We start from the raw sequence: 223196 nt of genomic DNA, 5'->3' as shown, positions 1-223196 counted from the left end.
GACGAGATGTTCACCACCGCCCCTTTCCCGGCCGCGATCATGTGCGGAAGGACATGCTTGCAGGCGAGGAACACGCTTTTGACGTTGACGTTCATCGAGCGGTCCCACAGAGCTTCGTCCAGCTCCAGCGCGCCGCCGATCTGGGCGATGCCGACGTTGTTGTGCAGGATGTCGATGCGGCCGAAATCAGCCATCACCCGCGCCACGACCTCGATGATCTGCGCCTCCGACGCGACATCCGCCGCCAGCGCCAGCGCGGTGCTGCCCTCGTCGGTGATGATGCCGGCAGTTTCCTCGGCCGCTGCGCGGTTCAGGTCCACGCAGACCACCTTGGCCCCTGAGCGGGCATAGGCCACGGCCGCGGCCTTGCCATTTCCCCAGCCTTCCCCGGACGAGCCCGCACCGAACACCAGCGCGACCCTGTCCTTGAGATCGATAATCATGTCCGTTCCTCCCTTGAGCGGACGAGACGGCGCGTCACAGGGCGACGGCCAGAACCTCGAATGTCACCAGAACCGGCCCCTGGCCGGCTTTCAGTTGGCCACGATGGATCACCCCCCAGGGATCCACGCAGGCGAGCGGCAGATGTGCCGTGCCGTCAGCCTCGACCCGGCAGCCGGGCAGAAGCAACACCTCGGACAGGGGCGAGGTCATCGGGGCTGTGTCATCGAACCCCGCGCCGATCAGGCTGCCGAGGCCGATCACCTCGGCCCGCGCCAGACCCGCCGTGCGGCAGACTTCGGACAGTGCCGCGTGCAGATCCTCATGCGGGCGGATGGTGATGAGCGCGGCATTCGCAGCCTCGACCGGCGTCAGCGCATGGGGCGCGAACAGGGGGAATCCCGTCTCGGCATCCGGCGCGACCTCGAGCCGCGCGCCGTGGATCAGATGCGCCTCGACCCGATGCGCGGCGCCGATGAGGCAGCGATCGTTGAGCAGATGGCCCATGCGCGGCGTCTCGCCTTCGGACCAGAGGGCATGGGTGTGCAGGAACCACGCGCCGTCCTTGCACCCGACCGAGGCCGTCGCGCGATCCAGCCGGATCCCCTGCGACACATGCGTCTCGCTGTACCAGGCGGCGTGGCTGTCATCGGCGGGGCCGTCGGGCATGACCCAATCGGCCTGCGACAGCGTCAGCCCATCCAGCACCACACTGGCGCCATCGGCCCCGGCTTCTTCGACCGCGCGGGACAGGGCGTCGAGCAGGGTCACGCCCGCGGGCAGGTCCAGCGCGACTTTGCTGACGCGGCAGGGCAGGGCGGTGACGCGCGGCTCCAGTCGGGGCCCGGGATGCTGCACCCAGTCGCGGCTGTCACCGCCGGGCATCGGCACCGCATCGGGGATGCGGGGCGGGGGAAGATCACGCATGCGCTCAGGCCCCCGCCGGGCTGGGATCGGGGATCAGGCCACGCGCGGTCAACTCCTCGCGCACCAGCTTCTTGGTGATCTTGCCGTAGGCGGTCTTCGGCATCTCGTCGAGGAAGACGAAATAGCTGGGCAGCTTGTACTTGGCGACCCGGCCGTCGAGATGCTGGCGCAGCGCCTCTTCGGCCAGCGCGGTGCCGGGTTCGGCCACGCAGACACAGAGGCCCACCTCGCCCCACCGCAGGTCCGGCACGCCGAGGATGGCGACTTCGGACAGGCCGGGGAAGGTCAGCAGAACTTCCTCGATCTCGCGCGGATAGACGTTCGAGCCGCCCGAGATGTACATGTCGGACGCGCGCCCGGTGATATACAGGAACCCCTGCGGATCGGTATGGCCGAGGTCTCCGGTGCGGAACCAGCCGTTGCGGAAGCTCTTGGCATTGGCGCCGGCGTCATCGTCATAACCGGGGAACACCGCCGGGCCGACCACGCAGATCTCGCCCGTCTCGCCGGGCGACAGGATGCGCCCCTCGTCGTCCTGAATGGTGATCTGGATGCCCGTGCGCTCGACCCCGCAGGTGCCGGGGCGGGACTCGGGGCCGTCGGACAGCGTGTGATCCTCGGGCCGCAGCACGGTGATCGCGCCGGTGACCTCGCCCAGCCCGTAGTATTGCACCAGCACCGAGCCCAGCGTCTCCAGCGCCCGCTTCTGATCGGCGCGGTACATGGGCGCGCCGGCATAGACCACCTGCTTCAAGCTGGAATGGTCGTGATCCGCGACCGACGGATGCTCCACCAGCATCTTCACGATGGTCGGCACGGTGAACATGTTGGTCACCCGCCAATCGGCCACGGCTTTCCACGCCACGGCCGGATCGAAGCGGCCCTGCGGCAGGATCACGCTTTTTGCCCCGGCGGCGATCTGCGCCATCTGATGCGCGGCGGCGCCGTGGCTCAGCGGCGCAACCACGAGGCTCGCGTCCTGTAGCCCCAGCCCCGGCATCAGGTCGCTGATGTGGTTGAGGATGGTGAAGGTCAGCTGGCCATGGGTCAGCGCCACCGCCTTCGGCCGCCCGGTCGAACCCGAGGTGAAGAACAGCCAGCAGGTGTCATCCCGCTCGACCTCGGCATTGCCGGGATCCTGCCCCAGATGCCGGGCGACCAGATCCTCATAATCCAGCGCGCCGGGCAGACCACCGATGGCGACGACATGGTCGACCATGGCACGACAGGCCTCGGCATGGCCGGGGAAGCCGGTTTCCACGAACAGCGCCCGCGCACGGGACTTGCCGCATTGGAAGGCGACCTCGTCGGGGCTCTGGCGGAAGTTGGCGGGGGCCCAGACAAGGCCCGCGCGGAACACCGCCATCATGATCTCCAGCATCTGATGGTTGTTGGCGGATTGCACCAGCACCCGGTCGCCGCGCTGGAGGCCCAATTCGCCTGTCAGGGCGGCGGCGAGGGCACTGACGCGGGCGTCGAATTCGGCCCAGGTCCAGGTGCGACCGTCATAGACGATGGCCACGGCATCCGGCTGGCGCCGCGCGTTGCGCGTCAGGAAATAGGCGATGTTCGGCACCCGGGTCGAGCTGGGCCAGGACAGAGAGGCCGTCATTGCGTGCGCTCCAGGATCGAGGTGTAGTTGGCCACGGCCGCGCCGCCCATGTTGAAGACGCCCGCTTTGGTCGCGCCCTCGATCTGCATCGCGCCGGCCTCACCGGCGAGCTGCATCGCCGCCATCACATGCATCGACACGCCGGTCGCACCCAAGGGATGGCCGCGCGCCTTCAACCCGCCCGACGGGTTCACCGGCAGCCGTCCCTCACGGGTGGTCACGCCGTCACGGATGAGGCGATGCCCTTCGCCGCGCGGGGCGAGGCCCATCGCCTCGTATTCCAGCATCTCGGCGATGGTAAAGCAGTCATGGGTTTCAACGAGGTCGAGATCATCAAGCCCCAGACCCGCCTCGGCCAAGGCCCCGGCCCAGGCCTGCGCCGCACCCTCGAAGACATAGGGGGCCTCACGCCGAGACAGGGCCATGAAATCATTGGCCTGCTTGCGGGCGCGGAAGCGGATCGCGCGTTTCGCACCCTGCGCCACGTCGTCCACCGCCAACACCAGAACCGCCGCCCCGTCCGAGATCGGCGAGCAATCGGTGCGCCGCAAGGGGCCGGCGACCAGCGGGTTCTTGTCGCTGACCGTGTTGCAGAAGTCGAAGCCCAGATCCTTGGGCATATGCGCCAGCGGGTTCAGCGTGGCGTGGCGATGGTTCTTGGCGGCGATCATCGCCAAGGCATCGGACTGATCGCCGAAACGCTGGAAATAGCTCTGGGCGATATGGCCGAAGACGCCGGCGAAACCGGGGGTGAAATGGCCTTCCTCGGGCGTGTAGCTGCCGTGGATCATCAGCGCGGCGGCATCCGCAGGCGGCAGGGTCGTCATTTTCTCGACGCCCACGACCAGCGCGACACGCCCGCGCCCCGAGGCGAGGAAATCCAATGCCGAATACAACGCGGCGGAGCCAGTGGCGCAGGCATTCTCCAAACGCGCCGCCGGCACATGGCGCAGCGCGGGCACGGCCATGCCGACGAGACCGGCCTCGAAGCTCTGGGGGACAAAGCCGCTGTTGTAGGTCCCGAGGAAGATGCCATCCACCTCCGACGCGTCGACGCCGGCATGGTCCAGCGCGGCGGGGACGGTGGCGGCGATCAGGCCCTCGGTGTCAGGGATGTCCAGCTTGCCGAACGGGCTGTGCGACCAGCCGATGATTGAGGCTTCCTGAGCCATGCGAATTTCTCCTCCGGATAGGTGTGGCGCGATCAGGCGCCGGGTGCTTTGGCGGCCGGACGCGCTGGCGCCTGCAGCCGAGTTTCGATGCGCGCAACCTCGCGGCGCAGCATCCGCGCCAGTTCGGGCTGGCGCTCGGGTGTCATGCGGCTGTCGATCGCAGCGATGGACAACGAGCCGAGAACGGTTCCGCCGGGCCCGAGGATCGGCAGGCCGATCGCCCAGGAATTGGCGACATACATGCCGGGATTGACGGTCCAGCCGCGCTCACGCGTGGCGGCCAGCTCGGTGCGCAGGAAGGCGTCGTCGAACAGCGGATACTTGCGCTCGATCTCTTCGCGGGTCTGGGCAAGGACGAACTCCACGTCCTCGTCAGGCAGGGCGGCCAGCATCGCCATCGCGCCGGCTCCCACGCCCAACGGGTGGCGCGCACCGGGCTGCAGCACATGGGTACGGATCGGGAAATCGCCTTCCTCGCGGTGCAGGCAAACCGAATGCGAGCCGCTGCGCACCGAGACGAAAGCGCTGTCGCCACTCTCGGCCGCCAATGCGATCACGCCGTCCATCGACAGGTCCAGAAGGTTGTGCCGGCGCGAGGCCATCGCCCCCAGCACCAGACATTCGGGGCCGGGGAAATAGCCGCCACCCGGCGCCTGCTCGACATAGCCGGCGCGGATCAGGGCCAGCATGATTCGCCGAATCGTCGGTCGGCTGAGGCCCGTTTCCTTCGTCAGGACGGGCATCGGCACCTCAGCCCCGCCCTGCCCCGCGACCAATGACAACAACGCCAAGGCGCGATCGATGCTCTGACTTCCGCTGGCAGCTTCCGACATGATGTCCACTATATGGATACCTATTTAAGGGAAACCATGACAATCCGATTTCAGAACTGCAAGCAAAATCTCCAGAATCCTCGAAACCACAATAATAGCTTTACAGGAAGTTCGTGTTCCGCCTATCTTTCACGGGTTCACAATGTCCATATTGTGGATAGTGGAGGAGACGGCCGCCGATCCCAAGCAGCGGCCACGGATTTCGGGAGGAAACCATGAGAACCGCGCTTACCGCCCTTGCCCTGACGGCCCTTGCACAGGGTGCCGGGGCCGACACCCTCGTAATGCAGAGCGTCTATGCCTCATCCCTGCCGGTAATCGGCGAGACGGGCCTGCACCTGACCGAGCAGGTCGCCGCCATGACCGGGGGCGACCTTCAGATCGAATTCAACGAGCCCAACGCCATCGTCAGCGGCAACGAGATGTGGGATGCCATCTCGACCGGCGCCGTGGATGCCGGCTGGTATTCGCCGGGCTTCGCGCAGGGCGTGATCCCCGCCGCGCCGCTGTTCACCTCGGTGCCCTTCGGCCCGGATATTCGCGCCTATACCGCCTGGTGGTACCACGGCGGCGGGCAGGAACTCTGGGCCGAGATCACCGCGCCCTACAACATCCACAGCGAACTCTGCGCCGTCTTCGTCCCCGAGGCCTCGGGCTGGTTCGCGCGCGAGATCAACACCCCCGCCGATCTTGACGGGCTGCGCATGCGGGTCTTCGGCCTCGGCGCGCAGGTGATGGAGAAGCTGGGCGTGCGCGCGCAGTCGCTGGCCCCGGCGGATACGATGACCGGTCTGCGCCTCGGCTCGATCGACGCGGCCGAGATGTCCTTCCCGGCGATCGACCTTGCCCTCGGCATGAACGAATACGCCAGCCATTACTATTTCCCCGGCTGGCACCAGCAGACTTCGCTGGCGACCTTCATCATCAACCAGGACGTCTGGGATGGCCTGAGCGACGCCAACCGCGCCTCGATCCAGATGGCCTGCGCCGCCAACGTCACCTTCTCGATGGCGGAAGGTGAAGCGATCCAGGTTGCGGCGATGGAGACCCTGCGCGAGCGCGGCGTGCAGTTCCACTCGTGGAACGACGAGATGATGGCCGCTTTCGAAGGCGCCTGGGACGAGGTCGTGGCCGAGCAATCCGCGGCCGATGCCGATTTCGCGCGCGTCTGGGAAAGCCTGTCGCAGTTCCGCCAGAACTTCGCGATCTGGTCGGACATCGCCTATATCGACTGACCGCTTTCGTCCCGGCCGGCTGGTGTCGGCCGGGACCTTTCGTCGGCCCCGCGCCCCAAGGCGCGCCGCCGTGCCGACCCTTCCTTGCCCTGACGGAGCCTGCCCATGTCCCGCCTGCTGGCCCTGGCCAATTGGCTTTCCCTTCCCTGCCGGTTCTTCGCCCGGCTCAGCGGCTGGCTGCTGCTGGTGCTGATGGCGGTGATCCTCTACGACGTGATCGGCCGCCGCTACGTCGATACCGGCTCGTTCCAGCTGCAAGAACTGCAATGGCACCTGCATGGCGCGATCGCGATGCTTTGCTTTGGCTGGGCCTATATCAACAACGCCCATGTGCGCATCGACCTCGTCTCGTCGCGCTTTCACGAACGCACCCGGATGAAGCTGGAGCTGCTGGCCATCGCCCTGTTCCTGCTGCCCTTCATGGCCGGGCTGATCTGGTTCGGCATCGACTTTGCGCACCGGTCGTTCATCCGTGGCGAAGGTAGCCCCGGCGGGATCGGCCTGTCGCATCGCTGGATCATCAAGTCGGTGATCCCCTTCGGCGCGTTCCTGACCCTCGTGGGCGCTACCTCTGTCTTCCTGCGCGTGCTGGTGGCCCTGCGCCGCCCCGACCTACTGACCGACCCGTGGAGTGCGCGCGCATGACCGACCTTCTGATCTCCGCCCTGCCGGGCGGCATGTTCGCCTTCCTCGTCGTCGGCATGTTCTCAGGCGTGCCGGTGGCCATCGTGTTGATGGGCATAAGCCTCGTCTTCTCGATCCTTGCGATTTCGCTGGGCGAGATGCGGCTGGTGCAGGCCACCCTTTTGCCCAACCGGATCTATTCCGGGGTGATCGAGAACCAGGTGCTGGTCGCGGCCCCGATGTTCATCCTGATGGGGGTGATCATGGACAAGACCCGTCTGGCAGAAGACCTCTTGCTGACCATGCAGCGCCTGCTGCGCCGCGTGCCGGGCGGCCTCGCGCTGGCTGTCGTGGCCATGGGCACGATCCTCGCTGCCGCGACCGGGATCATCGGCGCGTCGGTGGTGATGCTGTCGATGATGGCCATCCCGACCATGATCGAGAAAGGCTACGACCCGGGCCTCGCCGCCGGGACCGTGGCCTCGTCGGGCACGTTGGGCATCCTGATCCCGCCGTCGGTCATGCTGGTCTTCATGGGCGACTTGCTGTCGATCTCGCTGGGCCGGCTGTTCGTGGCCGCGCTGGTGCCGGGTCTGCTGCTGTCGCTCATGTACATGCTCTACATCCTGATCCGCGCCACGTTGCAGCCCTCGATCGCCCCGAGGCTGCCGCCGGCGGGCCCCGAGGATCGCGTCTCGTTGCGCGAAACGGCGCTGTCGGTGCTGGCACCGCTGGCCCTGATCATTGCGGTTCTGGGCTCGATCCTTGGCGGGGTCGCCACACCGACCGAGGCCGGTGGCGTCGGCGTCGCCGCGTCGATCCTGCTGGGTCTCGCCCGGGGCCGTCTGTCGATGAAGGCCATGACCGAGGCACAGGACAGTGCTGTCACCTCGCTGGGGATGTTGTTCTTCATCTTCGTCGGCGCCACGGCCTTCGCCTATGTCTTCCGCATCGTCGGCGGCGAGCATTTCGTCGTCGAGGTCGCCCGCAGCCTTCCCTTCGGGGACTACGGCCTGCTGCTGGCCCTGATGATGATGGTCTTCGTCATGGGCTTCTTCTTCGACTGGATCGAGATCACGCTGATCCTGCTGCCGATCTTCGCCCCGATCCTTCGGGTGATGGATCTGGGCGATCACATCCCGCAGGAAGAGATCATCTTCTGGGTGGCGATCATGATCACGGTGAACTTGCAGACCAGCTTCCTGACTCCGCCCTTCGGCTTCGCGCTGTTCTATCTTAAGGGCGCGGCCGGGAACCTCGTGTCGATGCGGGACATCTATCGCGGGGTCGTGCCCTTCGTGCTGATGCAGCTGAGCGTGGTGCTGCTGATCTTGCTGTTCCCCGGGATTGCCATGTGGCTGCCGGAGCAATTGTTCCAGCAATAAGCCCCCTCTGATCGGGGCGCGGCTGGCCGTCAGTCGCGCCCCGAAGGCACTTGAACCCTGAGATTTCCTGCGCGGGATCTGGCGGGAAGCGCCTCGCATGCCCTGCCGGGCAAGGGTTCAGGATTTCGAGCTTGATCTGACCGTCGCTCTTCGTCGGAAGGATTTGAATCAGGATACGATCGCTGAGCACGCTTCGCGGCTGGCTGCGATGATACCCCTGCCTGGTCTGGCGCGTCTGACTTGGTCGACTTGGCTTACAGACAAGGCGCTGACAGCGCCGAGCATGCGATTGCAGGCGCCATAGACGCCTTTCAGCAATAACGGACGGTGCAAAGCTGTGCGGGGTGAAGCCGGATCTTGTCAGCCGGGAAGATATCCCATCTCGCCTCCGCGCAGCTCGGCAAGCCTTGCAGAACCGCGGCCTTACATTCGGCCCACTGACTGTCGATGAGAACGGGATCCTGCGGGGTCCCTTTGTCGTTCAGCGTACCGCGCGCAAATAGGGCCGGCGTGCCGCCCCGTCCGGCGCTGTCTCAGGCTGGGCGAGAGCGTTCACCGTCTCGGCGCTGGGACAGAAGCTGGCCATCGCAGCGTGGTCACTGCCTTCCTGCCATCGAGCGCATTTGCGTCCGTGCCAACAATGGGCGCAGGCGCGCAGCATGCCGGCCAGATCCTCGGGCGTCATGTCGCCGTCGCGGATGACCGTGGGAAGATCGATGCCCAGCTTTTTCGCGACCGTCCAGATTGCCGCGGACTGGGAGGGAAAGTGAAGGGACAAGGCTTTTCTCTGTATCTTGGCCAGACTGCGGCGGGTGGATACACTGGTACTGCGCTCAAGAAGCCAATTTTTCGTTAAACATGTTAAAGCTTCAAACTAAACCTAGAGGCGAGTTCCGTATCGTCAAGTGATTGACTGCGGACTTTTTGACAACGACCGCATTTTTCTAAAATTATCACTCAATTGGGAACAGTTAGCCCGATCCAAGACAAAACCCGCGCGTCCAGAGGGACACGCGGGCTCTGATTTCTCGAATCACTTGCCGAGGCGTCGGACGCTCAGCCGGCGCTCGCCAGGACGTCGCCCCGTTGATGCGGCGCGGTGAAATCCAGCACCGGGCCGACCGGGACAATGCGGTTCGGATTGATGGTGTCGTGGCTGTAATGGTAGTGCCGGGTGATGTGGTCCAGATCGACCGTCGCGGCCACGCCGGGCACCTGATACAGCGCGCGGGTGTAGTCCCACAGCTGCGGGTAATCGACGATCCGGCGCCGGTTGCATTTGAAATGCCCGTGGTAGACCGCGTCGAACCGAACCAGCGTGGTGAAGAGGCGCCAGTCGGCCTCGGTCACGCGATCGCCCATCAGGAAGCGTTGGCCGGACAAGCGATCTTCCAGCCAGTCGAGCGTGTCGAACAGCGGGTGAACGGCCTCGTCATAGGCTTCCTGCGTGGTGGCGAAACCGGATTTGTAGACGCCGTTGTTCACCGTGTCATAGATCCGCGCGTTGACAGGCTCGATGGCCTCGCGCAGGTCCTCGGGCCAGAAGTCGAGCGTATTGCCGGTAATTTCGTCAAAAGCCGAATTAAGCATCCGGATGATCTCGGAGCTCTCATTCGAGACGATGGTGTTCTGCTGCTTGTCCCACAGGATCGGCACGGTGACCCGGCCCGACATCAGCGGATCGGCGCGGGTGTAGACCTGATGCAGGTAATCGTTGCCGAACAGTGCATCGCCCGTCGCGCCGGGGAAATCCGTGCGGAATTCCCAGCCGTTAGACAGCATGTCCGGATGCACGACGGAGACGTCGATATGCGCCTCCAGCCCCTTCAGCGCGCGGAAGATCAGCGTGCGATGCGCCCAAGGGCAGGCCAGCGAGACATAGAGATGGTAGCGCCCGCTCTCGGCCTTGAAGCCGCCGGTGCCGGTCGGACCCGCACTGCCGTCGGCGGTCAGCCAGTTGCGCCAGCTCGCCTCGGATCGTTTGAATTTCCCGCCGGTCGAGGCGGTGTCGTACCATTCGTCCAGCCAGCGGCCGTCAACCAATCTGCCCATGGTGAAACTCCTTTGGCCTCAAGTTGGGGTTTCGGAAGGCGCGGTCAACCATAACCCCGTTGTCGCGGATGCGCACAAAATGTGCACAGACACACATGGAAAAATTCCACGCGCGAGACAAATGGCTAACTTGTTTTCACCACGATGACTCGTGACGATGGCACGAGACGGAATCGGGAGGTCCATCATGTTCGAGTTTCTGCCCGAAGACATTCGGAAGGGTCTGCAAGCGGCCCAGACGCGCGCGTTGCGCAAGAGCTCGCGGCTGTCGGTGCATATCGGCGAGGACGCCTATCCGATCCTCGCCCTCGGCGAGAGCGGCTTCACCGTCGAGACCGGGCGCCTGCCGGTGCTGCGCGGCTTCGTGGACATCTATGACGGCCCGCGGCATCTGCTGCACGCGCTGATCATCGCCGCCTCGGACGAGGGCGGGCAGATGACCTACGAGTTCAAGCGCGAGACGCCGGTCCATCAGGCGCCGATCCCGGATTACGTGATCGAGCGGCCCGAGCCCGACGGCTTCCTGCCGCGCCCGGCCTAAGAGCTATTTCGGAATATTGCGAAACATGAAGGGGCCTTTCGGGGCCCTTTTTGCTGCGGAGCGGTGCAGCGCGGAATCAAGGCCGAAGGCCGCCGCGCATCGCCGGGCCGCCCCCCGGACCGGCGATTTGTCGATGCACGCGCTCCGATCGGCAGGTGCGCGGACTTGGCTGGCATAAAGCGCTACGCTCGACGGTCGGATCGCCGTTCCGCGGCCCAGCGCCACGCGGCTTCGCGCAAAGGCAAGGGGCCGGAGGACACCCCCGGCCCCTTCCATAAACAGCGCCTGCTTACTGAAGATCGCCGAACGCCGCAGTCAGGCGGCTGACGGCTTCCTGCACCAGCTCTTTCCGGGTCGCGAGGTTGAAGCGCATGAAGCTCTCGCCCCCGGTGCCGAAGGTTGCGCCATGGTTCACGGCGATCTTCGCTTCCTTCTCGATTCGGCGGGCGATCTCGGCCGCCTCCATCCCGGTGCCCGAGAAATCCACCCACGCCAGATAGGTCGCCTCGAGCGGCATCGACTTCAGGCCGGGGATCGCATTCACGCCCGCGTCGAAGATCTTCCGGTTCTCTTCCAGATAGGCCATCAGCGCATCGACCCATTCCGCACCCTCGGGCGAATAGGCGGCGGTCTCCATCGTCACCCCGAAGGAACTGGGCGAGATCCCGAGGCCGATCATCGTCTGCTCGAACGCCTTGCGCAGCTCAGGGTCCGGCACAATGACGTTGCCGTTGTGGGCACCGGCGATATTGAAGGTTTTGGTCGGCGCGGTCATCAGCACCAGCCGGTCCATCATGTCCGGCAGCGCCAGCGCGGCGGGCACATGTTTCTGACCCGGGAAGATCAGGTCGCAATGGATCTCGTCCGAGATCAGCAGCAGATCATGCGCCTTGCAGAACGCGCCCAGCGCCTTCAGCTCGTCCACGGTCCAGCAACGGCCGCCCGGGTTGTGCGGCGACGAGATTACCACGACCTTCTCGTTGCCGGTCAGACGCTTGGCCGCGTCCTCCAGATCCATGACATAGCGCCCGTCCTCGAAGGCCAGCGGGCATTCGGTCACGGTCCGGCCGGCGGCCTTCGTGATCTTCGCGAAGACATGGTAGACCGGGGTGAACAGCACGACGCCGTCGCCGGGCTTGGTCCAGGTGTGCAGGCACAGGGCGGTGCCGTTGACCAGACCGTGGGTGGTGAAGATCCACTCGGGCTCGACATGCCAGCCGTGGCGGTTGGTCAGCCACCAGTCGATCGAGGCCTTGTAGGCCCGGTCATCGCCGAAATAGCCGAAGACCCCGTGATCCTTCATGCCCTGCAGCGCGTCGGTCACCACCTGCGGCGGGCGGAAATCCATGTCGGCCACCCACATCGGGATGCCCTCGGACGGCGAAACGCCATACAGGGATTCCATCATGTCCCACTTGGCCGAGTGGGTGCCGCGACGGTCGATGATCTCGTCGAAATTCATGCCGATCTCCTTAACATGTGTCGCAGAATGCCCGCCGGGGCGCCGCGTGCAACCCCACAAATGCGACTTTGATCAAATCAGCGGCGGCACGCCGGCAAGACCCTCGCGACCCCGCGCGGAATGTTGCGAAAACCCGGGCAATCGCCTAGATCATCGGCATGAGCCTGAAACCCATCGTTCTGCACCCCGATCCGCGCCTGAAAAAGGTCTGCGCCCCCATCGAAGGCGGTATCCCGCCTGAGCTGGGGCAGCTGGCCGAGGATATGCTGGAGACCATGTATGACGCGCCCGGCATCGGTCTGGCCGCGCCGCAGATCGGCGTCATGCAGCGCCTCTTCGTGATGGATTGCGTCAAGGAAGACGATGTCGCACCGAAGCCGATGGTGCTGATCAACCCTGAGATCACCTGGTCCTCGGACGATCTGAACACCTATGAGGAAGGCTGCCTGTCGATCCCCGACCAATTCGCGGATGTGACGCGCCCGGCCTCGGTCCGGATGCGTTGGCTGGGGCTGGACAACCAGCTGCACGAGGAAGAATTCTCGGGCCTCTGGGCGACCTGCGCGCAGCATGAGCTGGATCACCTGAACGGCAAGCTGTTCATCGATTACCTCGGACCGATCAAGCGGCAGATGATCACGCGCCGCATGGAGAAGCTCAAGCGCGAGCGCGCGCGGGGCTGAGCCATGGCACAGGGTCTGCGCATCGGGGTCGCCGGAGCCGGGATCGGCGGGCTGGCCTCGGCAATCGCGCTGACCCTTGCCGGACATTCCGTCACCATCTGCGACCGGTTCGAGGCCCCGCGACCGCTGGGCTCGGGTCTGGTGATCCAGCCTGTGGGTCAGCGGGTGCTGGACTGGCTGGGCTGCGGCACGGCGTTGCGCCGCTTCGGCACCCCCATCCGCGTGCTGCACGGGATCGAGGCCCCGACCGGCGCGGGCACGTTGAATGTGCGCTACGATGCGGGCGGGGCCGGGCTGCATGGCATCGGCATCCATCGGTCGGCGCTGTTCCATCTGCTGCATGAACGGCTCCTTGCCCTCGGCCCCTCGGTCCGTCCCGCCAGCGAGGTAACAGGGACCGAGGTCGACGCCTCCGGCCGCTGGCTGCGCCTTGCGGATGGGACGCGGTTGGGGCCCTTCGACCTGCTGGTCGATGCGCTCGGCTCGCATTCCCCGTTGTCGCCGCTGGTCTCGCGCCCCCTGCCCTTTGGCGCCTTGTGGACGACGCTGGACTGGCCCGACACCGACCTGCCGAACGACCGCCTGAGCCAACGCTATGTCGCGGCCCGCCGCATGGTCGGCGTGCTGCCCATCGGCCACCTTCCCGAGGACGACACCCAACGCGCCGCCTTCTTCTGGTCGCTGAAGGCCGAGGACCTCCCCCGCTGGCAGACCGAGGGCCTGTCGCCGTGGAAGGCCGAGATGACGGCCCTTTGGCCGCAGCTTGCGCCCTTCGCGGCACAGATCACCGACCCGGCGCAGATGACCTTCGCCCGCTATTCCCACGGCACCCTGTACCGCCCGATCGGCGACCGGCTGGTGCATCTCGGCGATGCCGCCCATCGCGCCAGTCCCCAGCTGGGCCAAGGGGCGAACATGGCGCTGCTGGACGCGCTGGCCCTCGCCCGCGCGCTGGATCAGACCGAGGCGCAAGACGCCCCTGCCCTCTATGCGACGATGCGGCGTGGGCATCTGGCGATCTATCAAGCCGCCAGCCGCTTCCTGACCCCACAATACCAATCCGACAGTGCCGCGATGGCGTGGTTCCGCGACCGGGTCACCGCGCCGCTCTCGCGCATCCCGCCGATGCCGTGGCTTTTGGGGCGGATCGCCTCTGGGTTGCTGGTGCCGCCCCTGGCCGGTGAGCCGCATGCGGAAAAACAGCCCTGTCCACCCGTTTGGGCGATAGACGGGCGGGAAACCGGGTGTTAGCGCCAGTCTCATGTCCATTCTGCCCATCGTCCTGTACCCTGACCCGGTGCTTCGCCGTACCGCCGAGCCGCTGAACGGCGTCGATGCCGAGACCCGTCAGCTGGCCGAGGACATGCTGGAGACGATGTACGACGCCACGGGCCGGGGCCTTGCGGCGCCGCAGATCGGTCTGTCCAAACGCCTGTTCGTGATGGATTGCGACTGGAAGAGCGGCACGCCCAACCCGCGCGTCTTCATCGACCCTGAGATCCTCTCGGCCTCGGAATCGCTGGCGATCAACACCGAGGGCTGCCTGTCGATCCCCGGCGTTCCCGCGCTTGTGGCCCGGCCCGATTGGGTGATCCTGCGCTCTCTCGATCTGGACGGGCTGGAAGTGACCGAGATGTTCTCGGGTTTCGAAGCCATTGCGGTCCAACACGAATTGGACCATCTGAACGGTCGGCTGTGCATCGACCTGATGGACCCCGGCGCCCGCGCCGCCGCCGAACCACTGCTGGAAAGACTGGGACACGAATGATCCGCCGCTGCCTGCCCTGGCCCGACGCACGCCTGCGCACCAAGGCCGCCCCCGTCGAGGCCATCACCGACGAGATCCGCGCGATCTGGACCGACATGATCGACACGATGGAGGCGATGCCCGGCGTGGGCCTCGCCGCCGTGCAGATCGGCGTGATGCAGCGGCTGGCCGTCGTCGATGCCTCCGAGGCGCGCGGGCAGGTGGTGCGCATGGCCAATCCCGAAGTGCTGCATGCCTCGGTCCAGCTGCGCGCCCATGACGAGGCCTCGCCGAACCTGCCGGGCGCTCACGCGACGATCGAGCGGCCGCGCGCCGTCACCGTGCGCTTCCTGAACGAAGCCGGTGAGATCGAGGAGCGCGATTTCGTCGGCCTCTGGGCGACCTCGGTGCAGCACCAGATCGACCATCTCGATGGCAAGATGTATTTCGACCGCCTGAGCAAGATGAAGCGCGACATCCTGTTGCGGAAGGCCAAGAAGATCGCCGGCTGAGCCTCAGCACCTCCCGGCGCGCCAGGCCATCAGCAGCAGCAAGGCCAGCACGCCGCCCGGCACCAGCACGAGGAATTGCAGATCCTCCCCACGCAGCTGCCACGGCAGCGGGATCGAGCAATCACCCCCGGCCGACCCAAAGGCACAGGCGAGCCCACCGATGTAGACATACATCGCGGCCCAGCCCAACGCGACCAGCACGGCAAGTCCGCTCCATATCAGCCGCATCCTTGCACCTCCGGTCCCGCACCTGCTAGCTGACGCCTGTATAGCGCGGGCCAGCCATGGGCCCAAGCGACCCGTCAAGGCAGGAGGCCCCGATGCGCGTGATCTTCATGGGAACCCCGGATTTCTCGGTGCCGGTGCTGGAGGCGCTGCATTCCGCGCATGAGGTGGTCTGCGTCTATTGCCAGCCGCCGCGCCCCGCCGGTCGCGGCAAGAAGGACCGCCCGACCCCGGTCCACGCCCGCGCGCTGGAGCTGGGGCTACCGGTGCGGCACCCGGTCTCGCTCAAAGGGGCCGAAGAGCAAGCCGACTTCGCGGCCCTCAAGGCAGATGTGGCGGTCGTCGTTGCTTATGGGCTGATCCTGCCGCAGCCGGTGCTGGATGCGCCGACACAGGGCTGCCTCAACATCCACGCCTCGCTGTTGCCCCGCTGGCGCGGTGCCGCCCCGATCCACCGCGCGATCCTCGCGGGCGATGCCGAGACGGGCATTTGCATCATGCAGATGGAGGCGGGGCTCGACACCGGCCCGGTCCTGATGCGCCAAGCCACCCCGATCGGGCGTGAGGAAACCACGGATCAACTGCATGACCGCCTGTCGCTGATGGGGGCGGAGCTGATCCTGACCGCACTGGACCAACTGCCCGACCTGACGCCCGAGCCGCAGCCTGAAGCCGGCGTCACCTATGCCGCCAAGATCGACAAGGCGGAGGCACGGATCGACTGGACCCGCCCGGCCGACGAGGTCGCGCGCAAGATCCGCGGCCTCTCACCCTTTCCCGGCGCCTGGTGCGAGACGCCGACGGGCCGGCTGAAGCTGCTGAACGCCGTGGCCATCGCCGAGAACGGCGCGCCGGGTACGCTGCTGCACGACCTGACGATTGCCTGTGGCGAGGGGGCTATCGCCATCGGTCGCGCCCAGCGCGAGGGGAAGAAGCCGATGGAACCGGGCGAGCTGCGTCGGGGGGTCGATTGGGCCGACGGCGTCACGTTCGGATAGCGCGATGGGGGCTCTGCCCCCGCCTTCGGCTCCCCCGGGATATTTTCGGAGCAAAGATGAGGGGGCCGCCGCGAGATGCGGACAATTTGACTCAAATTGCCCATCTTTGCTCTCCAAGTATCCTGGGGTGAGGCCGCAGGCCGAGGGGCAAAGCCCCTGCTTTCTAGATCGGCAGCCCCGCGAAGGTCTTCAACTGGTTCATGACGATCTGACTCTGTACCCGCGCCACGGCGGGATGAGGCAGCAGCCGCTCATGGATCAGCACGTTCAGCGCGCCAAGATCACTGCACCACACGCGCAGCAGGTAATCGGCTTCGCCGGTCAGGGTCCAGCTGGAGACGATCTCGGGCAGAGTGGCAATCAGCCGTTCGAAGCTTTTTGCCTTGTCCGGCGTATGTGTCGCCATCTGCACTTGCACGAAAGCCTGTACCGACAGCCCCATCTTCGATGGGTCCAGCCGCGCGTAATAGGCAGTGACGTAGCCCTCGGCCTCGAGCCGCGCGCGGCGGCGGGCGGCCTGGCTGGGGGAGAGGTTGATACGCTCGCCCAGCTCCTGCGCGGTGAGCATGGCGTTTTGCTGGACGGCCGCCAGAATTTTCGCATCCATCTCGTCGATCATCGGAAGTCCTCGCGCCCCGGCGCCCTTTGATGCGCAATTCGCGCATTCACCGGCCCCACGCTGCCCCATTTCGCGCCCCTGACGCAAGGACCTCGGCGTAAGATGGACGCAAGATACATCAACAGGAGGATGCCATGGGTCCCTTCCCGCATAACGCCCCCCGCGCGCAGATCAGCGACGAGAACCCGGCCGGCACCGACGGCTTCGAATTCGTCGAATTCGCCCATCCCGAGCCGGATACCCTGCGCGATCTCTTCACCCGCATGGGTTACGCCAAGGTCGCCAAGCACAAGACCAAGGATATCGAGGTCTGGCAGCAGGGCGATGTCACCTACATCCTGAACGACGAGCCCGGCAGCCATGCCCGCAGCTTCGTCGAGGAGCACGGTCCCTGCGCCCCCTCGATGGCCTGGCGCGTGGCCGATGCGCAGCATGCCTTCAACCACGCCGTCTCGAAGGGCGCGAAGCCCTATGAGGGCGCGGGCAAGACCATGGACGTCCCGGCGATCCTCGGCATCGGCGGCAGCCTGATCTATTTCGTCGATCATTACTGGGAAGGCTCGGTCTATAACGCCGAGTTCGACTGGCTGGCCTCGGCCCATCCCAAGGGCGTCGGTTTCTATTACCTCGACCACCTGACCCACAATGTCCACAAGGGCAACATGGACGTCTGGTTCAAGTTCTACGGCGACCTGTTCAACTTCCGGGAAATCCGCTTCTTCGACATCTCGGGCAAGTACACCGGCCTCACCAGCCGCGCGCTGACCTCGCCGGACGGTCGCATCCGCATCCCGATCAACGAGGATCGCGGCGAGACCGGGCAGATCGTCGAGTACCTCAAGCGCTACAAGGGCGAAGGCATCCAGCATATCGCCGTCGGCACCGAGGATATCTATGCCTCGACCGATGCGATTGCCGAGAAGGGCATCAAGTTCATGCCCGCGCCCCCGGCCTCGTATTATGAGATGAGCGCCGAGCGCGTTACCGGCCATACCGAGCCGCTGGAGAAGATGCAGAAGCATGGCATCCTCATTGACGGCGAAGGCGTGGTCGATGGCGGTGAGACGCGGATCCTGCTGCAGATCTTCTCGAAAACCGTGATCGGGCCGATCTTCTTCGAATTCATCCAGCGCAAGGGCGATGACGGTTTCGGCGAGGGCAACTTCAAAGCCCTGTTCGAATCCATCGAGGCCGACCAGATCGAGCGTGGCGTTCTGAAAGCCAGCTGATCGCCCGGCGATCGGCACAGAGTTTCGGCAGCGGGTCGCGCTTTCGGGCGCGGCCCTTTTTCATGGGCTGCTCAAGCCTGCCACCATGGGTTGTGCACAGCGTTGTCAGTTGACCGGGCAACGCGGCGGTGCTTCGCTGAAAAGCGGCCTCAAGGCCGATATTTTCAATCGAGGTATTACCATGACACGTTTCCTGCCCGCCGCCGCCGCGGCGATACTGGCGCTTGCGCCGCTGACCGCCCAAGCCGAGAACGACCCAGAGAAGACGCATGCCGTTATTGGCATGCTGCGCGCCTATGGCTGCACTCTGAACGCCGCACAGGTGGAACGCTTCATGCCCGATATGGGCACCACGCCTGAGGAATATTCCGCCATCCTCGCCGATGCCGTCGCGCGCGGTTTCGCCCGGGGTGATGCCTCGGTGCCGGGTGACGTGACGCTGCTGCCGAACTTCTGCACCCTCACCCATGCCGAAAGCGGCGACGCCCTGCTGGTCGAGGTGATGCGCTACAACGATTGCCGGCTTCGGACCTCGGAGATTCCGGTGCTGCTGGTCCCGCTCGGCTTCAGGCCCGACTCGGTCCGCGCCGCCGCCGGTGCAGGGATCGGCGACGGGCGGATCATTCGTGAAAGCGATCAGGAGCTCTCGTTGTCCGAGGCGGCCTGCCATCCCGAGATGTAAGCATCGAACGCGGATGCAGGGGTAGGATCAGGGCCGCAGATAGGCCCAGCCCTGCTCCTGCAGCTCGATCAGGCGGACGGCGCCCGAGGGGACGACATGCGCTTCCGACAGAAGCGCAATCTCGGCGCCCGCTTGTCGCTGCATACCCTGAAGGGTGTTGTTGCAGGCGGAGAAGGCGATGTTCTCATGCTCGAGCGACATCTGTGCCACCCGGTCGGCCACGGGCGAGGTATCGGCGCGCAGCATGTGCAGGCCCGGACCGTAGGTGACGATCTCGATCTGCACCTCGTCGCCCTGCCCCTCATAATGGCTGATGATGTTGTTGGCGTTGTTCAGCGCCATGTTCATGCGCTGGGGATCGTTCTCGTCGACATGGATGGCGACGTGATGCATCTCGGCCAGCGCGGCCATCGGGGCCAGGGCGAGTACGGCCGCAAGTCCCGCGCGGCGCAGGGTCTGTTTCAGCATGCTATCCTCCCGTTATTTGACGCGCGTCCTCCCAAACGCGCGGGGTCCTGTGGACCCGGAGAGCCACTTAGCCACAGCCGAGCGGATCACGCAACGAAAGTATCGGAATATCCGAATGCAAAGGGCGGCCCCCGCAGGGACCGCCCAATCAGTGTTTCGGAGGGAAGTTACTCTGCCGGAACGGCAGCCATGGCACGAGGGGTGCCGAAGTGGCGGCGGTTCAGCACGAACACCAGCCCGATCATCGCCGCCTGCACCGCGAGGGCGATCCCGACCAGCGCCCAATAGGCCGGCGAGAATTTGTCGACGAGGTGCACGGCGACCAGCCCCTTGTGGATGAAGAACTGCATCAGGACGACGAAGCCGACACCGGGGCAGACCAGCGCATAGCTCATCACCGAGGTCTCGCGGCCCCAGAGGAAGCGCTTGCCGTAGTTGTGGCGCGACAGGATCAGCCAGCCGAACAGGGCGAAGACAACCTGGATCGAGACCATGCGGGCGAGGAACAGGAAGGTATCGGCATCGGTCGAGTGGTTCTCGAACTGGACGCCCAGACCATGCGACTGGCGCATCATCAGGATGCCGAGGATGGTCATCAGCGGGATCAGGATCATCAGCGTCGGGGCGGTTTCGGCATTGGTGCCATGGTCCAGCATCGACCGGATGCCGAGGATCAGGGCCACGCCGGCAATCAGCGCCGCGGTGATCATCAGGAAGGTCGAGGCGACGATCGACAGGCCGACCACGGTGGCCGAGGCGCTCATCGCAGCCGGGGCGGCCATGCCGACGCCGACCATGGCGAAGGCGAAGGCGGGCAGGATCTGACCGAACGAGTTGTTGGCAGCGTGGTTGAAGCCCCCTTCGACCTTGATGCGCCCCAGAAAGTCGCCGTAGAGGCGGAAAGCCAGCACCGCGATGGCCACGAAGGCGGTCAGGGCCAGCGGGAACAGGTATTCAACGACGTTCCACAGGCCGGGCACGAAGACGAGGCCTGCGATGAACAGCCCGTTCACCGACATGGCCAGCGCGAGGGGCAGCGCCATCAGCTGACTCTGGGCATTGGTCTTCAGGAATTTCTGATAGGCCTCGGTCCGCTTCCAGGCGCTGAAATGGCTCAGGTTCCAGATCAGCGACTTCAGGTTCAGCACCACGAACAGCGCGATACCGGCCAGGGCGCCGAGGATCATCGCCTGTTTCAACGGGCTGCCGGTCTGAAAGGCGGCAAGGATGTCTTCGAAGATCGGGACGGTGCGGCCGGGATGCGGCACCCAGAACATCAGCCACATGAAGAAGGTCACCGACAGACCGCCAGCCCCCAGCGAGGACAGGAAGTACATCGGCGAATAGGTATCGGATGGACGGGTCGGATTCATGGCTCGGCTCCTCATATTCACAATCTGGAATTCTTATCGCATTCCAAATAATGAATGTGAAGTGACAAGCTGTCGCAGTCCGCGGCGCCCTCAGACCCCCATCCGGAAGGTCACCGAGGTCGGACGGTCATAGCCTTCATGCGCGGTGCGGCCGATCTCCTCGAAGCCGAAGCGGCGGAAGGTCTCATGGTTCGCCTCCAGCTCGACCCGCGTCTGCAGCGTGATCGAGGGCACGCCCAAAGCCTGCGCCCGCGCGGCGGCATGGGCGATCATCAACCGCCCCAGTCCCTGCCCACGGTGACTATCGGCCACCGCCATCTTGCCCAGATACAGCGTGTTGCCCTTGTCGGTCAGGATCATGCAGGCCACCGGCGTACTGCCAGGCCCCGCGTCGATCACCCACAGCTCATTGCCCTCGGCGTCGCGCTTGAGGTCATGCAGCGCCATGCGGTGCAGCGACGAGGGCGGGTCGATCACCCCATCCATATAGGCGAAGGCCTGATGCAGCAGCCCCAGCACGCCCGACATATCCTCGGTCGGCAGCACCCGGCGCGGCGCGGGCATCGACACGGCCCGCTCCATGAAAACCGAAGCCGGAACCGCGTGGTAGGCCCCGAAGGCGCCGCAGACCTCGAACCCGTGGCGGGCATAGAGCGCGATGGCGTCGATGTTCTTCGGCCCGGTCTCCAGCTTCAGCATCGGCAAGCCCCGCAGCCCCGCCTCGCCGATCAGGCGTTCCATCAGGGCCTTGGCGGCTCCGCGCCCGCGGCTGGCCGGATCGACATACATCGACTTCACCTCCGCATAGCCGTCGCGCAGAGCCAGTGCCGCCGTGCCCACGGCGGTCCCGTCCAGCCGCGCGACGAAGAACAGGATGTCCGCTGCGCAGAGGGCATCGACGGAGAGGAAGTGGTTGTCCTCAGGGTCGTAGAGGCTTTGCAGATAGGCGTGCGAGGCCTGAAGCAACGCCGTGACCTCAGGCTGACGCGGGGATTCGGAAACGATGTCGAGCTGCATGACCTACCTGCCAGTTTGCGCTACCCTAGGGGGCGAAATGTGTTGCGGCAATGCCCCAAGATCTTGTGGATAAACCTTGGCAAATCCGCCATATCCGGCGCGAAGCTTGACACCTCCCGCCGGGGTCGAGACACTGTCCGCCACGCCTTCCCAAGGGACCTGTCCTTGCATTTCACCCGCCTGCGCCTGAACGGATTCAAGAGCTTCGTGGACCCCACCGAACTGGTGATCCGCGAGGGGCTGACCGGCGTGGTCGGGCCCAATGGTTGCGGCAAGTCGAACCTGTTGGAAGCCCTGCGCTGGGTCATGGGCGAGAACCGGCCGACCGCCATGCGCGGCAACGGCATGGAGGACGTGGTTTTCGCCGGCACCAAGTCGCGCGGCGCCCGGGCCTTTGCCGAGGTCGCGCTGACCGTCGACAATTCGGACCGTCTGGCGCCCACCGGGTTCAACGATGCCGATGCGCTGGAGATCACCCGCCGCATCACCCGCGACGCGGGCTCCGCCTACAAGGTCAACGGCAAGGATGTGCGCGCGCGCGACGTGCAGATGCTGTTCGCCGATGCCTCGACCGGCGCGCATTCGCCGGCGCTGGTGCGGCAGGGGCAGATCTCGGAACTGATCAACGCCAAGCCCAAGGCGCGCCGGCGGATCCTCGAAGAGGCCGCCGGCATCTCGGGCCTCTACCAGCGCCGGCACGAGGCCGAGCTGCGGCTCAACGCGACCGAGACGAACCTCGCCCGTGTCGGCGATACGGTGGACCAACTGGCGCAGCAATTGACCGTGCTGAACCGGCAGGCCCGTCAGGCCGCGCGCTATCGCGAGATCGGCACCGAGCTGCGCAAGAACGAGGGGATGATCCTCTACAAGCGTTGGCGTGAGGCCGCGCAGGCCCGCGCGCAGGTGCAATCCGCGCTGGCCGAGGCGATCACCCTCGCCGCCGCCGCCGAACGCGCCGCCCGCGAATCCCGCGCGTCGCGTGAGGGGCGTGAGGACGCGCTGCCCCCCCTGCGTGAGGAAGAGGCCATCGCCGGGGCCATCCTGCAACGCCTTCAGGTTCAACGCGACACCCTGACCGATCAGGAGGCCCGCGCGCGTGAGGCCGTGCAGACCCTGATGATGCGCATCGAGCAGCTGCGTCTCGATGCCCAGCGTGAGGCGGGTCTGGCCACTGACGCCGACGAGACGATCGAGCGGCTGCAATGGGAAGAGGAACAGCTCGCCCGCGCCGCCGAGGGTCATGAGGAAAAGCTCGCCGAGGCCGTCGAAGCCGCGCGCGAGGCCTCGGACGTGCTGGCCGATATCGAGGCGCATCTGACCGAGGCGACCGAGGATGTCGCGCGCCTTGCCGCCCGCAACCAATCGCTCACCCGTCAGGCCAGCGAAGCCCGCGCCGAGGGCGTGAAGGCCGCTGCCGGGGCCCAGCGTGCCGCCGATGACGCCGCGCAGGCCGCCGCCACGCTGGAGGCTGCCGAGCAGGCGCAGGAAACCGCCGCCGAGGCCCGCGACGCCGCGCAGGAACTGCTCGAATCGGCGGAAGAAACGCTGATGGAGACCGAAGCCGCCCGCGCCGATGCGCAGGCCGAGGAGGTCGAAGCCCGCGCCGCCCGCGCCGCCGCCGAGGGCGAGGTGAAAGCCCTCTCCGCCGAGGTTTCGGCGCTGGAACGGCTGATCGAGCGCGACAAGGATTCCGCCGGCGCCCTGCTGGACGAGGTCCGCGTGGCCCCCGGCTATGAACGCGCGCTGGGCGCGGCCTTGGGCGACGACCTGCGCGCCGATCCCGCCGAGACCGGCTCTGGCTGGCGCGCCCTGCCCGGCTATGACGATGCCGCCCCCCTGCCCGAGCGTGCCGACCCGCTGGCCCGCCAGGTCACCGCCCCGCCGCAGCTGACCCGCCGCCTGTCGCAGATCGGGTTGGTTGATGCCGCCCATGCCGAGGCCCTGCACACCCAGCTGCGCCCCGGCCAGATGCTGGTGACGCGTGACGGCGACCTCTGGCGTTGGGACGGGCTGATGCAGCGCGGCGAAGATGCCCCCTCCGCCGCCGCGATCCGGCTGACGCAGCGCAACCGTCTGGATGCACTCGGCGCCGAGCTGGAGGAAGCCGAAGCCCGTCAGGACGCCGCGCAGGACGCCCATCAACAGCGGCAGTCGCGGCTGACCCAGCTGACCGAGGCCGACCGCATGGCCCGTGACGCCCGCCGCGCGGCCGAGCAGCGCCTGACCGAAGCCAGCCGTGCCGCCTCGAAGGCCGAGGCCGAGGCGAGCCTCGCGCAGTCCAAACGCGAGACCGCCGAGCTGGCGCTGGAGCGGATGCAGGCCGTCGCCGAAGAGGCCGAGGCCCGCGTTGCCGAGGCCGAAGAGGCGCTGGCGGAGCTGGAGGACCTCGACGCCGCCCGCGGCAAGCTGGAACAGATCCGCACTCAGGTCGAAGCCGCGCGGATGGCGATGATGTCGCGCCGCGCCGCGCAGGACGAGATCCGCCGCGAGGGCGCCGCCCGCCGGACCCGCTCGCAGGAAGTGGCGCGTGACATCCAGAGCTGGACCGCGCGCAAGACCAATGCCGCCGACCGGATCAATGACCTCGAACGCCGCGCCGACGAGGCGCAGGACGAGCTATCCGAAGCCAATGCCGCGCCCGAAGAGATCCTCGCCCGCCGCGCCGAATTGTCCGATGCCATTACCGAGGCCGAAGAACGCCGCACCGCCGCCGTCGAGGCCCTGCTCTCCGCCGAAAGCGCGCTGCGTGCCGCGCAGGAAGCCGAGCGCGCCGCAGAACGTGCCGCCGGCGAGGGCCGCGAGGCCAAGGCCCGCGCCGAAGCCCGCGTCGATGCCGCCGGCGAGGCCGTCACCCTCGCCGCCAACCGCATCGCCGACGAACTGGACGCGACGCCACAGGGCCTGTTGAACCAGTTGGGGATCGAGGCCGATGCCATCCCCGATTCGACCCATCTGGAGACCGAGATCGCCCGCCTCCGCCGCTCGCGCGATGCGCTGGGTGCGGTCAACCTGCGCGCCGAGGAAGACGCGCGGCAGGTCGAGGAAGAACACGGCACCTTGGTGACCGAGAAGGCCGATCTGGAAGCCGCCGTGGCCAAGCTGCGCGGCGGGATCGCAGCCCTGAACCGCGAAGGCCGCGAACGCCTGCTGGCCGCTTTCGATCAGGTCCACGCCAATTTCGCCACGCTGTTCACCCATCTCTTCGGCGGCGGCGAGGCCCGGCTTGTGCTGGTGGAATCCGACGATCCGCTGGAGGCCGGCCTGGAAATCCTCTGCCAACCGCCCGGCAAGAAGCTGTCCTCGCTGTCCCTGCTGTCCGGCGGCGAGCAGACCCTGACCGCGCTGGCGCTGATCTTCGGCGTCTTCCTCGCCAATCCCGCGCCGATCTGCGTGCTGGACGAAGTCGACGCGCCGCTCGACGACGCCAACGTTGTGCGCTTCTGCCAGCTGCTCGACGAGATGACCCGCCGCACCGAAACGCGCTTCCTGATCATCACCCATAACGCCCTGACCATGGCGCGGATGGACCGGCTGTTCGGCGTGACCATGGCCGAACAGGGCGTGAGCCAGCTGGTCAGCGTGGATCTCAAAGCCGCTGAATCGCTGGTGGCTTGAGGTCGAAGGGGGCTCTGCCCCCGTCGCTGCGCGACTCCCCCGGGATATTTGGGGCACAAAGACTGGCAATTTGTCTTAAATTGTACGGGACCCAAGCGCGGCCCCTCATCTTTGCTCTCTCAATATCCTGGGGTGAGGGCCGAAGGCCCGAGGGGCAAAGCCCCTTCTACCCTGCAAGGATCATCGCAGCGGCCTTTTCAGCGATCATGATCGTCGGAGAGTTCGTGTTACCCGAGGTGATCGTCGGCATGATCGAGGCATCCGCGACCCGCAGCCCCTGCACTCCGTTCACCCGCAGATCCGGCGCCACCACCGCGCGCGGGTCGGTGCCCATGCGGCAGGTGCCCACCGGGTGGAAGATCGTCGTGCCCACATCGCCAGCGGCGCGGATCAGTTCGTCTTCGGTCTGGGCCTGAGGGCCGGGTTTGAACTCCTCGGGGCGGTATTTCGCCATCGAGGGCGCTTCCATGATCCGGCGCGTGAGGCGGATGGCGTTGGCGGCGACATGCTTGTCGGCCTCGGCGCTGAGGTAATTGGGCGCGATCACGGGCGCCTCTCGCGGGTCGACCGAAGCGATACGGATCGAGCCCCGGCTTTCCGGGCGCAGCTGGCAAACCGAGGCGGTGATCGCCGGGAAATTATGTGGCGGCTGACCGAAGGCGTCGAGACTGAGGGGTTGGACATGGTACTCCAGATCCGCCCGTTCGACCGTACTGGAGGAGCGTGCGAAGGCACCAAGTTGCGAGGGTGCCATGGACATCGGGCCCGAGCGCTTCAGCACGTATTCCGCCCCGATCATCGCCTTGCCGATCATAGAGTTCGCCATGGTGTTCAGTGACTTGCCGCCGGTGATCTTATAGCTCAGGCGCAGTTGCAGATGGTCCTGCAGGTTCTCGCCCGCGTCGCAATCCTGAAGGGGGGCGATGCCCAGTTCCTTCAGCCGCGCGGCCGGGCCGATCCCCGCCAGCTGCAGCAATTGCGTCGAGCCGACGGAACCGGCCGAGAGCACGACCTCAGCCCCCGCCCGCGCCTCGGCCGGGTGGCCATCGCGGAGATAGCGCACGCCGACGCAGCGGGTCCCGTCGAAGATCAGCCCGGTCGCCTGCGCCTGTGTGTGGATCTCCAGATTGCCCGAACGCCGGGCCGGGCGCAGGAAGGCTTTCGAGGTATTCCACCGCCAGCCCGAGCGCTGGTTCACCTTGAAATAGGCCACCCCCTCGTTATCGCCGGTGTTGAAATCCTCGACTTGGGGGATGCCGGTCTCCTGCGCGGCCTTGGCCCAATCGTCCAGCACCTGCCAGCGCAGGCGCTGGTTCTCCACCCGCCATTCGCCGCCGGTGCCATGCATCTCGCCGGGATCGCCCGCCGCGTAATCCTCGTGCTGTTTGAACAGCGGCAGGACATCGTCCCAGCCCCAGCCGGTGTTCCCCATCTGCCGCCATTGGTCGTAATCCGCGGCCTGCCCGCGCAGGTACAGCATGCCATTGATCGACGAGCACCCGCCCAGCAGCTTCCCGCGCGGATAGATCAGTGAGCGGCCGTTGAGGCCCGGCTCGGGCGCGGTACGAAAGCGCCAATCGGTACGCGGGTTGTCGATGCTGTAGAGATAGCCGACCGGGATATGGGTCCAGATGTAATTGTCCGAGCCCCCGGCTTCGAGCAGCAGCACGCGGTGCTTGCGGCTCAGCCGGTTGGCGAGCAGCGCCCCCGCCGAGCCTGCGCCCACGATGATGTAATCCCAATCGGCCATGGTATTCCCCTCTCTCCCACCCACCACGATAGGGGGGCAAGGAATCTCGCGCAACGTGCCGGCGCGGCCGGGCGATGGGCAAAAGGTCGCTGTTTCTTAAATTTCAGGTAAGAGTTGATCGACGTTCCCGGCTTCCGACCCGTCGCGCCCGTTGGCGAATCGGGTGGAATTCGCTACGGTCACGACAGGTTAATGAACCACGGAAAAGACGGCACAGAAGGCCGCAATCCCCGGAATGAGGCAAGAATGAAACAGTTTCTCTCTGCGAGTGCGCTCGCGCTGGCCGTGATGGCCCCCGTGACTTTGGCTCCCGTCGCCGCAATGGCCGGCCCGGTCGAAACCGCCTGCAATCGGTCAGAGCGCCAAGGCGCCAACCGCCAGCTGTGCCGCTGCATCGAAGCGGCCGCGGATCGCACGCTGACCCGGTCGGAACAGCGCCGCGCGGCGCGGTTCTTCGCCAACCCCGACGAAGCGCAGGAAGTCCGCATGTCGCCCTCGCGCGGGGACAACGAATTCTGGGCACGCTACCGCGCGTTCGGTGCGCAGGCTGAGCAGATGTGCCAAGGCCTCTGAGCCGACCAGCGCATTGAATGCCGGAATGACCAAGGGGCCCCGCAGGGCCCCTTTTGCATCTCTCAGCTGCGGGTCTCGGCCACCCGGGCGCGCCATAGGGTGAAGAGGCCTGCGCAGACGACGATGGCCACGCCGATGGCCACGTTCGTGCGAAGCTCGTCGCTGAAGAAAGTCATGCCGATCGCCGAGGCGAAGACCAGTTGCAGATAGGCGAAGGGCTGGATCGCGCTGGCCTCGGCCACCTCATAGGCGCGGATCAGCAGGAAGTGGCTGGAGGCCGAGGTCAGGCACAACAGCCCCATCCAGGCCCAATCCGTGGCCACCATCGGCTCCCAGTACCAGACGCCGACGCTGGTGGTGACGATCGCGCCGACAACGCCGGTCCAGAAGAAGCTGACGGCGGCGGAATCGTAGCGGGCGACATAGCGGGTCAGCAGGCCGTAAAGCGCGAACATGAAGGCCGCGAGCAGGGACATCAGGGCCTCGGGCTTGAAGACGCCGAAGCCGGGCTCGAGGATCACCACCACGCCGATGAAGCCGATGCCGATGGCAACCCAACGCCGCCAGCCGACCTTTTCGCCCAGCACCGGGCCGGACAGCGCCGCGATCAACAGCGGGTAGGTTGCGAAGACGGCATGGGCTTCGACGAGGCCCAGCCAGACAAAGCTCTGAATTGCCACGAAGATCTCAAGGCACAACAGCGCGGCGCGGAAGATCTGCACCTTGGTCGTGCCCGAGCGCGCGGCATTCTTCAGACCTCCGGCCATGCGACTGGAGAGGGCGATCACGAAGGTCGCGAAGAACCAATAGCGGATCATCACGATCATATAGACGTTGTACTCGCCCGCCAGATGGCGCGAGATCCCGTCCTGCACGGCGAAAACGAAAGTGACGATCACCATCAGCCAGATGCCGAGGGTCGTGTTCTGGCGCGCGCTCATGCGGGTTTCCTGCCTGTCGTCATGTGTTTCTTGCGCCCGTAGCCGGGCTGGCGGGTGATATCGAACCCCGCCTGTTCCAATGCGCGGCGCACATGGCCTGCGGCGGTATAGGTCGCGACGGTGCCGCCGGGCGCGGTATGGGCGCCGACGGCCCCCATCAGCGCATCATTCCACAGCTCGGGATTGCGGGCCGGGGCGAAACCGTCAAGGAACCAGGCCTGTGCGACATGGGTCCAGGCGGGCAGGGTCTCGCGCGCATCGCCGACGATGACCTCGACCTCGATCCCCGGCAGCGTCACGCGGCGCACGGGGCCCTCGGCCTCGGCCCATTGGGCGACAAGCGCTTCGGCCTGCGACAGGGCAAAGGGGGACAGGGCGCGGGCCATGTCCTCGGGCGCCATGGGGAAGGCCTCGAAGCTGGTGAAACGGATAACCTCGGGCCCCTGCCAGATCTGCGTCAGTGCCAGCAGGTTCAACCCGGTACCAAACCCCAATTCGGCCACGCGAAAGCCCGGGGCCAGCCGCGCGGGCAGGTCGTTGCCGGCCAAGAACACATGCCGCGTTTCCTCGAGCCCGCCGGTGAAGTAGGGATCGTCGAAAGCGGTCGCGACGGGGGTGCCGTCGTCGGTCCAGGTAAGCTGGGGCCTGATCGGGTCTGGCTGGTTCATGCGCATGTGAAGGGTCGCTACAGGCCCTCCATGACGCGGCAGAAGGGGAAAGGCAATGGCCCACATCACGGTCATGGGCGCGGGCATCCTGGGCCTGAGCGCCGCTTGGGAACTGGCGCGCCGAGGGGCCTCGGTCCGGGTGCGCGAGGCTGTGCGGGTGGGGGCAGGGTCCTCAGGCGGGATCGTCGGCGCGCTGGCCCCGCATGTGCCCGAGCAGTGGAACGCCAAGAAGGCCTTCCAATTCGACAGCCTGATGATGGCCGAGGGCTTCTGGGCCCGCGTGGCCGAGGCCGGCGGGCGCGATCCCGGCTATGCCCGTAGTGGTCGGGTGCAGCCCTTGGCCGACGACGCCGCCGTCGCCCGCGCACGCGAGCGGGGGGAGAACGCGCGTGACTTGTGGCAGGGCAGGGCAGAGTGGCGCGTGGTCCCGCAGGCCGAGGTTCCGGGCATGCGCCTGTCCTCGGCCACCGGGCTGGTGATCCATGACACGCTGACCGCCCGGATGCGCCCGCGCGGCGCGGCGGAGGCGCTCGTGGCCGCGCTGGCCACGAAGGGCGTCAGTGTCGAGCAGGGCGATACCGCGCCAGACGGCGTCGTGCTGTGGGCAACGGGTATTCAGGGCCTGCGCGATCTGGGCGTAGATCTGGGCCAGCCGATGGGCAATGGGGTGAAAGGGCAGGCCGCGCTGTTTCGCGCCGATTTCCGCGATGCGCCGCAACTGTTTGCTGAGTCTCTGCATGTGATCCCGCATGTGGACGGCACCGTCGCCATCGGCTCCACCAGCGAGCGCGAGTATGACGCGCCCGACAGCACCGATGCGCAGCTGGAGGCGTTGATCGACCGGGTGCGCGCCCTGTGCCCCGATCTGGCAGAGGCCGAGGTGATCGAGCGTTGGGCCGGTGTGCGGCCTCGGTCGCCATCCCGCGCGCCGATGCTGGGGGAATGGCCGGGGCGGCCCGGTCATTTCGTGCTGAATGGCGGGTTCAAGATCGGCTTCGGCATGGCACCGAAACTGGCCGAGCTGGCGGCGGATATGATCCTCGACGGCCATGATGCCGTGCCCGAGGGGTTCCGGGTCACCGACAACCTGAAGCGCAAGCCCGGCTGACAGGGCGCACAAACGAAAAGGCCCCGCTCGCGCGGGGCCTTTCAGTAGACACGGAACGCGTCAGTGCAGGCGCTGACCCACCGTCGAGATCGAGTCCTCGATCATGCGGTTGGCATCTTCCGGCGACAGGTTCTTGGCGATCAGCTCACGCGAGGCCGAGATCGACACCGCGATGGCCTGATCCCGAACCGCCTTCAGCGCTGTCGCTTCGGCCGCACCGATCTGGTCCTCGGCCGCACGCAGACGGCGCGCGATCGTGGCTTCCAGTTCCTGCTTCGCCTGTTCGGCCGCCAGCTCGGCATCCGCCTTCGCCTTGGTCACGATACGCTCGGCCTGGTCCTTGACCTCAGCCTTCTTGCGCTCGAACGAGGCACGCAGTTCCTGCGCTTCTTCACGCAGCTTGCGGGCTTCTTCCAGCTCGGCACGGATCGTCGCCGCACGCTTGTCCAGCTGACCGCCGATCAGGCCGGGCACCTTGAAGTAGATCAGGATGCCGACGAAGATCAGGAACGCGACCAGAACGACGAAGTCGGTGTTGCGCAGCGAGAAGAAGGGGCCACCAGCAGCCAGCGCCGGCGTCGCCGCCGTGGCCAGGATGATCGCGAGAATGCGGGTCATGCAGCACCCCCTTTCAGACGGGCGTTCACGACGGAGGTCACGCTGCGACCATCGGCGGAGACGCCGAAGCTCGACAGGATTTCCTTGGTCGTGTCCTTGGCCACGGTTTGCACCGCCTCGGCCGCGCTTTCGCGGATCTCGGCAATGCGGGCCTCGGATTCGGCGGTACGGGCCGCGATCTCGGCATCGGCCTTGGCGATTGCCAGGTCGAGCTCTTTCTGGATCTCGGCGCGCGATTCCTCGATCACCTTCGCAGCCGCGGCGCGCGCGTCGTCGAGGGCCTTGTGATAGGCGGCCTCGGCCTCGGCGGCCTGCTGCTTGTAGGTCTCGGCAGCGGCGATGTCGTTGGTGATGGTCCCCGTACGCTCGGCCAGAACCGATCCGATGCGGGGCATCGCGACGCGCGAGAGGATGAAGTAGAGCACGACCAGCGCGACCACCAGCCAGAACATCTGGTTGGGGAAGGTCGAGAAGTCGAGCTGCGGCATGCCACCTGACGCCGCCTCGGTCGCATGACCCGCGGCAGTGGCGCCGTGTTCAGCAGCGGTTTCTGCAGACATGGGGCGTCCTCCTGATTGACCGTAAGCGCCGGGCAGGTTGTTGGACCCACCCGGCGACAAGGATCACGGGCTGATCAGGATCAGACGGCGAACATCAGCAGGAGCGCGACGAGGAACGAGAAGATCCCCAGCGCTTCGGCGAAGGCCATGCCGATGAACAGCGTAGCGGTCTGGCCAGCAGCGGCCGACGGGTTGCGCAGGGCGCCCGACAGGTAGTTGCCAGCGACGTTGCCCACGCCGACAGCAGCACCAGCCATGCCGATGCAAGCGAGACCGGCGCCGAGGTACTGACCGAGTTGTGCGATGCCTTCCATGATCGTGCTCCTTGAGATTGGAAAGGTTTGGATGTCGTAGGGACTGCAGGACGGCTCAGTGAGCCGGGTGCAGCGCGTCCTTGAGGTAGACGCAGGTGAGGATGGCGAAGACATAGGCCTGGATGAAGGCCACGAGGATCTCCAGCCCGTACATCGCCGTGATGGCGAGGATCGACAGCGGGGTCACGGCGACACCGACAGCGCCCGAGATCAGGATCACCGGCGCGAAGGCGGCGAAGACTTTGATCACGGCGTGGCCAGCGGTCATGTTACCGGCAAGACGAATGGAGTGGCTGACGGGGCGCACGAAGTACGAGATGACTTCGATCACGGCCAGCACGGGGCGCAGCGCCAGCGGCGCCGACTTGACCCAGAACAGCTCCAGGAAATGCGCGCCGTTCTTGACGAAACCGACGATGGTCACGGTCAGGAACACGGCGATGGCCAGCACGGCGGTCACGGCGATATGGGCCGTGGGGGTGAAGGCCATGGGCAGCAGGCCCAGGAAGTTCGAGAACAGGATGAACAGGAACAGCGTGAAGACATAAGGGAAGAACTTCAGCGCGTCCTTGCCGGCGACATCCTCAACCATCTTGTGGACGAAGCCATAGGCCAGCTCGGCGACCGACTGGATGCGGGTCGGGACGATGGCGCGGCCGCGGGTGCCGGCGATGAACAGCAGGGCGATGGCCAGAACGCTCAGCGCCAACCACAGGGTGGCGTTGGTGATCGTGAAGACACCCACTTCGCCGTCGTGACCGAACAGCGGACGAACCAGGAACTGGTCCATCGGGTGGAAAGTCAGCCCTTCGCCATGCTCTTCTGCAGCCACGGTCAGTCCCCTTCGTTCTTGGCAGCCGTCGCCGCCTTTTCGTTCTGCGCCTGGATCTCGGTGGCGGTCCGCATCATCACGCGGATCCCGGCCACGAGGCCCAGCAAGACAAACAGCACCAGGAAGATGGGAATGGTGCCAAACAGCACATCCAACCCATATCCGATGCCAAAGCCGATCAGCAGACCGGCGACAAGCTCGGTGACCATCCGCCAGGCGTGGTTCGCCATGTGGTGTCCACTGGGGCGCGAGGGTTCCGGCGTATTGGCCTTCTTCAGCTGGTTGATCCGGGCGTCGAGCGCTTTCAGGCGCTCCAGATCGTCAGGTTCTGCCATGCTGAATCCCCTCGGGACAGTCGGGCGCAACCTAGGGTCGGAGGGTCTCCGAGTCAAGTTTTAATGATGAAGCACAACACTATGATTTTGCAATATATTTTCAACCGACTCGAGTCCGGTACGCCCCAGAAAACCCCGCTTTTGCTGCATTTGCACATTCAACGGATCGGTTGAATGTCTTGACCGGGCCCCACGCCCCCACTACCCGAGAGGACATGAGCGCCCCCGATCCCCTCGATATCGTCTTCATGGCCCTGGCGGATCCGACGCGCCGGGCAATCCTGTCGATGCTGCTCGAAGACGACATGGCGGTCAGCGACGTGGCCGAGCCCTTCGCGATCTCGCTCGCCGCGATCTCCAAACACCTGTCGATCCTCGCCGAGGCCGGGCTCATCAGCCAGGAGAAACGCGGCCGGGTGAAATGGTGCAAGCTCGAACCCGACGCGATGCGCGCGGCCTCGGTCTGGATGCAGGCCTTCGGTCAGTTCGAGCCCCTGAACCTCGACGCCTTCGAGCGCTTTCTCGAAACCGAACTCGGCATCGCCCCCGACGGAGAAGAGGCGCAAGGCTGACGTCCGTCCCCTCATCTTCGTTCCGGAAATATCCCGGGGGGTGAATTTGCGTAGCAAAGAGGGGGGCAGAGCCCCCCTTCTTCCGTCGTCCGAGACCTGCGTGGCGCAGCCATGCCGGGTGAGGGCGAAACCCCTTACTCGTTCTCGCGCAGGATCGACCCGGCCAGATACAACGAGCCACAGATCAGCACCCGCGCCCCCGGCGTCTCGTCGAGGATCGAATCCAGCGCCTCCTGCACCGATCCGGCGGTCCGCGACGGAATTCCGGCGGCGGCGGCTTTCTCGGCCGTGACCTCGGCGGGCAGGGGGTTCGCCTCACCGGGGATCGATACGGCCAGCAGCCCGGCGGCGTGACCGGCCAGCGGCTGCATGAAACCGGCGATGTCCTTGGTGTTCAGCATGCCGCAGATCAGCCAGGTCGGCCGCGGCGGCAGCCGGTCCAGCGTCGCGGCGATCGCCTCGCCGGCGGCAGGGTTATGGCCACCGTCCAGCCACAGCTCGGCACCCGGCGCGCTGTCCGGCAGGGGGCCTTCACGCAGGCGTTGCATGCGGGCGGGCCAATAGGCCTCGGTCACCGCGGCCTCGCAAGCATCCGCATCGCAGCCCAGCGCCCGCAGCGCCGCCAGCGCCGCGCCGGCATTCTGGATCTGGTGCGGCCCCGGCAAGTTCGGCAGCGGCAGGTCCAGCAAACCGCGTTCATCCTGATAGACCAGCGAACCCGCATCCTCGAACGAGAACCAATGCTGACCGGCCACCAGCAGCGGCGCGCCCAGACGCTCGGCCTTGGCCTCGATCACCTCGAGCCCCGCCTCTTCCTGCGGACCAACCACGCAAGGCACACCCCGCTTGATGATCCCGGCCTTTTCACCGGCGATCTCGGGCAGGGTCTCGCCAAGGAATTGCTGATGGTCGATCGACACGGGCGTGATGATCGTCAGCGCCGGTTCGGCCACCACATTCGTTGCATCGAGCCGCCCGCCGAGACCGACCTCCAGCAGCACGTAATCCGCCGGCACGCGTGAGAAGGCGAGGATCGCCGCCACGGTGGTGATCTCGAAATAGGTGATCGCCTCGCCGTTGTTGGCGGCGTAGCACTCGTCCAGCACCTCGGTCAGCGCCTCTTCCGAGATCAGCTCACCGGCCAGCCGGATCCGCTCGTGAAAGCGCGCCAGATGCGGCGAGGTATAGGCGTGGACGGTCTTGCCCGCAGCTTCCAGACCGGCGCGGATCATCGCCTGGGTCGAGCCCTTGCCGTTGGTGCCGGCGATATGGATCACCGGCGGCAGCTTGTCCTGCGGGTTGTCCAGCGCCTTCAGCAGGCGCCAGACGCGGTCGAGGGTCAGATCGATGATCTTGGGATGCAGCGCCATCATCCGCTGCAGGATGACGTCCGAGGAAGGCGTGCTCACGATTGGGGTTCACCCGCTTTCGGTGTTTCGACAAGAGCCGGGGCCGGAGCGACCTCAGCGGCAGTCTCGGCGGCAGCACCTTCGGGCGCGGGTAGATCGGCGGCCACGGCGGGCGGCAGGCCGGTCAGCATGCGCAGAATGGTGATCAGCTCGTCGCGCATGTCCTTGCGGTGCGTGACGCGGTCCAGCATCCCGTGGTCGAGCAGATACTCGGCGCGCTGGAAGCCCTCAGGCAGCTTCTCGCGGATCGTCTGTTCGATCACGCGGGGGCCTGCGAAGCAGATCAGCGCATTGGGCTCGGCGATCTGGATATCGCCCAGCATCGCGTAAGAGGCCGTGACACCGCCCGTCGTCGGGTGGGTCAGCACGCAGATATAGGGCAGGCCCGCTTCCTTCAGCATCTGGATCGCGACCGTGGTGCGCGGCATTTGCATCAGGGACAGGATGCCCTCCTGCATGCGCGCGCCCCCGGCGGCCGAGAACACCACCAGCGGGGCCCGGCGTTCGATCGCGCGCTCACAGGCGGCGATGAAGGCGTTGCCGACATACATCCCCATGGAGCCCGCCATGAAGCTGAAGTCCTGACCGGCACAGACCACGGGCATGCGCCCGATCTCGCCCTCGGCGACCAGCATCGCTTCCTTCTCGCCCGTGCTTTTCTGCGCGGCTTTCATGCGATCGGGATATTTCTTCTGGTCGCGGAACTGCAGCGGGTCGGCCACGGGTTCCGGCACGGCCACTTCCGAGAAGGTGCCGGCGTCGAACAACGCCTTGAAGCGATCCCGCGGGGTGATCGCCATATGGTGGTTGCAGTTCGAGCAGACCTGCAAATTGTCGGTCAATTCGCGGTGGAACAGCATCGTGCCGCACTCGGGGCACTTGGACCACAGGTTCTCAGGCACCTCGCGGCGTGAGAACAGCGAATTGATCGTCGGACGGACGTAGTTGGTGATCCAGTTCATCGGGTCTCCCCTTGCGCTTGGCCCCAGATAGGCCGGGCCGTGCGGGATTGCAACATCGCTGGCGTCACCGCCGACGCAGCCAAAGCCGGCAAGCGGCCCAGACGGCCGTCATCAGCAACATGTCGGTCAGCAGGAGCGGGCGCAGATGCTCCGGCGTCATGCCTGTCGCGGGCCCCTGAAGCAGCGACAGCCCATCCAGCGCGCCGGTGACGCTGACCAGCAGGATCGCCAGCACGTTATTGGCAAAATGCAGCCCCCAGGCGAGACCCAGCGAGCCGCTTTGCCGTGTCAGATCGGCGGCGATCAGCCCGAACAGCCCCGTCGAGGCCAGCACGATCCAGGCGTTCTCGCCCAACTCGGCCGGGTTGTAATGTGCGAGGCCGAACAGGGCCGAGGGCAGGAACAGGCAGACCCAGGCCGGCCGGAACCGCGCCGCCAGCTGGCTTTGCAGATAGCCGCGGAACACCAGCTCCTCGGCCCCGGTCTGGATCAGCACGCCCAGCAGGGCCAGCGGCAGGAAAGCCAGCCACAGGCCAAGGTCCGCGCGGAAGGTCAGGGGCGGCAGCAGCGGCGACAGGGCCAGCGTCAGCCCGCCGCCGATCACCGCCATCATCACAAGTCCCAGCGTGAAATCGCGCAGCACCATGGCCGGGCGCCCCAGAAGGCTACGCAGGCTGCGGCGGTGCAGCAGGTGGACCACCACCCAAGTCCCGACCCACGCGCCAAGGAAGGTGGCGAACAGCAGGATCAGCGACCACGGATCGGCCCCCTCGGCGATGCGCCGCAGATGGGCCTCGAACGCCACGGTGCCCTGCGCCGCCCACAGCGCCAGCCCCATCCCGACCATCCACAGGAAATACAGCGCGACGATCAGCCCGAAGCCAAGGATCGTCCGCCACAGCTGACGGCGCGGACGCGCGGGCGCCACGAGCGGCTCGTACGAGGGCAGCATCAGCGCGTCGGCCTCTCGAAGGCAGCACGGGCGGCATCGACCTTGGCCCAGGCCGCGCAGCCCGGAGCGTGGTCGTTGATGATGCCCATCGACTGGAAGAAGGCATGCATGGTCGTCGGTCCGACGAATTTCCAGCCACGCTTCTTCAGGTCCTTCGACATCGCCTCGGAGGCGGGCGAGGTCGCGGCGTAATGTGGCGGCGGGGTCTGCGGCTCATAGCTCCAGACATAGGCGGCAAGGCTGGTGCCGCTGTCGAGCATCTCGAGCATCCGCTTGGCGTTGTTGATCGCCGCCTCGATCTTGCCCCGATGGCGCACGATTCCCTTGTCGGCCAGCAGACGCTGGACATCGGCCTCGGTGAAGGCGGCGACTTGTATCGGGTCGAAGCCCACGAAGGCCGCGCGGAAATTCTCGCGCTTTTCCAAGATGGTGCGCCAGCTCAGGCCGGACTGGAAACCCTCCAGCACCATCTTCTCGAACAGCCTGCGATCATCGGCAACGGGAAAGCCCCATTCCTCGTCGTGATAGGCCACGTATTGATCCGTGGCGAGGCACCACGGGCAGCGGTTCTGCCCGTCGGGGCCGGGTTGGACTTGCATGGCACTCTCCTGTTCGCGCGGCTATTGTCCGGCAAAACGAGGCGGGGTCAACGGGGGCAGGCCATGACCGGATGGGTGGAATTCGCGCTGGCGATGGCGGTGTTCCTCGGCTCACATGCGCTGACGGTGCGGCCCGCGCTGAAGGCGCCGCTGGTGCGGGCGCTGGGGCAGGCGGGCTTCGGCCTTGTCTATTCCGCGCTGTCTCTGGTGCTGCTGGGCTGGCTGATCGTCGCCGCCGGTCGCGCGCCTTTTGTCCCGCTTTGGGATCCCGCGCCGTGGCAGGCCTGGGTCGCGCTGGCCCTGATGCTGGCCGCCTGCCTGCTGGTCGCCCATGCCTTGGCCGGGTCCAATCCGCTCAGCTTCGGCTCCCGCGCGGCGGGCTTCGATCCGGCGCATCCGGGCATCGCCGGCGTGTCGCGCCACCCGGTGTTGCTGGCTCTCGCGCTGTGGGCGCTGGCCCATGCAATCGCCAATGGCGACCTTGCGCATCTCTTGCTGTTCGGACCGTTGGGCCTGTTCGCCCTGATCGGCATGGGTGCCATCGACCGACGCAAGCGCCGCTTGCTGAACGAGTGGGAGCATCTCGCCCGCGGCACGTCGCTGGTGCCGCTGGAGGCGCTGGTCTCCGGTCGATGGCGACCCACCGCCCCGCCGCCGCTGGTGCCCAGTCTGGCGGGGCTGGCCGCCTGGGCCGCGCTGATCGCGCTGCACCCGGCGGTTATCGGCGTGGACCCGCTGGCGTGGCTCTGAGGCCGCGCGTCAGTCCGACCCCATCATCCGCTTGAACCACCCCTTCTTGGGCGCGTCTTCGGCCTCGGCCTCGGGTTCGGCGTCCTTCGGGCCTTCGACGGCATCGGCAAAGCGGGCGAAGAAATCATCAGCCATCTTGCGGGCGAACCCGTCGATGATCCGGCTGCCCAACTGCGCCAGCTTGCCGCCGACCTTGGCATCGACCTGATAGGACAGCTTCGTCCCTTCGCCGCCGTCCTCCAGAGCGGCCGGCTCGATTGCCACCTTCGCCTCGCCCTTGGCGAAACCGGCGGCGCCGCCCTTGCCCTCGCCCAAAAGCGTCAGGCTCTCCCCCTCGACGATGTCCGAGAATGTCACCAACCCCGTGAAGCGCGCCTTCACCGGGCCCACCTTCTGCACCACGGCGGCCTCATAACCCTCGGCGACGCTGCCGGTCAGCTCTTCGCAGCCGGGGACCGAGGCCTTCAGCACCTCGGCATCCAGAAGCGCCGCCCAGACCACGGCGGGCGGGGCCGCAATCACGCGGCTGTCGATCATCTGCATGGCAATCCTCCCTGTTCCCGTCGCAGGATAGGGCAGGGGCGGCGGGCGCGAAAGCAGGCTTAAGTCGCAGATCGCGACGGCGGGCCCTCCACCTTGGTGCCGGTTCCGGCCCCGGCGCGCGCCTGCTATCCTGAGCCCACGTCCCGGAGAACCCCATGCCTACCGACAGCTTTGCCCGCGCCCTCATCGTCGACGACCACCCGCTGTTTTGCGACGCGCTGGCGCTGACCCTGCGAGGCGTGGCCGGCGTGATCGAGGTGGACGCCGCCCATTCCCTGACCGAGGCGCTGGAGCGGCTGGACCGCGGGCCGATGCCGGGGCTGGTGCTGCTGGATCTGGACCTGCCGGATGTCGAGGGGCTGGATGGCCTGATCCGCCTGCGCGCAACCCAGCCCGAGCTGCCGGTGCTGGTCGTCTCGTCGATGGCCGAACCGCGCCTGATCCGCGCCGCGCTGGCCGCCGGCGCCGCAGGCTTCGTGCCCAAACACGCCGGGCGCGAGAGCTTCCGCGCCGCGCTGGATGCCGTGGGGCAGGGGCGCAGCTGGCTTCCCGACGGCATGGCCGAGGATGACGATGACGGCGCCGCCGAGGCCGTGGCCCGCCTGTCCCAACTGACCCGGCAGCAGGCAAAGATCCTCGACCTGCTCTGCCAGGGCAAACTCAACAAGCAGATCGCCTGGGAACTCTCGATCGCCGAGACCACGGTGAAGGCCCATGTCACCGCCATCATGCGCAAACTCGGCGTGCAAAGCCGCACCCAAGCCGTGCTGATTGCCCAGCAGACCAAGTTCACGAGTTTCGTGCCGGAGGGGTGAGTGCCGCCAAAAGCCGCCCCATCTTTACTCTGAAAATATCCCGGGGGTGAGCCCGCAGGGCGAGGGGGCAGCGTCCCCTACTTGTACTCGATCAGCCGCGCCTCGGCCCGCGACAGTCGCCGCGCATAGAACCGGATCGCCCCCACCGCCTCGGGGAATTTCCCCAGCGTGTTGAACAGCGCCCCGGCCCATCCCAGCCGCGGCTTCAAGCGCAGCACTTGCAACGGATAGACCAACACCAACAGCAGCGCCGCCGGATGTACCAGCGACCCCACCAGCGCCACCAGTGGGATGCCGACACCCCAGATCCAGATCCGCCGAACCTCGGTCTGCCAATGCGGCGCCTGCGGGGTTGAGAACCGGGCCGCCCCCTCGGCGAAGGCGTGGCCGGCGCGCTCGGTCCGCTTCCACCACTGACCGAACCGGGTGATATCGGCGTCATGCCAGGTCATCTCGGCCTCGACGCGCCAGATCGTCCAGCCGCGCGCGCGCAGGCGCAGGCACAGCTCGGGCTCCTCGCCGGCGATCAGATCCTCGCGGTAGCCGCCCACCGCGTTGACCGCCTGATACCGCATCAAAGCATCGCCGCCGCAGGCCTTGGCCTCGCCCACGGGCGTGTCCCATTCGTGGTCGATGAGGGTGTTGTAGACGCTGGCCTCAGGATGCCGTTCCCGCCGCCGTCCACAGACGACAGCCGCGCGCAGGTTCTCGGACAGGAACTTGACCGCCCGCTCGATCCACCCTTCGCGCAGCACGCAATCGCCGTCGAGGAACTGCACGTAATCCGGCGCATTGCCGCGAAGGGCCTTCAGCCCGGCATTCCGGGCACGGGCGGCGGTGAAGGGCAGGGCCATGTTCAGCGCCACGACCTCGGCGCCCCAATGCTCGGCGGCTTCGACCGATCCGTCGGTCGAGCCGGAATCGACATAGATCACGCGGCGGAGCTGGCCCTGAAGCGATTGCAGACAGGCGACCAGCCGCGCACCTTCATTGCGCCCGATCACGACAGCATCGACAGTCGGTAGCGGTTTTGCCCGTGGCATCTGAGGTCTCCGTCCCCCTTCGATTATCGGGCTGCGCCCCGGCCTGTCCAGCACGCAACATTGTTGCACGCGACCACTGGGCAAAGCGCCCCCGATGTGTTGCATTCTTGCAAGGAGAAGGAGGAGGAACCATGTCCCGCGCACAGATCGTCGGCTGGAGTCACAGCCATTTCGGCAAGGCCGAAGCCCCGGATACCGAATCCCTGATCGCCGGCATCCTCGCCCCCGCACTGGAGCATGCGGGCGTCAGTGCCGAGGATGTGGACGGCATCTTCGTCGGCGTGTTCAACGCCGGCTTCTCGCGGCAGGACTTTCAGGCGGCGCTGGTCGCCTTGGCCGATGAGCGCCTGTGCCACACCCCCGCCATCCGCTATGAAAATGCCTGCGCCACCGGCTCGGCCGCTTTGTACGGGGCGATGGATTTCATCGAATCCGGTCGCGGCCGCATCGCGCTGGTCGTCGGCGCCGAGAAGATGACCGCCACCCCCACGGCCGAGGTCGGCGACATCCTTCTGGGCGCCTCCTATGTCAAGGAAGAGGCCGATGTGCCCGCCGGGTTCGCCGGTCTGTTCGGCCAGATCGCGCAGGGCTATTTCCAGCGCTACGGCGATCAGTCCGATGCCTTGGCGATGATCGCCGCGAAGAACCACGCGAACGGCATGGCCAATCCCTATGCCCATATGCGCAAGGATTTCGGCTTCGAGTTCTGCAACACGCCCTCGGACAAGAACCCCCATGTCGCCGGTCCCCTGCGCCGCACCGATTGCTCGCTGGTCTCGGACGGCGCGGCGATCCTTGTTCTGGCGGATGAGGAGACCGCGAAGGACCTCAAACGCGCCATCGCCTTCCGCGCCCGCGTGCAGGCCAATGACTTCCTGCCCATGTCGCGCCGCGACGTGCTGGAATTCGCCGGCGCCCGCAAGGCTTGGTCCGGCGCGCTGCAGGGTGCGGGGCTGACGTTGGACGATCTGTCTTTCGTCGAGACCCATGACTGCTTCACCGTGGCCGAGATGCTGGAATACGAGGCCATGGGTCTGGCCGAGCGCGGCCAAGGCCACCGCGTCATCCGCGAGGGGATCACCCGCAAGGACGGCAAGCTGCCGGTGAACCCCTCGGGCGGGCTGAAATCCAAGGGCCATCCGATCGGCGCGACGGGCGTCTCGATGCATGTGATGGCGGCAATGCAGCTGGCCGGAGAGGCCGGCGACATGGCCGTGCCCAACGCGAAGATCGCGGGCGTGTTCAACATGGGCGGTGTCGCCGTCGCAAACTATTGCTCAATCCTGGAGCGCGTGAAGTGAGGATGGACCTGTCCAACGGCATCGCCCCGGTCTCGACCCGGGTGATGAACCTGTCGCATTTCCTCACCGACATCGCCCGCCGCCGCCCTGACGCGCCCGGCTTCGTCTGGGGCGATCAGGCTTGGAGCTGGTCCGCGATGGAAGCCCGCGCCGCCGCCTTCGCCGAGCTGCTGATCGACCGTTTCAAGGTGCAAAAGGGCGACCGAATCCTCGTGCAATCCGCCAATTGCAACCAGATGTTCGAGGCGATGTTCGGCTGTTGGCGCGCCGGCTGCGTCTGGGTCCCCGCCAATTTCCGCCAGACACCCGAGGATGTCGCCTATCTCGCCGCCTCCTCGCAGGCGAAAGGTCTTCTGGTCGGCGCCGAGTTCGGCGCCCATGCCGAGGCCTGCGCGCCGACGCTCGATTTCACCATCTCCATAGGCGAGAGCCCCTTCGCCGAGGATTACGAGGCCCTGATCGCCCCCTATCTCGGCCAATCCCGCCCCGCCGTGGGCGTGCAGCGCGACGATCCCTGCTGGTTCTTCTTCACCTCGGGCACCACCGGGCGGCCCAAGGCCGCCGTACTGACCCATGGCCAGATGGGCTTCGTGGTCACCAACCATCTCTGCGACCTGATGCCCGGCACCGGCGCCGATTGGGGCGGGCGCGACGCCTCGCTGGTCGTCGCACCCCTCAGCCACGGCGCCGGCATCCACCAGCTAGCACAGGTCGCGCATGGCGTGCCCTCGATCCTGCCGGCCGGCACCAAGCTAGATCCGGCCGAGGTCTGGGAACTGGTCGAGCGCTACGGCGTCACCAACATGTTCACCGTGCCGACCATCGTGAAACTGCTGGTCGAACACCCGGCTGTCGACCGCTTCGACCATTCGAGCCTGCGCTACGTGATCTATGCCGGCGCGCCGATGTACCGGGCCGATCAGGTCACCGCGCTGGAAAAGCTCGGCCCTGTGCTGGTGCAGTATTTCGGTCTGGGCGAGGTCACCGGCAACATCACCGTCCTGCCCCCGGTCCATCATTCCAGCGGCGAGATGAAGCTCGGCACCTGCGGTTTCGCCCGCACGGGCATGCAGGTCATGGTCCAGCGCGACGATGGCTCGGAATGCGATCCCTTGGAAACGGGCGAGATCTGCGCCACCGGCCCCGCCGTCTTCGCCGGCTATTTCGACAACCCCGAGGCCAATGCCAAAAGCTTCCGCGACGGCTGGTTCCGGACGGGCGATCTGGGCCACATGGATGCGGAGGGCTTCGTCTATCTGACCGGGCGGTCGTCCGACATGTATATCTCCGGCGGCTCGAACATCTATCCGCGCGAGATTGAGGAGAAAATCCTCCTGCATCCGGCGGTCTCCGAGGTCGCCGTCCTCGGCGTGCCCAGCGCCAAATGGGGCGAGGTCGGGATGGCGGTCTGCGTGCTGAAATCGCCCGTCGAGGCTGCGGACCTGCTCGGCTGGCTCGGCGCGAAAGTCGCGCGCTACAAGCTGCCACAGCATGTGGTCTTCTGGGACGAGATGCCGAAATCGGCCTATGGCAAGATCACCAAGAAGATGATCCGCGAGGAACTGGAGCGCCGCGGCGAGGTCCCGCCTGCATGATCCACACCCTCCGCCATCCCGGCCCCGCCCCCGCGCGGCGCTGGGCCCTGTCCCGCTGCCGCGCCGAGCCCGTGGAGGTGATCCTCCCCGTCGCCGAAACGCTCGCCCAATCCGCCGCGCTGGCCTTGGCTGATTACGACGGCGGCTGGCTGGGACGGCCCGACCTATGGCCATATCCTGCCCTATGAGAGCCGCCTCGCCCAACCGACCCGCGCCAAGGGCTGGGGCCTCAAAGGCGCCCGACTCGCTGTTACGCCGGACAAGGAAACCCATTTCCCGCTGTTCCAGCCACAAGGCCAAGGCACCGGCCCCGACGCCCTCGTCACCCTAAGACCCAATCAAGACCTGCTCACCGCCGTCGAAGAGGCCGCCGCCGAAATCGACCTCGCCAACGCCCGCATCCTCGGCCTCGGCTCCATCGTCCGCCCGAAACTCGAAGGCCAGAACCGCATCGACAGCCACGCCACCGAGATCCTGCTGACCGAGGGCCGGATCGACAACGGCACCGCGCGGATCGAGGTCGAGATCGTCACCCTCACCGCCTCGGAACACCGCGGCTGGCTCGAGCCCGGCGAGAACGGGATCTGCATCACCGCCGAACTCCTGCTCGTCGCCGATTAAGCCCCGCGCCCCTCTTTCTCATCTTCGTTCTGAAAATATCCCGGGGTGAGCCCGAAGGGCGAGGGGCAGCGCCCCTCCTCGCCGAGCGAAGCGAGGCCCCCTTTACGTTTCTGGTCGCCCGAGGCCTGCGTGCCGGAGGCATGCCGGACGAGGGCGAAACCCCTCCCCCGTCAGAACCCGGCCAATACCTGCTCGCCATGCTCGGCCAGATAGATCCGCAGCCACGGCGTAAATACCTCGGGCCGCGCGGCGATTTCCTCGTGCAAGGCGCCGGTATCGATCCAACGGGTCTCCATCACCTCGTCCGGGTTCAAGGCCAGCGCCGGCTCGGCGTCGCAAACGCCGAGGAAAAGGTCCACCACCTCATGCTCGACCAACCCGCCCCCGACCGCAGCGCGATATTCGACGACCCCGCGGTGCTCCAACCCAACGCCAGTCAGCCCCAGCTCCTGCTCCAGCCGCCGATGCGCGCAATCGAGCGGCGCCTCACCCCAAAGGGGATGCGTGCAGCAGGTATTCGCCCAAAGACCCGGGGTGTGATACTTGGCCAAGGCACGGCGCTGGATCAACAGCCGCCCGCCGGCCACGACAAAGACAGAGACCGCCGGGTGCTTCAGCCCACGGCGATGCACCTCCAGCTTGTCCATGGGCCGCAAGGCGCCATCGATCCAGACGGGAATGTCCTGCTGCATCCTGATCCCCTTCGTTTCCCGCGTCATAGCGCCATGCGACGGGACGGAAAAGGATCAGATGATCCCGGCGCCGGTCAGACCGGCCCCTAGTGCCGCGAGGATCAGCACCAAGCCGCCGAAGGCCCAGATCGCCTGCCGCCGCCGCCGTTCGCGCACGGGCATCTCGAACGGGATCGAGATCACCGGCCGCAGCTGCAGATCGCGCTCCATCCGTTGCGAGGTCCGCATCACCGGCTGCATCCACTCGACCGCGAAGGCCAGCATCACGCCCAGCCCGATGCCCGCGACCAGACCCAAAGCCGCAATCATCGTCCGGCTGCGGCTGATCGGATATTCCGGCACCAGCGCACGTTCCAGAAGCTCGAAGCGTTCGGACTGCTGATCGTCCTCAATGCGGGCGCTGAGTTCAGCCTCGCGCCGGCGATCGGCGGCGGCGGTCAGCTGCGCCTGCAACTGCTCCATCCGGCGGTTCATCGCCAGCACCGTCTGTTCATAGGCCGGGGCGCTGGTGAGGATGTCCTGAATCTCGCCGATCCGAAGCCGCATCTCGCCTTCTTGCTGGGTCAGCTGCGCGATCTCTTCCTCCAGCGTCGCGACCTGTCGCTGGATCACGATCCGCGTTGAGTCGCGATCCAGCGTATCCAGCTCGCTCTGCCGGGCGCTCAGCTCGGCCTGAAGATCGCGCAGGCCGTCGATCAGCCGGGCGCGTTCCGAGCGTCGCAGGGTCACGGAATCGGTCAGGTAGCCTTCGTTTTCCGAGCGGTAGCTGGCGATCTCGTCTTCCAGCGAGGCAATGGCTGCCTCCAGCCGGTCCTCTTCCGAGCGGAAGAAATCGAGCGCCTGCTGCGCGTTGGTCTGCCGGGCATCGACCGATTGCTGCACCAGTTGATCGGCCAGCTCGTTGGCGATGGCGGCCGCCGTGTCCGGATCATCATCCGAGGCCGAGACGATCAGCGCCGACAGCGAGCCATCGCGGGTGAACCCCTGCTGGGCAGCGGCAATCGAGGTGATCGAATAGCTCTGACGCATCAGCGCGACCTGCTCGACCGGCGTGATCGCCATGCCGTCGAACAGGTGATGACGCTCGGCCAGTTCCAGCAGGGCCTCGCGCGACATCAGGCGCTGTTCGATCATCTGCACCCGGCGCGTGACGTCCGGGGTGGCATCGCCGCCGTCCTCGGTGGTGGCGACGATCACCGGGTTGATCACCTGAATCACCGCGTTGGCGGAATAGATCCTCTCGCTCTGCAGGGCCGCGACGACCCCGCCGAGCACGCCGAGCACGGCCATCAACAGGACGATCTTCCACCGCCGGCGGATCCAGCTGAAGAATTCATGCAGGTTCTGGATCGGACCCATCGTGCCGCCCTCCCTCTCAGCCGCGACGCCGCGACACGCGCGGGTCCCGGTCTTCGGATTTGTTCAGCACCACGCCCAGCAGCGGCACCTGGCCTTCCAGCAGACGCTCGCATTCCATCACATCTTGCGCCGTGCTGCGCGTCCCGTCCGAGACCAGCAGCACCGCGTCCAGCTGCGGCAACAGCGCGGCGGCAACGGAATCGTTCAGCAGGGGCGGCAGGTCGTGGATCACCACATCCGGCGAGACCGCATCGATCATCGCGCGCAGGGCGAGGATCGCCTCGGGCGCCATCATCCGCTCCACCGCCTGCCCCAGCGGGGCCGAGTTCAGGGCCAGAACCAGCTCGCTGCCGACGCGGCGCAGGTGGTCCTCAGGCGCGACATGGCCCGAGAGCAGCGCATCCAGCGGACCGGGCGCATCAAGGTCCAGCAGATCCGCCAGACCGGGATCTTCAAGATCCGCATCGATCAGCATGACGCGCACCGTCTCCAGCCGCGCGATCGAGGCGGCCAGACCTGCGGCCACGAAACTGCGACCAGCGCCACGGCCCGGTGAGGTGATGCCGATGCGGCGCAGGCCCTTCTCGTCGATCAGGCGCAGAACCTGCCCGCGCAGCTGATCCATCGCCGTCCCGGCAGAGGAGCCACGAGCAATCGACGGGGCACGACCGCGCGCCGCCAGACGTTCCAGATCCTCCAGCGCGACAGGAATGTCGTGCCACAAATCCTCAAGTTCGGCCCGGCGATGCAGGCGCGAGGGGCCGGCCCGGCGCAGACCGCTGCGGCCACTCTCGACCCGGCCTTGCAGCACCGGGCGGTGGTTGATGGGGCGATTGGGCGGCGTGGGAACCTCGTCCTCAGCGCCGGCACGCCAGCCAAGCCGTTCTTCCAGGATACGCGTATTGACCATGAGCCCTTCCTCAGCGCGGCGAGGCATCCCCCGTCCACCGATCACGACATTTTACCCTGTGGTGGCGGAAAAGCCTGTCACAAATTGGGCAGAAGCAAGGTGAATGGGGTCGCTCAGCCGGCGAAGATGGCCGCGAGGTCGGCGCGGTGGATCAACACCGTCACCCCCAGCAGGATCACCGCCAGACCCGCCATCAGCGCGTCATGCAGCACATCCCAAGCCCCGTACTTGCGCGCCAGACGGACCTGCAGCGGATAGCTGAGCAGGGTGGTCGCCGCCATCGCCAAGGGTGCGCCGGGAATGCCCAGCATCGGCACCAGCACCAGCAGCAACGACACCAGCAGCACCGCGCGGGTCGCGTTCAGCGTGAAGAACCCGCGGGAGTCGCCCGAGGCCAGCGTCACCTGATCATAGGTCAGACCCAGCATTTGCGGCAGCAGCGCCATCGACACGATGGTCGTCACCGCACCCGACGAGGCATAGCGCGAGTCATAGAGCAGATCGACGATATACACCCCGCCCAGCGCCAGCGGCGTGACCCCGGCGATCAACAGGCCCGACAGCATGAACCGGATCCGGCGCAGGTGCAGGAAGTTCTCCCGCGATTCCGACGGGGGCGAGGCGCGGTAGATCGGGATCATCAGCCGCTGCACCAGCAATTGCCCCAGCATCAGCGGGAAGCCGGCGAGGAAGTAACCGATGTTGTAGAGGCCCAGCTCTTCCATCGACAGGAAGCGGCCGAGGATCAGCTTGTCCGACTGCAGCACGAGGAAACCGGCAACCGTCGAGAAGAAGATCCAGCGCCCGTAATGCACCAGCTCCTTGGCCGACTCGCGGTCGTAATGCAGGCGGTTGTTAATGCCCGGCAGGATGACCCAGGCCAGACCGGCCCGCGCGGCGGCGTTCACAAGGTTGCCGATCACCAGCGCCCAGATCGATTGCGTGATCCAGGCCAGCACAAGCATGAAGGACACGCTGATCACCTGCGCCAGAACCTCCAGCAAGGTGACCCGGCCCAGCAGCATGTGCCGCGAGGCGCTCTCGGCCCGGGTGGGTTCGAGCGCGAGGATCAGCATTGATACCGCGGCGACGGGCACCAGCTGGAACAGCACCGGCTCGTCGTAGAAGACCGACATCGGATAGGCCAGCAGGCAGGCGGCCAGAAACAGCAGCACCGCGCGGATCATGTTCAGCGTCCAGGCGGTGTTGAGGAAATCGGGATCGTCCCCGCGCTTGGAGGACTGGATGGCGGGCTGGATGCCCAGATCCGACAGCATGGTCAGGCCGACCAGCAACACCGTGACCAGCGCCATGGTGCCGAAGGCTTCCGGGAACAAAAGCCGCGCGAGGATCAGGTTGGAGCCGAAGCGCACCACTTGTTGCACGCCAAAGCCGCCGATGGTGAACATCGACGAGCGCATGATCCGGCTGGTCAGGCTGTCGCTTTTCATTCTCTGGCCGCTTACTGCTGCAACATCGGACACATCAGGTACTCCGCAATAGGGGCAGACTTGCGGACTCAGGCAAGTGTGACGCCCCGGCACCTTTTCTCGGATGAAGGTTAATTGCGGCGGCAATGAGGCGCCCGCCGAAAGCCCCCGGTATCGTGCGCCCTGCCGCGCCAAAGCCCGTGGGGTTTCTTGAATTCGCCCCATTCCCGGCGACAATCAGCGGCCAAGAATTCGGACATTCCCCCTGACGACTCAAGGCAACGGCGTGAAGATCGGCTATATCCTGAACACCTATCCGGCCCCCTCGCACAGCTTCATCCGGCGCGAGATCAGGGCCCTAGAACGGCGCGGGATCGCCGTGCAGCGCTTTGCCATGCGGCCCTTTGACGGCGATCTTCCCGACCCGCAGGACCGCGAGGAACAGGCTGCCACCGACTATGTTCTGGCCCGTGGCCTGCCGGCGCTGATCCGGGGGATCTTCCTTGCCGGGCTGCAGAATCCGCTGGGGATCTACAAGGCTTTGTTTCTTGCGCTGAAGGTCAGCCGGGGCTCGGAAGCCGGTCTTTTCAAGCACTTGATCTACTTCCTCGAAGCCGCCTATGTCGCCGTTCAGGTCGGCGCCCAGCGCATCGACCGGCTGCATGCGCATTTCGGCACCAATGCCGCGACGGTGGCGATGCTGGTCTCGGAGATCACCGGCAAGCCCTTCTCCTTCACCGTCCACGGGCCGGAGGAATTCGACAAGCCCGCGGCGCTGGCCTTGAAGACGAAGCTGGAGAAGGCGGATTTCACCGTGGCGATTTCCAGCTACGGTCGCAGCCAGCTCTGCCGTCTGGTCGATTACCGGATCTGGCCGCGCATCAAGGTCGTCCATTGCGGCATCGAGCCGCAGCATTACGAATCCGCCCGCCCGCTGCCCGTCACGCGCCCGATCACCTTGGTTAACATCGGTCGCTTCGTGGAGCAGAAAGGCCAGCTGATTCTCGTCGAGGCGATGGCCGAGGTCGCGCGTCGTGGCGTCGATGTGAAACTGGTGCTGGTGGGCGATGGTCCGCTGCGCCGCCCGATGGAACGCGCCATTGCGCAATCGGGTCTGGGCCATCGGATCGAGATCACCGGCTGGCTCGACGAGGCCGGGGTTCGCCGCGAATTGGAGAATGCCCATGCTTTGGTGCTGCCCTCCTTTGCCGAGGGGCTGCCGATGGTGGTGATGGAGGCGATGGTCTCGGCCCGGCCCTGCATCGCGACCTGGGTCGCCGGCACGCCCGAGCTGATGCAGGACGGTCGCACCGGCTGGCTGGTTCCGGCGGGCGATCCCATGGCCTTGGCCGAGGCGATCACCGAACTCGCCACCTGCCCCGAGGACAAGCTGAAGCGCATGGCGACCACCGCCCGCGCCCGCGTGTTGATGCGTCACAACATCGATACCGAGGCCGCGAAGCTGGCCGCGCTCTTCACTCAGCGCCCGCGCACCCAGCCCGTCTGACGGCCCCAACCGGCCTTCACCGCGAGTTTCACCGCCGCATAGACCCCGAAAGCCACGGGATCGGCGACAGCCTGCCGCAGCAGCCAGCCGCGTGACGGCGCATCCTTGCCCTCATTCGCCATCTGCGCGGGGATGATCTCGTGCAGCTCGACCACGCCCTGATCCTGACGGCGGCGCACGCGGACCAGCCGGTCGAAGCCCTCGACCAGCGGCCAGTCATAGGTGGCGGGGACTTTCACCCGCTCCTCGGGCGCGAATTGCACGCGGACATAGGTGTCGTCCGAGATGATCTGCGGGAATGTCCCCCAACGCGCGCGCCCGGCCCCGTTCACCGCATAGACGCCGAAGCCCGGCACGCCCTCGGTGACGAAGGGCAGCTTCACCCAGAGCCGCGCGAAGGCCTTGCTGGACCAGCCGATCGCCGTGACTACGGGCGTGCCCGAGGCATAGCGGGGCGCTTCAGTGGCCAAGGCCTGCGCCAATTGCGCCAGCAGTGGTGGAGAGACGACGACATCGGCATCGACATAGACCCGCGTCGGGAATTGCGCGACCGCGTCGCCCGCATCCAGCGCGCCCATCTTGCCCAAGGCGGGCAGGTCCAGCACGTCGAGCCGCCAGCCGCGATCTTCGAACACCGCGGAACGGGTCATCGACAGCGCCACCGTGTCATCGGTGCAGCCATTCGCCGCGACGATGACCTGCACGCCCTCGGGCCCCTCGGAGGCGAGGATGGCCGAGAGGCAGGCGTGGATATAGCGGCCCTCGTTGCAGGCAGGGATGATGACGGAGAGGCTCATCGCTCGGACGCCGCCATGAGCGAACGCCAGCGCGCGGTGTCGTCGTCGAGATGCCGCAGATGGCCCCAGCCGCCCCAGATCGACGGGCGGCCCACGTCCATATAGGCGACGAAGGGCGCCGGGGTCAGCGATTGCCAGCCCTCCAGCAGCACGTCATAGACCCGGCCCATCGCGTCGGAATAGTTCAGCGCTTCGAAGAAGGCGGCCATTTCCTCGTCGCCATGTTCGGAGGGCGAGAGCACCACATGCGTGCCGCCCTCATACATCACCAACCCCAGCCCATATTCCGCCGCGACCCCGGCGTGATAGGTCAACGTCCGGTCGATGAGGTCACGCACCGAATTGTCCACATTGCCCGAGACGGAGCCGTCGATCAGATCCTGCGCCGCCAGCTCCACCGCCTGATCGAAGCGATGCGCGGTGACGTAATCGGTCAGCGCCGAGCCCGAGAGACCCGCCGCGCGCCCGGCCTGTTCAGCGGCGGCGTGGCTGGCGTCGATCCATTCGTGGATCAGCGGGGATTTCTCCTCGGTATGCATCTCGCCCGAAAAATAGCCGGTAACCGCGACGACATCGAAAAATTCATGCGGCGGGCGGTTGGCCGGGTCCTCGGCGATATAGTCGGGGGCGTTCAGCATGTCCTGCTCCAGCCCGATCCAGCCGGTGAACAGCCCCAGCACCCGCACCCGGCGCGATTCCTCACCCGCATAAACGGCGTCGATCTGGCGCATCACCTCGGCGGCGTGGACCGCGCCGAACTGCACCCAAGCCCAATCGCGATTCCATCGGGCGCGGGCGCTCTGCTCGGCCCAGTCGGCCTGCGTGAAGGACCAGTTCCAGACCTCGTTGGAAAACTCAAACCAGCCACGCAGCGAGGGGTCCAGCTGATCGCGCACCATGGTGGCGAAGTTGGTGACGTAGTCCTCGTCGGCCAGATGGGGCAGGGTGAACCAGGGCTCGGCCCCGGTCTCATTGGCCAGCCGGATCATGATCTCCAAAGGCACGCCGCGCCGCGCCCAGCTGTAATCCGAGACCTGCGGCCGGTCAGCCCAATGCTCCAGCGTCGAATTGTTGGTGCGCATCCAGTCCATGAAGCGCAGGATCTCCATGTCGCCCACGCGCGCCAGCCAATCGGGGTTGAAGATCTCGCCCTGCGCGAAACGCTCGAGATTGCGCTCATGCACGACCGAAAGGTTGCGCATCGTGCCGCGGTTGAATTCGATCAACACGCCGCCCTGACCGGGGATGTAGTCGAAAGTCGCGGAATTATCGCCGTAGCGCACATTCCGCACGGCGCCTTGAAAGCCCAGATAGGCCGAGCCCTCCCAGGTCACGTGCCAGGTCCCGGCGGCCGAGGTCATGCCCTCCGGCAGTTCCTGCAGCACGAAGGTCGAGATCTTGCGCAGGCCGCGCGGGAAATCGACGACCCAGCCGTCCTGATCCAGCGCACCCGAGTCGAACAGCTCCGCCTCGCTCATCCCGCCCCAGCCATCGCCGGTATGGCCCACCCATTCCGTGGCCGAGCGCGCCACGTCGAGGAAGGGCAGCTCGGTCGACCAGCCCACCACTTCGGCGGTGTTGATCCCCAGCGCGCGGCGACCCTCGCGGGGGGCGATGTCGATCTGGGCGGCGGCGGGCAGGGCACACGCCAGCAGCGAGAACACCGCGCTCAGCGCAATCAGAAGGCGGGGAAAAGGCATGGGGACAAGGCTCCTTGGCGGCCATCCGGGCAATTTAGGATGGACTTTTCCAGACATTCCAGCGTTTTCTGCGGAAACACGAGTTGAAGGGGCTGAGACGCCGGCATGGCTTCTCTGGTGATGTTATCCCCCGCGCCGATGATCGAACGGCCGGGCAATGAAGTGATCCTCGACGTGAAATTCGTCGAGGGTATGAAATTGCATAGCCAATTGTGGCCCGGTCCGGTCCGTTGCGTGATGTGGCGCGGTGCCACGCATATCGATCAGCCCATGCGCTATTCGGTGGCGCAGCTGGGCTTCGATCTGGTGCCTTTGGACGCCGGGGCAAGGGTGCCTGATCTTCTGCTCGACGAAGCCGCATTGGTCTATGTCACCGCCGATGACATGAAGCACCTTGATCTGCCCGAGGCCATGACCGGCCGGTTGGGGCGCGTGGTCTATACCGTCGAGGAACCGCTGGGCGGGCGCATTGCCAAGGCGATGGCCGCAAGCCCCTCGATCCGCCGCCGGCTGGGGGCCAGCTGGTGGAGCCTGAAGAACGAGGGGCCCCTGCGCCAGGCCTTGAGGCGCGCGGATGGCATCCATTTCGACGGCTACCCGGCGGCCGAGGCCTATCGCCGCGTCAATCCCCAGCACCTGCGCTACCTCGACAACCGGATGCGCGCGCCGATGATCGCCCGCGCCGGCGAGCAATCCGACCGTGCCGCGCGGCTGCATCAGGGCGAGCCCTTGCGGCTGGCGTGGTTCGGGCAGGTGGACGCGCTCTCGGGGGTCGAGGATCTGATCCCGCTGGCCTTCCTGCTGCGTCAGCGCGGGCTGGCCTTCCGGCTGGAGCTGTTCGGGACCGGCCCGTTGGAAGGGCGCCTGCGCGACGGGATCGGCGCGATGGGGCTGTCCGATGTGATGAGCCTGCAGCCGCCGCCGCCCTTCGATCCGGTTATGGTGCCGCATCTGCGGCGCGAGGCGGATCTGTATCTCTGCCCGCGCCGGCTGTCCGGCCCGCAAAGCACCTATGTCGAGGCCTTGGGCTGCGGCCTGCCGATCGTCGGCTATGCCAACCGGCAGTGGAAGCGGATGCAAGCGGAGTCGCAGGCGGGATGGCTGGTGCGCAAGGGGTCGGTCGCGGGGATGGCCCGGACGATTACGCGGCTGGACGCCGACCGTGTCGCGGTGATCGAGGCGTCGCGCCGCGCGGTGGATTTCGCACGGGCCAATGCCTTCGAACAGGTCTTCGCCAAGCGGATGAACAACCTGCGCGACATCGCCGGGTTGGAATAGGGCCGGCACCGACAGCCGCTGCGTAGGGTGGGGTTCAACCCCACCTTTGCCTCAACGGGCGATGCGGGCGGCGATGGCGGGCAGCTCGGTCCAGTCGGAAAACGCCTCGGTATGCGGCATCTTCTCCACAGGTGTCTTGCGGTAGCCCTCGGTGAACAGCGCGAAGGGGATCCCCGCGGCCTCGGCCGTCGCCGCATCGACCTCGCTGTCGCCGACATAGACGCACACCCCGTCGCCCAAAGCCTCCAGCGCGGCTTCCAGCGGCTCGGGGTCCGGCTTCATCCGGGTCAGCGTGTCGCCGGCGAACACGGTCTCGAACAGCTCGGTCCAGCCGAAATGCTCCAGCACCGCGCGGGTCGGCACGCTGGGCTTGTTGGTGCACAGGCCGATCTTCCAGCCGTCCGCCTTCAGGGCCTCCAGCGCCTCGAGGGCGCCGGGATAGACCTGCGTGCGCTCATGCGCCTTGCGGTATTCTTCGGCGAAGGTGGCGCGCATGCGCTCGGTCCGCTCGGGAATGTTCGAGCCCGCCGTCGCGCGTTCCAGCCGCTCGACGAAGACCCGCGCGCCGTTGCCGACGAAGCTGCGGGTCTGCTCCAGCGTGACCTCGGGCAAGCCCTCGGCGCGGGCGGTGGCCGAAGCGGCGTAGTGAATGTCGGCGGCGCTGTCGATCAGCGTACCATCAAGGTCGAAGACGATTCTCATTGTGCGGCCACCATCGGTGCGTTGATCGGTTTCTCGCGGATTGGCAGATGCACGATGGCCGAGAAGGCCCCGACGCCGACGCCGATCCACCACACCAGCGTGTAATCGCCATAAGCATCATACAGCGTGCCGCCCAGCCAGACGCCGAGGAACCCGCCGATCTGGTGGCTGAGGAACACGATGCCATAGAGCGTGCCCATGTAGCGCAGCCCGTAGATATGCGCGACGAGGCCAGAGGTCAGGGGCACCGTGGCCAGCCACAAAGCCCCCATCAGCAGCGAGAAGATCAGCACCGAGCCGGGCGTGATCGGCAGCGCGATGAAGGCGGCGGCGACGATGGTGCGGGCGACATAGATGCCGGCCAGCAGGTATTTCTTCGACCAGCGCTTGCCGGCCCAGGCGGCGGTGATGGTGCCGGCGATATTGGCCAGACCGATCACCGAAATCGCCACGGCGCCCAGCGTCGAGGTGGTGGTGATGCCGAGGCTGGCAAGGAAGCCATTGGGGGCAATCGCGCCGCACATCTCGGTCACCATGGCCGGGAAGTGGGCGGTGATGAACGCCAGCTGATAGCCGCACGAGAAGAAGCCGAGGAAGATCAGCGAGAAGCTGGGATCCTTGAACGCCTGTGTCAGCGCCTGCCCCATGGATTGCTCCAGCTCGGCCTTCGAGGCCATGGCGGGCGAGCGCATCATCGGCAGCACCAGCAGCACGGCCAGCACGGCGACGGCGAAAATCATGAACACGGTCTGCCACGGGAACTGGCCCAGCAGGATCTCGGCAATCGGGGCGCCGATCACCTGACCGGCCGACCCGGCGGCGGTGGCGATGCCCAGCGCCAGCGAGCGGTTCTCATCCGAGGCAGCGCGGCCGACGACGGCGAGGATCACGCCGAAGCCCGTCCCGGCGATGCCGAAGCCCACCAGAACCTCCAGCAGCTGCATGGTGCCCGGCGTCATGGCGAAGGCGGTCAGCAGCAGGCCGGCGGCATAGAACAGCGCGCCCAGCACGATGGCCTTGCGGTCGCCGAAACGCTCGGCCACGGCGCCGAACAGCGGCTGGCCGATCCCCCAGGCGAGGTTCTGGATGGCGATGGCGAGCGAGAATTCCGCGCGCGGCCAGCCGAATTCCTCGGCGATCGGGATCTGGAACACCCCGAACGAGGCCCGGATGGCGAAGCCCAGCAAGATGACGATACAGCCGCCGATCAGGACGGGCGTGAACAGCGGGGCCTTCTGCGAGAGAGGCTGGGACATGGGCGCAATCCGTGGCAAGCCGGCGAACCGGGGGCCAGCCCCCGGACCCCCGGCGTATTTGGGGCAAAGTGAAACAGCGCCGCTTAACCTGTTCACATCGGCGTGAGGGTCAAGGGGCGATCAGCGTGCCATCGCGTGATATTCGGTGTTGGGTTGCATTCCAATCGCTGATGCAACGCGGTTCGACATGCTGAAGAAGCCGACGACGGCGGCGATGTCGAAGATGTCGCGGTCGCTGAAACCGTGATCGCGCAGGAACTGGCGGTCGTCCTCGACCACCTCGGCCGAGGCCTTGGTGACCTTCTCGGCGAAGGAGAGCATGGCGATCTGGCGGTCGTCCAGCTTGGCCGCGCGCCAGTTCATCACCATCGCCTCGCCCAGCGCCGGATCGCCCGACAGCTGCCGCACCGTGGCACCATGGGCGACCTGACAATACCAGCAACGGTTCACCGAGCTGACCACCACCGCGATCATCTCGCGCTCCAGCTTGGTCAGGCCGGACTGGCCCAGCATCAGGTCGTTATACATCGCCGTGAAGGCGTTCAGCTTGGCGATGTCGAAGGTGTAGGCCGCGATCACATTGGGGACCATGCCCAGCTTTTCCTGACAGATGTCGAGGTAGCGCTGCGTCTCCTCGGGCATCGGATCGACGGGCGGCAGGTCCAAGGCGGTCAGGCGGGTCATCGTACTCTCTCCCTGTAATGGTACGCGCCAACGTCCGTCATGCCGAGGCCCGAGTAAAGCGCCTGCGCGCCCTTGTTCCCCTCCGTCACGGCCAGCGCGAAGGTCTCGGCGCCTTCCCGCCCAGCCCAGTAGGCCATGCCCCGGACCATCGCCGCGGCAACCCCCTGACGGCGGAAGTCGGGTTCGACATGCAGGGCGTGCAGCATGGCGATGCCCTTGTGAACCGCCACGAAACCCACGCCGGCCGGCTTGTCGCGAATGCGGGCGATGAAGCTCATCTTGGGATCACAGGCGCGCATCATCACGGCGATCCGCTCGGGCCCGACATGGCCTTCCTCCCAGATGCGGCGCTGGATGGCGAGGGGGGGCCAGATCGTCGGCAGGGAGACGGGCTTCGGCTTCTCGGCCAAGGCGTCGATGGGCGCGGCCATCAGGATCGTTGGATCGACCAAGCGGAATCCACGGGCCTCCAGCGCGCGGTCCAGCGCCTCTTGCCCCGGACGCAGCTGGAACAGCGGTGCATCGAGCGCATCGAGGGCCGTTTCATCAAAGGCGCCCTCCAGAAGGGCCGCGCTGACCCGTTTGCCACCGCCGGCCCCCTCACGCAGACGGAACGGCCCCTGAGTGACGGACGAGGCCGGCGGCCAGCTGGCTTCCAGCGCCGCGAAAAGATCGTCACTCATTGCGCCAGTTCCGCCAGTTCGACCATCGCCCGGTCCAGCAGACCGGCATCCGTGCCACGCACGACCAGTTGCGTGCCATGGGCGCCGTTGCGTTGATAGGGGTAGGAGCCAAAGCTCAGGTCCGGGAACTTCGCGGCCAGCGCTTTCAGCGCCGCCGCGATCTCGCCTTCGCCGCGATGCACGTCGATCATCTGGCTGAGCAGCGGGTCACCACCGGTCAGTGTGGGCAGGACGCCGGCCACCATCGCCTCGAAGATCGCGGGCACGCCGGCCATCACATGGACATTGCCCAAGATAAAACCGGGGGCCGAGGAGACGGGGTTGTCGATCAGCGTCGCGCCCTCGGGAATGCGGGCCATGCGCAGGCGGGCTTCGTTCAGCTCCAGCCCGGTGCGCTGGTAATGCGCCTTGAGGATCTCATGCGCGTCCTCCCGAACGTCGATCGGCGCGCCAAAGGCGGCGGCGACGGCATCGGCGGTGATGTCGTCATGCGTCGGGCCGATCCCGCCCGAGGTGAACACATGGTCATAGGCCGCCGACAGCGCCTTGACCGCCGCGACGATGCCGTCGTGGTCATCGGCCACGACACGGGCCTCACGCAGACGGATGCCGCGGTTGGTCAGCTCTTTCGCGAGGTGGTTGGTGTTGGTGTCGCGGGTACGGCCCGACAGGATCTCGTCCCCGATGACGAGCATGGCGGCGGTAGGATTGCCCATGATGTCCTCTCTCTGATGAGCGGACGTTAGCGCGGTTGCGCGGGGTTTCCAATCCGCCGGGACATGCCCTCAGCGATGGGTGACGAAGGGGATCTTCACGCCCAGCGACAGGGTTGCCGGCTGCATGCCGCCGCTGCGCAGTGTCGCCATCTGGCCCAGCCCCATCGACAGCCGCCAGTTCGCCCCGACGCGGTAGTCGACCTCGACCCGCGCGGCGCCGACGATGCCGCCCGCCGTGTTCACGCCGCCGCCGCCCGCAGCACCCAGCAGCCCCTCGACCGAGACGCTCCAGCGGTCATTGAGCGGGATCTCATAGCCAAAACCGACCATGCCCAGCGCATAGCCGGCGACACCGCCGCCGACCGTGGTCAGTGCCGAGCCGGTGACATAGCTGCGACGGCCGAGGAAATAGTCGAAGCTCGATTCCTGCATCGCCACCACGCTGTCGCGCCCGGCCGGGGCCAGATAGAAGCCGGCGCCGGCGTCCTGCAACTGGAAGCCGCCGGTATAGGCCCAGCGTTGCCCCTCGCCAGTGCCGCCGTCGCGCCCGAAATGACGGGTGACGCCCAGCGACAGGGTGGCCGCACGGTAGGGACCATCGACCGAGGCGATCCCGCCAAGGCTGAGCTCCACGTCGATGTTGCGCGACACGGGCATCGCCGCGCCGATGGCAGCGGTGACGATCGCGCCCGCGCCGGTATCGACATTGCCGCCACCGGCCAGACCGAGGCCGCCCTCGGCGAACAGCGTGGCGCGGCCCAGCGGCACCGAATAGCGCGCACCGCCCATCAGCTGCATGTAGCCCTGTGCCCCGTCAGCCGCCCCCGCGCCCGAGAACCACAGCTGGCTGTTCGGGGTCAGGTTGAACATCGCGCGCACGCCGACCAGCGACACAGCAGGTTGCGGCGCGCCGGGCCGGGTCCGGGTGCCCGAGGGCGCGCGCATATGCGTTGCCTGCAGGCTGATCGCGTCGAACTCCGGCATGCCGCCGCCACTCATCGCGCCAGCCGCATCGGTCCGGTACCGGAACCCGAGGCCATAGGTCGCGCCGTCGATGGGCGCGCCCTGAATCCGCAAGTACGCGGCCGTCAGTTGCAGATCCCAATGCGGCGACAACCGGTAGTCCAGCGAGGCCCCCGCGCGCAGCATGGTGCCGTCGCCGATCACCTGCGCCGCGCCACCGCCACCGCCATAGAAGCCCGAGAAGGACAGACCCAGCCGGTCGGTCAGCGGCAGATGCGCAACCCCCTCGAAGCCCCAGAAAAAGGCCCCGCCGGCATCGCCCAGCACGGCGGAATAGATGCCTTGGCCAAAGCTGAACGTCTCGCTGAAACGGTGACCGATATAGAGGCGGTGCAGCCCCTCGATCCGGGTTTGCGGCGCGTCGATCACGTCGAGGCTGGTTTCGATCTCCCAGCCCTGCGCCGACACCGGCGTGGCACAGGCCAGACCCAAGGACATCACGAGGGCCGAGCCACAGAGAAACCGATCAAACGCCACGATACACCACCCCTTGTTCGTTCACCGGAACGTTATCAGGCAGCGCCCCTCACCCAAAGGCCGGTCTGCGCGGGCAAGGCCCCTTGGCGAGCCGGGTGTGACTGGAATGCGTCACTCAGGCCGTGCCGGGGGCCGGGCTGGCCTTTTTCCTGCGCGTTGCCTATCTAGGACTGAACGAAAGAGGTCAGTTCCGTGTACGACAAGAAGGGCAAGGTCACCCCTCAGGGGATCCGCATCCACACGCCCGAGGATTTCGCCGGCATGCACAAGGCCGGCGCGCTGGCGGCGCAGATCCTCGACGATATCGCCGAGCATGTCTTCCCCGGCCAGCACACGGCCGAGATTGATCGCCTGATCGAAGAGATGGTCCGCAAGGCCGGCGCCACCTCGGCCACGATCGGCTACCGCGGCTACAAGCATGCCAGCTGCATTTCGGTGAACCACGTCGTCTGCCACGGCATCCCCGGCGCGCCGATCCCGATGCACCGCAAGGAGACGATCTCGAAGGACCCCGAGAAGCGGCGCAAGGACGATGCGCTGCTGGAGGGCGACATCCTGAACATCGACGTGACGGTGATCGTGGATGGCTGGTTCGGCGACAGCTCGCGCATGTATGTCGCGGGGCAGGCCGATCCGGTTGCCGAGCGCCTGATCCAGGTGACCCATGACGCGCTGATGGCCGGCATCGAGGTGGTGAAGCCGGGCAATACCTTCGGCGACATCGGCGCCGCGATCCAGTCGCTGGTGGAAGGCAAGGGCATGTCCGTCGTGCGCGACTTCTGCGGCCACGGTCTGGGCAAGGTGTTCCACGCCCCGCCGAACGTTCTGCATTATGGCCGCCCCGGCACCGGTGCGGTGCTGGAGCCGGGCATGTTCTTCACCATCGAGCCCATGGTGAACCTGAAACGCCCAGAAACCGTCGTGCTGGTGGACGAATGGACCGCCGTGACCCGCGACAAGTCGCTGTCCGCGCAGTTCGAACACTCGATCGGCGTGACCGAGACCGGCTGCGAGATCTTCACCCTCTCGCCCGGCGGCCGGTTTCACCCGACTCGCGCCTGATCACACGCACAGATCAGGCGCCCTGAGGAACACACAGAAGCCGGACCCCTATGGGCCCGGCTTTCTTGTTATCCCGATGATCTAACCTTTGACGGATTGCGGGACGCTTTCGTTCCTCAATCAGACCTGAGTTGATGCGGCAATTGCCCAGACGGCTTACAAATAATCACAGCGTTACATAATCCAATACAGATTGAATTTCTCGCGAGACGGGATTCTTGCTGCACATAAAACAACCAGAAATGCATGACTTGCCATGACAAGTCATAAGGCTGCGGAAAAAACCAATCAAATGGTTAGTAAAAGTTTAACAGTGAGGGGAAAAATAAGGTGATCGGAGTTAACCGGTACAGGGTCCGATCACCATCACACTCAGATCGCCAGATCTTCCAGCGATTTGCCTTCGTTCAGCGCCGCTTCCACCCAACGCGGGCGACGACCACGGCCGGTCCAGGTCTGCTCTTGATCCGCCGGATTGGCGTATTTCGGCGCGGCAGGTTTGCGTTTGCGCTTGCGCTTGCCCGACAGTTCCGAAAGGTCGGACAGGCTGATGCCGCGCTCACGCGCGAAAGCTTCGACCTCGGCCACGGCTTGCCGGCGTTCCCGATCCTTGAAATCGACAATCGCGGCGTCGACATCCTTCTGGAGCTGCTTCAGCTCTTTCAGGGACATCCCTTCGAGATTTACCATCTGTGAATTCCCGATTGAGTTCTTCGATAATGCCAGACCTATCGAGGGGACTCAAATACGTCAATTGCAAAATGCAATAACTGGAGGTTTCGGGATTATTTCCGCCCGACTTTGGCCTCGCGCAGGATCATGTAGATCCCCGATCCCAAAATCAGCGCAATTCCGATCCAGGCGATGGCATCGGGCCATTCGCCGAATATCGTCACGCCCCAGATGATCGCCATCGGCATCGCGGCATATTCCAGGGGCGCGACCAAAGCCGCCTCGCAAGTGCGATAGGCCTGCGCGATCAACAGGCCGCCCATGGCGGTTCCCAAGCCGCAGAGCAGGAAAAACGGGATATCCGCCGCCCGTGGCCAGACCCATCCGCGCAACAGGAAATCCAGCGAGGCACTTTCCGGCCCCGGCGAGAATTCCCCATGGCCCGCCACCAATCCGAACAACAGGCTGAAGCCAAGGAAGGTGAATTGCGTATAGGTCGCCATGGAAACGGCCGTCTCACGCACCCCGATATGCCGGGTCAGCGTGTTCAGCGCCGCATAGGCCGTCGCCGCAACAAGGGGCAGCAACGCGATCAGGCTGAAACTGCCTGATCCCGGCCGGATCATGATCACCACACCCAGCAGGCCCGCACCAATGGCGGTCCAGCGACGGGGGCCGACCGTCTCGCCAAGGAAGATCACCGAGAACAGGCCAATCAGCAAAGGGCTAACAAAGAAGATCGCCGTCGCGTCCGCCATCGGCATCGCCGCCAACGCGATGAAAAACGTCATGTTGGCGCAGACGATGAACAGGCCGCGCAACAGGTGCTTGAACGGCTGACGGGTGCGCAGGATGCCATAGCCGCCGGACAACGGCACCAGAACGGCCAACAGGATCGTCAGCGCCACCAGCGAGCGGATCAGCACCACCTCGTGCAGGGGATAGCCGCCGGACAGGAATTTCACCGACATGTCGTTGAGCGAGAACCCCAACGAGGCCCCCACCGCGCAGAGCGCGCCCAAGGTGGTGGGCGACAGGCCGGGGCGCGCAGCGATGCTCATCGCTTCATGCCCAGAACCCGGTCCAGCACCTGCGAGAACCGCGCCCGGTCCCGCGGTGAGAACGCCTTGCCCGAACCCTGACGGAACGGATCGGCCGAGCGCAAATCGGCCGCAAGGTCACGCATCGCCAGCGCCTGCCCGATGGAGCTGGCGGTCAGCTCGGTCCCGTCGTGCTTGACCACCCGCGCGCCGGCATCGATGCAGCGCGCCGCCAGTGGCATGTCGACGGTGATCACGCAATCGCCGGGCACACAGGCCTCGGCGATCCATTTGTCGGCAGCATCGGCGCCCTGATCGACATAGACCATACGCACCGACGGATGGTTCACCGGCCGGATCCCCCCGTTCGAGACGATCGCCACCGCATAACCATGGCGCAGTGCCACCGTCACGGATTCCTCGCGGACGGGGCAGGCATCGGCATCGATATAGACTGTGGGCATGGCACCTGTTCCTTAACAGGTGCATCTAGGGCCGGGCGGCGGCCCGAGGCAAGGCGCACCGCCGATTTTCCCGCGCCAGAGACCGATTTAGTGGCCCAGCATGCAGCAGCTTTAGTGGCCCAGCATGCAGCAGCCGGACAGCCCCTCGGTCTGGCCACGCCAATAGACCTGCCCCTCCAGCCCATAGAGACGGTCGCTCATCCCGTCCGAGCAGATGGCATTGCGCATCACCACCATGCCCGTGCGCGCGCCGGTGAACGGCACCCCCAAGGTATAGGGCCCGCGAGTCGAGGGCAGGGTAGGCGCATCGGTCGTCAGGCTGAAGGCGCCTTCGGCAAGGCTGTCGTAAGACGCCGTATTGCCGGGCAGGTAGAGATGCAGGGTCCAGAAGGGCTCGGTCCCCATGCAGGTCAGGGTTTGCTGGCCGTCGATCCAGCTGTCCGTCCTCTCGGCCTGAAGGTAGCGCATGGAGGACCAGCCGGTCCCCTCATCGGTGCGGACAAGGCCCCAACGGCGATCCTCGGACAGGCCGATCACCTCGACGCCGGTCTGGGTGCGGTCAAAGCGGCCGACGATCTCGGCGCGGGCATTGGGCTCGGCGCGGATGTTCAGCCAATCACCGGGCCGGACATCATGAACACTGAACAGCGCGGGGAAATTCTGCGCGGCGGCCGGGGCGGCCAGCGCGAAAAGGAGAAGGCAAAGGGTAAGGAAGCGGGGCATGAAAGACCTCGGATCTGAAAAAAGGAGGCGGCGAAATGTGGTGCCGATCCTGATCCTAGCACGAATTGCCCCGCTGCGGGCAATCTACACGCAAGCGTCAACCAAAGGTCAGTGCTTGGCGCTCCAGCTGATCGAGGCGCGCTTGCGGGTATAGAACTCGCCCATCAGGCCCAGCAGCAGCAGCGCGAAGGTCACGGCGACCGGGTAAAGGACGCTGGTGTAATGCGGGTTGTAATTGAGGAAGGCAAAGCCGCGCGCCTGATCGATGATGTGGAACAGCGGGTTCCACATGAAATAGGGCAGCATGTAGCCGGGCAGGGAATTGGCGACGAACATCTTGCCCGAGGCAAACATGTTGGTCCGCGAATAGACCTGCGACACAAGGTTCACGGCCTTGGGATTCCAGGGCTTCATCGCCAGAAAGATCGTCCCCACCGCGACACCGGAGAACCACGCCAGCAACAGCATCAGGATGCAGCCCAACAGGTCGTGGAATTCCAGCGGGGTCCAAGCCGCGTGATAAAGGAACAGCACCACGGTCACGGACAGAAGCTGGATATACAGCTCACCAAAGGCGGCGGCGCCGATGGCCACGATGGTATTCATCGGCGCGTGTTTCATCATCGCCGAGGTCGGCCCCTCAGCCCCCACGACCGCGCCCATGGCCTTGACGTGGCACATATAGAGGAACACGCCGGTCATCAGGTACAGCAGGAAATCCCCGCGGATCCCGTTCCCGCCCCAGCCCGCGAACAGGTACATGCCGTAGAACACCGCGACCAGCATCAGGGTCTGCAGGATGTTCATCAGCAGACCCATCATCGCGTTGCCATGCTGCATGCGGACAGAGCGGACGGCAGAATGATAGATCAGCTCGAGCAGGGTGAAGCCCGAGGCAAACCATCCATCCTGGCTACGATTGCTGAGCATTCCTGCAATTCCTTGCCGTTCCGCGCGCCGGAACCTTGCCATCCGGTCGACCCAGAGGATAAGCCCAACGCGCTATCCATTCAACTCGACCTCCTCAAGGAAGTGTTTCAATGACCGACGATTTTCATAGCCTGATCGAAACCGCATTCCGCAAGATCGCCCTGCAAGCCGGCGCGGTGATCATGGAGGTCTATGCCCGCCCCGATTTCGAGGCCCGGTCGAAATCCGACAATTCCCCGGTGACCGAGGCTGACGAAGCCGCCGACGCCGTGATCCGCGCCGAACTGGCCAAGGACTTCCCTGAGATCCCGGTGGTCACCGAAGAACTCTCGGACAGCCATTCGATCAAGGCGGATCGCTTCATCATCGTCGACCCGCTTGATGGCACCAAGGAATTCGTCCAGCGTCGCGGCGATTTCACCGTCAACATCGCGCTGGTGGAAAACGGCGTGCCGATCCGCGGCGTGGTCTATGCCCCCGCCAAGGAGCGCCTGTTCTACACCCGCGCCGATGGCGCCTCGGTCGAGGAGCAGGGCCCGTTCGGTGACGAGGCCGGCGCGCTGACGCCGATCAAGGTCTCGGAACCCGACAACGCGGCGCTGCTGGTCGTGGCCTCGAAATCGCACCGCGACGCGGCGACGGACGAATACATCAACCGCTATGCCGTGAAGGACGCGAAGAGCGCCGGCTCGTCGTTGAAGTTCTGCCTCGTGGCGACGGGCGAGGCCGATTTCTACCCGCGCCTTGGCCGGACGATGGAATGGGACACCGCCGCTGGTCATGCCGTCGTGCTGGGCGCGGGCGGTCAGGTTCTGCGATTCGACGACCATACGCCGCTGGCCTATGGCAAGCCGGGCTATGAGAACCCGTTCTTCCTGGTTCTGTCGCCGGGCGTCACTTTGCGCTGATTTTCCCGTCAGTTCTGAATCGATATCAACCCGGGATTGTGCGCTCGCTGCAATGCGGCGCTGCCCGGGTTAATTTTTCCTGAACTTTTCCACAATCTCGCGGGTTTCGACCACAATCGCGCCCCGTTCAGCTTTCATTAACTTGTTCGTGGACGGGCCGAGCCCCCGTCGAGGATAGCAAGAGTGGAAGTTCCGATGCGCAACAAAGTCACGAAAGCCGTATTCCCCGTCGCCGGCCTGGGCACTCGTTTCCTGCCCGCCACCAAGGCCGTGCCGAAAGAGGTCCTGACCCTCGTTGACCGCCCGCTGATCCAATACGCGATCGACGAGGCGCGCGAGGCCGGCATCACCGAATTCATCTTCGTCACCTCGCGCGGGAAGTCCGCGCTGGAGGATTACTTCGACCGCGCTCCGGAACTGGAGATGTCGCTGAAGTCGAAGAACAAGACCGAACTGCTGGATATCTACAACCAGACCTGCATGGACTCGGGCGCCATCGCCTATGTCCGTCAGAACCAGGCGCTGGGCCTCGGCCACGCTGTCTGGTGCGCCCGTCACCTCATCGGCGACGAGCCCTTCGCGGTGCTGCTGCCCGACGATGTGATCGCCGCGGACAAGCCCTGCCTCAAGCAGATGCTGGAAGCCTATGAGGAAACCGGCGGCAACATGGTCGCGGCGATGGAAGTGCCGGAAGACAAGGCCTCGAGCTATGGGGTGCTGGATGTGCCGACCGGCATGAGCCCGGTCCTGCCGGTCCGCGGCATGGTCGAAAAGCCGAAGCCGGGCACCGCGCCGTCGAACCTCGCGGTGATCGGCCGCTATGTGCTGTCGCCGGACGTGCTGAAATCGCTGGACAATCAGACCACCGGTGCGGGCGGCGAGATCCAGCTGACCGACGCCATCGCCGCGCAGATCGAGGCGAAGAACAACGTCTATGGCTACCGTTTCCAGGGCCAGCGCTTCGATTGCGGCTCGAAGGCCGGGTTCCTGCAGGCGACGATCTCCTTCGGTCTGTCCCGCGCCGATCTGCGCGAGGAGCTGGAGGATTACATCTACGACATGATGGCGATGCGTCAGGCGGCCGAATAAGGCCCCTCGGATTACCGGACGAAACAGGAGGGGGCTTTCAGCCCCCTCTTCGCTTTGCGAATTCACCCCCGAGAGTATTTGCGACAAGATGATGCGCAAAGGGGGCGTTCGGGCAATGAGCAGGGGGCGATGAGCAGGGCGGGCGATCTGTGGCAGGACTATCTGTGGCGCCGGAGACGGCAGCTGCGGCTGGCGCGTGCCCTGCGGAAGCGGCGCGAGCTGGCCTCGGTCGTGGACCGGACCGACCTGATCCGCCCCGGCGATGTGCTGGCCTTCACCACGCTCAGGAACGAGGCGGCGCGGCTGCCCTTCTTTCTGGCGCATTACCGCGCGCTGGGGGTGCGGCATTTCCTTGTCGTGGACAACGACAGCGACGACGGCTCGCGCGAGATCCTCGGTGAGGCGCCGGATGTTTCGCTCTGGCATACGCGGGCGAGCTACCGGGCCTCGCGCTTCGGGGTCGACTGGATGCAGGGGCTGCTCATGCGCTACGGGCGCGGGCATTGGTGCGTCTCGGTCGATGCCGATGAGCTGCTGGTCTATCCGCATCACGATACGCGACCCTTGCCGGCGCTCTGTGATTTTCTCGATGGCGAGGGTGAGGCGAGTTTCGGCGCGCTGATGCTGGACCTCTACCCACAGGGGCCGCTGGATGCGGTGCGTTATACACCCGGGCAGGACCCTACGGCGGTACTGCCGTTTTACGACCGGGCGAACTATACCATCAGCCGCAAGCGCGATCTGGATGCCCTGTGGATTCAGGGTGGGCCGCGCTCGCGGACGTTCTTTGCCGACAGACCCGAGCGGGGACCCACCTTGACCAAGGTGCCGCTGGTGAAATGGCATTGGCGCTATGCTTATGTGAATTCCACCCACACCCTGCTGCCCCGCGCGCTGAACCGGATCTATGACGATCAGGGCGGAGAGAAGTTGTCAGGCGTGCTGCTGCATACCAAGTTCCTGCCCGGCATTGGCGCGAAATCCGCCGAGGAGAAGACACGCCGCCAGCATTTCGGCGAGCCCGGGGCCTTTGACGCCTATTACGACGCGCTCATCGCTGCGCCGGATCTGTGGACCCCGCATTCCACCCAATACCGCGGCTGGCGGCAGCTGGAAGCCGAGGGGCTGATGTCCCGGGGCGGCTGGGGATGAGGTTTTTGCTTTTGAAACCGGGGGGCGACGGGTTACACCCAAAAGAAAAAACCTGTGCAGAGCAGCGAGTGACAGTGTGAGCCTTTTGACCTCTTATCGGCTGCGGTTGATGCGGCGGCGCTGGTTGATCCGCGCGCGCCGGAAGGGGCGTGAGCTGACGCCCTTGGCCGACCGGACGGACCAGATCGGCAACCGCTCGATCCTGCTGTTCTGTACGCTTCGGAACGAGAAGCCCCGGCTTGCCTATTTCCTGAAATATTACCGCGACTTGGGCGTCGAGCATTTCATCTTTGTCGACAATGGCTCGGAGGATGGTTCGGCCGAATATCTCGCCGAGCAGCCCGACACCTCGGTCTTCCGGACCGAGGCCAGCTACAAGGCCTCACGCTTCGGCATGGACTGGATGAATGCCCTGCTGCGCCGATACGCGCAGGACAATTGGGCGCTGACGGTCGATGTGGACGAGTTCTTCCTCTACCCCTTCTGCGACACGCGCCCCCTGCGTGCGTTGACCGATTGGCTGGACGATGCGGGTGTGCGCAGCTTCGGGACGATCCTGCTGGATGTCTATCCGCGCGGGCCGGTCAATCAGCGACCCTGCGTCGAAGGGCAGAACCCGCTGGAGATCGCCAGCTGGTTCGATAGCGCCAATTACGCAATTTCCCGCAACCAGCGCTTCCGCAATCTGTGGATCCAAGGCGGCCCCCGTGCCCGCGCCTTCTTCGCCGATCAGCCCAAGGCTGCGCCCGCGCTGAACAAGATCCCGCTGGTGAAATGGCAGCGCGGCTACGCCTATGTCAGCTCGACCCATATGCTTTTGCCGCGCGGGCTGAACCTGACCTATGACACGATCGGCGGCGAGAAAGCTTCGGGCTGTCTGCTGCATGCGAAGTTCCTCGCGACCCTCGGTGACAAGGCGCAGGAGGAATTGGCGCGCGGCGAGCATTACCGCGAGGGGCGCGAATATGCCGCCTATGCGCGCGGCCTCGATGACACGACGGATCTGTGGACCAAATGGTCCGAGCGCTTCATCAACTGGCGTCAGCTGGAGATCATGGGCCTGATGTCCAAAGGGAATTGGGCATGAGCGCGCGGCTGGGCTTCATCATGCTGGTGCACACGGCCTTGGACCGGGCCGCGCAGGTCGCGCGCTATCTGGCCGAGGCTGGCAGCCCGGTGGTGATCCATGTCGACGCCCGGACCCTGCCGCAGGCGCGCGAGGCTTTGGTTTCGGCGCTGAAGGACCTGCCCGATGTGCGTTTCTGCACCCGCCATCGCTGCGATTGGGGCACGTGGTCGCTGGTTGCGGCGATGCAATCGGCTTCGGAACTGTTGCTGCGCGAGTTTCCGGGCGTCGAGCGGGTCTATGCGCTGTCGGGTGCCTGCCTGCCATTGCGTCCGGTGGCGGAACTGGAGGCCTGGCTCGACCGCCATCCCGACACCGATTTCATCGAATCCGTCAACGTGGGCGATGTAAACTGGACCAAGGGCGGGCTCTCCGAGGAGCGCTTCACGCTGCATTTTCCGGTCGGCTTCAAGCGCAACAAATGGCTCTTCGACCGGCTGGTTGATGCGCAGCGGTTGCTTCACGTGAAACGCTCGATCCCTGACGGGGTGGTCCCGCATATCGGTAGCCAATGGTGGTGCCTGACGCGCGAAACGCTGGAGCGGATCCTTCAAGACCCGCGCCGCGCTCAGTTCGACCGCTATTTCCGCCGCGTCTGGATCCCGGACGAGAGCTATTTCCAGACCCTCGTGCGGCTCCATGCCCGCAAGATCGAGAGCCGCTCGCCGACGCTGGGCAAATTCGACCATCAGGGCAAACCCCATGTCTTCTACGACGACCATTTGCAGCTGCTGCGCCGCTCGGATTGCTTCATGGCGCGCAAGATCTGGCGTGGCTCGGACCGGCTGTATGCGCATTTCCTCGCCCCGCGCGACGGTGCGCCCAGTGCAGCCGAGCCCCAACCCTCACGCATCGACCGCCATTTCGCCCGCGCCACAGAGCAGCGCATCCGGGGGCGCGCCGGGCTGTATATGGCCAGCCGTTTCCCCGGCCTGAACCGTGAGAACGGCAAGACCGCCGAGCCCTATTCCGTCTTCCAAGGTTTCACCGAGGTGTTCCGCGATTTCGAGGGCTGGCTCGGTGCCGTCGCCTCGTGCCGGGTGCACGGGCACCTGTTCGCGCGCAAGAAAGCCGAATTCGCGGGGCGCGAGAAGTTCTTCGCGGGCGGGCTTTCCGACAGCGCCAGCCTGCGCGACTACAACCCGCGCGCCTTCCTGACGAACCTGCTCTGGGCCACGCGCGGCGAGCGGCAGTGCTTCCAATTCGGGCCCGCCGACACGCAGGGCAAGGCCTATGAATTGCTGTGGTTCATGTCGGCCGATTCCAATGCGCAGATCTCGGTCATCACCGGGGCTTGGGCGGTGCCGTTGTACCGCTCCGGTCGCGATGTGGCGCAGATCCGGGCCGAGGCCGCGCGGCTGCAGCGCATCGAATCCGACATGATCGACATCCTGCACTCGCCGCATGTCCGCGCGCGCATCCGCATCTGGACCATGGCCGAGTTCCTCGAAAACCCCGCCGAGGCGCTGCATGCGCTGTTCGACGAGATCGCCCCGCAAAGCCAGTCACGGCTATTGCAAACCCCTGAACTGGTGGATCTTTCCGGCTTCGGCTCGTTCCTGCAGGAGCTGCGCAATCAGGGCATGCAACCCGTGCTGATGGGCGAGTTCCCGACCACGCCCGAGGCCCCCGACCCCTCGCACCGGATGAAGTGATGGCCTTCGATTATTTCGTGATCCTCGCCGAGATGCGCACCGGCTCGAACCTGTTGGAATCGAACCTCAATGCGTTTGAGGGGGTGGAATGCCATGGTGAGCTGTTCAACACGGGCTTCCTGAACACCCCCGGCACCGAAAGCTACAGGGGCGTCACCTTCGCCCAGCGCGAGGCCGATCCCTGGTCCTTGATGATGGCCGTGCGCGCGGGCGGGGCGCGGATGACGGGCTTCCGGCTGTTCCATGACCACGACCGGCGGATCTGGGACCATGTGCTGAAGGACACGGCCTGCGCCAAGGTGGTGCTGACGCGCAATCCCTTGGACAGCTATGTCTCACGCAAGATCGCGGCGGCGACGAACCAGTGGAAGCTGGGCGATGTGAAGAACCGCCGGAAGGAGAAGGTCGCCTTCGACGCGGGCGAGTTCGAAGCGCATCTCGCGCGGCTGCAGGGGATGCAGCTGGAGATCCAGCGCGTGTTGCAGACGACCGGGCAGACCGCCTTCCATATCGGCTATGACGACGCGAATGATCTCGATGTGCTGAACGGGCTGGCACGTTGGCTGGGGCTGCCCGCAAGGCTGGACCGGTTGCCAAGGGCGCTGAAGAAACAGAACCCGGAACCGCTGGAAGAGAAGCTCTCGAACCCCGAGGCCGTGGCGCAGGCCATGACGCGGATCGACCGGTTCGACCTGACCCGCACCCCGAATTTCGAGGTCCGGCGTGGGCCGATGCTGGATGCGGCAAAGGGTGGGGCAAAGACGCCGCTGTTGTTCCTGCCGCTGCGCGGGGCGCCCGAGGCCTCGGTCATCGATTGGATGGCGGCGCTGGATGGCGTGGGGCCCGAGGCCTTGGCCAAGGATTTCGACGAGGGGCGCTTGCATCAATGGCGGCGCGGGCGTGCGGGCCTGCGCAGTTTCGCGGTGCTGCGCCACCCTTTGATCCGCGCGCAATCGGTGTTCTCCCGCCGGGTCCTCTCGGGCGAATTGGAGCCCGTGCGGGAACACATGACACGGCTTTACGGCGTTGATTGGTCAGCAGATCTCGGCAGTGCCGATGCGCAGCGCGAGGTCTTCAAGGCTTTCCTGAAATTCTGCCATGCCTCGATCACCGGGCAGACCGGGCTGCAGCCCTGGCCCGTCTGGGCCACGCAATCGGCCCTGTTGGAGGGCTATGCGAAGGTGCTGACCCCAGACCTTCTGCTGCGCGAAGAGGATCTGGCCGAGGATCTGCCGCGACTGGCCCAGAAGCTGGGTCACGACGTGCCGCCGATTTGGCAGGGCGAGACGGAAGGGTCCGACGCGCTGGTCGATGACGAGACGCGGATGCTCTGCCGGAAAGCCTATGGCCGGGATTACGATGCCTTCGGTTTCGCCGACTGAGCGCCCAACCCGATCAAGACCGATCAGCCGCTTCGGAACTCGCAGCGACATCCTCAGCCGGAACGCATGACAACCGCGGGCGCAGACTGCGCCCCTAGCATTACCGATGTCTGAAATAGCGATGGGGAGTTCCGATCACCCGGAACTCCCCATCTTCCCACGTGCCCTTCGCACCACACGTGAAACCTGGAATATGTCCCGGGCCATCCTGGCCCATAAAGACACCCTGCCAGATTCGTGCAGCGCAGGCAAAAGCTTAGTCCGGGACAATTATTTCAAATGCCCCGGACTGGCAGGCGTCAGGCGTAGACCGCCTCTTTGCCGAAATGCTTGCACAGCATGTAGTAGACAACCGCGCGGTACTTGTTGCGCTCGGATTTTCCGTAGGTCTCGATCACCGCGGCAATCGCCTCATCGAGCGCGGGACCATCCGACAGGCCCAGCTTCTTCACGAGGTATTTCTGCTTAACCGTCTCGATCTCGCCTTCCTGGCTGGAGGCAACGGTCGAGGCATCGGCGTCATAGATCGACGGGCCGCAGCCGATGGTGACCTTGGTCAGCAGGTCCATATCGGGCTCCATGCCGCATTTGTTGCGCAGGTCATCGGCATATTTGGCAATCAGGTCGTCACGGCGTCCCATCGAAACACTCCCTTGGAAGGATCAAAGTAAATTCCTTTGAAACCATAGAGAGACGCCGCGCTTTCCGGCAAGGAGAAAGCGCGGCGCCAAGGTCATTTACGCATGGTCAAGCGGTCAGAGCCGGCGCAGCAGCTCGGGCGTCGGCCAGCCGTCGGCGGGCATGCCCAGCTGGGCCTGCACGTCCTGAACCGCCGCGCGGGTACCGGCACCGAGGATGCCGTCCACCTCGCCCACGTCGAAGCCACGCGCCTGAAGCCGCCGTTGCAGCGCCATCATGCCGTCGCGATCCAGACCGCTGGAGGGGTTGCCGGCGTCATAGACCGGCGCGCCCTCGATCCGGGTGGCGAAATAGGCGGCCGTCACCACATAGGTGAACGACTGGTTCCATTCGAACAGCACGCGGAAATTGTCGAAGATCATGAAGGCCGGGCCGCCGGCGCCCTGCGGCAGGATCACCGAGGCACGCAACCCGCCGGACGGCAGCGAGGTGCCCCGCGCCTGAACACCGAGGCGCGCCCAATCCGACACGCTCATCTGCGTGCGCAGGCCGGTCTGACGCAGGTCTAGGTTCGACGGGATCTGCACCTCGACCAGCCACGGCTCGTTCGGGCGCCAGCCGTGGTGACGCAGCAGGGCCGCGCCGGTCAGCACCGCATCGGGCAAGGAGCCCCGCACGTCGACATGGCCGTTGCCGTCGGCATCAACGCCCAAAGCGAGGATGTCACGCGGCAGCATCTGCACCATGCCGATCTCACCGGCCCAGGCGCCTTGCGTGGTACGCGGGTCCAGATCGCCACGGCGGTAAAGCTCGGCCATGGCAATGATCTGCGGGCGGAACAGCTCGGGGCGGCGGCAATCATGCGCCAGCGTCGCCAGCGCGTCGGCGGTGTTGATGTCGCCCTGCACCTGACCGAAGTCGGTCTCAAAGGCGAGGAAGGCCAGCATCACGCCGGGGTTGATCCCGAACTCTCGTTGCAGGCGCTGGAACAGCTGCGGCTGGCGTTGCAGCAATTGGCGGGCGCGATCCAGACGGTTCTGGCTGATCAGCGCGCGCGAGAAATCAATGAACGGTCGCTGGAAGAAGCCCTGACCGCGGTCCCGGCTGAGAACGGTCTGGCTTTGGCGGACACCGCTGAAGAACTGGTCGGCGACGTTCTGCGGGATGCCGCTCTGCACCGCCTCGTTACGCAGGCCGTTGATGAAGCTGGACCAGTTGCCGCCGCAGGACTGGGCCGAGGCCGCGACCGGAAGCAGGGTGAGGGCGGAAAGCGCCGCCGCGCGAAAAAGACGCATGAAATCTCCTGTCGAATCTGGGCCCAGCCTAGCAGGGAAGGCCCCCGGCGGCCAAGCATGACCGCACCCCGTCCGGCGCAAAGGTGGCGCGGGGCAGGGGGCCGGCAAGGGCGCGCCGTCGTTTCCATGCTGGAATGCGGATGGGCGAATACGAACGGGCCACGCGTCAACTCGCGGTGTTGAGGCTTGCAATCACGCGCCGACGCGCCCAGCTTTCTTACATTCATACCGAGATATTCCCGTGCTCCTTCTTTCTGTACCCTATGTTCCGTTCACCGTGGCGCTGGCGCTCTTGCTGGCGTTTCTGGTGCTGGAGATCGCCGCCCTGATGCTGGGCGGATCTTTGATCGGCGATAGCGACGCCGATCTGGACCTCGACCCCGAGTTCGACGCGTTGGTCGCGGATTTCGACCTTGATGCCGATGCCATGCCCGATGTCGCCGAGCTGATCGACACCAGCGAGACCTTGCAGGGCATCACCGACAGCGCCAGCGGCACCTCCGGCGCGACGCGGGGCGGGATCGCCGGTCTGCTGGGCCTTGGCCGGGCGCCGTTCATGATCTGGCTGGCGACGCTGCTGACCGGTTTCGGCCTCAGCGGTCTGGGCATCCAAAGTCTGGCGGACACGTTGCTGGGCGCGCCCTTGTCCGTGGCCTTTGCCAGCCTTGGCGCGGCGCTGATCGGGCTGGCCGTGACCCGGCATTTCACCGGCCTGTTCGCGCGGCTGCTCCCCTCGATCGAGACGACCGCCACCTCGGCGCAGTTCATGGGCGGGTTGCGCGGCGTGGTCAGCCAAGGCATCGCCCAACGGGGCAGCCCGGCCGAGGTACGGCTGCGCGACCGTCACGGCAATCTGCATTTCCCGCGCTGCGAGCCCTTTGCCGACAGCGATGTCATCGTCGAGGGGACGCCGGTCCTGACCGTCCGGGTCCGCAAAGCGCCGGGCGAATGGGCCCTGCGCATTCTTCCGACCGCCTGATTTTCAACCGCCGTTTCAACACAGGATTTTTCCCATGACCCTCATCAGTTTCGGCATCCTCATCGCCGCCATCCTCGTTTTCATTGTGCTGGTCGGCACGATCCTCGGACGGCTTTACCGACGGGCCACGCGCGAAGTGAGCCTCGTGAAGACCGGTGCCGGCGGCAAGCGCGTCATCATGGATGGCGGCGCCATCGTGATCCCGCTGCTGCACGAGATCAGCCCGGTGAACATGAAGACCCTGCGGCTGGAGGTGAAGCGCATCTCGGACGGCGCGCTGATCACCAAGGACCGCATGCGCGTCGATGTCGGCGTCGAGTTCTACGTCTCGGTGCAGGCCACCGAAGATGGCATCAGCCGCGCCGCGCAGACCTTGGGCGCCCGGACCTTCGACGTGAACCAACTGCGCGAGATGATCGAGGGCAAGCTCATCGATGGTCTGCGCGCCGTGGCCGCGCGGATGACGATGGACGAGCTGCATGAGAACCGCACCTCCTTCGTGCAGGAAGTGCAGAATGCGGTGTCAAACGACCTGCTGAAGAACGGCCTTGAGTTGGAAAGCGTCTCGCTCACCGCGCTGGACCAGACGCCCTTCGAGGCGCTCGACGAGAACAACGCCTTCAACGCGGTCGGGATGCGCAAACTGGCCGAGGTGATCGCGCTGTCGAAGAAGGACCGCGCACAGATCGACGCGGATGCCGAAGTTGCCGTGCGCCGCGCCGCGATGGAGGCCGAGAAGCTGAAGCTGCAGATCGCCCGCGACGAGGAAGAAGCCCGCATCGCCCGCACGCAGGAGATCGAGCTTCTGAAAGCCTCGCAGGAGGCCGAGATCGCCCGGTCCCGCGAAGCCGCCGAGTCCGAGAAGGAGCGCGCGCGCATCAACCGTGAGCAGCAGATCCGCGCCGCCGAGATCGCCCGCGCCCGTGCCATCGAAGAGGCCGAGATCACCAAGGAGCGTGAGATCGAGGTCGCCAATCAGGAACGCCAGATCGTCATCAACGAGAAATCCGAGGCCGAGAGCCGCGCGCGCGCCAGTGCCGACACTGCCCGCGCCGAGGCGATCAAAGCACAGGAAGCGATCGAGACCGCCCGCGCGCTGGCACAGGCCGACCGTGAGAAGGAGATCGCCGTGATCGACGCTCGCCGCGAGGCCGAGCGCGAGGCGACCCGTCTGCGCATCGCCGCCGAGGCCGAGCGCAACGCCGCCGTCGACCGTGCTGCGGCCCGTCGCGAGGAAGCGCAGGCCGAAGCCGATGCGATCTCGATCAAGGCCGAGGCGAAGAAGGCCGACCTTTTGGCCGAGGCCGAGGGTCGTCAGGCGCTGGCCAATTCGGAGAACACGCTCTCCGAGGAGATCATCGCCATGCGCGTCGCGCTCGCCCGTCTGGAAGCCATGCCGCAGATCATCGCGCAAATGGTGAAGCCGGCCGAGAAGATCGAATCCATCCGCATCAACCAGATCTCGGGCCTGTCGCAGGGCGCGGGCGGTTCGGGCGACGGTTCGGGCAAGGCGCCGGTCAACCAAGCCTTCGACGCCATGCTGGGTGCGGCGATGCAATTGCCGGCGATGAAGAAGCTGGGCGAGGAGATCGGCCTCAACTTCGACAACGGCCTCGCTGGTGTGATGGACGACGCGCCCGCACCGACCCGCCCGGCCAATGGCGCGGCACCGGAAGCCTCCGCCGACTAAGAGCTGCTACAAAATGACGAAGGGGGCCCCAGCGGCCCCCTTTTGCATGTCGTGGTGCAACTCTTGGTCGCGCTCCTTGCGGGCATGACGCTATGCGGGAGGTCGTCTTGGCGATCAGATTATTTTGAGTCCAACTCAAAACGATCGCGCCACAGTCGATTGATGCCGTCAGCGAGTTTGGCGGTCGGCGTTGGTATGTCGTGCGCGATTGAGCCATCCACACCGAGTGTATCGAGTATCCGCGCCAACTGTTTTTGTGGCGCACTTGAAAGATCTTCGTACGAGACTTCCAGAGGCGACACCGATTGTTCCTCGAACCAAGACCGCCAGGATGCATCGAAAGCGGTAAATTCCGCTACCTGTGATCTTATTGCGTCGGGATCGTAGCCGTCGTCCCGCTGAGGCTCTAGTCTTTCGAGATCACTTCCATCAGCTCTGCGATGCCATAAACCGGTTTGTTCCGCACGAATGTACGAGATCGCTTGATCCAGCTTGTCTTTTCGCGACAGAAAAATGAAAAGCGTCGGACCGAAAGCAGCTTCGATGCGCTCTACGTCCGAAGCGCAATCGGAATACAGAAATTTTAGCTGTTCCATGAAAAAGGCGAAGCTGCCGCGCTGAAGCCTTACTCCACAGATGTCGGATTGGCCCTTCCCAAGCATCTTTGCTGCTCGGAAAATGCCATTCAACATATCGCGTCTCGTCGCAAAATCAGCCGCTTCAAGATCGTAATAATCCAGCCAGGCATCAATCGACGGTTCGTGAAAATGAGAGTCGGGCTTCCCGGCAACTTTGGCCCCCGCGAGCAGTTCGCAAAGCATGGTGCTGCCGCTGCGCGGCGATGTGCAGATGAAATATGATTGGTAGGGCTGATTTGACATGATGTCCCGTCGAGAATGCTGCCAATTCCTGATAGCGGAATTTTGTAACTGTAGCAGGATCAAGGGCTCTGGGCTCGGAGCGGACATTGCGCTCAGGGCCATGGGCTCCATTCGCACCACCAAATGCAAAGGGGGCCCGACGGCCCCCCTTTTTCCAAGCGCTTAGGCTCAGGCCAGATGCTTGGCGTGCCAGTCCAGATGCTCGGTCATGAAGCTGGAGATGAAGTAATACGAGTGGTCGTAACCCTCGTGCACCGCCAGATCCAAGGGCTGACCCGCCGCCTTGCAAGCCGCTTCCAGCTTGCCCGGCATCAACTGGTTCTCAAGGAAGCCATCGGCCCCGCCTTGGTCCACCTTCATCGCCGCGACCTTCGCCCCGCCCTCGATCAGGCGGCAGGCGTCGTACTCGGCCCAAGCGTCCTGATCTGGGCCGAGGTACTGGCCCAGCGCCTTCTGGCCCCAGGGACAATCCGTCGGCGCAACGATCGGCGCGAAGGCCGAGACCGACTTGAACCGATCCGCATTGCGCAGCCCGATGGTCAGCGCACCATGGCCACCCATCGAGTGGCCCATGATCGCCTGCCGGTCCATGTCCATCGGGAAATGCTGGCGCAGAAGCGTCGGCAGTTCCGTCTCGACATAGGAGCGCATGCGGTAGTTCGCGGTATAGGGCGCGCGCGTGGCATCGACGTAGAACCCGGCACCGAGGCCGAAATCATAGGCCCCCTCGGGGTCATCCGGCACACCCTCGCCGCGCGGCGAGGTATCGGGCGCGACAAAGATCAGGCCGTGCTTCGCGCAGGCCGCGCGGAACTCGCCCTTTTCCGTCACATTGGCCCAGGTGCAGGTCAGGCCCGACAGGTACCAGACGACGGGCTTCGGCCCGTCGCCATCGGGCAGGAAGATCGAGAACTCCATCGGCGTTCCCGTCTCGGCGCTGTCATGGCGCCAGACTTCCTGCCATCCGCCGTGGCTGCGCCAGCGGTTGATCCGCTCCATCAGAACACCACGACCGAGCGGATCGACTTGCCTTCGTGCATCAGGTCGAAGCCCTTGTTGATCTCGTCCAGCGTCAGGACGTGGGTGATCATCGGGTCGATCTCGATCTTGCCGTTCATGTACCAGTCGACGATCTTCGGCACGTCCGTCCGCCCACGCGCGCCACCGAAGGCCGAGCCCTGCCAGACACGGCCGGTGACCAGCTGGAACGGACGGGTCGAGATTTCCTTACCGGCCTCGGCCACGCCGATCACGGTCGAGACGCCCCAGCCGCGGTGGCAGGCTTCCAGCGCCTGACGCATCACGTTGGTGTTGCCGGTGCAGTCGAAGGTGTAATCCGCGCCGCCGTCGGTCAGCTCGACCAGCTTGGCAACGATATCGCCGTCGATCTTCGTCGGGTTCACGAAGTCGGTCATGCCGAACATCCGGCCCCACTGGGCCTTGTCGTCATTGATGTCGACGCCGATGATCTTGTCCGCACCGACCATGCGCGCGGCTTGCAGCACGTTCAGGCCGATCCCGCCAAGGCCGAAGACCACGACGTTCGAGCCCGGTGTCACCTTGGCCGAGTTGATCACCGCGCCGACGCCCGTGGTCACGCCACAGCCGATGTAGCAGGCCTTGTCGAAGGGGGCGTCCTCGCGGATTTTCGCCAAGGCGATTTCCGGCAGGACGGTGAAGTTCGAGAAGGTCGAGCAGCCCATGTAATGGTAGACCGGCGCGCCCTTGTAGCTGAAGCGCGTGGTGCCATCGGGCATCAGGCCCTTGCCCTGCGTGGCGCGGATCGCGGTGCAGAGGTTGGTCTTGCCCGAGAGGCAGCTTTTGCACTGGCGGCATTCCGGGGTGTAGAGCGGGATCACATGGTCGCCCGGCTTCACCGAAGTCACGCCGGCGCCGACCTCGCGCACGATGCCCGCGCCTTCATGGCCGAGGATCGACGGGAAGATGCCCTCGCTGTCGAAGCCGTCGAGCGTGTAGGCGTCGGTATGGCAGATGCCGGTGGCGATGATCTCGACCAGCACTTCGCCAGCCTTCGGACCTTCGAGGTCCAGTTCCACGATCTCGAGCGGTTTTTTCGCCTCAAAGGCGACGGCGGCACGGGTCTTCATGGAATCCTCCGGAATTGAAAATTGCTTGGCGGCACCATGCCCTTGCAAGGGTGCCGTTGCAATCTCAATCCCGACCGATAACGGCCCTCTGACGCCATGCCTGCACCGCCTGACCGGGCAGGATCAGCGCGCAATCCAGATAGCGTTTCGCCAGCCGTTTGGGGTTCGACAGCATGCGCCACAGCCATTCCATGGCGATCTTGCGCACCCATTCCGGGGCCCGCTGTTGACGCCCGGCAAGGAAATCCAGCCCTGCCCCGATGGAGGCGAACCCCACCGCCGGCGTGACCTGACGGCCCAGCGCCGCGAATTGCTCCTGCTTCGGGGCGCCCAGCGCGATGAAGCACAGCCGCGCGCCCGAGGCCTCGATCTGCTGCAGGATCTCCTGCGCGGCGAGGCCGGTGGCATCAAAACCCATCGGCGGGGCGATCCGACACGCGATTTCCAACCCCGGCACCTGAGCCTGAAGCGCAGCGGCCGCTTCGGCCAACGCCTGATCCGTCGAGCCCATCAGCGCGACCGAGATCCCCTCGCGCGCGGCAAGGCTGGCCAAGGGCAGCACCATATCCGAGCCGGGCACCAGCGACACCGGACGGCGCGCCAGTTTCGACAGCCAGACGATTGGGTTGCCGTCGGCACAGACCAGATCCTGCGCCGCATAGGTCGCCCGGAACGCCGGATCGCGCGCCAGCTTCACCAGATGGTCCAGGTTGATCGTCGCCAAGGCAAAGCCTCGACCGTCGCGAAACCGCGTCTTCACCTCGCCCAGCAGGCTGGCTGCGTTCGGCATATTCACCGCGATCTGGTGCGGCGGAAAGGAAAACTCCATGAATCCCCCATAGTCTGGTCGCAATTGGCCTTCAGGTTTTTCCGGGCGGTGCAGACAGCGCCGGCGCCGGTGGCTATACTGAAAACCCTGTATTCCACCGATCCGCCGCGAAAGCCCCGCCAGAGGGTGAAGGTTCGGAGCAGTTTGAGCGGGCAATGATGACACGGGCAAGGCCGCAATCCGACGCGAGCGCGGCATGATCAATATAGGCAATATTTTCGCGCTGCTGGCTTTGCTGAGCTGGCCGTTGATCAGCATCATGATGTTCCGCTCGATGCCGCTGGCCCGGGCGCTGATCTGGTCGATCCTTGGCGCCTATATGTTCCTGCCGCAGCTCAGCGCCATCAACTTCCCGCTGATCCCGCCCCTGAACAAAGAGAGCATCCCCAACCTCACCGCCTTCGCGATCTGCATGTCGACCTGGGGCCGGTTGCCCAGCGTCCTGCCGCGCGCCTGGGTCGGGCGGGGGCTGGTGGTGATGTTCATCCTCAGCCCGGTGATCACCGTGGTCACCAACCTCGAGCCCATCCAGTTCGGCGTCGACCGCTTCGGCTCGATGACCTTGGTCGACCCCAACGACCTGACCCTCTGGGGCCTGCCGGGCCTGCGCATCTACGACAGCGCCTCGGCACTGGTGCAGCAGGTGTTCTTCATGTTGCCGTTCTTTCTGGCCCGCGAGGCCCTCGGCACCCGCGACGGCATGCGCGAGATCCTTCTGGCGCTGGTCATCGCCGGCGGCATCTATGCCCTGCCAATGCTGTATGAGGTCCGCTTCTCGCCGCAGCTTCACACAAGAATCTACGGCTTCTTCCAGCACGACTTCATTCAGGCCATCCGGCAAGGCGGCTTCCGGCCCTTCGTCTTCATGCCCCATGGCCTGTGGGTCGCCTTCTTCGCCGTCATGGTCACCCTTGCCGCCGCCGCTCGCACGCGGATCGGCACGCCTGACCAATGGGGCAAGCGGATGCTCTATGTCGGCTTCGGCTTCGGGCTGGTGATCATCTGCAAGTCGATGGGCCCGCTGATGTACGCGCTGGCCTTCGTGCCCTTCGTTCTGCTGTTCAAGCCCCGACTGCACGTTCTGGCCGCGACGGTTCTGGTCACGCTGGTTATCGCCTATCCTCTCTTGCGCGGCGCCGGCTGGGTGCCGACCGACTGGCTGCTTGCCCAGGTCGAGGAGATGAGCCCCGACCGCGCCCAATCCCTTGGCTTCCGCTTCGGCAACGAGGACAGCATCCTCGCCCATGTCGCCGACAAACCCCTGTTCGGCTGGGGCGGCTGGGGGCGCTTCATGGTCTATGACGCCGCCACCGGGCAGACGCAGACCATTGTTGACGGCCAATGGATCATCACCATCGGGCAGTTCGGCTGGCTGGGCTATATCGCCCTGTTCGGCCTGATGGCCTTGCCGATCTACGCGCTGGCGTATCAGGCCCGTCGCCGCCATGCCGCCGCCATCCCGATCGAGGTCAGCGTTCTGGTGTTGATCCTGGCGATCAACATGGTCGACATGCTGCCCAACGCTACGCTGATCCCCTTCACCTGGCTGATTGCCGGGGCGCTTCTGGGCTATGCCGAGGAGATGAAACGCGCCACCGATGCCGCCCAGCGCGCCGCCTTCCAGCAAAGCCATGCCGGCGTGATGCTGGGCACGGATCTGGAGCATGCGCGGGATCGCCGCCGGGGTGCTCCGGTTCCCGCAAGACGCCGGACCCTGCTATGACGCGCCCCCTTTCAGCCCGACAACCGCGCCACTCTCGCCTCAAACTGAGCCGATTGTCTCAAGCAAAGTTCGTTAATTCGTAGGAATCCCATGTCGTCCGAGATCTCTGAAACCGACATCGCCATCGTCGGCATGGCCGCCCATCTGCCGGGTGCGCCCTCCATTTCGGCCTATTGGGAGATGCTGCGCGGTGGCCTGCGCGCGATCCGGCGCCTGTCCGAGGACGAGCTTCTGGCCGCGGGCGAAGATCCCGCCGTGATGCGCCTGCCGAATTACGTCCCCTTCGCCGCGCCCCTGGAGAAATTCGCCGAGTTCGATGCCGAGTTCTTCGGCTTTTCGCCCAAGGAGGCCGCGATCCTCGACCCGCAGCACCGCCAGTTTCTGGAGGTGGCGTGGGAAGCGATGGAGAACGCTGGCGCCGTGCCGGAGAAGGTCAAAGGCAATATCGGTGTCTATGCCGGCTGCGGGCAGGGCAGCTATTACTGGGTCAATATCTGCTCGAACCGGGATCTGGTGCGCGATGTCGGCCATTTCCTTCTGCGCCATACCGGCAACGACAAGGATTTCCTCTCGACCCGCGTGAGCCATATCTTCGACCTGCGCGGCCCTTCGGTGAACGTGCAGACCGCCTGCTCCACCTCGCTGGTCGCCGTGCATTACGCCGCGCAGGCGCTTTTGTCGGGCGAATGCGACATGGCGCTGGCCGGGGGCGTGACCATCGAGCTGCCGCAGCACCACGGCTATCTCTACAAGGAAAACGAGATCCTCAGCCCGGACGGCGAATGCCACGCCTTCGACCATCGCGCGCAGGGGACGGTGTTCGGCTCCGGCGCCGGTTGCGTGGTGCTGAAGCGGCTGACGGATGCCATCGCGGATGGCGATCATATCTGGGCGGTGCTCAAGGGCTCGGCCATCAACAACGACGGCGCGCAGAAGGCGGGCTATCTCGCCCCCTCGGTCGAGGGGCAGGCGCGGTGCGTGGCCGAGGCGCAGGCCTTGGCCGACGTGCCGGCCGAGACCGTCGATTACATCGAATGCCACGGCACCGGCACCTATCTGGGCGACCCGATCGAGGTCGCCGCGATGACCCAGGCCTTCCGCGAGACGACCGACGCCAACCAGTTCTGCCGCATCGGCTCGGTGAAGACGAACATCGGCCATCTCGATACCGCCGCCGGGGTCGCCTCGCTGATCAAGGTGGCTTTGTCCCTGCACAACCGGGAAATGCCGCCGTCGCTGGGGTTCGAGGCCCCGAACCCGACGATTGATTTCGAGACCTCGCCCTTCGCCGTCAACGCCGCCCTGACCCCGTGGGAAAACCGCGGCCATCCGCGCCGCGCCGGGATCAACTCGCTCGGCGTCGGCGGGACCAATGCCCACGCGATCCTGCAGGAAGCCCCCCAGCGCGCGGCGTCCGAGGAAAGCGACTGGCCGTTCCAGCTGTTCCCGCTCTCGGCCCGGTCGAAAGCCGCGCTTGATGGCCAATCGAAGACCCTCGCCGCCCATCTGCGCGCGAACCCGGATCTGGATCTGGCCGATATCAGCTGGACCCTGACCGAGGGTCGCCGCGCCTTCGACAAGCGCCGCGTCGTCGTGGCCGAAACCGCCGAGGAAGCCGCCGCGCTGCTGGAAAGCGACAACCCGCGCCGCGTCTTCACTCATACCGCGCTCGACAATCCGGACGTGGTGTTCCTGTTCCCCGGCGGCGGCGCGCAATATGCCGGCATGGCCCGCGACCTCTATGAGACCGAGCCTGTCTTCGCCGAATGGATGGACAAGGGTCTCGCGATCCTCGAGCCCCGCTTGGATTACGACCTCCGCGCGCTCTGGCTGCCCGAACCCGGTGCTGAAGCCGCCGCGGATGAGGCGCTGAAGAAGCCCTCGATCCAGCTGCCGCTGATCATGATCACCGAATACGCGCTGGCGCAGATGCTGATGGCCTGGGGCGTGCAGCCGTCCGCCTTGGTCGGTCATTCCATGGGCGAGAACACCGCCGCCTGTCTGGCCGGCGTCATGTCCTTCGAGGATTGCATCGGCCTCGTCCATCTGCGCGGCCGGCTGTTCGACACGGTCCCCGCCGGCGGGATGCTGTCGGTGCCGATGTCGCTGGAGGCGCTGACCCCGCATCTGGGCGATCTCGACATCGCCTCGGTCAACGCGCCGGAGCTCACCGTCGTCAGCGGCCCGGATGCCGGGCTGCTTGATCTGGCGCAACAGCTTTCGGCGCAGGGGATCGAGACCCAGCGCATCGCCATCGACATCGCCGCGCATAGCCGGATGTTGGAGCCGATCCTCGCCCAGTTCCGCGCCTATCTCGCCTCGATCCCGCTGCAGGCGCCCCGACTGCCGATCATCTCGAACCGCTCGGGCCAGCCGCTGACGGATGCCGAGGCCACCAGCCCCGACTATTGGACCCAGCACCTGCGCGGCACGGTGATGTTCGCCGAATGCGTCTCTAACCTTGCCGAAAAGCCCAATCGCATCTGGATCGAGGTGGGCCCGGGCAAGGCCCTCTCGTCCCTCACCCGGATGCATGGCGCGGTCCCCGGCCAGCAGGTCCTCGCGGTCCTGCGCCATCCTGAGGAAGACATCGCCGACGACGTCTACCACATGGGTCTTCTGGGCCGGATCTGGGCGCTAGGCGGCACATTCGACTGGTCGCAGATCTGGGGCGAAGCGCGCCGGGTGAAGCTGCCGCTGCCGACCTATGCCTTCGACCGCCGCGAATATTTCATCGCCCCCGCCAAGCCCGTGGCGGAGACGCAACCCGCGCTGCCCGCAAGGATCGAGGACGTCGCCGACATGGGCACCCGCCTCGCCTTCGTCGCCCGTTCGGCCGAGCTGGATTTCGACGTCGAGACCGAACTCGATCAGGCGAGCCCCGAGACCTGGCTCATCTTCGCGGATCAGGACGGCATCGCCGCCCCGGTCGTGGCCAACCTGAAGGCCGCCGGGCAGAAGGTGATCGAGGTCGCCTCGGGTGACACTTTCCGCCGTCGCGGGGACAGCGCCTATACCCTGCCCACCGAACGGGGCCGCGAGGGGTATGATCAGCTCATTCAGGACCTCGTGCATCGCGGCACGGTGCCCACGCGGATCGCGCATTTCTGGCTCGCCTCGGGCGAGGAGCATTTCCGCCCCGGCTCCAGCGCGTTTCAGGCGCATGTTGAGCAGGGCTTCTATTCGCTGCTGTTCCTCGGTCAGGCCATCGCCTCGGAAGGGCTGGCTGGCCCGATCCACATGACCGTGGTGACGGCGGGCGCGGCACAGGTCCGCGACGAGGCCCTGCGCTGGCCGGAAAAGGCCCTGATCGCCGGTCCCGCCCGCGTCATGCCGCATGAGATGGCGGGCATCACGGTCTCGACGCTGGATCTGGAGCCGCGCAGCCGCAAGAAAGGCGCGGGCGATCTGACCCTGCCGCTGCTGGAAGAACTCCTCGCGGTGCCGGCGAACACCGCGGCCGCCCTGCGGAACGGCAAACGCTATGAGCAGAAACTCCGTCCGCAGCCGCTGACCGCCCAGCCCGATCTGCCGCAGGGCGCGGCCTGGGTCATCACCGGCGGCTTCGGCGGGATCGGTCAATCCGTGGCCGAGGCGCTGATCCAACGCTCGGGCGCGAAGATCGTGCTGATCGCCCGGACCGAGCTGCCGCCGCGCGCCGACTGGCCCCGCGCCAAGGAGACCGGCCACCCCGCTTTGCGCCGGATTCTGCAGGTGGAGAGACTGGAATCACTCGGCGCCGAGGTCATGGTCGTCCCCGCCGATGTCTGCAACATCGACGAAATGCGCGCGGCGCTGGAGGCGGCCAAGGCCCGGTTCGGCAAGATCCACGGCGTGATCCACGCCGCCGGCGCCATCGACGACGCACCTCTGGCCGCGAAATCTGTCGGCAGCGTGGAAAGCGTCTTCGCCCCAAAGGTCCACGGCACCCGCGTACTGGACGCGCTGCTGCCGGATGGCGCGGTGGAGCGGATCGTCGTCTTCTCCTCGACCTCGACGCTGACCGCGCCGGCGGGGCAGGTCGATTACGTCGCCGCCAACGAATACCTCAACGCCTGGGCCAAGGCGCGGTCGGGCAAGACCAAGGTGACCGCCATCGACTGGGGCATCTGGGCCGAAGTCGGCATGGCCGCCGACGCCATGGCGACGCGCCTCGGCAGCGGCCCCGCAATGCCGGAAACCCCCGCCGCGCAACCCCTGCTGGACACAGCCGGCTTTGACGGCGCGATGAACCGCCGCTTCCGGGCCGAATATTCGACCGACATGTGGTTGCTCGATGAGCACCGCACCAAGGACGGTCGCGCTTTGGTGCCCGGCACCGGCATGTTGGAGATCGCCGCGCAATCCCTGCACGGTCAGGGCGAGGTCGAGCCTTTCGAGATCGCCGATCTGACTTTCTTCCGCGCGCTGGAGATCGACGCGCCGCGCCGCGTTCAGGTCACGCTGACCCGCAACGACGCGGGGTATGATTTCGCTCTGCGATCCGAGGTGACGCTGCGCGGTCGCAAAGGCATGGCGCTGAATGCGCAGGCGCAGGTGAACATGGGCGCGCTGCCCACGCCCGCCGCGCTGGACGTGGCCGGGATCGAAGCGCGCTGTCAAACCGGCGTGCGCGAGGATACGAGTGGCATCGCCACCGGGCAGGAGACCCATCTCAACTTCGGCCCCCGCTGGCGCGTGTTGAACCGCGTGGCCTATGGCTCGGGCGAGGGGATCGCGCGGCTGTCGCTGCCGCAGGCGTTCCATGCCGATCTGGATCAGGGCTATGTCCTGCACCCCGCACTGATGGATCTCGCGACCGGCTGGGCGATGGAGCTGATCCCCGGTTATCAGGGCCGCGCGTTGTGGATTCCGGTCAATTATGGCAGTGTTGGGGTCTATTTTGCCCTCCCGGCCGCCATCGTCAGCCATGTCCGCATCGCGCCGGCGGAGCCCGGTTTCGCCAGTTTCGACATCACCCTCGCCACGCCGGATGGGAAGGTCTGCGCCGAGATCCGTCGCTTCACCATCAAGCGGCTCCACACAGGCTTCGGCGCCCCCGCGCCCCTGCTGCCCTCGGAAGTCGAGTTCGAGGATAATGCCGAAACCCGTGCATTGAACCCCGGCGAGGCGCGTCTCGCGCGCAACCTCGCGCAGGGTCTGACCGCCGCCGAGGGGGCCGAGGGCTTCCTGCGCGCACTGGCGACGGACCGGGCTCAGGTGGTGATTTCGTCTCTAACGCTGCCGGAATTGATCGCCGAGGCCGCACAGCCCTTGGAGACCGAGGCCACCGAGGGCCAGAAATTCGAGCGTCCCAATCTCGACAGCGACTATGTCGCGCCGCGCAATGACGTAGAGCGGATGCTGGTGGCGATGTGGGAGGAATTGCTGGGCGTGCAAGGCGTCGGCGTCGAGGACAGCTTCTTCGACCTCGGAGGCCATTCGCTGATCGCCGTGCGCCTGTTTGCGCGGGTAAAGAAGACCTGGGCCGTCGATTTCCCGATCTCGGTCCTGTTCGAGGCTCCCACCGTCGAAAAGATCGCCGCCCGCGTCGCCGAGATTGCCGGGATCAGCGAGACGGGCGATGCGCCCGCCGTCGCCGCACCCGTGAAGCGCTACGAATTCCTCGTGCCGATGCATGAGGGAGAGGGCGGGCCGAAGACGCCGTTCTTCCTCGTCGCCGGGATGTTCGGCAACGTCTTGAACCTGCGCCATCTTGCGCAGCTGCTGGGCAAGGACCGCCCGTTCTATGGCTTGCAGGCGCGCGGGCTCCTCGGCGGGGCCGAGCCGCATCGCCGGCTGGACGAGGCCGCGCGGGATTATCTGGCCGAGGTCCGTCAGGTGCAGCCGACCGGCCCCTATCTGCTGGGCGGTTTCTCGGGCGGCGGTCTGACTGCATTGGAGATGGCGAAACAGCTGCGCGCGGCGGGCGAGGAGGTGCAGCTGCTGACGCTGCTCGACACGCCGCTGCCGGAACGCCCGTGGCTCAGCCGCGCCGACAAGGCCGCGATCAAGCTCTTGGAATTCAAGCGCAAGGGTCCGGCCTATCTCGGTGAATGGTTGGCCGACCGGAAGCGCTGGAAGGACGAAGTCGCGCGCATGGCCGAGGAGGCCGAGGCCGAAGCGGGTAGCGGTTTCCACAACCGCGCCATCGAATCCGCCTTCCGCGATGCTTTGCCCTTCGTCGCGCTGGAGGCCTATGACGCGCCGGTCGCGCTGTTCCGCCCGCCCCTGGACAAGCATTGGAAGGTGACTGGCGGCCGTTGGGTCAGCCGCGCGAAGGAATATGTCTACGACGACAACGACTGGTCGCGCTTCATGCCCAAACTCTCGGTCCATGAAGTGCCGGGCGACCACGATTCCATGGTGCTGGAGCCCAATGTGCGCGTGATGGCCGCCAAGCTGAAAACCCTCATCGCGGAGGTGGAGGCATGAAAACCGTCCTCACCGTCATCCTCAACTGGCGCACCGCCGAGATGACCCTGCGCGCCGCACAATCGGCAATCACGGCGATGGAGGGAATCCCCGGCGCGATCACCATTGTCGACAATGACAGCCAGGACGGCAGCTTCGAGGCCATGGCCGAGGCCGCCGCCGATTGGCCCCGCGTGCGGGTGATCCAGTCCGGCCACAATGGCGGCTTCGGTGCGGGCAACAATGTCGGCATCCGCGCCGGGCTGCCGGACGGGACGAAGCCCGATTACGTCTTCATCCTGAACTCGGACGCCTTTCCGGAGCCCGAGGCAATCCGGGCGCTGGTTAATCACCTCAACCGCCATCCCGAGGTCGGTTTCGCCGGCAGCGCCATCCGCGGCGAGGACGACATCCCCCATGTCACCGCCTTCCGTTTCCCCTCGATTGCCAGCGAATTCGAGGGCTCGGCCAAGACCGGCCCGGTCTCGAAGCTGCTGAAGCACGCCATCGTCGCGCCGCCGCTGCCGTCCCGCACCGCGCGGGTCGACTGGCTGGCGGGCGCTGCCGTGCTGATGCGGCAGGAGATGCTGGATCGCATCGGCCTGTTTGATGAGACCTTCTTTCTGTATTTCGAGGAAACCGACCTGTTCCTGCGCGGCGCGCGCGCGGGCTATGCCGCCGATTACGTGACCGAAAGCCGGGTCGTACATATCGGCTCGGTCAGCACGGGGATGAAGGCCTGGCGCCGGGTGCCGGACTACTGGTTCCAGTCGCGCCGCCATTATTTCGAGAAGAACCACGGCCGGCTTTATGCGCTGGCCGCCACCGGGGCGCATCTGGCGGGGCTGGGGCTTTATGGCCTCCGCGTCATTTTGCAGCGGAAGCAACCGCATACCCCGCCACATTTTGCCCGCGATCTTCTGAAACACAGTCTTGGAACGCGCCACACCCAGGAGAGTTAGAATGACCTCGTTTTCAAGTGTGCTGGTTGGCAACGAATCCCTCTTGGTGGAATGCGCCAAGATCCTCACGGGACGCGGCCACCGCATCACCGCCGTCGCCAGCCGCAATACCGATGTGATCGCTTGGGCCCATGCCGCCGCGATCCCCGTTGTCGCGCCGGGCAAGGGGCTTGAGGACCGGATCACCCAGCCCTTCGACTGGCTGCTGTCGATTGCCAATCTCTCGGTCATCCCGGATTCGCTGCTGGCGCGCGCCGCCAAGGGCGCGGTCAATTTCCACGACGGCCCCCTGCCGCGCTATGCCGGTCTGAACGCGCCGCTCTGGGCGCTGATGAATGGCGAGGCGCGTCATGGCGTGACCTGGCACCGGATCGAGGGCGGGATTGACGAGGGGCGCGTGCTGGAGCAGGCGCTGTTCGATATCCAGCCCGATGACACCGCCTTTTCGCTGAACGCCCGCTGCTACGGCGCCGCGATCGAGAGTTTCCCCGCCGTTGTTGCCGCGCTGGAATCCGACGCGCCCGGAATGGCGCAGGATCTGGCGCAGCGCAGCCTTTACCGGCGCGATGACCGTCCGGCCAAGGCCGCGCGGCTCGATTTCACCCGCCCGATGGCCGAACTGACGCGACTGGTCCGCGCGCTGGATCACGGCGGCTATTGGAACCCGCTGGCCCTGCCGAAGATCGAAACCGCCTCGGGCGTCTATGCCGTTGCCGCGGTCGAGGCCGCGCCGGGCTCGGGGGCTCTGGGCACGGTGCTGGTCGGCGGCGAGGCGCCGGTCGTCGCCTGCGCCGACGGGGCGCTGAAGCTGACGCTGACCTGCCTCGGCGGCCTGCCGGTCAAGGACGTGGTGAGCTCGGGCGAGGTGCTGCCTGTCCCACCGGCCAGCCTGACCGAGGCGATGGCCCGCGTGACCTCGGGCGAGGGGCGTTGGCGCAAGGAACTCGGGGCCTATGCCGCCTCGGAACTGGCCACGAAGGGCAGCGGCACCGGCCGGGCCGAACGCGCGATCCCCGGCCTGACCGCTGCGCGCGCTGTGGCGATCCTGTCGGCCTATGTCCCCGGCAGCTGGGCCTATCGCGGCACGGCGACGGCCTCGGCCCATGCTGCCGCGCCCGCCTATATCGCGCCCTTTGTGCCGCTGACCCCCGCCGGCGAGACACTGACCGCGCGTGAGGCCTCGGTCGAGGCGCTGACCGCTTTCGCCGCGACCCATCCATCCTACGCGCGCGACATGATTGGCCGCGACCCCGCGCTGATGCCGCTCGCTATGCCGGCGCTCGGCCTGTCGCAGGGCGAGGCCATCGAGGGCGTGGCTTTGTGCCTGATCGAAGGCGCGCAGGGCCTGACCCTCTCCGCCGACCGCGCGATGGTCGATGAGGCGACGCTCGATCTGTTCGCCGCGCGCCTTGCCCAACTGGCCGCGGCCGATGTGCAGGCGCCGATCACCGACCTGCCGCTGGTCGGCGCGCCGGAAGAAGCCGTGCTCTCGCGCCTCAACGCCACCGCGCGGCCGTTCGACAACCAGACGATCAGCCGACTGTTCGAGGCGCAAGTCGCCCGCACGCCGGGTGCCGTGGCTCTGGTCTTCGAAGGCCAAACGCTGACCTACGCCCAGCTCAACGCCAAGGCCAACCGTGTCGCGCATGTGCTGCAGGGCCTCGGCATCCGGCCCGACACGCCGGTCGCGCTTTGTGCCCGTCGCTCGCCCGATCTGCTGGTGGGCGCGCTGGGGATCCTGAAGGCAGGCGGCGCCTATGTGCCTATGGACCCGTCCTATCCCGCCGACCGCCTGCAGCATTTCCTCGCGGACAGCGGCGCCCCGGTGGTGGTGACGCAATCCGGCCTGATCGACAGCCTGCCGCCGCATTCCGCGCAGATGCTGGTGCTGGACACCGACACCCGCCTCGCCTCGGCCGCCGAGACGAACCCCGAGGGTGGTGCGGCACCGGAAAACCTCGCCTATCTCATCTACACCTCGGGCTCGACTGGACTGCCGAAAGGCGTGATGGTCGAACACCGCAACGTCGCCAATTTCTTCGCCGGCATGGATGACCGCATCCAGCATGATCCGGCGGGCGTCTGGCTGGCGGTCACGTCGCTCAGCTTCGACATCTCGGTGCTCGAGCTCTTCTGGACCCTCGCGCGCGGGTTCAAGCTGGTGCTGACGTCCGATGAGGACCGGATGATGGTCTCGGGCGGGTCGATGGCGATCTCGGACCAGAAGATCGACTTCTCGCTGTTCTACTGGGGCAATGACGACGGCCCCGGCCCGAAGAAATATGAACTGCTGCTGGAAGGCGCCAAATTCGCCGATACCCACGGCTTCCGCGCCGTCTGGACGCCCGAGCGCCACTTCCACGCCTTCGGTGGCCCCTATCCGAACCCGGCGGTGACCGGCGCTGCGGTGGCGGCGGTGACGCGGAATATCGACGTGAGATCAGGCTCTTGCGTCGCTCCCTTGCACCATCCGCTGCGGATTGCCGAGGAATGGGCGGTGATCGACAACCTGACCAACGGGCGTGTCGGCCTCGGCATGGCCTCGGGCTGGCATCCGGTCGATTTCGTGCTGCGGCCCGAGAATTCCGTGCCGAACAACAAGGCCGCGATGTTCGACACCATCGAGAAGGTGCGCAAACTCTGGCGTGGCGAGGCGGTGGAATTCGACCACAACGGCGAGAAACGCTCGCTGCAATCGCTGCCGCGTCCCGTGTCTGCGGAGCTGCCGATCTGGCTGACCACCGCCGGCAACCCCGAAACCTGGCGCGAGGCCGGGCGGATCGGCGCCAATGTGCTGACCCACCTCTTGGGCCAGACCGTCGACGAAGTGGCTGAGAAGATTGAGATCTACCACGAGGCCCTGCGCTCGGTCGGCCGCGACCCGAAAGATCACACCGTCACGATGATGCTGCACACCTATGTGGCGCGCACGCGGGAGATCGCGCGGGAAACGGCACGCGGGCCGATGAAGTCCTATCTTCTGTCCGCCGCCGCGCTGGTCAAGCAATACGCCTGGGCCTTCCCGGCGTTCAAGAAACCGAAGGGCGTCAACAACCCGATGGATATCGACCTCGGCTCGCTCAGCCAGGACGAGGTCGACGGCATCCTCGATTACGCCTTCAACCGCTATTTCGAAGATTCCGGCCTGTTCGGCACCGTCGAGGATTGCCTGCGTCGGGTCGAGCAGCTGAAGAAGATCGGCGTCGGCGAGGTCGGGTGCCTCATCGACTACGGCATCCCGGTCCCGCAGGTGCTGGAGGGTCTGTACCCGCTGGCCGAGGTGCTGCGCCGGACCAACGCGCCCTCCGAATTGGAAGCGGATGACTTCTCGCTCGCCGCGCAGATCCAGCGCCATGGCGTGACGCATCTGCAATGCACGCCGTCGATGGCCCGGATGCTGGTCGGCAATGACGAGGCCCGTGCGGCCCTCGGTCGCGTGAAGCATGTGATGGTCGGCGGCGAGGCGCTTCCGGGCGCGCTGGCGTCCGAGCTGTCGCAGATCACCGGCAATCCCGTGCAGAACATGTACGGCCCGACCGAGACGACGATCTGGTCGACGACGGCGCTGTCGAAGGGCGGCGAGGGCGTGGTCGGCATCGGCACGCCCATTGCCAACACGAGTCTGCATGTGCTGGACGAGGATCAGCGCCCGGTGCCCCTGGGCCATGAGGGCGAGCTGTGGATCGGCGGCGACGGCGTGACGCGCGGCTATTGGCAGCGCGCGGAACTGACGGCCGAGCGGTTCGTCGTGATCAACGGCGCGCGGCTCTATCGCACCGGCGACCTCGTGCGGCTGCGCGCGGATGGGGCGGTCGATTTCCTCGGCCGCGCCGATCATCAGGTGAAGATCCGCGGCTACCGGATCGAATTGGGTGAGATCGAGACGCAGCTCGACGCCTTGCCCGGCGTCACGCAGTCGGTGGTCATGGCGCGCGAGGATGTGCCGGGCGATGTGCGGCTGGTGGGCTATGTGCTGGGGAATGCCGATACGGCGGGGCTGAAATCGGCGCTGGCCGGGGTTCTGCCCGCGCATATGGTGCCGTCCGCCATCGTGCGGCTCGACACTTTCCCGCTGACGCCGAACAAGAAGATCGACCGCAAGGCGCTGCCCGCGCCGCAGGCGGTGGTGCGCGCGGCCCCGGTCGCGGCGCCCGTCGCGGCGAATGCCGGTGACACATTGGCGCGGATCGCGGCGATCTGGACGAAGGTGCTGGGCGTCACGGATGTGAAGCCCTCCGACAACTTCTTCCAGCTGGGCGGCCATTCGCTCCTGGCCGTGCAGGCGCATCGCGAGATCCGCGAGGCCTTGGCGCTGCCCGGCCTGTCGATCACCGACGTGTTCCGCTTCCCGGTTCTCTCGGCCTTGGCCGCGCATATCGACGCGAAGATGCGTCCCGCCGGAGCCGCTCCGGCCCCCGCCGCCACACCGGTTCCGGCCGATGAGGGCGAGGGCGCGAAGGGTCGGCTCGACGCGATGTCGAAGCGCCGCGCGATGCGCGCAGAACGGTTGAGCCGCCTCGGGTGAGCCTGACCGACGATCAGATCACGCGCCGCCAGCTCACGGGTCTGGCGGCGCGCGTATTTCCGGGGCTGTCCGTCGGGATTGCCCCCATCGGGCCCGTCGCGCTGATGGGACCCGAGGCCGAGGCGATGGCCCGCGCGGTGCCGTCTCGGGTCGCTGAATTCTCCGCTGGTCGCGCCGCCGCCCGGATCGCCATGGGCCGCGAGGTGGCTATCCCGATGGGCGCCGACCGCGCGCCGATCTGGCCCGAGGGCATCCGCGGCTCGATCACCCATGCGGGCAGCTGGGCTTTGGCGGTCACGGGGCAGGGGATGATCGGCGCGGATCTGGAGCTGGACGAGGATCTGCCGGACGAGGTGCGCGACACCGTCCTGCTGCCCGAGGAACGCGGGGCCGATGCGCGACAGGCGCGGCTGATCTTCAGCGCCAAGGAATGCGTCTACAAGGCGCAGTACCCGGTGACCCGCCAGCTGTTCGGCTTCGAGACCTTCGCGGTGACCCTTGGCGACGGCACCTACCGCGCCACTTGGCAACGCGATGTCGGACCGTTCCGCGCGGGTCAGGCAATCGAGGGCCGTTTCGCCATGGGTGGCGGGTTCCTCCTCACCGGGACCGGATGAAGCGCGCGGCGGCATCGCCCGCCCAACGTCCGGTGGCGAGGCAGGCGGTCAGCAGATAGCCCCCGGTCGGCGCCTCCCAATCCAGCATTTCCCCCGCCGCGAAACAGCCGGGGCGGCGTTTCAACATCAGGTCCTCGGTCAGTTCCGCGCGCGGGATGCCGCCAGCGGTCGAGATCGCTTCGTCCATCGGCCTCGGGCCCCTCAGCGGGACGGGAAGGGTTTTCAGGATCGCCGCCCGATCCGAGGCCGTCGGAGGAAAGGGACGCGCGCATTCCAGCGCCAAGGCCAGTTTCGCGCCGGAGAGTCCCAACTTTTTCAACGTGTTGACCGTGCTTTCGCCTTTGGGCCGCGCTGCTAGGCGTTCCGTAAGCCTTGAAGCCTCCACATCCGGGAACAGATCGACTGTCAGCCCCGACCCCTTGCGCAACGCGCGCGAAATCGCGTAAATCCCGCCGCCCTCGAGACCGCGCGCCGAGATCACAGCCTCGGCCCGCACACGTTGCGACCCGGCGATCAACGCGACGCCTTTCAGCGGTTGGCCGAAATGCTTCGCCATATGCGGCGACCAATCGACGAGGAAGCCCATATTGGCGGGCTGGAATGGTGCCAGAGGCACGTCCAGCCACTCTGCCCAATGCCCGTCCGACCCCAGCCGCGCCCAGCTGGCGCCGCCGAGCGCCAGAACAACCGCCTTGGCCTCGACTGTCGCCCGACCTTCGGGCGTGTCGAAGCCCGCGCCGTCGAAGCGCCAGCGGGTGCGCAGGTCCAGACCGCGCGCGGTCAGATCCGCCAGCCAATTCCGCAACAGCGGCGAGGCCTTCATCACCTCGGGGAACACGCGCCCCGAGGAGCCGGTGAAGACTGTCTGCCCATGGGCGCGCATCCAGTCCATCACCTGCGCGGGGCCAAAGGCCTCAAGCATGGGGCGCAGCCAGTCGGCGGCCTCGGCATAGGCCGACAGGAAGGGCGCGAAATCCTCGTCCTTGGTGATGTTCAGCCCGGATTTCCCCGCCATCAAAAGCTTGCGCGCGGGCGAGGGCTTGGCCTCGGCCAAGATCACCGAGCATCCGGCGGCCAGCAGACGGTCGGCGGCCATCAGCCCGGCGGGACCGGCGCCGATGACCAGCGCGTCAGCCTTCATACCGCTTCCAGATCGCCGCATCACCCAGCTTCTCGACGAACGCGGCATGCGCTGCGGCCTCATCCGCCGTCAGGCGCGAGGGCAGGGGGTTGGGCCGCGGCCGGGCGCGCCAGCCGGTATCGGCGGGGCCCGAGTTGCGCGACCCGCCTGAGGAAGCGAGCACCAGATCCGGCTGCCGACCGCCCATCAGTTCCAGATAGACCTCGGCGAGGATCTCGGAGTCGAGAAGCGCGCCGTGCAGCGTCCGCGCCGAGTTGTCGATGGCGAACCGGCGGCACAGAGCATCGAGCGACGCCGGCGAGCCCGGGAAGCGACGACGAGCGATAGCGAGAGTATCCACCACTTTGACGTTCAATTTCGGAAACCCAGCCCGTTCCAGCTCGAAATTCAGGAACTTCATGTCGAAGGCGGCGTTGTGGATCACCAGCTGCGCGCCACCGACAAAATCGACGAAGGCCTGCGCGACCTCGACGAATTTGGGCATCGGGCGCAGGAATTCCTCGGACAACCCGTGTATGTTGAACGCCTCTTCGGGCATGTCGCGCTCGGGGTTGATGTATTGGTGGTAGGTCCGGCCGGTCGGCATGTGGTTAAGCAGCTCGACGCCGCCGATCTCGACCAGACGGTCGCCTTCGGACGGCTCGAAGCCCGTGGTCTCGGTGTCGAGGACGATTTCACGCATCGGGGCGGCTCCCGGTCAGGTCTGCGATCAAGTCGAACACGGCAGCGCGGGTCTGATCAAGGGTCAGTGTCTCGATGACATGGTCGGCGCGGGCGCGTTTCTCGGCATCGGGCATCTGTTTCGACAGGATCGTTTGGAAGTGATCCTCGGTCATGCCGGGGCGGGCGAGGACGCGGGCGCGCTGGACCTCTGCGGGGGCGGAGACGACGAGCGTGCGGTCGACCTTCGCATCGCCGCCGGTCTCAAACAGCAGGGGGACATCGACGACGACCAAAGGCGCCCCCGCGTTGTCACCTAGGAAATCGGCGCGGGATTGGCCGACGAGGGGGTGCACGACGCCCTCGATCTGCTTCAGCGCAGTTGCATCGGCGGCGATCCAGGCGCGCAAGGCGGCGCGGTCGATGGCGCCTTCGAACACGGCGGCGGGATGCAGCGCACCGATCCCGGCGACGGCGGCCCCGCCCGGGGCGTAGAGCTGATGCACAGCGGCATCGGCGTCCCAGACCGGCACGCCGGCCTCGCGGAAGAAGCCGGTGGTCGTACTCTTGCCCATGCCGATCGAGCCGGTGAGGCCGAGGATCAGGCTCATCCCAGCACCGCCCGGCGCAGGGCTTCGTCCACCTCGGGCCGTTGTCCGAACCAACGCTCGAACCCCGGCGCGCCTTGGTGCAGCAGCATCCCGAGGCCATCGACCGTGGCATTGCCGCGCGCGCGGGCGGCGGCCAGAAGGGGCGTCTCCAACGGGACATAGACCAGATCGGTGACGATGGCCGATTTCGGCAGGGCGCTGAGGTCCAGATCCAACGGCGGCTCGCCGACCATGCCCATCGCGGTGCCGTTGATCAGCGTGTCGCATCCGTCCAGCATGCCAGAGCGATGCTCCCACGGGACGACGGTGATCGTCTCGCCCAGATCGCCGGCCAGCTCCTCGGCCCGGGCCTGCGTGCGGTTGGAGAGGCGGATTTCCTCGACCCCGGCATCCTGAAGGGCGACGATCACGGCACGGCTGGCGCCACCGGCCCCGACCAGCGCGACGATCTTCGGCGCCCAATCCGAATGGCTGGCAAGGATGTTCTGCGCGAAACCGTAGGCATCGGTGTTGTCGGCCTCGATCCCCTCAGGCGTGAAGGTCAGCGTGTTCGCGGCGCCGATGCGGTCGGCCAGGGGCGTGACGATATCCGCCACGCCGAGCGCGTCATGCTTGTGCGGGATCGTCACGTTCACACCGCGAAAGCCCATTTTCGGCAGCATGCGCACGGCATCCCCAAAATCCTCGGGCCGGATATGCAGCGGGACGTAATGGCCATTGATGCCATAATGCTTCAGCCAATGGCCATGCAGGCAGGGCGAGCGGCTGTGGGCGACGGGATCGCCGATCACGCCGGCGAGGGGCAGGGTGGTCATCCGTCGATATCCTTTCGGCGGGTGAGAATTTGCAGGAGTTCCAGCAGCGGCAGGCCCTGAACGGCGAAGAGGTCGCCCTCCACCTGCGCGAACAGGCGGATGCCGGGGCCTTCGATCTGGTAACAGCCGACGCAATGGCGGATCTCGTCCCAGTTCGCGGCGATATAGCTGTCCCGGAAGTCGTCCGAGAAATCGCGCATCGTCAGGCGCGGGGTGGCGACGTGGCGCCAGATCGGCTCGCCCTTGTGATAAAGGACGGCGGCGGTGTGCAGCCGGTGCGTCTTGCCGCGCAACGCGGTGAGGTGTTCCCGTGCGTCGTCCGGACTGGCGGGCTTGGCGAAGATCCGCCCCTCGCATTCCAGGATCTGGTCGCAGCCCAGCACCATGGCCTCGCGGTTCTTCAGCGCGACCTTCAGCGCCTTCTGTTCGGCCAGAGCATCGGCGAGGTCATGCGCGCCGGCGCCCTCGGCCGTGAGCGACTCACGCAGCGATTCCTCGTCCACGCGGGCGGGAACGACGTCGATTTCCAGCCCGGCGTTGCGAAGAAGCGTCGCCCGGATCTGAGATTTCGACGCAAGGATGAGGACAGACATGTGGATAACCCTGTGCGGTGCCTTGGGGCGCATTGGGGGCCAGTGGCGCTATCGTGGGGTGATGGCCGTTTGTGAACATCTCTGTCAAGGGACGAGGGCGGTTTCTCCACAGGGGAGAAGTCCGGTGCACAGGGTGTGAAGATTTGGTGACACGGATGTATACACCGACCGCTCGTCCCAGATTCATCGAACAGAGTCAGAGGTTTGTCTGATCCCGCGTTGGCTCTGGGTGCCGCGATCGCTTGTGGATAGTTCCGGGGAGAGAGTCTGAATTCGGGTTATCTACAGGCCCTACCAAATCATCTACTCTTCTTATCTTTTCTTATTTTTATAGAGAAGAGAGAGGGGTCTGGACGGCCAAAGTCGCGCCCAGATTGACTCAGAGGGCCAGATCGCCTAGATCAGGCTCAAAGCGGGGCCGTCCGGTACCCGTGTTTCCCGAAGACATTGCTGAGAGACCGACGCTCGCCGGCTGCGCGCGTCGCGGAGTGCCCTCATGGCTGAAGAACGTTTGAACCTGTCCGAACTGAAGGCCCAGACCCCTGCGGCGCTGCTGGCGCTGGCTGAGGAGCTGGAGATCGAAAACGCCCCCTCGATGCGCAAAGGCGAGATGATGTTCTCGATCCTGAAAGAGCGCGCCGAGGAAGGCTGGGAAGTCGGCGGTGATGGTGTCCTGGAAGTGCTGCAGGACGGCTTCGGCTTCCTGCGCTCGACCGAAGCGAACTATCTGCCGGGTCCCGATGACATCTATGTCTCGCCCGAGATGATCCGCCAGTTCAGCCTGCGCACCGGCGACACCATCGAAGGCGTGATCGTCGCGCCGGGTGAGAACGAGAAGTATTTCGCGCTGACCAAGGTCACCTCGATCAACTTCGACGATCCCGAGCGCGCGCGTCACAAGGTCCATTTCGACAACCTGACGCCGCTGTATCCCGATCAGCGGCTGAACATGGAAATCGAAGATCCGACGATCAAGGATCGCTCGGCCCGGATCATCGACATCGTTGTGCCGCTGGGCAAAGGTCAGCGCGCCCTGATCGTGGCGCCGCCGCGCACGGGTAAGACCGTGCTGATGCAGAACATCGCGCATTCGATCGCGCATAATCACCCGGAATGCTACCTGATCGTTCTTCTGATCGACGAACGGCCTGAGGAAGTCACCGACATGCAGCGTTCGGTGAAGGGCGAGGTCGTGTCCTCGACCTTCGACGAACCGGCGACCCGTCACGTCGCCGTGGCCGAGATGGTCATCGAGAAGGCGAAACGCCTCGTCGAGCACAAGCGCGACGTGGTGATCCTGCTCGATTCGATCACCCGTCTGGGCCGCGCCTTCAACACCGTGGTTCCGTCCTCGGGCAAGGTGCTGACCGGTGGTGTCGACGCGAACGCGCTGCAGCGCCCGAAGCGCTTCTTCGGTGCCGCGCGGAACATCGAGGAGGGCGGCTCGCTCACTATCATCGCTACCGCCCTGATCGACACCGGCTCGCGCATGGACGAGGTGATCTTCGAGGAATTCAAGGGTACGGGTAACTCGGAAATCGTGCTCGACCGCAAGGTGGCCGACAAGCGTGTGTTCCCAGCGATGGACATCCTCAAGTCCGGCACCCGGAAGGAAGACCTGCTGGTCGACAAGAACAACCTGCAGAAGACTTTCGTGCTGCGCCGCATCCTGAACCCGATGGGCACCACGGATGCGATCGAGTTCCTGATCTCGAAGCTGAAGCAGACCAAGACCAACGGCGAGTTCTTCGATTCGATGAACTCCTGATCCGGAGGGTTCGATGGACACGATCGTTGCCCTCGCCACGGCGCAGGGCCGCGCCGGCGTCGCGGTGGTGCGCGTCTCGGGGCCTCTGGCCTGGGACGTGTGTTCCGCGCTCGCCGGTTTTGTGCCTCCGGTCCGGGAAGCGCGTCTGGCCCGGCTCAAGGATCGCGACGGCGCGCTGATCGATTCCGGTCTGGTGCTGGTCTTCGCCGAGGGCGCGAGCTTCACCGGCGAGAAGGTCTGCGAATTCCAGGTGCACGGCAGCATCGCGGTGGTGGGGGCGCTCTTGCGCGCCTGTCTCGCGATCGACGGTGTGCGCGCGGCCGAAGCGGGCGAGTTCACCCGCCGCGCCTTCCTCGGCGGTCGGATGGATCTGACCGAGGTCGAGGCGCTGGCCGATCTGATCGATGCCGAGACCGAGGTCCAGCGTCGTCAGGCGCAGGCGGTTCTGGAAGGCGCCGCGACGCGGGTCATCGAGGGTTGGCGTGAGGATTTGCTCCAATCGTTGGCGATGCTGGAGGCCGCGCTCGATTTCGCCGACGAGGAGCTTCCGGACGATCTGAGCGGGCATGTCCTGGCGCCGCTCGGCCGCGTGCGTGAGAGCCTCGAGGCGCAGAGGGCGGGGCGGAAGGCCTCGGAAGCCGTGCGCAGCGGGTTCGAAGTGGCGATCGTCGGTCAGGTGAATGCCGGAAAATCGACGTTGCTCAATGCCTTGGCGGGCCGCGAGGCGGCGATTACCTCGTCTCGGGCGGGGACGACGCGCGATGTGATCGAAGTCCGGATGGACATCGCTGGGCTGGCCGTGACGCTGATCGATACTGCTGGCTTGCGCGACGCGGATGATGAGATCGAACGACTGGGGATTGAGCGGGGGCGCCAACGGGCGGCGGGAGCCGATCTGCGAGTCTATCTGAAAAGCGCACCGGATGAGGAGCCCGAAGGGGTTATTCCCGGCGATCTGGTGCTGCTGTCGAAGGCCGATGTCTGGGGACAACCGGGCCTGTCGGCGAAGACGGGCGAGGGTGTCTCGGCGCTGATCGGTCAGATCGAAGAGGCGTTGTCGGGCCGGGTCGCGGGCTCGTCCGTCTTCACGCGCGAGCGGCATTTTGACAAACTGTCGCGCGCCTTGGAGGACATTGAGGCGGCGGAGCGCGGTTTGCTTTCTGGCATCAGCTGGGACTTGGTCGGTGAAGATGTGAAGGCCGCGATCCGCGCGCTGGATGGCATTATCGGCCGGGTCGATGTAGAAGATGTGCTCGGACGAATCTTTTCGTCGTTCTGCATCGGCAAGTAGGGATGTGTTTCACGTGAAACATTACGACGTCATCGTTGTTGGCGGCGGCCATGCCGGCGTTGAGGCGGCGCTCGCCTCAGCACGTCGCGGCGCGCGGACTGCCTTGGTATCTTTCCGACGCACAGATATCGGTGTCATGTCTTGCAACCCGGCCATCGGCGGGATTGGCAAAGGGCACTTGGTCCGGGAAATCGATGCGCTTGATGGCATGATGGGATTGGCGGGCGATTATGCCGGTATTCAGTATCGTCTTCTGAACCGGTCCCGCGGTCCCGCCGTTCAAGGTCCGCGGGTGCAGGCGGATAGGAAGCGGTATGCTTTCTTCAGTCAGGCCTATGTCACTCGGCAGGACTACCTCGATGTTCTTGAGGCCGAAGTAACCGATTTGATCCTAAGCGGAAATGCGGTGGGCGGCGTTGTTTTGTCTACCGGTGAATCGATCACCTCCGGCGCTGTTGTGCTTACGACGGGAACGTTTCTGAAGGGCGAAATTCACATTGGAACGGAGCGTATCGCTGCCGGTCGCAGGGGGGATAACGCTGCTGTTCGGCTCGGCGACCGACTGCGAGAAGTCGCCACGAGAGTTGGGCGGCTGAAGACCGGCACTCCAGCGCGCTTGGACGGTCGGACCATTAATTGGGACGCGTTGGGTCGCCAAGATGGCGATCTCGACCCTGTGATGTTGTCATTTCTGAATAGAGAGCCGGAAGCCAAGCAGATTCCATGCGGCGTAACGGCCACCAACGCGCGGACGCATGAGATCATCCATGAGAACTTGCACCTGTCCGCCATGCGGTCAGGCAATATCTCCGGTGTTGGCCCGCGTTACTGTCCGTCGGTCGAGGATAAAGTCACTCGGTTTGCTGATAAGGACTCGCACAACGTCTTTCTTGAACCCGAAGGTTTGGACGACCACACGGTCTATCCGAACGGAATTTCCACGTCTTTGCCGCAAAGCGTTCAACTGGCGTTTCTCAGGTCGATCAAAGGCTTGGAGGCTGTAGAAGTCCTGCAATACGGGTATGCGATTGAGTATGATTTCCTCGATCCCCGGGATCTGGATCATGGCCTTCAATCGAAGCTCATGCCTGGTTTGTATCTGGCGGGTCAAATCAACGGGACGACCGGTTACGAAGAAGCAGGGGCCCAGGGGCTCCTCGCGGGCGCAAATGCAGCCGCGCAGGTTCTTCAGATCGATGCGCTGAAATTGTCGCGCACTGATAGCTACATTGGTGTGATGGTTGATGATCTGGTGACGCGTGGCGTCACGGAGCCCTATCGGATGTTCACATCACGGGCTGAGTACCGCCTGACGCTTCGGGCGGACAATGCAGACCAACGGTTGACGCCTTCTGGTAGAGAGCTCGGTCTTGTAGGGAATCGTCGGCACGCTGCTTTTTGCGAGAAGTTGGAGCAGATCTCAATTGCACAGCTCACGATGGAGGGTGCTTTTGTCTCCAAGACAGATCTTGAAGCTTTGGCTCTCAGCTCCTCTCGGGACGGCCACAAAAGAAGCTGGCTGAATGTTGCTGGGCAGCTTATTGGCGAGCGGGCGGACGTATCCGCAGCGCAAAATGCCTTTCCGCATATCGACGGCGATGCGATTGCTCAGGCGGCCCGCGAAGCCTTTTACGCGCCCTATGTTGATCGTCAGAAGCGCGAGGCAGACCAGCTCCGGAAGGAAGCGCAAATCAAGGTTCCCTCTGATTTCGACTACGCGGCCTTGCCGTCGTTGTCGAATGAACTGCGGATAAAGCTCCAAGTTGCAAGACCTGCGACCATTGCCGATGCAGGGCGCATTGAAGGGATGACCCCGGCGGCGGTTACGGCGATTCTCGCCCATATCAAGTTGCGTGAGCGGACGTCTCGTGTCTCGCAGGGATGATGTTGCGCTGATCTTGGGACGAGACGTTTCACGTGAAACACTCGACCGTCTGGATGCCTATCTCGAAGCCCTTTTGAGATGGTCGTCGAAGATCAACCTCATTGCCAAGGCGACACATGGTGACGCCTGGCGCCGTCATATCTTGGATTCGGTCCAACTCTCTGGTCATCTCGTTGGAGACGTTCGGAGTATCTGCGATATAGGATCCGGTGGTGGGCTGCCCGGCATGGTAACAGCGTGCATTGCGGCCGAGTTTTGGCCGGGAGCTGACCTTACGCTCATTGAATCCGATGCCCGCAAGGCGGCGTTTCTAACGACGGTTGCTCGCGATCTGGGGTTGAAGGTATCGGTGAAACGGGCTCGGATTGAAGCCTGCGAGCCTGTGAATGCGCAGTATGTATCTGCGAGAGCTTTGGCGCCGATGCCTCTCTTGCTTCACTATTGTGCCCGTCACATGGCGGCAGACGGGATCTGTCTCTTGCCGAAAGGCCGAAATTGGCGACTAGAGCTTGAAGAGGCGCGAGAGGCATGGCACTTCGATGCCGATGTCGAGCCGAGCAAGCTCGATCCTGACAGTGTTATCGCCGTCGTTCGTAACCTCCAGGCCGTGGAAGAACCGAGATGAAGACCATTGCAATCGCCAATCAGAAAGGCGGCGTCGCGAAGACGACTACTGCCATCAACCTCGCGGCGAGCCTGGCTGAGGAGGGAAAATCTGTTCTGGTCGTCGACATGGACCCGCAAGGCAATGCGTCCACCGGTCTTGGAGTGGCCGTCGAACAGCGAAACCTGACTATTTACGATATGCTGCTGGGGGACGCAGACCCCAAAGCCGTGATCGTTGAGACTGAAACGAAGGGTGTCTCTGTCATTCCGGCCACGACCGAATTGTCGTCTTCGGACGTCCAGTTGTACAATGTGAACAAGCGGAGCTTTCTGCTGCGGGATGCCCTTGCCAGTCAGGCTGTGCAGGAGGCCGGCTATGACTACGCTCTGATCGACTGCCCGCCGTCGCTGAACCTTCTCACTGTCAACGCATTGGTCGCAGCGAACGCGGTCTTGATCCCGCTTCAGAGTGAGTTCTTCGCTCTGGAGGGCTTGTCCCAGTTGATGCTGACAATCCGTGAGATCCGGCAGACGGCCAACCCGCGCCTGCGCGTGGAAGGGGTCTTGCTGACCATGCATGACCAACGGAATAACCTCTCGCAGCAGGTAGAGCGTGACGCGCGCGACACCTTGGGTGCCCTGGTCTACGAGACTGTCATCCCTCGTAACGTGCGGTTGAGCGAAGCACCGTCGTTTGCTGTGCCGGCGTTGACCTATGATCCGACGTCGAAAGGGGCATTGGCCTACCGGTCATTCGCCAAAGAATTTCTGAAGAATAACAACGACCTGCATGAGGAGGCATGAGATGAGCGACCGCAAGCAGGAGCGCCGGGGACTGGGCCGCGGATTGTCCGCGTTGATGGCGGATATTGGCGTTGACGGCAGCTTCAACGAGGCGACACCCGCTGCAGAAGTAAGCCGCTCCGGCCTCGAAAGCATGGTGATCGAAAGTATTCAGGCCAACCCTGATCAGCCGCGTCGCAAGTTCGACGAACGTGCTTTGGGTGAACTGGCGGAATCCATTCGGACCAAGGGTATCGTCCAGCCGATCGTTGTCCGGCCCTCGGCCGGTACGCCCGGAATGTTCGAGATCGTCGCCGGTGAACGTCGCTGGCGCGCTGCCCAACTCGCGAAGCTGGAGCGTGTGCCGGTTCTGGTTCGGGAGTTCAACGATCTTGAGGTTCTCGAGGTTGCGATCATCGAGAACATTCAGCGTGAAGGGCTGAATGCTATCGAAGAAGCGGCGGGTTATCGGCAGCTGATTGACCGGTTCGGCCACACTCAAGAGAAGGTGGCCGAGGCCCTTGGGAAGAGCCGCAGCCACATTGCGAACCTGCTTCGTTTGTTGAACCTCCCGGCTGACGTCCAGAACATGGTCGTTGCAGGAACGCTGACGGCAGGGCATGCCCGCGCTCTGGTTACCGCAGAGGATCCGCTGAAACTGGCGTTGAAGGTCGCCGGCGAGGGGTTGTCTGTACGGGAGACGGAGGATCTGGCGCGCCGTATGTCGGTGGCGCCTCCGCGGCCTGCTGGCGCAAAGCGCAATGCGGAGAAAGATACTGACACACGGGCGCTTGAAGAAGATCTGTCAGCGAACCTTGGCATGGGGGTTGTCATTGACCACAAGCCGGGGGGCGAGGGGCAGGTGACGATCCGTTACAAGACGCTCGATCAGCTGGACCAGCTTTGCCAACTGCTGTCGCAGGTTCGCTGACGTTCAGAGAAGCTCGCGCAGAAGACTGTTGAGGATAGGTCGCCCGGCATCTGTCGCGGCGACCTTTCCATTGGCAATGCGCAAGAACCCAAGATCCGTCAATTGCCTCACGGCCTCAACGCGAAGCGGGGCTTCATTAAGGCGCTCGTAGCGGCTTAGATCGACCCCGTCTGACAAACGAAGCCCCATCATCAAGAGCTCGCCGGCTTGATCTGACGGGTGCAGAGCCGTTTCCTCGACCGCGGGCTTCTCTGCCTCGACGGATGCCAACCAGGCATGCGGAGACGATGCGGCAACCGTCGCTAGCCGTTGCCCATTTTCATTCACCCGTCCGTGCGCTCCCGGACCAATGCCGACGTAGTCACCATAGTTCCAGTAGACCAGATTATGCCGGGATTCGGCGCCTGGCTTCGCGTGATTGGACACTTCATAGGCGGGAAGGCCGGCCTTGATGCACAGCTCTTGCGTGATATCCCAAAGGTCGGCGCCGCGGTCCTCAGATGGCAAACCCGGGAGCTTTCCGATCTTGTAGCGGTCGCCGAACGCTGTCCCGTCCTCGATCGTCAACTGATAGAGCGACAGATGACTCACACCGAGTGTCAGCGCACGTGACAGTTCATCGCGCCATTGCTCCGCGGTTTGAAACTGACGGGCGTAAATCAAATCCAGACTGGTGCGTGCGAAGACCTCATTGGCAACGTCCCAAGCCCGCATGGCTTGGTCGACGTCATGCATTCTGCCCAACAGCCGCAACGCGTCGTCATCCAAGGCTTGAACGCCAAGGGATACACGGTTCACGCCAGCGTCCGAAAAGGCGCGGAACTTGCCGATCTCGACCGAGGTCGGATTGGCCTCAAGGGTGATCTCGATATCATTCGCGGGGGTCCAGACGTCGAAGGCGGTTTCAATCACCGCGTTGACGGTTTCTGGATCCATGAGAGAGGGTGTGCCGCCGCCAAAGAAGATCGACCGTAGCACACGCCCCGGCGTCCTTTCGGCCCAGCGGCGAATTTCCGACACATAAGCGGCGCGCCAGCGGTCATGGTCGATTTGTCGGGCGACGTGGCTGTTGAAATCGCAATAGGGGCACTTGGCTGCGCAAAATGGCCAGTGGACATACAGCGCAAACCCGGCATCTTGCCAATCCTCGACGCCCGAGTGTTTCACGTGAAACGCGCCTCGATCAGTGCTTTCAGGGCGCGGGCCCGATGAGACATCGCATTCTTCTCGTCGGCCGTCATTTCGGCAAAGGTCCGGTCCTCGCCCTCTGGCACGAACATCGGATCATAGCCATGCCCGAGGGCGCCACGAACCGGCCAAACCAAATCACCGGCGACCACACCTTCATAGACTTCATCGCGCCCGTCCGGCCAGGCCATGACCAGAGTGCAGCGAAACTGCGCTGTCCACGGGGCAGGGGTGTCGCCCAGTTCCGCGCGCGTCCGCTCCATTGCGCGCATGAAGTCACGCCCATCCGGGCCTTCCGCCCAATCGGCCGTCCACACACCGGGCATGCCACCCAGAGCATCGACGCAAAGGCCCGAGTCATCCGCCAAAGCCGGCAGCCCCGTCGCCTTTGCGGCGGCATGGGCTTTGATACGCGCGTTTCCGACAAAGGTACTTTCGGTTTCCTCGGGCTCGGCGAGGCCGCGCTCCTTCGCCGAAACCACCGTCACCCCATAGGGTGACAGCAGTTGGCGCATCTCTTCGACCTTGCCGGCGTTATGCGTGGCGAAGAGCAGGGTGTCGGGAAAACCGCTCACAGCACAGCCCGTTGAGCCGCGACCAGCTCAGCCACGCCTTTTTCGGCGAGGGCCAGCATCTGGTCCATCTCGGCGCGGCGGAATACCGTTCCCTCGGCCGACATCTGCACTTCGACCATGCGACCGTCGTCCAGCATGATGAAATTGCCGTCGACACCCGCCGCGCTGTCTTCGTCGTAATCGAGGTCCAGAACAGGCTGACCGGCGTAGATCCCGCAGGACACCGCCGCGACGTCACCGATGATCGGGTTCGAGACGATGGCACCCGTCTTCATCAGCGTCTTGATCGCCAGACGCAGCGCAACCCAGCCACCGGTGATCGAGGCACAGCGCGTGCCGCCGTCGGCTTGGATGACGTCGCAATCGACGGTGATCTGACGCTCGCCCAGGGCCGAACGATCGATCCCGGCACGCAAAGAACGACCGATAAGTCGTTGAATCTCAACGGTTCTTCCGCCTTGCTTGCCCATGGCAGCTTCCCGGCGGTTCCGCGTGTTCGTCGCGCGGGGCAACATGCCGTATTCGGCGGTGACCCAGCCAAGGCCGGTATTCTTCAGGAAGGACGGCGTGCGCTCTTCGATCGAGGCGGTGCACAGCACATGGGTGTTGCCCACCTTGATCAGGCACGAGCCCTCGGCATGCCGCATCACGCCGGTTTCGATTGAAACCGCCCGCATTTCATCTAATTTTCTACCCGAGGGGCGCATGTCCGGTTCCTTTCGTTTCTGGCCTTCCAGATACATGCCGGGCGCAGGCCCATGCAACCGGATTGACGCGCAAGGCCGCGACCCCACGACAGATGAGCGCTGACAACAAAGCCTTCCACGACATGAACGACCGCGCGCGGGAAGTTTTCCGCCGCGTCGTTGACAGCTACCTGCAGACCGGCACGCCGGTGGGCTCTCGCACGCTGACCCGCGACTTCTCCGAGCGGCTGTCTCCGGCGACGATCCGCAACGTGATGCAGGACCTCGAATACATGGGCTTGCTGGAAAGCCCGCATGTCTCGGCCGGGCGGGTTCCGACGCAGCAGGGGCTCCGGCTGTTCGTCGATGCCCTGCTGGAGGTCGATCCCGTCACCGCCGCCGACCGTGAGCGGCTGGAGGCGACGCGCCAGTCGAACGAACGCGATGTCTCGTCGCTGCTTGACCGGGTCGGCAACGCGCTGTCCGGCATAACCCGGGGGGCCTCGCTGGTGCTGTCACCGAAGCACGAGGCGCCGATCAAGCACATTGAGTTCGTGCCGATCTCGGCCGACCGTGCGCTGGTGGTCCTGGTCTTCGGCGACGGCCATGTCGAGAACCGCGTCTTCACCCCGCCGCCCGGCCTGATGCCCGGCGCGATCCGCGAGGCGGTGAACTTCATCAACGCCCTCGCCAATGGCCTGACGCTGAGCGAGCTGCGCACCCGCATGCGCACAGAGATCACCGCCCGCCGGCAGGAGATCGACGTGCTGGCCACCGACCTCATCGAACGCGGTATGGCGCTGTGGGAGAACGAGGGCGAGCGGCACGAGCGGCTGATCGTCCGGGGCCGGGCGAACCTGCTGGAGCAGACCGATTCGGAAAGCCTTCAGAAGATCCGCGAGCTGTTCGATGACCTGGAGCGCAAACGCGACATCGCCGAAGTGCTGGAACACACGGAGCGCGGCGATGGTGTGCGCATTTTCATCGGCGCAGAAAACAAACTCTTTTCACTGACGGGTTCCACTCTGGTGGTTTCTCCATATATGAACGCCGACAGCAAGATCGTCGGTGCGGTCGGGGTCATTGGCCCGACCCGGCTCAACTACGGCCGCATCGTTCCGATCGTGGATTATACCGCCCAGCTGGTTGGCCGCATGTTGACCGAGCTGGGTTCCGAGTGAGACGAGGAATCGATGTCTGAATCGCAGAACAACCCGGCCGAAGAGCCCATCGACACGCCCGAGGCCGAAACCGATCCGGTGGTTGCCCTGGCCGCGGCCCGCTCCGCCTTCGAGGCCGAGCGCAGCGAAATGCGCGACCGCCTGATGCGCTCGCTGGCGGATCTGGAGAACCTGCGCAAACGGTCGGAAAAGGACCGCCGCGAGGCCGCGATCTATGGTGGCCAGAAGCTGGCGCGCGACATGCTCTCGGTCTTCGACAACCTGAACCGCGCGCTGTCCCTGATGGACGACAGCCTGCGTGAGCAGCAGAAGGGCCTCGCCGAAGGTCTGGACCTGACCCTGCGTGATCTGGGCAACATCTTCCAGCGCCACGGCATCGAGCGCGTCGCGCCCGCGGTCGGCGAACAATTCGACCCGCATTTCCATGAGGCGATGTTCGAGGCCCCGGTGCCGGGCACCAAGGCTGGCCAGATCATTCAGGTCGTGTCCGAAGGCTTCCGCCTGCACGAGCACCTGCTGCGCCCGGCGCAGGTCGGCGTCTCGTCGACCCCGGGCTAAGCCCGCGTTACAGGTACGACAAAGGCCGCCCCGTCGAAGGGCGGCCTTTTTTTGGCGCAGGCGTAGGGTGGGGTTTCACCCCACCTTTACGTGTCGCCCAGCATCTCGCGCAGCTCATACAGCAGCCCCAGCGCCTCTCGCGGCGTCAGGGCGTCGGGATGGACATCGCGCAACTTTGCCTCGACCGCCGAGGTCTTGGGCGCCTCCGCCTTGCGTACCGGGGCAGGGGCCGCGGCGAACAGCGGCAGGTCGTCGATCAGAACCTTCGCCCCGCCTTGACGCGTATCGCCCTTCTCCAGCATCTCCAGAACCTCGCGGGCCCGGGCGATCACCGCATCCGGCAGGCCGGCTAGCCGCGCCACCTGAACCCCGTAGGACCGATCCGCCGCGCCCTTGATCACCTCGTGCAGGAAGACCACCTCGCCTTCCCATTCGCGCACGGCGACGGTGGCGTTCTCCACGCCCTCCAGCCGCTCGGCCATCGCCACCATCTCGTGGTAATGCGTGGCAAACAGCGCGCGGCATTTGTTGACCTCGTGCAGATGCTCCAGCACCGCCCAGGCAATCGACAGACCGTCATAGGTCGCCGTCCCGCGCCCGATTTCGTCGAGGATCACGAAGGCGCGCGAACCCGCCTGATTCACGATCGCCGCCGTCTCGACCATCTCGACCATGAAGGTCGATCGCCCCCGCGCCAGATCGTCCGAGGCGCCGACGCGGCTGAACACCTGCTCGACCAGCCCGATCCGGGCCGAGCGCGCGGGCACATAGCCGCCCGCCTGCGCCAGAATAGCGATCAGCGCATTCTGCCGCAGGAAGGTCGATTTACCGGCCATGTTCGGCCCGGTGACCAGCCAGACCGCCGCGCCCTTCTCGGCGGGTTCCAGATCCAGATCGTTGGCGACGAAAGGCTGCCCGGCGCGCGCTAGAGCTGCCTCGACCACCGGATGCCGTCCGGCCTCGACCTCGAACACACGGCTGGCGTCGACCACCGGACGCGCCCAATCGCGAGTGCGCGCCAGCTCGGCAAAGGCGGCCGTCACATCGACCTCGGCCAGGGCCCGCGCTGCACCGTGCACCGCCCCTGCGGCGTCAAGAACGGCAGCGCGCAGCTCCTCGAAGATCCGCTTCTCGATCTCCAGCGCACGGGCGCCGGCATTGAGGATCTTCGTCTCCATCTCGGACAGGGGCACCGTGGTGAACCGCACCTGATTGGCCGTGGTCTGCCGATGCTTGAACACCTCGTTCAGCGGGGCAGACAACATCTTCTCGGCATGGGTCGCCGTGGTCTCAATGAAATAGCCAAGCACATTATTATGCTTTATTTTCAATGAACTAATACCAGTTTGCTCGATATACTCCGCTTGCATGCGGGCAATCACGCCCCGGCCTTCATCGCGCAGCTCGCGCGCCGCATCCAGATCGGCATCCACGCCCGCGGCGATGAAACCGCCATCCCGGGCCAGCAACGGCGGCTCCGCCACCAGCGAGCCTTCCAGCATCCCCGCCAACGCGTCATGCCCGACCAGCGCCCGCCGCGCCGAGGCCAGCACTTCGGGCACATCGTCCTGCAACAGCCCAGCCAACACACCCGCCTGCGCCAGACCCCCGCGCAGCATCGCCAGATCGCGCGGACCGCCCCGGTCCAAGGCCAGCCGCGAGAGCGCCCGGTCGATGTCCGGCACCGCCTTCAGGCAGGCGCGCAGGTCCCCGCGCAGCAGGTCATCGCCCACCAGCAGCTCTACCGCCGCCAGACGCTCGCGGATCACCCCCAGATCGCAGGAGGGCGAGGAAATCCGCCGCTCCAGCAGACGCGCACCGCCCGCCGTCACCGTCGTATCAATCGCCCCCAGCAGCGACCCCTCGCGCCCGCCGGACAAAGCCGCGGTCAGCTCAAGGTTCCGCCGTGTCGGCCCGTCGATCTGCATCGCCGCGCCGGCGCTCTCGCGCACCGGGGGGCGAAGCAGGGGCATCCGGCCCTTCTGCGTCAGGTCGAGGTAATCCACCAAGGCGCCAAGCGCGGAGGTCTCCTCGCGCGAGAACGTCCCGAAGCCATCGAGCGTCTGCACCCCGAACAGCGCACAAAGCCGTTTCACCCCGGCGGCGCTGTCAAAGGACGCGCGGCCGCGCTCGGCCAAAGCCAGCACCATCTCATCCGCCATCTCGCGCAGATCGGCGGCGCTTTCTTCGGCCACCACCATCTCGCGCGCGCCCAGTCGCGCCAGTTCCGGCGCCAGCCGCACGCGGGGGCAGGGCATCACCCGCAGCTCGCCCGTCGAGATATCCGCCCAAGCCAGCGCGCTGTCCCCGCGGATATCCGCCCAGGCGGCGAGGTAATTGTGCCGCCGGGGCTCCAGCAGCGCGTCCTCGGTCAGCGTGCCGGGCGTCACCAGCCGCACCACGTCGCGCTTCACCACCGATTTCGAGCCGCGCTTCTTCGCCTCGGCCGGGTCCTCCATCTGCTCGGCGATGGCCACGCGGAAGCCCTTGCGGATCAGCGTCAGCAAATACCCCTCGGCGGCATGAACCGGCACGCCGCACATGGCGATATCCTCGCCCAGATGCTGGCCGCGTTTCGTCAGGGCGATGTCCAAGGCGGCGGCGGCAGCGACCGCGTCGTCGAAGAACATCTCGTAGAAATCGCCCATCCGGTAGAACAGCAGCGCATCCGCGTGCTGGGCCTTGATCTCGAGGTATTGGGCCATCATCGGCGTTACGCCGGCTTGCGCGTTGCTCACGTCCATCTCCGCATCGTCGGCGCGACCCTACAAAACGGGCCCAGCGGCGAAAAGGGCCGATTCCGGCCTGCCGCGCCCGTTGTTCCACGCCGGTTGCCGCGCTATGGAAAAAGCAATCGGAGGAACGCCATGACCCGCAAATCCCGCATCACGCCCGACGAGGCGCTTCGTTACCATTTCGAGCCCACGCCCGGGAAATTCGAGATCACGGCGTCGAAGCCGATGGCCACCCAGCGCGACCTGTCGCTGGCCTATTCGCCCGGCGTCGCTGTCCCGGTCGAGGAGATCGCCCGCGATCCGGGGCTGGCCTATGACTATACCACCAAGGGCAACATGGTCGCCGTGGTGTCGAACGGCACGGCGATCCTCGGCCTCGGGAATCTGGGTGCGCTGGCGTCGAAGCCGGTGATGGAAGGCAAGGCGGTGCTGTTCAAGCGCTTCGCCGACGTCAACGCCATCGACATCGAACTGGCGACCGAGGATGCGGACGAGATCATCAAGGCCGTGCAGCTGATGTCGCCGACCTTCGGCGGCATCAACCTCGAGGATATCAAGGCGCCCGAGTGTTTTATCATCGAGAGCCGCCTCAAGGAGCTCTGCGATATCCCGGTGTTCCACGACGACCAGCATGGCACGGCGGTGATCTGTGCGGCGGGTCTGATCAATGCCTTGGAGATCTCGGGCAAGAAGATCGAGGATGTGAAGATCGTCCTCAACGGTGCCGGCGCGGCGGGGATCGCCTGTCTGGAGCTGCTGAAGTCGATGGGCGCGCGCCATGAGAATTGCCTCATGTGCGACACCAAGGGTGTGATCTATCAGGGCCGCACCGAGGGCATGAACCAGTGGAAATCGGCGCATGCCGTCGCCACCTCGGCCCGGACGCTGGAAGAGGCCATGGTCAATGCCGATGTGTTCCTCGGCGTCTCGGCCAAGGGCGCGGTGACGACCGAGATGGTGCAAACCATGGCCGACAACCCGGTCATCTTCGCCATGGCCAACCCGGACCCGGAAATCACCCCCGAAGAAGCGCATTCCGTCCGTCCCGATGCCATCGTGGCGACGGGCCGGTCGGATTACCCGAACCAGGTCAACAACGTGCTGGGCTTCCCCTATCTGTTCCGCGGCGCGCTGGATATCCATGCCCGCGCGATCAACGATGAGATGAAGATCGCCTGCGCCAACGCCTTGGCCGAACTGGCGCGCGAAGACGTGCCGGACGAAGTGGCGATGGCTTACGGTCGCAAGCTGTCCTTCGGTCGCGATTACATCATCCCGACGCCCTTCGATCCCCGCCTGATCTACACGATCCCGCCGGCGGTGGCGAAGGCGGGCATGGATACCGGCGTCGCGCGTCGGCCGATCATCGACATGGAGGGCTACAAGCATAACCTCCAGCAGCGGATGGACCCGACGGCCTCGATCCAGCAGAGCCTCTTTGCCCGCGCTCGCCAGTCGCAAAGCCGCATGATCTTCGCCGAGGGCGATGACGAGCGCGTGCTGCGCGCCGCCGTGGCCTATCAGCGCGCCGGTCTCGGCAAATCGCTGGTGGTGGGCGAGGAAGCCGATGTGAAGCGCCGTCTAGAAGCCGCCGGTCTGGCCGATGCGGTGCGCGAACTCAGCATCGTCAACGCCGCCAATACCCGCCATCTGGAGGCCTACAAGGCCTTCCTCTACCAGCGCCTGCAACGGAAGGGCTTCGACCAGCGCGACGTGCACCGCATGGTCAGCCGCGACCGGCATATCTTCTCGGCGCTGATGTTGCAGCACGGCCATGGCGACGGTCTGGTCACCGGGGCCACGCGGAAATCCGCGCTGGTCATGGACATGATCAACCACGTCTTCGACGCCCGCGCGCAGGACGGCGCGGTCGGGGTCTCGGCCCTGCTGCACAAGGGCAAGATCGTGCTGATCGCCGATACGCTCGTGCATGAATGGCCCGAGGAAGAGGATCTCGCCGATATCGCCATCCGCGCTGCCGGCGTCGCCCGCACGTTGGGGCTGGAGCCGCGTGTGGCCTTCGTTAGCTTCTCGACCTTCGGCTATCCGATCTCGGAGCGGGCGCAGAAGATGCACCTCGCGCCCGATGTGCTGGAGGCCCGCGGCGTCGATTTCGAGTATGAGGGCGAGATGACCGTGGACGTGGCGCTCAATCCGCGCGCGGCCGAGGCCTATCCGTTCTCGCGCCTGTCGAAACCCGCGAATATCCTCGTGGTGCCCGCGCGGCATTCGGCCTCGATCTCGGTCAAGCTGATGCAGGAGATGGCTGGCGCGACGGTGATCGGCCCGATCCTCACGGGCGTGCCGAAGCCGATCCAGATCCTCTCCACCGGCGCCACCGTCAACGACATCATGAACATGGCGGTGATGGCAGCTTGTCGGGTTGGGATCGCCGGGAAATGACGGTCTTCTGCCTTGGGTCGATCAATATCGACCATGTCTATCGGCTGCCTGAGCTGCCGAAGGCGGGCGAGACCCTGACCGCCCAGAGCCACGTTGCGGGCCTGGGCGGCAAGGGCGTGAACCAGAGCGTCGCCGCAACGCGGGCTGGGGCCGAGGTCGTGCATATCGGCGCCGTGGGGCGGGGTGACGCGTGGATAGAGGGGCAGCTGACAGATCACGGCATCGCGCTCGACCATATCGCGCGGGTCGAGGGCGGGACGGGCCATGCCATCGTTGCTGTCGATGATGCGGGCGAGAATCAGATCATCATCTTCTCGGGCGCGAATCTGAAGCAGGACACGGCGGCAATCGAGGCCGCTTTGGCCGCGGGCGGGCCCGGCGATACGTTGCTTCTGCAAAACGAGACCTCGCATCAGGTCGAAGCCGCCCAGATTGCCCGCGACCGGGGGATGCAGGTCTTCTACTCCGCCGCCCCCTTCGCGCTTGAACCCCTGCGCGCGATCCTGCCGCATGTGACCCATCTGTTGGTCAACGCCGGCGAGGCCGAGGCGCTGGTGGCTGCGACCGGCATCGCGCTGGCCGATCAGCCGGTCGAGGCGGTGATCGTCACCCGTGGATCGCAGGGCGCCGAGTGGATTTCCGCAAGCGCAGAGCCGCTTTTCACCCCCGCCTTCAAGGTCACGCCCGTCGACACCACCGGCGCGGGCGATTGCTTCGCGGGTTCTCTGGCTGCGGCCTTGGACCGGGGTGAGGCTCCGGAACAGGCGCTGCGCTATGCCGCCGGCGCCGCCGCGATTCAGGTGACACGGCCCGGTGCCGCCCCCGCGATGCCCAGCCGGGCCGAGGTCGAGGCGCTGTTGGCCAGCTGAGCCGCTGAGGGGGGTCCGCAAGGAATCGCCCTCGCGCTGCCTCATTCTTGCCGCGGTTAAGGGTTCTTTCAGGAATTGGCAGCACTCTGGGCCAATCAGAAGGGACCAGCGCATGAACACGCAGACCAAGACCTCCATGTCGATCGCCGCTACGCAACCGCGTGGTGGATCGCTTCCCGCCGGGGCAGGCATTGTCCTCGCCATGATGCTGGGTGGGGCGTTCTGGCTGGGTATCTACGCCCTGGTCAGCTGAGGCTCCGATCCGGTCCCCCAAGACACCGGATCCACAATCTCCCCCGAACGCAAACGGGCCGCGATTGCCGCGGCCCGTTTCGCTTTGTCGAACAGGAAAAGGGGGGAAGGATTACTCCTTCCCGGCCACCCGAGCATTCCGCGTGGCGATCAGCTTCAGACGCAGGGCGTTCAGGCGGATGAAACCGGCCGCGTCCTTCTGATCGTAAGCGCCCGCGTCCTCTTCGAAGGTGACGTGCTTCTCCGAATACAGCGAGTGATCCGACCAACGCGCCACGGTACGCGCCACGCCCTTGTAAAGCTTCAGCTTCACGGTGCCGGTGACATGCTCTTGGGTCTTGTCGATCAGGGCCTGCAGGGCCTCACGCTCGGGCGAGAACCAGAAGCCGTTGTAGATCAGCTCGGCATAGCGCGGCATGATCGAGTCCTTCAGGTGACCCGAGCCACTGTCCAGCGTGATCTGCTCGATGCCACGGTGGGCTTCCAGCAGGATCGTGCCGCCGGGGGTCTCGTAGACGCCGCGCGACTTCATGCCAACGAAACGGTTCTCGACGAAGTCCAGCATGCCGATGCCGTGCTTCGCGCCGTATTCGTTCAGCGCGGTGAGGATCGTGGCGGGCGACATCGCCTCACCGTTGATCGCCACGGCATCGCCCTTCTCGAAGGTCACTTCGATGAACTCGGGCGTATCCGGCGCGTCTTCGACGGCGACGATGCGCTGGGCGACGTAATCCGGCGCCTCGACACCCGGATCCTCCAGCACGGTGCCCTCGGACGAGGTGTGCAGCAGGTTCGCATCGACCGAGAACGGCGCTTCGCCGCGCTTGTTCTTGGCGATCGGGATCTGGTTCTGCTCGGCGAATTCCAGAAGCTTGGTGCGCGAGGTCAGATCCCACTCACGCCACGGCGCGATCACGCGGATCGACGGATCCAGCGCCAGGGCGGACAGCTCGAAGCGGACCTGATCGTTGCCCTTGCCGGTCGCGCCATGGGCGACGGCATCGGCGCCGTGCTTGTGGGCGATCTCGACGAGGTGCTTGGAGATCAGCGGGCGCGCGATCGAGGTGCCCAGCAGGTACAGACCCTCATAGAGCGCGTTGGCGCGGAACATCGGGAAGACGAAGTCCTTCACGAATTCCTCGCGCACGTCGAGGATGTGAATGTTTTCTTCCTTGATGCCCAGCAGCAGGGCCTTCTGTCGCGCCGGCTCCAGCTCTTCGCCCTGGCCGAGGTCGGCGGTGTAGGTGATCACCTCGCAACCGTATTCGGTTTGCAGCCATTTCAGGATGATCGAGGTATCGAGCCCGCCGGAATAGGCCAGCACGACTTTCTTGGGCGCGGACATAGAGCAACTCCCGTGATTGGAACGCGATGGGACTATCCCCTTTGCCCCTGCTGCGCAACACCCGGCGATGATTGACACCCCCTGTCCGGGCAGGAAGATTGGCCGCACTTGCAAGGGAGGAGCAACATCATGGCCGACGGTCGCCCGGAACTGCTGCGCGGGGTGGTTCATCCCTGGCATCACGACATCTTCGGCCACATGAACGTGCGCCATTACGCGCCGTTCTTCGACGATGCCTCGTTCTTCCTCTACACCGCCTTGGGCATCCCGATCTCATGGATGCTGGAAGAGCACGGCGTGCATATCGTCTCCGCAAAGGCCGAGACGAATTTCATCAAAGAGCTGGTGGCGGGCGACGGTTTCGTCATCGACGGCGCGGCGCGGCGGCTGGGGGGCAAGTCGATGACCTTCCACCTGCGCATGATCCATGCCGAGACCGGCGTGCTGCATGCGACCTATGACCTGACCGAGGTCTTCTTCGACCCCAAGACCCGCAAATCCGCCACCATGCCGGAGGCCGTGCGCGAACGCCTGACCCCGCATCTGATCGCCGACTAGGCGTCAGTACAGGCGGGTCAGCCGGTCGTTGTCATGCACGGCTTGAATTTCCTCGAGCGTCTGCTCGGTGGCGACATGGGATTTCACCCATTGCGCGAGGGTCGGCACGCCCTCGGTATCCGGCCATTCCGCGGGCTTCCACAACCGCGACCGGACCGAGGATTTCGAGCAATGCATGAAGACCTGCTCGACCGTGACCACCAGCACCAGTTCGGGCAGCTTGCCGTTCACCGCGAAGGGCGCGCGCAGGGCTTCGTCGCGGGCGATCCGCCCGGTGCCGGCGATGCGCAGGGTTTCGTTATTGCCGGGGATGAGAAAGATCAGCCCCAGCGCCGGGTTGGTGAGCAGGTTCTCGAAGGTGTCCAGCCGATGATTGCCCAACCGGTCGGGGATCAGCAGCGTCTGGGGGTCGTGCACGGTGATGAAACCCGGCGCATCGCCCTTAGGTGAGAGATCGTGCCGCCCATCCGCACCGTGGCTTGAGATGACCACATAGGGCGACCGCGCGATGAAGGCCGCGGCGACCTCGTTCACCCGGCCCAGATCCTTTTTCGAGGCATTCCCCGTCCAGCGCGGCAGGATCGCACGCAGTTTTTCGGGGCTGTCGACGGGATCGGCAATGGTGATGGCCATGGGACCTCCGGGGCTGGGCGGCTGCGGGATTGTCTGGCGGATGTTCTGCAAGGCTAGCACGGAAAGGCCCGGTTCGGGACGCAAAAGGGCCGGAGCATGGCTCCGGCCCTTCGATTTCCTGCAGTGGATGCGCGGGTCAGAGAACGTAACGGCTCAGATCCGCAGACTTGGCCAGCGCACCGATATTCGCGTCGACATAGGCCGCATCGACCACGACCTGCTCTCCGCCCTTGTCGGGTGCGACGAAGCTCAGCTCCTCGAACACCCGCTCCATCACCGTATAGAGCCTGCGTGCGCCGATATTCTCGACGCTCTCATTCACCTCGGCGGCGATCTTCGCCAAGGCACGGATGCCGTCCTCGGTGAAGCTGACACCGACTTCCTCGGTCTGCATCAGCGCGGCGTATTGGCGGGTCAGGGCGTTGTCCGTCTCGGTCAGGATGCGGACGAAATCGTCCTCCGACAGCGCACTCAGCTCGACGCGGATCGGCAGACGGCCCTGCAATTCCGGCAGCAAGTCCGAGGGCTTCGCCACATGGAACGCGCCCGAGGCGATGAACAGGATGTGGTCCGTCTTCACCGGCCCGTGCTTCGTCGAGACCGTCGTGCCCTCGATCAACGGCAGCAAGTCGCGCTGCACGCCCTCGCGGCTGACATCGGCGCCACGGGTTTCAGCGCGAGCGCAGACCTTGTCGATCTCGTCGAGGAAAACGATGCCGTTCTGCTCCACTGCTTCCAAAGCGGCGGCCTTCACGGCCTCCTCATCGAGCAGCTTGTCGGCTTCCTCGCCCAGCAGGATCTCGTGGCTCTCGGCCACCGTCATGCGCTTCTTCGTCGTGCGACCGCCGAAGGCCTTGCCGAACAGGTCGCCCAGATTCATCCCTTGCGCCTGCATGCCCGGCATCTCGAACATCGGCATCGAGGGGGCGGCTTCCGCGATCTCCAGCTCGATCACCGTGTCGTCCAGCTCGCCGGCGCGGAGTTTCTTGCGGAACAGATCTCGCGTGCCCGAGCGCGCATCGGTGCCGGCAATCGCGTCGAGCACCCGCTCCTCGGCATTCTGCTGCGCGCGGGCGGACACCTCGGCGCGCATGTGCTCGCGCGTCATGATCATCGCGGCATCGACCAGATCGCGGATGATCTGTTCCACGTCGCGGCCGACATAGCCGACCTCGGTGAATTTCGTCGCCTCGACCTTCAGGAAGGGCGCCTTCGCCAGCTTCGCCAGACGGCGCGAGATCTCGGTCTTGCCGACGCCGGTCGGCCCGATCATCAGGATGTTCTTCGGATAGACCTCGTCACGCAGATCGGCCGACAGCTGCTTGCGCCGCCAGCGATTGCGCAGGGCAACGGCGACGGCGCGCTTGGCGTCGGCCTGGCCGATGATGAAACGGTCCAGCTCGGAGACGATTTCGCGGGGGGTCAGGTCGGTCATTTGCGGATCGTCTCCACGGTCAGGTTGCCATTGGTGTAGACGCAGATCGAGGCGGCGATCGCCATCGCCTTGCGCGCGACCTGCTCGGCCGGAAGGTCGGTCTCCATGAGGCCCCGCGCGGCGGCGGCGGCGAAATTCCCGCCCGAGCCGATGGCGGCGATGTCATGTTCCGGCTCCAGCACGTCGCCGGCGCCGGTCAGCACGAAGAGCTCATCGCCATCGGTGACGATCAGCATGGCCTCAAGGTTCCGCAGGTATTTGTCCATGCGCCAGTCCTTCGCCAGCTCGACGCAGGCGCGGGCCAGTTGACCGGGCGCGGCCTCCAGCTTTTTCTCCAGCCGTTCCAGTAGGGTGAAGGCATCGGCGGTGGAGCCGGCGAAACCGACGACGATCTCGCGCCCGGCGGGACCGACGCGACGCACCTTGCGCGCCGTGCCCTTGATGACGGTCTGCCCAAGGCTCACCTGCCCGTCGCCCGCCACGACCACTTCGCCACCGCGCCGCACGGCGAGGATCGTCGTGCCGTGCCAGCCAGGGAACTTGTCGTCTGCCATGTGAAACACCTTTCGTTGTCGGACCCTATATGGCTTCGGGGTCGGGGTCTCGCAAGGCGGGGGGCTCTGGCGGCGGCGCTGGGGCGCGGATAGTCTGCCCGGATGAGACAGGTCCACGCCCCGATCCCGCTGCCCGATCCCGACGCTACCGACGCGCTCGCCCGCCGTTTCGCGCCCCTTCTGGGGCCGGGGGACGTGCTGCTGCTCGAAGGGCAGATCGGCGCCGGCAAGACGCATTTCGCCCGCGCGCTGATCCGGGCGCTGGGCGTGACCGAGGACGTGCCCTCGCCGACCTTCACCTTGGTGCAGACCTATGAGGCGGATTTCGAGATCTGGCATGCCGATCTCTACCGGCTGTCGCATCCCGATGAAGCCATCGAACTGGGGCTGGCCGAGGCCTTCGAGACCGCGCTCTGTCTTGTGGAATGGCCCGAGAAACTGGGCGAGGATCGGCCGAAGCAGGCTCTAACCTTGCGGTTTTCGTTGATTGGCGAGGGGCGTGAGGTGGTGTGTCTGTCCGAGAATAACGAGTGGGAGACGCGTCTTGCCGGTCTTTGAACCCCTCACCGGCCCGCGCCTGTTCGGCGTGGCGCCCGGTGCCGATTTCCCGCTGGAACTGGCCAAAGGCCTGCGCGCCCGTTTCGCTGGCCTGCCGCCCGAGGCACTGGCCCGGGCCGAGATTCTGGTCAACACCGGGCGGATGCAGACTCGGCTGATCGAAGCGCTCCGATCTCAAGGTCCGGGCTTTCTGCCCCGCATCCGGCTGATCACCGACATCGCAGGGCCCAGCGACGAGGCGCCCTTGCGGACCCGGTTGGAGCTGTCCCAGCTGATCCGCCAGTTGCTGCAGGCGGAGCCGGACCTCGGGCCGACCTCGGCCGCGTTTTCGCTGGCCGAGAGCCTGTTCAAGCTGCTCGATGAGATGCAGGGCGAGGGTGTCACGCTGGAGATGCTGGACCGTCTCGACGTGTCGCAACACTCGCTGCATTGGGACCGCTCGCTGCGCTTCATCCGGCTGATCGCCCGCTTCCTCGGCCCCGCCGATGGCGGGCAGGCCCGCCTTCGCGCCGCCGCCGAACGGTTGGCCGCTGATTGGGCCGTGACGCCGCCGACCCATCCGCTTATCGTCGCCGGTTCCACCGGTTCGCGCGGGCCGACGGCGCTGTTGATGAAGGCCGTGGCGCATCTGCCGCAGGGCGCTCTGGTGCTGCCGGGCTTCGATTTCGACCTTCCCGCGCCGGTCTGGCGAAGCCTCGACGATCCCCTGCATTCCGAGGATCACCCGCAATACCGCTATCGCCACCTGACCGACCTGATGGGCGTCTCGCCCTCTGTGGTCCAGTCGTGGAGCGAAACACCACCGCCCGACGCCGCGCGCAACCGGCTGGTTTCCTTGGCTCTTCGTCCCGCGCCTGTCACCGACCAATGGCTCCGCGACGGGCCTGCGCTGGGCGATCTGGCGCCGGCGACCGACCCGCTCACGCTGATCGAGGCCTCCAGCCCGCGGACCGAGGCGATGGCGATCGCCCTCTGCCTGCGCGATGCGGCCGTGCGAGGCGAAAGCGCCGCGCTGATCACCCCCGACCGGACCTTGGCCCGCCGCGTGACGGCGACGCTCGACCGTTGGCATTTGCGCCCCGATGACAGCGCCGGCCGCCCGCTGGGCCTCTCCGCGCCCGGCCGTTTCCTGCGGCAAGCGGCCGAATTGCTGACCGGCCCCGTCACCGCCGAGGCGTTGATCGCGCTGCTGAAACACCCGATCACCCATTCCGCCACCGAGCGCGGCCCCCATCTGCAACACCTGCGCGAGCTGGAACTCTACCTGCGCCGCAACGCCGTGCCCTTCCCGGACCGCAAGGCGCTCGACGGCTTCGCGGCCAAGGAGCAATGGCGTCGCCTCTGGGCGGATTGGCTGTCCTCGGCGCTGGAGCAGGTGCCGGGCGATGCCGATCTGCCGCTGCAGGACTGGGTCCCGCTGATGGAAAACTTCGCCACCGCGCTCGCCAATGGCGCCGGCGGGGAGGATGCGGGTGAGCTTTGGCGCGAGGAAGCGGGCCGCGCCGCCCGGGCGCTGTTCGACGATCTGGCGCTGCACGCCGAACACGGCGGGACTCTTGCGGGAAGTGAGTTTTCTGCTTTGTTAGAGACGCTTTTTGCGGGGAAGCAGGTGCGCGAGATTGCCGAATCCGATCCCCGTGTGATGATCTGGGGCACGCTGGAGGCCCGCGCGCAGGGGGCGGATCTGGTCATCCTCGGCGGTCTGACCGAAGGCACTTGGCCCACCGCACCGAAGCCCGATCCTTGGTTCAATCGCAAGATGCGGCTCGATGCGGGGCTCTTGCTGCCGGAACGTCAGGTCGGCCTCTCGGCGCATGACTTCCAGCAGGCGATCGGGGCGAAACGGGTGGTCCTGTCCCGCGCCCGACGTGATGCCGAGGCCGAGACCGTGCCCTCGCGCTGGCTGAATCGCCTGACGAACTTGATCGCCGGCCTGAAGGACCAAGGCGGCGAGGCGGCGCTGAAGGGCATGCGCGCGCGGGGCGACCATTGGCTGACCCTCGCCGCGACGCTAGAGGCCGATCTGCGCGCGGTCCCCGAGACCTCGTCCCGCCGCAACCCGCGCCCCGCGCCCGCGCCGCCCGCCGATGCGCGGGTTGATGAGCTGCCGGTCACCCGGATCGAGAAGCTTATCCGCGACCCCTACCACATCTATGCGGAGCGCATCCTGAAGCTGCGCCCGCTCGACCCGCTGGCGCCGGAGGCGGATGCCCGCCTGCGCGGCACCGTACTGCACCGCGTGCCAGAGGATTACGTCCGCGACCATCCCCCCGGCACTGCGCCCGACCTGCCCGATTTCTTCGCCATCGCCGAACGCGTGCTGGCCGAGGCCTGCCCCTGGGAGGCGACGCGCCAGCACTGGCGCGCGCGGCTCGACCGGGTGGCGCAGGAGTTCGTCGCCTGGAACTCGGGGCTGGAGGGCGAGCCGGTCCTGCGCGAGGAGAAGGGCGGTCTGACCCTGTCCGACCCACCGTTCCGCCTGACCGGCCAGCCCGACCGGATCGACCGGCTGCCCGACGGACGGCTTCAGATCTACGATTACAAGACGGGTTCATTGCCCTCGCCGAAACAGATCGAGCATTTCAATATCCAGTTGATTTTGCTGGCAATGATGGCGCGTGAGAATGCTTTCGGGATCGGTGCCGGAGAGGTCGCGCTGGCGGAATATATCGGCCTCGGGTCCAAGTTCGCGCGGCGGGAAAGCCCCACGGCGCCCGATGTGCTGGACAATCACCGCGAGCGGCTGCTGACGCTCATCGACACCTATCGCGACCCGGATCAGGGCTTCACTGCCATGCGCGCCGTCGATGTCGAAGGGCGCGCGGGTGATTACGACGCGCTGTCGCGGCGCGGCGAATGGGAGGTCACCGACGCCCCCGAGACGATCAAGGTGGGGGATCACCATGGATGACGCGACGCTGAACCAGATCCGCGCGGCCGAGCCGCAGGCCTCGACCTGGCTGTCGGCCAATGCGGGCTCGGGCAAGACCAAGGTGCTGATCGACCGGGTGGCGCGGCTGTTGCTCAACGAGACGCCGCCCTCCAAGATCTTGTGCCTGACCTATACCAAGGCTGCGGCCAGCGAGATGCAGAACCGGCTGTTCAAGCGCCTCGGCGAATGGGCGATGCTGGACGACGCGGCGCTGTTGAAGCAGCTGGCCGAGATGGGCGAGGCGACGGTCGATCCTGAGCTTCTGCCCAAGGCCCGCCGCCTCTTCGCCCGCGCCATCGAGACGCCGGGCGGGTTGAAGATCCAGACGATCCACGCCTTCTGTTCCTCGCTGCTGCGGCGCTTCCCACTGGAGGCGCGGGTGCCGCCGGACTTCTCGGAAGCCGATGAGCGCAGCCTGCAACAGCTACGGCTTGAGCTGCTGGACCGCTTCGCCAAGGGGCCCGAGGCCGGCGCGATGCGCGGTCTGCTCACCCGTCTGAACGAGGAGGCTTTCGGCAAGCTTCTGGGTGATTTGGGCAGGGTTAGAGACGCTTTTTCTGGCGAAATGCCTGATTTCGACCTGCTGTTCGCCGTGCCGAAAGGCCTGACGCTTGACGGGCTTCTGGCGCAGGTGTTCGACGGCGATGAGGGGGATCTGATCGCTCGGTTCGTGGCGAAGTTGGCGGGCGGCGGTTCCACCGATTTGAAACTGGCGACCAAACTGTCAGCCTTTCCTGGCTGCACCTTGGCCGGGATGGTTCTGCTGGAGGATGCGCTTCTGACCGGGGCTGGGGCCAAGGAACCCTTTGCTGCCAAGACCGGCAAGCATGGCACCAAGGCCGTTCAGTCCGCGCTGGGCCCGGATGATCGCGCCGCGCTGGACGAGTTGGGCGAGCGCGTGGCTGAGGCCCGCGCTCTGCGCATCGGGTTGGACGCGCGCGACACGGCGCAGGCGTTGCACGGTTTCGCGCGGCTCTGGCTGCCCGCTTTCGACGCGGCCAAGGCCCGGCGCGGTTGGTTGGATTTCGACGATCTGATCCGGCTGGCCCGGGACCTGCTGTCGAAAAGCGATGTGGCGCAATGGGTGCTGTTCAAGCTCGACGGCGGGATCGACCATATCCTCGTTGATGAGGCGCAGGACACCTCGCCCGGCCAATGGCGGGTGATTGACCTGCTGACGCAGGAATTCACCGCCGGTGAGGGCGCGCGTCAGCTGGAGCGGACGATCTTCGTGGTCGGTGATCGGAAGCAGTCGATCTACTCGTTCCAAGGCGCGGATCTGCAGGGTTTCGAGACCATGCGCGAGCAGTTCCGGCAACGTCTGGCGGAGTCCAATCAGTCTCTAAGCCTGCAGGAATTGAAACATTCTTTCCGGTCGTCAGACGCCGTGCTGCGGTTGGTGGACTATTGCTTCGGCGGTCGCTCGGAGGGTCTGGGCGGTGCGCCGGAGCATGTGGCGTTCTTCCCCAAGATGCCCGGTCGGGTCGATCTTTGGCCCGCGATTCCGAAGCCCGACAAGGCCGAGGAGACGCCTTGGGAAAGCCCGCTGGACCGTCCCTCGCCGGATAATGCCGAGGCCGAGCTCGCCCGCCAACTGGCGCGGGAGATTCGGGCGATGTTGGACCGTGGCGAACAGATCATGGACCGCGATGGTCCGCGTCCGGTGCATGAGGGGGATTTCCTGATCCTCGTGCGCCGTCGCGCGCTGCTGTTCCACGCCCTGATCCGCGCGTGCAAGGCCGAGGGGCTGGAGATCGCCGGCGCCGACCGGCTGACCTTGGGCTCGGTGCTGGGGGTGCAGGATCTGATCGCGCTCTTGAAGTTCCTCGCGCTGCCCGAGGACGATCTGTCGCTGGCCGTCGCCCTGCGCTCGCCGCTGTTCGGCTTCACCGAGGATGCGCTGTTCCGGGTGGCGCAAGGCCGGCCCGGTTACTTGTGGGAGCGTCTCAGGAATGACCCGCAACACGCTGAAACCACGGCGGTTCTGCAGGATTTGCGCAATCAAGTCGACTTCCTGCGCCCCTATGAGTTGATCGAGCGGGTGCTGACCCGTCATGACGGCCGCCGCCGCATTCGCGCGCGCTTCGGGGCCGAGGTGGAGGATGCGCTTGAGGCCTTCGTCGATCTGGCGTTGGCCTATGAACAGGGGCATGTGCCCTCGCTCGACGGGTTCCTGGGGTGGCTGGAGGCCTCGGATGCCGAGGTGAAGCGCCAATCCGAAGGGGCCGGGCGGGCGATCCGGGTGATGACGGTGCATGGCTCGAAAGGGTTGGAAGCGCCGATCGTGATCCTGCCCGACACGGCGGTGCGCCGCGCGCCGCAGGGCGCCGCGATGGGCGAGGCCGAGGGCGTGCCGATCCTGCGCGCCGCCAAGGCCGAAGCGACGGAGCCGCAATTGCAGGCCGATGCCGAGACCGAGCGTCTGCGGCAGGAAGAAAGCGACCGTCTGCTCTATGTCGCCCTGACGCGGGCCGAGAAGTGGCTGATCGTCTGTGCCGCGGGCGATGTGGACAAGGAATGCTGGTATCAGCAGGTGGCGGACGGCATTCAGTCGTTGGCAACGCTACCTTTGGACACTCCGGCGGGGACCGGGTTGCGGCATGCCCACGGCCACTGGCCCGCGCCGGGCACGACCGTCGAGCGGGTCAAAACCGTCTCTGATATTGCCGAATTGCCAGAATTGCCGCCGCTGGTGGAGGCGCCGAAAGCACTCACGCCTTCGGCCCTGGGTGGGGCCAAGGCGCTTCCCGGCGAGGGAGACGAGACTGAGCGCGCGATGGCACGGGGCAGCCTGATCCACCTGCTGCTGGAGGAGCTGGCGCCGATCCCGAAGGCCGATCGCCCGGCGCGGGGGATGGCGCTGATCGCGGGACAGGTCGATGGCGAGGCCTGCCTGACCGAAGCGCAGTCGGTTCTGGACAATGCCGCGCTCGCCGACCTGTTCAGCGAAGAGGCCCTGGTCGAGGTCGGGCTGAACGGCCATTGGAACGGGCACAATCTGTGGGGGGTGATCGACCGCTTGGTCCTGACGCCCGACAGGGTGCTCGCGGTCGATTTCAAATCGAACCGCGTGGTGCCGGAAAATGAGGGGCGCGTGCCGGAGGGGCTGATGCGGCAGATGGGCGCCTATGCCCATCTTTTGCAGGGCTTGTACCCCGATCGGCAGGTGGAAACGGCGCTGCTTTGGACCGCGACGGGCCAACTGATGACGCTTTCGCCGCAGGCTGTCGCGGCGGCTCTGGACCGGGCTGCCCTTGACCCGGATACGGCGTCTTCATAGGTAGAAGCAGACCGAATTATCGCCCCCCTTTTTCCGAACACGTCAGGAGACCTGAAATGGCTACCTTCCCCGTGACCGACGCCACCTTCGACGCCGAAGTCCGCAACAGCGACCTGCCGGTCGTCATCGATTTCTGGGCCGAATGGTGCGGCCCGTGCCGCCAGATCGGCCCGGCTCTGGAAGAGCTGTCCGAGCAGTTCGAAGGCCGCGTGAAGATCGCCAAGGTCAACGTGGATGAGAACCCGCAGGTCACCGCTGCCATGGGCATCCGCGGCATCCCGGCGCTGTTCCTGGTGAAAGACGGCCAGATCGTCGCCAACAAGGTCGGCGCCGCGCCGAAAGCCGCGCTGCAGAGCTGGATCGAATCCTCGATCTGATCCGCTGACCGGCCGATCCTGAGTATTGCGAACGCCGGGCCCTTGGGTCCGGCGTTTTGCGTTTCGGTTCAGGCTTTGGCGCGGGTCAGGCCGTGGCGCGGACCCGGTCGCTGGCGCGGGCACCGGTGGACTCGGTGAAGCCGATCATCAGCGCCCCCGTCGAGGTTCGTCGCGCCTCGACCTGCAACGGGCTGCCACCGGGATCCTGCATCACCCCGCGCACCGGGGCGCCATCGCCTTTGCCGGGGCGGGCCAACAGGGCGATGCGCTGCCACATCTCGGCCTCGCCGCCGGTGTCGCGCCATCCGGCAAGGGCTTGGGGCAGGGTGACGGCGCCCAGCGACTCCTCACCTTCCAGCGTCCAGAGGCGGGAGAAGGCGTCGTTGGTCAGGACCAGCTCGCCATTCGGGGCAAAGACCGCCAGCGCGTCCGGGATCTGGTTCAGCACCGATTGCGTGGTCTCCAGCTCGGCGCGGGTATTGCGGTTGAGATGGGTCTCGGAGGTGATGTCCTCGATCAGGAAGGCCAGCGCGCCGTCCGGATGGGGATTGGCGCTGACGCGGAAGGTCTGGCCCGAGTGCAGGGACCAGGTTTCCTCGAATTCGCCCTGCGGGGCGGCGGTTTCGATCTCCAGCAGGCGCTTGGCCCAGCTACGGTAATCACGCGGCTCCGGCAGGACATGCTTGTCGCGCATGCGGTTCAGAAAACCTTCGATCCCCGGCTTTGACAGCAGGAATTCCGGCTCCAGACCCGTCAGGTCGGTGAGCGCCGGGTTGAACATCTGCAGCCGCCGCGTCCGGTCGAAGACAGCGAGGCCGATGGGCAGGGTGGCGAAGGTCTTGGTCAGGGTCTGGATGAATTCGCGCTTGGTCCGCTCGGCCTTGTAGGCCTCATCGGCGGGCAGGGCATAGACCAGCGCCTCGTCGCCTTCCTCGATGCGGGTGAGGTCGAACCAGGCCTCTCGCCCCTTGCCAAGCGGGAGAGCGCGGCGGCGTGGGGCCGTGCTGTCTTCCGGGAAAAGCGCGGGCAGGGGCCAGCTGAGGGTGTCGCCGGCGCCGCTGCGGGCCAGATGCTTGAGGTATTGCTCATTGGCCCAGGTGATCCGGCCCCGCGCGTCCTCGCGCCAGGACAGAAGCGGCGCGGCCTCGGTCAATTGGCGCAGTTGCGCGACCTCTTCCTGCATGGCGCGGAACGACAGGCGGTCGAGGACGACCGCCGCGTCTTCGGCCAGCGTGTCGATCACGGTGAGACGCAGCGCGCCCTCCAGCCAATCCATCTGCAATTCGGTGCCGCGGCCATCTTCCGCGATCAGCCGTGCGCGACGAGAAAGCGGCAATTCGGCAAGCGTAGAGCCGAATCCGGGGAACTCACGGGCCAGAAACCGGCTGATGCGGGACCAGTCTGCCTGCTCCTCGGCATCGGCATGATGCAGCGAGTCCAGCAAGGCGCGGCCGCGCGGATTGGCGTCCACCAAGGTGCCACTGTCGAACAGGAAAGCCGCGTCTCCACCGGGGGACAGCATCTGCGGCCCCTCCACGCGGCGCGCCTGCAAGGCCGAGGCGATCAGCAGCGTGGCAAGGATCGTCACGGCCGAGCTGGCCACGAGGACAAGGGCGAAGGCGAAAGTGGTCGACATGGGGCTTCCCCAATATTGCCGCAAAAAGGCCGGGCATTTCCTTACTTCTGCCCAACTTCGGCCATATTGGTTAAACGCGAGTTAAGAGCTGAGACCGGCTCTCAGCTCTGGATTCTATATCATTGATTTTGCGATGGTTTCAGGCGCCGCTGGGGTCCAGCGGGGTATTGTCGCCAAGGGCCCGACGGGGGTCTGCTTCGATCGCCTGACGGGGCCATTGCACCTCGGCCAGGGCGCCGCAGCGGGTTGAGTCGCCACGCCGTGGCAGGCTTGCCCCGGTGCAATTGCGGAAGCCGACTTGCGCGCCGGTCCGCTCCAGCAAGGTCTTGGCGATGAACAGGCCGAGGCCCATCCCCTCGTATTCCGGGCGGCTGTCGTCGCGGGAATCGGCGGCCCGTCGCTGGCGCAGATAGGGCTCGCCGATCCGGGCCAGCAAATGGGGCGGATAGCCGGGGCCGTCATCGATGACCCGCAGGACAATGCGGCGGGCGTCCCAATCGGCCTCGATCCAGACCTGCGCCTCGGCGAAGTCGACGGCATTTTGGATCAGGTTGCGCAGGCCGTGGACGATTTCGGGCCGGCGCAGGATCTCCGGCATCGGGGTGGCGTCAGGATGATGGGCGGGCAGCGCATCGAAGCTGATCGATTTGCCCCGCGCGGCGTGGGGGCTGGCGGCCTCGTCTACCACGGCTTCCAGCGGCGCGTGACGCAGGTGCAGATCATCCTTCCCGGCCTGCCCCATGGAGCGCAGGATGGCGCGGCACCGGTCGGCCTGCTCCCGGATCAGCCGCGCGTCTTCGGCCAGATCGGGATCGTCCAGCGCGTCGATCAGTTCGGCCGAGACCAGCTTGATCGTGGCCAGAGGCGTGCCGAGCTCATGCGCGGCGGCGGCCACAACCCCGCCCAGATCGGTGAGCTTCTGCTCCCGCGCCAAGGCCATGGAGGTCGCCAGAAGGGCCTCGGTCAGACGATGCTTCTCGGCCGCGACGGAGCGGGAATAGAGGCCGATGAACGCGATGCCGATCACCAAAGCGATCCAGAAGCCGTAGCGGAACAGGTCCGGCAGCACGAGGATATCGCCCGAGGCGGTGCGCAGGGGCTCAAACGTGAAGGCCAGCAGGGAGGCCAGCGCGACCGCCAGCCCGCCAAGGATCAGCACCGCGCGCAGGGTCAGTGCGGTGGCGGCGATGGTGACCGGGGCGATCAGCAGCAGGCCGAAGGGGTTGTTCATGCCGCCGGTGAGGAACAGCAGCAGCGCCAACTGGGTAGTGTCGAAGATCAGGGTGAGCAGCGTCTCGCCCTCCGACAGGCGGCGCGTGCGGGGGAAGACGGTCATCGACGCAAGGTTCGACGCGGCTGAAACGCCGACCACGGCCAGGCACAGGGCCAGCGCGAAATGCAGGTTCAGCACGAAATGCGCCAGCAGCAGGGCAAAGACCTGCCCGGTCGCGGCCAGCCAGCGCACGCGCGTCAGCGTTTCCAGCCGGACCCAATGGCCCTGCACATCCCGGTTCATGAGCCCCTGCGCCTGGCTGTCCATCGGCGTCCTGTTGTCGCGGTCACGGCTTTGCGCCTTGTTACGCGGCAGGGGCTGAGGCATCAAGCGCGCAGCGAACAGGAGACCTGCCATGACCAAGGCCTATGCGATCGGCGCTGCGGCGCTCGTGACCCTCATGCTGCTGGTGCTGGGGGCGCTGGCGATGTTCCAGCCACCTTGGCTGCGCGACATGTTGGGCATGGATCAGGATCCCTTCGCGCCTTGCCGCACGACCAATGCCATGGGCGGGCTGGACCAGATTGGCGGGCCCTTCACGCTGGTCAACAGCGAGGGCCAGACGGTCACCGATGCCGATGTGATCACGATGCCGTCGATCGTCTATTTCGGCTACACCTTCTGCCCCGATGTCTGCCCGCTGGACAGCGCCCGCAATGCGCTGGCGACCGAGATCCTGGAAGAGAACGGCGAGATCGTACAGCCGGTGTTCATCTCGTTCGACCCGGCGCGCGACACGCCCGAGGTGGTCGGCGAGTTTGCCTCGATCTTCCATCCGCGCATGGTCGGCCTGACCGGCAGCGATGAGCAGGTCCGGGCCGCCTCGCGCGCGTATCGCACCTATTTCGCACAGCAGGACAGTGGCGATGACGAGTTCTATCTGATGGACCACTCGACCTTCAGCTATTTCGTGATCCCCGGCCAAGGCACGGTCGAGATCTTCCGTCACGACGAAACCGCCGAAGCCGTCGCCGAGAAGGCGCAGTGCTTCCTGTCGCGTCTATAATCCTTCGCCGGGTTGCAGGGGAACATATCAGGTTTCTTGCATCCGGGTTTGCTTTTGAAACGTAGGCTGCTTAGATCGTAGGCAGTAGACGCAAGGACATAATCATGGCCGATGACAGCCCTCTCGACCTTGGCGCGGACCCGTCCCTTCTGCTGGTCGATGATGACGAGGTGTTCCTGAAGCGCCTCGCCCGCGCGATGGAGCGTCGCGGTTTCACCGTCGAGACCGCCGGGTCCGTGGCCGCTGGCAAGGCGCTGGCCGTCTCGCGCCCGCCGGCCTATGCGGTGATCGACCTGCGGCTGGAAGATGGCAATGGTCTGGATGTGGTCGAGGCGCTGCGCGCCAAGCGGCCCGATGCACGGATCGTCGTGCTGACCGGATACGGCGCGATTGCCACAGCAGTAGCGGCGGTGAAAATCGGCGCGACGGACTACCTGTCGAAGCCGGCCGATGCCGATGAGGTGGTGAACGCGCTGCTGCAACGCGAAGGCGCCGTCCTGCCCGAGCCGCCCGAAAACCCGATGTCCGCCGATCGCGTGCGCTGGGAGCATATCCAGCGCGTCTATGAGCAATGCGACCGCAATGTCAGCGAGACGGCGCGGCGGTTGTCGATGCATCGTCGGACCTTGCAGCGCATTCTGGCGAAGCGCAGCCCGCGTTGAGGGGGCGGAGGGGGGCTCTGCCCCCCGCCTTCGGCTCCCCCCGGGATATTTCTAGAGCAAAGATGAAGGGGCCGCGGCGTCGGTCCTCAGATCGTGGAGCACTTGCTCGACGAGGGCCTTCGGCGTGGCATCAGTTCTGAAGCCGGCGGCGAGGGCCTTGGGGGCGAGGAGCGGGGGTTGGCGGCCGAAGAGAGTCTCGATCTTCGGGTCAGGTGCCCAAGTGATCTGGGTGGCGCCGAGGGCTTCGACGACATCACGTAGGCTGGCATGAAGCGCGGGAAGGGTGACGGTCGGGGGCAGGTCGCGGGCCGTGGCGGCGTGCAACAAGTTGGCGGCACAGGTTGATCGGGACATCCACCAGGCGGTCGCATCGGGGCCGGTTGGGCAAGTGTAGAGACGGTTTTTGCGCGCGGCGTGGAAGATTTCGGACATGAAGGCCGAGCCGAAACCGCCGGCGCCCTCGGGACGGGCGACAATGCCGGGCAGGCGCAGGCTGATCGCGTCGAGGTCGCCGCGGCGGGTGAGATCGGCGAGGTAGATCTCGGTCATCCATTTCTGCGCGCCGTAGCTGAGCGTCGGCGCGGGGGGATGATCCTCGGACACGGGCGCCGAGCCCAGGGGGCCGAAGACGGCGATGGAGCTGGCGAAGACGAGGCGCGGTCTCACCCCGCCAGCACGGGTCTGCGCGGCGAGGCGGTCGGCGAGGTGGAGCGGCGCGTCGAGATTGATCCGGCGGGCGCGTTCGGGTTCACGCTCGGCCAGCGTGCCGGGGAGACTGGCGAGGTGGAAGACCAGATCGAGCGGGGCCTCGGTCAGTTGGTCGATGAAACCGGGATCGCCGAGGTCGCCGGTCCGCCAAGGGCCGGGAGCGCGGTCGGTGAGGATCAGCTCGGCATTCGGGAAAGCTGCGGGCAGGGCGCGGATCAGCGCCTGCGCGACGAAGCCGCCCGCGCCGGTGACCAGCACCCGCATCAATAGGACCCGAGGTCGGCGCCGATGTTGACTTTCCCCGCGAAGCGCGCGGCGATGCGGGCGGCGTAGCTCTCGGCAGTGTCGGGCGTGGCGCAGCCGGGGGCGAAATGGGTGGCGACGACATGGTTAACGCCGGCGCGCTGGGCGAGGTCGCCGAGATCCTCGGGCGAGAGGTGATGGCCCGAAAGATGCGCGCGGATCTTCTGCAGTGCCTCCTCGGGCATATGGGGATTGGTGGCGCGGACGCGGCCCATCGTGTGGTCCAGATCCATCATCTCGCCCACCAGCAAATCGCAGCCACGCGCAAGCACCTCGACTGCCTGACAGGGGCCGGTATCGCCGGTGAAGATCAGGCTGCGGCCCGGCAGATCGAAGCGCAGGGACAGCGAGAGGGGGCCGGGTCGGCCGGCCTCGCTCTCGGCGCGGTAATGGGTGTTTTCGCAGGCGGTGACGACCATCTCGCCCAGTTCGATGCGCGACGTGGCGTCGATTTCCACCACCCGCGTGAAGTCGCGCGGATGGGGCAGGGTCTGGCCCTTCACGCCGAAGCCGATGGCTTGCGGCACGTCGCAGGCGGCGATCAGCCCCTCGACGATCGCACGCGTGCCGGGCGGGCCGTAGATCGTCAGGGGCGTCTGGCGCATGGTCATCATGTTCACGCCGAGGCAGGCGAAGAGGCTGCCGATATGGTCGAAATGGTGATGCGTGAGGAAGATCTCCTGCACCGCTTTGAACTCGACCCCGGCGCGTTTGAGTTGCCCCATCGCCCCCTCCCCGCAATCGACCAGCACGGGGCGATCACCGTTCATCACCAGATGCGCGGGTTGCGAGCGGATCGGGTTCTGCATCGGGCCGCCGCCGGTGCCGAGCGTGGTGAAGGACGAGGGGGCAGGGCTCATGCTTTGACAACTTTCTGGTCGATGGGACCGAAGAGGGGCGTGCCGTCGGGCAGGCGGGCTTCCATGCGGATGCGGTCGCCGAAGGCCATGAAGGCGGTCTTGGGCTCGCCCAGATCCTCCATCTCGATGCCGCGCCGCTCGGCGATGCAGGAGGAGCCGACCTCGCGGTAGTTCTCGTTCGAGACGGTGCCCGAGCCGATCACCGTGCCGGCGACGAGGCTGCGGGAATAGGCGGCATGGGCGACGAGATCGTCGAAACCGCAGCTCATCGCCGCGCCATTGGCGGCGCCGAAGCGGGTCTCGTTCCAGTCGATCTGCAGCGGCAGGGCGATGCGGGCGTCGCTCCAATGGGGCCCGAGTTCATCCGGGGTCACGGCGACCGGGGCCATGGAGCAGGCGGGTTTGGCGTGGATCCAGCCGAAGCCGGTCTTCATCTCCAAAGGCGCGATGCGGCGCAGGGACCAGTCGTTGATCTGCACCAGCAGGCGGATATGGCCGCGCGCGGTGGCGGCATCGACGCCCATCGGTACGGCGTCGGTGATCAGCCCGTATTCGCCTTCGAAATCAATGCCATCACTCTCAGACGGAAGGGGGACATCGGCGCAGGGGGCGAGGAATTGATGCGACATGCCTTGATACATCAGGGGCCGGCCCTCGGTATCGACCGGCGCGATCTTGAACACCCGTTGCATCAACTCGCCATGGCTGTCGAAGGCCGAGCCATCCAGCCATTGCCAGGCGCGCGGCAGGGGCGCGAGGGCCTGCGCGGGGTCGAAAGCCACGCCGCCGCTCTCGTTCAGCGCCTCGTATTCGGCGGTCAGGGCGGGGGCGAGGGTTGCCCAATCCTCCATCAGCGCCTGCAGGGTGGGGGCGGCCATGGCGGGGGCGCAGCGGGTCAGGTCGCGGCTGACGACATGCAGGCGGCCGTCAGGGGTGCCGTTGGGCAGGGTGGCGAGTTTCATGGGATCTCCTCTCTCAGTCGCGGGAGGTTAGGTCGGGATCGAACCGGCCGTCCACCAGAACGAAGAGCATCCGGCAGGGCTGCCCCGAGCGGTTGGCCCAGGCGTGGTTGGTGCCGCGTTGGACGACGACATGGCCGGGCCTCAGCAGTACCTCGTCCCGGTCCAGCACCAGCGTGCATTCGCCCGCAAGAACAACGCCGTAATCGACGCTCTCGGTCCGGTGCATCAGCGGATGGGGGCTGTCCTCGGCCACGGTCGAGGCCTCGGCATCGCCGATCTGGGTGAAGGCGTCCTGCATCTTGGCGGCGCCGTGGCGGAGGAAATCCTCGGTATCGGGCGGGATGTCGACGATGCGAATGCGGGTGCCCTGCGCGGGCGGCGGCAGGCGCAGTGGCCCGAGGGTCGGGTCCGCGCCATTGCCGACCGGAGCGGGGGCGCCTTCGGTGGCCCAGATCTCGTGAAACACGGTGCCGGGGATGGCGGCGATCTCGGCGACATGGGGCAGGGGCCCGTTCTCGGCGATGATCGCCTTGCCCTCGGCATCATGGCCGGTGACGACGCGGGTGATCGGCGGGAAGGCCATCAGATCGGCGCCGCCAGCGCGCCGAGGGTCTGGCCCATGATCCGCTGGTGTTCCTCGGGCGTGCCATGGCCCTGCTCGATCTCGGCCAGACGGCCCGAGTTCTCGACGACCATGCGGCAGCGCTCCCAACGGCGGTCCTGGAAGGCGGTGAGCGCCCCCTCGATGTCCTGCGCGGCTAGCTCATCGGCCAGCACCACCGCATCCTCCATGCCGATCATCGCCCCGGCGGCCATATGGGGTGTGGTCGCGTGCACCGCGTCGCCGATCAGCACCACGCGGCCGCGATGCCAGGGGCGGGGCATCAGCATCTGTTCCAGCGGGCGGTAGATCACCTGACTGTCGGCATTGAGACCGGCGGCGATGTCCTGCACTGTCTTGGCCGGGAAGCCCTGAAGCAGGCCGCGCAGGATCTCCAGCTGGGCGTCTTCGGGCACGCGGTCATTGGTCGGCCGGTCCTCGGTCACGAAGAGATACGCCCGGCCGTCGGAGACGCCGTTGACCCCGTATTTCAGCTTCGAGCCGATCCACATGGTGACCGTCTCGATCCCTGCGGGCAGGGGCAGCACGGCGCGCCAGACGGCCTGACCGATGTAGCGGGGTTTCGGGGCATCGGGGAAGATCGCGGCGCGGGTGGTGGAATAGAGCCCGTCGGCGCCGATCACGAGGTCATACTCGCCGCTGGTGCCGTCGCTGAAGGTCACCGTGACGCCGTCCTTGCGGTTGTCGAAACCCGTGGCGCTGATCCCGAGGCGCACCTTCGTCGCAGTCGACCGCACCCGGTCCGAGAGCAGCTTGGCCAGCACCGGCCGCAGGATGCCGCCATTGCCCGTGGCGCCCTCTTGCAGCGAGGGGGTGGGCAGGCGCGCGACCGGCGTGTCAGCCGGGCTGCGCATCTCGACCCCGTCGGTCATGGAGCCCACCGCCTTGAAGGCCTCAAGGATCCCCAGCCGCGCGAAGACCCGGAAGATCCCGCCATTGAGGCTGATCCCGGCGCCATAGCTGCGCCAGCCTGCGTCGATCTCGACCAGATCGACCGCATTCCCGGCCTCGGCCAGCAGGATCGCCGCGCTCATGCCGGAGAAGCCGCCCCCCACGATGAGGATCCGCCGTTTGTCGCCCATATTCCCCTCCCTCAGGGTTCAGCGGTCCAGATGGATGCCGCCGTCCTTGTCCAGTCGCAGGGGCACGCGGGTCAGCCGCTTGCCCAGACAGGGGCCCTGCACGCAGGCGCCCGTTTCGATGTCGAACCACGCCCCATGGGCATGGCAGGCGAGATGCGTGCGCGCACCGTTCAGATAGGCGTCGCGTTTCCAGGCCATCGGCGTGCCGCCCGCGTAATGCGGACAGAGATCCCGCCAGCCATGGACGCGCCCCTCCCGGCGCACCACGATCACCTTCGCCTTGAGGCCCGGGACCTCGAACCCCCGCGCCTCACCGTCGTCCAGATCCGCCAGATGGCAGAGCATCCTCAGCCCTTCGGCCCGCCCGGAGGCCCGCCACCCGGCGCCCATTTCGCGCGCCATTGCAGCAGGAAGGCCTGGCTGGCTTCCGGTCCCATCGGCGCCTCGCGCGGGGCCCAGGTATCGTCATGGGTGTCCATGTCGGCGTCGAATTCGACGTTACAGCCAAGGGGGCTCTTGAAGTACCAGAACCAGTTCGAGCCGAATTTGTGGCGGCCGGGGCCCCAGAAACTCTCGAAGCCCTGTTCCATCATCCGGCTGCCGGCGAGCATCAATTCGGTCGGGCCGCCGAGATGGAAGGCCAGATGCTCGACGCCCTGCATGTAGGGGGGCGTGCGGATGAAGAAATGCGTGTGGTGATCGGGGTTCGCCTGCGGGCGCAGGAAGGGCCCGGCGCCGGTGAGCGTGTCGGTGATGCGAAAGCCCAGCCGGTCACGGTAGAAGCCGACAGCGGTGTCGATATCGGGCGTGAAGAGCACGACATGCGAGAGCGTGCGGGGCTTCGCCGGCATGTCCTGCGTGACGCCCACGGCGTTGACCGGGCGGCCCGGCGCATAGGGCGCGTTGACCTTCTCGCCGGGCAGGTCGAGGGGCTTGCGGATGCTGACCTGAAAGGCCAGCTCGAAGCCTTGGTCGTCCTGCGTGCGCAGCGTCCCGTCGGCCAGCCGCAGCACTTGCCGGTCGCGCGACAGCTCGACCTCGACGGCGGAAAGCGCGGCCTCGTCCACCACGCCGATCACCTGCAGCCGCAGCATGTTGCCGGTCTTCAGCGCCGGCGGCAGCGAGGGATCGTCACGGCGCCGGATCTCCAGCCCCGTGCCGTCGAGCGCGATATAGCGGCCGCCCTTCTCGGGGCTGTAGCCGACGGGATCGAGCCCATAGGCGGTGAGGAAATCGTGGCAGGCGGGCACGTCGTCCACGCCGAAGACCAGAAAATCGGGACCGATGATCTGCATGGTTTCCCCCTCAGGCAATGCGGCCGCCGAGGCATTCGGCGACGAAATCGGAAATGCAGTCGAGCGCGGGGCCCGAGTTGTCGACGCTGGAATGCTGCACGCCCCCGGTGCGCTCGTCGAAGATCACCAGTTCCCGGCGCGGGCTGTTGACCAGCTGCTCATAGGTGCGATGCGCCCATTTCAGCGGGATCTGGCTGTCATGCTTGCCATGCGTCACGAGATACGGGACGCGGATGCGGTCCAGCACACCATCGAGATGCATGTGCTCGGCCTTGGCCATGAAGTCGTCGGTGTCCTTGGCCCCGAAGACCCAGGCGGCATGCGACCAGTAATGCGGCACGGGGAAATCGCCCTCGCGCTCCAGCCGCCGCTTCTGCACGTCGCGCCAATCGTGGTTGGCGCCCCAGCTGACGCCACAGGCAAAGCGCGGCTCGAAGGCCACGGCGCGCGGCGCGTAGTAACCGCCGAGGCTGACCCCCTCCATGCCGATGCGCTTTGCGTCGACATCCGGCCGCGCGGCGAGCCAGTCATAGACCGGGGTCGCCCAATGCTCGCTGTCATGGCGCGCGGTGAGGCCTTGCAGGCGCAGCGCCTCGCCCGTTCCCGGCTGGTCCAGCACGAGGGACGCGATGCCGCGTTTCGCCAGCATCCCCGGCAGCTGCGCCATGAAGCGCATCTCCTTGGTGCTGTCGAAGCCGTTGACCTGCACCAGCACGGGCTGCGGGCCGTCCACGCCCTCGGCCGGGACGAAGATGCCCGAGAGATGCTTGCCCTCATAGGGAATCGACACGCGGTAAGCGTCGGTGCCGCCAAGCGAGAGCGCCTGATAGAAACTCGCCAGATGCTTGCGATAGAGCGCCATCCGCCCTTCCGAGCCATGCGCCTGCAGGCGTTCGGCGGTGATCAGGTAGTTGGCCGCGCGCATCAGCTTGTTCGACGCGGACAGGCTGCGGCCCCGGGCCAGATCGTCCTGCGCGAGGTCGATGAGATTGTCGGCCCCCTCGGACCAGACCTTGCGGAAGGCGAGCGTGCCGCCGTCTTCGGGGGTCAAAGCTGCCTCCTTCAGGGGCGCACACATCGCCTCGATCTCGCCTAAGCGCCCGCCCATCTCGATCGACAGGTTGATCGACAGGTCCCAGACGTAATTCGTGGGGAAATAGCGGAACACGCAGTGCCTCCCTTTGCGCTTCGTTGGAGGCGACCATAGTGAGGGGGTTTCCATTGATGAAATTGTAAGTATCAATGCAAGGTATTCATCAGACTTCTGGGAGGTGGCTGATGCGCTTCCAAAATCTCGACCTCAATCTGCTGGCGGCGCTGGACAAGCTGATCCGGCTGCAAAGCGTCAGCCGCGCCGCCGACGAGCTGTCGATCACCCAATCGGCCATGTCGAACGCGCTGAACCGGCTGCGGATGTATTTCGACGACCCGCTGCTGGTGCAGGTCGGCCGGCGGATGGAACTGACCCCGCGTGCCGAATCCCTCGCAGGCCCGGTGCGCGACATCCTCGTGCGGATCGAGGCCGCCGTCGCCACCCCGCCCGATTTCGACCCGCTGACCTCGACCCGGACGATCGCGCTGATGGTCTCGGATTACAGCCTCGCCACCGTGGTGCCGCCCTTCGTGCGCCGCATCGCCCGGGCCGCGCCCGGCATGAAGCTGGCGATCAAGGCGCAACGCACCTATCCCGGCCTGCAATTGGAACGCGGGGATACCGACCTCCTGATCGCGCCGCGGGTCTATTCCTCGCCCGACCATCCCTCGGACCCGCTGCTGGCCGATCCGATGGTCTGTGTGATGGATGCCGCGAATCCCTTGGCGCAGCGGATGGACCTGCAGGGCTTCGCGCAGGCCCAGCATGTCGGCATGGAGCCCCCGGTCGGCGGCCAGAGCTATGCCTCGCACCTCCTGCGCGATGCCGGGGTGGAGGTGACGATTGCCGTCACCTCGTTCAGCTTCCACTCGCTGCCGGACCTCGTGCGCGGGACCGATCGGATCACGCTGGTGCAACGCCGCCTCGCCGAGCGCATGGCGCGCGAGGTCGGCGGCCTCGCGCTGGTGGAGCCGCCGATTGCCATGGCGCCGCTGGAGCAGGTGCTCCAGTGGCATTCGATGCGCGACACCGATCCGGCGCTGATCTGGCTGCGGCGGCAATTGCATGCCTCGGTGGCCGAAGACGCATGAATCCGCTGAATACCACCCATTGAACCAATCAAATTTTCAAAGGGGTGATGCACGGCTAGCCTTCCTCCCGACCCCGACAGGGGCCTGAGGGAGGAAAAACCATGTTTCAACGCACCATCGCGGCGCTGCTGTCCAGCGCGGCGCTTCTGACCACCGTGCCCGCCGCCGCGCAGGAGGTTCTGGCCTTCGGCACCGCCAACCCCGAGCAGCACCCGCTGGTCACCCGCATCCTCACCCCCTGGGTCGAGGCGATCAATGCCGAGGATCCCTCGGTCCTGCAGATCGAGCTGCGCAACGGGCCGATGATCGTCAACCACGAGAATTTCTACGACCGCGTGCAGGATGACGTGGTGCAGATGGTCTGGGGCATCACCGCCTTCGACGCCGGGCGCTTCCCGCGCTCGCTGGTGACGACGCTGCCCTTCATGGTCGAGAACTCCGAACAGGGCGCCGTCGCCGCCTGCCTGATGCACGAACGCGGGATGTTCGACGGCGAGATGGCCGACATCGTGCCTCTGGTCTTCGTGCAATTCCCGCAGGCGAGCCTGCATTTCCAGAACCATCCCGCGACCTCGATGGAGGATATGGCCGGGATGAAGGTGATGACCGGCAGCCCGGTCGTCGCGGGGCTGGTGCAGGCCTATGGCGGCACGCCCCTGTCGATCAACGTGCCTGAGATGTATCAGGCCCTGCAGCGCGGCACGGCCGAGGGGCTGGTGATGAACTTCACCGCCTTCCCCGGCTTCCGCCTGCACGAGGTGACCACAGACCACCTGATCGCACCTCTGGGCGGCGGGCTCGGCATGGTCTTCATGATGCGCGACCGCTACGACGCTCTGCCCGAGGCCGCCCGGGCGATCCTCGACCGTCATTCGGGATGTGACGCGGCGCGTCAGCTGGGGGTCGAGGTCGACGCCTGGGAAGCGGATGCGCTGGGCTTTGTCCGTAGCAATGGCGAGCGCCGCTTCCACACGCTGAGTGAGGAGCAGGTGGCCGAGCTGGTCGCCCGCGTCGGCGCGCCGATCGAGGCGGCCTTTGTCGAGCGCACGCCGGGCGGCGCCGAGGTGCTGGAGGCCTACCGGCAGGCATTGGGGGATGCTGGCGGGGAGTGAGGCTTCTGCATCAGGAGCAGAGAGGAGGGCCCCGGGTGGGGCTCTTCTTGTATGAAAAGGGTCTATATAGGCGGGGAGCGGTCCTTTGCTGCGGTCCGTACCCAAGATCGTATCGAGAAGTGGAACGATCAGTCCAACTTTATGCCACGCAGTACTTGCAAGAAAACATGCTTTCGCCAATCTTACATCAATGCCACATATTTTCACCTCCCTCCGTCACGCTACTGAGAAGCTGCTGGAAGCAGAATACTTCCTTTGTAGGTCCATGGAGGCGGATGGGATTTATTTCCAGTATGAACTAAACGCCTTTCTGTCTGCTTCTCGGAACGTTACATTCATAATGCAGAGTTCGATGTCGAGAGTCGCCGGTTTCGGTGACTGGTATGCTGAGAAACAGGCAATAATGCGTAACGACCCTGCCATGCGCTTCTTTTTAGAACTCCGAAATGTTTCCCAGAAGCAGGGCCCTGTGTCATACGTCAGCGGCGCGATAATAGGCGGAGGATACACGTATCGGTTCGTTGAGGATCGCACAAAACTACCAAGGGATGTTATTGGCAAAGATATTAGGGTTGCATGTGCTGAGCATCTTGTGAAGCTCGGATCGCTATTATCAGATTTTTACACTGATATGCCCTTCGACGCTTGTCCATGGCGGGCGTTCTCTGAAGCGGGAATGAAAGCTTTGCATTTTGAATGGTCTGATGTGGAAGTAGCTGTAGGATATCCATCTGGATGGGCGAATGTTGATATTCCCGCTGAAGAGAAATTCAAACACCTTAGGAGGGACATTGAACCGCTGAATGTCAGTGCGATTGAGCGCATCGCGTCGAATAATATTACTGGGGAAAAAGGTCCGATCGATTTCTCAAATGTCATTGGCACTGGATTGATTGATCGTTTTGCAGATAACATGTCCAGAAATGGCCTGTCACTGAACCCAAGAGCAGCTTTCCTACGAGCTGTTATTGATAGAGTCAAAGATATTGATGGAAAATGAAGGGGCGGAACTTTGTGTCTTTTAAGGCTTCGCTGCAGGTCTTGATTCTTCGAGTTCCATTTCTTACTGTAGATTAATAATTCACTGCAACAGCTCGGGCAATAAACCGTATTGGTCTGGTATATGGCCGGCTCATGGGCCTAGCTGAGTGGCACGCACCAGGCGATAGCGCTACTTCCCCCTTCACCGCATCGTCCCCGGCAACCACAGCGACAGCGCCGGCACCGCGACCAGCAGGACGATCTTCACCAGATCGGCCAGAATGAACGGCACTACGCCGCGCATCACCGTGCCCAGTGGCACATCCTTTTGCAGCGCCTTCAGCACGAAGAGGTTCATGCCGAAGGGGGGCGTGATCATCCCGGTCTCGACCACCACCAGCATCAACACGCCCCAGAACAGGATGTCGTAGCCCAGATCCAGCACCAGCGGCGTCACCACCGGGACCGTGATCACCATCACCGCGAAGCTGTCCATGACCGAGCCCAGCGCGAGGTAGAACAGGATCAGCACGCCGAGGATCAACACCGGCCGGGCCTCGATCCCGCCGATCCAGTCGGTGACCATCTGCGGCGTGCCGCCCAGGTTGATGAAGAAGGAAAACACCAGCGCGCCGAAGATCAGCGCGTAGATCATCGCGGTCGAGGCCGTGGTCTCGCCGAAGACCTGCAAGAGGCTGTGGCGGTTCAGGCGGCCTCGGGCCAAGGCCAGCAGGAAAGCGCCGACCGCGCCGACGGCGGCGCTCTCGGTCGCGGTGAAGAGCCCGCCATAGAGCCCGCCGATCACCGCCGTGAACAGCAGGATCACCGGGAAGGCGCCCTTCAGCGCGGGGATCAGGTCGGCGCGCGAGCCGGGCTCGGTTTCGGGGACCAGCGCGGGATTCAGGCGCAGGGTGATCCAGATCGTCGCGAAATAGAGCAGCAGGGCCAGCAGCGCCGGGACCATGGCGGCGACGAAGAGCGCGGCGATGGATTCCTCGGTCAGCAGCGCGAAGAGGATGATCACGCCTGAGGGCGGGACCAACGCGCCCAGAGTGCCTCCGGCGGCGACGGTGGCGGTGGAGAGGGCAGGGGCATAGCCGCGGCGGGTCATCTCGGGCAGGGCGAGGCGGCCGAAGGTGGCCGAGGTGGCGACGGAGTTGCCGCTGACCGCGCCGAAGCCCGCGCAACCCGCGACCGTGGCATAGGCGAGCCCGCCGCGCACCCCGCCAAGGAGGGCGTTGGCCACGCGGAACAGATCGTCCGAGATCCCGGCGGCGACGGCGAAGGCGCCCATGATCAGGAACAGGGGCAGCGTGGCGACCTGCGGATCGCGCAGGAAATCCGCGCTGTCCGAGGCGAAGACATTCCCCGAGGTCGCGCCGCCGAGATAGAGCATCGTGCCGGCGAGCCCGATGGCGGCGGTGACGGTGGCGAGGGGCAACTGCAGCAGCACGCCGAGCCACAGGACGGTGAAGGCGAGGATCACGGTCAAAGCCGGATGCGCGCCGGCCCATTGGGTGAGGCCGTCGTAATCCGCCACGCCCCAGCCGAGGCCGCCGAGCACCAGCACGACCAAGAGCGCCGCCAACACGGGGACCACGGGATGCGAGCGCGGGCCCTTGGCCTTGGGCAGCGCGAGGACATCCTGGACGGCATTGGACAGTTGCACCAAAGCGGCAAGGCCCATGAAAAAGGCGATGGCGAAATAGGTCGGCGCGAGGGGCCAGTTCCAGATCGCCGTGGCGCGCCCCTGTGCGGCATAGCGCAGCCCCAACACCGAGAGCCGCCAGGCCAGCAGCGCGAAGAAGGCGGCGAGCATCAGGGAGCCGAGCAGCGTCATCCAGGCGGTCAGCCGCGGCCCGGTCATCGCACCCAGAAGGTCGATGCGCAGATTGACCCGCCGCGCGGCCCCGGCGGGGAGTGTGGCGGCGACGGCGACAGCGAAGACGCTCGACATGATCTCATTGAGCGCGACGATGGCGGTGCCGAGGAGCCAGCGCGCCAGCACATCGCCGACGACGATGATCGCGCCCGTCAGGATACCGGCGACGGCGACCATGGCGACATAGCCGGTGAGGCGCTCGACACCGGGGACGGTGCCGCGCGAGGGGAGGGAGTCGGTGTTCATGGGGGCTTCCTCGGGTCAGTCGATCAGCGCGACGGGGCGGCACCAACCGGCCGAGGCGCGCTCGACCTTCACCGGCAGCGCGATGACCCGGAAGCCGGTGGCGGGTAGCTGGTCGAGATTGGCCAGCTTCTCCATATGGCAATAGACGCTGTCGGCACCGGCCTTGTGACCCTCCCAGAAGACCGACCAATCGCCGGTCTGCCGCGCCTTGGCGGCCTGCATGGCGAGGGGGGGATCCCAGCTCCAGGCGTCGGTGCCGCAGATCTTCACGCCGCGCGCGGTCAGGTAGAGCGTCGCCTCCCGGCCCATGCCGCAGCCCGAGGCGACGTAATCCTCCCGCCCGTAGCGCGCGCCGGCGGCGGTGTTGACCAGCACGATGTCGCCGGGCTGGAGGCTGTGGTCGATCCGCGCGAGTTCCGCCTCGACCTCGGCCGCCGAGACGGTATGGCCGTTGGGCAGATGGCGGAAATCGAGCTTCACGCCGGGACCGAAACACCAATCCAGCGGGATCTCGTCGATGGTCATCGCCCGCTCGCCACCATTCATCGTCGGGTGGTAATGCCAGGGCGCGTCCATATGCGTGCCGTTATGGGTGGTGATCCGGCAGCGCTCGGCCGCCGCGCCCGCGCCGTCGCGCAGGGCGCCCTCGGGCACGCCGAACATGGCCTGAAAATCCCGCGCGCCGGTGGCATGGTCGAGATATTCGATCTCGGGCCCCAGCCCCTTGGGGTCCGAGGCAATGCCTGCCGTCAGGCTCACCGCCAAGTCGATGATCCGCTGCGCCATATGTCCCTCCCCGCCCGTTTCCGGGTCCTCCGCGCGGGGTCACGCTATTGCGCTGCGGTGCATCAGTCGAATTGATAGTGCAAATGCGAAGGATCGGCAGGGTGAATGGATCAGCCCTGCTGGTCGTCCTTTTCCAGCTCCACCCGCAATTCGCGCAGCACCGGCAGGATGGCGCGGACGCGGTCGATGCCGATCTTCGAGGCCAGCGCGCCGATGACCGGGGAGATCGCCTGAATTGCCGCATCGCGCGCGGCTCGGCCTGCGGGCGAGATCGACACGAACTTGCGCCGTGCGTCGTCCCAATCGGGGCGGATGTGGATATGGCCGGCGATTTCCAGCTTGCCCAGCGTGTTGGTCATCGCGCCGCGCGTGACGTGGAAGGACTTCGCCAGCTGCGCGGGCGTGCGTTCCTCCTGCTTGCGGGCGAGGTGATTGAGCACGCTGAAATGCGACAGCTCCATGCCCTTGGGCAGCACCTTGGTCAGCCGTGCGCGGGCCAGCTGATCGGTCATGAACAGCTCGGCAAACAGCGGGACCGCGAGGTCATCAAGGGGCTTGGGCGGCTTCACGTCAGGCTCTCGGGCGCGGTGAAGGGGCGGTCGTGGTGCAAAGCGGGGACCTTGTGGCGGGCGTTCTCAACCTCAGCCATATCGAGATCGGCGAAGACGATACCCGGGGTCTCGCCCGCATCGCCGATCACCTCACCCCAAGGCGCGACGGCCAGCGCATGGCCATAGGTGGCGCGCCTGCGGCCGGTGGTCTGCGGATGCTGGCCGCATTGCGCGGGGGCGAGGACGTAGCACCCGGTCTCGATCGCGCGGGCGCGCAAGAGCGTGTGCCAATGCGCGGCGCCGGTGACGGGGCTGAAGGCGGCAGGAACGGTCAGCACTTGCGCGCCGGCCTTGGCCAAGGCGCGGTAGAGAGGGGCGAAGCGCACGTCGTAGCAGACGGACATCCCCAGAGTGGCGAAGTCGGTCTTGGCAACGACCGCCTTGTCGCCGGGGCGGATACCGGCGCTCTCGCGATAGGTTTCGGTTTCCGAGACCTGCACGTCGAAGAGATGGATCTTGTCATAGCGGGCGGTCACGGCCCCGTCCGGCCCGATCAGGATCGAGCGGTTGGCGAAGCGCGCATCCTCAGGGTCGCCGGTCTTCACGATCAGCGAGCCCGCCAGCAGCCAGATACCGGCACGGGCGGCCTCATCCCTCAGCATGGCCAGCACCGGGTCTTCGGCCTCGATGGATAGGACGCCCTGCTGGTGCTTGCGATCCGAGGAGATGCAATTGGTGCATTCCGGCGTCAGCACGAAGCCCGCGCCGCCGGCTACGGCCTGCCGCACGGCCTCGCGCACCAGCGAGACATTCTCCAGCGGCAGGTCGCCGACGCTCAGTTGCAGCAGGCCCGCGCGCATGGGGTCAGGCCGCCAAAAGCGGGTCGAGGCCGCCGCGCCGGTCCAGCGCATGCATGTCGTCGCTGCCGCCGATATGGGTGCCGTTGATGAAGATTTGCGGGACGGTGCGGCCGCCATTCGCGCGCTTGACCATCTCGTCGCGGCGGTCGGGGTTCTCGATCACGTCGATCTCGGTGAACTCGACGCCCTTCGAGGTGAGGAGACGCTTCGCGGCATGGCAGTAGCCGCAGAAGGGCGAGGTGTAGATTTCGACCTTGGCCATTGGGGGATCCTTTCGCGTTGCAACGGATGTAGTGCGCAAGGCGCGCGTTGTGAACCGCTAACGCGCCGTCGTCCTCATTCGTCGCGCAGCACACGGGCGAGGATGATCACATCGACATCATCTGCGCCCGCCGCGAAGCAGGCTTCGGACGCTGCCGCCAGCGTCGCGCCCGAGGTCATCACATCGTCGACCAGAAGCACATGCCTGCCTTCGACGGCCTTGAGCCGCTTGGGATGGGCGATGATCGCGCCCTGCATGTTGTCGAAGCGGGCAAGGCGGCTGCGCCCGTCCTGGCTGTGGGTGGAGCGCGGGCGCAACAGCAGGTCCGGCAGGTGGGGACGCTGCAACAGCCGGGCCAGCGCACCGGACAGAAGGGCCGATTGGTTATAGCGCCGCCGAAACAGCCGCCAGCGGTGCAGGGGAACGGGAACAAGCACGGTATCGGGCCGGACCAGCGGCGCGGCGTGGCGGGCCATCCAGCGCGCGGCGGGGTGGGCGATGTCCTGCCGGTCGCCATGTTTCAGCGCCAGCACCAGTTTGCGCGCGGCCCCGCCATAGACCAGCGGTGCACGGCCCCGGCTCCATGGGCGGGGGGTGGTACGGCAATCGTCGCACAGGATCGGCGCATCCTCGGAGGGACCGGGCAGGGGGGTCGCGCATCGGTCGCAGGACAGGCCGGTGATGAAGGGCGTCTCTGCCCAGCAGCGGGCGCAGAGGGTGCCGGGTTCCAGCACCGCTTCCGTGCAGGCGAGGCATTGCGGTGGGTACAGGATATCCAGCCCCCGCCGCAGGGTGTGATGGATGGCCGTCTTGACTTCCGACCCCGTGAGGCGAAACAGAGTGCCCATGAGCGCCAATCGTCCCCCCGCCCTGACCGACCGCGCCGCCTTGGCCCGGTTCCGTGACCGCGCCCGCCGCGATCCCGCGTTCTTCCTGCAGGACGACGCCGCCGACGAAGTTCAGGATCGGCTGATCGAGGTTAACAGAACGTTTACGAAGCCGGCGATCGTGACGCCTTTCCCGGAAGTCTGGGAGGGCCGTCTGCCCGGCGCGAAGATCATCGCCGACGATGAGGTGCTGGACCTTGAGGAAGGCGCTCACGACCTCGTGATCCACGCGCTGGCGCTGCATTGGGCCGATGACCCCTTGGGTCAGATCATCCAGTCCCGCCGCGCCCTGCAGCCGGACGGGCTGTTCATGGGGGTGATGTTCGGGGGGCAATCGCTGAACGAACTCCGCGCGGTGCTGGCGCAGGCCGAGAGCGACGTGACCGGCGGGCTGTCGCCCCGCGTGGTGCCGATGGGTGAGATCCGCGATCTGGGCGCGTTGCTGCAACGCGCGGGCTTCGCGCTGCCGGTGGCGGATGGCTTCACCCGGACGGTGCTGTATCGCGACCTCCTGCATCTGGTGCGTGACCTGCGCGCGATGGGCGAGGTGAATGCGCTGGCCGGGCGCCACAAGGCCCCGATGAAGCGCGCCATGCTGATCCGCGCCGCGCAGCTGTACGTAGAGACCTACGCCGATGCCGAGGGACGCCTGCCTGCCACGGTGGAGACGCTGTTCCTGACCGGCTGGGCGCCCTCGGACACGCAGCAGAAGCCGCTGAGGCCGGGCTCGGCCGCGCATCGGCTGGCCGAGGCGCTGGGCACCAAGGAAACGGGTCTGGAACCGGCGCCTTTCAGCGCAGACCGCCCGGCCAAGGATTGACGACAGGGACGGACCCGGTAGGTCTGGCGCCCGATCTGAGAGGACAACGATGAAAGACACGCCCGGACACGGCCGCCTGGCCCATGCCCCCGCCGACCACCCCGCCGTGAAGCCGGCCAAGGTGGGCGTGCTGATCGCCAACCTCGGGACGCCGGACAATTACGACTACTGGTCGATGCGGCGCTATCTGAACGAGTTCCTCTCGGACGAGCGGGTCATCGACCTGCCGCGCTGGAAATGGCAACCGCTGCTGCAGCTGATCATTCTGACGAAGCGGCCGTTCAGCTCGGGCAAGAATTACAAGTCGATCTGGAATCACGACAGGGGCGAGAGCCCGCTGATGACGATCACCAAGGACCAGACGGCGGCGCTTGTCGCGCGGATGGAGGCGGCGTTCGGCGACAGCGTGATGGTCGATTTCTGCATGCGCTACGGCAATCCCTCGACCGAGAGCGTGGTCGAGAAGATGGTCAAGGCGGGCTGCGAGAAGATCCTGTTTTTCCCGCTCTATCCGCAATACGCGGGCGCGACGACGGCGACGGCCAATGACCAGTTCTTCCGCGCGCTGATGAAACAGCCTTGGCAACCCGCCGCGCGCACCGTCCCGGCCTATTTCGACAACCCGCTTTATATCGAGGCGCTCGCCCAATCGGTCGAGACCGCCTATGCCGGGCTGGAGGTCAAACCGGACCTGCTGATCGCGTCCTACCACGGGATGCCGAAGCGCTATCTGATGCAGGGCGACCCGTACCATTGCCAGTGCCAGAAGACGACGCGCATGCTGCGCGAACGGCTGGGCTGGGGGGCTGATTCGATCCACACCACCTTCCAGTCGGTCTTTGGCCGCGAGGAATGGCTGAAGCCCTACACGGTCGAACATGTGGCCGAGCTGGCGAAAAAGGGCGTGAAGCGGATCGCGGTGATGGCGCCGGCCTTCAGCGCCGATTGCATCGAGACGCTGGAGGAAATTCAGGGCGAGATCCGCGAGGCCTTCGAGCATGCGGGCGGCGAGAGCTTCACCTATATCCCCTGCCTCAATGACGATGCGCTGCACATGGACGTGCTGGCCCATATCGCCACCGAGAACCTGCGCGGCTGGCTGGACTGACCTGCTGCACCGCAGAAATAGAGAAGGCCGGCAAGGGTTTCCTCGCCGGCCTTCTCTATGTCTGGGCCCATTTCCGTCGCCGAATTCAGGCCCCGAAAAACCGAAAGGGGCCAGGCGAGCCTGACCCCTTTGGTTTGATATCGTAGTCGGACCCGGTCAGACCGGAGCCGATTGCGAAATCACGAAGCCGCGACGGCGACGAGCAGGAGCAGCAGCAGCGGAACCACGACACCGCCAACCGACGACGACGAGTGAGCCACAACCACTTCCGGCTCGACGACCGGAGCGACGTAGCCGGTGGCCAGAGCGGCGGTGCCAGCAACGGCGAACAGCGCGGCGAGAGCAAGTTTCTTCATGTTAACCTCCAGTATTCGCATGTCCCTGCTTTGATATGAGGACAGAAACATGCACCCAAGACGATACCTCGTACCTGATCTGAAAGCAGTTTGCGGCTTCAAATGCAACGGGTGACGTGTGGCATTCGTGCGCTTCGCGGGCTTGTCGTCAAATTAGCAACACCTGCGTACCCACTCTCGCATAAGAAAAAAGCTGCGAGATGTGCTCGTTGTACAGACCGATGCAGCCGCTGGACGAACGCCGTCCGATCTTGCGCGTGTCATGGGTCCCGTGGATGCGATAATAGGTCCATCCGAGGTACAGCGCATGGCTGCCCAGCGGGTTGTCCGGGCCGGGCCCGACGAAGGGCGGCCATTCCGGATAGCGGGCGCGCATTTCGGGCGTGGGGCGCCATTCCGGGCCCACGACCTTGCGCACGACCTCGGTCCGGCCGGTGCGGGTCAGCTCCTCGGTCATCGGGACCGAAGAGGGGTAGATCCGGTAGGTGCGTTCGTCCTCGGACCAGAAATGCACGCAACGGCTGACGGTATCGGCCAGAATCGCCCCGCCGCGCAGGTTGTCGAAATGGTTGCGCCATTCCAGTACGCGGAAGCTGGTGATGTTGCGCCGCGTCTCTTCGCGCTGATCGGCCTCGAGGTCATTGCGGTTGACCAGCGCCGCGCCGGATTGTGCCTGCGCGAGGACGGCAGGGGCCGCGAGGCTGGCGCCCAAGGCGACGCCACCCAGAAGGAAGCCGCGGCGACTGGACCGCAGAGGGGGGAATGGGGACATGAAACTGCTCTCGATGCCTCTGTTTTTTCGGGCATGATAGCGTGAAAATGCCTTTTTCGCAACGCGCTGGACGCTGCGACCGGCTGTCTCACGCCGAGTTGCATTTGAATTGCCGCAGGCTTTTCGCTATGCCGGACGGGCTGGTTATCCACAGGTCTCCGATGCTGCGTACTGCCCTGCTCTCGCTTCTCGCCCCCTTGTTGCTGGCGGCCTGCGTGTCTTCGGGCACGGGCGGCCCTGTCGCGCAGCTGGGTCCGGATGGTCGTCCGGTGCAGAGCGTCTATCGCATCTCCGACGCGGACATCCCTGAGATTCAGGCCCGCATGCGGGATGCGCTGAACACCGTGCGTCAGCAATCCGGGTTGATGCCGGTGGAATTTCAGGTCGCGCTGACCTCTGCCGCCGCGACGCATGCGCGCGACATGTCGGTGCAGGCGCGGCCGTGGCATTTCGGTTCGGACGGTTCGTCGCCGATCGATCGGGTGCATCGCGTTGGTTACACGGGATATTTCATCGGCGAGGTGGTCTCGGAAACCTATGAGACCGAGGTCGAGACCCTGACCGCATGGCTGTCGCAGGAGGACACACGCGCGATCCTGATGGACCCGCGCGCGCAGGATCTGGGCTTTGCGTGGTACCAGGAGCCGAACGGCAAGCTGTGGTATGTGCTGGGTCTGGGCAATTCGGCAACGATGCCCACCAATGCCGCCCAGACGCTGGAGCAGCAGGCCCCCGTCGCCGATACCCGCCCCAACCGTTAAGCGCTCAGGATGATGCGCGTGCCGTCCTGCACCATCGCGTAGATCTCCTCGATCTCGCGGTTGGACACGGCGATGCAGCCATCCGTCCAGTCGCCGCGCCGATAGCGGCTGAAGCGCGAGCGTTCACCGAGCCCGTGGATGAAGATGTCGCCGCCCGGATCGACGCCGGCCTCCTGTGCGCGGGTCCTGTCCTCGGCATTCGGGTAATCGATGCCAAGGGACAGGTGAAAGCGGCTCTCGGGGTTGCGGCGGTCGATGCGGTAGCTGCCTTCGGGCGTGCGCGAATCACCCTGTTGTTCCTTGTGTCCCAAGGGGTTCTGACCGAGCGCGATGTCATAGGTCCGCAGGCGCGTGGCCCCGGACCACAGCTCCATCTGCCGGTCGGCCTTGAAGACGCGGATCTCGGTCACCTCGGGGCCGTCATAGTCGCGGAATTGCGGCCCGCGCGAGCAGGCGGCAACCAAACCGCCGGCTGCTAGTGCCAGAAACGGCCGGCGCCCAAGAACGCGCGGGGTCATCGCATCAACTCGATGGCGCGGTGCAGGAAGGCGGCGTCGCCATCATTGCCCACCAGCTCCATCGCCTCGACCGGGTCCAGCCAATGCGCGCTATGCCCGGCCTCGCTGGGCGGGCCCAGACGGCGGACGGGCAGGCCGAGGTAGATCATGCAGACCTTCTCGGCCCAGAGGTCGTATTCGGGCATGTAGGTGAAGCGCCGGAAAGTCCCCAGCCGCTGCATCACGGACATGCGCCAGCCGGTCTCCTCGAACACCTCGCGATGCAGCGCCTGAATGGGCGATTCGCCGGGATCCACGCCGCCGCCGGGCAGCTGGAACTCGGGCCAGGGATCGCTCTGATGGGTCAGCAGGACCTGCCCGCCGCGCCACAGCACGGCATAGGCCCCGGGACGGCGGGTATAGCGGCGACCCTGCTCGGGCCCCGGTCCGAAACGCGGGTTCATGGCCCACTCCTGTATCTGCTCGTGGCTCTTGTCGGGGGCGAATCACCTTTGCCCCTTGGCCCTGCGGAAAGGATTCCTATATGACGGCCTCAAAACCAAGCCCCATGATGTGAAGGTTCTGCCCATGACCCTCGGTGCGCAAATCGCCTGGGATGATACGATCCTGCCGTTCCAGCTGGACAAGGCCGATGTGCGTGGCCGCGTCGCCCGGCTGGATGGTGTGCTCGATACCGTGCTCTCCCAGCACCAATATCCCGCCCCTATCGAAGACCTCGTCGCCGAGGCCGTTCTGCTGACCGCGATGATCGGCCAGACGCTGAAACTGCGCTGGCGGCTGTCGCTGCAGGTCCGCGGCAAGGGTGCCGCGCGTCTGATCGCCACCGATTACTACGCCCCGACCGAGGATGGCGCCCCCGCCTCGATCCGCGGCTGGGCGAGCTATGACCTTGAGCGGCTGGACATGTCCGCCCCGGGGTTCGAACAGATCGGCGAAGGCTATCTGGCGATCATCATCGACCAGGGTGAGGGGATGCAGCCCTATCAGGGCATCACGCCGATCGCCGGCAAGTCGCTGTCCGATTGCGCCGAGGCCTATTTCGCCCAGTCCGAGCAGCTGCCGACCCGGTTCCAAACCTCGTTCGGCCGCACCCTCATGCCCGGCAAGCCTGAGCATTGGCGCGCCGGCGGCGTGATGCTGCAGCACATGCCCAAGGCCAGCCCACATGCCGTGCAGCCCGAGGCCAAGGACGGCGCGACCGGCGAGAACGGCCTGCTGCATGCCCGCGATCTGGTCGATGGCGAGGATGCCGAGAACTGGAACCGCGCCAACATCCTGCTGGATACGGTCGAGGAGCTGGAGCTGATCGGCCCGAGCGTCCATCCGACGGACCTGTTGGTGCGCCTGTTCTCCGAGGAAGAGCCGCGCATCTACGATCCGCAGCGCATCGAGTTCGGTTGCTCGTGCTCCGAGGACAAGGTGCGCCAATCGCTGTCGATCTACTCGGCGAAGGACATTGCCTACATGACCACGCCCGAGGGCACGGTCACGGCCGATTGCCAGTTCTGCAGCGCCCATTACGTTCTTGACCCGAAGACCGTCGGTTTCGAGGCCGAGAAGAAAGATGGCGATGCCGAGTGACATGATCGACCGGGTGCGGGCCGCGCTGCAAGGCGACGGCCCGTCCTCGAGCGATTTCGACCTCAATCCCCAGTTCCGCCCCAAGGGGCTGAAGCTGCGCCCCGCCGCCGTGCTGATCGCGCTGTGTCAGCGGCCCGACGGCTGGGCGATACTGCTCACGAAGCGCGCCTCGACGCTGAAGCATCATCCCGGCCAGATCGCCTTTCCCGGCGGCAAGGTCGATCCCGGTGATGCCGATGCGCAGGCCGCTGCGCTGCGCGAGGCGCATGAGGAAGTGGGCCTTGATCCCGCCTTGGTCGAAGTGCTGGGCGAAATGCCCGAGCATGAGACCGTCACCGGCTTCACCGTGATCCCCATCCTCGCCGTTGTGCGTGCGCCCTTCACCCCGGTGGTCGAGGCCGGCGAGGTCGAGGAAGCCTTCTTCGTCCCGCTGTCCCATCTGCTTGATGAGCGCGCCTATGCCATCGAGAGCCGTCGCTGGCTGGGCACAAAACGCTCCTATTTCGCCGTGCCCTGGGGCCCCTATTACATCTGGGGCGCGACCGCGCGGATGCTGCGCGGGCTGGCGGCAAGGATGGCGGGATGAGGATCTCCGGCGACTGGCTCGACAATCCCGGCACGCAGGCCGTGCTGGGCATGCTAACCGGCGCCGGCCATCACGCCCTCGCCGTCGGTGGCTGTGTGCGGAATTCCCTGCTGGGTGTGCCGGTCACGGATGTGGACATCGCCACCTCGGCCTTGCCCGAAACAGTGTCTAACCTTGCCGAAAATGCCGGTCTTCGCGCCGTGCCGACCGGCATCGCGCATGGCACGGTGACCATCGTGGCGCATGGCGAAGGCTTCGAGGTCACCACCTTCCGCCATGACGAGGAAAGCTTCGGCCGCCATGCGCGCGTGAGCTTCGGCGCCTCGCTGGAGCAGGACGCGGCGCGGCGGGATTTCACCATGAACGCGCTCTATGCGCAGGCGGACGGCACAATCGTCGATCCGCTGGGCGGTCTGCCGGACCTGCACGCCCGGCGTCTACGCTTCGTCGGCGATCCGGATGCGCGGATCCGGGAGGATTATCTCCGCATCCTGCGGTTCTTCCGGTTCCACGCCCAATATGGCGATCCCCAGCAGGGGCTCGACCCCGACGCCTTGGCCGCCTGTGCCGAACATTCGGCCATGTTAGAGACGCTTTCCGCCGAGCGTATCACCGCCGAGCTAAAGAAGCTGCTGGCCGCCGAGGACCCCGCGCCTGCCGTCGCCTCGATGGCGCAGACGGGGGTGTTGCTGCACGTCCTGCCCGGCGCGCAGCCGCAGGCGCTGCCGCTTCTGGTCCATCTGGAGGAGGGCAAGCCCGGCAGCTTCATCCGCCGCCTCGCCGTGCTGACCGAGAGCGTCGAAAGCCTGCGCTTGTCGAAGGCCGAGGCACGCGATTTCGGCAAGGTTAGAGACGCTTTTTCCTCGATGGACAGCCCCGCCGCCTTGGGTTGGAAACTGGGCCAACGCCTTGCGACCGACGCTCTTCTGGGGCGCGCGGCGCTTCTGGAGACCCCGCCCGCGCCGGATTGGGCACGGCAGGTGATGCGCGGGGCGCAGGCGGATTTCCCGCTGAAACCTGCCGATCTGATGCCGATGCTGATGGGGCCGTCGCTGGGCCTCGCCCTGTCGCGCGCGCAGACGCATTGGCTGGCCCACGACCTTGTGCCCGGCAAAGCCGAGCTCTTGGCACTTCTGGGGCTGGCCTGACCCCCGGTCGCGACCTAGATTGCCTTCACTTGTGAAGGACGTCCCGCGTGTACAAATTCTTTGAAAATCTGGTCGACCCCTATGTCGACTACCCCGAACAGGACACGCCCCCGCGCAAGCTGTGGCCGTTCCTGGGCCTGTACATGCGCCCGTTCCGCAAGGTTTTTGCTTTTACCGCGCTGGCCTCGTTCACCGTGGCGATGATCGAGACGGGCCTCTTGTGGTACATGGGCCGCCTCGTCGACCTGCTGGAGCAGACCGGTGCGCAAACCTTCTGGGCCGAGCACGGCTTGGAGCTAGCGATGGCCGGGATCTTCCTCTTGGTCCTGCGGCCGATCCTGCAGGTGATCGACGTAGGCCTGATCAACAACGCGATCCTGCCCAATTTCGGCACGCTCATTCGCTGGCGCGCGCATAAGCATGTGCTGCGCCAATCGGTTGGCTGGTTCGAGAACGATTTCGCCGGCCGGATCGCCAACCGTATCATGCAGACGCCGCCGGCAGCGGGTGAGGCGGTGTTCCAGATCTTCGACGCGCTGACCTTTGCCGTGGCCTATATCATCGGCGCGGCGGTACTGCTCTGGGGTTCGGACCCGCGGCTGGTGTTGCCGCTTTTGGTCTGGCTGGGGCTCTATGTCCTGCTGGTGCGCTGGACAATCCGCAATGTCGGCCCGGCCTCGCAGGCGGCGTCCGATGCCCGCAGCGCGGTGACGGGTCGCGTCGTCGACGCCTATAGCAACATCCATTCCGTGAAGCTGTTCGCGCAGGCCGGGACCGAGACCGATTACGCCCGCGAGGCGATCGAGCATGCCCGCATCACCTTCCAGAAGGAGATGCGGATATTCACGACGATGGACCTGTGTCTCGTCGCGCTGAACGGCTTCCTGATCGTCGCGGTCGTGGGGTGGTCGGTCTGGCTGTGGTCGGCGGGCTCGGCGACTTTGGGGATCGTCGCGGCGGCCTCGGCCTTGGTGCTGCGCCTCAATGCGATGACCGGCTGGCTGATGTGGGCGGTGTCCTCCTTCTTCCGCAATCTCGGCGTCGTGGCCGAGGGGATGGAGACCATCGCCCAGCCGGTGACCCTGACCGACGCGCCGGGGGCCAAGCCGCTGACGTTCCACGAGGGCAAGATCGAGATCGAGGGCGTGAGCCATCATTACGGCCGTGGCTCGGGCGGGTTGGACCGCGTGTCGATGACCATCCGGCCGGGTGAGAAGATCGGGTTGATCGGGCGCTCGGGCGCCGGGAAATCGACCCTCGTAAAGCTGCTTTTGCGGTTTTACGACCCTGAGCACGGGCGCATCCTGATCGACGGACAGGACGTGACGCAGGTCACGCAAGACAGCCTGCGCCGGCAAATCGGCATGGTCCAGCAGGACACCGCGCTGCTGCATCGCTCGGTGCGTGAGAACATCCTCTATGGCCGCGAGGGCGCCTCTGAGGCGCAGATGATCGAAGCCGCCAAACGCGCCGAGGCGCATGAGTTTATCCTCGAGCTGGCGGATTCGGACGGGCGGCCCGGCTATGACGCGCGGGTCGGCGAGCGGGGCGTGAAGCTGTCCGGCGGTCAACGCCAGCGGATCGCCATCGCCCGCGTGATCCTGAAAGACGCGCCAGTGCTGGTGCTGGACGAGGCGACCTCGGCGCTGGATTCCGAGGTCGAGGCGGCAATCCAGGAGACGCTTTACGGCATGATGGAGGGCAAGACAGTGATCGCCATCGCGCACCGGCTCTCGACCATCGCGCGGATGGACCGGATCGTGGTGATGGATGACGGCCGCATTGTCGAAGAGGGCAGCCATGAAGCGCTGCTGGCGCAGGGCGGGCTCTATGCCGGGTTCTGGGCGCGGCAATCGGGTGGGTTCATCGGCACCGAGGATGAAGCGGCGCAGTGAGGACTCGGGGAGGGGGCGCTGCCCCCACCGCCTTCGGCGGCCCCCCCGGAGTATTTGAGACAAGATGATGAGAGGGCGCGGGGCATCCCGTGCGAACATGAATGAGCCTGTCGACCCTGATCCACCCCTTCCGCCCCGCCGAGGGCGCGCCGCCCCGGACGTTGATGGCCTTCGTGCGCTGGGCGCTGGACGGGGCGTGGCCCGGGATCTGGATCGCCACGGTGATCTCGGCAGCCGGGGGCGTGACCGAGGTTCTGTCAGCCTGGGTCATGGGCATGGTCGTCGACGCGGCGACGGGCGGGCAGGTGTCGAGCTTCTTTGCCGACCATTGGCTCCTGCTGGCGGGGTTTGCGGCGTTCTTCCTGCTGGTGCGGCCCATCGCCTTTGGCCTCAACAGCGCGGCGAACTTCCTTGCCATCGCGCCGAACGTCGACCCGCTGGTCTTGTCGCGGCTGAACCGTTGGACGATGGGGCAGGACATCGGCTTTTTCGACAACGACTTCGCCGGGCGGATCGCGCAGAAGCAGCTGCAAACCTCGCGCGCGCTGACCGAGGTGGTGAGCGAGAGCATCAACACCGTGGCCTTCGCGCTGTCCTCGATCCTCGGGTCGGTGGCGCTGATGACGGCGATCGACTGGCGGCTGGGTCTGGTGCTGCTGGTCTGGGCCTCGGGCTATGTGTTCATGATCCGCGCCTTCATGCCGCATATCCGCAAGCGCGCGGCCGGGCGGGCCGGGGCGCGGGCCATGGTCACCGGGCAGGTTGTCGACACGATCACCAACATCCGCACCGTGAAGCTGTTCGCCCATGCCCGGTTCGAGGATCAGAACGCCCTCGACGCGATGAAGGGCTACCGTGAGCGCGTGCTGGCCTATGGTCGCGTCTCGGCCACGTTCCGTATCTGCCTGATGCTGGTGGCGGGTCTGTTGCCCGTGGCGCTGGTCGGCGGGACGCTGTGGCTGTGGACGCAGGGCGCGGCCTCGACCGGGGCGATCGTCGCCGCCGGGACCGTGGCCATTCGTCTGGCGCAGATGACCGGCTGGGTCAGTTTCACGCTGATGGGCATCTACGCCAATATCGGCGAGGTCGAGGACGGCATGCGCACCCTCGCCGTGACCCATGCCCTGACCGATGCCGAGACCGCGCGCGAGATGCCGCCGGTGCTGGGCGAGATCCATTTCGACAAGGTTGGCTTTGCCTATGGCCGGCGCACCGGGGGCGTGGACGCGCTGGATCTGAAGATCCGGCCGGGTGAGCGGATCGGCATCGTCGGGGCCTCGGGTGCAGGGAAATCGACCCTCGTGTCGCTGCTGTTGCGGCTCTATGACACCGAAAAAGGCGCGGTTCGCATCGACGGGATCGACGTGCGCGACGTCACGCAAGAGAGCCTGCGCCGCCAGATCGGCATGGTCACGCAGGACACGGCGATGTTCAACCGCTCGGCCCGCGACAACATCCGCTACGGCCGCCCCGATGCGTCCGAGGCCGAGGTCATCGCCGCCGCCGAGGCGGCCGAGGCGCATGACTTCATCCAGGACCTGCGCGACAACGCCGGGCGCAAGGGCTACGACGCGCAGCTGGGCGAGCGCGGGGTGCGGTTGTCCGGCGGGCAGCGGCAACGGATCGCGCTGGCGCGGGCCTTCCTGAAGGACGCGCCGATCCTCGTGCTGGATGAAGCGACCTCGGCGCTGGACAGCGAGGTCGAGGCGGCGATTCAGGAGACGTTGAACGACGTCATGGCGGGTAAGACCGTGCTGGCCATCGCGCACCGCCTGTCCACCATCGCCCAGATGGACCGCATCATCGTCCTTGACGCGGGCCGCGTGGTCGAAGAAGGCACGCATGACGAGCTTCTGGCGCGGAACGGCCGATACGCCGGCTTCTGGGCGCGCCAATCGGGCGGATTTCTGGGCGTGGACGAGGACGAAGAGGCGTGATGGATCTGGAGACAGTGGGGGCCGCCGAGTTCGGCCGCAGTCTGGACGGGCTGGGCGTGAACCTGTTGACCCGCGATGTGCGCGGGCTGGCGGCCTTCCTTGAGGGCTGCTTGGGCCTGACGATCCACCGTCTGTCGGATGATTTCGCGCTGGCCCGGCATGGCGCGGTGCTCATCCAGCTGCATTCGGACGCCACCTTCTCGCGCCATCCGCTGCACGACATCCTGCCCGAGAACCCGCCGCGCGGGGCCGGAGCGCAGTTCTATCTGTTCGGAATCGACCCTGACGCTGCCGTTTTGCGTGCCGAAGCGCATGGCGGCACGGTCATCGAGGCGCCCGCCGACAAGCCGCATGGCCTGCGTGAGGCAACGATCCTCTCGCCCGAGGGCTATGCGTTTTCACCGGCGAGGGCCTCGGCATGATCACCATCGAGCGTCTGAACATTCGCGGTGAGGGCATCGGCGGCGGGCTGACAGTGGCGCGGGCACTGCCCGGCGAGGTCATCGGGGGCGAGGCGGTCGAGGGGCGCATCGCCCAGCCGAAGATCGTTACCCCGGCGGCCGAACGGGTCGCCGCGCCCTGCAAGCATTACAAGTCCTGCGGTGGTTGTGCGCTGCAGCATGCCGCCGATCCCTTTGTCGAAAGCTGGAAGACCGGCGTTGTCCGGCAGGCCTTGGCCGGGCAGGGGTTGGAGGCCGAGTTCCGCCCGACCCTGACCTCGCCCGCCCGTTCGCGCCGTCGCGCCACTCTGGCCGGGCGCCGATTGAAATCTGGCGCGCTGGTCGGCTTCCATGCCCGCGCGTCGGACACCGTCACCGCCATTCCCGGCTGCACCCTGCTGGACCCCGCGCTGATCGACGTGCTGCCGGCGCTGGAGGCGCTGGTCGTTGAGGGCGGATCGCGAAAGGGCGAGGTCAAGCTGACCGTCACCCGGTTCGAGCAGGGGATCGAGGTCGCCGTGAGTGAGGGCAAGCCGCTCGACAAGGCGCTGCATCTCAGCCTGCCGCAGATCGCAGGCGCCCATGGATTGGTGCGCCTGTCGTGGAACGGCGAGGTTTTGCTGCAGGAGCAGCCGCCGACGCTGGCCTTCGGGCGCGCCCATGTCTCGCCGCCGCCGGGCAGCTTCCTGCAAGCCACGCCGCAGGGCGAATCCGCGCTGCTGGCCGCCGTGAAGGAGGCCGTGGGCGCGGCGAAATCCGTGGCCGACCTGTTTGCCGGCGCCGGGACCTTTGCCCTGCCGCTGGCCGAAACCGCCGAGGTGCATGCCGTCGAAGGCTTTGCCCCGATGCTTGCCGCGCTGGACCTCGGGTGGCGCAATACGGCGGGGCTGAAGAAGATCAGCACCGAGGCGCGTGACCTGTTTCGCCGCCCCCTGATGCCCGACGAGCTGAAGCGCTTCGACGCCGTGGTCATCGACCCGCCGCGCGCCGGGGCTGAAGCTCAGATCGCCGAACTTGCCAAGGCGCAGGTGCCGGTCATCGCGCATGTCTCGTGCAATCCGGTGACCTTCGCGCGTGACGCGAAAACGCTCATCGCGGCGGGCTATCGGCTGGATTGGGTGCAGGTGGTGGACCAGTTCCGCTGGTCGGCGCATGTGGAACTTGCGGCCCGCTTCTCGCGCGCCCATATCGGCTGAAACGCCCCCTGACCGGACCGATCATGCCCCTCAGCGACCGCATCCTCTCCTTCCTCGACCGCCCGATCGTGCGCAACGGCATCATCGGGGTGATCCTGCTCAACGCCGTGGTCTTGGGGCTGGAGACCTCGGATGCCGTGATGGCGGCGGCGGGGCCGCTGATCGTGGCGATCGACATGGCTTGCCTTGCGGTCTTCGTGGTGGAGCTGGCGCTGAAGCTGGTGGCGCTGCGGTTATCGTTCTTCCGCTCAGGCTGGAACCTGTTCGATTTCGTCATCGTCGGCATCGCCATCGTACCGGGCGCGGGCAATTTCAGCGTGTTGCGGGCCCTGCGGGTGCTGCGGCTGTTGCGGGTGATCTCGGTCGCCCCGACGCTGCGCCGCGTGGTCGAAGGCTTCGTGCGCGCGATCCCCGGCATGGGCTCGGTGATCGTGTTGATGGGGATGATCTTCTACATCTCGGCCGTGCTGGCGACGCAGCTCTTCGGCGATGCCTTCCCGGAATGGTTCGGCGATCTGGGCGCCTCGACCTATTCGCTGTTCCAGGTGATGACGCTGGAAAGCTGGTCGATGGGCATCGTGCGTCCGGTGATGGAGGTCCATCCCTACGCCTGGGCCTTCTTCGTGCCCTTCATCCTGATCACCACCTTCGCGGTGGTGAACCTGCTTGTCGGCCTCATCGTCAACTCCATGCAGGAAGCGCATAACGAGGAAGACGCTGCCCGCACGGACGAATACCGCGACGAGGTTCTGGCCCGGCTAAAAGCCATCGAAGCGCGCCTGCAACAGGATGCGGCGCGCGACTGACCCTCGGTCCAAGCGCGGGTTATTCGCCGAAGCCGTATTCGAACAGGGCGCAGGACACGTCGTCGGGGAAATCCTCGGACCCGTGCCAATTGGCCAGTTCCCACATCAGCGCATCGAGCAATTGCGCCCCGCCCAAGCCGTGCAGCTTGCGCAGCAGGCGCTCCAGCCCTTCGTTGCCCAGCTCTTCCCCGTCGGGATCAGGGCATTCGGTGACACCGTCTGAAACAAGGAGCAGCCGCTCGCCGGGTTGCAACTGGGCCTCGAAACCCGTCCAGTCGGCGTTGTCCAACAGGCCCACGGGCAGACCGCCATCGCCGAGGAAGGTGATGCTGCCATCGGCGTGCTGCACAATGGGATGGGGGTGACCGGCCTGCACCATGCGCAGACGACCGCTCTCGCGGTCGATCTCGGCATAGGCGAGCGTCACATAGCGTTCTGTCTCGATCTCGGAAAGCATCAGCCGGTTCATCGCGGTTGCGACTTCGGCCGGGGGGCGGCCCATCGGGCCGTCGCGACCGACGGAAATGGCGATGTTCTGATCCGCCGAGGTGCCGGACAACAGCCCGGACAACCGCGCCGTCAGCAGGGCCGAGGCCACACCGTGTCCCGAGACGTCAAAGGCATAGAGGCCGGTGATCTGGGGCGTGATCTCGAAGAAGCCGACCATATCGCCGCCGACATGACCCGAGGGGCGCAGCATCAGGCTGATATGCCCTTCCGGGTAGCGGTGATTACGCTCCCGCAGCAGCGATTGCTGGAGGTTCCGCGCCTCCACCAGATCGCGGTCGAGCGAATCATAGAGCGCACGCAGACGGGCCAAGGTGTCGGACAGAAGCGCGTTGTTGCCGCGCAGCGCGCGCTCCATGGCCAGCACCCGTTCACCGGCGTTGATACGGGCGCGCAGTTCGGCCTGATCCAGCGGTTTGGACAGGAAATCGTCGGCGCCGACATCCAGCCCTTCGGCCACGGCGCTCTTCTCGGATTTCGAGGTCAGGAGAATGAAATAGACATAGCGGTCCGAGGGCATCTCCCGCAGGGCGCGGCAGAATTCGATGCCGGTCATGCCGGGCATCATCCAGTCGGACAGCACCAGATCGACCGGTACCGTCTTGCACAGTTCCAGCGCCTCTACCCCGGAGGCGGCGTGGTGGACGGTGAAGCCCCGGTTGCGCAGCCCGGCCTCGACGATCATGCGCTGGGCGCGCGAATCGTCCACGATCAGCACATGCCTGATCGCCCGATCATGGGCGGGCGGACGCGCGGGTCGCGTGTCGATCGGAGAGGGAGCTACTGAGGGCACTGCGCACCTGTCGAAATTAATACTACTGTTGTTCCTCACGCCGCTTAAGAAAAGCTGAAGCCCTGCGTCGATTTGATGGTTTCCCGGCCGTTAGCTTTCGATTAGCGCTTGTATGACATGCTGTCGCAAACAGCGGAGGTTTGGACATGATAGACTGGTCCCATGTGGCAGAATTGAGGTCGGATATGGGCGAGGCCTTCGACGAAGTCGTCGAGGTCTTCCTGCAGGAGGTCGAGGAAGGACTCGCCCGTCTTGATCCCGCCGGTCCCGCCGAGGATCTGGCGGCCGATCTGCACTTTCTGAAGGGTGCGGCGTTGAACCTGGGGTTCCGGGAATTCGCGGCGCTTTGCGCGCAATCCGAGACGCAGGCGAACAACGGTGAAGCGGCGAAAGTCGACCTGCCGGCCGTGCGCCGCAGCTATGAGAATTCGCGCGTGGCTTTCATCGACGGTCTGCCGAAGCTGGCGGCCTGACGACCGCCCGGCCGGGTTTCAACGCCTGCCGCGTGTTGCCGTCGCAATCCCGCCCTGGTTCCGCTCAGGGCAGGGATCGCTCGGCGCCGCTCAGACGAGGAAATTCGCCAGCGTCTCGTCGATGGTCACATCGCGATAATCGAACCCGGCTTCGGTCATGCGGACGAAGAGCTCGGTGATGTTCTCGGCCCGCGAGGTTTCGATGCCGATCAGCACCGAGCCGAAGTTGCGGGCCGATTTCTTCAGGTATTCGAAGCGCGCGATGTCGTCCTCGGGGCCGAGGATCTGCAGGAAATCGCGCAGCGCACCCGGACGCTGAGGCAGGCGCAGGATGAAGTATTTCTTCGTCCCGGCAAAACGCATGGCGCGTTCCTTGACCTCGGGTAGACGCTCGAAGTCGAAATTCCCGCCCGAGGTCAGGCACAGCACCGTCTTGCCGCGGATCTCCTCGGCGAGGTCGGGCAGGGCGTCGATGGCCAAGGCGCCGGCGGGTTCCAGTACGATGCCTTCGACGTTCAGCATCTCCAGCATGGTGATGCAGATCCGGTCCTCGGGCGCCAGCAGCACGGCGGCGGGATCGGCATCCTTCAGCGTGGCGAAGGGCCGGGCGCCGATGCGCGCGACGGCGGCACCGTCAACGAAGCCGTCGACCTTGTTCAGCGTCACCGGCTCGCCGGCCTTCAGCGCGGCACTCAGGCTGGCGCCGCCCAGCGGCTCCACATAGCGCAGGGTCACCGGGGCACCGAGGGCCTCGAAATACCGCTTCACGCCCGAGGCCAGACCACCCCCGCCGACCGGCAGCACGATGATGTCGGGCGCGCGGCCCAGCTGGTCCATGATCTCGGCGCCGATGCTGGCCTGCCCCTCGATCACGTCGTCATCATCGAAGGGCGACAGGAAATGGCCACCGGCCTCGGCGCAGAAGGCCTGCGCGGCGGCAAGGGCCTGATCGAAATAGTCGCCGGTCAGCCGGATCTCGATCGCTTCGCCGCCGAAGGTGCGGGTCTTGTCGATCTTCTGCTTCGGCGTCGTCACCGGCATGTAGATCACGCCCTTCTTGCCGAAATGGCGGCAGGCGAAGGCCACGCCCTGCGCATGGTTCCCGGCCGAGGCGCAGACGAAGATCTCCTGATCCGGGCTTTCCTCAAGCAGCCGGGTCATCGCGTTGACGGCGCCGCGGATCTTGTAGCTGCGCACCGGCGTCAGGTCTTCGCGCTTGAGCCAGATATCGGCCCCGAAGCGGTTCGACAGGTGATCGTTGCGCTGCAGTGGCGTCGGCTCGAAGAGCGGGCGCAACTGGTCGGCGGCGGAGCGGGCAGAGATCAGGATATCGCGCATCCTTCCCCCTTACTGCCTGCCCCCCGTCCGGGGGAAGCGGGAAAATCGTCCAGGCAGCGGGCATCCCCCATGACGGCGTCACATGGCTCGTGTATCAAGGGGCGATCCCCCGGCCGGAAGCCTGACGATGCGTGTTCTGTTCCTGTTGTCCCTGACCCTGCTGGCCGCCTGCGCGGTGCGCGAGCAGGTCGATTTCGTCGAGACCCCGGCCGACGGTGCCATCGCCCGCAGCGTGCTGGTCGGCACCACGCGCGGCGCCGATCCCAACCAGCCGGTTCCGGGCTGGGAGCGGGCGCAGGACGTGACGTATGGCCATTACGTCGTGTCGATCCCGCCTGAGCGTGAGCGTGGCGCCATTCCGCGGCAGCGTCCCCGGCAAGCCGCCGATCCGGCACGGCATTTCATGCTGGCCGAGGCCCGTCCCGAAACGCCCGAGGCCTTCGTCGCCGACCTTCGGCAGGAGCTGGCCGCGCAACCCGCCGGCCAGAATGAGGCCGTGGTCTTCGTGCATGGGTTCAACACCGCCTTCATCGAAGGGGTCTATCGCACGGCGCAGCTGGATTACGACCTGAACATCCCGGGCGTGATGCTGCACTATTCCTGGCCCTCGCTGGGCGCGCCTCTGGCTTACGCGCATGACCGGGATTCCGCGCTGTTCGCGCGCGACGGGCTGATCGACATGCTGACGCAGGTGCGTCGGGCCGGGCCGCGCCGCATCATCCTGATTGCGCATTCCATGGGCTCGCATCTGGTGATGGAGACCCTGCGCCAGATCGCCCTGACCCACGATCCCGTGATGCAGAACATCGGCGGCGTGATCCTGATCTCGCCGGATCTGGATGTGGAACTGTTCCGCCAACAGGTCCGCGCCATCGGGGATCTGCCCGACCCCTTCCTGATCGTCACCTCGCAGCGGGACCGCATCCTGACGCTCTCAGCCAGCCTGACCGGCGAGAGGGCGCGACTGGGCAATATGGCCGATCCGCAGGAGGTGGCCGATCTGGGTGTGACGGTGGTCGATGTCAGCGCCTTCGGCTCGGGCGACGGGCATTTCACCGCCGGATCTTCGCCCGCGCTGATCGGCTTGCTAGAGCAGATGAACGCAATGAACGTCGCGCTGGGGGATGAGGCCTCGGGCTCGGTCCCGCTGCTGCCGGCGACGATCCTGACGCTGCAGAACACCACCGAGGTGATCCTGACGCCGCTCACCGACATCACCACCGCCGGGGATCAACGCCGGTCGCGCCGTGCAGTGCTACCGTGGTGGCTGCGGCGCATGGTGATCGAGGAGCCCGACGAGGACGACCTGCCCGCGCAGGACGGCTAACGGCGCTTTTTCAGGTAGACGTAGTAAGCGCCCGTGCCGCCATGGCTGCGGTGGCTTTCGCGAACTTCCAACACCAAGGGCGACAGTGGCGCCATGCGCAGCCATTGCGGGACTTCGTGTTTCAGCACGCCCGCGCGGGCCGGCATCGGCGCAAAATGGTCGGGCGCGGTCTTGCGGCCCTTGCCGGTAATCACCAGCACCAGCCGCAGCCCGCGCGTATGGGCCGAGAGGATGAAGCCGTTCAACGCACCATGGGCCTGCGCGACCGTCATGCCATGCAGGTCGATCCGCGCCTCGGGCTCCAGCTTGCCGCGGCTCATCGAGCGGTGGAGGTTGCGATCCATCCGCACAGGTTCCCGCGCCAGCCGGTCGCCGATGCTTTCCGCCAGATCGAACTGCACGGGCGGCGGCGTCTTGCGCCCGGCCGAGGGGGGCAGGGGAAGCGCGCGCTTCTTCTTGGGGGGATCCGGAAAGGGCGGCGGCGCCGGTTGCGCGGCGCCACTTTCCGTCAGCTTGGGATCGGGGATCGGACCCTTGCGGGTGTCAGGCTCCAGCGGATCGCCGGACAGCTTCAGCCGGTTCGCCGATCGCGCCACGCGTTGCCAGAGCTCGCGCTCATCGTCTGAGAGGCGGCGGCGCGGCATGGCGACCCTTTCCTGAGGGTCAGTCGCCGGTCGCGACCAGACGCCAGTTCGGGTTGTCGGACCCCATCTTGCGGGCGAAGGTCCACGAGTCACGCTCTTGCTTGATGCGGTTGGGGTCGCCCTCGACCACGGTGCCGTTGCGATCGCGCACGACCGAGGTGATCTCGCCGGTGAAGCGGATAGTGATCTCGGCCTCGCGGGTGGTCGGGTCGAAACGGGCGGCGGCGACCTCGATCTCGCGCAGGCCGACGAAGCTGGCCTCGACGGTCAGGCCTTCGCGCTCGCGGTGCTGGACCACTTCGTCGAAGCTCTCGAACACGTCACGCGAAAGGAACGGCACGAGGTCATCAAGCTGGCCATTCTCGAAGCCCATGAGGATCATCTCATAGGCGCCGCGGGCCCCGCCAAGGAACTCACTGACGTTGAACGAGGGCTCGGCGCGCTTCATCGCCGCCAGCGCCGTCGCAGCGTCCGAGTTCGCGGGAACGTGATCGGTGATATCGCGATCCTCGCCGCCTTCGATCACCTCGAAGCCGCGATTGGCCCGCGGTGCGGGGCTTGCGGGACCGGGTGCGGGCTCGGGCGGACGCTCGTAGCCGTCGCGCGTTCCCAGCACCGAGCGTAGCTTCAGGATCAGGAATACGGCAATGCCGGCGAGAACCAGAAGTTGTATCACGGCGGAATCCATCATGTCCTCGGGGGCGTGCGGCCTTGGTTTCATACGATCGTTGCTTATGTAGGGTGCGTCGCGCCCTATGTCTACCGCACGAGATGCGGCAGCGGGGCGCAGGTTAACGAAAGGGATTGCCCGTGCCTGCCTTGCTGATCTTCGTGCTGTTGCCGCTGATCGAAATCGCCCTCTTCATTGCCGTGGGTGGACAGATCGGGGTGGCCGCGACCTTGGCGCTGATCCTGCTCTCGGCCATGGCCGGGGCCTCGGTGCTGCGGGGGCAACAAGCCCGCGCCGTTGCCGTGATGCAGGGAGGCCTGCGGATGCAGCCCGGCACCTTCCTCGCCGAGGGCGCTTTCCGCATGACGGCGGGCCTGCTGCTGATCCTGCCGGGCTTCCTGACGGACGCGCTGGGCCTCGCGCTGCTGGTGCCGCCGCTGCAACGCACCATCGTGCGCGCCATCGGTGCCCGGACCACCGTGGTCAGCACCCGCACATACCGCCGCGACGACGTGTTCGAGGGTGAGTTCACCGAAGGGCCGAGCACACGCGATCCCCTCGATCCCGACCGCCGGGTCGAGGATCATCGCCCCTGACCGCGAAACGTGGTGGTTTTCCGGCCTCTCGCGGGGTCCGCGCGGCATTGAGGCCCCGGTTCCAGCCTGCTAGAAACCCCGCCAAAGGCAAATGAAACGCAGGAGAGGATCATGGCCGAAGAAGGCAACGGCGCCGCGCCGCAAGAAGGTGCAGCCGCTCAGCCCGGCGCGCAGCCGCAAGTGAAATTCCAGGTGCTCGCGCAGTTCGTGCGGGATCTGTCGTTCGAAAACGCCATCGTGCGTGGCGACGGCGTTCTGCCTCCGGGCCAGCCCGACATTCAGGTGCAGGTCAGCCTCGACGCCAAGAAGCGCGAAGCCGACGGCCATTACGAGGTGATCTCGAAGTACCGCGTCGAATCCAAGCACAAGGGGAGCGGCAAGACCCTCTACCTCGTGGAGCTGGAATACGGCGGCATCTTCCTGATCGACGGCCTACCGCAAGAGCAGCTGCATCCGTTCCTGCTGATCGAATGCCCGCGCATCGTGTTCCCCTTCGCGCGCCGCATCATCTCGGACGTGACCCGCGACGGTGGCTTCCCGCCGCTGAACCTGGACATGATCGACTTCATGGCGATGTACCGCCAGCAGCTGGCCCGTCAGCAGGCGCAGAACGCCGCTCCGACCGGCGCGCCTGCCGGCACCGTGCTGTCGTAAGGTATGCGGAAACAATCGCGCTGATTTGGTGCGATTGTCGAGAATTCGGAAAGGCCGGGGCGCCATGCCTCGGCCTTTTTTGCGTCTTCCCAAAGGGTTGTTCAGCGGATCTTAACCCAGCTTGGCGATCCTGACCCTCGATGACCCGCCGCCCATACCGGCGAACGGGATCTAGAGACGAGGCCAGGCCCGACGCACCGGGCCTTGAGACAGGGGCAGGACACGATGCAGGATCCCACGCGCAGCCAAGCCGAAAGCGGCACGGAAACCGATGGCGCCGACGCCAGCATGTCGCGCCGGCTTTCCCGGTTGGAGCGTCAGGCACGCGTCGGCATCCTGCGCAATCCCAATTCGCCGCCCCGCCCGCCCGCGCGTCGCGCCACGCTGACCGGCCGCTGGCCCTCGCTGCGCAGCTCGCGCCGTCCGCCGGGCAGCGTGGTTCAGGACGCCGCCGACAGCGTGGTGACCCAGCTCTCCGCCCAGCAGGACCGGGCGCCGCAGGTGACGGTGAAGGACGGCAAGACCTCGATCGACGTCGCCAGCCTGATGGCCTCGGTGGAGGACGTCGGCACCGTGCCGCCCTCGCGCAGCCCCTTCGCTGCGGCGTTCCGCGATGATGTTCCCGCCGGCAGCCCGAAAGCCGCCCGGCCGCGCCGCGCCTCGATCCTCAGCAAGGATGCCTGGATCGACGATCAGGACAGTCCTGAGGATGAGGATGCGCTGGGCGACGCCTTCCGCGATGCGGCCGAGGTCGCCTCGGAGGACGCCGCCAGCAGCCTCGCGCCGCGCAACCGGTGGCGTGGCTTGGTGATGATCGTGCTTCTGTTGGTGATGCTGGGCGCCATGGCGCTGATCGTTTTCCCGGCAGCGGCCTTCCAGTTCCTGCGCGGACCGGTTTGATCTTGCCCAGCCGGCACCAAGCCGGTTGAGGCCGCGCCCGCGCTTCGCTATCGACAACCCGTGACCGCCGTCGGAGATCGGGATGAAACAGCCACGCGCCTGGCAACGGATGCTCTCGGGTCGAAGGCTGGACCTGCTCGATCCGACGCCGATGGATATCGAGCTTGAGGATATCGCCCATGGCCTCGCCTTCGTGGCGCGGTGGAACGGGCAGACCACCGGCGACTGGCCCTATTCCGTGGCCGAACACTCGCTTCTTGTCGAGGCGCTGACCGCCCAGCTGAACCCCAATTTCCCGGCCCGTTGGCGTCTGGCCGCGCTGCTGCACGACGCCCCGGAATACGTGATCGGCGACATGATCTCGCCGGTGAAGGCGGCGGTCGGGCCGGATTACAAGGCGCTGGATGCCAAGCTGACGGCAGCGATCCATCACCGCTTCGGCCTTCCCGCGGTGTTGCCGAAGACGGTCAAGTCGCTGATCAAGAAGGCGGATACTCAATCCGCCTGGTTGGAAGCCACCCAGATCGCGGGCTTCTCGCGCTCGGAGGCCGACAAGATCTTCGGCAAACCGCTGCCCGAGGTCGCCACCATGACCCTGATCCCGCGCCCCCCGGCCGAGGTTCGCGCCGCCTATATCGCCCGCCACGCGCAACTCATCGCCGAGATCGACGGCAAGGCCTGAACCACCTTGCCAAGCGTGGCCTCGCATGGTCCTCATCGGGGCCAGACAAGGGAGGCACCGCCATGAAATTGCTGCGCTACGGGCCCATCGGGGCCGAGAAACCCGGCCTGCTGGACGATGCGGGGACGATCCGCGATCTCTCGGGGCATGTCGCCGATATCGGTGGCGCCGCCCTCTCGCCCGAAGGCCTCGCCGCCATCGCCGCGCTGGACATCGAGACCCTGCCCGTCGTCGCAGGCCAGCCGCGCATCGCCGCCTGTGTGGCGGGAACGGGCAAGTTCCTCTGCATTGGCCTGAACTATTCCGACCACGCGGCCGAGGCCGGGATGCAGGTCCCCTCCGAGCCGATCCTGTTCATGAAAGCCACCTCGGCCATCTGCGGCCCCAACGACGGGATCGAGATCCCCCGTGGCTCGGACGCGCTGGATTGGGAGGTCGAACTCGGCATCGTCATCGGCAAGGCTGCGAAATACGTCTCGGAAGCCGAGGCGCTGGATCATGTTGCCGGCTTCTGCACGGTGAATGACGTCTCCGAACGCAGCTTCCAGACCGCACGGCAAGGCCAGTGGACCAAGGGCAAGTCCTGCGACAGCTTCGGCCCGATCGGCCCCTGGCTGGTCACCAAGGACGAGATCGCCGACCCCGCCAACCTGCGTCTCTGGTGCAAGGTCAACGGCGAGACGATGCAGGACGGCTCGACCGCCACGATGGTGTACAAACCCGCCTTCCTCGTCAGCTACCTGTCGCAGTTCATGACGCTGCACCCCGGCGACGTGATCGCCACCGGCACCCCGCCGGGCGTCGGCATGGGCATGAAACCGCCCCGCTACCTCGCCGAGGGTGACGTGGTCGAACTCGGCGTCGAAGGCCTCGGTACGCAAACCCAGCGCGTCTACCGCTGAACCGTCGCCGCGTATTTCCGGCAGAGTGAAAGGGCGCGGGCAATGCTCATGCCCAGCCGCGTCTGAGTATTTGGAACAAGGTGAGGGGGCACGCGCACCGCCCTCTTTCCCATCTTCGTTCTAGAAATATCCCGGGGGTCCGGGGGCAGAGCCCCCGGTTCTGTCGCCCAAGACCTGCGTGGCGGAGCCATGCCGGGCGAGGGCGAAACCCCTCACCCGTCCCCTCAGTCCCGCCGGATCGAGGCCGTGACGTAATTCACCGACAGATCCCGTTCGGACAAAGACCAGCGCCAGAACACCGGGTTGAACACCATCCCCTTGCGGTCGACCGGGTCCAGGCCTGCGTCGCGGATCAGCTGGTACAGCTCGTCCGGTGTGATGAATTTGGACCAGTCATGCGTGCCCTTGGGCAACCAGCGCATCACCACCTCGGCGCCGAAGATCGCCATGGCGTAGCTCTTGGGATTGCGGTTCAGGGTCGAGCAGATCATCAGACCGCCGGTCTTCAGCAGGTCATGGCAGGCGGTCAGATAGGCCAGCGGGTCGGCCACATGCTCGACCACTTCCATGTTCAGCACCACGTCGAACCGCTCACCAGCTGCCGCCAGATCCTCGGCCGTGGTGTGGCGATAGTCGATCTCCAGCCCCGATTGCTGGGCATGGACCTGCGCGACAGGGATGTTGCGCTCAGCCGCGTCGGCGCCGATCACCTCGGCCCCCAGCCGTGCCATCGGTTCGGACAGAAGCCCGCCGCCGCAGCCGATATCCAGAAGGCGCAGGCCCTCAAAAGGGCGGGGCTTCGACAGGTCGCGGCCGAATTCGGCGGCGATCTGCGTGGTGATATAGTCCAGCCGGCAGGGGTTGAGCATATGCAGCGGCTTGAACTTGCCATGCGGATCCCACCAATCGGCGGCCATGGTCTCGAATTTGGCGACTTCGGCGGGATCGATCGTGCTGCTCATCGGGTGCTCCGGCTTGCCTTTTCCCCGCGCTTCCCGTCGAATGAGGCCGGGAAGACGGGCTCGACGGGGTATATAGACCGGAACATGGACAAGTCGCACGAGCAAAAGAGCGCAGCCGCCTATCTCTACCCGCCGATCGAACCCTACGAGCGGCGCATGCTGGAGGTGGGGCAGGGCCACACCCTCTATGTCGAGGAGAGCGGCAATCCCGCCGGTCAGCCGGTCGTGGTGCTGCATGGCGGTCCGGGCGGCGGTTCCAGCCCGATGATGCGGCGTTTTTTCGACCCCGAGCATTACCGGATCGTGCTGTTCGACCAGCGCGGATGCGGGCGCTCGCGGCCCCATGCCTCGGTCGAGGCGAACACGACGCAGCATCTGATCCACGATATCGAGGCGATTCGCCGCACCTTGGGCATTGGCCGCTGGATCGTGTTTGGCGGCAGCTGGGGTGCCACTTTGGCGCTGGCCTATGCGCAGGCGCATCCCGCGCCGGTCGCCTGGCTGGTGCTGCGCGGCGTGTTCATGGGCACCAAGGCCGAGCTTGACTGGTTCTACGGCGGCGGTGCCGGGCGCTTTTATCCGGAGCTATGGTCGCGCTTCGCCGAGGCGATTCCGGTGGCCGAGCGCGGTGACCTGATCGGCGCCTATCGGCAGCGGCTGTTCTCGGGCAATTTCTCGCAGGAGACGCGCTTTGCCCGGCTGTGGTCGGACTGGGAGAATGCGCTCGCCACCGTCGAGACGCGCTTCTACCACGAGACGCCCGTTGATTACGCCCGGGCCTTCGCGCGGTTGGAGAACCATTACTTCTCGCACGATTGCTTCTTCGATCGGGACGGCCAGCTTCTGTCCGATCTGTGGCGCATGAACGGGGTGCGTGGCACCATCGTGCAGGGCCAGTTCGACATGATCTGCCCGCCCGTCACCGCCTGGACCCTGCACCGCGCCTGGCCCGGCAGCAGCCTGCGCATGGTGCCGATGGCAGGTCATGCCCTGTCCGAACCGGGCATCACCGCCGAGCTGGTGGCGATCATGGACGGCTTCCGCCATTCGCAGTTGATGACCCGCTAGCCGGGCAGGCGATACTCGGCGATCTCGGTGCGTTGCAGGCGGTTCTGGTTGTCGTCCGACACGGTCGTCGCCCAAAGCTGCCCGGCCGCGTCCCGGCTGATCGCGATCCCCTCGTGATTGTCGAGAGAGCCCATCCCCGTCTCGACCAAGGTTTCCGGCTGGCCCCAGTCGCCCGGGCGCAAGCGGCTGATCCGGCTGGCGAAAAACGCAAGACGAAAGCGGCGCTCCAGCAGGTAGAGGTTGCCGTCCGGGCCGAAATCGAGACCGACCGGCCTGAAATCGCCACGGGGCGGCAGCTGGGCGATGATCTCCCAATCCGCGCCGCGGGTCTGTTGCAGCCGGTAGAGGGGGAAGGCCCCGTCCAGCGCCGCCTCGGGCAGGGTGTAGAGGGCGTTGTTGTCGTCGACGGCCAGCGCTTCGAGGCTTTGGTTGCCAGGCAGGCGGCGCCAGCTTTGCGCGCGGGGCAGGGCGGTGGCGGGGCCGGCCTCGTCGGGGTAGTGGAACAAACGGCCGCGCCCGGTCTCGAACGCGATAAACAGAGAGCCATCGGGCCGCTGATCCAGCCCCTCGGCATCGGCGCGGCCGCCGCGCAGGATGGCGCCATCCGGGCCGCGCAGTTCGGTATGCTCGATCTTCTCGATCTCGGTGATCGCGCCGGCGCTGTCGCGGATCAGCCGTGCGCGGACCAGGAAGCCGCGATCCGACAGGAACAGGGCGCGGCTGCGGTCCCGGCTGATCGACAGGCCTGAGAAGCCGCCGAAATACGGCCCGCCCCCGTGCCAGCGGAACAGGTGATCGGGTTGGTTGGCGATGGCGCGCGCGGGCGCGGCCGGCAACCACGCGGCGGCGGCGCTGGCGCTCGCGAGGGTCAGGAATTGGCGGCGGTTCGGGGTCATGACGGGCGGAGCCTAGCGGCGGATTGCGGCGGGTGAAATGCGACAGCGGCGGCCTGTGCGACATATCGCTTGAATTCTTGGTGTTCGGGGCGTATATCCCCCTCAACAGCGGCGCTGCAGGGTCCAAACCGGCAGCCCACCGAAAAGTTTCGCGGGCCGCTTCGGCCCGTTTTTTTATTTCTGGGGTTTCGCATGAGCGAGCAACACGAAAGCAACGACCTGGTGGCTCGCACGGCCATCGACCGGCGCGTCGCCGAGATCGTCAAACCTGCCATTGAAGGCGCAGGTTTCGAACTCGTCCGCCTGCGTTTGATGTCGGGCAAGACCCGCACGTTGCAGATCATGGCGGATCGGCCCGAGGGCGGGATCGAAATCGACGAGCTGGGCGAGATCACCACGCTGGTGGGCGCCGTTCTCGACGTCGAGGATCCGCTGGAGGACGCCTATGTGCTGGAAGTCTCCAGCCCCGGCATCGACCGCCCGCTGACCCGTCTGAAGGATTTCGACACCTGGTCGGGCTACGAGGCGCGGCTTGAGACGTCCGAGCTGATCGATGGTCGCCGCCGCTTCAAGGGCAACCTGCAGGGCACCGAGGACGGCGAAGTCCTGATCGAGATCGAGGAGAAGGGCGAGCCGGTGATCATCGGCCTGCAGTTCGACTGGCTCTCCGATGCCAAGCTGGTCCTCACCGACGAGCTGATCGAAGAAACCCTGCGCGCCCGCAAGGATGCCGGCGTGATCAACGAAACCGACTTCGATTCCATCGAAACCGATACCGCTTCCGAGGAGGAGTGAGAGATGGCCATTACCAGCGCCAACCAGCTTGAACTGCTGCAGACCGCCGAAGCGGTTGCTCGTGAGAAACTGATCGATCCCGAGCTGGTCGTTCAGGCGATGGAAGACAGCCTCGCGCGGGCTGCGAAGTCGCGCTATGGCGCCGACATGGACATCCGCGTCCACATCGACCGCAAGACCGGCCGCGCCCAGTTCACCCGCGTTCGCACCGTGGTCGAGGACGAGCTGTTGGAAAACCACCACGCCGAACTGACCGTGAAGCAGGCCAAGCAATATCTGGCCGACCCGCAGATCGGCGACGAGATCGTCGACGAGGTTCCGCCGGTCGATCTGGGCCGTATCGCCGCCCAGTCCGCCAAGCAGGTCATCCTGCAGAAGGTCCGCGAAGCCGAGCGTGATCGCCAGTACGACGAGTTCAAGGACCGCGTCGGCACGATCATCAACGGCACCGTCAAGCGCGAGGAATACGGCAACATCATCGTCGATATCGGCCGTGGCGAGGGCATCCTGCGCCGCAACGAGAAGATTGGCCGTGAATCGTACCGCCCGAACGACCGCATCCGCTGCTTCATCAAGGACGTCCGCCGTGAGGCCCGTGGCCCGCAGGTCTTCCTGTCGCGCACCGCGCCCGACTTCATGGCTGCGCTGTTCAAGATGGAAGTGCCGGAAATCTACGACGGCATCATCGAGATCAAGGCCGTGGCCCGTGACCCGGGTTCGCGCGCGAAGATCGCCGTCATCAGCTACGACAACTCGATCGACCCGGTCGGCGCCTGTGTCGGTATGCGCGGCTCGCGCGTGCAGGCCGTGGTGAACGAACTTCAGGGCGAGAAGATCGACATCATTCCGTGGAACGAAGATCAGGCGACCTTCCTCGTGAACGCGCTGCAGCCGGCCGAAGTGTCGAAAGTGGTGATCGACGAGGACGCGGCCCGCATCGAGGTGGTGGTTCCCGACGAGCAGCTCTCGCTGGCCATCGGCCGTCGCGGTCAGAACGTGCGTCTGGCCTCGCAGCTGACCGCGCTGGACATCGATATCATGACCGAGTCGGATGAATCGGCCCGCCGTCAGGCGGAATTCGCCGAGCGTACGAAGCTGTTCATGGACGCGCTCGACGTCGACGAGATGATGGCGCAGCTTCTGGTGGCCGAAGGCTTCACCAACCTCGAAGAAGTCGCCTACGTTGAAATCGACGAGCTTCTGTCGATCGACGGCTTCGACGAAGACACCGCGACCGAGCTGCAGGCCCGTGCCCGCGACAAGATCGAAGCGGCCAATCAGGCTGCGCTGGATGCCGCTCGGGCGATGGGTGTCGAAGACAGCCTCATTGACTTTGAGGGCCTGACGCCCCAGATGATCGAAGCACTGGCGAAAGACGGCATCAAGACGCTTGATGACTTCGCCACCTGCGCGGACTGGGAACTGGCCGGTGGCTGGACCAGCGTCGACGGTCAGCGCATCAAGGACGACGGTATCCTCGAATCCTTCGAGATGAGCCTCGAAGAGGCCCAGACCCTGATCATGACCGCGCGCGTTCAGCTCGGTTGGGTCGATCCGGCAGAGCTGGAAGTCGAAGAGGATGCGGACGCCGAAGAACTCGCCGACGGCGAGGAAGACGAAGCGTAAGGGCCCGAACCGATGACCCGGGGCGGGCGTGCCAAAGACAGCGACGGCCCCGATCGTCGCTGCATCGTCACCGGAGAGGTGCAGCCTAAAGGTGGGCTGATCCGCTTCGTGGTCGGTCCCGACGCCGGCATCGTGCCCGATATCGAGGGCAAGCTGCCGGGCCGCGGGATCTATGTCTCGGCCGATCGGGCGGCCATCGCGCAGGCGGCGAAGCGGAAGCTCTTCGCCCGCGCGGCCCGGGCCCCGGTGACGGTGCCCGAAGGACTGGAAGATCTGGTCCATGACTTGCAGACCCGGCGGGTGATCGAATTGCTCGCGCTGGGCCGCAAGGCAGGACAAGCCGTCGCGGGCTATGAGAAGGTGCGCGACTGGTTGAATACGGAGTCGGCGGAGGTCCTGATACAGGCCTCGGACGGGTCCGCACGGGGCAAAACCAAGCTGAGAGCCCCTGACGGCGAGGACAGTTACATCGGCTGTTTGAGCGCAGGGGAAATCGGTTTGGCTTTCGGCCGTGAACATGTGATACATGCCGCGCTTGCCGCTGGCGGTCTGTCTGCACGTGTAGTAGAGGAAGCGGCGAAACTCGCGCGTTTGCGCGGGCAGAACGATGGTACCGATGCCATCGGAGAGGATTGACGAGACGCATGAGCGATACTGACGGCAAGAAACCCCTTGGGCTGCGTGGCGGCTCGACCCCCGGTCAGGTGAAGCAGAGCTTCAGCCACGGGCGGACCAAGGCGGTTGTGGTTGAAACGAAGCGCAAGCGTGTTGTGGTGCCGAAGCCCGGCTCCGCGTCTTCCGGCGACTCGTCTTCTTCCAAGCCCGCATCGGCTGGCGGCGCCTCGCGGCGCCCCGCCGGGATCTCGGATGCCGAGATGGAGCGCCGCCTCGCCGCGGTGCGCGCCGCCAAGGCCCGTGAGGCCGAGGAGGCCGCGCAGCGTGCCGAGGACGAGCGCCAGCGCGAAGAAGAGCGCGAACGCCGCCGGGCCGAGATCGAGGCCAAGGAGCGCGAAGAGCGCGAACGCGAAGAGGCCCGCAAGGCCAAGGAAGAGGAAGAGGCCCGCAAGGCCGCCGAGGCTGAAAAAGCCGCGGCTGAAGCTGCTGCGCGCAAGGCTGCTCCTCGGGAAGAAAAGACGCGTGAGGATGCGCCTGCGAACCGCCCGGCCAACGCCGGCGTGGAACGCGCCTCGCCGGCCGAGCGCGCTGCGGCGCGTCCGGGTGGCGGCACGCCGACCCCGCGCAAGACCGACCGTGAACGCGACGACCGTGATTCGCGTGGCAAGAAGAATGATGCCGGCGGCAACCGTCGCGCAGGCAAGCTGACCCTGAACGCCGCGCTGGACGGTGGCGAAGGCGGGCGTCAGCGCTCGCTGGCCGCGATGAAGCGGAAGCAGGAAAAGGCCCGCGCCAAGGCGATGGGCATGGGCAACAAGGCCGAGAAGCAGTCGCGCGACGTGCAGCTGCCCGAGACCATCGTTGTCCAGGAGCTCGCCAACCGCATGGCCGAGCGTGCTGCCGACGTCGTCAAGGCGCTCATGAAAATGGGCATGATGGTTGCGATGAACCAGGTCATCGACGCCGATACTGCCGAACTGGTGATCGAGGAATTCGGCCACCGTGCGGTCCGCGTGTCGGATGCTGACGTGGAACAGGTGATCGACACCGTCGAGGACAAGGCCGAAGATCTGTCGTCGCGTCCGCCGATCATCACGATCATGGGCCACGTCGACCACGGCAAGACCTCGCTGCTGGACGCCATCCGCAAGACCAACGTGGTCTCGGGCGAGGCTGGCGGCATCACCCAGCACATCGGTGCCTATCAGGTGACGACGGAATCGGGCGCTGTCCTCAGCTTCCTCGATACTCCGGGCCACGCGGCCTTCACCTCGATGCGCGCTCGTGGCGCTCAGGTGACGGATATCGTGGTGCTGGTCGTGGCGGCCGATGACGCGGTCATGCCGCAGACCATCGAGGCGCTGAACCACGCGAAAGCGGCCGGCGTGCCGATGATCGTGGCGATCAACAAATGCGACAAGCCCTCGGCCGATCCGCACCGCGTGCGCACCAGCCTGCTCCAGCACGAAGTCGTGGTCGAGCAGATGGGCGGCGACGTGCAGGACGTCGAAGTCTCGGCGCTGACCGGCAAGGGTCTCGACACCCTGCTGGAAGCCATCGCGCTGCAGGCCGAGATCCTCGAACTGAAGGCCAACCCGAAGCGGGCGGCCCAAGGTGCGGTGATCGAAGCCAAGCTCGACGTGGGCCGTGGTCCGGTCGCGACGGTTCTGGTGCAGAACGGAACGCTGAAGCGCGGCGACATCTTCGTCGTCGGCGAGCAGTGGGGCAAGGTCCGTGCGCTGATCGACGACAAGGGCAACCGCGTCGACGAAGCCGGTCCCTCGGTCCCGGTCGAGGTTCTGGGCCTGAACGGTACGCCGGAAGCCGGTGACGTGCTGAACGTGGTCGAGACCGAAGCCCAGGCCCGTGAGATCGCCGATTACCGCGCGCATGCCGCGAAGGAAAAGCGCGCCGCTGCCGGTGCCGCGACCACGCTGGAACAGCTGATGGCGAAGGCCAAAGCCGATCTGGATGTGGCCGAGCTGCCGGTGCTGGTGAAGGCCGACGTGCAGGGTTCTGCCGAGGCCATCGTTCAGGCGCTGGAGAAGGTCGGCAACGAGGAAGTGCGCGTCCGCGTGCTGCACTACGGTGTCGGCGCGGTCACGGATTCGGATGTCGGCCTGTCGGAAGCCTCGGGCGCGCCGATCATCGCCTTCAACGTCCGTGCCAATGCGACGGCCCGGAACTCGGCCCAGCAAAAGGGCGTCGAGATCCGCTACTACTCGATCATCTACGACCTGATCGACGACATCAAAGCGGCCGCTTCGGGCCTGCTGAAGGACGAGGTCCGCGAGAACTTCATCGGCTACGCGTCGATCAAGGAGGTCTTCAAGGTCACCGGCGTCGGCAAGGTCGCAGGCTGCTTGGTCACCGAGGGCGTTGCCCGTCGTTCGGCCGGCGTGCGTCTGCTGCGTGAGAACGTGGTGATCCACGAAGGCACGCTGAAGACGCTGAAGCGCTTCAAGGACGAGGTGAAGGAAGTCATCTCGGGTCAGGAATGCGGTATGGCCTTCGAGAACTACGACGACATCCGCGCCGGCGATGTCATCGAGATCTTCGAGCGCACCACTGTCGAGCGGACGCTCGACTGATCTACGCGCAAGTCTCTGAAAGGGCCGGGGTTTTCCCCGGCCTTTTTTCGTTCTGCAGGGCGGCTATGCAGTCGCTGCAATATAGTTTGATTTGCAAATCAAACTATATTTGCCTAGATTTGGGGCATGACCCAGACCGATTCCCCCTCCCGACTGACCTTTGGCCTGCGTTTTTCGATGCTGGCCCGCCGCTGGCGCCGCCATGTAGATGCCCAGCTGGCCAAGCTTGGCTTGACGGACGCGACTTGGGTGCCTCTGATCCATGTCAGCGTAATCGGCGGGGGAATTACCCAGAAGGATCTGGCCTACCGCGTCGGCATCGACAGCTCGACGCTGGTGCGGGTGATCGACATCCATGTCCGCGACGGGTTGATCGAACGGCGCCGTGACCCCAACGACGGCCGCGCCCGGCTGATCCATCTGACCCCCGCCGGCGAACAACGCGTCGCCGAGCTGCAGGGCCTTCTGGCCGAAGCCGAGGCCGCGATGCTGGCCGACCTCCCCGACACTACGATCGAGGCCCTGATGCAGGGTTTCGATGCCATCGACGCCCGGATCGACCAGCTGGAAGACCACGCCCGCAACGGAGAGAACGCATGACCGCGACCCATGCCCCGCGCCGGATCGAGAGCCTTCGCCACCTGATGCACCCGATGCACCTGCGGCAGTCCGCGGCGGTGGCCCGGCAACCGCGGCTGGCGGTGCCGCTGCTGATCTCGGCGCAGGCGGGGATCACCACCGCGCTGGCCTTGCTAGCCGTTCTGGCCTCGCCCTGGGCCTCGCTGGTTGGCTTCGCGGCGCTTGGGGCCTTGGTCGCCTTGTTCGGTCGCGGCGTAACGCACCGGCAGCGCGGCTGGGTTGTTCTGGCCGCCGGAGGGCTGCAGGTCAGCGCCATCGCCGGCATGTCGACCCTCACCTGGCTGGGCGTCCCGGTCTGGGGGCAGCTCTTGGCCTTGGCGGTGATGGCCGGGCTGTTCTTCTTCGCCAGCACCAGTGCGCCCTTCGGCCCGCCGGGTGCCTTGATCTTCGTCTTCGCCGGCAGCGCGGGGATGATGCCGGTCACCTCGGGGCTTGAGGTGCTGGAGCGTGGCGCGGCCACCGCCGCGGTCGCCCTGTTGGCGCTGGCGGTGGTGCTGTCGACCGACTGGCTGCGCCCCGCGCCCGCGCAGCCCGAGGCACCCATGCCGTTGCCCGCCCGCCGGATGATCGCCCTGCGCGTTGCGGTCGGGACGGCCTTGGCCATGCTGGTCAGCCACGCGGCGGGCATGGACCATCCCGGCTGGGCAGCGATGGGTGCGCAGGTGGTGCTGCAGGGTACGCATCTGCACCTGTCGCTGAACCGGGCAATGCAGCGGATGGTCGGCACGCTTTTCGGCGCGGGCGTGGCTTGGGTCTGCCTCGCCTCCGATCCCGGCATCGTCGGGGTCATCCTGTTGCTGGTGGCCTTGCAGGTCGCAACCGAGTTAGTGATCGGCGCGAACTACGCCTTCGGGCAGGTGCTGATCACGCCGATGGCCCTGCTGATGATGGCGCTCGCCAGCCCACAGGCCGAGGCTGGCGCTTTGGCGACTGAGAGGGTGCTGGACACCTTCCTCGGCGTGGTGATCGGCATGGGCGTGGCGTTGGTCTTGTCCACCATCGAGGACCGGAGGGCTCTGGCGCGACACTGCGCGGCCTGACAGATAGCACCCTGAATGACAAAGCGCGCGACCCGTGGGGCCGCGCGCTTTGCGTTGATCTCGTTGTGGAAATCAGGCGCCGTAGGGCACCCAGACCGTCTTCACCTGCACCGAACGGCGCAGGAAGTCGCGCGATTGGCCGGCCTTGCCCGCCCAGTCACGCGCCCGGTTCTCGGCCCAGACGGGCTTGAGGTTGCCGGCTGACTGCACCTCGGCATTCTGGCAGGTCTCGGGGTCGGCAAAGACCCAGAGTGCGGCCACGTCATCATGCTTGGCCAGCGTATCGGCCAACTCCCCGCGCGGGCCAGTGACGATGTTCACCACTCCGCCCGGCACGTCCGAGGTATCGAGCACCTGATACAGGTCCAGCGCCGGCACCGGGTTCGCCTGCGAGGGCACGGCGATGACCCGGTTACCCATGGCGATCGCCGGCAGCACGGTCGAGACGAAGCCCAGAAGCGGCGCTTCCTCGGGGCAGATCACACCCATGACGCCGAAGGGTTCCTTCATCGCCAGCGTGACATTCGGGCCGGTCGTGGAATGGACCTTGCCGTCGTATTTATCCGCCCAAGCTGCCCAGTAGAAGGTACGTTCCACCGCCTGCGCGACCTCGTCCTTGGGGGCGAAGTCCTTGGCGCGCGCCTGCAGGTTCTCGGCGAGGAAATACAGCACCTGCGCGCGGTTGTGGCCGGTGACCTTGGACCAGCCCTTGGCCGCGTGGGCCGCCTCGACCGCGTTGCGGATGTCCTTGCGCCCGCCGAGCGGGACCTGTGCCCCCGCGACGGCATAGGAATAGCCGCCGTCCGGGCGCTTCTGCCCGCCGCCGATGTAAAGCTTGCGCGTCCGGTCCACCGCATCGCCGCTGTTCGCGGCGGGCAGGGCCGACAGGGCGTCCGGTGCCTTGCGCTCCTTGCCCGAGGCCTCGTCCGAGGTGAGGTAGGCCAGCATCCCCTCACGCGCGCCCTCACGGCCAAAGCCCGATTCGCGCATCCCGCCGAAGGGGGCATTGGCGTCGAACATGTTGGTGCCGTTGATCCAGACGACGCCGGCTTTCACCTGCGATGCGATGTCCAGCGCGGTCGTCAGGTTTTCCGACCAGATCGACGCGGCAAGGCCGTAGCGCGTGTTGTTCGCCAGCTCCACCGCCTCGCCGGGGGTGCGGAAGGTCATGAGAGTGACGACCGGACCGAAGATCTCCTCGGTATTGGCGATGTTGGCCGCCCCCAGATCGGTCAGCAGGGTCGGCGCGCAGAAGCTGCCGGGCCCGTTCGGCACCGGGGCCTGATGCAGCACGGCGCCCTGTTGCACGGCCTTGTCGACGAGGCCGCGGATACGCTCCAGCTGCGTGGAATGCACCACCGCGCCGACATCCGTGGACTTGTCCAAGGGATCGCCGACGCGCAGCTTGGCCATGCGGGCTTTCAGGCGCTGGGTGAATTTCTCGGCGACCTGCTCCTGCACCAGAATGCGCGAACCGGCGCAGCAGACCTCGCCCTGGTTGAACCAGATCGCATCGACGACGCCCTCGACCGCGGCGTCCAGATCAGCCTCGGCGAAGACGATGAAGGGGGATTTGCCGCCCAGCTCCAGCGTCAGCGCCTTGCCGGTGCCGGCGGTCTGGCGGCGGATCAGGCGGCCGACCTCGGTCGAGCCGGTGAAGGCGATCTTGTCCACCTCGGCCGCGACCAAAGCTGCGCCGGTGTGCCCGTCGCCGGTGACGATGTTGACGACGCCCTTCGGCAGCCCGGCCTCGACGCAGAGCTCGGCGAACAGCAGCGCGGTCAGCGGGGTGAATTCGGCGGGTTTCAGCACGACGGTGTTGCCGGCGGCCAAGGCGGGCGCGACCTTCCATGCGAGCATCAGCAGCGGGAAGTTCCACGGGATGATCTGCCCGCAGACGCCATGCGGGCGCATCCCCGGGAATTCATCGGCCAGAAGCTCGGCCCAGCCGGCGTGGTGATAGAAATGGCGCACGGCCAGCGGCACGTCGATATCCCGCGATTCGCGGATCGGCTTGCCGTTGTCCAAGGTCTCCAGCACCGCGAACAGCCGCTCACGCTTCTGCATAAGCCGCGCCAGCGCATAGAGATGCCGGGCGCGTTGGCCGCCGGACAGCTTGGCCCAGCCCTTCGCGGCCGAGCGCGCGGCCTTCACCGCCTCGGCCACGTCGGCGTCAGAGCCTTGGGTGACCTGCGCAAGCTCGGCCCCGGTGGCGGGGTTGGTGACGGCGAAAGTCTCGCCCGGCTTGGTGAAACTGCCGTTGATGAAATGGCCGAAGGCGCGGCCTTTCAGCCAGTCCATCGCCACGGCGGCGGATTCGGGGGCGGGGCCGTAATCCATCATCGAGAGGGCTTCCGTTACAGTGGGCATGACGACCTCAGGCGATGGCGTGGCGGTGCGAGGCGGCATAGCGCCCGGTGAGATAATGCTCGAGCTGACGCTCGATATCGGCCAGCATCGACGAGGCGCCGAAGCGGAACAGATCGGGCTGCAGCCAGTCCTGACCCATCTCTTCCTTCATCAGAACCTGCCAGCTGATCGCGTCCTTGCCGGTCTTCATCCCGCCGGCGGGCTTGAAGCCGATCTTCACGCCGGTCCGCTCGCCATAATCCCGCAGCGCGCGCACCATCGTCAGCGAGACGGGGATCGTCGCGTTGACGCCCTCCTTGCCGGTCGAGGTCTTGATGAAATCCGCGCCCGCCTGCATCGCCACCATCGAGGCGTGGTAGACATTGGTCAGCGTCACCAGATCGCCGGTCGCGAGGATCGCCTTCATATGCGCCTCGCCGCAGGCTTCGCGCATGGCGGCGATCTCGTCATAAAGCGCATTCCATTCGCCCTGGAACACATGGGCGCGGGTGATGACGATGTCGATCTCGTCCGCGCCTTGGTCGACGGCATAGCGGATCTCGGCCAGCCGCAGGTCGAGGGGCATCAGACCCGCCGGAAAGCCCGTCGCGACCGAGGCCACCGGAATCCCGCTGTTCGACAGCGCGCGTTTCGCGGCACCCACCATCGTCGGATAGACGCAGACCGCGCCGGTCTTCGGCATCTCGGTCAGGCCCAGCCCCTCGGCGATGGAATCGGCCAGCGGGCGGCGGGCCTTGGCGCAAAGGCGGGCCACGCGATCCTCGGTATCGTCACCGGCCAGCGTCGTCAGGTCCATGCAGCGGATGGCGTTCACCAGCCAAGCGGCCTGATGTTCCTTCTTCACGCTGCGGCGGGCGAGCAGGCTGGCCGCCCGGCGCTCGGCGGCGGGACGGTTGATCTGCACGCGGTCGAACCAGTCGGTCGTCAGCGGCGTTCCGGCGTTTCTTTCAAGCGACATGAGGGGGAATCCGGTTGCGGGGAAGGCGGCATTATGCGCGGGCAGGCCCTGTCGTGCAAGCGGCGGCCTTGACCAATTGGTCAAATTACGCGGCGTTTCCCGCGGCCTCAAAGCAAATTGACAAGCGGGTCCCTCGGGACTAGGCCCAGTCAATACCCAGCGCAACGGTAGGAATTGGCCGGAAGGCCCGGTGTGCCGATGAACCAACTGCCCAAGACCCTCACTTTCCGCATGCCGGCCGAGGCTTCGCCGCTGGGCTATCGCCAGCGGCCGTCGAAGCCGCTGCTGGAGGTGGACCGCCTGCGCAAGAGCTTCCCGCATGCCGAACACCCGGCGGTCGAGCGCGTCTCGCTGGCTTTGGGCGAGGGTGAGCTGCTGGCGCTGCTGGGCCCGTCGGGTTGCGGCAAGACGACGACCCTGCGGATGATCGGCGGGTTCGAGCATCCCGACGAGGGCTCCATCACCTTCGAAGGGCGCGACATCACCACCCTCCCGCCCGAAGCGCGGGGCATCGGCTTCGTGTTTCAGGATTACGCGCTGTTCCCGCATCTGTCGGTCTTGGACAACGTGAAGTTCGGCCTGCGCAAACTCCCGCGGGCCCAGGCCAACGCCCGCGCGCAGGAGATGCTGGATCTGGTGGGCCTTGGCACCTTGGGCAAGCGGCGCCCGCACCAGTTGTCGGGCGGCCAGCAGCAGCGCGTGGCTTTGGCCCGTGCACTGGCGGTGGCGCCGAAGCTGATCCTGCTCGATGAGCCGTTCTCGAACCTCGATGCCAAGATGCGGGTGGAAACCCGGCAGGAGGTCCGCCGCTTGCTGAAGGAAACCGGCTCGGCCGGGGTGCTGGTCACGCATGATCAGGAAGAGGCGCTGGCGCTGGCTGACCGCATCGCGGTGATGGACGGCGGCCGCGTGGTGCAGGTCGGCACGCCGGACGAGATCTACCGCAACCCGGTCAGCGAATTCGTCGCGAACTTCATCGGCCGGTCGAACTTCCTGACCGGTACGGCGAATGGCACGACGGTGCAGACGGCCTTCGGCGACCTGCCGATGACCCGCGCCGCCAACGGTGCCGTGACGCTGGCCGTCCGGCCCGAGCAGATCATGCTGGACGAAGACCCCAGCGGCACGGCGACCATCGTCGGGCGCGAATTCCGCGGGCATGACCAGATCTACTGGGTGCAGGATGGCGAGGAATGTCTGCTGGTGATCTCGGGTCCCGGGCAGCAGCATGCGATCGGCACCCATGTGAAATTGCGGATCTGTGATTGCGTGGTTCCGCTCACCTGACGGCCAGCCGCTTTCGTCAAAGGCGAGTTTGCGCTATGGTTCCGTCAAAACAATGACAGAACAGAGCAGGTTCGCCATGAAACGCCCCGCCGGATTTATCTGGCTGATTGCCGCGCTGTGCCTTCCGGCCGCGTCGCTCGCCAATGTCGAGCGCTCGCCGCGTCCGATGTCCCGGCCCGGTTTCAGTGCAACCACCCCCGTCGCCGTCGCGCCCACACGCGCGGCCACCACGCCCGAAACCACGCCCGGCCTCGGCACGCGCGAGGCGATCCGCATCGCCGCGCTGGCGCCCGAGGCGTCGCGCCGTCCGGCGTCGCGTCCGACCAGCCTGCGCGCCGGCGCGTCGTCGAGCGCGCGCGGCCTGTCGGCCAGCGGCAATGTCGAGTTCGACCGCTGGCGCACGACCTTCCGGGCCCGCGCCCTGCGTGAGGGGATTTCGGCACGGGTGTTCGATACGGCGTTCTCGGGCGTGACCCCGGACCCTGAGATCCTGCAGCGCGAGGCGCATCAGCCCGAGTTCAGCCGCCCGATCTGGGCCTATCTGGACAGCGCCGTCTCGCAATCGCGGATCGACAACGGCCAGCGCATGCTGCGCGAGTATCGCACCACGCTGGAGGCCATCGAGGCCCGCTTCGGCGTCGAGCGCGAGGTCGTGGTGGCGGTCTGGGGGCTGGAAAGCTCGTATGGGCAACTGCGCGGGCGCAACCCGATCATCCGCTCGCTGTCGACCTTGGCGATCTCGTCCCGCCGGGCGGATTTCTACGAGGAACAGTTGATCGGCGCCCTGCGGATCATCCAGTCGGGGGACGTGGACGCCCGCCACATGGTCGGCAGCTGGGCCGGGGCGATGGGGCATACGCAGTTCATCCCCACCAGCTATCTGGAATATGCCGTCGACTTCCGCGGCGACGGGCGGCGCGACATCTGGTCGGACGATCCGACCGATGCGCTGGCCTCGACTGCGGCCTATCTGTCGCGCCACGGTTGGCAGCGTGGACAGCCCTGGGGGGTCGAGGTCCGCATTCCGTCGAACTTCAACCCGCGTCTGGCCAATACCAGCCGCGATGTGGGCGAATGGACCCGGCTGGGCGTGACGCCGCAGCGCGGGCAGACGCTGCCGCGCTCGGGCGAGGCGACGCTGCTGTTCCCGGCAGGATCGAACGGGCCGGCGTTGCTGGCGTTCCAGAACTTCCGGGTGATCAAGCGCTATAACAACGCCGATGCCTATGCGATCGCCATCGGCCATCTGGCCGACCGGATGCGCGGGGCCGGGGATTTCGTCGGCAGCTGGCCGCGCGACGACCGCCCGCTGTCGCGAGACGAGCGTGAGGAGCTGCAACGCCTCCTGTCGCGCGCCGGGCATTACGAGGGGGATATCGACGGGCGGGTCGGCTCGGGCACCCTGTCGGCGGTGCGTGATTGGCAGGCGCAGAATGGCCTCGCGCCCGATGGCTATGTCTCGCTGGCGCTGCTGCAACGCATGCGGCGATAAGATCCCCGATGGGGGGCGCGGCTATTTGCAGCGGCGCCCCAGCCAGCCCTTGCGGTAGAACCAGATGGTCAGCACCACGGCCATGATCGCCATCGCGGCCATCACCACCGGGTAGCTCCATTTCCAGTGCAGCTCGGGCATGTAGTCGAAATTCATGCCATAGACGCCGGCGACGAAGGTCAGCGGGATGAAGATCGTCGCGATCAGCGTCAGGACCTGCATCACCTCGTTCGAGCGGTTCGACTGGCTGGAGAGCAGCAGATCCGTCAGCCCCGTCGCCACCTCGCGATAGGTCTGCCCGGTCTCGATCAGCTGGACGATGTGGTCCTGCACGTCGCGCAGATAGAGCCGGGTGTTGTCGGAAAAGCGCTGCGTCTCCTCGCGCTGCAGGGTGCCGACCACGTCCTTCATCGGCGCGACGGCCCCGCGAACGCTCATCAACTCGCGCTTCAGCGCATGGATCTGCGGCATCTCGACGGGTGCGGTTTCGTAGACGATGTCGTCCTCCAGCGCCTCCAGCTGGTCGCCCAGCCCCTCCAGCACCGGGAAATAGGCGTCGATCAGCGCGTCGATCAGCGCATAGCAGAGGTAATCCGCCTCCCGCTTGCGCATCTGGCCCAAGGGGTTGCGCAGGCGGGTGCGCACCGGGTCAAAGACATCGCCGGGCTTTTCCTGAAAGGTGATGACATAGCCATCGCCGAGGAAGATCGCGACCTGCTCGGTGTTGATGCGGTCGGCGCCTTCCTCCTGCACGCGGTCGGGCATGCGCAGGACGATGAAATGATGCGCCTCGTATTCCTCGGACTTGGGCCGCTGATGGGTGGAGACCACATCCTCCATCGCCAAGGGATGCAGGCCGAAACGCTCGGCAATGCGGGACAGCAGCGCGCCGTCTCCCAGCCCGTCCACGTTCAGCCACAGCACCGAACCCGGCTCACAATCGAGGATCTCGTCGGCCTCGGTCACGCCATCGGCGTTGAACCGGAAGGCATGGACCCGGCTGGCGCGGGCCTCGGGGTCGACCTGCAGCGTACCCGGAGGGCTTCCGGGCGGGGTGCGATGGCGGCGGGCGTAGCGGGGCAGCTTGGTCATGGCGCTCAGGTAGTGCGCGGCGGGGCCTTGGACAGCTGCACCGCCAAGATCCCCGCCATGATGATCGCCACGCCGATGACATCGGTCAGGCCCAGACCCTCACCCAGCAGCGCCGCGGCGATGGCCACACCGAAGAACGGATTGAGGAAGTGGAAGGTCGCGCCCCGCACCGCGCCGATGCGCTGCACCAGCTTGAACCAGACCCAGGTCGCGGCGAGGCCGGGCACCAGCGTGGTATAGAGGAAGGCGAGGATCAGGCGCGGGGTCCAGGTGACGTCGAAGCTCTCGAAGGCCAGCGCGGGGCCGATCAGCGCGGCGGCGCCGACCAGCATCTGCAGGCCCACCACCATCATCACGTTCCCGCCCGAGGATGCCCCGCGCAGGGCCAGCGTCGCCACGGTCAGCGCCATCGCTGCCAGTACGCAAAGGCCGACGCCCACGGGGTCCAGCCCGCCGCCGAAGCGCGCGCCCATGATCAGGATCACCCCGCCGAACCCCGCGACGAGGCCGGCGATGGCCAGGGGCTTCAGCTTGTCGCCGAGGAACAGGAAGCCCGCCGCCGCCACCATCAGCGGCAGGGTCGAGGCGATGATCGCGGCGGCCGAGGCCTCGATCCATTGCATGGCGATGAAGTTGAGGCCCAGGTAGGCGGCGTTCTGGCACAGGCCGAAGATGATCGTCGCGCGCCACTGGCCGCGGGTGAGGTTCCACGTCTCGCCCAGCATCCGGGCGATGGCGACGCCGATCAGACCCGAGATCAGGAAGCGGAACGACAGCGAATAGAGCGGCGGCGCGTCCGCGACGATCATCCGCGCCGAGGTAAAGGCCGAGGACCACATGAAGGCAAAGGCGAGACCCATGAAGAGGGCTTTGAAATCCATGCGGGTCATCCTTGCTGTGGCCAGTCGTGCAGGGCCTTTATCGAAAGGGATAACGGGCTTTTTCGAGCAGGGAAAGGCCTTGGCCACGGGGCGCGGTGCTGCCTAGCGGCCCGATGTGTCAGGGATTTTCGACGCGACGGTTGAACCGAATCCCCGCCCTTGCGACTAATGGGAAAGCGGCTTTTTACCGGAAGGAATTTTTTCGATGCGTTCTTGTCTGCCGAAACTTGCCATGGCCACTGCCTTGGTCGCCGTCACGGCCTCTGCCCCCGCGCTGGCGCAAACCCCGGTCACGGTGACTGACAGCCGGGGGAACGACGTGGTCTTCCCGCTGGGCGAGCGGTCCTTCGTCGACCGTGTGATCCGCTACGCGCCCGAGGGGAACATTCGCCGCACCGACGCCACGGTGCCCGAGGCGATCATCGGTCTGCCCGATTACGTGGCTGCGGACCACAGTGGCTTTGTCACCATGGGCTGCGGCGGGACCCTGATCCTGGCCTTTGACGACAATGCGCTTGTCGATGTCGACGGCCCCGATCTGTGGATCTTCGAGGTTGGCCCCGATGTCGAGGGGACCTCGGTTGCCGTCTCGGCCGACGGCAACGATTGGCTGGAGTTGGGTGAGGTACGCGGCGCCACGGCGTCGATCGATCTGGCGGGTCGGGGGGCACCGGGCGCGCAGTATCGCTACGTCCGTCTCGTCGACGACGCCGTCCAGTGCAGCGGCGATTGGCCGGGCGCGGATCTCGATGCGATTGGGGCCATCGGCTCGGTCGCGCGGGAGGAGCCGCCGGCGCCGGCGCCCGAACCAATGCCCGAGCCGCAGGACGACGGCCTCGTGATCCCGGAGGAGGGCGCGGTGCAGTATGAGGACACGCGCGGCAATATGGTGGACTTCCCGGCCGGCCTGATCTCGTTCGCGGATGCGGTGGTGGATTACCAGCCCGGCAGCAGCATCGGCAACGCCAATGCCCGCAACCCCGAGGAAGGGCTGCATGCGCCGGACTACAGCTCCAGCGGCAACAGCGGCTATGTCACGCTGGGTTGCGGCGGTGTCGTGACCTATCGCTTCGACGACAACACGTTGATCAATGTCCCGGGGCCGGACCTGTTCATTTTCGAGATCGGCCCGGATGTGGAAGGCACCGCCGTCGAGATCTCGGTCGATGGCCGCAACTGGCTCAGCGTCGGGGCGGTCGAGGGCTCGACCTCGACCATTGATATCGCGCCCTATGCCGCGCCGGGGGAGGCCTATCGCTATGTCCGCCTGATCGATGATGGCATCCAATGCTCGGGCTCGACTCCCGGTGCGGATATCGACGCGGTCGGCGCGATCGGTGCCAGTGCCCGTCTGGTGCTGGACGCCTCCCTGCTGTTCGACTTCGACAGCGATGCCCTGCGCCCTGAGGCCCGCCGTGCGGTGGATCGTCTGGCGCAGGCCATCCTCTCGCGTCAGGTGCAGCGCGTGGTGGTCGAAGGCCATACCGATGCGCAGGGGACGGATGCCTATAACCTCGACCTGTCGGCAGCCCGTGCCCGTTCGGTCGCCGAGGCGCTGATGGCGCGAGGGGTGTCGTCGGGCGTGATGGAGATGCGCGGCCACGGCGAATCCCGCCCGGTTGCCACCAATGACACCGACGCCGGACGCCAGCAGAACCGCCGCGTGGAAGTGCTGCTGATCGGGGCCGAGGCGCAGCTCGCCCCGCAGTCCGCCCCGCAGCCGGACCTGAACGACAAGTAATCCGGCTGGACCGGAGCAAGGAGGGCGCGCCACCGGCAACGGGGCGCGCCTTTTCGTTGGGTGAGGATCAGGCGCGCGGGCCGGATTGCATCACCAGAACCGCGGCCAATGCCAGAACCAGCCCGAGGATCTCGCGCCAGCCCAGCGGCTCGCGGAAGACGAAGAAGCCCAGCCCGGCCAGCAGGATCAGCGTGGCGGCGGAATAGAACACGCCGATCTCGGCCAAGGAATGGGTGCGCATCAGGAAGAACCAGCCGATGGCCGGGATGCCGTAGAGCAAAGCTCCGATGAAAAAGGCCGGGGCTTTCAGGCCCGAGGCATGGTTGGACGCAAGCTTGATGCTGTAATCGCCGATCAGCGTCAGGATCGTGATCACCACGAGAATCGCCGTGGTCTGCATTCTATCCTCCGGGCCCCGCCTGTCGCGCGGGCGCATTGAGGATCGCGGTCGCCCCGCAAGGCGGTGGCCGAGGCCGGACAGGATGGTTGGGCTTCAGACGGTCGGTCGAAAATGCGACGGGCCGCGCCGGGAGAAAACCGGCAGATCTGGGAACCGACAACGATCCCGCGATGAAAAGGCGGGCTACGCAATCACTGGTGGAAAAGGGGTCGTCAAAAATCGTGTATGAGGAGGGTAGGTCAGCCCCCCGATCCGGTCAACCTGCGAGAGCGCGTCTGACGGGACGGTGATCCGCGCCGCCGCCCGTGACGCGGCGGGCCGACCAAACCTCATCCGGCGAAACGTTTCGCACCGGCGACGCAGCCGACGACGAGCGCCGTCACGATCATCATGGACCAAGCGACCGGTTCCCCCAGAAGAAGCGCAGCAAGGGCAAGGCCGAAGAACGGTTGAAGAAGCTGAAGCTGGCCGACGCCGGCGATGCCACCGAGAGCCAGACCGCGATACCAGAAGACAAAGCCGATCAGCATGCTGAAGAGCGACACATAGCCAAGGCTCGCCCATTGCGCTCCGGTGATCCCGCTCCACGTCTGCGGCAGGCTGACGGCAGCCAGCAGCGCCATCAAGGGAAGCGAAACGACCAGTGCCCATGAAATCACCTGCCAGCCGCCGAGCCTGCGCGATAGCGTCGCCCCTTCGGCATAGCCCAACCCGCAGGCGAGGATCGCGGCCAGCATCAACAGATCGCCGATCAGCGACGCCTCTCCACCGTGTGTAAGAGCGAACAGAACCACGGAGAGGCTTCCCACACCAGAGAACAGCCAAAAGGCCGGGCGCGGACGTTCGCCGCCGCGCAAGACGCCGAAAAATGCGGTGGCAAGGGGCAGAAGGCCGATGAACACGATCGAATGGGCCGAGGTTATGTGTTGCAGCGCCAAGGCCGTCAGCAATGGGAAACCGATCACCACGCCAAGGGCGACGATGCAGAGTGGTACGACATCACGGTGCTCTGGCCGTTTCTGACGAAGCGCGGCAAGGAGCAGGATCCCGATGATCGCCGCGATGACCGCTCGGGCTGAGGTCAGGAACAACGGCGAGAACCCTCCGACAGCAACCCGTGTCGCCGGCAAGGAGCCGCTGAATATGATCACGCCGAGGAGCCCGCTCCCCCAGCCTGCCGTTCGGCCATCCATTGTCTCATCCTTCCGGTCCTGCCTCCGCGGTAGATGATCCTCGTCCGCAGGGACAGGCACAGTCCCGCTTGAACGCGTAGAACTGTGCGGGTGCCTGAACCCACACAACAGAACAGGGAGCGACAGATCGCATCGCGCTGGGGCACCGGCGTGGGCGGAGAACAGAGCCTCATCCTTGCCCTGAGGGATGGGCGTCAGCAGGCTGGGTGTCCGGTGAACGTGCTTGGCACTGCGTCCGTTGCTCTCTCCGGCGATCCTTGGCGGGAGGTCTGTTCAGAGAGTTTCGACTGCCGCGCCCCCTCGGCCACGCGCCAATGCGGATTGGCCCGGGTGACTTGGCCGGCGAGGGTCTATTGGCCCTCCGGTCCGTGACACAGCAGGGAGGGAAACTGCGTCGCGTGGATCTGATCCTTGGTCGGCGTGACCGGAGTGGCGAGGCCGATCTCGGTCATCGCGCGGTGCAGGATCTCGGGGCGTGTCTTGGCTGAGAGGGCGGGTCGGGACATGTCAGGCCAGCGGCTGGAAACCGGTGGCGTCGAGCCGGTGCCGCTCGATCACGGCCTCGGGGCAAAGCGCGGCGATGACGCCCGCCAGTTGCCCGGCCGCCTCGGCAAGGCGCCCCGCTGGCATCGGCCCCAGCGCCTCCAGCACCAGCCACAGATCGCGCGAGGCCTCGGTGATCATCGTGCGACGCCCCTGCCGCCAGTTCCAGCGCCGGCAGGTCACGCCGTGATCGTCACGCCAGACGACCTCGCCCGCCTCAGGCGTCTCGACCACCGCCTCGCCGTTCTGGACGGTGTCGAAGGGCTCACTCCCCTCGGCGATCACCAGCCGGGGCGCGCCTTGATAGAGCGCCAGATCCTCGCCGCCGACCGGGATGCCGTGCAGGACGCTGACGGCGTTGTAGGCATCGACCAGAGGCGAGATCCGCGGCAGCGCGCCGTCCTTGCGGCTGCGTTTGAGCAGCGCAGTAGCCGAGGGCAGCGTCCGGTTCGGCTTCGCGCCGAAGCCGCGATAGGGCGCGTCCCAGGCGAGGAGATGCGCCTCGCGTACGGGGTCGTCGGCCTCAAGGGACGCTTCCGCCTGCGCGAGAAGAGCCGCAAGCTCGGGGCTCTCAGGGGCGGCGATTGCGGCGCCCCGGATGGTGAGGCTGGCCGCGTGGAAATCGGGGTGACGCGCGATGATCTCGGGCGCGATCTGGGGGATGACGGGCATGGAGGTCTCAGGTCGGAAGGGTCAGAGGTCGAGGGCGATCACCCCTTCCGCGCGCGAGACGCAGGGGATGAAGCGGCGGCTCCGGGCCTCGGGCGACAGAACGCGGTCGCGGTGCAGGGGCATGCCCGCGCTCCAGCCGCATTCGCAACTGCCGCAGAGCCCGTTCTCGCAGGACGCCATCAGCGGCACCCCGGCGGCGCGCAGGACCTGAAGCGCGGTCTCATTGGCCGCGACGGGCAATTCCCGGCCATCCTTCAGACGCAGGGTGAAGGGCTGCGGCGGGCCGAGGTCGGGCGGCTGGAAGGCCTCGGAATGGACCGAGCCTTCGGGCCAATGCCGGGTGGCAGCCTCGACCGCGGCCATGAAACCCGCAGGCCCGCAATGATAGAGCTGAGCGCCCTTAGCAGGCGTGGCCAAAAGCGCCTCAAGGTCGGGGCGGGCGCCGGTTTCCTCGCGCAGATGCAGGTGCAGACTGCCTTCCGGGCACAGGGCTTCAAGGTCGTCCAACAGCGGCGCCGAAGCGCGGCTTGGGGCGACGTAATGCAGCGCGAAGGGACGGCCCTCGGCGCCGAGCGCGCGGGCCATGGACAGCACCGGCGTGATGCCGATCCCGGCAGCGACCAGCGTCACCGGCCCCTCGGTCGGCTGCATCGGGAAATGGTTGCGCGGGGCCGAGACCGGCAGGATCATCCCCTCGCGCAGATGGTCATGCAGCCAGCCCGACACCGCGCCCTGCGCCTCGCGCTTGATGGCGATGACATAGCGGCTCCGGTCCGCCGGATCGCCGCAGAGCGAGTATTGCCGCACCTTGCCGTCGGGCAGATGCAGGTCGACATGGGCGCCGGGGGTGAAGGCCGGAAGCTGCGGCTTGCGGGGATGCTGGAACTCCACGACCAGCGTCTCGCCGCCGGTCGGGCGCAGGGCCGCGACGCGTAGTTTCATGATCAGGCGAGGAGCGGCCATCGCTCAACCCTCCATCGGCAGGATCGCATCGCCGGGCCGGATCACGCCGCCGACCTCGATCGCGCAATTGAGGCCCGAGCGGTTCAACAGCCCCTCATAGAGCCCCGGCATCTGCAAGAGTTCTTCGATGTATTTGCAGGGAAAATTCATCCGCGCCGCGTAGAGCACGCACTCCCCGACCCGGAAGCGCTTGCCGACCAGATGGTTCAGCGGCACGCCGCGGGTGGTCAGGTTGCGACGGTGATCCTCGGGCAAAAGCTCCCCTTTGAAGCCGGGGATCTGCGGCTCGCCGATGGCGATGGCCTCCAGCACCTCGGCCTCGATCAGCGTCACCTCCCGCACATCCGGCCGGGCGGAATAGGTGCCGGTGCCGAGGTAGTAGCGGTCGCCGACAATGCCGCGCCCGGCTTCGAGCTGCGCCTCGGCCAGCTCTTCCATCTCATACGAGGCCGCCGGGGCGATATGGATGTTCAACAAGGTTCCAGTCCAGCGCATCGGGTCTTCCTGCAGGATCATTTGGGCCAGCATGCCCGACAACTGGCCCGCAGGATAGCGCCAGTTACGCGCCCCTATGCTGGTCCAGCTGGGCCAGAACCTCGCCCAGAAGCCGGATGCCCTTCGCGATCCGCGCGGGATCGAGCGAGGCGTAGCCCATGAGGAACCCAGCACACTGCGGCCCCTCCGGCGCGGCGTAATGCGGATCGACGGGATAGAGGCCGACGCCCCGCGCCAAGGCCTGCGCGATGACGGAGTCGCGCTGATCAGGGCGCAGATCGCGGAACCAGACGACCAGATGCAGCCCGGCCTGCGCGCCCTCGACCTCGACGCGATCGCCGAAAACCTCGGTCAGTGCCTGCAGCAGGGCCGCCCGCCGCTGCGCATTGGCCCGGCGCACCCGGCGGATATGCCGCTCGTAGCCGCCGTCCTCGATGAGGCTGGCCAGCGCCTCCTGCTCCAGCAAGGAGGTATGCCGGTCGGCGAATTGCTTGGCGGTCACGAAGGCATGGACCAGCTCGGTCGGCACGACCAGATAGCCCAGCCGCATCGTCGGCGAGAGGGTCTTCGAGATCGTGCCGAGATAGACCACCCTCGCCCGCGTATCGAGCCCGTGCAACGGCGGCACCGGCCGGATGTCATAGCGATATTCGCTGTCGTAATCGTCCTCGATCACCACGGCATCCTGTGCCCGCGCCCAGTCCAGAAGCTGCTGGCGCCGCCCGACCGGCATGACGCCACCCAAGGGGAATTGGTGCGACGGCGTGAGATAGGCGAGCCGCGCGTCGAGGCCGGCCAGCCCCTCGGTCCGCATCCCGTCGGCATCGACCGGCACCGGCAGCGCCTGCGCGCCGGTCGCGCCGAAGACCATGCGGGCCATGCGATAGCCCGGCTCCTCGATCACGAAGCGATCGCCGGGGCCCAGAAGCAGCCGCGCGCAGAGGTCGAGCCCCTGCTGCGAGCCGTTGACGATGAGGATCTGGTCGGCGTCACAACGCAGGGTCCGCGCGCGCCAGAGATAGCCCTGCAACGCCCGCCGCAGCCGCAGCGAACCGCGCGGGTCCTCATAGGCCAGCCGCGTCGGGCGGCGGGCGAGTTCGGTGCCGATGGCCCGTTTCCACGCCTGCGCCGGGAAATCCCCGGGCGAGAGGTCACCGTAACGGAAGGCATAGGGCGCGCGGGACGGCTGGTAATCGCGCCAGGAGGGCAGCGCGGACAGGGCCTGCCCGTAGGGTGACAGGCGGGGTGGCGCGGCGGGCGTGGCAGGCTCGGGCGAGGGGTTCGCGGCGACGGGCAAGGGCGCGACACGGGGTCGCGCGCCTTGCGAGACCTCGACGAAGCCCTCGGCCGCCAGCTGCTCGATGGCCGTCGAGACCGTCCCGCGCGACACGCCCAGTTCCACCGCCAGCCCGCGGGACGAGGGCAGTGCGGCGCCGGTGGCATAGGTCCCGGCGCGGATCTGGTCGCGCAGGCTCTCGTAGATCGCGCGGGCACCGAGCCGCGTGGCGTCGGACTGGACCATCGGAATATCCTCAAACTGGACGTTCTATCCCAGCCAGTCATAGCGCAATCTCCGCCGACGCCAAGAGGAGCCGCCGTGACCCATCCCGCCCCCGCCTTCGAGACCCGCGCCATCCATCATGGCTACGTGGCCGCCGATCACCGCCGCTCGGTGCAGACGCCGGTCTATCTGAATGCCACCTATGGCTATGACAGCGTTGCCGAAAACGATGCCGAGGCGGCGCTTGGCGGGCGGCTCTATGCGCGCGAATACAACCCCACGACCGAGGTTCTGGAACAGCGCCTCGCCAATCTGGAGGGGGCCGAGGCCGGGCTGGTCGTGGCCTCGGGCATGGCGGCCTTCGGGACGATGGTGCTGTCGTTGCTGTCGCAGGGCGACCAGCTGATCGTGCATCAGACGCTCTATTCCAACACCGTCGCCATGGTCGAACAGGCCCTTCCCCGCTTCGGCATCGAGGTCGTGCCCGTTGACCTCAGCCGCCCCGAGGCTCTGGCAGCCGCGATCACCGAGCGCACAAGGCTGGTGTTCTTCGAGACCCCGGTGAACCCGTTGGCCCGGATCCTCGACATCAGCGCCATCGCCGAGGTCGCCCATGCGCACGGGGTCATGGTGGCGGTCGACAGCACCTTTGCCTCGCCCGCTTTGCAGCGGCCGCTCGCGCTGGGGGCCGATCTGGTGATGCATTCGCTGACCAAATACATCTGCGGCCATGGCGACGCCCTCGGCGGTGCGATCCTGGGCGAAAAGGCCACGCTGCACCGCCTGCACGAGACCGGGCTGCGCTACATCACCGGCGCGGCGCTCTCGCCGCTGTCCGCCTTCCTGATCCTGCGCGGGCTGAAGACCCTGTCCCTGCGCATGGAGCGCCATTCCGACAACGCGCTGGCTGTGGCACGGGCGCTCGAGGCACATCCGGCGGTGGATTGGGTGAGCTATCCCTTCCTCGACACGCATCCCGATGCGGCGCTGGCGCGGCGGCAGATGACACGGGGTTCGGGCATGCTGGCCTTTGGCTTGAAGGCCGGGTTCGAGGGCGCGCGGCAGATGCTGGACCGGCTTCAGCTGATCACCCGCGCTGTCAGCCTCGGGGATGCCGAGAGCCTGATCATGCATCCCGCCAGCCTGACCCGCGCGCGCCAATCCCTGCGCGAGGATGCCCATCTTGCGACCGGCGTCGGCGACGAGTTGCTCCGTCTCTCGGTCGGGCTGGAAGCCGCCGACGACCTCATCTTTGACCTTCGCCAAGCCTTGGACACGCTATGACCACACCTTTTCACGGCCTCAGCGCCTTTCCGATCACCCCGATGGACACCGAGGGCCGCGTGCAGATTGACGCGCTGCAAGGTCTTGTGGCCCGACTGGCCGCGGCGGGCGTCGACTCCATCGGCCTCCTCGGTAGCACCGGCAGCTACATGTATCTCACCCGCTCCGAGCGCGCGCGTGCCCTGAGTGCCGCGCTGGAGGTGGCGGGTAATGTGCCGGTGATTGTCGGCGTCGGCGCGCTGCGCACGGATGAGGCCGTCGCACTGGCCCGCGAGGCCGCGCAGCTTGGCGCGACGGCGGGCTTGCTGGCACCGGTCAGCTACACGCCCCTGACGCAGGACGAGGTCTTCGACCATTTCGCCACCGTCGCGCGCGAGGGCGGACTGCCGCTGGTGATCTACGACAACCCCGGCACCACGCATTTCCGCTTTGCGCCTGCGCTGATCAAACGGCTCGCCGAACTGCCGGGCATTGTCGCCGTCAAGAACCCGACCGACGACCCGAGCGCGATCGCCCCGCATCTGGCCTCGCAGCGGGCCGAGCTGCCCGACGCGTTTTCCATCGGCTACAGCGGCGACTGGAACGCCTCGCGTGCACTCCTGGACGGGGCGGATGCTTGGTACAGTGTGTTGGCCGGCATTCTACCCGCGCCCTGCCTGCGCCTGACTCGTGCCGCGCAGCGTGGTGACAGGGGAAAGGTCGCGGCGGTCGAGGCGCAACTGGCGCCCTTATGGGCTCTCTTTCGGCAACATTCGAGCTACCGGGTCGTACACGCCATGGCCCGGATGCAGGGGCTGATCCGCACAGATCCGCCTGCTCCGATGAAGCCTCTGCCACCCTCGGTCGAGACGGTGATTGCAGACGCGCTTAGGGCGCTGGCATTCGACTGATCGCGTGGTCGTCACATCAGGGATGTCGAGCAGCTGCGGGCTGGTCTATCTTTCTTCGGCTTGAGACCGATCTTTCGAAGACCTCGCTTGACATGAAAAGACCTGCCGCGCGATGCGCGACAGGTCAATTTCTTCAGGCCTTCCACCGCGCGAAAAGTGTCAACGCGCGGGGTGGTCCTGCAACCCTAAGACGGTCGGCCTGCGATCAGGCGACGGCGTCTTTCAGGGCCTTGGCGACGGTGACCTTCACGGCGCGGTCGGCCGGCTTGGTCAGGGTCTCGCCAGTGGCGGGGTTGCGGACTTCGCGCTCAGGGCGGGCGCGGCAGGCAACTTTGCCGATGCCCGGCAGGGTGACGGCGCCACCGGCGGCGACTTCCTTGGCGACGATGGCAGCCAGAGTGTCGAGCGCCGAAGCGGCGGTCTTCTTGTCGGCGCCCATTTCTTCGGCGAGGGCAGCGACGAGCTGGGTCTTGGTCATCGGCTTGGTGGTCATGTCATGCTCTCCGTGTGTCAAGCTCGGTCACAGGGCCGCAGCCCCGGGAATGATTGTTCGCCGCGTCTACCGATTGCTGAGGGAACAGGCAATCGCAAAGGCGGCGCCATGGGCGGGAAAACACCGAAATGTGCCTTCAAAGGAAGGCGGTTTCGTCAAAGCTTCGCAGTTTGCGAGAATGGATGCGGTCCAGCGGCATGTCCCGCAGCCGTTCCATCGCCCGAACCCCGATCAGCAAATGCCGTGCCACCTGCGTTTTGTAGAAGGCGGACGCCATGCCCGGCAGCTTCAACTCGCCATGCAGCGGCTTGTCCGAGACGCACAGCAAGGTGCCATAGGGCACCCGGAAGCGGAAACCATTGGCGGCGATCGTCGCGCTTTCCATGTCCAGCGCGATGGCCCGCGACTGGCTGAGGCGTTGCACAGGGCCGGATTGGTCGCGCAGTTCCCAGTTGCGGTTGTCGACGGTGGCGACGGTGCCGGTCCGCATGATCTTCTTCAGCTCGTAGCCGGTGAGCTGCGTCAGCTCGGCCACGGCCTCCTGCAGGGCGATCTGGATCTCGGCCAGCGCGGGGATCGGCACCCAGACCGGCAGATCCTCGTCCAGAACCTTGTCCTCGCGCAGATAGGCATGGGCCAGCACGAAGTCCCCGAGGCTTTGCGAATTGCGAAGACCGGCGCAATGGCCGACCATCAGCCAGGCATGCGGGCGCAACACGGCGATATGGTCCGTCGCGGTCTTCGCATTGGACGGGCCGACGCCGATATTTACCAGCGTCACCCCCTGACCGCCGGGGCGCTTCAGGTGGTAGGTCGGCATCTGCGGCAGGCGGGTCAGCGGCGGGATCACGCCCTCGGCATCGGTGATCTCGTGATTCCCGGGCGAGACGAAGCCGGTGTAGCCGCTCTCGGGGTCCGCCAGCTGCTGACGGGCATAGGCTTCGAACTCGTCGACATAGAACTGGTAGTTGGTGAACAGGACGTGGTTCTGGAAATGCTCGGGGTCCGTCGCGGTGTAATGCGCGAGACGGGCCAGCGAGTAATCCACGCGCTGCGCGGTGAAGGGCGCCAGCGGCACCGAGCCATCGGCATTGCGCACGCCCTCGCCGTTGACGATGTCGTCGTTGGTGATCGACAGATCCGGCACATCGAACACATCGCGCAGCGAGAAGGCCAGTTCGCCGGCCATTGCCACGTCGTCACGGCCGGCCATGGCGAAATGCAGCGGGATCGGCGTGTCGGAATAGCCGACATGGACTGGCTGGTTGTGGTTCTTCAGCAGAAGCTCGATCTGCTGTTCCAGATAATGGCGGAACAGGTCGGGGCGGGTCACCGTGGTGGCATAGGTGCCGGGCTCGGGCACATAGCCGAAGGCGAGACGGTTGTCGGGCTGATCATAGGTCGAGGTCGTCAACCGCAGCTCAGGATAATAGGCGCGGAAGCGGGCGCGGGGCAGGCCCTCGGCGACGGCATCGCGGAAACGGGCGGCCAGGAAATCGGTGGCCTGATCATACAGCGCCTGCAGATGAGCAACGGCGTCGCGGGCGTTGGTGAAGGATTTCGGCTCGGCTCCCGGCGCGGTTTCGACGGGAAGGGATCGGGTCGGTTTCATACTCTCGGTCTCGTTTTTTATAAGTGTCCCCTCCCTGCCGCAGGGATGCGGCGGGCGTATGACGTCACGGGAAGGGGAAAAGGGGTTCCATGCGCCAAAATGGCGTCGATTTGCCAAACGGGCAAGAGGGGAAGCAGGGACCCCGCGCTGGGTACGGTATGGGCAAAACACAAGGTCCGGTTCCATCACATCTGTCGTGAGCGTGACGAATTTTTCTGGCGCCGGAAGAGGGGATTTCCGCCGATCAGCGAGGGCGCGTGATCCGTGGTCCGCAGGTCCTTGTCGCGCTTGAATAATTGGAATCACAGGGAAATCACGGACGTGTGAGGAGCTTTGTGACGGTGATGCAACAAGGTCGCAGATCGCCCGATGGCGCGACGGAATTGCCGGGTGGGACGTTGAACATTCGACCTGAAGCGCAGATTTCAGCGTCAGACCAACGGCGCACCTCCCCGCGCCACAGAACGAAGGACATGATGATGTCGATCAAGAAAACCCTCGCTTTCGCCGCTGCCGGTTCGATGCTGGCCCTGGGCGCCACCTCGGCCATGGCCGCCGGCCCCGTCGCCGTGACCCCGGTCGAGCCGGTCTACACCCCTGCTCCGGCCCCCGTGCGTGACTGGTCGGGCGCCTATGGCGGTCTGAGCTTCTCGGGCGTCAGCGGTGGCATGAACGAGAACACCGGCGGCGCGTTGCTGGACCTCGACAGCGACACCGGCCTTGGCCTGTTCGCCGGTTACAACTGGCAGAGCGGCAACCTCGTCTACGGTGGTGAGCTGGCCTACACCAACTTCTCGACCCCGTTCACGGGCGCTGCCGGTTCGTCGGTGGATGACTCGCTCGAACTGCGTGCCCGCGTCGGCTATGCCATGGACAACGTGCTGCTGTACGGTTTCGTCGGTGGCGCTCGTTCGGACGCGACCTTCGGCGGTGCCAACTATGACCTGACCGGCGTTTCGTACGGTCTGGGCGCCCAGTACCTGTTCAACAACGGCGCTTTCGCCGGTCTGGAATTGGGTCGTCGTGACGTTTCGGACACCGTGGGTGGCAACACCATCGGCGCCGACATCGACACCGTGTCGCTGCGCGTCGGCTTCCAGTTCTGATCCCACTCGGATCGAACAAAAAGACGGCCGTCCCTTCGGGGGCGGCCGTTTTCGTTAGGCGCGGAGCTCGTCGCGGACCTGCATCAGCAAGATCCCCAACCGATTGAGCCCTGAGCCATCGGCCCCGCAGCCCCAGTAGAAATCGCCGGGCGCGTTCTCGACGATCATTCGGGTGCCAGTCTCCAGCAGCAGCGTCCGAGGCACCGGATGCGTGGCGAACTTCACCCGCAGCGCTTGCAGCATGAGGCTGTCCTTCACCTCTTCCCAATCCGCGCGCAGCGGCAGGTCACGGGTCATGCCCAGCCCCTTGGCCTGCTTGGGGGTCGAGGCGCGCCGGATCTTCTGCCGATACGCCGCGTCGCTGAACTTCTGCGCCTGAAAGAAATGCTCGACCGTGGGCCACCAATCCTCGTCGATCGCCACACCGAAGGGCGCGAAGTTCGAGAATTCGGCATAGGGGTCGGTCTGGGCGTAGAACCAGACAGTGTCGGTTGGATAGGTCACGGGCCTCAGCTTTCGACGAGGGTATCAACAACGGTCAGGGTACACTGATCGCCTCCGGCGCAGACAGGGGCAGGCGGAATTGTGAATTGCCGTTACGTCAACTTGAGCGCAGACTATCCGGGTCGGGGCCTGATTTTTGGCCGATCACCGATGTTTCCTTCTTAAGACTGAATGTTCAAATACTTAGCAACCAAAGGACTCACCATGTTGGGTATCATCCGCACTGCCTTTGTAACCGCCACTCTCAGCCTCGCTGTCGCGCTTCCCGCAAACGCGCAGGAAAATGACGGGGATCTCCGTCGCCCAGCCTCTCCGCTCCGTGAGACGCAGGCCGGCGCGACCGGTGGCGATGTTCTGTTCTATTCCATTGCCGTCGATGCCGCGGGCAACCGGGTTGGTCGCATCGGCAGCGTTCAAGTGGCCCCTGTGGCCGGGTACACGGGCGCATATCAGGTCACGGTCGTGGGGCGCCGCAACCTGCACCGGCGCTGTACCTATGTCGGCTCTGTCGCCGAGCGCGTCGCCGGTGTGGCCACGGCTGGTGTCGTGGTGATCAATGCCGCTGCCGGGACCAACAACGCCCTCTACGTCACCACCACGAATATGGATGGCGTCCGGACGGATCTGCCGTTCAATCTCCAGATCATGTGCATACGCTGAGCGCCGTCACGGAATAAGGCCACAGAATGACGCGGTGCCGCCCGTCGAGGGATGGGCGGCATCCAGTCAGCAGGGGCTCACGCCCGTTTCGCACCGATCTGCGCCACGCCGAGGACAGTGAGGACTTTCGTCTCGATATCCTTGGCGGTCAGCCCGGCGGCCTCGTACATCTGATCGGGCGAGGCTTGGTCGATGAACACATCGGGCAGCACCATCGAGCGGAACTTGAGGCCCGTGTCGAACACGCCCTCTTCCGACAGCAGATGCGCGACATGGCTGCCGAAGCCGCCGACAGCGCCCTCTTCGATGGTGATCAGCGCCTCGTGATCGGCGGCCAGTTTCAGAATCAGATCGCGGTCCAGCGGCTTGGCAAAGCGGGCATCGGCCACGGTCGGTGTGATCCCCTTGGCCTCCAGTGCCTCGGCCGCCTTCATCACCTCGGCCAGACGGGTGCCGAAGGACAGGATCGCCACGCGCTGGCCCTCTTGGATCATCCGACCTTTGCCGATCTCCAGGGGTGTGCCGCGTTCGGGCATCTCCAGACCGACGCCTTCACCGCGCGGGAAGCGGAAGGCGATGGGGCCGTCGTCATGCGCAGCGGCGGTGGCCACCATATGCACCAGCTCGGCCTCGTCGGCGGCGGCCATCACCACCATGTTCGGCAGGTTGGCAAGGAAGGCCGTATCGAAGCTGCCGGCATGGGTCGCACCATCCGCACCCACCAGACCGGCGCGGTCGATGGCGAAGCGGACGGGCAGGTTCTGCAGGGCGACGTCGTGGACGACCTGATCATAGCCACGCTGCAGGAAGGTCGAATACATCGCGCAGAAGGGCTTCAGCCCGCCGGCGGCGAGGGCGGCGCAGAAAGTGACGCCATGCTGCTCGGCAATACCCACGTCGAAGGTGCGGTTGGGGAAGCGCTCGGCAAACAGGTTGAGGCCCGTGCCGTCCGGCATGGCGGCGGTGACGGCGACGATCTTGTCGTCGGCCTCACCCAGCTTGATCAGCGATTGCGCGAAGACCTTGGTGTAGCTCGGCGCGTTGGACGGCGCCTTGTGCTGCTTGCCGCTGATCACGTCGAACTTGGCGGTCGCGTGACCCTTGTCGGCAGCCATCTCGGCGGGACGGTAGCCCTTGCCCTTCTTGGTCAGCACATGGATCAGCGTCGGCCCGGTGGCGCGCGAATGCAGCGTGCGCAGGACGGACATCAGCCCCTCCATGTCATGCCCGTCGATCGGGCCGACATAGTGGAAGCCCAGCTCTTCGAACATCGTGCCGCCGACGGCCATGTGCTTGAGCATGTCCTTGGCGCGTTTGGCGCCTTCCTGCAGCGGCGAGGGCAAGAGGCCCAGCGCGCCCTTGGCGGCGGCCTTTAGGTCCTGCAGCGGCTTCTCGGCATACAGCCGCGACAGATAGGACGACAGCGCGCCGGTGGGCGGCGCGATCGACATCTCGTTGTCGTTGAGGATCACGAACAGGCGCTTGCCGAGGTGGCCTGCGTTGTTCATCGCCTCGAAGGCCATGCCGGCGGACATCGAGCCGTCGCCGATCACCGCGATGGCGTCGCCCAAAGCCGGGTCCGGGGTGCCGCCGAGGTCATGCGCGACCTTGAAGCCCACAGCCGCCGAGATCGAGGTCGAGCTATGCGCCGCGCCGAAGGGGTCGTAGGGCGATTCCGAGCGTTTGGTGAAGCCCGACAGCCCGTCCTTCATCCGCAGGGTGCGGATGCGGTCGCGGCGGCCGGTGAGGATCTTGTGCGGATAGGATTGGTGCGAGACGTCCCAGATCAGCCGGTCGCGCGGCGTGTCGAAGACCGCATGCAGCGCGACGGTCAGTTCCACCACGCCCAGACCCGCGCCCAGATGGCCGCCGGTTTCCGACACGGCGCTGATCGTCTCGGCCCGCAGTTCGTCCGCGACCTGTTTCAGCTGCGCATCCGAGAGGCGCTTCAGGTCGGCCGGGCTATGCACGCGATCAAGCAGCGGCGTGGCGGGACGGTTACTCATGGGCGCTCCAATTCACTTGTCGCGGCTGATAACGAAGCGAGCGGCCTCACGCAAGGAATGCGCCCGCTCGCCATAGGGTGCCAGAGCGTCGCAGCCTTGGGAAATCAAGCTCTCGGCACGGGCCCGCGCCGGTTCCAGACCCAGAAGCGACACGAAGGTCGCCTTGCCCGCCTCGGCATCCTTTTGCAGCCGTTTGCCAGCGGTCGCGGCATCCCCTTCGGTATCAAGGATGTCGTCGGCGATCTGGAAGGCAAGACCCAGCGCCGTGGCATAGGCGGCCAAGGGGGCGGGATCGGCATTCGACAGGATCGGCCCGACCATGCAGGACCAGCCGAACAGCGCGCCGGTCTTGCCCTGCTGCAGGCGGATGATCTGCTCCAGCGTCAGGGGCTCGGGCGCGGTCTCGGCCTCGATATCCAGCACCTGGCCCAGAACCATGCCCTCGGCGCCCGCCGCCTTGGCCAGCGCAGCGGTGAGGCCCGCATGCCCGGTTCCGGCGCAAAGCTGGAAGGCCAAGGATTGCAGTGCGTCACCGGCAAGGATCGCGGTGGCCTCGTCAAAGGCGATATGCACCGTGGGACGGCCCCGGCGCAGGTCATCGTCATCCATCGCCGGCAGGTCGTCATGCACCAGCGAATAGGCATGCATCGCCTCAATGGCGGCAGCGGCATCCAGCGCGGTGTCGCGCGCGACACCATGCAGCGCGCAGCTTTCCAAGACCAGATAGCCGCGCAGCCCCTTGCCGCCGTGCAGCGCATGGGCCATCGCCGATTTCACCCGGCTGTCGGGCATCGCATCCAGCGCCCGGGCGAGGCGCCCGGCCACGGCGAGCGCAGCGGCGCTCAGATCGTCGGGGAAGCTCATTTTGCGTCGAAAGGCGCGGTGCCCGAGGGCTCGCCATTCTCGGCCAACGTGATCTGTTCGATCCGGGCCTGCGCCTGCGCCAGCTTGGCCTCGCAATGCTTTTTCAGCTCGGCGCCGCGTTCGTAGAAGGCGATGGATTTCTCCAGATCGACGTTGCCGCTTTCCAGCTGCCCCACGACCTGCTCCAGCTCGCGCAGAGCCTCTTCGAACGACATCTCGGTTACGGCCTTCATGCGCCTCGCTCCATCAACACCCGGATATGCGTGGCACAGGAGGCGGCCAGCGCGTCGAGGTTATAGCCCCCTTCGAGGACCGAGACCACCCGCCCGCCGCAATGGGCGTCGGCCACGTCGCAGATGCGCTGGGTGATCCAGAAGAAGTCCTCCTCGGTCAGCGCAAGCTGCGCCAAGGGGTCGTCGATATGCGCGTCGAAACCTGCCGAAACGATGATCAGTTCGGGCTGGAAGGCTTCGAGCCGGGGGAAGACCATGCTCTCCCAGGCCTGCCGAAACTCAGGCCCGCGCGTGCCGGGCGCCAGCGGCAGGTTCAGGATGTTGCCGTGGGGCCCGACCTCGTCGGCGCGGCCGGTGCCGGGCCAGAGCGGGAACTGGTGCGACGAGGCGAACAGCGCGCGCGGCTCGGATTGCAGCAGGTCCTGTGTGCCGTTGCCGTGGTGGACGTCGAAATCCAGCACCGCGACGCGGCTGAGGCCGTGGTGATCCAGCGCGCGCTTGGCGGCGATGGCGGCATTGCCGAACAGGCAGAAACCCATCGGCTTGGCGGTTTCGGCATGGTGGCCGGGCGGGCGGATCGCGGCGAAGGCGTTGTTGGCCTCGCCGGCGAGGACGCAATCCAGCGCGGCATTCAGCGCGCCCAATCCGTTCAGCGCCGCGTCCCAGCTGCCGGGCGAGGCCCAGGTGTCGGCATCAAGCTGGTGGATCCCCTCGGCCGGGATCGCGGCGCGGATCTCGTCGACATAGGATTGCGGGTGGCAGCGCAGCAGCTCGGCCTCGGGCGCGGGGTCCGAGGGGCGGCGGTCCAGCGCGTCGAAGCCGGGGGCCTCCAGCGCCTTGAGGATGGATTTCAGACGGTCCACCCGCTCGGGGTGGCCGTCCGGGGTGACATGCCCCAGACAGGCGGGGTCGGTGAAAAACGCGGTGCTCATAGGGCGGAGGCTAGCGCCCGGTCAGGGGGTCTTCAAGGGCGCGCTACGGCCTTCCGGCGGGGGATTGCCTTGGGCCTCAGGCGGCGCTGCGCGGGCGGGGTAGACTGCCCGTCTTGTAGGCGCTCCAATCCGCGATATCCGGGTAGAATGTGCGCCGCCACGCCCGCACGCGCGGGTTCATCAGGCGCCGCCACAGCGGGGGGATCGTCGCCAGCGCGACCATGGCGGGATAGCCGAGCGGCAGCTGGGGCGCATCCTCGGGGTCGTAGGTCTGCAGCAGGGGGAAGCGGCGGTCTGGCTTGTAATGGTGGTCGGAATGGCGCTGCAGGTTGATCAGCAGCCAGTTCGACGCCCGGTGCGAGGCATTCCAGCTGTGGCGCGGAAGGACATGTTCATAGCGTCCCTCGCCGAGGTGGCGGCGGGTGAGGCCGTAATGCTCAATGTAATTGGTCAGCTCCAGCAGGGTGATCGCCACCAGCGCCTGATAGAGGAACAGCCCCAGCCCCAGCCAGCCCCCGGCCAGAACGGCAGCCAGCAGCGCCAGGGCCTGAAGGGCGGCATAGCGCCAGAAGGGGTTGGCGCGGTCGAAGGGACCCTTGCCGGCGCGGGACAGCATCGCCACCTCGCTGCGCCACGCGGACCGCGGGCAATCGCGCTGCACGCGCAGGAAGAAGCGCCAAAACCCCTCGTTGTAGCGGGCGGTGGCGTGGTCGGCATTGGTCCCGACCCAGAGGTGATGCACGCGCAGATGCTCGGACCGGAAATGGGAATAGAGCGTGGTCGCCAGCAGCAGATCGCCCAGCCAACGTTCCAGCGCGGATTTCTGGTGCATCAGCTCATGGGCATAGGTGATGCCGACCCCGCCGCTGACGACGCCGACCGCATAGAACAGGGCCAGCATCTCGATCCCTGTCAGCGTGCCGTGGCGAGTGACGTACCAGATCAGGCCGTAGATGAGCGCGGCCTGCACCGGGAACCAGATCAGCGTGATCGCGCGGTACCAGAAGAGCTGCTGCACCGGGGTGTCGGTGTCCGGATTGCTGGTGTTCAGCCCGGTCACGGCATCGAGCAGCGTGAACAGCCCGAAGGTGTAGAACGGCGCGATGGCGACCCACCAGCCGCCCCAGACCGCACCCGCGCAGACCAGCGGCACAAAGCCCAGCGAGGCCCAGAAGGGCAGGGCCGAGATCAGGGAGCCGATGGGACGCGCATTGGGCATGGGAACCTCCGTTCCGGGCAGAGTCTACGCGCCGGGGCGGGGGCCGAAAAGGTCGCTTGATGCCGCAACCGCATGGTCATGCACCTTGCGCATCAGGGTCGGCAGGGCGTCCGGGTCGAAGCCGGGGCGGAAATCGCCGACCTCGGGGTTCGCGCCGTCGGGCACATGCGCCATCAGCACCGTCAGTTCGAGGTGGAAATGCGTGAAGGTGTGTTTCACCAGCCCCGGCAGTTCGATCCAGTCGGCGGCGAGGGGTGGGGCGGGTTGCGGGACCTCGCTCCAATCGCTGCCGGGCCAGCCGGGCATCCCGCCGAGCAGCCCCTTGGGCGGACGGGTCTCCAGCAGCGGGGCGCCATCCGGGCGCAGGGCGACATAGGCAAAGCCCCGGCGGGTGGGCTTCGGTGCCTTGGCGAGTTTCTTCGGCAGCTCGGACGCGATGCCCTGTTCCAGCCCCTTGCAGAAGCCCGCCACCGGGCACTCGACGCAGCGCGGATTGCGCGGGGTGCAGATCGTCGCGCCCAGATCCATCATCGCCTGCGCGAAATCGCCGGGACGGGTCTGCGGAGTCAGCACCTCGGCCAGTTTCGCGAGCTTGGGCTTCACCTTTGGCATCGGCTCGGTCACGGCGAAGACGCGGGCGGTGACCCGTTCCACATTGCCATCGACCACGGTTTCCGCCCGATCAAACGCGATCGAGGCCACGGCGGCGGCGGTATAGGCGCCGACACCGGGCAGGGCGCGCAGACCGTCCAGCGTATCGGGGAAGCTGCCGCGCTGGGCCACGACACGGGCGCAGGCGATCAGATTGCGGGCGCGGGCGTAATAGCCAAGACCTGCCCATTCGGCCATGACCTCGGCATCCTCGGCGGCGGCGAGGGCGTCGACCGTGGGCCAACGCTCGGTGAAGCGGTGGAAATAGCCCTTCACGCTGGCGACCGTGGTCTGCTGCAGCATGATCTCGGACAGCCAAACGCGGTAGGGATCGGGCACGACGCCTGCCGCGCGGTCGGCCGGACCGGTGCGCCATGGCAGGACGCGCGCTGCCGCGTCGTACCAGCGCAACAGGGCTGGTGCGAACTCTGTGCTCTCGGATCCGTCACGCATTCTTGACGCTTCCCCCTTCGCCCTCTTAGGTCTTGCCCATGGCCTTGGTCGCCGATCTCACTAAGATATAGCCGACTGACAGGAAAGCCCGCCCACCCATGAGCACCGCCCCGGATAAACCCCAGACGCCGCGCAAGAAGTCCTTGCGCCGGATGCGGGGATTCGAACCGGCGGCCGGGCTTCTGCGCGACCCGATCCGCAAGGCGGGCGAGAGCCGTGGCTTTGCCGTGACCCGCCTGCTGACCCATTGGCCGGAAGTGGCGGGTGCCGAGCTGGCGCCACTGTGCCGTCCGGTGAAGGTCAGCTATGCCCAGCAAGGCATGGGCGCGACGCTGACGCTGCTGGCCTCAGGCGCGGCGGCGCCTCTGGTGCAGATGCAGGCCGAGAAACTGCGCGAGCGGGTCAACGCGATCTACGGCTATTCCGCGATCAGCCGGGTCCGCGTGACGCAAAGCTCCAGCCGGGGCCTCGCACCCGGACTGGCCCCTGGTCTGGCCGAAGCGCAACGCCCCTTCGAGGGCCCGAATATCTCCGCCCCGTCCGCACAGGCCATGGAGCGCGCGCGCGCCGTGGTTCAGGGCGCGGTCGACGGGATCACCGACGGCGTGGCCGACAGCGGGCTGAAGGCCGCGCTGGATCGGCTGGCCACCAATCTGTTGATGCGACAGGCCCAGCGCGGATCGAAGGGATCCGGGGCCGAAGGAAAGGAAACGCCATGAAACGACGTTCGCTTCTGCTCTCGGGGGGCGCCGCTGTGGTTGCTGCCGGTGGCTATGCCGGCTTCAACACCCTCACGGGCGGCAACGCGCCCGCGTTGGGCAGCACGCTGATCACCCCGGCCCATGCGCAGGACAGCAGCGACGCCGTCGATACCTCGCGCGTGGCAGAACTGTCGCTGGGCAGCGAAGATGCGCCGGTCACGCTGATGGAATTCGCCAGCTACACCTGCCCGCATTGCGCGCGCTTCCATGCCGAGGTCTGGCCGACCCTGAAGGCCGAGTATATCGACACCGGCAAGGTCCGCTTCATCTACCGCGAAGTCTATTTCGACGCCTATGGCCTCTGGGCTGCGCTTGTCGCCCGTTGCGGCGGCGAGATGCGCTACTTCGGCATCTCGGACATGCTGTATGACGAGCAGAACGAATGGGCCCGTGGCGCCGATGCGACCGCCGTGGCCGACAACCTGCGCCGCATCGGCCGTCGTGCCGGCATGTCGGACGAGCAGCTGAACGAATGCCTTGCCGACCGCGAGCTGGCGACGGCGATGATGCAGGTCTACCAGGAAGGCATGGAAGAATACGGCATCCAAGGGACGCCGTCCTTCGTGATCAACGGCACGACCTATTCCAACATGAGCATCGACGAATTCCGCGAGATCCTCGACCCGCTGGTGGCCGAGGGATGAGTTCCAAGCCGCTTGCGGGCCTTCGCGTCGTCGAACTGGCCCGCATTCTGGCCGGCCCCTGGGCCGGTCAGACCTTGGCCGATCTGGGCGCCGAGGTGATCAAGGTCGAAGCGCCGGAAGGCGACGATACCCGCCAGTGGGGCCCGCCCTTCATTGACCGCGACGGCACCCCCGTCGCGGCCTATTTCCATTCGGCGAACCGGGGGAAACGCTCGGTCACCGCGGATTTCCGCACGCCCGAGGGGCAGGCGAAGGTGCGCGCGCTGCTGGCCGAGGCCGATATCCTGATCGAGAATTTCAAGCTCGGGGGCCTGAAGAAATACGGCCTCGACTACGAGACCCTGAAGCAGGATTTCCCCGGGCTGATCTATTGCTCGATCACCGGCTTCGGGCAGGACGGCCCCTATGCCCATCGCGCGGGCTACGATTACATCATTCAGGGCATGTCCGGGCTGATGTCGATCACCGGCCCGGCTGAGGGCGAGCCGCATCGCGTCGGCGTCGCCGTCACCGACATCTTCACCGGGGTCTATTCGACGACGGCGATCCTGGCGGCGGTGATCGAGCGGATGCGCACCGGCAAGGGCGCCCATGTGGACATGGCTTTGCTGGATTGCGCGGTTTCGGTGATGGCGAACCAGGGGATGAACTACCTGTCCTCGGGCAAGGCGCCGGGCCGGACGGGGAACTGGCACCCGAACCTCGTGCCTTATCAGGTGTTCGAGGTGGCGGATGGCCATATCATCATCGCCACCGGCAATGACGGGCAGTACCAGCGCCTGTGTCAGGTGCTGGATCTGCCCAATCTGGCGCAGGACCCCGAATACCTGCGCAATGCCGACCGGGTCGCCAATCGCGATGCGCTCTGCGCGGTGCTGGGAGGCGCGACGAAGCGTTGGACGAAGGCCGATCTCCTCGCCGCCTGCGAGGGGCAAGGTATCCCTGCCGGGCCGATCAACACGATGGACGAGGTCTTCGCCGATCCTCAGGTGCAGGCGCGAGGGATGCAGCTGGACCTTGGGGTGCATCAAGGCATCCGCTCGCCTTTCGTCATTGATGGCGAGCGCTGCGGGGCGGATCTTCCCGCTCCGGCGCTGGGCGAGGCGGATAAGGGGTAGGGGGCTTTGCCCCCGCCTTCGGCTCCCCCAGGATATTTAGAGCACAAAGACAAACAAGAGCGGCGTGACCCGAATGGATCACGCCGCCGTCTTCGTGCGCGGTCATCGGCGTCCCCGCCTGTACCGCTCGTTCAGCGTCGCGCGTTAACCTTGATGAGATGTTAACGCGCGCGTCTTTGTGCTTCAAATATCCCGGGGGACGAGCCGCAGGCGAGGGGGGCAGAGCCCCCATCCTTCCCCATCGTCAGGCCCAGGGGCCGGGATTGCGCGGGGCGCTCGGGCGCGAACGGGGTGCACCACGCTGGCTCATCTCGGCGGCGAGGGCTTCCAGCGCGGCGATGCGGTTCTCGGTCGCCGGATGGGTCGAGAACAGCTTGTCGCGCGCATGGGCATGCAGCGGGTTGATGATGAACATATGCGCCGTAGCCGGGTTGCGCTCGGCCGCGTCATTGTCGATCCGGGCGGCGTAGCCCTGGATCTTGCGCAGCGCATCCGCAAGCCACAGCGGTTGGCCGACGATCTGGACGCCGATGCGGTCGGCCTCGTATTCCCGCGAGCGCGAGATCGCCATCTGCACCAGAGCCGCCGCCAGAGGCGCGAGGATCATCATCGCGATCATCGCGATCGGATTCTGCCGCTCACGCGAGCCGCCGAAAAACATCGCGAAATTGGCCAGCATCGAAATCGCACCGGCGAAAGTCGCGGTGATCGTCATCGTCAGCGTGTCGTAATTCTTGATATGCGCCAGCTCATGCGCCACGACCGCTGCCACCTCGTCTCGTGACAGCCGCTCCATCAGCCCGGTCGAGACCGCAACGGCGGCATTGTCCGGGTTTCGGCCGGTAGCGAAGGCGTTGGGCTGGTCGCTTTGGATGATGTACACGGCGGGCGTCGGCAGCTCGGCGCGCTGGGCAAGCTCCATCACCATTTGCTGCAACTCGGGCGCGGTATGGGCGTCGACCGGGCGGGCGTTGTGCATCCGCAGCACCGCCGAATCCGAGTTCCAATAGGCGAAGGCGTTCATGCCCACCGCCACCACCAGCGCGATCACCGTGCCGTAGCCGCCCCCCAGGATGTAACCCACGCCGAGGAACAGGGCGGTCATCGCCGCCATCAGGATACCGGTCTTGACGTAACCCATGATGCACTCCGTCTTTACACGGTTTGATATGGGGGCGCTCAGGCCCCCTGCAAGATCAGACCAGACCTTCGCCCTTGAACAGCGCCAGCACGTTCGCGCGAGGGCGGGCGCCGATATGGCCGATCACCTCGGCCGCGGCGATGTTGCCCATGCGGCCACAGGTCTCCAGCGAATGGCCGGTGACGAAGCCATAGAGGAACCCGGCCGCGAATTGGTCGCCCGCACCGGTGGCATCGACCGGGGTCACGGACCGCACGGGGGCCTCGACGCGGTGGCCATCGTTGATCAGCACCACCGGATCGCCCGAGCGGGTGCAGACCACGACCTTGCAATCGGCCTGGGCCAGCGCCAGCGCCTCGTCCAGATCGTTGACCTGATAAAGCGAGGTCCATTCCTTCTCGTTGCCGATCACGTAATCCATCTCGTTCGCGACCAAGCGGCGGAAGTCGGCGCGGTGGCGGTCGACGCAGAACGGGTCGGACAGGGCGATACCGACGCGGCCGCCGCCCTTGTGGCAGGCGCGGGCGGCCTTGAGGAAGGCTTCCTTGCCCTTGTCCTTGTCGAAGAGATAGCCCTCGAGGAAGACGACCTCGCTATCGGCCATCACGGCCTCGTCGACATCGTCGGGGCCGACCTCGGAGGAGATGCCGAGATAGGTGTTCATCGACCGCTCGCCGTCGGGCGTGACGAAGATCATCGAGCGCGAAGTCGGCAGCTCGCCACCCACCACAGGCGGGTTGACGAAGGCGGTGCCGGTGCGTTCGGTGTCCTGCGCGAAGAAGCGGCCAAGGCTGTCATCGCGCACGCGACCCACCAGCGCGGTCTTCAGACCCAAAGCACCGACGCCGGCGATGGTGTTGCAGACCGAGCCCCCCGAGGCCTCCTGCCGGTCGCGCATGGCGCCGAACAGGGTCTCGGCGCGCTCACGCTCGATCAGCTGCATGATCCCCTTGTGGATGCCCATATGGTCGAGGAAATGGTCATCCACGGTAGAGATGACGTCGACGATGGCGTTGCCGATGCCGGCGACTTGGTACTTTTTCACAGGGATTTCTCCTCATAGGGGCAGAGGTCGCGGATCAGGCAGGCGGCGCAATTGGGGCTGCGGGCCTTGCAGACATAGCGACCGTGCAGGATCAGCCAATGATGGGCGTGATGCTGGAACTCGGCGGGGATGTTGTCCTCGATGGCGCGTTCCACCGTCTCGACATCCTTGCCCGGGCAGATGCCGGTGCGGTTGCCGATGCGGAAGATATGGGTGTCGACGGCCTGCGCCGGGACGCCCCACCACATGTTGAGGACCACATTGGCGGTCTTGCGCCCGACGCCGGGCAGCGATTGCAGCGCGGCGCGGGACGAGGGTACCTCGCCGCCGTATTGATCGACCAGAATGCGGGCCATCTTGATGACGTTCTTGGCCTTGTTGCGGAACAGCCCGATCGTCTTGATATGCTCGATCAGCCCTTCCTCGCCCAAAGCCAGCATCTTTTCCGGCGTGTCGGCGATGGGGAACAGGTTCTTCGTCGCCTTGTTCACACCGACATCGGTGGCCTGCGCGGACAGGGCCACGGCGACCAGCAGCGTATAAGCGTTGGTGTGATCGAGCTCGCCCTTGGGTTCGGCCTCCACCGCTTGAAAGCGGGTGAAGATCTCCTTGAGGGTGTTGTAATCGAGTTGCGCGGCCATGTCGGTTCCTTGCCTTGGGCGGGGCCGTCGCGCAAGTCCTAGTCGTCACGCCGGCGCAGCAAACGCCCGATCAGGAAGGAGGTGCGCGGCGTGTAGACATAGGGCGTGTGCTGGACGGGCGTCCGACCGATCCGCATCCGCACAAGGCCGAACAGGATGAGCAGCACATGCGCCAGCGCGATGAAGATGAACATCGAGGCCGGTCCGAAGCCTGAAATCAGCGCGGAAGCGATGACCGGCGACGCGATGGCGCCAACCGCATAGAGGAACATCTGCGCTGCGCTGAGTTCGACGCGTTCGTGTTGCTCGGCGAAGTCATGGGCATGTGCGGTCGAGATCGAATAGATCGGGAAGGTGGTGAAGCCGAAGAAGCCCGCGGCAAGGAAGATCGTCACCACATTGCCGTAAGCCCCGACCATCATGGCGAGGCAGCCGAGGATCGAGCCCACGGAGATCCAGATCAGCACCATGCGGCGGTCGTATTTGTCGGCGATCCAGCCCACCGGGAATTGCGCGAAGGCACCGCCGAGAACATAGGCTGAGAGGAACAGCGCGATCCGGTCGGCCTCGAGCCCCACGGCGATGCCGTAGAGCGGGCCGACCATCCGGAAAGCGGCGCCCGTTACGCCCGAGACGACCACACCCACCGCGCCGAGGGGCGATTTGTCCCAAGCCAGTTTCGGGCGCAGGCGGGGCGCGGCACCGGCGGCGGGGGCTTCCGCGCGGGTCAGCAGCAGCGGGAAGATCGCGAAGCACATGAACAGCGCGAGCAGGTTGTAGCTGGCATAGGCGGCGGGCGGCAGGAAGGCGATCAGCAGCTGCGCCCCGAGATTGCCGGACACGTCCACCATCCGGTAGACGCCCATCGCCCGGCCGCGCGTCTCGTTGGTGACCTTGGATTGCAGCCAGGCCTCGATGATCGTGTAGCAGCCCGCGACCGCCAGACCCGAGAGCATGCGCATCCCCGCCCAGGCCCAGGGATCGGTCCACATCATGTGGGCCAGAATGCCCGTGGTGCCGGCGGCGGTGAAAGCGGCAAAGGCGCGGGAATGGCCGACGGTGCCCATCAGGCGCGGCGCCCACCAGCAGCCGACGAAGAAGCCGAGGAAATGCGCGGAACCCATGGTACCGATCTGCTCGGCGGTGAAGCCAAGCGCGGTGCCGGACAGCGCATCGAGGGGAACGACCCCACCCAGACCCAATTGCAGCAAGAAGACCGAGACGAAAAGCGCCGCAAAGGAGATCAGGAGAGTCATGCGTAGGGTCCGGCCGTTACGTGGCGCCACCTTGGCGCGAGTGCTCGCCTGCGTCCAGAGGCTTTGACAGGTCTCGGCGGGCGCGCGTAGCCTGCCGCCATGACAGAGCTTGGCCACAACCTGCCGCCCGATCCGCTCGACGCCGAAGCCGGGATCGAGCTGACCGCGGATTTCGAGCGCTTCCGCCAGCGCGACGACGTGTTTACGCGGGCGTTTTGGGACCCCGAGGTGCGCTCGAAACAGACGGATGCCTTCTTCGCCAGCTACCGCATCGACGCCAATCCGCGAAAGGGCGAGGGCTTCCAGCAGAAGGATTTCGCACTGAGGAACGCGGCCTGGCTGGTCAGCGATATCGTCTCGAACCGCTCAGCCTCTGAGGGGGTGCGCGAGGGGTTTCAGGCACCGATCCGTGCCGACACGCCCGTCGCGCCGGTGCAGGTGGCGGTCGACGATCCGGCGCAGATGGCGGCCGAGGTGAAGCGGATCGCCAAATTCTTCGGTGCGGATCTCTGTGGGGTGACGGCGTTCGATCCGCGCTGGATCTACGCCACTCAGGTCGATACCCGCGATTTCAGCGAGGCGCCGGTCGATCTGCCGCCGGGCATGACCTCGGTCATCGTGCTCGGCCACCAGATGGACCAGCCCTTGGTACAGACCTATCCCTCGGCGCTGGCGGGTGCTGCGACGGGGCGGGAATACAGCCACGAGGCGGCGATCATCATGCAGCTCGCGGCCTTCATCCGCAATCTGGGCTACGAGGCCGTCGCCTCGATGAACGACACCGGGCTGGTGATCCCCTACGCGGTCAAGGCGGGTCTGGGGGAATACGCGCGCAACCAGCTTGTGATCACACCGGAATTCGGGCCGCGGCTCAGGTTCTCAAAGATCTTCACCAACCTGCCTCTGTCGCATGACGTGCCGAAACCCTTGGGCGTGAAGGCGGTCTGCGATATCTGCACGCGCTGTGCGGACGCCTGTCCGGTCAAGGCCTTGCCCTTGGGCGCGCCCGAGGCGGGCGGGGCCAATCGCAGCGCCATCAAGGGCGTGGTGAAATGGACCTCGGATGCGGAGAAATGCTTCGGCTATTGGGCGAAGCTGGCCTCTGACTGCGCGATCTGCCTGCGGGTCTGCCCGTTCAATCGGGATTTCTCCAAACTTGGAAACCGGCTCTGGCTGAAGCTGGCGCTCTCGCCATTAAGGCGGCTGGCTCTGTGGCTGGATGATCGGTCGGGGCGCGCGAAGCGGTTGAAGCCAAGGGATTGGTGGGCGGGCTGATTGCGCAGGTTCCGGGTCGAGACCCCGCGCGCCGGGGTTTAGGTTGCTCCCGAAGATGAGTATTTTCGACAAGGTGAAAGGGCGCGGGATGGACGGGGCGATGGACGAACAGGCCTATCATTACGGCGTCATCGGACGGGCGATTGCCGAGATCGACGCGGCGGGCGGCGAGCGGGTGTCGCTTGAGGAGTTGGCCGGGCGGCTGGGCATGTCGGCGGCGCATTTCCAGCGCGTCTTCACGCAATGGGTCGGCGTCTCTCCGAAGCGCTATCAGCAATATCTGGCGCTGGGCCATGCGCGCAAACTTCTGGCCGAGCGCTTCACCGTGCTGGAGGCGGCGCATGCCAGCGGGCTTTCCGGGCCGGGGCGGCTGCATGACCTCTTCCTGCGCTGGGAGGCGATGACGCCCGGCGATTATGCCAAGGGCGGCGCGGGGCTGACGATCTACTGGGGTTGGTTCGACAGCCCCTTCGGCGCGATGATCGTCATGGGCACCGAGCGCGGCCTCTGCGGCATGGGTTTCGCCGCCGAGATGGGGGCCGAGGCGGCTTTTGCCGATATGGTTGGGCGCTGGCCCAAGGCAGATTTCGTCGAGGACCCGATGCGGTTGAAGCCCTGGGTGGATTCGGCGCTGGGGCTCGATGGCGATCTGCGCGAGACGCCGCTGTACCTGATCGGCGCGCCGTTCCAGATCAAGGTCTGGGAGGCGCTGCTGTCGATCCCCTCGGGGCAGGTCACGACCTATTCCGAGATCGCCCGCGCCATCGGTCAGCCGACCGCGAACCGCGCGGTCGGCGCGGCGGTAGGGCGCAACCCGATCAGCTGGCTGATCCCCTGCCACCGGGCTTTGGCCAAGTCGGGCGCGCTGACGGGCTACCATTGGGGCATCCCCGTGAAACGGGCGATGCTGGCTTGGGAATCGGCGCGGGCCGAGGCGGTCTGAAGGCAGCAATCCGCCGATCAATCGGAAGTGAGGCGCGCGCGGGGTGTTGCCCATTGTCGCGCGCCCGCGCGCGCCTGTATCCTGCGTCAAATTTGACTGGGAGTAGTCCATGATCTCTTCGAAGGCGTTCGCGGCTTTGGCCGCCCTCTCGCTGGCGGCTGCCTGCACCACCTCCACCGGCGAGCTGAGCCGCACCAACACTGGCGTTCTGACCGGCGCCGTGGCTGGTGGCCTCTTGGGCGCGGCGACGGGCAGCGGTAACCGCACGCCGGAAGTTCTGATCGGGGCCGGCCTCGGCGCCATCGCCGGTGGCGTGATCGGCCAGCATCTCGACCGTCAGGCGGCCGAGCTTCAAGCCTCGCTGGGTTCGAACGCGACCGTGGTCAACACCGGCTCGGAAATCGTCGTGACCATGCCGCAGGACATCCTGTTCGCGACCGACAGCTACACCGTCCGTCCGGATCTGCAGGCGAACCTGCGTGCCGTTGCGTCGAACATCAACAGCTACCCGACCAGCGCCGTGATCATCCGCGGTCACACCGATTCGACGGGTTCGGACGCCTATAACCAGCAACTGTCGATGCGCCGCGCCGATGCGGTCGCGGGCGTGCTGATCTCGTCCGGCGTTCCCGCCGCGCGCGTGCAGGCCGTCGGCATGGGCGAAAGCGCCCCGATCGCCTCGAACGACAGCGCCGCCGGGCGCGCGCAGAACCGCCGTGTGGAAATCACCATCCGCCCGAGCAACTGATCGGCCGCATGAGATTGGAAAGGGGTCGGATCCAGATCCGGCCCTTTTTTTGTGCGAAATCCGTTGCCGGGAATCGCCCGTGGTCATATCTTTTGACCAATCAGGGAGGGATCATGCCGTTTCAGCCGGTTCAACAGGAGAAGCTGTCGCAGGGCGTCGTGCGGCAGATCGAGCTTCTGATCCTGCGCGGGTTGCTGCGTCCGGGCGAGCGCCTGCCGTCCGAACGCGAGATGGCCGAACGTATGGCCGTCAGCCGTCCCTCGTTGCGCGAAGCGATTGCCGAATTGCAGACGCGGGGGCTTCTGGTCAGCCGTGCGGGCTCGGGCGTGTTCGTGGCGGACATGCTGGGATCGGCCTTTTCCGAGCCGCTAATCAAGCTTTTCGCCAGCCATGACGAGGCCGTCTTCGATTATGTCAGCTTCCGCCGCGATCTGGAGGGGATGACGGCCGAACGCGCCGCGCGCTTTGGGTCCGAGACCGATCTGAAGGTCGTGGACACGGTGTTTCGCAAGATGGAAGCGGCCCATGCCAAGCGCAATCCGGCGGATGAGGCGGCGCTGGATGCGGAGTTCCACCTTGCCATCATCGAGGCCAGCCACAACATCATCATGCTGCACATGATGCGGGCGATGTTCAATCTGCTGAAGGAAGGCGTGTTCTACAATCGCCAGCAGATGTATCGCCAGCATTCCACCCGCGAGTTGCTGCTTGACCAGCATCGCGCGATCAACGATGCGCTTCAGGCGCGCGACCCGGTGGCCGCGCGGGCGGCGGCCGAGCACCACATGAGTTTCGTCGAGAGCAGCCTCGACGATCTGCGCAAAGCCGACCGCAACGAAAGCATTGCACGCCTGCGCTACCAGCACGAGCTGGCGCGGGACTGAGAGGATACCATGGTCGATTACAGCAAGTCGGGCGGCCGCACCGCCCCGGGCAAAGCGCCCCGCAACAAGACGGTGAACGAGCATCCCAAGGGGAAGCTGGGCGGCGATACCGACAAGTCGGCGCTGCTGGAGCGGATGAAGAAGGCGGCGGAGAAGGCCAAGAAGGAGTGACGCCGCTCCGCAGCGCAGCGACGGCAGCACTCTTGGTGACCTTCGCTGCGCCGGCTTTTGCGTCCCAGCACGTAGATTGTCCCATCGTCTGGGGAGCCACGATCGAGGCCGTCAGTCAGATTCTGGCACAGAGCGACTTCAAGGGCTCCCTGGCCTTCGCGGATCCGGACGGGGGTGGCTTTGATTGCCTCGGATCTGGCGTCTCTGAGCAGCCGCTTCGGACGCAATCGTTGATCTTGCGGGACATCGTGCGCATAGAGACGAGCCGCGCCGGACAAGCAGACAATCTGCCGGCACCGCTCTGCTCGGTTGTGTCTCACGCAGACCCTGAGCTTGGAAATACGCTTGTCCTGCCAGTCGATCCCGTCGTCTTGAACGGACAACGGTGCCAGCGCAGGCTTCACGCGAGCGTTGAAAGGCTTGCGACGGGTACACATCCGCATCGACCGGCCTTCCCTTAGAACCAGACCCGAAGGTCTGCCGGGGGCCACGCCGCAAAACGGACCTTGACGCGTTCGCAACCACGCTAGAACATAAAAAAACCCCCGGCCGAAGCCGAGGGATAAAGTGGCGTCCGGGACTTGGGGTCCGGACGCTGGCGGTAAACCGTTCTGCGTCATATCCCGGGCCCCTTGGGGCCCGGTTTGTGTTTGCGCCATGCCTCTGCGGGCACGATCCGCGCATTTCCAGCCTCGGGGAGCCGCTTACGCGTGGCGTCCGATTTCCGAGCGGATCTGCTGACGCAGTATATCGATGGGGATGAGCTGACCGTCGCGCTTGAACTGCCAGTAGGTCCAGCCGTTGCACGACGGAGCGCCTTCCAGCGCCGCGCCGACCTGGTGGATGGAGCCGCGATGCGTCTCCGACACCAGCGAGCCGTCCGCCCGCACCTTCGCGGGCTTGCCGCGCGGCGAGACCAGCACTTCACCGGGCCTCAGCATGCCCCGCTCGACCAGCTGGCCGAAGGGAACACGCGGCTCGGCGCGTTTCGAGGTCGAGATCTCGAGCGCCGAAGCGTCGAGCTTGCGCACCTTGTCCAGCCGCTTGAGGGCGGCTGCCCGGTACTCTTCCTCGCGCTCGATGCCGATGAAGTGGCGACCCAGCATCTTGGCGACAGCACCCGTGGTGCCGGTGCCGAAGAACGGGTCGAGGACCACGTCGCCGGGATTGGTCGAGCCGATGAGCACGCGGTGCAGAAGGCTTTCGGGCTTCTGCGTGGGATGGACCTTGTCGCCGTTCTGATCCTTCAGGCGCTCATGGCCTGTACAGATCGGCAGGACCCAGTCCGAACGCATCTGCACGCCTTCGTTGAGCGCCTTCAGGCCCTCATAGTTGAAGGTGTACTTCGACGTCTCGGATTTGGAAGCCCAGATCATCGTCTCATGCGCGTTGGTCAGCCGTTTGCCCTTGAAGTTGGGCATCGGGTTCGACTTGCGCCAGACGACATCGTTGAGCAGCCAGAAACCGGCATCCTGCAGGGCGGTGCCCACGCGGAAGATGTTATGGTAGCTGCCGATAACCCAGATCGCACCATTCGGCTTCAGAAGCCGGCGGGCAGCGTTGAGCCAGCCCCGCGTGAACCGGTCGTAAGCCTCGAAGCTTGCGAACTGGTCCCAATGGTCCGTCACTGCGTCCACGGCCGAATTGTCCGGCCGGTGGAGAGCCCCCTTCAATTGGAGGTTATAGGGTGGGTCTGCAAAGATCAGATCAACGCTGCCTTCCGGCAGGCTGTTCATGATTTCGATGCAATCGCCCGCAAGTATCTGGTCGAGCGGGAGCCTATCGGCCACCGTCGCCCGGGTCTTCGTTGCCATCACTGCCTCATTCCGGGCGCCGGTTTTTTTGATTGGTGGCGCTCCGTTGTGGATAACATGATTCAATCGGGAGTCCGCGTCAATTCCTTATTTGAATCAGTCCCTTATTTTGCGTTCTTAACACAACATCTTGCGTATGGGGGCGAAGGACCGCCTATGATGGGGCGTAACTCCCTGTTCTTGCAGGGCAAGCAGGTGTTGGGGCGAGGGGTAGCCCGCGTTCTTTTCCCAACCATATCCGGGGTTTGCGAGCGAAAGTTCAGACATTGTCCGGTCCCGCGCGACCTTGGCGAGGATCGACGCAGCCGCAATTGACAGGCTTTTGGCGTCCCCTTTCACCACCGTCTCGGCCTTGATCGTCAGGCCCTTGGGCAGGCGGTTTCCGTCGATCAGCGCCATCTCGGGCGTCGTTTCCAGCGCATCCAGCGCGCGGCGCATCGCCAGGTGGCTGGCCTCGAGGATGTTGATTGTGTCGATCTCTTCAACACTGGCATGGGCGACGGCCCAGGCGAGGGCGGTCTCGCGGATCTCGGCATCGAGGCGCAGGCGCGCCTTCTCGCTCAGGCGCTTTGAATCGTCGATGCCCTGCGGCAGGCGGGCCGGGTCCAGGATCACCGCTGCAGCCGTCACAGGGCCCGCCAGAGGGCCACGGCCGACTTCATCGACACCGGCGACCAGCAACAGACCAGAGGCCGTCTCCAGCGAGAAATCGGGGCGGGGGCGATCCGAAGTGGGGGGGAGGGGGATGTGGCGTTGGTGGAAGCGCAGGTCAAACAACAGGAGGGGGGATTTCGCCCGAGGAGTATACAAGCAAAGTAAGTGAGACCAGGGGACCCCTCGCTCGCAAACATGCTGCGTCTCCTGGCTGTCATCACTGCGCATCA

213 protein-coding genes (1 of these 213 running past the window's edge) are annotated in these 223196 nt (G+C 66.0%); 97 read left to right on the top strand and 116 right to left on the bottom strand.

Annotated features, from left to right (window positions below; all coding sequences use genetic code 11):
- The 5 genes in view from BCY78_RS05930 to BCY78_RS05910 are tightly spaced (at most 34 nt apart) and all read right to left on the bottom strand, a layout consistent with a single transcriptional unit that may run on beyond the window.
- Nucleotides 1-443 carry the 5' portion of an SDR family NAD(P)-dependent oxidoreductase gene (locus BCY78_RS05930; protein WP_068299196.1) on the bottom strand. Its footprint begins 358 nt before the window's first position, so the window shows 443 of its 801 coding nt (coding positions 1-443); the start codon lies at nt 441-443; the stop codon falls past the left edge of the window.
- Between the two features lie 34 nt (nt 444-477).
- Nucleotides 478-1368: a hypothetical protein gene (locus BCY78_RS05925; protein WP_083194844.1), complete on the bottom strand. Its 891-nt coding sequence runs from the start codon at nt 1366-1368 to the stop codon at nt 478-480.
- A gap of 4 nt (nt 1369-1372) precedes the next feature.
- Nucleotides 1373-2980: an acyl-CoA synthetase gene (locus tag BCY78_RS05920; RefSeq protein ID WP_068299193.1), complete on the bottom strand. Its 1608-nt coding sequence runs from the start codon at nt 2978-2980 to the stop codon at nt 1373-1375.
- On the bottom strand, nt 2977-4152 hold the full coding sequence (locus BCY78_RS05915) for an acetyl-CoA acetyltransferase (RefSeq protein ID WP_068299189.1): 1176 nt from the start codon (nt 4150-4152) through the stop codon (nt 2977-2979). Before BCY78_RS05915 ends, BCY78_RS05920 begins: the two co-directional genes overlap by 4 nt.
- A gap of 32 nt (nt 4153-4184) precedes the next feature.
- Complete coding sequence (locus BCY78_RS05910) at nt 4185-4985, bottom strand: IclR family transcriptional regulator (RefSeq protein ID WP_068299372.1); 801 nt, start codon at nt 4983-4985, stop codon at nt 4185-4187.
- 215 nt (nt 4986-5200) lie between these two features.
- Between BCY78_RS05910 and BCY78_RS05905 the strand changes: the two genes are divergently transcribed.
- The 3 genes from BCY78_RS05905 (at nt 5201) to BCY78_RS05895 (ending at nt 8229) form a co-directional block, all read left to right on the top strand.
- Nucleotides 5201-6220 (top strand): TRAP transporter substrate-binding protein, encoded by a 1020-nt coding sequence (locus BCY78_RS05905; protein ID WP_068299186.1) that lies wholly within the window; start codon nt 5201-5203, stop codon nt 6218-6220.
- Nucleotides 6221-6325: 105 nt separating this feature from the next.
- Nucleotides 6326-6865, top strand: coding sequence for a TRAP transporter small permease subunit (locus BCY78_RS05900; RefSeq protein WP_068299183.1), 540 nt, complete (start codon nt 6326-6328; stop codon nt 6863-6865).
- A complete protein-coding gene (locus BCY78_RS05895) occupies nt 6862-8229 on the top strand; it encodes a TRAP transporter large permease subunit (RefSeq protein ID WP_068299178.1) in 1368 nt (455 codons plus the stop codon). Before BCY78_RS05900 ends, BCY78_RS05895 begins: the two co-directional genes overlap by 4 nt.
- A gap of 481 nt (nt 8230-8710) precedes the next feature.
- Here BCY78_RS05895 and BCY78_RS05890 read toward each other — a convergent pair whose 3' ends face one another.
- Nucleotides 8711-9007, bottom strand: coding sequence for a DUF6455 family protein (locus BCY78_RS05890; protein ID WP_068299174.1), 297 nt, complete (start codon nt 9005-9007; stop codon nt 8711-8713).
- Nucleotides 9008-9285: 278 nt separating this feature from the next.
- Nucleotides 9286-10281, bottom strand: coding sequence for a glutathione S-transferase family protein (locus tag BCY78_RS05885; protein ID WP_068299171.1), 996 nt, complete (start codon nt 10279-10281; stop codon nt 9286-9288).
- Between the two features lie 187 nt (nt 10282-10468).
- Here BCY78_RS05885 and BCY78_RS05880 point away from each other — a divergent pair, with 187 nt between their 5' ends.
- Complete coding sequence (locus BCY78_RS05880) at nt 10469-10822, top strand: hypothetical protein (RefSeq protein ID WP_068299170.1); 354 nt, start codon at nt 10469-10471, stop codon at nt 10820-10822.
- Nucleotides 10823-11111: 289 nt separating this feature from the next.
- Here BCY78_RS05880 and BCY78_RS05875 read toward each other — a convergent pair whose 3' ends face one another.
- Nucleotides 11112-12284: a MalY/PatB family protein gene (locus BCY78_RS05875; protein ID WP_068299168.1), complete on the bottom strand. Its 1173-nt coding sequence runs from the start codon at nt 12282-12284 to the stop codon at nt 11112-11114.
- Nucleotides 12285-12442: 158 nt separating this feature from the next.
- Here BCY78_RS05875 and def (BCY78_RS05870) point away from each other — a divergent pair, with 158 nt between their 5' ends.
- From def (BCY78_RS05870) to def (BCY78_RS05855), 4 genes are read left to right on the top strand one after another with little or no spacing between them, the layout of a single operon-like run.
- Nucleotides 12443-12967 (top strand): peptide deformylase, encoded by a 525-nt coding sequence (def, locus tag BCY78_RS05870; protein ID WP_068299166.1) that lies wholly within the window; start codon nt 12443-12445, stop codon nt 12965-12967.
- 3 nt (nt 12968-12970) lie between these two features.
- On the top strand, nt 12971-14218 hold the full coding sequence (locus tag BCY78_RS05865; RefSeq protein WP_068299164.1) for an NAD(P)/FAD-dependent oxidoreductase: 1248 nt from the start codon (nt 12971-12973) through the stop codon (nt 14216-14218).
- 10 nt (nt 14219-14228) lie between these two features.
- Nucleotides 14229-14735, top strand: a complete 507-nt coding sequence (gene def / locus BCY78_RS05860; protein ID WP_068299162.1) for a peptide deformylase — start codon at nt 14229-14231, stop codon at nt 14733-14735.
- Complete coding sequence (def, locus tag BCY78_RS05855; protein WP_068299160.1) at nt 14732-15226, top strand: peptide deformylase; 495 nt, start codon at nt 14732-14734, stop codon at nt 15224-15226. Before def (BCY78_RS05860) ends, def (BCY78_RS05855) begins: the two co-directional genes overlap by 4 nt.
- A gap of 3 nt (nt 15227-15229) precedes the next feature.
- Here def (BCY78_RS05855) and BCY78_RS05850 read toward each other — a convergent pair whose 3' ends face one another.
- Complete coding sequence (locus BCY78_RS05850) at nt 15230-15454, bottom strand: methionine synthase (protein WP_068299158.1); 225 nt, start codon at nt 15452-15454, stop codon at nt 15230-15232.
- A gap of 92 nt (nt 15455-15546) precedes the next feature.
- Here BCY78_RS05850 and fmt point away from each other — a divergent pair, with 92 nt between their 5' ends.
- Nucleotides 15547-16449, top strand: coding sequence for a methionyl-tRNA formyltransferase (fmt, locus tag BCY78_RS05845; protein ID WP_068299155.1), 903 nt, complete (start codon nt 15547-15549; stop codon nt 16447-16449).
- Nucleotides 16450-16612: 163 nt separating this feature from the next.
- Here fmt and BCY78_RS05840 read toward each other — a convergent pair whose 3' ends face one another.
- On the bottom strand, nt 16613-17068 hold the full coding sequence (locus BCY78_RS05840) for an Lrp/AsnC family transcriptional regulator (RefSeq protein WP_068299151.1): 456 nt from the start codon (nt 17066-17068) through the stop codon (nt 16613-16615).
- Between the two features lie 134 nt (nt 17069-17202).
- Between BCY78_RS05840 and hppD the strand changes: the two genes are divergently transcribed.
- Nucleotides 17203-18297, top strand: coding sequence for a 4-hydroxyphenylpyruvate dioxygenase (hppD, locus tag BCY78_RS05835; RefSeq protein WP_068299148.1), 1095 nt, complete (start codon nt 17203-17205; stop codon nt 18295-18297).
- A 181-nt stretch (nt 18298-18478) separates the two neighbouring features.
- Nucleotides 18479-18979: a hypothetical protein gene (locus BCY78_RS05830; RefSeq protein ID WP_068299145.1), complete on the top strand. Its 501-nt coding sequence runs from the start codon at nt 18479-18481 to the stop codon at nt 18977-18979.
- A 27-nt stretch (nt 18980-19006) separates the two neighbouring features.
- On the opposite strand, the gene BCY78_RS05825 is transcribed toward BCY78_RS05830, so the two are convergent.
- The 3 genes from BCY78_RS05825 to BCY78_RS26300 form a co-directional block, all read right to left on the bottom strand.
- Complete coding sequence (locus tag BCY78_RS05825) at nt 19007-19447, bottom strand: DsrE family protein (protein WP_083194843.1); 441 nt, start codon at nt 19445-19447, stop codon at nt 19007-19009.
- A 167-nt stretch (nt 19448-19614) separates the two neighbouring features.
- The gene (locus tag BCY78_RS05820) at nt 19615-20820 is read right to left on the bottom strand and encodes a hypothetical protein (protein WP_068299143.1); all 1206 of its coding nucleotides are present in this window, start codon (nt 20818-20820) and stop codon (nt 19615-19617) included.
- Between the two features lie 90 nt (nt 20821-20910).
- The gene (locus tag BCY78_RS26300; RefSeq protein ID WP_083194842.1) at nt 20911-21837 is read right to left on the bottom strand and encodes a GNAT family N-acetyltransferase; all 927 of its coding nucleotides are present in this window, start codon (nt 21835-21837) and stop codon (nt 20911-20913) included.
- A 165-nt stretch (nt 21838-22002) separates the two neighbouring features.
- Between BCY78_RS26300 and BCY78_RS05810 the strand changes: the two genes are divergently transcribed.
- On the top strand, nt 22003-25452 hold the full coding sequence (locus tag BCY78_RS05810; RefSeq protein ID WP_068299140.1) for a chromosome segregation SMC family protein: 3450 nt from the start codon (nt 22003-22005) through the stop codon (nt 25450-25452).
- Between the two features lie 166 nt (nt 25453-25618).
- On the opposite strand, the gene BCY78_RS05805 is transcribed toward BCY78_RS05810, so the two are convergent.
- Complete coding sequence (locus BCY78_RS05805) at nt 25619-27202, bottom strand: GMC family oxidoreductase (RefSeq protein WP_068299137.1); 1584 nt, start codon at nt 27200-27202, stop codon at nt 25619-25621.
- A 246-nt stretch (nt 27203-27448) separates the two neighbouring features.
- Between BCY78_RS05805 and BCY78_RS05800 the strand changes: the two genes are divergently transcribed.
- Nucleotides 27449-27775 carry a hypothetical protein gene (locus tag BCY78_RS05800; RefSeq protein ID WP_068299135.1) on the top strand — a complete coding sequence of 109 codons (327 nt, stop codon included), beginning with the start codon at nt 27449-27451 and terminating at the stop codon, nt 27773-27775.
- A 62-nt stretch (nt 27776-27837) separates the two neighbouring features.
- Here BCY78_RS05800 and BCY78_RS05795 read toward each other — a convergent pair whose 3' ends face one another.
- Nucleotides 27838-28716, bottom strand: a complete 879-nt coding sequence (locus BCY78_RS05795) for a DMT family transporter (RefSeq protein ID WP_068299132.1) — start codon at nt 28714-28716, stop codon at nt 27838-27840.
- Nucleotides 28713-29384, bottom strand: a complete 672-nt coding sequence (gene mnmD, locus BCY78_RS05790; RefSeq protein WP_068299365.1) for a tRNA (5-methylaminomethyl-2-thiouridine)(34)-methyltransferase MnmD — start codon at nt 29382-29384, stop codon at nt 28713-28715. The genes BCY78_RS05795 and mnmD overlap by 4 nt, the downstream gene beginning before the upstream one ends.
- Nucleotides 29385-29439: 55 nt before the next feature.
- On the opposite strand from mnmD, the gene BCY78_RS05785 reads away from it, so the two are divergent.
- Nucleotides 29440-30492 carry an FAD-binding oxidoreductase gene (locus BCY78_RS05785; protein ID WP_068299129.1) on the top strand — a complete coding sequence of 351 codons (1053 nt, stop codon included), beginning with the start codon at nt 29440-29442 and terminating at the stop codon, nt 30490-30492.
- Between the two features lie 60 nt (nt 30493-30552).
- Here the strand turns inward: BCY78_RS05785 and BCY78_RS05780 are convergent, their stop codons facing one another.
- From BCY78_RS05780 to BCY78_RS05760, 5 genes are all read right to left on the bottom strand, one after another.
- A complete protein-coding gene (locus BCY78_RS05780) occupies nt 30553-31110 on the bottom strand; it encodes a F0F1 ATP synthase subunit B (protein WP_068299126.1) in 558 nt (185 codons plus the stop codon).
- Complete coding sequence (locus tag BCY78_RS05775) at nt 31107-31670, bottom strand: F0F1 ATP synthase subunit B' (protein ID WP_068299123.1); 564 nt, start codon at nt 31668-31670, stop codon at nt 31107-31109. Before BCY78_RS05775 ends, BCY78_RS05780 begins: the two co-directional genes overlap by 4 nt.
- Before the next feature lie 80 nt (nt 31671-31750).
- Nucleotides 31751-31984 carry a F0F1 ATP synthase subunit C gene (locus BCY78_RS05770; protein WP_068299120.1) on the bottom strand — a complete coding sequence of 78 codons (234 nt, stop codon included), beginning with the start codon at nt 31982-31984 and terminating at the stop codon, nt 31751-31753.
- A gap of 55 nt (nt 31985-32039) precedes the next feature.
- A complete protein-coding gene (locus BCY78_RS05765; RefSeq protein ID WP_255402849.1) occupies nt 32040-32816 on the bottom strand; it encodes a F0F1 ATP synthase subunit A in 777 nt (258 codons plus the stop codon).
- Nucleotides 32817-32818: 2 nt separating this feature from the next.
- Complete coding sequence (locus BCY78_RS05760; protein WP_068299115.1) at nt 32819-33151, bottom strand: AtpZ/AtpI family protein; 333 nt, start codon at nt 33149-33151, stop codon at nt 32819-32821.
- Between the two features lie 215 nt (nt 33152-33366).
- Here BCY78_RS05760 and BCY78_RS05755 point away from each other — a divergent pair, with 215 nt between their 5' ends.
- Nucleotides 33367-33723 (top strand): helix-turn-helix transcriptional regulator, encoded by a 357-nt coding sequence (locus BCY78_RS05755; RefSeq protein ID WP_068299112.1) that lies wholly within the window; start codon nt 33367-33369, stop codon nt 33721-33723.
- A gap of 134 nt (nt 33724-33857) precedes the next feature.
- Here the strand turns inward: BCY78_RS05755 and BCY78_RS05750 are convergent, their stop codons facing one another.
- The 4 genes from BCY78_RS05750 to BCY78_RS05735 form a co-directional block, all read right to left on the bottom strand.
- Nucleotides 33858-35132, bottom strand: coding sequence for a folylpolyglutamate synthase/dihydrofolate synthase family protein (locus tag BCY78_RS05750; RefSeq protein ID WP_068299110.1), 1275 nt, complete (start codon nt 35130-35132; stop codon nt 33858-33860).
- Nucleotides 35129-36094, bottom strand: a complete 966-nt coding sequence (gene accD / locus BCY78_RS05745) for an acetyl-CoA carboxylase, carboxyltransferase subunit beta (RefSeq protein WP_068299106.1) — start codon at nt 36092-36094, stop codon at nt 35129-35131. Before accD ends, BCY78_RS05750 begins: the two co-directional genes overlap by 4 nt.
- Before the next feature lie 64 nt (nt 36095-36158).
- Complete coding sequence (locus tag BCY78_RS05740; protein ID WP_068299104.1) at nt 36159-37046, bottom strand: CPBP family intramembrane glutamic endopeptidase; 888 nt, start codon at nt 37044-37046, stop codon at nt 36159-36161.
- Nucleotides 37046-37645 (bottom strand): DNA-3-methyladenine glycosylase I, encoded by a 600-nt coding sequence (locus BCY78_RS05735; protein ID WP_068299101.1) that lies wholly within the window; start codon nt 37643-37645, stop codon nt 37046-37048. Before BCY78_RS05735 ends, BCY78_RS05740 begins: the two co-directional genes overlap by 1 nt.
- Nucleotides 37646-37708: 63 nt before the next feature.
- Here BCY78_RS05735 and BCY78_RS05730 point away from each other — a divergent pair, with 63 nt between their 5' ends.
- Nucleotides 37709-38395, top strand: a complete 687-nt coding sequence (locus BCY78_RS05730; RefSeq protein WP_068299097.1) for an NnrU family protein — start codon at nt 37709-37711, stop codon at nt 38393-38395.
- 9 nt (nt 38396-38404) lie between these two features.
- Here the strand turns inward: BCY78_RS05730 and BCY78_RS05725 are convergent, their stop codons facing one another.
- Nucleotides 38405-38938 (bottom strand): CoxG family protein, encoded by a 534-nt coding sequence (locus tag BCY78_RS05725; protein ID WP_068299094.1) that lies wholly within the window; start codon nt 38936-38938, stop codon nt 38405-38407.
- A 155-nt stretch (nt 38939-39093) separates the two neighbouring features.
- On the opposite strand from BCY78_RS05725, the gene BCY78_RS05720 reads away from it, so the two are divergent.
- The gene (locus BCY78_RS05720; RefSeq protein ID WP_068299091.1) at nt 39094-39753 is read left to right on the top strand and encodes a response regulator transcription factor; all 660 of its coding nucleotides are present in this window, start codon (nt 39094-39096) and stop codon (nt 39751-39753) included.
- A 77-nt stretch (nt 39754-39830) separates the two neighbouring features.
- Here the strand turns inward: BCY78_RS05720 and BCY78_RS05715 are convergent, their stop codons facing one another.
- Complete coding sequence (locus tag BCY78_RS05715; protein WP_068299089.1) at nt 39831-40796, bottom strand: glycosyltransferase family 2 protein; 966 nt, start codon at nt 40794-40796, stop codon at nt 39831-39833.
- A gap of 131 nt (nt 40797-40927) precedes the next feature.
- Between BCY78_RS05715 and BCY78_RS05710 the strand changes: the two genes are divergently transcribed.
- The 3 genes from BCY78_RS05710 to BCY78_RS05700 are packed head-to-tail and all read left to right on the top strand — an operon-like array spanning nt 40928 to nt 43880.
- Nucleotides 40928-42097, top strand: coding sequence for an acetyl-CoA acetyltransferase (locus tag BCY78_RS05710; RefSeq protein WP_068299086.1), 1170 nt, complete (start codon nt 40928-40930; stop codon nt 42095-42097).
- Nucleotides 42098-42099: 2 nt separating this feature from the next.
- Nucleotides 42100-43692, top strand: coding sequence for an acyl-CoA synthetase (locus BCY78_RS05705; RefSeq protein ID WP_068299084.1), 1593 nt, complete (start codon nt 42100-42102; stop codon nt 43690-43692).
- Nucleotides 43689-43880 (top strand): hypothetical protein, encoded by a 192-nt coding sequence (locus tag BCY78_RS05700; RefSeq protein ID WP_068299081.1) that lies wholly within the window; start codon nt 43689-43691, stop codon nt 43878-43880. The genes BCY78_RS05705 and BCY78_RS05700 overlap by 4 nt, the downstream gene beginning before the upstream one ends.
- 139 nt (nt 43881-44019) lie before the next feature.
- Here the strand turns inward: BCY78_RS05700 and BCY78_RS05695 are convergent, their stop codons facing one another.
- From BCY78_RS05695 to BCY78_RS05675, 5 genes are all read right to left on the bottom strand, one after another.
- The gene (locus tag BCY78_RS05695) at nt 44020-44244 is read right to left on the bottom strand and encodes a hypothetical protein (protein ID WP_068299079.1); all 225 of its coding nucleotides are present in this window, start codon (nt 44242-44244) and stop codon (nt 44020-44022) included.
- A 239-nt stretch (nt 44245-44483) separates the two neighbouring features.
- Nucleotides 44484-45005, bottom strand: a complete 522-nt coding sequence (gene idi / locus BCY78_RS05690; protein ID WP_068299076.1) for an isopentenyl-diphosphate Delta-isomerase — start codon at nt 45003-45005, stop codon at nt 44484-44486.
- A 54-nt stretch (nt 45006-45059) separates the two neighbouring features.
- Entirely contained in the window at nt 45060-46364 is a 1305-nt protein-coding gene (locus BCY78_RS05685) for a Wzz/FepE/Etk N-terminal domain-containing protein (RefSeq protein ID WP_068299074.1), read from the bottom strand.
- Nucleotides 46365-46380: 16 nt separating this feature from the next.
- Nucleotides 46381-47274, bottom strand: coding sequence for a CpsD/CapB family tyrosine-protein kinase (locus BCY78_RS05680; RefSeq protein ID WP_068299071.1), 894 nt, complete (start codon nt 47272-47274; stop codon nt 46381-46383).
- A 113-nt stretch (nt 47275-47387) separates the two neighbouring features.
- The gene (locus BCY78_RS05675) at nt 47388-48725 is read right to left on the bottom strand and encodes an oligosaccharide flippase family protein (RefSeq protein ID WP_068299068.1); all 1338 of its coding nucleotides are present in this window, start codon (nt 48723-48725) and stop codon (nt 47388-47390) included.
- 265 nt (nt 48726-48990) lie between these two features.
- Here BCY78_RS05675 and BCY78_RS05670 point away from each other — a divergent pair, with 265 nt between their 5' ends.
- Nucleotides 48991-50211, top strand: a complete 1221-nt coding sequence (locus BCY78_RS05670; protein ID WP_068299062.1) for a glycosyltransferase — start codon at nt 48991-48993, stop codon at nt 50209-50211.
- On the opposite strand, the gene BCY78_RS05665 is transcribed toward BCY78_RS05670, so the two are convergent.
- Nucleotides 50184-51008 carry a glycosyltransferase family 2 protein gene (locus BCY78_RS05665; RefSeq protein ID WP_068299059.1) on the bottom strand — a complete coding sequence of 275 codons (825 nt, stop codon included), beginning with the start codon at nt 51006-51008 and terminating at the stop codon, nt 50184-50186. The genes BCY78_RS05670 and BCY78_RS05665 overlap by 28 nt on opposite strands.
- Nucleotides 51005-52708, bottom strand: coding sequence for a hypothetical protein (locus BCY78_RS05660; RefSeq protein WP_068299056.1), 1704 nt, complete (start codon nt 52706-52708; stop codon nt 51005-51007). The genes BCY78_RS05665 and BCY78_RS05660 overlap by 4 nt, the downstream gene beginning before the upstream one ends.
- 105 nt (nt 52709-52813) lie before the next feature.
- Here BCY78_RS05660 and BCY78_RS05655 point away from each other — a divergent pair, with 105 nt between their 5' ends.
- Nucleotides 52814-53986, top strand: coding sequence for a glycosyltransferase (locus BCY78_RS05655; RefSeq protein ID WP_068299053.1), 1173 nt, complete (start codon nt 52814-52816; stop codon nt 53984-53986).
- Nucleotides 53987-54037: 51 nt separating this feature from the next.
- Here the strand turns inward: BCY78_RS05655 and gph are convergent, their stop codons facing one another.
- The 6 genes from gph to BCY78_RS05625 all read right to left on the bottom strand — a co-directional run bounded on the left by gph (nt 54038) and on the right by BCY78_RS05625 (nt 59527).
- Nucleotides 54038-54688 (bottom strand): phosphoglycolate phosphatase, encoded by a 651-nt coding sequence (gene gph, locus BCY78_RS05650; protein ID WP_068299050.1) that lies wholly within the window; start codon nt 54686-54688, stop codon nt 54038-54040.
- Nucleotides 54685-55944 (bottom strand): MFS transporter, encoded by a 1260-nt coding sequence (locus tag BCY78_RS05645; RefSeq protein ID WP_068299047.1) that lies wholly within the window; start codon nt 55942-55944, stop codon nt 54685-54687. Before BCY78_RS05645 ends, gph begins: the two co-directional genes overlap by 4 nt.
- Nucleotides 55945-56064: 120 nt before the next feature.
- Nucleotides 56065-56628 carry a peroxidase-related enzyme gene (locus BCY78_RS05640; RefSeq protein ID WP_068299044.1) on the bottom strand — a complete coding sequence of 188 codons (564 nt, stop codon included), beginning with the start codon at nt 56626-56628 and terminating at the stop codon, nt 56065-56067.
- Nucleotides 56625-57311 (bottom strand): N-acetyltransferase, encoded by a 687-nt coding sequence (locus tag BCY78_RS05635; RefSeq protein ID WP_068299042.1) that lies wholly within the window; start codon nt 57309-57311, stop codon nt 56625-56627. Before BCY78_RS05635 ends, BCY78_RS05640 begins: the two co-directional genes overlap by 4 nt.
- Complete coding sequence (locus BCY78_RS05630) at nt 57308-58027, bottom strand: molybdopterin-binding protein (RefSeq protein WP_068299039.1); 720 nt, start codon at nt 58025-58027, stop codon at nt 57308-57310. Before BCY78_RS05630 ends, BCY78_RS05635 begins: the two co-directional genes overlap by 4 nt.
- Nucleotides 58028-58096: 69 nt before the next feature.
- A complete protein-coding gene (locus tag BCY78_RS05625; RefSeq protein WP_068299035.1) occupies nt 58097-59527 on the bottom strand; it encodes a hypothetical protein in 1431 nt (476 codons plus the stop codon).
- A 192-nt stretch (nt 59528-59719) separates the two neighbouring features.
- On the opposite strand from BCY78_RS05625, the gene map reads away from it, so the two are divergent.
- Nucleotides 59720-60589 (top strand): type I methionyl aminopeptidase, encoded by an 870-nt coding sequence (gene map / locus BCY78_RS05620; protein ID WP_068299033.1) that lies wholly within the window; start codon nt 59720-59722, stop codon nt 60587-60589.
- A gap of 372 nt (nt 60590-60961) precedes the next feature.
- On the opposite strand, the gene BCY78_RS05615 is transcribed toward map, so the two are convergent.
- From BCY78_RS05615 to BCY78_RS05595, 5 genes are all read right to left on the bottom strand, one after another.
- Nucleotides 60962-61279, bottom strand: a complete 318-nt coding sequence (locus BCY78_RS05615; protein WP_068299030.1) for an H-NS family nucleoid-associated regulatory protein — start codon at nt 61277-61279, stop codon at nt 60962-60964.
- Between the two features lie 95 nt (nt 61280-61374).
- Nucleotides 61375-62322, bottom strand: a complete 948-nt coding sequence (locus tag BCY78_RS05610; RefSeq protein WP_068299028.1) for a DMT family transporter — start codon at nt 62320-62322, stop codon at nt 61375-61377.
- Nucleotides 62319-62765, bottom strand: a complete 447-nt coding sequence (locus BCY78_RS05605) for a YaiI/YqxD family protein (RefSeq protein ID WP_068299025.1) — start codon at nt 62763-62765, stop codon at nt 62319-62321. Before BCY78_RS05605 ends, BCY78_RS05610 begins: the two co-directional genes overlap by 4 nt.
- 111 nt (nt 62766-62876) lie before the next feature.
- Nucleotides 62877-63488 (bottom strand): SH3 domain-containing protein, encoded by a 612-nt coding sequence (locus BCY78_RS05600; RefSeq protein WP_068299023.1) that lies wholly within the window; start codon nt 63486-63488, stop codon nt 62877-62879.
- Nucleotides 63489-63596: 108 nt separating this feature from the next.
- Nucleotides 63597-64418 carry an ABC transporter permease gene (locus BCY78_RS05595; protein ID WP_068299018.1) on the bottom strand — a complete coding sequence of 274 codons (822 nt, stop codon included), beginning with the start codon at nt 64416-64418 and terminating at the stop codon, nt 63597-63599.
- A 110-nt stretch (nt 64419-64528) separates the two neighbouring features.
- Between BCY78_RS05595 and cysQ the strand changes: the two genes are divergently transcribed.
- The 6 genes from cysQ (at nt 64529) to BCY78_RS05565 (ending at nt 71730) form a co-directional block, all read left to right on the top strand.
- Complete coding sequence (gene cysQ, locus BCY78_RS05590; RefSeq protein WP_068299013.1) at nt 64529-65326, top strand: 3'(2'),5'-bisphosphate nucleotidase CysQ; 798 nt, start codon at nt 64529-64531, stop codon at nt 65324-65326.
- 195 nt (nt 65327-65521) lie between these two features.
- A complete protein-coding gene (gene galU, locus BCY78_RS05585) occupies nt 65522-66415 on the top strand; it encodes a UTP--glucose-1-phosphate uridylyltransferase GalU (protein ID WP_068299008.1) in 894 nt (297 codons plus the stop codon).
- A gap of 129 nt (nt 66416-66544) precedes the next feature.
- Complete coding sequence (locus BCY78_RS05580) at nt 66545-67567, top strand: glycosyltransferase family 2 protein (protein WP_068299005.1); 1023 nt, start codon at nt 66545-66547, stop codon at nt 67565-67567.
- Nucleotides 67568-67643: 76 nt separating this feature from the next.
- Nucleotides 67644-68654, top strand: a complete 1011-nt coding sequence (locus tag BCY78_RS05575; protein ID WP_233499356.1) for a glycosyltransferase family 2 protein — start codon at nt 67644-67646, stop codon at nt 68652-68654.
- A complete protein-coding gene (locus BCY78_RS05570; RefSeq protein ID WP_068299004.1) occupies nt 68651-70348 on the top strand; it encodes a beta-1,6-N-acetylglucosaminyltransferase in 1698 nt (565 codons plus the stop codon). The genes BCY78_RS05575 and BCY78_RS05570 overlap by 4 nt, the downstream gene beginning before the upstream one ends.
- Nucleotides 70348-71730, top strand: a complete 1383-nt coding sequence (locus BCY78_RS05565) for a hypothetical protein (protein ID WP_068299003.1) — start codon at nt 70348-70350, stop codon at nt 71728-71730. Before BCY78_RS05570 ends, BCY78_RS05565 begins: the two co-directional genes overlap by 1 nt.
- 299 nt (nt 71731-72029) lie before the next feature.
- Here the strand turns inward: BCY78_RS05565 and BCY78_RS05560 are convergent, their stop codons facing one another.
- Together BCY78_RS05560 and BCY78_RS05555 are read right to left on the bottom strand one after the other, a co-directional pair.
- Nucleotides 72030-72371, bottom strand: coding sequence for a DUF2853 family protein (locus tag BCY78_RS05560; RefSeq protein WP_068299002.1), 342 nt, complete (start codon nt 72369-72371; stop codon nt 72030-72032).
- 114 nt (nt 72372-72485) lie between these two features.
- Complete coding sequence (locus BCY78_RS05555; protein ID WP_068298998.1) at nt 72486-73664, bottom strand: lytic murein transglycosylase; 1179 nt, start codon at nt 73662-73664, stop codon at nt 72486-72488.
- A 241-nt stretch (nt 73665-73905) separates the two neighbouring features.
- On the opposite strand from BCY78_RS05555, the gene BCY78_RS05550 reads away from it, so the two are divergent.
- Nucleotides 73906-74643: an OB-fold-containig protein gene (locus tag BCY78_RS05550; RefSeq protein ID WP_233499355.1), complete on the top strand. Its 738-nt coding sequence runs from the start codon at nt 73906-73908 to the stop codon at nt 74641-74643.
- 34 nt (nt 74644-74677) lie between these two features.
- A complete protein-coding gene (locus tag BCY78_RS05545) occupies nt 74678-76333 on the top strand; it encodes a flotillin family protein (RefSeq protein ID WP_068298991.1) in 1656 nt (551 codons plus the stop codon).
- 119 nt (nt 76334-76452) lie between these two features.
- Here the strand turns inward: BCY78_RS05545 and BCY78_RS05540 are convergent, their stop codons facing one another.
- From BCY78_RS05540 to BCY78_RS05525, 4 genes are all read right to left on the bottom strand, one after another.
- A complete protein-coding gene (locus BCY78_RS05540) occupies nt 76453-77214 on the bottom strand; it encodes a Stf0 family sulfotransferase (protein WP_068299356.1) in 762 nt (253 codons plus the stop codon).
- Nucleotides 77215-77382: 168 nt separating this feature from the next.
- Nucleotides 77383-78213 carry an S-formylglutathione hydrolase gene (fghA, locus tag BCY78_RS05535; protein WP_068298989.1) on the bottom strand — a complete coding sequence of 277 codons (831 nt, stop codon included), beginning with the start codon at nt 78211-78213 and terminating at the stop codon, nt 77383-77385.
- On the bottom strand, nt 78213-79322 hold the full coding sequence (locus BCY78_RS05530; protein WP_068298986.1) for an S-(hydroxymethyl)glutathione dehydrogenase/class III alcohol dehydrogenase: 1110 nt from the start codon (nt 79320-79322) through the stop codon (nt 78213-78215). The genes fghA and BCY78_RS05530 overlap by 1 nt, the downstream gene beginning before the upstream one ends.
- A 64-nt stretch (nt 79323-79386) precedes the next feature.
- The gene (locus BCY78_RS05525) at nt 79387-80151 is read right to left on the bottom strand and encodes a WecB/TagA/CpsF family glycosyltransferase (protein ID WP_068298985.1); all 765 of its coding nucleotides are present in this window, start codon (nt 80149-80151) and stop codon (nt 79387-79389) included.
- A gap of 196 nt (nt 80152-80347) precedes the next feature.
- On the opposite strand from BCY78_RS05525, the gene BCY78_RS05520 reads away from it, so the two are divergent.
- The 5 genes from BCY78_RS05520 to BCY78_RS05500 all read left to right on the top strand — a co-directional run bounded on the left by BCY78_RS05520 (nt 80348) and on the right by BCY78_RS05500 (nt 94371).
- A complete protein-coding gene (locus BCY78_RS05520) occupies nt 80348-81874 on the top strand; it encodes a hypothetical protein (protein ID WP_068298983.1) in 1527 nt (508 codons plus the stop codon).
- Nucleotides 81875-81964: 90 nt separating this feature from the next.
- Nucleotides 81965-88288, top strand: a complete 6324-nt coding sequence (locus BCY78_RS05515; protein WP_068298981.1) for a type I polyketide synthase — start codon at nt 81965-81967, stop codon at nt 88286-88288.
- Complete coding sequence (locus tag BCY78_RS05510; RefSeq protein WP_068298976.1) at nt 88285-89229, top strand: glycosyltransferase family 2 protein; 945 nt, start codon at nt 88285-88287, stop codon at nt 89227-89229. The genes BCY78_RS05515 and BCY78_RS05510 overlap by 4 nt, the downstream gene beginning before the upstream one ends.
- Nucleotide 89230: 1 nt before the next feature.
- On the top strand, nt 89231-93754 hold the full coding sequence (locus BCY78_RS05505; protein WP_068298974.1) for a MupA/Atu3671 family FMN-dependent luciferase-like monooxygenase: 4524 nt from the start codon (nt 89231-89233) through the stop codon (nt 93752-93754).
- Nucleotides 93751-94371, top strand: a complete 621-nt coding sequence (locus tag BCY78_RS05500) for a 4'-phosphopantetheinyl transferase (RefSeq protein WP_068298969.1) — start codon at nt 93751-93753, stop codon at nt 94369-94371. Before BCY78_RS05505 ends, BCY78_RS05500 begins: the two co-directional genes overlap by 4 nt.
- Here BCY78_RS05500 and BCY78_RS05495 read toward each other — a convergent pair.
- The 5 genes from BCY78_RS05495 to BCY78_RS05475 are packed head-to-tail and all read right to left on the bottom strand — an operon-like array spanning nt 94355 to nt 98191.
- Nucleotides 94355-95512 (bottom strand): TIGR03862 family flavoprotein, encoded by a 1158-nt coding sequence (locus BCY78_RS05495; RefSeq protein ID WP_068298968.1) that lies wholly within the window; start codon nt 95510-95512, stop codon nt 94355-94357. The genes BCY78_RS05500 and BCY78_RS05495 overlap by 17 nt on opposite strands.
- Nucleotides 95502-96194 carry a DNA polymerase III subunit epsilon gene (dnaQ, locus tag BCY78_RS05490; protein ID WP_068298965.1) on the bottom strand — a complete coding sequence of 231 codons (693 nt, stop codon included), beginning with the start codon at nt 96192-96194 and terminating at the stop codon, nt 95502-95504. The genes BCY78_RS05495 and dnaQ overlap by 11 nt, the downstream gene beginning before the upstream one ends.
- Entirely contained in the window at nt 96187-96783 is a 597-nt protein-coding gene (coaE, locus tag BCY78_RS05485) for a dephospho-CoA kinase (protein WP_068298964.1), read from the bottom strand. The genes dnaQ and coaE overlap by 8 nt, the downstream gene beginning before the upstream one ends.
- Entirely contained in the window at nt 96780-97598 is an 819-nt protein-coding gene (locus tag BCY78_RS05480; protein ID WP_068298961.1) for a shikimate dehydrogenase, read from the bottom strand. The genes coaE and BCY78_RS05480 overlap by 4 nt, the downstream gene beginning before the upstream one ends.
- A complete protein-coding gene (locus tag BCY78_RS05475) occupies nt 97595-98191 on the bottom strand; it encodes a nucleoside triphosphate pyrophosphatase (RefSeq protein WP_068298958.1) in 597 nt (198 codons plus the stop codon). Before BCY78_RS05475 ends, BCY78_RS05480 begins: the two co-directional genes overlap by 4 nt.
- Nucleotides 98192-98687: 496 nt before the next feature.
- On the opposite strand from BCY78_RS05475, the gene rho reads away from it, so the two are divergent.
- Genes rho through BCY78_RS05450 form a run of 6 tightly spaced genes read left to right on the top strand, consistent with a single transcriptional unit; the run spans nt 98688 to nt 105455 of the window.
- Nucleotides 98688-99959: a transcription termination factor Rho gene (gene rho, locus BCY78_RS05470; RefSeq protein ID WP_068298955.1), complete on the top strand. Its 1272-nt coding sequence runs from the start codon at nt 98688-98690 to the stop codon at nt 99957-99959.
- 13 nt (nt 99960-99972) lie between these two features.
- Nucleotides 99973-101250, top strand: a complete 1278-nt coding sequence (mnmE, locus tag BCY78_RS05465; RefSeq protein WP_068298953.1) for a tRNA uridine-5-carboxymethylaminomethyl(34) synthesis GTPase MnmE — start codon at nt 99973-99975, stop codon at nt 101248-101250.
- Nucleotides 101207-103135 (top strand): tRNA uridine-5-carboxymethylaminomethyl(34) synthesis enzyme MnmG, encoded by a 1929-nt coding sequence (gene mnmG / locus BCY78_RS05460; RefSeq protein ID WP_083194841.1) that lies wholly within the window; start codon nt 101207-101209, stop codon nt 103133-103135. Before mnmE ends, mnmG begins: the two co-directional genes overlap by 44 nt.
- On the top strand, nt 103104-103760 hold the full coding sequence (gene rsmG, locus BCY78_RS24535; protein ID WP_233499354.1) for a 16S rRNA (guanine(527)-N(7))-methyltransferase RsmG: 657 nt from the start codon (nt 103104-103106) through the stop codon (nt 103758-103760). Before mnmG ends, rsmG begins: the two co-directional genes overlap by 32 nt.
- The gene (locus BCY78_RS05455) at nt 103757-104545 is read left to right on the top strand and encodes a ParA family protein (RefSeq protein WP_068298947.1); all 789 of its coding nucleotides are present in this window, start codon (nt 103757-103759) and stop codon (nt 104543-104545) included. The genes rsmG and BCY78_RS05455 overlap by 4 nt, the downstream gene beginning before the upstream one ends.
- Before the next feature lies 1 nt (nt 104546).
- Complete coding sequence (locus tag BCY78_RS05450) at nt 104547-105455, top strand: ParB/RepB/Spo0J family partition protein (protein WP_068298943.1); 909 nt, start codon at nt 104547-104549, stop codon at nt 105453-105455.
- Nucleotides 105456-105458: 3 nt separating this feature from the next.
- On the opposite strand, the gene hemW is transcribed toward BCY78_RS05450, so the two are convergent.
- From hemW to rph, 3 genes are read right to left on the bottom strand one after another with little or no spacing between them, the layout of a single operon-like run.
- The gene (hemW, locus tag BCY78_RS05445) at nt 105459-106622 is read right to left on the bottom strand and encodes a radical SAM family heme chaperone HemW (RefSeq protein ID WP_068298939.1); all 1164 of its coding nucleotides are present in this window, start codon (nt 106620-106622) and stop codon (nt 105459-105461) included.
- Nucleotides 106619-107218: an RdgB/HAM1 family non-canonical purine NTP pyrophosphatase gene (rdgB, locus tag BCY78_RS05440; protein ID WP_068298936.1), complete on the bottom strand. Its 600-nt coding sequence runs from the start codon at nt 107216-107218 to the stop codon at nt 106619-106621. The genes hemW and rdgB overlap by 4 nt, the downstream gene beginning before the upstream one ends.
- Nucleotides 107215-107925, bottom strand: coding sequence for a ribonuclease PH (gene rph, locus BCY78_RS05435; RefSeq protein ID WP_068298935.1), 711 nt, complete (start codon nt 107923-107925; stop codon nt 107215-107217). The genes rdgB and rph overlap by 4 nt, the downstream gene beginning before the upstream one ends.
- 92 nt (nt 107926-108017) lie before the next feature.
- On the opposite strand from rph, the gene hrcA reads away from it, so the two are divergent.
- Both hrcA and BCY78_RS25175 read left to right on the top strand, forming a co-directional pair.
- A complete protein-coding gene (gene hrcA, locus BCY78_RS05430; protein WP_068298934.1) occupies nt 108018-109085 on the top strand; it encodes a heat-inducible transcriptional repressor HrcA in 1068 nt (355 codons plus the stop codon).
- A gap of 12 nt (nt 109086-109097) precedes the next feature.
- On the top strand, nt 109098-109643 hold the full coding sequence (locus tag BCY78_RS25175) for a nucleotide exchange factor GrpE (RefSeq protein ID WP_068298932.1): 546 nt from the start codon (nt 109098-109100) through the stop codon (nt 109641-109643).
- An 86-nt stretch (nt 109644-109729) separates the two neighbouring features.
- On the opposite strand, the gene mutS is transcribed toward BCY78_RS25175, so the two are convergent.
- Nucleotides 109730-112351, bottom strand: coding sequence for a DNA mismatch repair protein MutS (mutS, locus tag BCY78_RS05420; protein WP_139103095.1), 2622 nt, complete (start codon nt 112349-112351; stop codon nt 109730-109732).
- Nucleotides 112352-112510: 159 nt separating this feature from the next.
- Between mutS and BCY78_RS05415 the strand changes: the two genes are divergently transcribed.
- The 3 genes from BCY78_RS05415 (at nt 112511) to BCY78_RS25530 (ending at nt 115903) form a co-directional block, all read left to right on the top strand.
- The gene (locus BCY78_RS05415; RefSeq protein WP_068298926.1) at nt 112511-114781 is read left to right on the top strand and encodes an NADP-dependent malic enzyme; all 2271 of its coding nucleotides are present in this window, start codon (nt 112511-112513) and stop codon (nt 114779-114781) included.
- Nucleotides 114778-115650 carry a ribokinase gene (locus BCY78_RS05410; protein WP_068298922.1) on the top strand — a complete coding sequence of 291 codons (873 nt, stop codon included), beginning with the start codon at nt 114778-114780 and terminating at the stop codon, nt 115648-115650. The genes BCY78_RS05415 and BCY78_RS05410 overlap by 4 nt, the downstream gene beginning before the upstream one ends.
- A 112-nt stretch (nt 115651-115762) precedes the next feature.
- Complete coding sequence (locus BCY78_RS25530; RefSeq protein WP_158515904.1) at nt 115763-115903, top strand: hypothetical protein; 141 nt, start codon at nt 115763-115765, stop codon at nt 115901-115903.
- 111 nt (nt 115904-116014) lie between these two features.
- Here BCY78_RS25530 and BCY78_RS05405 read toward each other — a convergent pair whose 3' ends face one another.
- On the bottom strand, nt 116015-117247 hold the full coding sequence (locus tag BCY78_RS05405; protein ID WP_068298920.1) for an argininosuccinate synthase: 1233 nt from the start codon (nt 117245-117247) through the stop codon (nt 116015-116017).
- A 129-nt stretch (nt 117248-117376) separates the two neighbouring features.
- On the opposite strand from BCY78_RS05405, the gene BCY78_RS05400 reads away from it, so the two are divergent.
- Nucleotides 117377-117805 (top strand): thioesterase family protein, encoded by a 429-nt coding sequence (locus BCY78_RS05400; protein WP_068298914.1) that lies wholly within the window; start codon nt 117377-117379, stop codon nt 117803-117805.
- Nucleotides 117806-117808: 3 nt separating this feature from the next.
- On the opposite strand, the gene BCY78_RS05395 is transcribed toward BCY78_RS05400, so the two are convergent.
- The 3 genes from BCY78_RS05395 to hslV form a co-directional block, all read right to left on the bottom strand.
- Entirely contained in the window at nt 117809-118438 is a 630-nt protein-coding gene (locus BCY78_RS05395) for an MSMEG_1061 family FMN-dependent PPOX-type flavoprotein (protein WP_068298908.1), read from the bottom strand.
- A 136-nt stretch (nt 118439-118574) separates the two neighbouring features.
- Nucleotides 118575-119873 carry an ATP-dependent protease ATPase subunit HslU gene (gene hslU / locus BCY78_RS05390; RefSeq protein ID WP_068298906.1) on the bottom strand — a complete coding sequence of 433 codons (1299 nt, stop codon included), beginning with the start codon at nt 119871-119873 and terminating at the stop codon, nt 118575-118577.
- On the bottom strand, nt 119870-120427 hold the full coding sequence (gene hslV / locus BCY78_RS05385) for an ATP-dependent protease subunit HslV (protein WP_068298901.1): 558 nt from the start codon (nt 120425-120427) through the stop codon (nt 119870-119872). Before hslV ends, hslU begins: the two co-directional genes overlap by 4 nt.
- Before the next feature lie 102 nt (nt 120428-120529).
- Here hslV and tsaE point away from each other — a divergent pair, with 102 nt between their 5' ends.
- From tsaE to trxA, 4 genes are read left to right on the top strand one after another with little or no spacing between them, the layout of a single operon-like run.
- Complete coding sequence (gene tsaE / locus BCY78_RS05380; RefSeq protein WP_068298897.1) at nt 120530-120985, top strand: tRNA (adenosine(37)-N6)-threonylcarbamoyltransferase complex ATPase subunit type 1 TsaE; 456 nt, start codon at nt 120530-120532, stop codon at nt 120983-120985.
- On the top strand, nt 120972-123896 hold the full coding sequence (gene addB, locus BCY78_RS05375; protein WP_068298894.1) for a double-strand break repair protein AddB: 2925 nt from the start codon (nt 120972-120974) through the stop codon (nt 123894-123896). Before tsaE ends, addB begins: the two co-directional genes overlap by 14 nt.
- Nucleotides 123889-127197: a double-strand break repair helicase AddA gene (addA, locus tag BCY78_RS05370; RefSeq protein ID WP_083194839.1), complete on the top strand. Its 3309-nt coding sequence runs from the start codon at nt 123889-123891 to the stop codon at nt 127195-127197. Before addB ends, addA begins: the two co-directional genes overlap by 8 nt.
- 56 nt (nt 127198-127253) lie before the next feature.
- Entirely contained in the window at nt 127254-127574 is a 321-nt protein-coding gene (gene trxA, locus BCY78_RS05365) for a thioredoxin (RefSeq protein ID WP_068298893.1), read from the top strand.
- 85 nt (nt 127575-127659) lie between these two features.
- Here trxA and BCY78_RS05360 read toward each other — a convergent pair whose 3' ends face one another.
- Both BCY78_RS05360 and regB read right to left on the bottom strand, forming a co-directional pair.
- The gene (locus tag BCY78_RS05360; protein ID WP_068298890.1) at nt 127660-129210 is read right to left on the bottom strand and encodes a PAS domain-containing protein; all 1551 of its coding nucleotides are present in this window, start codon (nt 129208-129210) and stop codon (nt 127660-127662) included.
- A gap of 139 nt (nt 129211-129349) precedes the next feature.
- Nucleotides 129350-130750 carry a sensor histidine kinase RegB gene (gene regB / locus BCY78_RS05355; RefSeq protein WP_068298887.1) on the bottom strand — a complete coding sequence of 467 codons (1401 nt, stop codon included), beginning with the start codon at nt 130748-130750 and terminating at the stop codon, nt 129350-129352.
- An 88-nt stretch (nt 130751-130838) separates the two neighbouring features.
- Here regB and BCY78_RS05350 point away from each other — a divergent pair, with 88 nt between their 5' ends.
- The gene (locus BCY78_RS05350) at nt 130839-131489 is read left to right on the top strand and encodes an SCO family protein (protein WP_068298885.1); all 651 of its coding nucleotides are present in this window, start codon (nt 130839-130841) and stop codon (nt 131487-131489) included.
- 104 nt (nt 131490-131593) lie between these two features.
- Nucleotides 131594-132151, top strand: coding sequence for an ActR/PrrA/RegA family redox response regulator transcription factor (locus BCY78_RS05345; protein WP_068298882.1), 558 nt, complete (start codon nt 131594-131596; stop codon nt 132149-132151).
- A gap of 51 nt (nt 132152-132202) precedes the next feature.
- Here the strand turns inward: BCY78_RS05345 and BCY78_RS05340 are convergent, their stop codons facing one another.
- Genes BCY78_RS05340 through BCY78_RS05305 form a run of 8 tightly spaced genes read right to left on the bottom strand, consistent with a single transcriptional unit; the run spans nt 132203 to nt 139151 of the window.
- A complete protein-coding gene (locus BCY78_RS05340) occupies nt 132203-133123 on the bottom strand; it encodes an NAD-dependent epimerase/dehydratase family protein (protein ID WP_068298879.1) in 921 nt (306 codons plus the stop codon).
- Nucleotides 133123-134022, bottom strand: a complete 900-nt coding sequence (locus BCY78_RS05335; RefSeq protein ID WP_199523116.1) for an MBL fold metallo-hydrolase — start codon at nt 134020-134022, stop codon at nt 133123-133125. The genes BCY78_RS05340 and BCY78_RS05335 overlap by 1 nt, the downstream gene beginning before the upstream one ends.
- Nucleotides 134019-134984: a fumarylacetoacetate hydrolase family protein gene (locus BCY78_RS05330; RefSeq protein WP_068298876.1), complete on the bottom strand. Its 966-nt coding sequence runs from the start codon at nt 134982-134984 to the stop codon at nt 134019-134021. Before BCY78_RS05330 ends, BCY78_RS05335 begins: the two co-directional genes overlap by 4 nt.
- Before the next feature lie 13 nt (nt 134985-134997).
- A complete protein-coding gene (locus BCY78_RS05325) occupies nt 134998-135567 on the bottom strand; it encodes a cupin domain-containing protein (RefSeq protein ID WP_068298873.1) in 570 nt (189 codons plus the stop codon).
- Nucleotides 135567-136688: an FAD-dependent oxidoreductase gene (locus BCY78_RS05320; RefSeq protein WP_068298870.1), complete on the bottom strand. Its 1122-nt coding sequence runs from the start codon at nt 136686-136688 to the stop codon at nt 135567-135569. Before BCY78_RS05320 ends, BCY78_RS05325 begins: the two co-directional genes overlap by 1 nt.
- Nucleotides 136689-136706: 18 nt before the next feature.
- Nucleotides 136707-137033, bottom strand: coding sequence for a Rieske 2Fe-2S domain-containing protein (locus tag BCY78_RS05315; protein ID WP_068298868.1), 327 nt, complete (start codon nt 137031-137033; stop codon nt 136707-136709).
- A gap of 2 nt (nt 137034-137035) precedes the next feature.
- The gene (locus tag BCY78_RS05310; RefSeq protein ID WP_068298867.1) at nt 137036-137983 is read right to left on the bottom strand and encodes a VOC family protein; all 948 of its coding nucleotides are present in this window, start codon (nt 137981-137983) and stop codon (nt 137036-137038) included.
- A gap of 10 nt (nt 137984-137993) precedes the next feature.
- Complete coding sequence (locus BCY78_RS05305; RefSeq protein ID WP_068298864.1) at nt 137994-139151, bottom strand: S9 family peptidase; 1158 nt, start codon at nt 139149-139151, stop codon at nt 137994-137996.
- Nucleotides 139152-139261: 110 nt separating this feature from the next.
- On the opposite strand from BCY78_RS05305, the gene BCY78_RS05300 reads away from it, so the two are divergent.
- The 3 genes from BCY78_RS05300 to BCY78_RS25170 all read left to right on the top strand — a co-directional run bounded on the left by BCY78_RS05300 (nt 139262) and on the right by BCY78_RS25170 (nt 142279).
- Entirely contained in the window at nt 139262-140167 is a 906-nt protein-coding gene (locus BCY78_RS05300) for a LysR family transcriptional regulator (protein ID WP_068298862.1), read from the top strand.
- A 101-nt stretch (nt 140168-140268) separates the two neighbouring features.
- A complete protein-coding gene (gene dctP, locus BCY78_RS05295; RefSeq protein ID WP_068298860.1) occupies nt 140269-141279 on the top strand; it encodes a TRAP transporter substrate-binding protein DctP in 1011 nt (336 codons plus the stop codon).
- Between the two features lie 190 nt (nt 141280-141469).
- Nucleotides 141470-142279 (top strand): hypothetical protein, encoded by an 810-nt coding sequence (locus tag BCY78_RS25170; RefSeq protein WP_158515903.1) that lies wholly within the window; start codon nt 141470-141472, stop codon nt 142277-142279.
- Nucleotides 142280-142462: 183 nt separating this feature from the next.
- Here the strand turns inward: BCY78_RS25170 and BCY78_RS05290 are convergent, their stop codons facing one another.
- The 6 genes from BCY78_RS05290 to BCY78_RS05265 all read right to left on the bottom strand — a co-directional run bounded on the left by BCY78_RS05290 (nt 142463) and on the right by BCY78_RS05265 (nt 147695).
- Nucleotides 142463-144388: a TRAP transporter large permease subunit gene (locus tag BCY78_RS05290; RefSeq protein WP_083194837.1), complete on the bottom strand. Its 1926-nt coding sequence runs from the start codon at nt 144386-144388 to the stop codon at nt 142463-142465.
- 15 nt (nt 144389-144403) lie between these two features.
- Nucleotides 144404-145174, bottom strand: coding sequence for a cyclase family protein (locus BCY78_RS05285; protein ID WP_068298859.1), 771 nt, complete (start codon nt 145172-145174; stop codon nt 144404-144406).
- Nucleotides 145175-145284: 110 nt separating this feature from the next.
- A complete protein-coding gene (locus BCY78_RS05280) occupies nt 145285-145686 on the bottom strand; it encodes a MarR family winged helix-turn-helix transcriptional regulator (RefSeq protein ID WP_068299344.1) in 402 nt (133 codons plus the stop codon).
- 53 nt (nt 145687-145739) lie between these two features.
- Nucleotides 145740-146585 carry a carbon-nitrogen hydrolase family protein gene (locus tag BCY78_RS05275; protein ID WP_068299342.1) on the bottom strand — a complete coding sequence of 282 codons (846 nt, stop codon included), beginning with the start codon at nt 146583-146585 and terminating at the stop codon, nt 145740-145742.
- Between the two features lie 4 nt (nt 146586-146589).
- On the bottom strand, nt 146590-146847 hold the full coding sequence (gene grxC, locus BCY78_RS05270; protein WP_068298856.1) for a glutaredoxin 3: 258 nt from the start codon (nt 146845-146847) through the stop codon (nt 146590-146592).
- A gap of 74 nt (nt 146848-146921) precedes the next feature.
- Entirely contained in the window at nt 146922-147695 is a 774-nt protein-coding gene (locus tag BCY78_RS05265; RefSeq protein WP_068298853.1) for a ComF family protein, read from the bottom strand.
- Between BCY78_RS05265 and BCY78_RS05260 the strand changes: the two genes are divergently transcribed.
- Nucleotides 147694-148554: an SAM-dependent methyltransferase gene (locus BCY78_RS05260; protein ID WP_068298850.1), complete on the top strand. Its 861-nt coding sequence runs from the start codon at nt 147694-147696 to the stop codon at nt 148552-148554. The two genes, BCY78_RS05265 and BCY78_RS05260, sit on opposite strands and share 2 nt — an antisense overlap.
- A 49-nt stretch (nt 148555-148603) precedes the next feature.
- Nucleotides 148604-149662, top strand: a complete 1059-nt coding sequence (gene hemH / locus BCY78_RS05255; RefSeq protein WP_068298846.1) for a ferrochelatase — start codon at nt 148604-148606, stop codon at nt 149660-149662.
- 179 nt (nt 149663-149841) lie between these two features.
- Here hemH and BCY78_RS25825 read toward each other — a convergent pair whose 3' ends face one another.
- Entirely contained in the window at nt 149842-150018 is a 177-nt protein-coding gene (locus tag BCY78_RS25825; protein WP_199523114.1) for a hypothetical protein, read from the bottom strand.
- A gap of 148 nt (nt 150019-150166) precedes the next feature.
- The gene (locus tag BCY78_RS05250; RefSeq protein WP_068298841.1) at nt 150167-150790 is read right to left on the bottom strand and encodes a L,D-transpeptidase; all 624 of its coding nucleotides are present in this window, start codon (nt 150788-150790) and stop codon (nt 150167-150169) included.
- A 161-nt stretch (nt 150791-150951) separates the two neighbouring features.
- Here BCY78_RS05250 and BCY78_RS05245 point away from each other — a divergent pair, with 161 nt between their 5' ends.
- Nucleotides 150952-151551: a CAP domain-containing protein gene (locus tag BCY78_RS05245; RefSeq protein WP_068298838.1), complete on the top strand. Its 600-nt coding sequence runs from the start codon at nt 150952-150954 to the stop codon at nt 151549-151551.
- Here BCY78_RS05245 and BCY78_RS05240 read toward each other — a convergent pair.
- Both BCY78_RS05240 and BCY78_RS05235 read right to left on the bottom strand, forming a co-directional pair.
- A complete protein-coding gene (locus BCY78_RS05240) occupies nt 151548-152069 on the bottom strand; it encodes a murein L,D-transpeptidase family protein (protein ID WP_068298834.1) in 522 nt (173 codons plus the stop codon). The genes BCY78_RS05245 and BCY78_RS05240 overlap by 4 nt on opposite strands.
- Complete coding sequence (locus tag BCY78_RS05235) at nt 152066-152512, bottom strand: NUDIX hydrolase (RefSeq protein ID WP_068298832.1); 447 nt, start codon at nt 152510-152512, stop codon at nt 152066-152068. The genes BCY78_RS05240 and BCY78_RS05235 overlap by 4 nt, the downstream gene beginning before the upstream one ends.
- A 124-nt stretch (nt 152513-152636) precedes the next feature.
- Between BCY78_RS05235 and BCY78_RS05230 the strand changes: the two genes are divergently transcribed.
- The 8 genes from BCY78_RS05230 to BCY78_RS05195 all read left to right on the top strand — a co-directional run bounded on the left by BCY78_RS05230 (nt 152637) and on the right by BCY78_RS05195 (nt 161658).
- The gene (locus tag BCY78_RS05230; RefSeq protein WP_068298831.1) at nt 152637-153650 is read left to right on the top strand and encodes an Hsp33 family molecular chaperone HslO; all 1014 of its coding nucleotides are present in this window, start codon (nt 152637-152639) and stop codon (nt 153648-153650) included.
- A gap of 1 nt (nt 153651) precedes the next feature.
- Nucleotides 153652-154236 carry a CoA pyrophosphatase gene (locus BCY78_RS05225; protein ID WP_139103094.1) on the top strand — a complete coding sequence of 195 codons (585 nt, stop codon included), beginning with the start codon at nt 153652-153654 and terminating at the stop codon, nt 154234-154236.
- Nucleotides 154233-155384: a CCA tRNA nucleotidyltransferase gene (locus BCY78_RS05220; protein WP_068298828.1), complete on the top strand. Its 1152-nt coding sequence runs from the start codon at nt 154233-154235 to the stop codon at nt 155382-155384. The genes BCY78_RS05225 and BCY78_RS05220 overlap by 4 nt, the downstream gene beginning before the upstream one ends.
- A 47-nt stretch (nt 155385-155431) precedes the next feature.
- A complete protein-coding gene (locus tag BCY78_RS05215; protein WP_068298825.1) occupies nt 155432-157279 on the top strand; it encodes an ABC transporter ATP-binding protein in 1848 nt (615 codons plus the stop codon).
- Between the two features lie 101 nt (nt 157280-157380).
- Nucleotides 157381-159216, top strand: coding sequence for an ABC transporter ATP-binding protein (locus BCY78_RS05210; protein ID WP_068298822.1), 1836 nt, complete (start codon nt 157381-157383; stop codon nt 159214-159216).
- The gene (locus tag BCY78_RS05205; RefSeq protein ID WP_068298819.1) at nt 159216-159638 is read left to right on the top strand and encodes a VOC family protein; all 423 of its coding nucleotides are present in this window, start codon (nt 159216-159218) and stop codon (nt 159636-159638) included. Before BCY78_RS05210 ends, BCY78_RS05205 begins: the two co-directional genes overlap by 1 nt.
- Nucleotides 159635-160852, top strand: coding sequence for a class I SAM-dependent RNA methyltransferase (locus tag BCY78_RS05200; protein WP_068298817.1), 1218 nt, complete (start codon nt 159635-159637; stop codon nt 160850-160852). Before BCY78_RS05205 ends, BCY78_RS05200 begins: the two co-directional genes overlap by 4 nt.
- A 23-nt stretch (nt 160853-160875) precedes the next feature.
- Nucleotides 160876-161658, top strand: coding sequence for an ion transporter (locus BCY78_RS05195; protein ID WP_068298814.1), 783 nt, complete (start codon nt 160876-160878; stop codon nt 161656-161658).
- Nucleotides 161659-161677: 19 nt separating this feature from the next.
- Here the strand turns inward: BCY78_RS05195 and BCY78_RS05190 are convergent, their stop codons facing one another.
- Nucleotides 161678-162877 carry a PP2C family protein-serine/threonine phosphatase gene (locus tag BCY78_RS05190; protein ID WP_255402851.1) on the bottom strand — a complete coding sequence of 400 codons (1200 nt, stop codon included), beginning with the start codon at nt 162875-162877 and terminating at the stop codon, nt 161678-161680.
- A 227-nt stretch (nt 162878-163104) separates the two neighbouring features.
- On the opposite strand from BCY78_RS05190, the gene BCY78_RS05185 reads away from it, so the two are divergent.
- A complete protein-coding gene (locus tag BCY78_RS05185) occupies nt 163105-163431 on the top strand; it encodes an Hpt domain-containing protein (RefSeq protein WP_068298811.1) in 327 nt (108 codons plus the stop codon).
- Nucleotides 163432-163521: 90 nt separating this feature from the next.
- Here BCY78_RS05185 and ilvA read toward each other — a convergent pair whose 3' ends face one another.
- On the bottom strand, nt 163522-164769 hold the full coding sequence (gene ilvA, locus BCY78_RS05180) for a threonine ammonia-lyase IlvA (protein WP_068298808.1): 1248 nt from the start codon (nt 164767-164769) through the stop codon (nt 163522-163524).
- Nucleotides 164770-164896: 127 nt separating this feature from the next.
- Between ilvA and BCY78_RS05175 the strand changes: the two genes are divergently transcribed.
- A complete protein-coding gene (locus BCY78_RS05175; protein WP_068298806.1) occupies nt 164897-166096 on the top strand; it encodes an alpha/beta hydrolase in 1200 nt (399 codons plus the stop codon).
- On the opposite strand, the gene BCY78_RS05170 is transcribed toward BCY78_RS05175, so the two are convergent.
- Together BCY78_RS05170 and BCY78_RS05165 are read right to left on the bottom strand one after the other, a co-directional pair.
- Complete coding sequence (locus BCY78_RS05170; protein ID WP_068298804.1) at nt 166093-166740, bottom strand: Smr/MutS family protein; 648 nt, start codon at nt 166738-166740, stop codon at nt 166093-166095. The genes BCY78_RS05175 and BCY78_RS05170 overlap by 4 nt on opposite strands.
- Nucleotides 166741-166759: 19 nt before the next feature.
- The gene (locus BCY78_RS05165; protein WP_068299333.1) at nt 166760-167428 is read right to left on the bottom strand and encodes a Tim44/TimA family putative adaptor protein; all 669 of its coding nucleotides are present in this window, start codon (nt 167426-167428) and stop codon (nt 166760-166762) included.
- Nucleotides 167429-167550: 122 nt separating this feature from the next.
- Here BCY78_RS05165 and BCY78_RS05160 point away from each other — a divergent pair, with 122 nt between their 5' ends.
- The 5 genes from BCY78_RS05160 to BCY78_RS05140 all read left to right on the top strand — a co-directional run bounded on the left by BCY78_RS05160 (nt 167551) and on the right by BCY78_RS05140 (nt 171144).
- Complete coding sequence (locus tag BCY78_RS05160; RefSeq protein ID WP_068298802.1) at nt 167551-168006, top strand: FxsA family protein; 456 nt, start codon at nt 167551-167553, stop codon at nt 168004-168006.
- A gap of 111 nt (nt 168007-168117) precedes the next feature.
- Complete coding sequence (gene secB / locus BCY78_RS05155) at nt 168118-168660, top strand: protein-export chaperone SecB (protein WP_068298799.1); 543 nt, start codon at nt 168118-168120, stop codon at nt 168658-168660.
- Nucleotides 168661-168885: 225 nt separating this feature from the next.
- Complete coding sequence (locus BCY78_RS05150) at nt 168886-169560, top strand: hypothetical protein (RefSeq protein WP_068298797.1); 675 nt, start codon at nt 168886-168888, stop codon at nt 169558-169560.
- An 82-nt stretch (nt 169561-169642) separates the two neighbouring features.
- Nucleotides 169643-170242 carry an HD domain-containing protein gene (locus tag BCY78_RS05145; RefSeq protein WP_068298794.1) on the top strand — a complete coding sequence of 200 codons (600 nt, stop codon included), beginning with the start codon at nt 169643-169645 and terminating at the stop codon, nt 170240-170242.
- 62 nt (nt 170243-170304) lie between these two features.
- On the top strand, nt 170305-171144 hold the full coding sequence (locus BCY78_RS05140) for a fumarylacetoacetate hydrolase family protein (RefSeq protein WP_068298789.1): 840 nt from the start codon (nt 170305-170307) through the stop codon (nt 171142-171144).
- 224 nt (nt 171145-171368) lie between these two features.
- Here the strand turns inward: BCY78_RS05140 and ubiG are convergent, their stop codons facing one another.
- Nucleotides 171369-172106 carry a bifunctional 2-polyprenyl-6-hydroxyphenol methylase/3-demethylubiquinol 3-O-methyltransferase UbiG gene (ubiG, locus tag BCY78_RS05135; RefSeq protein ID WP_068298788.1) on the bottom strand — a complete coding sequence of 246 codons (738 nt, stop codon included), beginning with the start codon at nt 172104-172106 and terminating at the stop codon, nt 171369-171371.
- A gap of 84 nt (nt 172107-172190) precedes the next feature.
- Here ubiG and pip point away from each other — a divergent pair, with 84 nt between their 5' ends.
- Entirely contained in the window at nt 172191-173174 is a 984-nt protein-coding gene (gene pip, locus BCY78_RS05130; RefSeq protein ID WP_068298787.1) for a prolyl aminopeptidase, read from the top strand.
- Here the strand turns inward: pip and BCY78_RS05125 are convergent.
- Nucleotides 173171-174070, bottom strand: coding sequence for an esterase-like activity of phytase family protein (locus BCY78_RS05125; RefSeq protein ID WP_068298784.1), 900 nt, complete (start codon nt 174068-174070; stop codon nt 173171-173173). The two genes, pip and BCY78_RS05125, sit on opposite strands and share 4 nt — an antisense overlap.
- A gap of 192 nt (nt 174071-174262) precedes the next feature.
- On the opposite strand from BCY78_RS05125, the gene rimP reads away from it, so the two are divergent.
- The 6 genes from rimP (at nt 174263) to BCY78_RS05095 (ending at nt 181376) form a co-directional block, all read left to right on the top strand.
- Entirely contained in the window at nt 174263-174865 is a 603-nt protein-coding gene (gene rimP, locus BCY78_RS05120; protein ID WP_068298782.1) for a ribosome maturation factor RimP, read from the top strand.
- Nucleotides 174866-174868: 3 nt separating this feature from the next.
- Entirely contained in the window at nt 174869-176491 is a 1623-nt protein-coding gene (gene nusA / locus BCY78_RS05115) for a transcription termination factor NusA (RefSeq protein ID WP_068298779.1), read from the top strand.
- A 12-nt stretch (nt 176492-176503) separates the two neighbouring features.
- On the top strand, nt 176504-177127 hold the full coding sequence (locus BCY78_RS05110; RefSeq protein ID WP_068298776.1) for an RNA-binding protein: 624 nt from the start codon (nt 176504-176506) through the stop codon (nt 177125-177127).
- An 8-nt stretch (nt 177128-177135) separates the two neighbouring features.
- On the top strand, nt 177136-179697 hold the full coding sequence (infB, locus tag BCY78_RS05105; protein ID WP_068298773.1) for a translation initiation factor IF-2: 2562 nt from the start codon (nt 177136-177138) through the stop codon (nt 179695-179697).
- Between the two features lie 126 nt (nt 179698-179823).
- Nucleotides 179824-180297, top strand: coding sequence for a MarR family winged helix-turn-helix transcriptional regulator (locus BCY78_RS05100; RefSeq protein ID WP_068298771.1), 474 nt, complete (start codon nt 179824-179826; stop codon nt 180295-180297).
- Nucleotides 180294-181376: an FUSC family protein gene (locus tag BCY78_RS05095; RefSeq protein WP_068298769.1), complete on the top strand. Its 1083-nt coding sequence runs from the start codon at nt 180294-180296 to the stop codon at nt 181374-181376. The genes BCY78_RS05100 and BCY78_RS05095 overlap by 4 nt, the downstream gene beginning before the upstream one ends.
- A gap of 72 nt (nt 181377-181448) precedes the next feature.
- Here BCY78_RS05095 and BCY78_RS05090 read toward each other — a convergent pair whose 3' ends face one another.
- Nucleotides 181449-183746 (bottom strand): aldehyde dehydrogenase family protein, encoded by a 2298-nt coding sequence (locus BCY78_RS05090; RefSeq protein WP_068298768.1) that lies wholly within the window; start codon nt 183744-183746, stop codon nt 181449-181451.
- A 7-nt stretch (nt 183747-183753) separates the two neighbouring features.
- The gene (deoC, locus tag BCY78_RS05085) at nt 183754-184704 is read right to left on the bottom strand and encodes a deoxyribose-phosphate aldolase (RefSeq protein ID WP_068298767.1); all 951 of its coding nucleotides are present in this window, start codon (nt 184702-184704) and stop codon (nt 183754-183756) included.
- A gap of 198 nt (nt 184705-184902) precedes the next feature.
- Here deoC and BCY78_RS05080 point away from each other — a divergent pair, with 198 nt between their 5' ends.
- The gene (locus tag BCY78_RS05080; RefSeq protein WP_199523113.1) at nt 184903-185991 is read left to right on the top strand and encodes an ABC transporter ATP-binding protein; all 1089 of its coding nucleotides are present in this window, start codon (nt 184903-184905) and stop codon (nt 185989-185991) included.
- Between the two features lie 76 nt (nt 185992-186067).
- Nucleotides 186068-187483, top strand: a complete 1416-nt coding sequence (locus BCY78_RS05075; protein WP_083194834.1) for a lytic murein transglycosylase — start codon at nt 186068-186070, stop codon at nt 187481-187483.
- 21 nt (nt 187484-187504) lie between these two features.
- Here the strand turns inward: BCY78_RS05075 and corA are convergent, their stop codons facing one another.
- A complete protein-coding gene (gene corA / locus BCY78_RS05070; RefSeq protein ID WP_068298764.1) occupies nt 187505-188575 on the bottom strand; it encodes a magnesium/cobalt transporter CorA in 1071 nt (356 codons plus the stop codon).
- A 5-nt stretch (nt 188576-188580) separates the two neighbouring features.
- On the bottom strand, nt 188581-189456 hold the full coding sequence (locus tag BCY78_RS05065) for a DMT family transporter (protein WP_068298761.1): 876 nt from the start codon (nt 189454-189456) through the stop codon (nt 188581-188583).
- Between the two features lie 232 nt (nt 189457-189688).
- Between BCY78_RS05065 and BCY78_RS05060 the strand changes: the two genes are divergently transcribed.
- Nucleotides 189689-191197: an OmpA family protein gene (locus tag BCY78_RS05060; RefSeq protein WP_158515902.1), complete on the top strand. Its 1509-nt coding sequence runs from the start codon at nt 189689-189691 to the stop codon at nt 191195-191197.
- A 67-nt stretch (nt 191198-191264) separates the two neighbouring features.
- Here the strand turns inward: BCY78_RS05060 and BCY78_RS05055 are convergent, their stop codons facing one another.
- From BCY78_RS05055 to BCY78_RS05030, 7 genes are all read right to left on the bottom strand, one after another.
- The gene (locus tag BCY78_RS05055) at nt 191265-191597 is read right to left on the bottom strand and encodes a hypothetical protein (protein ID WP_083194833.1); all 333 of its coding nucleotides are present in this window, start codon (nt 191595-191597) and stop codon (nt 191265-191267) included.
- A 329-nt stretch (nt 191598-191926) separates the two neighbouring features.
- Nucleotides 191927-192790: a DMT family transporter gene (locus BCY78_RS05050; protein ID WP_068298756.1), complete on the bottom strand. Its 864-nt coding sequence runs from the start codon at nt 192788-192790 to the stop codon at nt 191927-191929.
- A 350-nt stretch (nt 192791-193140) separates the two neighbouring features.
- Nucleotides 193141-193296: a hypothetical protein gene (locus BCY78_RS25525; protein ID WP_158515901.1), complete on the bottom strand. Its 156-nt coding sequence runs from the start codon at nt 193294-193296 to the stop codon at nt 193141-193143.
- A 1-nt stretch (nt 193297) separates the two neighbouring features.
- Complete coding sequence (locus tag BCY78_RS05045; protein WP_068298755.1) at nt 193298-194005, bottom strand: B3/4 domain-containing protein; 708 nt, start codon at nt 194003-194005, stop codon at nt 193298-193300.
- A 21-nt stretch (nt 194006-194026) separates the two neighbouring features.
- Nucleotides 194027-194968 (bottom strand): PDR/VanB family oxidoreductase, encoded by a 942-nt coding sequence (locus tag BCY78_RS05040; protein WP_068298754.1) that lies wholly within the window; start codon nt 194966-194968, stop codon nt 194027-194029.
- A 3-nt stretch (nt 194969-194971) separates the two neighbouring features.
- Complete coding sequence (locus BCY78_RS05035) at nt 194972-195496, bottom strand: MOSC domain-containing protein (protein WP_199523112.1); 525 nt, start codon at nt 195494-195496, stop codon at nt 194972-194974.
- 31 nt (nt 195497-195527) lie between these two features.
- Nucleotides 195528-196985, bottom strand: a complete 1458-nt coding sequence (locus BCY78_RS05030) for a PLP-dependent aminotransferase family protein (RefSeq protein WP_068298752.1) — start codon at nt 196983-196985, stop codon at nt 195528-195530.
- A gap of 75 nt (nt 196986-197060) precedes the next feature.
- On the opposite strand from BCY78_RS05030, the gene BCY78_RS05025 reads away from it, so the two are divergent.
- Nucleotides 197061-198248 (top strand): PLP-dependent aspartate aminotransferase family protein, encoded by a 1188-nt coding sequence (locus BCY78_RS05025; protein WP_068298750.1) that lies wholly within the window; start codon nt 197061-197063, stop codon nt 198246-198248.
- Complete coding sequence (locus BCY78_RS05020; RefSeq protein ID WP_068298748.1) at nt 198245-199138, top strand: dihydrodipicolinate synthase family protein; 894 nt, start codon at nt 198245-198247, stop codon at nt 199136-199138. Before BCY78_RS05025 ends, BCY78_RS05020 begins: the two co-directional genes overlap by 4 nt.
- Nucleotides 199139-199343: 205 nt before the next feature.
- On the opposite strand, the gene BCY78_RS05015 is transcribed toward BCY78_RS05020, so the two are convergent.
- On the bottom strand, nt 199344-199631 hold the full coding sequence (locus tag BCY78_RS05015; protein ID WP_068298745.1) for an HU family DNA-binding protein: 288 nt from the start codon (nt 199629-199631) through the stop codon (nt 199344-199346).
- 136 nt (nt 199632-199767) lie between these two features.
- Nucleotides 199768-201243, bottom strand: coding sequence for an AMP nucleosidase (locus BCY78_RS05010; RefSeq protein WP_068298742.1), 1476 nt, complete (start codon nt 201241-201243; stop codon nt 199768-199770).
- A 479-nt stretch (nt 201244-201722) separates the two neighbouring features.
- Between BCY78_RS05010 and BCY78_RS05005 the strand changes: the two genes are divergently transcribed.
- Nucleotides 201723-202349 carry an outer membrane protein gene (locus tag BCY78_RS05005; protein ID WP_158515900.1) on the top strand — a complete coding sequence of 209 codons (627 nt, stop codon included), beginning with the start codon at nt 201723-201725 and terminating at the stop codon, nt 202347-202349.
- Nucleotides 202350-202403: 54 nt separating this feature from the next.
- Here BCY78_RS05005 and BCY78_RS05000 read toward each other — a convergent pair whose 3' ends face one another.
- Nucleotides 202404-202853, bottom strand: coding sequence for an NADAR family protein (locus BCY78_RS05000; protein ID WP_068298738.1), 450 nt, complete (start codon nt 202851-202853; stop codon nt 202404-202406).
- Between the two features lie 204 nt (nt 202854-203057).
- Here BCY78_RS05000 and BCY78_RS04995 point away from each other — a divergent pair, with 204 nt between their 5' ends.
- On the top strand, nt 203058-203513 hold the full coding sequence (locus BCY78_RS04995) for a hypothetical protein (RefSeq protein WP_068298736.1): 456 nt from the start codon (nt 203058-203060) through the stop codon (nt 203511-203513).
- 77 nt (nt 203514-203590) lie between these two features.
- On the opposite strand, the gene dxs is transcribed toward BCY78_RS04995, so the two are convergent.
- The 6 genes from dxs to mutY all read right to left on the bottom strand — a co-directional run bounded on the left by dxs (nt 203591) and on the right by mutY (nt 209871).
- Entirely contained in the window at nt 203591-205519 is a 1929-nt protein-coding gene (dxs, locus tag BCY78_RS04990) for a 1-deoxy-D-xylulose-5-phosphate synthase (protein WP_068298734.1), read from the bottom strand.
- A 12-nt stretch (nt 205520-205531) separates the two neighbouring features.
- Nucleotides 205532-206383 carry a polyprenyl synthetase family protein gene (locus tag BCY78_RS04985; RefSeq protein WP_068298733.1) on the bottom strand — a complete coding sequence of 284 codons (852 nt, stop codon included), beginning with the start codon at nt 206381-206383 and terminating at the stop codon, nt 205532-205534.
- Nucleotides 206380-206616: an exodeoxyribonuclease VII small subunit gene (locus BCY78_RS04980; RefSeq protein WP_068298732.1), complete on the bottom strand. Its 237-nt coding sequence runs from the start codon at nt 206614-206616 to the stop codon at nt 206380-206382. The genes BCY78_RS04985 and BCY78_RS04980 overlap by 4 nt, the downstream gene beginning before the upstream one ends.
- Nucleotides 206613-207548 (bottom strand): histone deacetylase family protein, encoded by a 936-nt coding sequence (locus BCY78_RS04975; protein ID WP_068298728.1) that lies wholly within the window; start codon nt 207546-207548, stop codon nt 206613-206615. The genes BCY78_RS04980 and BCY78_RS04975 overlap by 4 nt, the downstream gene beginning before the upstream one ends.
- Nucleotides 207549-207624: 76 nt before the next feature.
- Nucleotides 207625-208767 carry an alkane 1-monooxygenase gene (locus tag BCY78_RS04970; RefSeq protein ID WP_068298725.1) on the bottom strand — a complete coding sequence of 381 codons (1143 nt, stop codon included), beginning with the start codon at nt 208765-208767 and terminating at the stop codon, nt 207625-207627.
- A gap of 24 nt (nt 208768-208791) precedes the next feature.
- Nucleotides 208792-209871, bottom strand: coding sequence for an A/G-specific adenine glycosylase (mutY, locus tag BCY78_RS04965; protein WP_068298722.1), 1080 nt, complete (start codon nt 209869-209871; stop codon nt 208792-208794).
- Between the two features lie 98 nt (nt 209872-209969).
- On the opposite strand from mutY, the gene BCY78_RS04960 reads away from it, so the two are divergent.
- The 3 genes from BCY78_RS04960 to BCY78_RS04950 are packed head-to-tail and all read left to right on the top strand — an operon-like array spanning nt 209970 to nt 212394.
- The gene (locus BCY78_RS04960; RefSeq protein WP_068298720.1) at nt 209970-210590 is read left to right on the top strand and encodes a DUF721 domain-containing protein; all 621 of its coding nucleotides are present in this window, start codon (nt 209970-209972) and stop codon (nt 210588-210590) included.
- Nucleotides 210587-211276 (top strand): DsbA family protein, encoded by a 690-nt coding sequence (locus tag BCY78_RS04955; RefSeq protein ID WP_068298717.1) that lies wholly within the window; start codon nt 210587-210589, stop codon nt 211274-211276. Before BCY78_RS04960 ends, BCY78_RS04955 begins: the two co-directional genes overlap by 4 nt.
- A complete protein-coding gene (locus BCY78_RS04950) occupies nt 211273-212394 on the top strand; it encodes a CaiB/BaiF CoA-transferase family protein (RefSeq protein WP_068298716.1) in 1122 nt (373 codons plus the stop codon). Before BCY78_RS04955 ends, BCY78_RS04950 begins: the two co-directional genes overlap by 4 nt.
- A gap of 244 nt (nt 212395-212638) precedes the next feature.
- Here the strand turns inward: BCY78_RS04950 and htpX are convergent, their stop codons facing one another.
- From htpX to BCY78_RS04930, 4 genes are read right to left on the bottom strand one after another with little or no spacing between them, the layout of a single operon-like run.
- Nucleotides 212639-213535: a zinc metalloprotease HtpX gene (htpX, locus tag BCY78_RS04945; RefSeq protein WP_068298715.1), complete on the bottom strand. Its 897-nt coding sequence runs from the start codon at nt 213533-213535 to the stop codon at nt 212639-212641.
- Nucleotides 213536-213590: 55 nt separating this feature from the next.
- On the bottom strand, nt 213591-214580 hold the full coding sequence (locus BCY78_RS04940; protein WP_068298714.1) for an adenosine kinase: 990 nt from the start codon (nt 214578-214580) through the stop codon (nt 213591-213593).
- Nucleotides 214577-215221 (bottom strand): endonuclease III, encoded by a 645-nt coding sequence (gene nth / locus BCY78_RS04935; RefSeq protein WP_068298711.1) that lies wholly within the window; start codon nt 215219-215221, stop codon nt 214577-214579. Before nth ends, BCY78_RS04940 begins: the two co-directional genes overlap by 4 nt.
- Before the next feature lie 38 nt (nt 215222-215259).
- Entirely contained in the window at nt 215260-216477 is a 1218-nt protein-coding gene (locus BCY78_RS04930; protein WP_068298709.1) for an MFS transporter, read from the bottom strand.
- A gap of 99 nt (nt 216478-216576) precedes the next feature.
- Here BCY78_RS04930 and BCY78_RS04925 point away from each other — a divergent pair, with 99 nt between their 5' ends.
- The 5 genes from BCY78_RS04925 to BCY78_RS25520 all read left to right on the top strand — a co-directional run bounded on the left by BCY78_RS04925 (nt 216577) and on the right by BCY78_RS25520 (nt 220498).
- Nucleotides 216577-217752 (top strand): reductive dehalogenase domain-containing protein, encoded by a 1176-nt coding sequence (locus BCY78_RS04925; protein ID WP_068298708.1) that lies wholly within the window; start codon nt 216577-216579, stop codon nt 217750-217752.
- Nucleotides 217753-217807: 55 nt separating this feature from the next.
- Nucleotides 217808-218695 carry a bifunctional helix-turn-helix domain-containing protein/methylated-DNA--[protein]-cysteine S-methyltransferase gene (locus BCY78_RS04920; protein ID WP_233499353.1) on the top strand — a complete coding sequence of 296 codons (888 nt, stop codon included), beginning with the start codon at nt 217808-217810 and terminating at the stop codon, nt 218693-218695.
- A 109-nt stretch (nt 218696-218804) separates the two neighbouring features.
- Complete coding sequence (locus BCY78_RS04915; protein WP_068298703.1) at nt 218805-219443, top strand: OmpA family protein; 639 nt, start codon at nt 218805-218807, stop codon at nt 219441-219443.
- A 113-nt stretch (nt 219444-219556) separates the two neighbouring features.
- A complete protein-coding gene (locus tag BCY78_RS04910) occupies nt 219557-220327 on the top strand; it encodes a FadR/GntR family transcriptional regulator (protein WP_068298701.1) in 771 nt (256 codons plus the stop codon).
- A 9-nt stretch (nt 220328-220336) separates the two neighbouring features.
- On the top strand, nt 220337-220498 hold the full coding sequence (locus BCY78_RS25520; protein ID WP_158515899.1) for a hypothetical protein: 162 nt from the start codon (nt 220337-220339) through the stop codon (nt 220496-220498).
- Between the two features lie 704 nt (nt 220499-221202).
- Here BCY78_RS25520 and BCY78_RS04905 read toward each other — a convergent pair.
- Nucleotides 221203-222312, bottom strand: coding sequence for a site-specific DNA-methyltransferase (locus tag BCY78_RS04905; protein WP_068298699.1), 1110 nt, complete (start codon nt 222310-222312; stop codon nt 221203-221205).
- A gap of 117 nt (nt 222313-222429) precedes the next feature.
- Nucleotides 222430-223080, bottom strand: coding sequence for a ribonuclease HII (locus tag BCY78_RS04900; RefSeq protein WP_233499358.1), 651 nt, complete (start codon nt 223078-223080; stop codon nt 222430-222432).
- Nucleotides 223081-223196 lie beyond the last annotated feature (116 nt).

Source organism: Pararhodobacter sp. CCB-MM2 (assembly GCF_001691415.1).
Taxonomy (GTDB): Bacteria; Pseudomonadota; Alphaproteobacteria; order Rhodobacterales; family Rhodobacteraceae; genus Pararhodobacter.
The sequence above is the reverse complement of the archived record's forward strand: the minus strand, read 5'-3'. Positions and strand labels throughout refer to the sequence as shown.

What these genes read in the sequence shown, in the direction of transcription:
- BCY78_RS05925 (WP_083194844.1), bottom strand. Translation starts at nt 1,368, where the DNA reads ATGCGTGATCTTCCCCCGCCCCGCATCCCCGATGCGGTGCCGATGCCC.
- BCY78_RS05920 (WP_068299193.1), bottom strand. Translation starts at nt 2,980, where the DNA reads ATGACGGCCTCTCTGTCCTGGCCCAGCTCGACCCGGGTGCCGAACATC.
- BCY78_RS05915 (WP_068299189.1), bottom strand. Translation starts at nt 4,152, where the DNA reads ATGGCTCAGGAAGCCTCAATCATCGGCTGGTCGCACAGCCCGTTCGGC.
- BCY78_RS05910 (WP_068299372.1), bottom strand. Translation starts at nt 4,985, where the DNA reads ATGTCGGAAGCTGCCAGCGGAAGTCAGAGCATCGATCGCGCCTTGGCG.
- BCY78_RS05905 (WP_068299186.1), top strand. Translation starts at nt 5,201, where the DNA reads ATGAGAACCGCGCTTACCGCCCTTGCCCTGACGGCCCTTGCACAGGGT.
- BCY78_RS05900 (WP_068299183.1), top strand. Translation starts at nt 6,326, where the DNA reads ATGTCCCGCCTGCTGGCCCTGGCCAATTGGCTTTCCCTTCCCTGCCGG.
- BCY78_RS05895 (WP_068299178.1), top strand. Translation starts at nt 6,862, where the DNA reads ATGACCGACCTTCTGATCTCCGCCCTGCCGGGCGGCATGTTCGCCTTC.
- BCY78_RS05885 (WP_068299171.1), bottom strand. Translation starts at nt 10,281, where the DNA reads ATGGGCAGATTGGTTGACGGCCGCTGGCTGGACGAATGGTACGACACC.
- BCY78_RS05880 (WP_068299170.1), top strand. Translation starts at nt 10,469, where the DNA reads ATGTTCGAGTTTCTGCCCGAAGACATTCGGAAGGGTCTGCAAGCGGCC.
- BCY78_RS05875 (WP_068299168.1), bottom strand. Translation starts at nt 12,284, where the DNA reads ATGAATTTCGACGAGATCATCGACCGTCGCGGCACCCACTCGGCCAAG.
- def (WP_068299166.1), top strand. Translation starts at nt 12,443, where the DNA reads ATGAGCCTGAAACCCATCGTTCTGCACCCCGATCCGCGCCTGAAAAAG.
- BCY78_RS05865 (WP_068299164.1), top strand. Translation starts at nt 12,971, where the DNA reads ATGGCACAGGGTCTGCGCATCGGGGTCGCCGGAGCCGGGATCGGCGGG.
- def (WP_068299162.1), top strand. Translation starts at nt 14,229, where the DNA reads ATGTCCATTCTGCCCATCGTCCTGTACCCTGACCCGGTGCTTCGCCGT.
- def (WP_068299160.1), top strand. Translation starts at nt 14,732, where the DNA reads ATGATCCGCCGCTGCCTGCCCTGGCCCGACGCACGCCTGCGCACCAAG.
- BCY78_RS05850 (WP_068299158.1), bottom strand. Translation starts at nt 15,454, where the DNA reads ATGCGGCTGATATGGAGCGGACTTGCCGTGCTGGTCGCGTTGGGCTGG.
- fmt (WP_068299155.1), top strand. Translation starts at nt 15,547, where the DNA reads ATGCGCGTGATCTTCATGGGAACCCCGGATTTCTCGGTGCCGGTGCTG.
- BCY78_RS05840 (WP_068299151.1), bottom strand. Translation starts at nt 17,068, where the DNA reads ATGATCGACGAGATGGATGCGAAAATTCTGGCGGCCGTCCAGCAAAAC.
- hppD (WP_068299148.1), top strand. Translation starts at nt 17,203, where the DNA reads ATGGGTCCCTTCCCGCATAACGCCCCCCGCGCGCAGATCAGCGACGAG.
- BCY78_RS05830 (WP_068299145.1), top strand. Translation starts at nt 18,479, where the DNA reads ATGACACGTTTCCTGCCCGCCGCCGCCGCGGCGATACTGGCGCTTGCG.
- BCY78_RS05825 (WP_083194843.1), bottom strand. Translation starts at nt 19,447, where the DNA reads ATGCTGAAACAGACCCTGCGCCGCGCGGGACTTGCGGCCGTACTCGCC.
- BCY78_RS05820 (WP_068299143.1), bottom strand. Translation starts at nt 20,820, where the DNA reads ATGAATCCGACCCGTCCATCCGATACCTATTCGCCGATGTACTTCCTG.
- BCY78_RS26300 (WP_083194842.1), bottom strand. Translation starts at nt 21,837, where the DNA reads ATGCAGCTCGACATCGTTTCCGAATCCCCGCGTCAGCCTGAGGTCACG.
- BCY78_RS05805 (WP_068299137.1), bottom strand. Translation starts at nt 27,202, where the DNA reads ATGGCCGATTGGGATTACATCATCGTGGGCGCAGGCTCGGCGGGGGCG.
- BCY78_RS05800 (WP_068299135.1), top strand. Translation starts at nt 27,449, where the DNA reads ATGAAACAGTTTCTCTCTGCGAGTGCGCTCGCGCTGGCCGTGATGGCC.
- BCY78_RS05795 (WP_068299132.1), bottom strand. Translation starts at nt 28,716, where the DNA reads ATGAGCGCGCGCCAGAACACGACCCTCGGCATCTGGCTGATGGTGATC.
- mnmD (WP_068299365.1), bottom strand. Translation starts at nt 29,384, where the DNA reads ATGAACCAGCCAGACCCGATCAGGCCCCAGCTTACCTGGACCGACGAC.
- BCY78_RS05785 (WP_068299129.1), top strand. Translation starts at nt 29,440, where the DNA reads ATGGCCCACATCACGGTCATGGGCGCGGGCATCCTGGGCCTGAGCGCC.
- BCY78_RS05780 (WP_068299126.1), bottom strand. Translation starts at nt 31,110, where the DNA reads ATGACCCGCATTCTCGCGATCATCCTGGCCACGGCGGCGACGCCGGCG.
- BCY78_RS05775 (WP_068299123.1), bottom strand. Translation starts at nt 31,670, where the DNA reads ATGTCTGCAGAAACCGCTGCTGAACACGGCGCCACTGCCGCGGGTCAT.
- BCY78_RS05770 (WP_068299120.1), bottom strand. Translation starts at nt 31,984, where the DNA reads ATGGAAGGCATCGCACAACTCGGTCAGTACCTCGGCGCCGGTCTCGCT.
- BCY78_RS05760 (WP_068299115.1), bottom strand. Translation starts at nt 33,151, where the DNA reads ATGGCAGAACCTGACGATCTGGAGCGCCTGAAAGCGCTCGACGCCCGG.
- BCY78_RS05755 (WP_068299112.1), top strand. Translation starts at nt 33,367, where the DNA reads ATGAGCGCCCCCGATCCCCTCGATATCGTCTTCATGGCCCTGGCGGAT.
- accD (WP_068299106.1), bottom strand. Translation starts at nt 36,094, where the DNA reads ATGAACTGGATCACCAACTACGTCCGTCCGACGATCAATTCGCTGTTC.
- BCY78_RS05740 (WP_068299104.1), bottom strand. Translation starts at nt 37,046, where the DNA reads ATGCTGCCCTCGTACGAGCCGCTCGTGGCGCCCGCGCGTCCGCGCCGT.
- BCY78_RS05735 (WP_068299101.1), bottom strand. Translation starts at nt 37,645, where the DNA reads ATGCAAGTCCAACCCGGCCCCGACGGGCAGAACCGCTGCCCGTGGTGC.
- BCY78_RS05730 (WP_068299097.1), top strand. Translation starts at nt 37,709, where the DNA reads ATGACCGGATGGGTGGAATTCGCGCTGGCGATGGCGGTGTTCCTCGGC.
- BCY78_RS05725 (WP_068299094.1), bottom strand. Translation starts at nt 38,938, where the DNA reads ATGCAGATGATCGACAGCCGCGTGATTGCGGCCCCGCCCGCCGTGGTC.
- BCY78_RS05720 (WP_068299091.1), top strand. Translation starts at nt 39,094, where the DNA reads ATGCCTACCGACAGCTTTGCCCGCGCCCTCATCGTCGACGACCACCCG.
- BCY78_RS05715 (WP_068299089.1), bottom strand. Translation starts at nt 40,796, where the DNA reads ATGCCACGGGCAAAACCGCTACCGACTGTCGATGCTGTCGTGATCGGG.
- BCY78_RS05710 (WP_068299086.1), top strand. Translation starts at nt 40,928, where the DNA reads ATGTCCCGCGCACAGATCGTCGGCTGGAGTCACAGCCATTTCGGCAAG.
- BCY78_RS05705 (WP_068299084.1), top strand. Translation starts at nt 42,100, where the DNA reads ATGGACCTGTCCAACGGCATCGCCCCGGTCTCGACCCGGGTGATGAAC.
- BCY78_RS05700 (WP_068299081.1), top strand. Translation starts at nt 43,689, where the DNA reads ATGATCCACACCCTCCGCCATCCCGGCCCCGCCCCCGCGCGGCGCTGG.
- idi (WP_068299076.1), bottom strand. Translation starts at nt 45,005, where the DNA reads ATGCAGCAGGACATTCCCGTCTGGATCGATGGCGCCTTGCGGCCCATG.
- BCY78_RS05685 (WP_068299074.1), bottom strand. Translation starts at nt 46,364, where the DNA reads ATGGGTCCGATCCAGAACCTGCATGAATTCTTCAGCTGGATCCGCCGG.
- BCY78_RS05680 (WP_068299071.1), bottom strand. Translation starts at nt 47,274, where the DNA reads ATGGTCAATACGCGTATCCTGGAAGAACGGCTTGGCTGGCGTGCCGGC.
- BCY78_RS05675 (WP_068299068.1), bottom strand. Translation starts at nt 48,725, where the DNA reads ATGAAAAGCGACAGCCTGACCAGCCGGATCATGCGCTCGTCGATGTTC.
- BCY78_RS05665 (WP_068299059.1), bottom strand. Translation starts at nt 51,008, where the DNA reads ATGAGCCTCTCCGTCATCATCCCTGCCTGCAACGAGGGCCGCTATATC.
- BCY78_RS05660 (WP_068299056.1), bottom strand. Translation starts at nt 52,708, where the DNA reads ATGCCTTTTCCCCGCCTTCTGATTGCGCTGAGCGCGGTGTTCTCGCTG.
- BCY78_RS05655 (WP_068299053.1), top strand. Translation starts at nt 52,814, where the DNA reads ATGGCTTCTCTGGTGATGTTATCCCCCGCGCCGATGATCGAACGGCCG.
- gph (WP_068299050.1), bottom strand. Translation starts at nt 54,688, where the DNA reads ATGAGAATCGTCTTCGACCTTGATGGTACGCTGATCGACAGCGCCGCC.
- BCY78_RS05645 (WP_068299047.1), bottom strand. Translation starts at nt 55,944, where the DNA reads ATGTCCCAGCCTCTCTCGCAGAAGGCCCCGCTGTTCACGCCCGTCCTG.
- BCY78_RS05640 (WP_068299044.1), bottom strand. Translation starts at nt 56,628, where the DNA reads ATGACCCGCCTGACCGCCTTGGACCTGCCGCCCGTCGATCCGATGCCC.
- BCY78_RS05635 (WP_068299042.1), bottom strand. Translation starts at nt 57,311, where the DNA reads ATGAGTGACGATCTTTTCGCGGCGCTGGAAGCCAGCTGGCCGCCGGCC.
- BCY78_RS05630 (WP_068299039.1), bottom strand. Translation starts at nt 58,027, where the DNA reads ATGGGCAATCCTACCGCCGCCATGCTCGTCATCGGGGACGAGATCCTG.
- BCY78_RS05615 (WP_068299030.1), bottom strand. Translation starts at nt 61,279, where the DNA reads ATGGTAAATCTCGAAGGGATGTCCCTGAAAGAGCTGAAGCAGCTCCAG.
- BCY78_RS05610 (WP_068299028.1), bottom strand. Translation starts at nt 62,322, where the DNA reads ATGAGCATCGCTGCGCGCCCCGGCCTGTCGCCCACCACCTTGGGCGCG.
- BCY78_RS05605 (WP_068299025.1), bottom strand. Translation starts at nt 62,765, where the DNA reads ATGCCCACAGTCTATATCGATGCCGATGCCTGCCCCGTCCGCGAGGAA.
- BCY78_RS05600 (WP_068299023.1), bottom strand. Translation starts at nt 63,488, where the DNA reads ATGCCCCGCTTCCTTACCCTTTGCCTTCTCCTTTTCGCGCTGGCCGCC.
- BCY78_RS05595 (WP_068299018.1), bottom strand. Translation starts at nt 64,418, where the DNA reads ATGCTCAGCAATCGTAGCCAGGATGGATGGTTTGCCTCGGGCTTCACC.
- cysQ (WP_068299013.1), top strand. Translation starts at nt 64,529, where the DNA reads ATGACCGACGATTTTCATAGCCTGATCGAAACCGCATTCCGCAAGATC.
- galU (WP_068299008.1), top strand. Translation starts at nt 65,522, where the DNA reads ATGCGCAACAAAGTCACGAAAGCCGTATTCCCCGTCGCCGGCCTGGGC.
- BCY78_RS05580 (WP_068299005.1), top strand. Translation starts at nt 66,545, where the DNA reads ATGAGCAGGGCGGGCGATCTGTGGCAGGACTATCTGTGGCGCCGGAGA.
- BCY78_RS05570 (WP_068299004.1), top strand. Translation starts at nt 68,651, where the DNA reads ATGAGCGCGCGGCTGGGCTTCATCATGCTGGTGCACACGGCCTTGGAC.
- BCY78_RS05565 (WP_068299003.1), top strand. Translation starts at nt 70,348, where the DNA reads ATGGCCTTCGATTATTTCGTGATCCTCGCCGAGATGCGCACCGGCTCG.
- BCY78_RS05560 (WP_068299002.1), bottom strand. Translation starts at nt 72,371, where the DNA reads ATGGGACGCCGTGACGACCTGATTGCCAAATATGCCGATGACCTGCGC.
- BCY78_RS05555 (WP_068298998.1), bottom strand. Translation starts at nt 73,664, where the DNA reads ATGCGTCTTTTTCGCGCGGCGGCGCTTTCCGCCCTCACCCTGCTTCCG.
- BCY78_RS05545 (WP_068298991.1), top strand. Translation starts at nt 74,678, where the DNA reads ATGACCCTCATCAGTTTCGGCATCCTCATCGCCGCCATCCTCGTTTTC.
- BCY78_RS05540 (WP_068299356.1), bottom strand. Translation starts at nt 77,214, where the DNA reads ATGTCAAATCAGCCCTACCAATCATATTTCATCTGCACATCGCCGCGC.
- fghA (WP_068298989.1), bottom strand. Translation starts at nt 78,213, where the DNA reads ATGGAGCGGATCAACCGCTGGCGCAGCCACGGCGGATGGCAGGAAGTC.
- BCY78_RS05530 (WP_068298986.1), bottom strand. Translation starts at nt 79,322, where the DNA reads ATGAAGACCCGTGCCGCCGTCGCCTTTGAGGCGAAAAAACCGCTCGAG.
- BCY78_RS05525 (WP_068298985.1), bottom strand. Translation starts at nt 80,151, where the DNA reads ATGGAGTTTTCCTTTCCGCCGCACCAGATCGCGGTGAATATGCCGAAC.
- BCY78_RS05520 (WP_068298983.1), top strand. Translation starts at nt 80,348, where the DNA reads ATGATCAATATAGGCAATATTTTCGCGCTGCTGGCTTTGCTGAGCTGG.
- BCY78_RS05515 (WP_068298981.1), top strand. Translation starts at nt 81,965, where the DNA reads ATGTCGTCCGAGATCTCTGAAACCGACATCGCCATCGTCGGCATGGCC.
- BCY78_RS05510 (WP_068298976.1), top strand. Translation starts at nt 88,285, where the DNA reads ATGAAAACCGTCCTCACCGTCATCCTCAACTGGCGCACCGCCGAGATG.
- BCY78_RS05505 (WP_068298974.1), top strand. Translation starts at nt 89,231, where the DNA reads ATGACCTCGTTTTCAAGTGTGCTGGTTGGCAACGAATCCCTCTTGGTG.
- BCY78_RS05495 (WP_068298968.1), bottom strand. Translation starts at nt 95,512, where the DNA reads ATGAAGGCTGACGCGCTGGTCATCGGCGCCGGTCCCGCCGGGCTGATG.
- dnaQ (WP_068298965.1), bottom strand. Translation starts at nt 96,194, where the DNA reads ATGCGTGAAATCGTCCTCGACACCGAGACCACGGGCTTCGAGCCGTCC.
- coaE (WP_068298964.1), bottom strand. Translation starts at nt 96,783, where the DNA reads ATGAGCCTGATCCTCGGCCTCACCGGCTCGATCGGCATGGGCAAGAGT.
- BCY78_RS05480 (WP_068298961.1), bottom strand. Translation starts at nt 97,598, where the DNA reads ATGACCACCCTGCCCCTCGCCGGCGTGATCGGCGATCCCGTCGCCCAC.
- BCY78_RS05475 (WP_068298958.1), bottom strand. Translation starts at nt 98,191, where the DNA reads ATGTCTGTCCTCATCCTTGCGTCGAAATCTCAGATCCGGGCGACGCTT.
- rho (WP_068298955.1), top strand. Translation starts at nt 98,688, where the DNA reads ATGGCTGAAGAACGTTTGAACCTGTCCGAACTGAAGGCCCAGACCCCT.
- mnmE (WP_068298953.1), top strand. Translation starts at nt 99,973, where the DNA reads ATGGACACGATCGTTGCCCTCGCCACGGCGCAGGGCCGCGCCGGCGTC.
- mnmG (WP_083194841.1), top strand. Translation starts at nt 101,207, where the DNA reads ATGTGCTCGGACGAATCTTTTCGTCGTTCTGCATCGGCAAGTAGGGAT.
- BCY78_RS05455 (WP_068298947.1), top strand. Translation starts at nt 103,757, where the DNA reads ATGAAGACCATTGCAATCGCCAATCAGAAAGGCGGCGTCGCGAAGACG.
- BCY78_RS05450 (WP_068298943.1), top strand. Translation starts at nt 104,547, where the DNA reads ATGAGCGACCGCAAGCAGGAGCGCCGGGGACTGGGCCGCGGATTGTCC.
- rph (WP_068298935.1), bottom strand. Translation starts at nt 107,925, where the DNA reads ATGCGCCCCTCGGGTAGAAAATTAGATGAAATGCGGGCGGTTTCAATC.
- hrcA (WP_068298934.1), top strand. Translation starts at nt 108,018, where the DNA reads ATGAGCGCTGACAACAAAGCCTTCCACGACATGAACGACCGCGCGCGG.
- BCY78_RS25175 (WP_068298932.1), top strand. Translation starts at nt 109,098, where the DNA reads ATGTCTGAATCGCAGAACAACCCGGCCGAAGAGCCCATCGACACGCCC.
- mutS (WP_139103095.1), bottom strand. Translation starts at nt 112,351, where the DNA reads ATGATGGCCCAATACCTCGAGATCAAGGCCCAGCACGCGGATGCGCTG.
- BCY78_RS05415 (WP_068298926.1), top strand. Translation starts at nt 112,511, where the DNA reads ATGACCCGCAAATCCCGCATCACGCCCGACGAGGCGCTTCGTTACCAT.
- BCY78_RS05410 (WP_068298922.1), top strand. Translation starts at nt 114,778, where the DNA reads ATGACGGTCTTCTGCCTTGGGTCGATCAATATCGACCATGTCTATCGG.
- BCY78_RS25530 (WP_158515904.1), top strand. Translation starts at nt 115,763, where the DNA reads ATGAACACGCAGACCAAGACCTCCATGTCGATCGCCGCTACGCAACCG.
- BCY78_RS05405 (WP_068298920.1), bottom strand. Translation starts at nt 117,247, where the DNA reads ATGTCCGCGCCCAAGAAAGTCGTGCTGGCCTATTCCGGCGGGCTCGAT.
- BCY78_RS05400 (WP_068298914.1), top strand. Translation starts at nt 117,377, where the DNA reads ATGGCCGACGGTCGCCCGGAACTGCTGCGCGGGGTGGTTCATCCCTGG.
- BCY78_RS05395 (WP_068298908.1), bottom strand. Translation starts at nt 118,438, where the DNA reads ATGGCCATCACCATTGCCGATCCCGTCGACAGCCCCGAAAAACTGCGT.
- hslU (WP_068298906.1), bottom strand. Translation starts at nt 119,873, where the DNA reads ATGACCGACCTGACCCCCCGCGAAATCGTCTCCGAGCTGGACCGTTTC.
- hslV (WP_068298901.1), bottom strand. Translation starts at nt 120,427, where the DNA reads ATGGCAGACGACAAGTTCCCTGGCTGGCACGGCACGACGATCCTCGCC.
- tsaE (WP_068298897.1), top strand. Translation starts at nt 120,530, where the DNA reads ATGAGACAGGTCCACGCCCCGATCCCGCTGCCCGATCCCGACGCTACC.
- addA (WP_083194839.1), top strand. Translation starts at nt 123,889, where the DNA reads ATGGATGACGCGACGCTGAACCAGATCCGCGCGGCCGAGCCGCAGGCC.
- trxA (WP_068298893.1), top strand. Translation starts at nt 127,254, where the DNA reads ATGGCTACCTTCCCCGTGACCGACGCCACCTTCGACGCCGAAGTCCGC.
- BCY78_RS05360 (WP_068298890.1), bottom strand. Translation starts at nt 129,210, where the DNA reads ATGTCGACCACTTTCGCCTTCGCCCTTGTCCTCGTGGCCAGCTCGGCC.
- regB (WP_068298887.1), bottom strand. Translation starts at nt 130,750, where the DNA reads ATGGACAGCCAGGCGCAGGGGCTCATGAACCGGGATGTGCAGGGCCAT.
- BCY78_RS05350 (WP_068298885.1), top strand. Translation starts at nt 130,839, where the DNA reads ATGACCAAGGCCTATGCGATCGGCGCTGCGGCGCTCGTGACCCTCATG.
- BCY78_RS05345 (WP_068298882.1), top strand. Translation starts at nt 131,594, where the DNA reads ATGGCCGATGACAGCCCTCTCGACCTTGGCGCGGACCCGTCCCTTCTG.
- BCY78_RS05340 (WP_068298879.1), bottom strand. Translation starts at nt 133,123, where the DNA reads ATGCGGGTGCTGGTCACCGGCGCGGGCGGCTTCGTCGCGCAGGCGCTG.
- BCY78_RS05335 (WP_199523116.1), bottom strand. Translation starts at nt 134,022, where the DNA reads ATGAGCCCTGCCCCCTCGTCCTTCACCACGCTCGGCACCGGCGGCGGC.
- BCY78_RS05330 (WP_068298876.1), bottom strand. Translation starts at nt 134,984, where the DNA reads ATGAAACTCGCCACCCTGCCCAACGGCACCCCTGACGGCCGCCTGCAT.
- BCY78_RS05325 (WP_068298873.1), bottom strand. Translation starts at nt 135,567, where the DNA reads ATGGCCTTCCCGCCGATCACCCGCGTCGTCACCGGCCATGATGCCGAG.
- BCY78_RS05320 (WP_068298870.1), bottom strand. Translation starts at nt 136,688, where the DNA reads ATGGGCGACAAACGGCGGATCCTCATCGTGGGGGGCGGCTTCTCCGGC.
- BCY78_RS05315 (WP_068298868.1), bottom strand. Translation starts at nt 137,033, where the DNA reads ATGCTCTGCCATCTGGCGGATCTGGACGACGGTGAGGCGCGGGGGTTC.
- BCY78_RS05310 (WP_068298867.1), bottom strand. Translation starts at nt 137,983, where the DNA reads ATGCAGATCATCGGTCCCGATTTTCTGGTCTTCGGCGTGGACGACGTG.
- BCY78_RS05300 (WP_068298862.1), top strand. Translation starts at nt 139,262, where the DNA reads ATGCGCTTCCAAAATCTCGACCTCAATCTGCTGGCGGCGCTGGACAAG.
- dctP (WP_068298860.1), top strand. Translation starts at nt 140,269, where the DNA reads ATGTTTCAACGCACCATCGCGGCGCTGCTGTCCAGCGCGGCGCTTCTG.
- BCY78_RS25170 (WP_158515903.1), top strand. Translation starts at nt 141,470, where the DNA reads ATGCCACATATTTTCACCTCCCTCCGTCACGCTACTGAGAAGCTGCTG.
- BCY78_RS05290 (WP_083194837.1), bottom strand. Translation starts at nt 144,388, where the DNA reads ATGAACACCGACTCCCTCCCCTCGCGCGGCACCGTCCCCGGTGTCGAG.
- BCY78_RS05285 (WP_068298859.1), bottom strand. Translation starts at nt 145,174, where the DNA reads ATGGCGCAGCGGATCATCGACTTGGCGGTGAGCCTGACGGCAGGCATT.
- BCY78_RS05280 (WP_068299344.1), bottom strand. Translation starts at nt 145,686, where the DNA reads ATGACCGATCAGCTGGCCCGCGCACGGCTGACCAAGGTGCTGCCCAAG.
- BCY78_RS05275 (WP_068299342.1), bottom strand. Translation starts at nt 146,585, where the DNA reads ATGCGCGCGGGCCTGCTGCAACTGAGCGTCGGCGACCTGCCGCTGGAG.
- grxC (WP_068298856.1), bottom strand. Translation starts at nt 146,847, where the DNA reads ATGGCCAAGGTCGAAATCTACACCTCGCCCTTCTGCGGCTACTGCCAT.
- BCY78_RS05260 (WP_068298850.1), top strand. Translation starts at nt 147,694, where the DNA reads ATGAGCGCCAATCGTCCCCCCGCCCTGACCGACCGCGCCGCCTTGGCC.
- BCY78_RS05265 (WP_068298853.1), bottom strand. Translation starts at nt 147,695, where the DNA reads ATGGGCACTCTGTTTCGCCTCACGGGGTCGGAAGTCAAGACGGCCATC.
- hemH (WP_068298846.1), top strand. Translation starts at nt 148,604, where the DNA reads ATGAAAGACACGCCCGGACACGGCCGCCTGGCCCATGCCCCCGCCGAC.
- BCY78_RS25825 (WP_199523114.1), bottom strand. Translation starts at nt 150,018, where the DNA reads ATGAAGAAACTTGCTCTCGCCGCGCTGTTCGCCGTTGCTGGCACCGCC.
- BCY78_RS05250 (WP_068298841.1), bottom strand. Translation starts at nt 150,790, where the DNA reads ATGTCCCCATTCCCCCCTCTGCGGTCCAGTCGCCGCGGCTTCCTTCTG.
- BCY78_RS05245 (WP_068298838.1), top strand. Translation starts at nt 150,952, where the DNA reads ATGCTGCGTACTGCCCTGCTCTCGCTTCTCGCCCCCTTGTTGCTGGCG.
- BCY78_RS05240 (WP_068298834.1), bottom strand. Translation starts at nt 152,069, where the DNA reads ATGACCCCGCGCGTTCTTGGGCGCCGGCCGTTTCTGGCACTAGCAGCC.
- BCY78_RS05235 (WP_068298832.1), bottom strand. Translation starts at nt 152,512, where the DNA reads ATGAACCCGCGTTTCGGACCGGGGCCCGAGCAGGGTCGCCGCTATACC.
- BCY78_RS05230 (WP_068298831.1), top strand. Translation starts at nt 152,637, where the DNA reads ATGACCCTCGGTGCGCAAATCGCCTGGGATGATACGATCCTGCCGTTC.
- BCY78_RS05225 (WP_139103094.1), top strand. Translation starts at nt 153,652, where the DNA reads ATGATCGACCGGGTGCGGGCCGCGCTGCAAGGCGACGGCCCGTCCTCG.
- BCY78_RS05220 (WP_068298828.1), top strand. Translation starts at nt 154,233, where the DNA reads ATGAGGATCTCCGGCGACTGGCTCGACAATCCCGGCACGCAGGCCGTG.
- BCY78_RS05210 (WP_068298822.1), top strand. Translation starts at nt 157,381, where the DNA reads ATGAGCCTGTCGACCCTGATCCACCCCTTCCGCCCCGCCGAGGGCGCG.
- BCY78_RS05205 (WP_068298819.1), top strand. Translation starts at nt 159,216, where the DNA reads ATGGATCTGGAGACAGTGGGGGCCGCCGAGTTCGGCCGCAGTCTGGAC.
- BCY78_RS05200 (WP_068298817.1), top strand. Translation starts at nt 159,635, where the DNA reads ATGATCACCATCGAGCGTCTGAACATTCGCGGTGAGGGCATCGGCGGC.
- BCY78_RS05195 (WP_068298814.1), top strand. Translation starts at nt 160,876, where the DNA reads ATGCCCCTCAGCGACCGCATCCTCTCCTTCCTCGACCGCCCGATCGTG.
- BCY78_RS05185 (WP_068298811.1), top strand. Translation starts at nt 163,105, where the DNA reads ATGATAGACTGGTCCCATGTGGCAGAATTGAGGTCGGATATGGGCGAG.
- ilvA (WP_068298808.1), bottom strand. Translation starts at nt 164,769, where the DNA reads ATGCGCGATATCCTGATCTCTGCCCGCTCCGCCGCCGACCAGTTGCGC.
- BCY78_RS05175 (WP_068298806.1), top strand. Translation starts at nt 164,897, where the DNA reads ATGCGTGTTCTGTTCCTGTTGTCCCTGACCCTGCTGGCCGCCTGCGCG.
- BCY78_RS05170 (WP_068298804.1), bottom strand. Translation starts at nt 166,740, where the DNA reads ATGCCGCGCCGCCGCCTCTCAGACGATGAGCGCGAGCTCTGGCAACGC.
- BCY78_RS05165 (WP_068299333.1), bottom strand. Translation starts at nt 167,428, where the DNA reads ATGGATTCCGCCGTGATACAACTTCTGGTTCTCGCCGGCATTGCCGTA.
- secB (WP_068298799.1), top strand. Translation starts at nt 168,118, where the DNA reads ATGGCCGAAGAAGGCAACGGCGCCGCGCCGCAAGAAGGTGCAGCCGCT.
- BCY78_RS05150 (WP_068298797.1), top strand. Translation starts at nt 168,886, where the DNA reads ATGCAGGATCCCACGCGCAGCCAAGCCGAAAGCGGCACGGAAACCGAT.
- BCY78_RS05145 (WP_068298794.1), top strand. Translation starts at nt 169,643, where the DNA reads ATGAAACAGCCACGCGCCTGGCAACGGATGCTCTCGGGTCGAAGGCTG.
- BCY78_RS05140 (WP_068298789.1), top strand. Translation starts at nt 170,305, where the DNA reads ATGAAATTGCTGCGCTACGGGCCCATCGGGGCCGAGAAACCCGGCCTG.
- ubiG (WP_068298788.1), bottom strand. Translation starts at nt 172,106, where the DNA reads ATGAGCAGCACGATCGATCCCGCCGAAGTCGCCAAATTCGAGACCATG.
- pip (WP_068298787.1), top strand. Translation starts at nt 172,191, where the DNA reads ATGGACAAGTCGCACGAGCAAAAGAGCGCAGCCGCCTATCTCTACCCG.
- BCY78_RS05125 (WP_068298784.1), bottom strand. Translation starts at nt 174,070, where the DNA reads ATGACCCCGAACCGCCGCCAATTCCTGACCCTCGCGAGCGCCAGCGCC.
- rimP (WP_068298782.1), top strand. Translation starts at nt 174,263, where the DNA reads ATGAGCGAGCAACACGAAAGCAACGACCTGGTGGCTCGCACGGCCATC.
- nusA (WP_068298779.1), top strand. Translation starts at nt 174,869, where the DNA reads ATGGCCATTACCAGCGCCAACCAGCTTGAACTGCTGCAGACCGCCGAA.
- BCY78_RS05110 (WP_068298776.1), top strand. Translation starts at nt 176,504, where the DNA reads ATGACCCGGGGCGGGCGTGCCAAAGACAGCGACGGCCCCGATCGTCGC.
- infB (WP_068298773.1), top strand. Translation starts at nt 177,136, where the DNA reads ATGAGCGATACTGACGGCAAGAAACCCCTTGGGCTGCGTGGCGGCTCG.
- BCY78_RS05100 (WP_068298771.1), top strand. Translation starts at nt 179,824, where the DNA reads ATGACCCAGACCGATTCCCCCTCCCGACTGACCTTTGGCCTGCGTTTT.
- BCY78_RS05095 (WP_068298769.1), top strand. Translation starts at nt 180,294, where the DNA reads ATGACCGCGACCCATGCCCCGCGCCGGATCGAGAGCCTTCGCCACCTG.
- BCY78_RS05090 (WP_068298768.1), bottom strand. Translation starts at nt 183,746, where the DNA reads ATGCCCACTGTAACGGAAGCCCTCTCGATGATGGATTACGGCCCCGCC.
- deoC (WP_068298767.1), bottom strand. Translation starts at nt 184,704, where the DNA reads ATGTCGCTTGAAAGAAACGCCGGAACGCCGCTGACGACCGACTGGTTC.
- BCY78_RS05080 (WP_199523113.1), top strand. Translation starts at nt 184,903, where the DNA reads ATGAACCAACTGCCCAAGACCCTCACTTTCCGCATGCCGGCCGAGGCT.
- BCY78_RS05075 (WP_083194834.1), top strand. Translation starts at nt 186,068, where the DNA reads ATGAAACGCCCCGCCGGATTTATCTGGCTGATTGCCGCGCTGTGCCTT.
- corA (WP_068298764.1), bottom strand. Translation starts at nt 188,575, where the DNA reads ATGACCAAGCTGCCCCGCTACGCCCGCCGCCATCGCACCCCGCCCGGA.
- BCY78_RS05065 (WP_068298761.1), bottom strand. Translation starts at nt 189,456, where the DNA reads ATGGATTTCAAAGCCCTCTTCATGGGTCTCGCCTTTGCCTTCATGTGG.
- BCY78_RS05060 (WP_158515902.1), top strand. Translation starts at nt 189,689, where the DNA reads ATGGCCACTGCCTTGGTCGCCGTCACGGCCTCTGCCCCCGCGCTGGCG.
- BCY78_RS05055 (WP_083194833.1), bottom strand. Translation starts at nt 191,597, where the DNA reads ATGCAGACCACGGCGATTCTCGTGGTGATCACGATCCTGACGCTGATC.
- BCY78_RS05050 (WP_068298756.1), bottom strand. Translation starts at nt 192,790, where the DNA reads ATGGATGGCCGAACGGCAGGCTGGGGGAGCGGGCTCCTCGGCGTGATC.
- BCY78_RS25525 (WP_158515901.1), bottom strand. Translation starts at nt 193,296, where the DNA reads ATGTCCCGACCCGCCCTCTCAGCCAAGACACGCCCCGAGATCCTGCAC.
- BCY78_RS05045 (WP_068298755.1), bottom strand. Translation starts at nt 194,005, where the DNA reads ATGCCCGTCATCCCCCAGATCGCGCCCGAGATCATCGCGCGTCACCCC.
- BCY78_RS05040 (WP_068298754.1), bottom strand. Translation starts at nt 194,968, where the DNA reads ATGGCCGCTCCTCGCCTGATCATGAAACTACGCGTCGCGGCCCTGCGC.
- BCY78_RS05035 (WP_199523112.1), bottom strand. Translation starts at nt 195,496, where the DNA reads ATGCTGGCCCAAATGATCCTGCAGGAAGACCCGATGCGCTGGACTGGA.
- BCY78_RS05030 (WP_068298752.1), bottom strand. Translation starts at nt 196,985, where the DNA reads ATGGTCCAGTCCGACGCCACGCGGCTCGGTGCCCGCGCGATCTACGAG.
- BCY78_RS05020 (WP_068298748.1), top strand. Translation starts at nt 198,245, where the DNA reads ATGACCACACCTTTTCACGGCCTCAGCGCCTTTCCGATCACCCCGATG.
- BCY78_RS05015 (WP_068298745.1), bottom strand. Translation starts at nt 199,631, where the DNA reads ATGACCACCAAGCCGATGACCAAGACCCAGCTCGTCGCTGCCCTCGCC.
- BCY78_RS05010 (WP_068298742.1), bottom strand. Translation starts at nt 201,243, where the DNA reads ATGAAACCGACCCGATCCCTTCCCGTCGAAACCGCGCCGGGAGCCGAG.
- BCY78_RS05005 (WP_158515900.1), top strand. Translation starts at nt 201,723, where the DNA reads ATGTCGATCAAGAAAACCCTCGCTTTCGCCGCTGCCGGTTCGATGCTG.
- BCY78_RS04995 (WP_068298736.1), top strand. Translation starts at nt 203,058, where the DNA reads ATGTTGGGTATCATCCGCACTGCCTTTGTAACCGCCACTCTCAGCCTC.
- dxs (WP_068298734.1), bottom strand. Translation starts at nt 205,519, where the DNA reads ATGAGTAACCGTCCCGCCACGCCGCTGCTTGATCGCGTGCATAGCCCG.
- BCY78_RS04985 (WP_068298733.1), bottom strand. Translation starts at nt 206,383, where the DNA reads ATGAGCTTCCCCGACGATCTGAGCGCCGCTGCGCTCGCCGTGGCCGGG.
- BCY78_RS04980 (WP_068298732.1), bottom strand. Translation starts at nt 206,616, where the DNA reads ATGAAGGCCGTAACCGAGATGTCGTTCGAAGAGGCTCTGCGCGAGCTG.
- BCY78_RS04975 (WP_068298728.1), bottom strand. Translation starts at nt 207,548, where the DNA reads ATGAGCACCGCGTTTTTCACCGACCCCGCCTGTCTGGGGCATGTCACC.
- BCY78_RS04970 (WP_068298725.1), bottom strand. Translation starts at nt 208,767, where the DNA reads ATGCCCAATGCGCGTCCCATCGGCTCCCTGATCTCGGCCCTGCCCTTC.
- mutY (WP_068298722.1), bottom strand. Translation starts at nt 209,871, where the DNA reads ATGCGTGACGGATCCGAGAGCACAGAGTTCGCACCAGCCCTGTTGCGC.
- BCY78_RS04960 (WP_068298720.1), top strand. Translation starts at nt 209,970, where the DNA reads ATGAGCACCGCCCCGGATAAACCCCAGACGCCGCGCAAGAAGTCCTTG.
- BCY78_RS04955 (WP_068298717.1), top strand. Translation starts at nt 210,587, where the DNA reads ATGAAACGACGTTCGCTTCTGCTCTCGGGGGGCGCCGCTGTGGTTGCT.
- BCY78_RS04950 (WP_068298716.1), top strand. Translation starts at nt 211,273, where the DNA reads ATGAGTTCCAAGCCGCTTGCGGGCCTTCGCGTCGTCGAACTGGCCCGC.
- htpX (WP_068298715.1), bottom strand. Translation starts at nt 213,535, where the DNA reads ATGGGTTACGTCAAGACCGGTATCCTGATGGCGGCGATGACCGCCCTG.
- nth (WP_068298711.1), bottom strand. Translation starts at nt 215,221, where the DNA reads ATGGCCGCGCAACTCGATTACAACACCCTCAAGGAGATCTTCACCCGC.
- BCY78_RS04930 (WP_068298709.1), bottom strand. Translation starts at nt 216,477, where the DNA reads ATGACTCTCCTGATCTCCTTTGCGGCGCTTTTCGTCTCGGTCTTCTTG.
- BCY78_RS04925 (WP_068298708.1), top strand. Translation starts at nt 216,577, where the DNA reads ATGACAGAGCTTGGCCACAACCTGCCGCCCGATCCGCTCGACGCCGAA.
- BCY78_RS04920 (WP_233499353.1), top strand. Translation starts at nt 217,808, where the DNA reads ATGAGTATTTTCGACAAGGTGAAAGGGCGCGGGATGGACGGGGCGATG.
- BCY78_RS04915 (WP_068298703.1), top strand. Translation starts at nt 218,805, where the DNA reads ATGATCTCTTCGAAGGCGTTCGCGGCTTTGGCCGCCCTCTCGCTGGCG.
- BCY78_RS04910 (WP_068298701.1), top strand. Translation starts at nt 219,557, where the DNA reads ATGCCGTTTCAGCCGGTTCAACAGGAGAAGCTGTCGCAGGGCGTCGTG.
- BCY78_RS25520 (WP_158515899.1), top strand. Translation starts at nt 220,337, where the DNA reads ATGGTCGATTACAGCAAGTCGGGCGGCCGCACCGCCCCGGGCAAAGCG.
- BCY78_RS04905 (WP_068298699.1), bottom strand. Translation starts at nt 222,312, where the DNA reads ATGGCAACGAAGACCCGGGCGACGGTGGCCGATAGGCTCCCGCTCGAC.